The sequence below is a fragment of the Streptomyces sp. NBC_00287 genome, from assembly GCF_036173105.1.
In the GTDB taxonomy this organism is placed as follows: domain Bacteria; phylum Actinomycetota; class Actinomycetes; order Streptomycetales; family Streptomycetaceae; genus Streptomyces.
Genome location: NZ_CP108053.1, coordinates 4,896,536 through 5,122,635 on the forward strand (window position 1 = coordinate 4,896,536; position 226,100 = coordinate 5,122,635).

The 226,100-nt window shown below is 70.0% G+C and carries 211 protein-coding genes, 1 tRNA gene and 7 pseudogenes (2 of these 219 running past the window's edge); 128 read left to right on the plus strand and 91 right to left on the minus strand.

Going from position 1 to position 226,100, the window contains the following annotated elements; translation table 11 throughout:
* On the plus strand, positions 1-155 hold the end of the coding sequence (locus tag OHT76_RS22315; protein WP_328872617.1) for a 3-hydroxyacyl-CoA dehydrogenase. The gene continues 1,363 nt to the left of window position 1, outside the view; 155 of the gene's 1,518 nt are visible here — the last part of the coding sequence; the start codon falls outside the window, past its left edge; the stop codon is at positions 153-155.
* Complete coding sequence (locus OHT76_RS22320) at positions 152-742, plus strand: TetR/AcrR family transcriptional regulator (RefSeq protein WP_328872618.1); 591 nt, start codon at positions 152-154, stop codon at positions 740-742. The genes OHT76_RS22315 and OHT76_RS22320 overlap by 4 nt, the downstream gene beginning before the upstream one ends.
* A 1-nt stretch (position 743) precedes the next feature.
* On the opposite strand, the gene OHT76_RS22325 is transcribed toward OHT76_RS22320, so the two are convergent.
* A complete protein-coding gene (locus OHT76_RS22325; RefSeq protein ID WP_328876595.1) occupies positions 744-1,226 on the minus strand; it encodes an Lrp/AsnC family transcriptional regulator in 483 nt (160 codons plus the stop codon).
* A 190-nt stretch (positions 1,227-1,416) separates the two neighbouring features.
* Here OHT76_RS22325 and pdhA (OHT76_RS22330) point away from each other — a divergent pair, with 190 nt between their 5' ends.
* Genes pdhA (OHT76_RS22330) through OHT76_RS22355 form a run of 6 tightly spaced genes read left to right on the plus strand, consistent with a single transcriptional unit; the run spans position 1,417 to position 8,306 of the window.
* Entirely contained in the window at positions 1,417-2,547 is a 1,131-nt protein-coding gene (gene pdhA, locus OHT76_RS22330) for a pyruvate dehydrogenase (acetyl-transferring) E1 component subunit alpha (RefSeq protein ID WP_328872619.1), read from the plus strand.
* The gene (locus tag OHT76_RS22335; protein WP_328872620.1) at positions 2,544-3,548 is read left to right on the plus strand and encodes an alpha-ketoacid dehydrogenase subunit beta; all 1,005 of its coding nucleotides are present in this window, start codon (positions 2,544-2,546) and stop codon (positions 3,546-3,548) included. Before pdhA (OHT76_RS22330) ends, OHT76_RS22335 begins: the two co-directional genes overlap by 4 nt.
* Positions 3,548-4,873: a dihydrolipoamide acetyltransferase family protein gene (locus OHT76_RS22340; RefSeq protein ID WP_328872621.1), complete on the plus strand. Its 1,326-nt coding sequence runs from the start codon at positions 3,548-3,550 to the stop codon at positions 4,871-4,873. The genes OHT76_RS22335 and OHT76_RS22340 overlap by 1 nt, the downstream gene beginning before the upstream one ends.
* A 54-nt stretch (positions 4,874-4,927) precedes the next feature.
* A complete protein-coding gene (locus tag OHT76_RS22345; RefSeq protein WP_328872622.1) occupies positions 4,928-5,839 on the plus strand; it encodes an NTP transferase domain-containing protein in 912 nt (303 codons plus the stop codon).
* Positions 5,836-7,212, plus strand: coding sequence for a molybdopterin molybdotransferase MoeA (locus OHT76_RS22350; protein ID WP_328872623.1), 1,377 nt, complete (start codon positions 5,836-5,838; stop codon positions 7,210-7,212). The genes OHT76_RS22345 and OHT76_RS22350 overlap by 4 nt, the downstream gene beginning before the upstream one ends.
* A complete protein-coding gene (locus OHT76_RS22355) occupies positions 7,209-8,306 on the plus strand; it encodes a potassium channel family protein (RefSeq protein ID WP_328872624.1) in 1,098 nt (365 codons plus the stop codon). Before OHT76_RS22350 ends, OHT76_RS22355 begins: the two co-directional genes overlap by 4 nt.
* 3 nt (positions 8,307-8,309) lie before the next feature.
* On the opposite strand, the gene OHT76_RS22360 is transcribed toward OHT76_RS22355, so the two are convergent.
* Both OHT76_RS22360 and OHT76_RS22365 read right to left on the minus strand, forming a co-directional pair.
* On the minus strand, positions 8,310-9,158 hold the full coding sequence (locus OHT76_RS22360) for an ABC transporter permease (RefSeq protein ID WP_328872625.1): 849 nt from the start codon (positions 9,156-9,158) through the stop codon (positions 8,310-8,312).
* Complete coding sequence (locus OHT76_RS22365) at positions 9,155-10,153, minus strand: ATP-binding cassette domain-containing protein (RefSeq protein WP_328872626.1); 999 nt, start codon at positions 10,151-10,153, stop codon at positions 9,155-9,157. Before OHT76_RS22365 ends, OHT76_RS22360 begins: the two co-directional genes overlap by 4 nt.
* A gap of 182 nt (positions 10,154-10,335) precedes the next feature.
* Between OHT76_RS22365 and OHT76_RS22370 the strand changes: the two genes are divergently transcribed.
* Positions 10,336-11,316: an NAD(P)H-quinone oxidoreductase gene (locus tag OHT76_RS22370; RefSeq protein ID WP_328872627.1), complete on the plus strand. Its 981-nt coding sequence runs from the start codon at positions 10,336-10,338 to the stop codon at positions 11,314-11,316.
* 4 nt (positions 11,317-11,320) lie between these two features.
* Here the strand turns inward: OHT76_RS22370 and OHT76_RS22375 are convergent, their stop codons facing one another.
* A complete protein-coding gene (locus tag OHT76_RS22375) occupies positions 11,321-11,716 on the minus strand; it encodes a hypothetical protein (protein ID WP_328872628.1) in 396 nt (131 codons plus the stop codon).
* A gap of 143 nt (positions 11,717-11,859) precedes the next feature.
* On the opposite strand from OHT76_RS22375, the gene OHT76_RS22380 reads away from it, so the two are divergent.
* Positions 11,860-12,405, plus strand: a complete 546-nt coding sequence (locus tag OHT76_RS22380; RefSeq protein ID WP_328872629.1) for a bacterial proteasome activator family protein — start codon at positions 11,860-11,862, stop codon at positions 12,403-12,405.
* Between the two features lie 49 nt (positions 12,406-12,454).
* Here the strand turns inward: OHT76_RS22380 and OHT76_RS22385 are convergent, their stop codons facing one another.
* Positions 12,455-14,062, minus strand: a complete 1,608-nt coding sequence (locus OHT76_RS22385) for a protein kinase domain-containing protein (protein ID WP_328872630.1) — start codon at positions 14,060-14,062, stop codon at positions 12,455-12,457.
* A 329-nt stretch (positions 14,063-14,391) separates the two neighbouring features.
* Between OHT76_RS22385 and OHT76_RS22390 the strand changes: the two genes are divergently transcribed.
* Positions 14,392-15,966, plus strand: coding sequence for a protein kinase domain-containing protein (locus OHT76_RS22390; protein ID WP_328876596.1), 1,575 nt, complete (start codon positions 14,392-14,394; stop codon positions 15,964-15,966).
* 3 nt (positions 15,967-15,969) lie between these two features.
* Here OHT76_RS22390 and OHT76_RS22395 read toward each other — a convergent pair whose 3' ends face one another.
* The gene (locus OHT76_RS22395) at positions 15,970-16,965 is read right to left on the minus strand and encodes a phosphotransferase (protein WP_328872631.1); all 996 of its coding nucleotides are present in this window, start codon (positions 16,963-16,965) and stop codon (positions 15,970-15,972) included.
* A gap of 509 nt (positions 16,966-17,474) precedes the next feature.
* On the opposite strand from OHT76_RS22395, the gene pdhA (OHT76_RS22400) reads away from it, so the two are divergent.
* The 3 genes from pdhA (OHT76_RS22400) to OHT76_RS22410 are packed head-to-tail and all read left to right on the plus strand — an operon-like array spanning position 17,475 to position 20,998.
* Positions 17,475-18,626, plus strand: coding sequence for a pyruvate dehydrogenase (acetyl-transferring) E1 component subunit alpha (gene pdhA / locus OHT76_RS22400; protein WP_328872632.1), 1,152 nt, complete (start codon positions 17,475-17,477; stop codon positions 18,624-18,626).
* Position 18,627: 1 nt separating this feature from the next.
* Positions 18,628-19,605, plus strand: a complete 978-nt coding sequence (locus OHT76_RS22405; RefSeq protein ID WP_328872633.1) for an alpha-ketoacid dehydrogenase subunit beta — start codon at positions 18,628-18,630, stop codon at positions 19,603-19,605.
* A gap of 10 nt (positions 19,606-19,615) precedes the next feature.
* Complete coding sequence (locus tag OHT76_RS22410) at positions 19,616-20,998, plus strand: dihydrolipoamide acetyltransferase family protein (RefSeq protein WP_328872634.1); 1,383 nt, start codon at positions 19,616-19,618, stop codon at positions 20,996-20,998.
* Positions 20,999-21,073: 75 nt separating this feature from the next.
* On the opposite strand, the gene OHT76_RS22415 is transcribed toward OHT76_RS22410, so the two are convergent.
* Both OHT76_RS22415 and OHT76_RS22420 read right to left on the minus strand, forming a co-directional pair.
* The gene (locus OHT76_RS22415; protein ID WP_328872635.1) at positions 21,074-22,012 is read right to left on the minus strand and encodes a D-alanyl-D-alanine carboxypeptidase family protein; all 939 of its coding nucleotides are present in this window, start codon (positions 22,010-22,012) and stop codon (positions 21,074-21,076) included.
* Positions 22,013-22,190: 178 nt separating this feature from the next.
* Positions 22,191-23,090: a D-alanyl-D-alanine carboxypeptidase family protein gene (locus tag OHT76_RS22420; RefSeq protein WP_328872636.1), complete on the minus strand. Its 900-nt coding sequence runs from the start codon at positions 23,088-23,090 to the stop codon at positions 22,191-22,193.
* A 210-nt stretch (positions 23,091-23,300) separates the two neighbouring features.
* Between OHT76_RS22420 and OHT76_RS22425 the strand changes: the two genes are divergently transcribed.
* Positions 23,301-23,966, plus strand: a complete 666-nt coding sequence (locus OHT76_RS22425) for a GntR family transcriptional regulator (protein WP_328872637.1) — start codon at positions 23,301-23,303, stop codon at positions 23,964-23,966.
* Complete coding sequence (locus tag OHT76_RS22430) at positions 23,963-25,258, plus strand: MFS transporter (protein WP_328872638.1); 1,296 nt, start codon at positions 23,963-23,965, stop codon at positions 25,256-25,258. The genes OHT76_RS22425 and OHT76_RS22430 overlap by 4 nt, the downstream gene beginning before the upstream one ends.
* Before the next feature lies 1 nt (position 25,259).
* On the opposite strand, the gene OHT76_RS22435 is transcribed toward OHT76_RS22430, so the two are convergent.
* Together OHT76_RS22435 and OHT76_RS22440 are read right to left on the minus strand one after the other, a co-directional pair.
* Positions 25,260-26,027 (minus strand): SAM-dependent methyltransferase, encoded by a 768-nt coding sequence (locus tag OHT76_RS22435; protein WP_328872639.1) that lies wholly within the window; start codon positions 26,025-26,027, stop codon positions 25,260-25,262.
* A 57-nt stretch (positions 26,028-26,084) separates the two neighbouring features.
* Positions 26,085-26,909 carry a maleylpyruvate isomerase family mycothiol-dependent enzyme gene (locus OHT76_RS22440; protein ID WP_328872640.1) on the minus strand — a complete coding sequence of 275 codons (825 nt, stop codon included), beginning with the start codon at positions 26,907-26,909 and terminating at the stop codon, positions 26,085-26,087.
* A gap of 180 nt (positions 26,910-27,089) precedes the next feature.
* On the opposite strand from OHT76_RS22440, the gene OHT76_RS22445 reads away from it, so the two are divergent.
* Entirely contained in the window at positions 27,090-27,866 is a 777-nt protein-coding gene (locus OHT76_RS22445; protein ID WP_328872641.1) for a carbon-nitrogen family hydrolase, read from the plus strand.
* A 7-nt stretch (positions 27,867-27,873) separates the two neighbouring features.
* On the opposite strand, the gene OHT76_RS22450 is transcribed toward OHT76_RS22445, so the two are convergent.
* A complete protein-coding gene (locus tag OHT76_RS22450) occupies positions 27,874-28,371 on the minus strand; it encodes an LURP-one-related/scramblase family protein (protein WP_328872642.1) in 498 nt (165 codons plus the stop codon).
* Positions 28,368-29,369, minus strand: a complete 1,002-nt coding sequence (locus OHT76_RS22455) for a GlxA family transcriptional regulator (RefSeq protein ID WP_328872643.1) — start codon at positions 29,367-29,369, stop codon at positions 28,368-28,370. Before OHT76_RS22455 ends, OHT76_RS22450 begins: the two co-directional genes overlap by 4 nt.
* A gap of 51 nt (positions 29,370-29,420) precedes the next feature.
* On the opposite strand from OHT76_RS22455, the gene OHT76_RS22460 reads away from it, so the two are divergent.
* From OHT76_RS22460 to OHT76_RS22470, 3 genes are all read left to right on the plus strand, one after another.
* Entirely contained in the window at positions 29,421-29,813 is a 393-nt protein-coding gene (locus tag OHT76_RS22460) for a cupin domain-containing protein (protein WP_328872644.1), read from the plus strand.
* Positions 29,814-29,882: 69 nt separating this feature from the next.
* Complete coding sequence (locus OHT76_RS22465; RefSeq protein WP_328872645.1) at positions 29,883-31,433, plus strand: recombinase family protein; 1,551 nt, start codon at positions 29,883-29,885, stop codon at positions 31,431-31,433.
* 14 nt (positions 31,434-31,447) lie between these two features.
* On the plus strand, positions 31,448-31,630 hold the full coding sequence (locus OHT76_RS22470; RefSeq protein ID WP_443049957.1) for a hypothetical protein: 183 nt from the start codon (positions 31,448-31,450) through the stop codon (positions 31,628-31,630).
* Here the strand turns inward: OHT76_RS22470 and OHT76_RS22475 are convergent.
* From OHT76_RS22475 to OHT76_RS22490, 4 genes are all read right to left on the minus strand, one after another.
* Positions 31,618-31,869, minus strand: coding sequence for a DUF6458 family protein (locus OHT76_RS22475; protein ID WP_328872646.1), 252 nt, complete (start codon positions 31,867-31,869; stop codon positions 31,618-31,620). The genes OHT76_RS22470 and OHT76_RS22475 overlap by 13 nt on opposite strands.
* 59 nt (positions 31,870-31,928) lie before the next feature.
* Positions 31,929-33,221: a M18 family aminopeptidase gene (locus tag OHT76_RS22480; protein WP_328872647.1), complete on the minus strand. Its 1,293-nt coding sequence runs from the start codon at positions 33,219-33,221 to the stop codon at positions 31,929-31,931.
* 78 nt (positions 33,222-33,299) lie between these two features.
* Positions 33,300-35,126 carry an acyl-CoA dehydrogenase gene (locus OHT76_RS22485; RefSeq protein WP_328872648.1) on the minus strand — a complete coding sequence of 609 codons (1,827 nt, stop codon included), beginning with the start codon at positions 35,124-35,126 and terminating at the stop codon, positions 33,300-33,302.
* A gap of 128 nt (positions 35,127-35,254) precedes the next feature.
* Positions 35,255-36,091, minus strand: coding sequence for an intradiol ring-cleavage dioxygenase (locus tag OHT76_RS22490; protein WP_328872649.1), 837 nt, complete (start codon positions 36,089-36,091; stop codon positions 35,255-35,257).
* A gap of 145 nt (positions 36,092-36,236) precedes the next feature.
* Between OHT76_RS22490 and OHT76_RS22495 the strand changes: the two genes are divergently transcribed.
* The 5 genes from OHT76_RS22495 (at position 36,237) to OHT76_RS22515 (ending at position 40,545) form a co-directional block, all read left to right on the plus strand.
* Positions 36,237-36,701 carry an SseB family protein gene (locus OHT76_RS22495; protein ID WP_328872650.1) on the plus strand — a complete coding sequence of 155 codons (465 nt, stop codon included), beginning with the start codon at positions 36,237-36,239 and terminating at the stop codon, positions 36,699-36,701.
* Positions 36,702-36,741: 40 nt separating this feature from the next.
* Positions 36,742-37,557 (plus strand): hypothetical protein, encoded by an 816-nt coding sequence (locus tag OHT76_RS22500; protein ID WP_328872651.1) that lies wholly within the window; start codon positions 36,742-36,744, stop codon positions 37,555-37,557.
* 98 nt (positions 37,558-37,655) lie between these two features.
* Positions 37,656-38,627: a pirin family protein gene (locus OHT76_RS22505; RefSeq protein WP_328872652.1), complete on the plus strand. Its 972-nt coding sequence runs from the start codon at positions 37,656-37,658 to the stop codon at positions 38,625-38,627.
* A gap of 118 nt (positions 38,628-38,745) precedes the next feature.
* Positions 38,746-39,423, plus strand: a complete 678-nt coding sequence (locus tag OHT76_RS22510) for a hypothetical protein (RefSeq protein ID WP_328872653.1) — start codon at positions 38,746-38,748, stop codon at positions 39,421-39,423.
* 75 nt (positions 39,424-39,498) lie between these two features.
* The gene (locus tag OHT76_RS22515; protein WP_328872654.1) at positions 39,499-40,545 is read left to right on the plus strand and encodes an AI-2E family transporter; all 1,047 of its coding nucleotides are present in this window, start codon (positions 39,499-39,501) and stop codon (positions 40,543-40,545) included.
* On the opposite strand, the gene OHT76_RS22520 is transcribed toward OHT76_RS22515, so the two are convergent.
* Positions 40,530-42,656: a SpoIIE family protein phosphatase gene (locus tag OHT76_RS22520; RefSeq protein WP_328872655.1), complete on the minus strand. Its 2,127-nt coding sequence runs from the start codon at positions 42,654-42,656 to the stop codon at positions 40,530-40,532. The two genes, OHT76_RS22515 and OHT76_RS22520, sit on opposite strands and share 16 nt — an antisense overlap.
* Before the next feature lie 170 nt (positions 42,657-42,826).
* Here OHT76_RS22520 and aspS point away from each other — a divergent pair, with 170 nt between their 5' ends.
* Together aspS and OHT76_RS22530 are read left to right on the plus strand one after the other, a co-directional pair.
* Positions 42,827-44,590 carry an aspartate--tRNA ligase gene (gene aspS, locus OHT76_RS22525; protein WP_328872656.1) on the plus strand — a complete coding sequence of 588 codons (1,764 nt, stop codon included), beginning with the start codon at positions 42,827-42,829 and terminating at the stop codon, positions 44,588-44,590.
* 115 nt (positions 44,591-44,705) lie between these two features.
* Positions 44,706-45,647 carry a dioxygenase family protein gene (locus tag OHT76_RS22530; protein ID WP_328872657.1) on the plus strand — a complete coding sequence of 314 codons (942 nt, stop codon included), beginning with the start codon at positions 44,706-44,708 and terminating at the stop codon, positions 45,645-45,647.
* Positions 45,648-45,726: 79 nt separating this feature from the next.
* Here OHT76_RS22530 and OHT76_RS22535 read toward each other — a convergent pair whose 3' ends face one another.
* The 4 genes from OHT76_RS22535 to OHT76_RS22550 form a co-directional block, all read right to left on the minus strand.
* The gene (locus OHT76_RS22535; RefSeq protein ID WP_328872658.1) at positions 45,727-45,984 is read right to left on the minus strand and encodes a hypothetical protein; all 258 of its coding nucleotides are present in this window, start codon (positions 45,982-45,984) and stop codon (positions 45,727-45,729) included.
* Complete coding sequence (locus tag OHT76_RS22540; RefSeq protein WP_328876597.1) at positions 45,981-46,328, minus strand: hypothetical protein; 348 nt, start codon at positions 46,326-46,328, stop codon at positions 45,981-45,983. The genes OHT76_RS22535 and OHT76_RS22540 overlap by 4 nt, the downstream gene beginning before the upstream one ends.
* Positions 46,329-46,390: 62 nt before the next feature.
* Positions 46,391-47,239, minus strand: coding sequence for a helix-turn-helix domain-containing protein (locus OHT76_RS22545; protein ID WP_328872659.1), 849 nt, complete (start codon positions 47,237-47,239; stop codon positions 46,391-46,393).
* 150 nt (positions 47,240-47,389) lie between these two features.
* Positions 47,390-47,926: an ATP-binding protein gene (locus tag OHT76_RS22550; RefSeq protein ID WP_328872660.1), complete on the minus strand. Its 537-nt coding sequence runs from the start codon at positions 47,924-47,926 to the stop codon at positions 47,390-47,392.
* 154 nt (positions 47,927-48,080) lie between these two features.
* On the opposite strand from OHT76_RS22550, the gene OHT76_RS22555 reads away from it, so the two are divergent.
* Together OHT76_RS22555 and OHT76_RS22560 are read left to right on the plus strand one after the other, a co-directional pair.
* Positions 48,081-48,956 carry a helix-turn-helix domain-containing protein gene (locus tag OHT76_RS22555; RefSeq protein ID WP_328872661.1) on the plus strand — a complete coding sequence of 292 codons (876 nt, stop codon included), beginning with the start codon at positions 48,081-48,083 and terminating at the stop codon, positions 48,954-48,956.
* Entirely contained in the window at positions 48,953-49,165 is a 213-nt protein-coding gene (locus tag OHT76_RS22560) for a DUF397 domain-containing protein (protein ID WP_328872662.1), read from the plus strand. The genes OHT76_RS22555 and OHT76_RS22560 overlap by 4 nt, the downstream gene beginning before the upstream one ends.
* Here the strand turns inward: OHT76_RS22560 and OHT76_RS22565 are convergent.
* Both OHT76_RS22565 and OHT76_RS22570 read right to left on the minus strand, forming a co-directional pair.
* Positions 49,158-50,567 (minus strand): VCBS repeat-containing protein, encoded by a 1,410-nt coding sequence (locus OHT76_RS22565; RefSeq protein ID WP_328872663.1) that lies wholly within the window; start codon positions 50,565-50,567, stop codon positions 49,158-49,160. The two genes, OHT76_RS22560 and OHT76_RS22565, sit on opposite strands and share 8 nt — an antisense overlap.
* Before the next feature lie 83 nt (positions 50,568-50,650).
* Positions 50,651-52,147: a polysaccharide pyruvyl transferase family protein gene (locus OHT76_RS22570; protein WP_328872664.1), complete on the minus strand. Its 1,497-nt coding sequence runs from the start codon at positions 52,145-52,147 to the stop codon at positions 50,651-50,653.
* 208 nt (positions 52,148-52,355) lie between these two features.
* Between OHT76_RS22570 and OHT76_RS22575 the strand changes: the two genes are divergently transcribed.
* The 3 genes from OHT76_RS22575 to OHT76_RS22585 are packed head-to-tail and all read left to right on the plus strand — an operon-like array spanning position 52,356 to position 55,533.
* Positions 52,356-52,952, plus strand: coding sequence for a DUF4956 domain-containing protein (locus tag OHT76_RS22575; RefSeq protein ID WP_328872665.1), 597 nt, complete (start codon positions 52,356-52,358; stop codon positions 52,950-52,952).
* Positions 52,949-53,728 (plus strand): polyphosphate polymerase domain-containing protein, encoded by a 780-nt coding sequence (locus OHT76_RS22580; RefSeq protein WP_328872666.1) that lies wholly within the window; start codon positions 52,949-52,951, stop codon positions 53,726-53,728. The genes OHT76_RS22575 and OHT76_RS22580 overlap by 4 nt, the downstream gene beginning before the upstream one ends.
* Positions 53,725-55,533, plus strand: coding sequence for a carbohydrate-binding domain-containing protein (locus OHT76_RS22585; protein ID WP_328872667.1), 1,809 nt, complete (start codon positions 53,725-53,727; stop codon positions 55,531-55,533). Before OHT76_RS22580 ends, OHT76_RS22585 begins: the two co-directional genes overlap by 4 nt.
* A gap of 14 nt (positions 55,534-55,547) precedes the next feature.
* Here the strand turns inward: OHT76_RS22585 and OHT76_RS22590 are convergent, their stop codons facing one another.
* From OHT76_RS22590 to OHT76_RS22600, 3 genes are all read right to left on the minus strand, one after another.
* Positions 55,548-55,913 carry a PH domain-containing protein gene (locus OHT76_RS22590; RefSeq protein ID WP_328872668.1) on the minus strand — a complete coding sequence of 122 codons (366 nt, stop codon included), beginning with the start codon at positions 55,911-55,913 and terminating at the stop codon, positions 55,548-55,550.
* A 131-nt stretch (positions 55,914-56,044) separates the two neighbouring features.
* Positions 56,045-57,763: a methionine--tRNA ligase gene (metG, locus tag OHT76_RS22595; protein ID WP_328872669.1), complete on the minus strand. Its 1,719-nt coding sequence runs from the start codon at positions 57,761-57,763 to the stop codon at positions 56,045-56,047.
* A 124-nt stretch (positions 57,764-57,887) separates the two neighbouring features.
* Positions 57,888-59,495: a VWA domain-containing protein gene (locus tag OHT76_RS22600; protein ID WP_328872670.1), complete on the minus strand. Its 1,608-nt coding sequence runs from the start codon at positions 59,493-59,495 to the stop codon at positions 57,888-57,890.
* A 224-nt stretch (positions 59,496-59,719) separates the two neighbouring features.
* On the opposite strand from OHT76_RS22600, the gene OHT76_RS22605 reads away from it, so the two are divergent.
* Positions 59,720-61,777, plus strand: coding sequence for a PhoX family protein (locus OHT76_RS22605; RefSeq protein ID WP_328872671.1), 2,058 nt, complete (start codon positions 59,720-59,722; stop codon positions 61,775-61,777).
* On the opposite strand, the gene OHT76_RS22610 is transcribed toward OHT76_RS22605, so the two are convergent.
* Positions 61,717-62,703, minus strand: coding sequence for a LysR family transcriptional regulator (locus tag OHT76_RS22610; protein ID WP_328872672.1), 987 nt, complete (start codon positions 62,701-62,703; stop codon positions 61,717-61,719). The two genes, OHT76_RS22605 and OHT76_RS22610, sit on opposite strands and share 61 nt — an antisense overlap.
* Positions 62,704-62,891: 188 nt before the next feature.
* On the opposite strand from OHT76_RS22610, the gene snpA reads away from it, so the two are divergent.
* Positions 62,892-63,557 (plus strand): snapalysin, encoded by a 666-nt coding sequence (snpA, locus tag OHT76_RS22615; RefSeq protein ID WP_443049821.1) that lies wholly within the window; start codon positions 62,892-62,894, stop codon positions 63,555-63,557.
* Between the two features lie 62 nt (positions 63,558-63,619).
* On the opposite strand, the gene OHT76_RS22620 is transcribed toward snpA, so the two are convergent.
* The 3 genes from OHT76_RS22620 to OHT76_RS22630 are packed head-to-tail and all read right to left on the minus strand — an operon-like array spanning position 63,620 to position 67,462.
* Entirely contained in the window at positions 63,620-65,560 is a 1,941-nt protein-coding gene (locus tag OHT76_RS22620) for an FUSC family protein (protein WP_328872673.1), read from the minus strand.
* Between the two features lie 27 nt (positions 65,561-65,587).
* Positions 65,588-66,562 (minus strand): endonuclease/exonuclease/phosphatase family protein, encoded by a 975-nt coding sequence (locus tag OHT76_RS22625; RefSeq protein ID WP_443049822.1) that lies wholly within the window; start codon positions 66,560-66,562, stop codon positions 65,588-65,590.
* Between the two features lie 60 nt (positions 66,563-66,622).
* A complete protein-coding gene (locus tag OHT76_RS22630) occupies positions 66,623-67,462 on the minus strand; it encodes a hypothetical protein (RefSeq protein WP_328872674.1) in 840 nt (279 codons plus the stop codon).
* Between the two features lie 153 nt (positions 67,463-67,615).
* Here OHT76_RS22630 and OHT76_RS22635 point away from each other — a divergent pair, with 153 nt between their 5' ends.
* Positions 67,616-68,164 carry an SH3 domain-containing protein gene (locus OHT76_RS22635; RefSeq protein ID WP_328872675.1) on the plus strand — a complete coding sequence of 183 codons (549 nt, stop codon included), beginning with the start codon at positions 67,616-67,618 and terminating at the stop codon, positions 68,162-68,164.
* 56 nt (positions 68,165-68,220) lie between these two features.
* Here OHT76_RS22635 and OHT76_RS22640 read toward each other — a convergent pair whose 3' ends face one another.
* Positions 68,221-68,667, minus strand: a complete 447-nt coding sequence (locus OHT76_RS22640; RefSeq protein WP_328872676.1) for a hypothetical protein — start codon at positions 68,665-68,667, stop codon at positions 68,221-68,223.
* Positions 68,668-68,779: 112 nt separating this feature from the next.
* Here OHT76_RS22640 and OHT76_RS22645 point away from each other — a divergent pair, with 112 nt between their 5' ends.
* Together OHT76_RS22645 and OHT76_RS22650 are read left to right on the plus strand one after the other, a co-directional pair.
* On the plus strand, positions 68,780-69,970 hold the full coding sequence (locus OHT76_RS22645; protein WP_328872677.1) for a PP2C family protein-serine/threonine phosphatase: 1,191 nt from the start codon (positions 68,780-68,782) through the stop codon (positions 69,968-69,970).
* Positions 69,971-70,051: 81 nt separating this feature from the next.
* The gene (locus OHT76_RS22650; protein ID WP_328872678.1) at positions 70,052-71,107 is read left to right on the plus strand and encodes a hypothetical protein; all 1,056 of its coding nucleotides are present in this window, start codon (positions 70,052-70,054) and stop codon (positions 71,105-71,107) included.
* 7 nt (positions 71,108-71,114) lie between these two features.
* Here OHT76_RS22650 and OHT76_RS22655 read toward each other — a convergent pair whose 3' ends face one another.
* From OHT76_RS22655 to OHT76_RS22665, 3 genes are all read right to left on the minus strand, one after another.
* A complete protein-coding gene (locus OHT76_RS22655; RefSeq protein ID WP_328872679.1) occupies positions 71,115-73,085 on the minus strand; it encodes a YncE family protein in 1,971 nt (656 codons plus the stop codon).
* 101 nt (positions 73,086-73,186) lie between these two features.
* Entirely contained in the window at positions 73,187-74,428 is a 1,242-nt protein-coding gene (locus OHT76_RS22660; RefSeq protein WP_328872680.1) for an amidohydrolase, read from the minus strand.
* Between the two features lie 12 nt (positions 74,429-74,440).
* On the minus strand, positions 74,441-74,641 hold the full coding sequence (locus OHT76_RS22665) for a hypothetical protein (protein ID WP_328872681.1): 201 nt from the start codon (positions 74,639-74,641) through the stop codon (positions 74,441-74,443).
* Positions 74,642-74,766: 125 nt separating this feature from the next.
* Between OHT76_RS22665 and OHT76_RS22670 the strand changes: the two genes are divergently transcribed.
* The 4 genes from OHT76_RS22670 to OHT76_RS22685 all read left to right on the plus strand — a co-directional run bounded on the left by OHT76_RS22670 (position 74,767) and on the right by OHT76_RS22685 (position 79,267).
* A complete protein-coding gene (locus OHT76_RS22670; protein ID WP_328872682.1) occupies positions 74,767-76,110 on the plus strand; it encodes a helix-turn-helix domain-containing protein in 1,344 nt (447 codons plus the stop codon).
* A gap of 76 nt (positions 76,111-76,186) precedes the next feature.
* Positions 76,187-77,173, plus strand: a complete 987-nt coding sequence (locus tag OHT76_RS22675; RefSeq protein WP_328872683.1) for a permease — start codon at positions 76,187-76,189, stop codon at positions 77,171-77,173.
* Positions 77,170-77,865, plus strand: coding sequence for a TIGR03943 family putative permease subunit (locus tag OHT76_RS22680; protein ID WP_328872684.1), 696 nt, complete (start codon positions 77,170-77,172; stop codon positions 77,863-77,865). Before OHT76_RS22675 ends, OHT76_RS22680 begins: the two co-directional genes overlap by 4 nt.
* Positions 77,866-78,505: 640 nt before the next feature.
* On the plus strand, positions 78,506-79,267 hold the full coding sequence (locus OHT76_RS22685) for a GAF and ANTAR domain-containing protein (protein ID WP_328872685.1): 762 nt from the start codon (positions 78,506-78,508) through the stop codon (positions 79,265-79,267).
* Positions 79,268-79,361: 94 nt separating this feature from the next.
* On the opposite strand, the gene OHT76_RS22690 is transcribed toward OHT76_RS22685, so the two are convergent.
* On the minus strand, positions 79,362-80,120 hold the full coding sequence (locus tag OHT76_RS22690) for a hypothetical protein (RefSeq protein ID WP_328872686.1): 759 nt from the start codon (positions 80,118-80,120) through the stop codon (positions 79,362-79,364).
* Positions 80,121-80,424: 304 nt separating this feature from the next.
* Between OHT76_RS22690 and thrS the strand changes: the two genes are divergently transcribed.
* Both thrS and OHT76_RS22700 read left to right on the plus strand, forming a co-directional pair.
* A complete protein-coding gene (thrS, locus tag OHT76_RS22695; RefSeq protein ID WP_328872687.1) occupies positions 80,425-81,639 on the plus strand; it encodes a threonine--tRNA ligase in 1,215 nt (404 codons plus the stop codon).
* A 43-nt stretch (positions 81,640-81,682) separates the two neighbouring features.
* Positions 81,683-82,645, plus strand: coding sequence for a nucleoside hydrolase (locus OHT76_RS22700; protein ID WP_328872688.1), 963 nt, complete (start codon positions 81,683-81,685; stop codon positions 82,643-82,645).
* A 48-nt stretch (positions 82,646-82,693) separates the two neighbouring features.
* On the opposite strand, the gene OHT76_RS22705 is transcribed toward OHT76_RS22700, so the two are convergent.
* Positions 82,694-83,608 carry an LAETG motif-containing sortase-dependent surface protein gene (locus OHT76_RS22705; protein WP_328872689.1) on the minus strand — a complete coding sequence of 305 codons (915 nt, stop codon included), beginning with the start codon at positions 83,606-83,608 and terminating at the stop codon, positions 82,694-82,696.
* A gap of 318 nt (positions 83,609-83,926) precedes the next feature.
* Between OHT76_RS22705 and OHT76_RS22710 the strand changes: the two genes are divergently transcribed.
* Entirely contained in the window at positions 83,927-85,573 is a 1,647-nt protein-coding gene (locus tag OHT76_RS22710; RefSeq protein ID WP_328872690.1) for a glycoside hydrolase family 13 protein, read from the plus strand.
* Positions 85,574-85,716: 143 nt separating this feature from the next.
* Complete coding sequence (locus tag OHT76_RS22715; protein WP_328872691.1) at positions 85,717-86,505, plus strand: carboxypeptidase regulatory-like domain-containing protein; 789 nt, start codon at positions 85,717-85,719, stop codon at positions 86,503-86,505.
* Positions 86,506-86,517: 12 nt separating this feature from the next.
* Here the strand turns inward: OHT76_RS22715 and OHT76_RS22720 are convergent, their stop codons facing one another.
* A complete protein-coding gene (locus tag OHT76_RS22720) occupies positions 86,518-87,642 on the minus strand; it encodes an aminopeptidase P family protein (RefSeq protein ID WP_328872692.1) in 1,125 nt (374 codons plus the stop codon).
* A 210-nt stretch (positions 87,643-87,852) separates the two neighbouring features.
* Between OHT76_RS22720 and OHT76_RS22725 the strand changes: the two genes are divergently transcribed.
* The 3 genes and pseudogenes from OHT76_RS22725 (at position 87,853) to OHT76_RS22735 (ending at position 89,430) form a co-directional block, all read left to right on the plus strand.
* Positions 87,853-88,377 carry a DUF7144 family membrane protein gene (locus OHT76_RS22725; RefSeq protein ID WP_328872693.1) on the plus strand — a complete coding sequence of 175 codons (525 nt, stop codon included), beginning with the start codon at positions 87,853-87,855 and terminating at the stop codon, positions 88,375-88,377.
* Between the two features lie 92 nt (positions 88,378-88,469).
* Positions 88,470-89,336 (plus strand): annotated as a pseudogene (locus OHT76_RS22730) (ATP-binding protein); the annotation flags it as partial.
* A 1-nt stretch (position 89,337) separates the two neighbouring features.
* The gene (locus OHT76_RS22735; protein WP_443049929.1) at positions 89,338-89,430 is read left to right on the plus strand and encodes a LuxR C-terminal-related transcriptional regulator; all 93 of its coding nucleotides are present in this window, start codon (positions 89,338-89,340) and stop codon (positions 89,428-89,430) included.
* 229 nt (positions 89,431-89,659) lie between these two features.
* Here OHT76_RS22735 and OHT76_RS22740 read toward each other — a convergent pair whose 3' ends face one another.
* Both OHT76_RS22740 and OHT76_RS22745 read right to left on the minus strand, forming a co-directional pair.
* A complete protein-coding gene (locus OHT76_RS22740) occupies positions 89,660-90,028 on the minus strand; it encodes a DUF6479 family protein (RefSeq protein ID WP_328872695.1) in 369 nt (122 codons plus the stop codon).
* A 37-nt stretch (positions 90,029-90,065) separates the two neighbouring features.
* The gene (locus OHT76_RS22745) at positions 90,066-90,656 is read right to left on the minus strand and encodes a CGNR zinc finger domain-containing protein (protein WP_328872696.1); all 591 of its coding nucleotides are present in this window, start codon (positions 90,654-90,656) and stop codon (positions 90,066-90,068) included.
* 82 nt (positions 90,657-90,738) lie between these two features.
* On the opposite strand from OHT76_RS22745, the gene OHT76_RS22750 reads away from it, so the two are divergent.
* Positions 90,739-91,491 carry an MBL fold metallo-hydrolase gene (locus OHT76_RS22750; protein ID WP_328872697.1) on the plus strand — a complete coding sequence of 251 codons (753 nt, stop codon included), beginning with the start codon at positions 90,739-90,741 and terminating at the stop codon, positions 91,489-91,491.
* Between the two features lie 6 nt (positions 91,492-91,497).
* On the opposite strand, the gene OHT76_RS22755 is transcribed toward OHT76_RS22750, so the two are convergent.
* Complete coding sequence (locus OHT76_RS22755; RefSeq protein ID WP_328872698.1) at positions 91,498-92,823, minus strand: lipase family protein; 1,326 nt, start codon at positions 92,821-92,823, stop codon at positions 91,498-91,500.
* Positions 92,824-93,184: 361 nt separating this feature from the next.
* Here OHT76_RS22755 and OHT76_RS22760 point away from each other — a divergent pair, with 361 nt between their 5' ends.
* The 3 genes from OHT76_RS22760 (at position 93,185) to OHT76_RS22770 (ending at position 97,392) form a co-directional block, all read left to right on the plus strand.
* A complete protein-coding gene (locus tag OHT76_RS22760; RefSeq protein ID WP_328872699.1) occupies positions 93,185-95,395 on the plus strand; it encodes an MMPL family transporter in 2,211 nt (736 codons plus the stop codon).
* An 81-nt stretch (positions 95,396-95,476) separates the two neighbouring features.
* The gene (locus OHT76_RS22765) at positions 95,477-96,712 is read left to right on the plus strand and encodes a sensor histidine kinase (protein WP_328872700.1); all 1,236 of its coding nucleotides are present in this window, start codon (positions 95,477-95,479) and stop codon (positions 96,710-96,712) included.
* Positions 96,709-97,392 carry a response regulator transcription factor gene (locus tag OHT76_RS22770; protein WP_328872701.1) on the plus strand — a complete coding sequence of 228 codons (684 nt, stop codon included), beginning with the start codon at positions 96,709-96,711 and terminating at the stop codon, positions 97,390-97,392. The genes OHT76_RS22765 and OHT76_RS22770 overlap by 4 nt, the downstream gene beginning before the upstream one ends.
* Here the strand turns inward: OHT76_RS22770 and OHT76_RS22775 are convergent.
* Together OHT76_RS22775 and OHT76_RS22780 are read right to left on the minus strand one after the other, a co-directional pair.
* Complete coding sequence (locus tag OHT76_RS22775; protein ID WP_328872702.1) at positions 97,340-98,155, minus strand: hypothetical protein; 816 nt, start codon at positions 98,153-98,155, stop codon at positions 97,340-97,342. The genes OHT76_RS22770 and OHT76_RS22775 overlap by 53 nt on opposite strands.
* Positions 98,156-98,157: 2 nt before the next feature.
* Positions 98,158-98,541: a hypothetical protein gene (locus tag OHT76_RS22780; RefSeq protein WP_328872703.1), complete on the minus strand. Its 384-nt coding sequence runs from the start codon at positions 98,539-98,541 to the stop codon at positions 98,158-98,160.
* A 67-nt stretch (positions 98,542-98,608) separates the two neighbouring features.
* Between OHT76_RS22780 and OHT76_RS22785 the strand changes: the two genes are divergently transcribed.
* From OHT76_RS22785 to OHT76_RS22805, 5 genes and pseudogenes are all read left to right on the plus strand, one after another.
* Positions 98,609-102,937 (plus strand): CHAT domain-containing protein, encoded by a 4,329-nt coding sequence (locus OHT76_RS22785; RefSeq protein ID WP_328872704.1) that lies wholly within the window; start codon positions 98,609-98,611, stop codon positions 102,935-102,937.
* A gap of 131 nt (positions 102,938-103,068) precedes the next feature.
* On the plus strand, positions 103,069-103,764 hold the full coding sequence (locus tag OHT76_RS22790; protein WP_328872705.1) for a type 1 glutamine amidotransferase domain-containing protein: 696 nt from the start codon (positions 103,069-103,071) through the stop codon (positions 103,762-103,764).
* A gap of 9 nt (positions 103,765-103,773) precedes the next feature.
* Positions 103,774-104,676, plus strand: a complete 903-nt coding sequence (locus OHT76_RS22795; RefSeq protein WP_328872706.1) for a LysR family transcriptional regulator — start codon at positions 103,774-103,776, stop codon at positions 104,674-104,676.
* A gap of 137 nt (positions 104,677-104,813) precedes the next feature.
* Positions 104,814-106,418 (plus strand): ribosomal protection-like ABC-F family protein, encoded by a 1,605-nt coding sequence (gene abc-f / locus OHT76_RS22800; protein ID WP_328872707.1) that lies wholly within the window; start codon positions 104,814-104,816, stop codon positions 106,416-106,418.
* A 65-nt stretch (positions 106,419-106,483) separates the two neighbouring features.
* A pseudogene (locus OHT76_RS22805) lies at positions 106,484-106,786 on the plus strand (response regulator); the annotation flags it as partial.
* 255 nt (positions 106,787-107,041) lie between these two features.
* On the opposite strand, the gene OHT76_RS22810 reads toward OHT76_RS22805, so the two are convergent.
* Positions 107,042-109,702, minus strand: coding sequence for an RICIN domain-containing protein (locus tag OHT76_RS22810; protein ID WP_328872708.1), 2,661 nt, complete (start codon positions 109,700-109,702; stop codon positions 107,042-107,044).
* A gap of 190 nt (positions 109,703-109,892) precedes the next feature.
* Between OHT76_RS22810 and OHT76_RS22815 the strand changes: the two genes are divergently transcribed.
* Positions 109,893-110,114, plus strand: coding sequence for a type II toxin-antitoxin system VapB family antitoxin (locus OHT76_RS22815; protein WP_328872709.1), 222 nt, complete (start codon positions 109,893-109,895; stop codon positions 110,112-110,114).
* Positions 110,111-110,521, plus strand: a complete 411-nt coding sequence (locus OHT76_RS22820; RefSeq protein WP_328872710.1) for a PIN domain-containing protein — start codon at positions 110,111-110,113, stop codon at positions 110,519-110,521. Before OHT76_RS22815 ends, OHT76_RS22820 begins: the two co-directional genes overlap by 4 nt.
* 58 nt (positions 110,522-110,579) lie before the next feature.
* Here OHT76_RS22820 and OHT76_RS22825 read toward each other — a convergent pair whose 3' ends face one another.
* From OHT76_RS22825 to OHT76_RS22860, 8 genes are all read right to left on the minus strand, one after another.
* Entirely contained in the window at positions 110,580-112,052 is a 1,473-nt protein-coding gene (locus OHT76_RS22825) for a helix-turn-helix domain-containing protein (RefSeq protein WP_328872711.1), read from the minus strand.
* A gap of 216 nt (positions 112,053-112,268) precedes the next feature.
* Positions 112,269-112,622 (minus strand): MerR family transcriptional regulator, encoded by a 354-nt coding sequence (locus OHT76_RS22830; protein WP_328872712.1) that lies wholly within the window; start codon positions 112,620-112,622, stop codon positions 112,269-112,271.
* A gap of 513 nt (positions 112,623-113,135) precedes the next feature.
* Positions 113,136-113,447 (minus strand): SCO5918 family protein, encoded by a 312-nt coding sequence (locus OHT76_RS22835; RefSeq protein WP_328872713.1) that lies wholly within the window; start codon positions 113,445-113,447, stop codon positions 113,136-113,138.
* A gap of 6 nt (positions 113,448-113,453) precedes the next feature.
* Entirely contained in the window at positions 113,454-113,741 is a 288-nt protein-coding gene (locus tag OHT76_RS22840) for a hypothetical protein (protein WP_328872714.1), read from the minus strand.
* An 86-nt stretch (positions 113,742-113,827) separates the two neighbouring features.
* Positions 113,828-115,321 carry a DEAD/DEAH box helicase gene (locus OHT76_RS22845; RefSeq protein WP_328872715.1) on the minus strand — a complete coding sequence of 498 codons (1,494 nt, stop codon included), beginning with the start codon at positions 115,319-115,321 and terminating at the stop codon, positions 113,828-113,830.
* A 243-nt stretch (positions 115,322-115,564) separates the two neighbouring features.
* Positions 115,565-115,768: a cold-shock protein gene (locus OHT76_RS22850; protein WP_030224351.1), complete on the minus strand. Its 204-nt coding sequence runs from the start codon at positions 115,766-115,768 to the stop codon at positions 115,565-115,567.
* Positions 115,769-116,445: 677 nt separating this feature from the next.
* The gene (locus OHT76_RS22855) at positions 116,446-117,420 is read right to left on the minus strand and encodes an NmrA family NAD(P)-binding protein (RefSeq protein ID WP_328872716.1); all 975 of its coding nucleotides are present in this window, start codon (positions 117,418-117,420) and stop codon (positions 116,446-116,448) included.
* A 64-nt stretch (positions 117,421-117,484) separates the two neighbouring features.
* Positions 117,485-118,297, minus strand: a complete 813-nt coding sequence (locus OHT76_RS22860) for an oxidoreductase (protein WP_328872717.1) — start codon at positions 118,295-118,297, stop codon at positions 117,485-117,487.
* Between the two features lie 93 nt (positions 118,298-118,390).
* Between OHT76_RS22860 and OHT76_RS22865 the strand changes: the two are divergent.
* Positions 118,391-118,898, plus strand: a pseudogene (locus OHT76_RS22865) (TetR/AcrR family transcriptional regulator).
* Between the two features lie 25 nt (positions 118,899-118,923).
* Here OHT76_RS22865 and OHT76_RS22870 read toward each other — a convergent pair.
* The 5 genes from OHT76_RS22870 to OHT76_RS22890 all read right to left on the minus strand — a co-directional run bounded on the left by OHT76_RS22870 (position 118,924) and on the right by OHT76_RS22890 (position 123,291).
* On the minus strand, positions 118,924-119,493 hold the full coding sequence (locus tag OHT76_RS22870) for a TetR/AcrR family transcriptional regulator (protein WP_328872718.1): 570 nt from the start codon (positions 119,491-119,493) through the stop codon (positions 118,924-118,926).
* Positions 119,494-119,682: 189 nt separating this feature from the next.
* Positions 119,683-120,981 (minus strand): DUF3533 domain-containing protein, encoded by a 1,299-nt coding sequence (locus tag OHT76_RS22875; RefSeq protein WP_328872719.1) that lies wholly within the window; start codon positions 120,979-120,981, stop codon positions 119,683-119,685.
* The gene (locus OHT76_RS22880; protein ID WP_328872720.1) at positions 120,978-122,111 is read right to left on the minus strand and encodes a 4Fe-4S binding protein; all 1,134 of its coding nucleotides are present in this window, start codon (positions 122,109-122,111) and stop codon (positions 120,978-120,980) included. The genes OHT76_RS22875 and OHT76_RS22880 overlap by 4 nt, the downstream gene beginning before the upstream one ends.
* 123 nt (positions 122,112-122,234) lie before the next feature.
* The gene (locus OHT76_RS22885; protein ID WP_328872721.1) at positions 122,235-122,864 is read right to left on the minus strand and encodes a TetR/AcrR family transcriptional regulator; all 630 of its coding nucleotides are present in this window, start codon (positions 122,862-122,864) and stop codon (positions 122,235-122,237) included.
* Positions 122,865-122,988: 124 nt separating this feature from the next.
* Positions 122,989-123,291 carry a hypothetical protein gene (locus tag OHT76_RS22890; RefSeq protein WP_328872722.1) on the minus strand — a complete coding sequence of 101 codons (303 nt, stop codon included), beginning with the start codon at positions 123,289-123,291 and terminating at the stop codon, positions 122,989-122,991.
* A gap of 42 nt (positions 123,292-123,333) precedes the next feature.
* Between OHT76_RS22890 and OHT76_RS22895 the strand changes: the two genes are divergently transcribed.
* On the plus strand, positions 123,334-125,508 hold the full coding sequence (locus OHT76_RS22895; RefSeq protein WP_328872723.1) for an MMPL family transporter: 2,175 nt from the start codon (positions 123,334-123,336) through the stop codon (positions 125,506-125,508).
* Positions 125,509-125,555: 47 nt separating this feature from the next.
* Here the strand turns inward: OHT76_RS22895 and OHT76_RS22900 are convergent, their stop codons facing one another.
* Positions 125,556-126,257 carry a MerR family transcriptional regulator gene (locus OHT76_RS22900; RefSeq protein ID WP_328872724.1) on the minus strand — a complete coding sequence of 234 codons (702 nt, stop codon included), beginning with the start codon at positions 126,255-126,257 and terminating at the stop codon, positions 125,556-125,558.
* 268 nt (positions 126,258-126,525) lie between these two features.
* On the opposite strand from OHT76_RS22900, the gene OHT76_RS22905 reads away from it, so the two are divergent.
* The 5 genes and pseudogenes from OHT76_RS22905 to OHT76_RS44155 form a co-directional block, all read left to right on the plus strand.
* Positions 126,526-127,140 carry a DUF6230 family protein gene (locus OHT76_RS22905; protein ID WP_328872725.1) on the plus strand — a complete coding sequence of 205 codons (615 nt, stop codon included), beginning with the start codon at positions 126,526-126,528 and terminating at the stop codon, positions 127,138-127,140.
* Positions 127,141-127,186: 46 nt separating this feature from the next.
* Positions 127,187-127,636: a DUF6114 domain-containing protein gene (locus tag OHT76_RS22910; RefSeq protein ID WP_328872726.1), complete on the plus strand. Its 450-nt coding sequence runs from the start codon at positions 127,187-127,189 to the stop codon at positions 127,634-127,636.
* Positions 127,633-128,793 carry a hypothetical protein gene (locus OHT76_RS22915; RefSeq protein ID WP_328872727.1) on the plus strand — a complete coding sequence of 387 codons (1,161 nt, stop codon included), beginning with the start codon at positions 127,633-127,635 and terminating at the stop codon, positions 128,791-128,793. Before OHT76_RS22910 ends, OHT76_RS22915 begins: the two co-directional genes overlap by 4 nt.
* An 88-nt stretch (positions 128,794-128,881) precedes the next feature.
* Complete coding sequence (locus tag OHT76_RS22920) at positions 128,882-129,583, plus strand: SDR family oxidoreductase (RefSeq protein ID WP_328872728.1); 702 nt, start codon at positions 128,882-128,884, stop codon at positions 129,581-129,583.
* Between the two features lie 81 nt (positions 129,584-129,664).
* A pseudogene (locus tag OHT76_RS44155) lies at positions 129,665-130,040 on the plus strand (alpha/beta fold hydrolase); the annotation flags it as partial.
* Between the two features lie 5 nt (positions 130,041-130,045).
* On the opposite strand, the gene OHT76_RS22930 reads toward OHT76_RS44155, so the two are convergent.
* On the minus strand, positions 130,046-130,687 hold the full coding sequence (locus tag OHT76_RS22930; protein ID WP_328872730.1) for a TetR/AcrR family transcriptional regulator: 642 nt from the start codon (positions 130,685-130,687) through the stop codon (positions 130,046-130,048).
* Positions 130,688-130,839: 152 nt separating this feature from the next.
* On the opposite strand from OHT76_RS22930, the gene OHT76_RS22935 reads away from it, so the two are divergent.
* The 5 genes from OHT76_RS22935 to OHT76_RS22955 all read left to right on the plus strand — a co-directional run bounded on the left by OHT76_RS22935 (position 130,840) and on the right by OHT76_RS22955 (position 135,933).
* Positions 130,840-131,751 (plus strand): SDR family oxidoreductase, encoded by a 912-nt coding sequence (locus tag OHT76_RS22935; protein WP_328872731.1) that lies wholly within the window; start codon positions 130,840-130,842, stop codon positions 131,749-131,751.
* A 4-nt stretch (positions 131,752-131,755) separates the two neighbouring features.
* Positions 131,756-132,895 (plus strand): hypothetical protein, encoded by a 1,140-nt coding sequence (locus OHT76_RS22940; protein ID WP_328872732.1) that lies wholly within the window; start codon positions 131,756-131,758, stop codon positions 132,893-132,895.
* Positions 132,892-133,815 (plus strand): alpha/beta fold hydrolase, encoded by a 924-nt coding sequence (locus OHT76_RS22945; protein WP_328872733.1) that lies wholly within the window; start codon positions 132,892-132,894, stop codon positions 133,813-133,815. The genes OHT76_RS22940 and OHT76_RS22945 overlap by 4 nt, the downstream gene beginning before the upstream one ends.
* A gap of 79 nt (positions 133,816-133,894) precedes the next feature.
* The gene (locus tag OHT76_RS22950) at positions 133,895-134,806 is read left to right on the plus strand and encodes a metal-dependent hydrolase (RefSeq protein WP_328872734.1); all 912 of its coding nucleotides are present in this window, start codon (positions 133,895-133,897) and stop codon (positions 134,804-134,806) included.
* Positions 134,807-134,829: 23 nt separating this feature from the next.
* Positions 134,830-135,933 carry a PDR/VanB family oxidoreductase gene (locus OHT76_RS22955; protein WP_328872735.1) on the plus strand — a complete coding sequence of 368 codons (1,104 nt, stop codon included), beginning with the start codon at positions 134,830-134,832 and terminating at the stop codon, positions 135,931-135,933.
* 18 nt (positions 135,934-135,951) lie between these two features.
* Here the strand turns inward: OHT76_RS22955 and OHT76_RS22960 are convergent.
* Positions 135,952-136,137, minus strand: a pseudogene (locus tag OHT76_RS22960) (IS1380 family transposase); the annotation flags it as partial.
* Positions 136,138-136,278: 141 nt separating this feature from the next.
* On the opposite strand from OHT76_RS22960, the gene OHT76_RS44160 reads away from it, so the two are divergent.
* Positions 136,279-137,345, plus strand: a protein-coding gene (locus OHT76_RS44160; RefSeq protein WP_443049793.1) for an IS630 family transposase whose coding sequence is annotated in 2 segments (ribosomal slippage) — positions 136,279-136,722 and positions 136,725-137,345 — 1,065 coding nt in all. Because the reading frame shifts where the segments join, the coding sequence is not laid out codon by codon here.
* 26 nt (positions 137,346-137,371) lie between these two features.
* On the opposite strand, the gene OHT76_RS22975 is transcribed toward OHT76_RS44160, so the two are convergent.
* Positions 137,372-137,770 (minus strand): DUF1330 domain-containing protein, encoded by a 399-nt coding sequence (locus OHT76_RS22975; RefSeq protein WP_328876600.1) that lies wholly within the window; start codon positions 137,768-137,770, stop codon positions 137,372-137,374.
* Positions 137,771-138,339: 569 nt separating this feature from the next.
* Positions 138,340-138,825 (minus strand): SMP-30/gluconolactonase/LRE family protein, encoded by a 486-nt coding sequence (locus tag OHT76_RS22980; RefSeq protein WP_328872736.1) that lies wholly within the window; start codon positions 138,823-138,825, stop codon positions 138,340-138,342.
* A 234-nt stretch (positions 138,826-139,059) separates the two neighbouring features.
* On the opposite strand from OHT76_RS22980, the gene OHT76_RS22985 reads away from it, so the two are divergent.
* Entirely contained in the window at positions 139,060-140,553 is a 1,494-nt protein-coding gene (locus OHT76_RS22985) for a hypothetical protein (protein WP_328872737.1), read from the plus strand.
* 351 nt (positions 140,554-140,904) lie between these two features.
* Here the strand turns inward: OHT76_RS22985 and OHT76_RS22990 are convergent.
* A tRNA-Gly gene (locus OHT76_RS22990) sits at positions 140,905-140,978 on the minus strand.
* Positions 140,979-141,484: 506 nt separating this feature from the next.
* Between OHT76_RS22990 and dcd the strand changes: the two genes are divergently transcribed.
* Together dcd and OHT76_RS23000 are read left to right on the plus strand one after the other, a co-directional pair.
* Positions 141,485-142,060, plus strand: a complete 576-nt coding sequence (gene dcd, locus OHT76_RS22995) for a dCTP deaminase (protein WP_328872738.1) — start codon at positions 141,485-141,487, stop codon at positions 142,058-142,060.
* A 2-nt stretch (positions 142,061-142,062) separates the two neighbouring features.
* Positions 142,063-142,560, plus strand: a complete 498-nt coding sequence (locus tag OHT76_RS23000; RefSeq protein ID WP_328872739.1) for a phosphoribosyltransferase — start codon at positions 142,063-142,065, stop codon at positions 142,558-142,560.
* A gap of 65 nt (positions 142,561-142,625) precedes the next feature.
* Here OHT76_RS23000 and OHT76_RS23005 read toward each other — a convergent pair whose 3' ends face one another.
* From OHT76_RS23005 to OHT76_RS23020, 4 genes are all read right to left on the minus strand, one after another.
* Positions 142,626-143,624 (minus strand): Yip1 family protein, encoded by a 999-nt coding sequence (locus OHT76_RS23005; protein WP_328872740.1) that lies wholly within the window; start codon positions 143,622-143,624, stop codon positions 142,626-142,628.
* A 69-nt stretch (positions 143,625-143,693) separates the two neighbouring features.
* A complete protein-coding gene (locus OHT76_RS23010) occupies positions 143,694-145,028 on the minus strand; it encodes an FG-GAP and VCBS repeat-containing protein (protein ID WP_328872741.1) in 1,335 nt (444 codons plus the stop codon).
* A 29-nt stretch (positions 145,029-145,057) separates the two neighbouring features.
* Positions 145,058-146,479, minus strand: a complete 1,422-nt coding sequence (locus OHT76_RS23015; RefSeq protein ID WP_328872742.1) for an FG-GAP-like repeat-containing protein — start codon at positions 146,477-146,479, stop codon at positions 145,058-145,060.
* Positions 146,480-146,540: 61 nt separating this feature from the next.
* On the minus strand, positions 146,541-148,013 hold the full coding sequence (locus OHT76_RS23020; protein ID WP_328872743.1) for a VCBS repeat-containing protein: 1,473 nt from the start codon (positions 148,011-148,013) through the stop codon (positions 146,541-146,543).
* Between the two features lie 277 nt (positions 148,014-148,290).
* Between OHT76_RS23020 and OHT76_RS23025 the strand changes: the two genes are divergently transcribed.
* Both OHT76_RS23025 and OHT76_RS23030 read left to right on the plus strand, forming a co-directional pair.
* The gene (locus tag OHT76_RS23025) at positions 148,291-148,626 is read left to right on the plus strand and encodes an SCO4225 family membrane protein (RefSeq protein WP_328872744.1); all 336 of its coding nucleotides are present in this window, start codon (positions 148,291-148,293) and stop codon (positions 148,624-148,626) included.
* A 23-nt stretch (positions 148,627-148,649) separates the two neighbouring features.
* Positions 148,650-149,003 carry an SCO4225 family membrane protein gene (locus OHT76_RS23030; RefSeq protein WP_328872745.1) on the plus strand — a complete coding sequence of 118 codons (354 nt, stop codon included), beginning with the start codon at positions 148,650-148,652 and terminating at the stop codon, positions 149,001-149,003.
* On the opposite strand, the gene OHT76_RS23035 is transcribed toward OHT76_RS23030, so the two are convergent.
* A complete protein-coding gene (locus OHT76_RS23035) occupies positions 148,997-149,281 on the minus strand; it encodes a zinc-ribbon domain-containing protein (RefSeq protein ID WP_328872746.1) in 285 nt (94 codons plus the stop codon). The genes OHT76_RS23030 and OHT76_RS23035 overlap by 7 nt on opposite strands.
* 94 nt (positions 149,282-149,375) lie before the next feature.
* On the minus strand, positions 149,376-151,643 hold the full coding sequence (locus tag OHT76_RS23040; RefSeq protein ID WP_328872747.1) for a (Fe-S)-binding protein: 2,268 nt from the start codon (positions 151,641-151,643) through the stop codon (positions 149,376-149,378).
* Between the two features lie 203 nt (positions 151,644-151,846).
* Here OHT76_RS23040 and OHT76_RS23045 point away from each other — a divergent pair, with 203 nt between their 5' ends.
* The 5 genes from OHT76_RS23045 to OHT76_RS23065 all read left to right on the plus strand — a co-directional run bounded on the left by OHT76_RS23045 (position 151,847) and on the right by OHT76_RS23065 (position 157,111).
* Positions 151,847-152,866: an MraY family glycosyltransferase gene (locus tag OHT76_RS23045; RefSeq protein ID WP_328872748.1), complete on the plus strand. Its 1,020-nt coding sequence runs from the start codon at positions 151,847-151,849 to the stop codon at positions 152,864-152,866.
* A gap of 94 nt (positions 152,867-152,960) precedes the next feature.
* Positions 152,961-154,811: a molecular chaperone DnaK gene (dnaK, locus tag OHT76_RS23050; RefSeq protein WP_328872749.1), complete on the plus strand. Its 1,851-nt coding sequence runs from the start codon at positions 152,961-152,963 to the stop codon at positions 154,809-154,811.
* Entirely contained in the window at positions 154,808-155,452 is a 645-nt protein-coding gene (grpE, locus tag OHT76_RS23055) for a nucleotide exchange factor GrpE (RefSeq protein ID WP_328872750.1), read from the plus strand. The genes dnaK and grpE overlap by 4 nt, the downstream gene beginning before the upstream one ends.
* Before the next feature lie 24 nt (positions 155,453-155,476).
* Entirely contained in the window at positions 155,477-156,658 is a 1,182-nt protein-coding gene (gene dnaJ, locus OHT76_RS23060) for a molecular chaperone DnaJ (protein ID WP_328872751.1), read from the plus strand.
* Positions 156,659-156,664: 6 nt separating this feature from the next.
* Positions 156,665-157,111: a heat shock protein transcriptional repressor HspR gene (locus OHT76_RS23065; protein ID WP_328872752.1), complete on the plus strand. Its 447-nt coding sequence runs from the start codon at positions 156,665-156,667 to the stop codon at positions 157,109-157,111.
* A gap of 629 nt (positions 157,112-157,740) precedes the next feature.
* On the opposite strand, the pseudogene OHT76_RS44165 reads toward OHT76_RS23065, so the two are convergent.
* A pseudogene (locus OHT76_RS44165) lies at positions 157,741-158,572 on the minus strand (PA14 domain-containing protein); the annotation flags it as partial.
* A gap of 251 nt (positions 158,573-158,823) precedes the next feature.
* On the opposite strand from OHT76_RS44165, the gene OHT76_RS23075 reads away from it, so the two are divergent.
* The 7 genes from OHT76_RS23075 to OHT76_RS23105 all read left to right on the plus strand — a co-directional run bounded on the left by OHT76_RS23075 (position 158,824) and on the right by OHT76_RS23105 (position 166,748).
* Positions 158,824-159,930: a sugar ABC transporter substrate-binding protein gene (locus OHT76_RS23075; RefSeq protein WP_328872753.1), complete on the plus strand. Its 1,107-nt coding sequence runs from the start codon at positions 158,824-158,826 to the stop codon at positions 159,928-159,930.
* 173 nt (positions 159,931-160,103) lie between these two features.
* Positions 160,104-161,636 carry a glycosyltransferase family 39 protein gene (locus tag OHT76_RS23080; RefSeq protein WP_328876601.1) on the plus strand — a complete coding sequence of 511 codons (1,533 nt, stop codon included), beginning with the start codon at positions 160,104-160,106 and terminating at the stop codon, positions 161,634-161,636.
* 222 nt (positions 161,637-161,858) lie between these two features.
* A complete protein-coding gene (locus OHT76_RS23085) occupies positions 161,859-162,263 on the plus strand; it encodes a hypothetical protein (protein ID WP_328872754.1) in 405 nt (134 codons plus the stop codon).
* 21 nt (positions 162,264-162,284) lie between these two features.
* On the plus strand, positions 162,285-163,310 hold the full coding sequence (locus OHT76_RS23090; RefSeq protein ID WP_328872755.1) for a hypothetical protein: 1,026 nt from the start codon (positions 162,285-162,287) through the stop codon (positions 163,308-163,310).
* Positions 163,311-163,324: 14 nt separating this feature from the next.
* On the plus strand, positions 163,325-164,599 hold the full coding sequence (locus tag OHT76_RS23095) for a peptidoglycan-binding domain-containing protein (protein ID WP_328872756.1): 1,275 nt from the start codon (positions 163,325-163,327) through the stop codon (positions 164,597-164,599).
* Positions 164,600-164,691: 92 nt separating this feature from the next.
* Positions 164,692-165,471: an ABC transporter ATP-binding protein gene (locus tag OHT76_RS23100; protein ID WP_443049930.1), complete on the plus strand. Its 780-nt coding sequence runs from the start codon at positions 164,692-164,694 to the stop codon at positions 165,469-165,471.
* A complete protein-coding gene (locus OHT76_RS23105; protein WP_443049823.1) occupies positions 165,468-166,748 on the plus strand; it encodes an ABC transporter permease in 1,281 nt (426 codons plus the stop codon). Before OHT76_RS23100 ends, OHT76_RS23105 begins: the two co-directional genes overlap by 4 nt.
* A gap of 128 nt (positions 166,749-166,876) precedes the next feature.
* Here OHT76_RS23105 and OHT76_RS44170 read toward each other — a convergent pair whose 3' ends face one another.
* Positions 166,877-167,539, minus strand: coding sequence for a helix-turn-helix transcriptional regulator (locus OHT76_RS44170; RefSeq protein ID WP_443049824.1), 663 nt, complete (start codon positions 167,537-167,539; stop codon positions 166,877-166,879).
* Between the two features lie 286 nt (positions 167,540-167,825).
* On the opposite strand from OHT76_RS44170, the gene OHT76_RS23110 reads away from it, so the two are divergent.
* Positions 167,826-168,872, plus strand: coding sequence for a helix-turn-helix transcriptional regulator (locus OHT76_RS23110; protein WP_328872759.1), 1,047 nt, complete (start codon positions 167,826-167,828; stop codon positions 168,870-168,872).
* On the opposite strand, the gene OHT76_RS23115 is transcribed toward OHT76_RS23110, so the two are convergent.
* The 4 genes and pseudogenes from OHT76_RS23115 to OHT76_RS23130 form a co-directional block, all read right to left on the minus strand.
* Complete coding sequence (locus OHT76_RS23115; RefSeq protein WP_328872760.1) at positions 168,832-169,821, minus strand: helix-turn-helix transcriptional regulator; 990 nt, start codon at positions 169,819-169,821, stop codon at positions 168,832-168,834. The genes OHT76_RS23110 and OHT76_RS23115 overlap by 41 nt on opposite strands.
* Positions 169,818-170,813 carry a helix-turn-helix transcriptional regulator gene (locus tag OHT76_RS23120; RefSeq protein ID WP_328872761.1) on the minus strand — a complete coding sequence of 332 codons (996 nt, stop codon included), beginning with the start codon at positions 170,811-170,813 and terminating at the stop codon, positions 169,818-169,820. Before OHT76_RS23120 ends, OHT76_RS23115 begins: the two co-directional genes overlap by 4 nt.
* Positions 170,810-171,262: pseudogene (locus tag OHT76_RS23125) on the minus strand (helix-turn-helix transcriptional regulator); the annotation flags it as partial. The gene OHT76_RS23120 and the pseudogene OHT76_RS23125, both read right to left, overlap by 4 nt.
* A gap of 230 nt (positions 171,263-171,492) precedes the next feature.
* Positions 171,493-172,506 (minus strand): helix-turn-helix transcriptional regulator, encoded by a 1,014-nt coding sequence (locus OHT76_RS23130; RefSeq protein WP_328872762.1) that lies wholly within the window; start codon positions 172,504-172,506, stop codon positions 171,493-171,495.
* 331 nt (positions 172,507-172,837) lie between these two features.
* Here OHT76_RS23130 and OHT76_RS23135 point away from each other — a divergent pair, with 331 nt between their 5' ends.
* On the plus strand, positions 172,838-173,173 hold the full coding sequence (locus tag OHT76_RS23135; protein ID WP_328872763.1) for a hypothetical protein: 336 nt from the start codon (positions 172,838-172,840) through the stop codon (positions 173,171-173,173).
* A 142-nt stretch (positions 173,174-173,315) separates the two neighbouring features.
* Here OHT76_RS23135 and OHT76_RS23140 read toward each other — a convergent pair whose 3' ends face one another.
* Entirely contained in the window at positions 173,316-173,726 is a 411-nt protein-coding gene (locus tag OHT76_RS23140) for a pyridoxamine 5'-phosphate oxidase family protein (protein ID WP_328872764.1), read from the minus strand.
* A gap of 119 nt (positions 173,727-173,845) precedes the next feature.
* On the opposite strand from OHT76_RS23140, the gene clpB reads away from it, so the two are divergent.
* Together clpB and OHT76_RS23150 are read left to right on the plus strand one after the other, a co-directional pair.
* Positions 173,846-176,443, plus strand: coding sequence for an ATP-dependent chaperone ClpB (clpB, locus tag OHT76_RS23145; RefSeq protein ID WP_328872765.1), 2,598 nt, complete (start codon positions 173,846-173,848; stop codon positions 176,441-176,443).
* 102 nt (positions 176,444-176,545) lie between these two features.
* Positions 176,546-177,070 carry a YbjN domain-containing protein gene (locus OHT76_RS23150; RefSeq protein ID WP_328872766.1) on the plus strand — a complete coding sequence of 175 codons (525 nt, stop codon included), beginning with the start codon at positions 176,546-176,548 and terminating at the stop codon, positions 177,068-177,070.
* Between the two features lie 128 nt (positions 177,071-177,198).
* On the opposite strand, the gene OHT76_RS23155 is transcribed toward OHT76_RS23150, so the two are convergent.
* Positions 177,199-178,389, minus strand: a complete 1,191-nt coding sequence (locus OHT76_RS23155) for a pyridoxal phosphate-dependent aminotransferase (RefSeq protein ID WP_328872767.1) — start codon at positions 178,387-178,389, stop codon at positions 177,199-177,201.
* A gap of 457 nt (positions 178,390-178,846) precedes the next feature.
* Between OHT76_RS23155 and OHT76_RS23160 the strand changes: the two genes are divergently transcribed.
* Together OHT76_RS23160 and OHT76_RS23165 are read left to right on the plus strand one after the other, a co-directional pair.
* Positions 178,847-179,341, plus strand: a complete 495-nt coding sequence (locus tag OHT76_RS23160; protein ID WP_328872768.1) for a DUF4365 domain-containing protein — start codon at positions 178,847-178,849, stop codon at positions 179,339-179,341.
* Positions 179,322-180,569: a hypothetical protein gene (locus OHT76_RS23165; protein ID WP_328872769.1), complete on the plus strand. Its 1,248-nt coding sequence runs from the start codon at positions 179,322-179,324 to the stop codon at positions 180,567-180,569. Before OHT76_RS23160 ends, OHT76_RS23165 begins: the two co-directional genes overlap by 20 nt.
* Before the next feature lie 176 nt (positions 180,570-180,745).
* Here OHT76_RS23165 and OHT76_RS23170 read toward each other — a convergent pair whose 3' ends face one another.
* Positions 180,746-181,318 carry an AAA family ATPase gene (locus tag OHT76_RS23170; protein ID WP_328872770.1) on the minus strand — a complete coding sequence of 191 codons (573 nt, stop codon included), beginning with the start codon at positions 181,316-181,318 and terminating at the stop codon, positions 180,746-180,748.
* A 100-nt stretch (positions 181,319-181,418) separates the two neighbouring features.
* The gene (locus OHT76_RS23175) at positions 181,419-182,177 is read right to left on the minus strand and encodes a GntR family transcriptional regulator (RefSeq protein WP_328872771.1); all 759 of its coding nucleotides are present in this window, start codon (positions 182,175-182,177) and stop codon (positions 181,419-181,421) included.
* 492 nt (positions 182,178-182,669) lie between these two features.
* Between OHT76_RS23175 and OHT76_RS23180 the strand changes: the two genes are divergently transcribed.
* The 7 genes from OHT76_RS23180 (at position 182,670) to OHT76_RS23210 (ending at position 187,822) form a co-directional block, all read left to right on the plus strand.
* Positions 182,670-182,939, plus strand: a complete 270-nt coding sequence (locus OHT76_RS23180) for a DUF6284 family protein (protein ID WP_328872772.1) — start codon at positions 182,670-182,672, stop codon at positions 182,937-182,939.
* Positions 182,939-183,364, plus strand: a complete 426-nt coding sequence (locus OHT76_RS23185; RefSeq protein WP_328872773.1) for a hypothetical protein — start codon at positions 182,939-182,941, stop codon at positions 183,362-183,364. Before OHT76_RS23180 ends, OHT76_RS23185 begins: the two co-directional genes overlap by 1 nt.
* A complete protein-coding gene (locus OHT76_RS23190; protein WP_328872774.1) occupies positions 183,361-184,254 on the plus strand; it encodes a DUF2637 domain-containing protein in 894 nt (297 codons plus the stop codon). Before OHT76_RS23185 ends, OHT76_RS23190 begins: the two co-directional genes overlap by 4 nt.
* The gene (locus OHT76_RS23195) at positions 184,254-184,601 is read left to right on the plus strand and encodes an RRQRL motif-containing zinc-binding protein (protein ID WP_328872775.1); all 348 of its coding nucleotides are present in this window, start codon (positions 184,254-184,256) and stop codon (positions 184,599-184,601) included. The genes OHT76_RS23190 and OHT76_RS23195 overlap by 1 nt, the downstream gene beginning before the upstream one ends.
* A gap of 2 nt (positions 184,602-184,603) precedes the next feature.
* Positions 184,604-184,921, plus strand: coding sequence for a hypothetical protein (locus OHT76_RS23200; RefSeq protein WP_328872776.1), 318 nt, complete (start codon positions 184,604-184,606; stop codon positions 184,919-184,921).
* A 105-nt stretch (positions 184,922-185,026) separates the two neighbouring features.
* Positions 185,027-187,153, plus strand: a complete 2,127-nt coding sequence (locus tag OHT76_RS23205; protein ID WP_328872777.1) for an FtsK/SpoIIIE domain-containing protein — start codon at positions 185,027-185,029, stop codon at positions 187,151-187,153.
* Positions 187,154-187,357: 204 nt separating this feature from the next.
* Positions 187,358-187,822: a hypothetical protein gene (locus OHT76_RS23210; RefSeq protein ID WP_328872778.1), complete on the plus strand. Its 465-nt coding sequence runs from the start codon at positions 187,358-187,360 to the stop codon at positions 187,820-187,822.
* Here OHT76_RS23210 and OHT76_RS23215 read toward each other — a convergent pair.
* Complete coding sequence (locus OHT76_RS23215; RefSeq protein ID WP_328872779.1) at positions 187,813-188,829, minus strand: HNH endonuclease; 1,017 nt, start codon at positions 188,827-188,829, stop codon at positions 187,813-187,815. The two genes, OHT76_RS23210 and OHT76_RS23215, sit on opposite strands and share 10 nt — an antisense overlap.
* A 105-nt stretch (positions 188,830-188,934) precedes the next feature.
* Between OHT76_RS23215 and OHT76_RS23220 the strand changes: the two genes are divergently transcribed.
* The 17 genes from OHT76_RS23220 to kynU all read left to right on the plus strand — a co-directional run bounded on the left by OHT76_RS23220 (position 188,935) and on the right by kynU (position 205,570).
* Entirely contained in the window at positions 188,935-189,738 is an 804-nt protein-coding gene (locus OHT76_RS23220; RefSeq protein ID WP_328872780.1) for a deazapurine DNA modification protein DpdA family protein, read from the plus strand.
* Complete coding sequence (locus OHT76_RS23225) at positions 189,735-190,580, plus strand: bifunctional DNA primase/polymerase (protein ID WP_328872781.1); 846 nt, start codon at positions 189,735-189,737, stop codon at positions 190,578-190,580. The genes OHT76_RS23220 and OHT76_RS23225 overlap by 4 nt, the downstream gene beginning before the upstream one ends.
* A 2-nt stretch (positions 190,581-190,582) precedes the next feature.
* Positions 190,583-192,061: an ATP-binding protein gene (locus tag OHT76_RS23230; RefSeq protein ID WP_328872782.1), complete on the plus strand. Its 1,479-nt coding sequence runs from the start codon at positions 190,583-190,585 to the stop codon at positions 192,059-192,061.
* A gap of 492 nt (positions 192,062-192,553) precedes the next feature.
* Positions 192,554-192,793 (plus strand): helix-turn-helix transcriptional regulator, encoded by a 240-nt coding sequence (locus OHT76_RS23235; RefSeq protein ID WP_328872783.1) that lies wholly within the window; start codon positions 192,554-192,556, stop codon positions 192,791-192,793.
* Positions 192,794-192,880: 87 nt separating this feature from the next.
* Positions 192,881-194,143 (plus strand): tyrosine-type recombinase/integrase, encoded by a 1,263-nt coding sequence (locus OHT76_RS23240; RefSeq protein WP_328872784.1) that lies wholly within the window; start codon positions 192,881-192,883, stop codon positions 194,141-194,143.
* Positions 194,144-194,333: 190 nt separating this feature from the next.
* Positions 194,334-194,594 carry a hypothetical protein gene (locus tag OHT76_RS23245; protein WP_328872785.1) on the plus strand — a complete coding sequence of 87 codons (261 nt, stop codon included), beginning with the start codon at positions 194,334-194,336 and terminating at the stop codon, positions 194,592-194,594.
* 423 nt (positions 194,595-195,017) lie between these two features.
* Positions 195,018-195,554 carry a DUF2617 family protein gene (locus OHT76_RS23250; protein ID WP_328872786.1) on the plus strand — a complete coding sequence of 179 codons (537 nt, stop codon included), beginning with the start codon at positions 195,018-195,020 and terminating at the stop codon, positions 195,552-195,554.
* A 61-nt stretch (positions 195,555-195,615) separates the two neighbouring features.
* A complete protein-coding gene (locus OHT76_RS23255; protein ID WP_328872787.1) occupies positions 195,616-197,253 on the plus strand; it encodes a polyamine aminopropyltransferase in 1,638 nt (545 codons plus the stop codon).
* Between the two features lie 34 nt (positions 197,254-197,287).
* Complete coding sequence (locus OHT76_RS23260) at positions 197,288-198,013, plus strand: YqjF family protein (RefSeq protein ID WP_328872788.1); 726 nt, start codon at positions 197,288-197,290, stop codon at positions 198,011-198,013.
* Positions 198,014-198,091: 78 nt separating this feature from the next.
* On the plus strand, positions 198,092-198,892 hold the full coding sequence (locus tag OHT76_RS23265; protein WP_328872789.1) for an SRPBCC domain-containing protein: 801 nt from the start codon (positions 198,092-198,094) through the stop codon (positions 198,890-198,892).
* A 49-nt stretch (positions 198,893-198,941) separates the two neighbouring features.
* The gene (locus OHT76_RS23270) at positions 198,942-199,730 is read left to right on the plus strand and encodes an aldose epimerase family protein (protein WP_328872790.1); all 789 of its coding nucleotides are present in this window, start codon (positions 198,942-198,944) and stop codon (positions 199,728-199,730) included.
* Between the two features lie 10 nt (positions 199,731-199,740).
* Positions 199,741-200,289, plus strand: a complete 549-nt coding sequence (pyrE, locus tag OHT76_RS23275) for an orotate phosphoribosyltransferase (RefSeq protein WP_328872791.1) — start codon at positions 199,741-199,743, stop codon at positions 200,287-200,289.
* 138 nt (positions 200,290-200,427) lie between these two features.
* A complete protein-coding gene (gene fbaA / locus OHT76_RS23280) occupies positions 200,428-201,450 on the plus strand; it encodes a class II fructose-bisphosphate aldolase (RefSeq protein ID WP_328872792.1) in 1,023 nt (340 codons plus the stop codon).
* Positions 201,451-201,515: 65 nt separating this feature from the next.
* A complete protein-coding gene (locus OHT76_RS23285) occupies positions 201,516-202,964 on the plus strand; it encodes an MFS transporter (RefSeq protein ID WP_328872793.1) in 1,449 nt (482 codons plus the stop codon).
* Positions 202,965-202,986: 22 nt separating this feature from the next.
* Positions 202,987-203,400 carry a DUF3151 domain-containing protein gene (locus tag OHT76_RS23290; protein ID WP_328872794.1) on the plus strand — a complete coding sequence of 138 codons (414 nt, stop codon included), beginning with the start codon at positions 202,987-202,989 and terminating at the stop codon, positions 203,398-203,400.
* A gap of 147 nt (positions 203,401-203,547) precedes the next feature.
* Positions 203,548-204,387, plus strand: a complete 840-nt coding sequence (locus tag OHT76_RS23295) for a tryptophan 2,3-dioxygenase family protein (protein WP_328872795.1) — start codon at positions 203,548-203,550, stop codon at positions 204,385-204,387.
* Positions 204,380-205,570: a kynureninase gene (kynU, locus tag OHT76_RS23300; RefSeq protein WP_328872796.1), complete on the plus strand. Its 1,191-nt coding sequence runs from the start codon at positions 204,380-204,382 to the stop codon at positions 205,568-205,570. Before OHT76_RS23295 ends, kynU begins: the two co-directional genes overlap by 8 nt.
* 15 nt (positions 205,571-205,585) lie before the next feature.
* On the opposite strand, the gene OHT76_RS23305 is transcribed toward kynU, so the two are convergent.
* On the minus strand, positions 205,586-206,881 hold the full coding sequence (locus tag OHT76_RS23305; protein ID WP_328872797.1) for a helix-turn-helix domain-containing protein: 1,296 nt from the start codon (positions 206,879-206,881) through the stop codon (positions 205,586-205,588).
* A 192-nt stretch (positions 206,882-207,073) separates the two neighbouring features.
* Here OHT76_RS23305 and OHT76_RS23310 point away from each other — a divergent pair, with 192 nt between their 5' ends.
* Both OHT76_RS23310 and OHT76_RS23315 read left to right on the plus strand, forming a co-directional pair.
* Complete coding sequence (locus tag OHT76_RS23310; protein ID WP_328872798.1) at positions 207,074-207,514, plus strand: hypothetical protein; 441 nt, start codon at positions 207,074-207,076, stop codon at positions 207,512-207,514.
* A 61-nt stretch (positions 207,515-207,575) separates the two neighbouring features.
* Entirely contained in the window at positions 207,576-208,247 is a 672-nt protein-coding gene (locus OHT76_RS23315; RefSeq protein ID WP_328872799.1) for a class I SAM-dependent methyltransferase, read from the plus strand.
* Here the strand turns inward: OHT76_RS23315 and OHT76_RS23320 are convergent.
* Both OHT76_RS23320 and OHT76_RS23325 read right to left on the minus strand, forming a co-directional pair.
* The gene (locus OHT76_RS23320) at positions 208,222-208,407 is read right to left on the minus strand and encodes a DUF397 domain-containing protein (protein WP_328872800.1); all 186 of its coding nucleotides are present in this window, start codon (positions 208,405-208,407) and stop codon (positions 208,222-208,224) included. The two genes, OHT76_RS23315 and OHT76_RS23320, sit on opposite strands and share 26 nt — an antisense overlap.
* Positions 208,407-209,258, minus strand: coding sequence for a helix-turn-helix domain-containing protein (locus tag OHT76_RS23325; RefSeq protein ID WP_328872801.1), 852 nt, complete (start codon positions 209,256-209,258; stop codon positions 208,407-208,409). Before OHT76_RS23325 ends, OHT76_RS23320 begins: the two co-directional genes overlap by 1 nt.
* A 220-nt stretch (positions 209,259-209,478) precedes the next feature.
* Between OHT76_RS23325 and OHT76_RS23330 the strand changes: the two genes are divergently transcribed.
* Positions 209,479-209,892: an ATP-binding protein gene (locus tag OHT76_RS23330; protein ID WP_328872802.1), complete on the plus strand. Its 414-nt coding sequence runs from the start codon at positions 209,479-209,481 to the stop codon at positions 209,890-209,892.
* A gap of 38 nt (positions 209,893-209,930) precedes the next feature.
* Complete coding sequence (locus tag OHT76_RS23335) at positions 209,931-210,749, plus strand: hypothetical protein (protein WP_328872803.1); 819 nt, start codon at positions 209,931-209,933, stop codon at positions 210,747-210,749.
* Here the strand turns inward: OHT76_RS23335 and OHT76_RS23340 are convergent, their stop codons facing one another.
* From OHT76_RS23340 to OHT76_RS23350, 3 genes are all read right to left on the minus strand, one after another.
* A complete protein-coding gene (locus OHT76_RS23340) occupies positions 210,750-211,415 on the minus strand; it encodes a response regulator transcription factor (RefSeq protein WP_328872804.1) in 666 nt (221 codons plus the stop codon).
* Positions 211,412-212,731: a sensor histidine kinase gene (locus OHT76_RS23345; protein ID WP_328872805.1), complete on the minus strand. Its 1,320-nt coding sequence runs from the start codon at positions 212,729-212,731 to the stop codon at positions 211,412-211,414. The genes OHT76_RS23340 and OHT76_RS23345 overlap by 4 nt, the downstream gene beginning before the upstream one ends.
* Before the next feature lie 85 nt (positions 212,732-212,816).
* A complete protein-coding gene (locus tag OHT76_RS23350; RefSeq protein WP_328872806.1) occupies positions 212,817-213,671 on the minus strand; it encodes an alpha/beta hydrolase in 855 nt (284 codons plus the stop codon).
* 212 nt (positions 213,672-213,883) lie between these two features.
* Between OHT76_RS23350 and OHT76_RS23355 the strand changes: the two genes are divergently transcribed.
* Both OHT76_RS23355 and OHT76_RS23360 read left to right on the plus strand, forming a co-directional pair.
* Entirely contained in the window at positions 213,884-215,089 is a 1,206-nt protein-coding gene (locus tag OHT76_RS23355; protein WP_328872807.1) for a cytochrome P450, read from the plus strand.
* Between the two features lie 104 nt (positions 215,090-215,193).
* Positions 215,194-215,787 carry a Uma2 family endonuclease gene (locus tag OHT76_RS23360; RefSeq protein ID WP_328872808.1) on the plus strand — a complete coding sequence of 198 codons (594 nt, stop codon included), beginning with the start codon at positions 215,194-215,196 and terminating at the stop codon, positions 215,785-215,787.
* 10 nt (positions 215,788-215,797) lie between these two features.
* Here the strand turns inward: OHT76_RS23360 and OHT76_RS23365 are convergent, their stop codons facing one another.
* The 3 genes from OHT76_RS23365 to OHT76_RS23375 are packed head-to-tail and all read right to left on the minus strand — an operon-like array spanning position 215,798 to position 218,528.
* Entirely contained in the window at positions 215,798-216,022 is a 225-nt protein-coding gene (locus OHT76_RS23365; RefSeq protein ID WP_328872809.1) for a hypothetical protein, read from the minus strand.
* Positions 216,023-216,060: 38 nt separating this feature from the next.
* The gene (locus tag OHT76_RS23370; RefSeq protein ID WP_328872810.1) at positions 216,061-217,641 is read right to left on the minus strand and encodes an ABC transporter permease; all 1,581 of its coding nucleotides are present in this window, start codon (positions 217,639-217,641) and stop codon (positions 216,061-216,063) included.
* Positions 217,638-218,528 carry an ABC transporter ATP-binding protein gene (locus OHT76_RS23375; protein WP_328872811.1) on the minus strand — a complete coding sequence of 297 codons (891 nt, stop codon included), beginning with the start codon at positions 218,526-218,528 and terminating at the stop codon, positions 217,638-217,640. The genes OHT76_RS23370 and OHT76_RS23375 overlap by 4 nt, the downstream gene beginning before the upstream one ends.
* 73 nt (positions 218,529-218,601) lie before the next feature.
* Here OHT76_RS23375 and OHT76_RS23380 point away from each other — a divergent pair, with 73 nt between their 5' ends.
* Positions 218,602-219,099, plus strand: coding sequence for a GbsR/MarR family transcriptional regulator (locus OHT76_RS23380; RefSeq protein ID WP_328872812.1), 498 nt, complete (start codon positions 218,602-218,604; stop codon positions 219,097-219,099).
* A 331-nt stretch (positions 219,100-219,430) separates the two neighbouring features.
* Here OHT76_RS23380 and OHT76_RS23385 read toward each other — a convergent pair whose 3' ends face one another.
* Positions 219,431-220,276 (minus strand): diacylglycerol kinase family protein, encoded by an 846-nt coding sequence (locus OHT76_RS23385; RefSeq protein ID WP_328872813.1) that lies wholly within the window; start codon positions 220,274-220,276, stop codon positions 219,431-219,433.
* 175 nt (positions 220,277-220,451) lie between these two features.
* On the opposite strand from OHT76_RS23385, the gene OHT76_RS23390 reads away from it, so the two are divergent.
* Positions 220,452-221,735, plus strand: coding sequence for an adenylosuccinate synthase (locus OHT76_RS23390; RefSeq protein WP_328872814.1), 1,284 nt, complete (start codon positions 220,452-220,454; stop codon positions 221,733-221,735).
* Between the two features lie 54 nt (positions 221,736-221,789).
* Here the strand turns inward: OHT76_RS23390 and OHT76_RS23395 are convergent, their stop codons facing one another.
* A complete protein-coding gene (locus OHT76_RS23395) occupies positions 221,790-224,321 on the minus strand; it encodes an ABC transporter permease (protein ID WP_328872815.1) in 2,532 nt (843 codons plus the stop codon).
* Between the two features lie 716 nt (positions 224,322-225,037).
* Positions 225,038-225,727 (minus strand): ABC transporter ATP-binding protein, encoded by a 690-nt coding sequence (locus OHT76_RS23400; protein WP_328872816.1) that lies wholly within the window; start codon positions 225,725-225,727, stop codon positions 225,038-225,040.
* Between the two features lie 204 nt (positions 225,728-225,931).
* Here OHT76_RS23400 and OHT76_RS23405 point away from each other — a divergent pair, with 204 nt between their 5' ends.
* Positions 225,932-226,100, plus strand: the beginning of a protein-coding gene (locus OHT76_RS23405; RefSeq protein WP_328872817.1) for a sensor histidine kinase. The gene runs 1,094 nt beyond the window's last position; the window shows 169 of its 1,263 coding nt (coding positions 1-169); its start codon is at positions 225,932-225,934; the stop codon falls past the right edge of the window.

Below are 226,100 nucleotides of genomic sequence, written 5' to 3' on the forward strand. Positions count from 1 at the left end.
GCCCCTTCGAGTGGAGCCGCCGCCTCGGCCGCAACTGGGCCTACGCCCTCCTCGACGACCTCCATCTGCGCGACCCCTCCGGGCGGTACGCGCCCTCCCTCGCGCTGTACCGGCACGCGTACGCCACGGACAAGCGGGAGGGCAGCGGCTCATGACCACCGCCAAGCGCGACACGTACACCCCCGAGACGCTGCTGTCGGTCGCCGTCCAGGTCTTCAACGAGCGCGGCTACGACGGCACCTCCATGGAGCACCTCTCGCGCGCCGCCGGTATCTCCAAGTCGTCGATCTACCACCACGTCACCGGCAAGGAGGAGCTGCTGCGGCGCGCGGTGAGCCGGGCGCTGGACGAGCTCTTCGGGATCCTCGACGAGGAGCCCGCGCGCGTGGGGCGCGCTTCCGCGCGTCTGGAGCATGTCGTACGGCGCATGGTCGAGGTGCTGATAGCCGAGCTGCCGTATGTGACGCTGCTGCTGCGGGTGCGCGGCAACACCGACACCGAGCGGTGGGCGCTGGAGCGGCGCCGGGACTTCGACCACAAGGTCGCCGAGCTGCTGAAGGCGGCGGCCGCCGACGGGGACGTACGCGGGGACGTCGAGGTGCGGCTCGCCACCCGGCTCGTCTTCGGGATGATCAACTCGATCGTCGAGTGGTACCGCCCGGACGGCCGGGGCATGGACGAGCGCGAGGTCGCCGACGCCGTCGTACAGGTCGTCTTCGGCGGGCTGCGCAGGGCCGCCTGAGTCAGCCCTGCGGCTCCAGGTCCTCCTCCTCGAAGACCAGCAGGGTGCGGGTGCTGAGCACCTCGGGGATGGCCTGGAGCCGGGTGAGCACCAGTTCGCGCAGCGCCCGGTTGTCGGGCGTGTGCACCAGCAGCAGGACGTCGAAATCGCCCCCCACCAGGGCGATGTGCGAGGCGCCGGGCAAGGCCCGGAGCTGCTCGCGCACCGTGCGCCAGCTGTTCTGCACGATCTTCAAGGTGATGTACGCCGACGTCCCGTGCCCCGCGCGTTCATGGTCGACGCGGGCGCCGAACCCCCGGATGACACCGTCCTCGATGAGCCGGTTGATCCGCGCGTAGGCGTTGGCGCGCGAGACATGGACCCGCTCGGCGACGGACCGTATCGAGGCGCGGCCGTCCGCCTGGAGCATCTGGAGGATGTCCTGATCGATGGCGTCGAGGGGACGTGGCGGTGGCAGGGCGCCGCCCTCGGGGCCCTCGGCCATTTGTTCAGGTGCCATGTCCCCCCGCCTCCCTGTCGTGGACGTACTGCGTTCATTCCAGGCTGTGGAGAACCGTTTGTCCACAGCCTGGAGGGGCCTGTAGCCAAAATGTGCCGACGACCGAACAATCGGTAGGTGAGGCGGGTCACAGCCGACACGCCTCCCGTAGCCACTCCCACGAGGAGGTGCCGTCATGACGGTCATGGAGCAGCGGGGCGCGTACCGGCCATCGCCGCCGCCCGCCTGGCAGCCCCGCACCGACCCCGCGCCGCTGCTGCCCGACGCGGAGCCCTACCGCGTCCTCGGCACCGAGGCGGCAGCCAAGGCCGACCCCGGCCTGCTGCGCCGCCTCTACGCCGAACTGGTGCGCGGCCGTCGGTACAACGCCCAGGCCACCGCCCTGACCAAGCAGGGCAGGCTCGCCGTCTACCCGTCCACCACCGGCCAGGAGGCCTGCGAGGTCGCCGCCGCGCTCGCCCTTGAAGAGCGCGACTGGCTCTTCCCGAGCTACCGCGACACCCTCGCGGCCGTCGCCCGCGGAGTGGACCCCGTCCAGGCGCTCACGCTGCTGCGCGGCGACTGGCACACCGGCTACGACCCGCGCGAGCACCGCGTCGCCCCCCTGTGCACGCCGCTCGCCACCCAGCTCCCGCACGCCGTCGGGCTCGCCCACGCCGCCCGCCTCAAGGGCGACGACGTGGTCGCGCTCGCCCTGGTCGGCGACGGCGGCACCAGCGAGGGCGACTTCCACGAGGCGCTGAACTTCGCCGCCGTCTGGCAGGCGCCGGTCGTCTTCCTGGTCCAGAACAACGGCTTCGCGATCTCCGTCCCGCTCGCCAAGCAGACCGCGGCCCCGTCGCTGGCCCACAAGGCCGTCGGCTACGGCATGCCCGGGCGCCTGGTCGACGGCAACGACGCCGCCGCCGTGCACGAGGTGCTCTCCGACGCCGTACGCCACGCGCGTGCGGGCGGCGGCCCCACCCTCATCGAGGCGATCACCTACCGGATCGACGCCCACACCAACGCCGACGACGCCACCCGCTACCGCGGCGACGCCGAGGTCGAGACCTGGCGCGGACACGACCCGATCGCCCTGCTGGAGCACGAACTCACCGAGCGCGGCCTGCTCGACGAGGCCGGCATTCAGGCAGCGAAGGACGCCGCCGAGGCGATGGCCGCGGACCTGCGCGAGCGTATGAACCAGGACCCGGTGCTCGACCCCATGGACCTGTTCGCCCATGTGTATGCCGAGCCCACCCAGCAACTGCACGAACAGCGGACCCAGCTGAGGGCCGAGCTGGACGCCGAGGGAGACATGCGATGACCACCGTCGCGGTGAAGCCCGCCACCATGGCGCAGGCCCTCACGCGCGCGTTGCGCGACGCCATGGCCGACGACCCGTCCGTGCACGTGATGGGCGAGGACGTCGGCACCCTCGGCGGTGTCTTCCGGGTCACCGACGGACTCGCCAAGGAGTTCGGCGAGGACCGCTGCACCGACACCCCGCTCGCCGAGGCCGGCATCCTCGGCACCGCCGTCGGCATGGCGATGTACGGCCTGCGCCCGGTCGTGGAGATGCAGTTCGACGCCTTCGCCTACCCGGGGTTCGAGCAGCTGATCAGCCATGTCTCGCGGATGCGCAACCGCACCCGCGGCACCATGCCCCTGCCGATCACCATCCGCGTCCCCTACGGCGGCGGCATCGGCGGCGTCGAGCACCACAGCGACTCCTCCGAGGCGTACTACATGGCGACCCCCGGTCTCCATGTCGTCACGCCCGCCACCGTCGCCGACGCCTACGGACTGCTGCGTGCCTCCATCGCCTCCGACGACCCGGTCGTCTTCCTGGAGCCCAAGCGTCTGTACTGGTCGAAGGACTCCTGGAACCCGGAGGACCCGCAGAGCGTTGAACCGATCGGCCGCGCGATGGTGCGGCGCTCGGGCCGGAGCGCCACGCTCATCACGTACGGTCCGTCCGTGCCCGTCTGCCTCGAAGCCGCCGAGGCGGCCCGCGAGGAGGGGTGGGACCTGGAAGTCGTCGACCTGCGCTCGCTGGTGCCGTTCGACGACGAGACGGTCTGCGCCTCGGTACGGCGGACCGGGCGAGCGGTCGTCGTGCACGAGTCGGGCGGGTTCGGCGGCCCGGGAGGGGAGATCGCGGCCCGCGTCACGGAGCGCTGCTTCCACCATCTGGAGGCGCCGGTGCTCCGGGTGGCCGGGTTCGACATCCCCTACCCGCCGCCGATGCTGGAGCGTCACCACCTGCCCGGCGTGGACCGGATCCTGGACGCCGTGGGGCGTCTGCAATGGGAGGCCGAGAGCTGATGGCACAGGTGTTGGAGTTCAAGCTTCCCGACCTCGGGGAGGGGCTCACCGAGGCGGAGATCGTGCGCTGGCTGGTCCAGGTCGGCGATGTCGTCGCCGTCGACCAGCCGGTCGTCGAGGTCGAGACCGCGAAGGCGATGGTCGACGTCCCCTGCCCCTACGCCGGCGTGGTCACCGCCCGCTTCGGCGAGGAGGGCACGGAGCTGCCCGTGGGGGCACCGCTGATCACGGTCGCCGTGGGAGCGGACGCCTCCGACGGTTCGGCCGAGGGCTCCGGGAACGTACTGGTGGGGTACGGCACCTCGGAGGCACCGGCGCGACGCCGCAGGGTGCGCACGGGACAGCCGACGGGCCCCGCGCTGAACGGCCGGGCGGGCGAGCCGGCCGCGGCGGCACAGGCTGCTCCGGTCGCCCCGGCCCCCGAGGTCGTCGACGGCCCCGTCCCCGTCATCTCCCCCCTGGTCCGCCGTCTGGCCCGCGAGAACGGCCTCGACCTGCGCGAGATGACCGGCTCCGGGCCCGACGGACTGATCCTGCGCGCGGACGTGGAGTACGCCCTGCGTGCCGCCGCCGCACAGGGACGTACGACCCCTGCTCCGGCCCCCGCCCCTGCCCCCGCGGCCCCCGTCACCACCGGAGGGACCCGCACCCCCCTCAAGGGCGTCCGCGGTGCCGTCGCCGACAAGCTCTCCCGCAGCCGGCGTGAGATCCCCGACGCGACCTGCTGGGTGGACGCCGACGCGACCGAGCTGATGCGCGCCCGTACCGCGATGAACGCCGCGGGCGGCCCGAAGATCTCCCTTCTGGCCCTGCTGGCCCGCATCTGCACCGCCGCCCTCGCCCGCTACCCCGAGCTCAACTCCACCGTCGACATGGAGGCCAGGGAGGTCGTCCGCTTCGACCACGTCCACCTCGGCTTCGCCGCACAGACCGAGCGGGGCCTGGTCGTACCGGTCGTACGCGATGCCCACGCGCGGGACGCGGAGTCGCTCACCGCGGAGTTCGCCCGGCTCACCGAGTCGGCCCGCACCGGCGCCCTGACGCCCGCGGAACTCACCGGCGGCACCTTCACGCTGAACAACTACGGAGTGTTCGGCGTCGACGGCTCCACCCCGATCATCAACCACCCCGAGGCCGCGATGCTCGGCGTCGGCCGGATCATCCCCAAGCCGTGGGTGCACGAGGGCGAGCTGGCGGTGCGCCAGGTCGTACAGCTCTCGCTCACCTTCGACCACCGCGTCTGCGACGGCGGCACGGCGGGCGGCTTCCTGCGCTATGTCGCGGACTGCGTGGAACAGCCGGCGGTGCTGCTGCGCACCCTGTGAGGCGCGGGCTCCCCGGCCGTTCCCTGTGATCGCCGGGGCCCGCATACTCAGGGGGTGACCGCGTACGAGCCCCCGGGCGACCCGGGTACCGAGGCGTACGACGCCGTCGTGCTCGCCGGGGGCGCCGCACGGCGGCTCGGCGGCGCCGACAAGCCCGGCCTCAGCGTCGGCGGGCGCCCGCTGCTCGACCGGGTGCTCGCCGCCTGCGCCGACGCGCGCACCACCGTTGTCGTCGCCGACCCCCGGCCCACCGCACGCCCGGTCACCTGGGCCCGCGAGGACCCGCCCGGCGGCGGCCCCCTCGCCGCCCTCGACGCGGGCCTGCGCCACAGCACCGCGGACCGGGTCGTCCTGCTCTCCGCCGACCTGCCGTTCCTCGAAGCGGCCACCGTACGGCGGCTGCTGGCCGCACTCCGGGGCGGAACGGACGACGGCGTGCTGCTCACCGACGCCGACGGCCGCGACCAGCCCCTCGTCGCCGCGTACCGCGCGCCGGTGCTGCGCGCGGGCCTCGCGGCGCTCATCAAGGAGCACGGCGGCCTCACCGGCCTGCCCCTGCGCCGACTGACCGCCGGGCTCCGCCTCAGCCGCGTCCCCGACCCCGTCGCGTCCTTCGACTGCGACACCTGGGACGACATCGCCACCGCCAGGGCACGTATCAGGGAGCATGGGCACGTGTTGGATGAATGGATTTCCGCAGTCAAGGACGAGCTGGGCATCGACCTCGACGTCGACATCAAAGTCCTGCTGGACCTCGCCCGGGACGCCGCCCACGGCGTGGCGCGGCCCGCGGCCCCGCTGACCACCTTCCTCGTGGGCTACGCGGCCGCCCAGGCCCAGGGCGGCCCCGAAGCGGTCGCCGAAGCCGCCCGCAAGGCAGCGGACCTCGCCGCGCGCTGGGCGTCGGAGGAGACGCCGAGCGCCACACCCGACGCGGAGCCCAACGCCACCCCGGACGCCGGATGACCGCCCGCAGCGTCCGGGACGACCAGGACGCCGAGGACCTCGACGTCGAGGAGGTACTCGCGCTCGTGAAGGAGAACCCGCCCACCGGCGACCCCACACCCGCCCCGAGGCACCGGCCCGGACATCAGGAACATCAAGAACGCCAAGAGCATCAAACGGCCCCCCACCACCAGGCCACCCCCTGGCCCGAGGCCCGCACCCTCGCCGCCCGCGCGGGCCGCCAGCGCGGCACTCGCCGTACCCCGGTCTCCGTGCCCCTCGAAGCGTCCCTCGGCCTCACCCTCGCCGCCCCCCTCACCGCCCTCACCGACCTGCCCTCCTTCGACACCTCCGCGATGGACGGCTGGGCGGTCGCCGGACCCGGCCCCTGGGCCGTACGCGAGACCGGCGTCCTGGCCGGGCACGCCGAACCCGCGCCCCTCACCGACGGCGAGGCGGTCCGCATCGCCACCGGCGCCCGGATCCCCCTGGACACCACCGCCGTTCTGCGCAGCGAGCACGGCCGGACCGACGACAAGGGCCACCTCCACGCCCGCCGCGACCTCCAACACGGCCAGGACATCCGCCCCCGCGCCCAGGAGTGCCGTTCCGGCGACCAACTGCTCCCCGTCGGCACCCTGGTGACCCCCGCCGTCCTGGGCCTCGCCGCAGCCGCGGGCTACGACACCGTCACCGCCGTACCCCGGCCGCGCGTCGATGTGCTCGTCCTGGGCGACGAGTTGCTCACCGAAGGGCGGCCCCACGACGGGCTGATCCGGGACGCGCTCGGCCCGATGCTGCCGCCCTGGCTGCGGGCGCTCGGCGCCGAGGTCACCACCGTGCGCCGGCTCGGCGACGACGCCGAAGCGCTCCACAAGGCCATCGCCTACTCCGAGGCCGACCTGATCGTCACCACCGGCGGCACCGCCTCCGGACCCGTGGACCATGTCCACCCCACCCTGCGCCGCCTCGGCGCCGAACTCCTGGTCAACGGCGTCAAGGTGCGCCCGGGTCACCCCATGCTGCTGGCCCGCACCAAGGAGAACCAGCACCTGGTCGGCCTGCCCGGCAACCCCCTCGCGGCCGTCTCCGGCCTGCTGACGCTCGCCGAGCCCCTGCTGCGCACCCTCGCGGCCCGCCCCGCCCCCGAGCCGTACACGCTGCCGTTGCGGGACGCGACGCACGGGCATCCGTACGACACCCGGCTGATCCCCGTGGTGCTGCGCGACGACCATGCCGTGCCGCTGCACTACAACGGCCCGGCGATGCTGCGGGGCGTCGCCGCCGCCGACGCCCTGGCCGTCGTACCGCCGGGCGGGACCGAGGCCGGTGAAGAGGCGGAACTGCTGGAGCTGCCCTGGGCGTCCTCAGGGATCGGGGTGTGTTTCACGTGAAACTTCCGGGCCAGGACGTCATCGCGCGCCAGCCGGACGAACGTCTGGTGACCCATCGGGTGAAACTGCCGAGGAAGGTGGTGGAGCACCCGTTCCGCCAGGTCGCGAAGCGGGTGGTCATGGCGCTGTCCCTGCTGGTGGCGTGCTCCCTCATCGTCTACGCCGACCACGACGGCTACAACGACAACTCCGACGGCTCCGTCGACCTGCTCGACGCCTTCTACTACTCGACCGTCACCCTCTCCACCACGGGCTACGGCGACATCACCCCGGTCAGCGACGCCGCCCGGCTCATCAACATCCTTGTCATCACGCCCATGCGGGTGCTGTTCCTGATCATCCTGGTCGGCACCACGCTGGAGGTCCTCACCGAGCGCACCCGGGAGGAATGGCGTCTGAACCGCTGGAGGTCCACCTTGCGCGACCACACCGTCGTCGTCGGCTTCGGCACCAAGGGGCGCTCGGCGATCCAGACCGTCTGTGCGACGGGCCTGAAGAAGGAACAGGTCATCGTGGTCGACCCCAGCAGCAAGGTGATCGACGCCGCGACGGCCGAGGGCTACGCGGGCATCGTGGGCGACGCGACCCGCAGCGATGTGCTGAAGCGGGCCGAGGTGCACAAGGCCCGGAAGATCATCATTGCGACCCAGCGCGATGACACCGCCGTCCTGGTGACGCTGACGGCACGCCAGCTCAACCGCGGGGCGAAGATCGTGGCCGCGGTCCGCGAGGAGGAGAACGCGCCGCTGCTGAAGCAGTCCGGCGCCGACGCGGTCATCACCAGCGCCAGCGCCGCAGGCCGGCTGCTCGGCCTCTCGGTGCTCAGCCCCGCCGCCGGCATGGTGATGGAGGACCTGATCCAGCAGGGCAGCGGGCTCGACATCGTCGAACGGCCGGTCATAAAGGCCGAAGTGGGCAAGGGGCCCAGGGAGACGGCCGACCTGGTGGTGAGCGTCGTACGCGGGCATCGGGTGCTCGGCTACGACCACGCGGACGTCGGCGCGCTCCAGTCGACGGACCGTCTGATCACCATCGTGCGGGCGACGCCGAGCACGCAGGTCGCGCCCGACGTCCGCCCGATTCCGCAGGACTGACCCTCACTTGCGGTTGTACAGCCGCATCGTGATCGGCCCGAAGATCAGCACGAACAGTCCGGCCCACCCCAGCGACCAGGCGATCTCGTCGGTCGGCCAGTCGCCCGCCATCAACTCCCGAACCGCCGAGGACAGATGGGTGATGGGGCTGTTGTTGACGAATGCCTGGAGCCAGCCCGGCATGGTCGTCGGGTCGACGAAGATGTTCGACAGGAAGGTCAGCGGGAACATCACCATCATGCTGACGCCCATGACCGACTTCTCGGTGCGCAGCAGCAGCCCGAACATCGTCCAGATCCACGAGAACGCGAACGAGAACACCACCAGCAGCGCGATCCCTGCGAGCACGCCCACGACGCCGCCGTCCGGCCGGTAGCCGAGGATGATGCCGACGGTGAGCATCACCAGGGACGCGATGGTGTAGCGCAGGGCGTCGCCGAGCAGATAGCCGACCATCGTCGACGGCCGCCAGATGGGCAGCGACCGGAACCGGTCGAAGACACCCTTCTCGATATCGGTGTTGACCGAGATCCCGGTGTACATGGTGATCATCACGACCGACATCACCATGATGCCCGGCAGCAGGAACTGGATGTACTCCTCCGGGGACCCGGCCAGGGCGCCCCCGAACAGGTACGTGTACATCAGCACCATCATGATCGGGAACGCGGTGACATCGAAGAGCTGCTCCGGCACATGCTTGATCTTCAGCATCGCCCGCCAGCCGAAGGTCAGCGAGGCCGACAGCGCACTCGGCCGGGGCGGCCGCTCACCGGAGACCAGCAGCGCGGCGAGCGACTCGGCGCTGACGGGGGCGAGTTCCTTGGCCTCGGGGGTTGTCGCGGTGCTCATGCCGCCACCTCGTCCTTCTTCTCGTGGCTGGTGTCGTGTCCGGTGAGGGCGAGGAAGACCTCGTCCAGGCTGGGCTGGCCCAGCGAGAAGTTGTCGACGGTGATGCCGGTACGGGCCAGTTCGGCGAGCGCCCGCGAGGCCTGCTCGGCCGCGTTGTCACTGGTCGCCGAGGCGAGCCGGGCCGTCAGCGCCACCGGGTCCGGCTCCAGTTGGACGTCCGCGTCGAGCGCCAGCCGCAGTACGCGCTCCGCCTCCGCCCGCTGCCCCGGATCCCGCAGCCGCAGATGGACGGACCCGGCGCCGACGGACGCCTTGAGCTCGCCCTTGGTGCCCTCGGCGATCACCTTGCCGTGGTCGATGACCGCGATCCGGGAGGCCAGCTGGTCGGCCTCGTCCAGATACTGCGTGGTCAGCAGCACGGTCGTGCCCTGGGCGACCACCGCGCGGACGATGTCCCACACCTGGTTGCGGCTGCGCGGGTCGAGGCCGGTCGTCGGCTCGTCGAGGAAGAGCAGATCCGGGGTGTTGAGGATGGACGCGGCGATGTCGATACGGCGCCGCATGCCGCCCGAGTAGTGCTTGACCTGCTTGCCGCCCGCCTCGGTCAGCCCGAAGGCCTCCAGCAGCTGCTCGCTGCGGGTGCGGGCGGCCTGCTTGCCGTGGCCGAGGAGGCGGCCCAGCAACACCAGGTTCTCGGTGCCGGTGAGGTCCTCGTCGACGGAGGCGTACTGGCCGGTCAGGCTCACCCGGCCGCGCACCTCGTCGGCCTCGCGCACGACGTCGTGGCCGAAGACATGGGCCTCCCCGCCGTCGGGACGCAGGAGAGTGGCGAGCATCTTCACGGTGGTGGTCTTCCCGGCGCCGTTCGGCCCGAGGACGCCGTAGACCGTGCCGGCCGGAACCGCCAGATCGACTCCGTCGACGGCCCTGGTCTCGCCGAACGTCTTCACCAGGCCTGCTGTCTCGATGGCCAGGGCTGACGTGTGCTGGCTCATGGTGGGATGTCCTTCCGCGTACTTCGGTCTGCCGCGTACTTCGGTCGTTCGGTACTTGGGTTACGCATGGGGAGACCTTTACCGTCGCGCAAACTCATCGGTCGCGCACAGGGATTTCTCTTCGGACCGGTCCAAGGACGGAGCCGGTATGGGACCGCGGACCGAGGAGTAGCGTCGGCCCCATGCATGCGATCACGATTGACGAACCCGGTGGGCCCGAGGCGCTGGTCTGGGCCGAAGTGCCGGATCCGGTGCCCGGAGAGGGCGAGGTCCTGGTCGAGGTGGCGGCGAGCGCCGTGAACCGGGCCGACATTCTGCAGCGGCAGGGCTTCTACAACCCGCCGCCCGGCGCGTCCCCCTACCCGGGCCTGGAGTGCTCCGGGCGGATCGCCGAGATCGGCCCCGGCGTCGCCGGCTGGGCCGTCGGCGACGAGGTGTGCGCGCTGCTCGCGGGCGGCGGTTACGCCGAGAAGGTCGTCGTCCCGGCGGGCCAGCTGCTGCCCGTGCCCAAGGGCGTCGGCCTGGTCCGGGCGGCGGCGCTGCCCGAGGTGGTCTGCACGGTCTGGTCGAACGTCTTCATGATCGCCCACCTGCGCCCGGGCGAGACGCTGCTGGTGCACGGCGGTTCCAGCGGTATCGGCACGATGGCGATCCAGCTCGCCAAGGCCGTCGGCGCGAAGGTCGCGGTCACGGCCGGTACCCGGGAGAAGCTGGACCGGTGCGCCGAGCTGGGCGCGGACATCCTGGTCAACTACAAGGAGCAGGACTTCGTCGAGGAGGTCAAGAAGGCCACCGACGGCGCGGGCGCCGACGTCATCCTCGACAACATGGGCGCCAAGTACCTGGACCGCAATGTCCGCACCCTCGCGGTCAACGGCCGCCTCGCGATCATCGGCATGCAGGGCGGCATCAAGGGTGAGCTGAACATCGCCACGCTGCTGAACAAGCGCGCCGCGATCAGCGCGACCTCGCTGCGGGCCCGCCCGCTGACCGAGAAGACGGCGATCGTGGCGGCCGTGCACGAGCATGTGTGGCCGCTGCTGGACGGCGGTCATGTGCGTCCGGTGGTCGACCGGGAGGTGCCGATGAGCGACGCGGCCGCCGCGCACTGGATCGTGGAGGCGAGCGGGCACGTCGGCAAGGTGCTGCTGGTGACGGGCTGAGCGGTCAGTCCGTACGGCGCAGCCGCAGCCCCACGAAGGCCAGTCCGAGGCCGAGCCCGATCAGGACCAGACCGCTCCCCAGCGGCAGCACCTGAAGGACGGGCTCGGCCCGCACGACGTCCTGTCCGGCGGGCACGGGGGAGTCGGCGGCCTCGGTCGGAGCCGTAGGGGACGGCTCGGCCTCGGGCGCCTCCTCCTCGTCCTCGGGCACGCTCTCCCCCTGCCGCCCGGGCCGCTGACGCCCCTCCCCGGCCACGCTCCCGGCCCGGGAGGGCGAGGCGGAGGCGGACGCGGATGCCGACGGCGTGCCCTCCTCGCCGTACGCCACTCCGCACCCCCAGCCCCCGACGAGGACGACGGTCAGTACCGTCGCCCGCACTGTCCGCAGCCATGGAGTCACGGGACAAGCCTCACATCGCCCGACAGGTCAGGCATTCCGGACTCCGCCACCGGGTGACGGAAAGTCCGCGTACGTAAACGGTGGATCACCTGTCACGGGGGGCACCACGCTGATGAGATGTACGGGTGCGAGAGAATGGCGGCATGGAGATGCCGAGGAACGAAAGGTCGCCGGAGAACCCGCAGATCCTGGTCGTGGGCCAGGACGGTATGGCGCTCAGCGGTGGCAACGCAGACGAGGACTCCCGCGAGATTCCGGTGACGGAGCAGGTGGAGCAGCCCGCGAAGGTCATGCGGATCGGCAGCATGATCAAGCAGCTGCTGGAGGAGGTGCGCGCGGCCCCTCTCGACGAGGCCAGCCGGGTCCGGCTCAAGGAGATCCACGCCAGCTCGGTGAAGGAGCTGGAGGACGGCCTGGCCCCCGAGCTCGTGGAGGAACTGGAGCGCCTGTCCCTGCCGTTCACCGATGAGGCGACCCCGTCCGACGCGGAACTGCGTATCGCGCAGGCCCAGTTGGTCGGCTGGCTGGAGGGCCTCTTCCACGGCATCCAGACCACCCTGTTCGCCCAGCAGATGGCGGCCCGGGCCCAACTGGAGCAGATGCGCCGCGCGCTCCCGCCGGGCGTCGGTCACGAGGACGGCGGCGACGACCCGCGCACGGGCGGCCGCTCGGGCGGGCCGTACCTGTAGACACAAAAAAGAAGGGCCCGGCCGTCTCAGGCCGGGCCCTTCTCCATGTCTACGCCGGGTTGCCCGTGGAGACGTTGAACTGGATCTTCGGCGGGTTCTCCGGGTCGATGTCCGTCCCCTCCGCCGGGAACTGCGACATCACCGTGTCCTCACCGAAGGTGTTCTCGTCGACGAGCTTGCGGTCGTACTCCCAGCCGGCGGCCTTGAGGCAGGAGAGCACCGAATCCCAGTTCTTGTAGGCGAAGTTCGGCATCTCCACCATGTCGGGGTCGTTGTACGACTCCACCGGCTCGGTGCACTTCTCCGTCTCGATGACCTTCGTCTTGTCCGGGCCGCGGTGGCCGGCCACCTCGGAGGCGGACTTGCTGGGGTCGGCCGACGGGTTGTCGTCGTCGGTGCCACCGCCGCCGTTCAGCGTCAGCGCGGCGATCAGCCCGCCGACCGCGAGCACCGACACCACGATCGAGCCGATGATCACCGGCTTGTTCCGGCCCCCGCCCCCGGAACCGGACGAGGCCGGCTGCGGGGTGATGTTGTACGGCGGCGGAGTCGTCCCGTACCCGGCGGGCGCCGGGGTCTGGTAGCCGGACTGCTGCGGATAGCCGTACGAAGGAGCGGGCGTCGGCGCCGGGGTGCCGTACGGGTTGGGCTGGTACGGCGTCTGGACCGGACCGATGGGCGCCGGGGTCGACTGGTCGACCGGCGGGAAGACCGCGGAGCCGACGCCCGCGCCGCTGGAGGTCTGCGCGCCCGGCACGATGTTCGGCGCGGCGGCCTGGAAGGAGGACGCCACCCGCAGGCACTCGTCCCGCATCGCCTCGGCGCTCACAAAACGCTCGTTCGGGTTCTTCCGCAGCGCGCGGGCGACCAGCGCGTCCACCGCGGGCGGCAGCGCGCGGTTGACGGAGGAGGGCGCGACCGGCTCCTCCTGCACATGCGCGTACGCGATGGCCAGCGGAGAGTCGGCCTCGAACGGCAGCCGCCCGGTGACCAGCTGGAACAGCATGATGCCGACCGAGTAGAGGTCGGAGCGTGCGTCCACGCCCCGGCCGAGCGCCTGCTCGGGAGACAGGTACTGCGGGGTGCCGACGACCATGCCGGTCTGGGTCATCGAGGTGACGCCCGACTGCATGGCACGCGCGATACCGAAGTCCATGACCTTGACCACGCCACGCTTGGTCATCATCACGTTGCCCGGCTTGATGTCGCGGTGGACCAGCCCCATCTCATGGCTGATCTCCAGCGCCGCCAGCACATCCGCGGTGATCTTCAGCGCCTTGTCGGCGGGCATCGCGCCGTACTGCCGTACGTCCTCGTCGAGCACCGAGCCGAGCGGGCGGCCCTCGATGTACTCCATGACGATGTACGGAGTCGTCATGCCGTCGACATCGTCCTCGCCGGTGTCGAAGACCGAGACGATGTTGGTGTGCGTGAGCTTGGCCACGGCCTGGGCCTCGCGGCGGAAGCGCTCGCGGAAGGCCTGCTCGCGGCCGAGGTCGGTGTGGAGTGTCTTGACCGCGACCTGACGGTCCAGCACGGCGTCGTAGGCGAGGTGCACCGAGGCCATGCCGCCCTCACCCAGCAGGTCGCGCAGCTGATAGCGGCCACCGGCGAGCGCCCGCCCCGCATACCGGCCGTGTGCGGCGTCCTGGCTCATGTCTCTGCGTCCCCCATAGCCTTTCAGGCGCCGACTGTCGTTGATCCAAAGTGCTATTCCCGGCCAAGTCTGCCCCAGGGCACTGACACGTCAAGCTCGGTGCCCGTTCCGTGACCGTACGCGAAAGAAGAGTCGCGCAAGCGTTACAGGGGCCGTACGGCCGGTACACAGAATTTGCACGACGGACCGGCTAGCGGGTTTCATGGCCGGTCTGTCACGGACCGGCCGCGGGTCCCATCCCGGACCGGCGGCTTGCGCGGAGGCTGTAGCGTGGCCGACGGAGACCGTAACAACACCGCGCGCACCGCGGGCAGAAACGACGGCGAGGACTGATGGCACAGCAGCGCGCTCAGGGCCCGTCCGACCCCGAGGCGACTGGCGGCGGTATGTCAGATGCGCCGGAGCTGTGGGGTAACGGCGGGCTGGTCGGAGACGGCCGGTATCGGCTCACCCGCAGACTCGGCCGGGGCGGCATGGCCGAGGTGTTCGCGGCCGAGGACGTCCGGCTGGGACGCACCGTCGCGGTCAAGCTGCTGCGCGCCGATCTCGCCGAGGACCCGGTCTCCAAGGCCCGCTTCACCCGCGAGGCACAGTCGGTGGCCGGTCTCAACCACCACGCGATCGTCGCCGTGTACGACTCCGGTGAAGATTTCGTGGGCGGCCAGAGCGTGCCGTACATCGTGATGGAGCTGGTCGAGGGCCGCACCATCCGCGACCTTCTCCTCAACGCCGAGGCGCCCGGGCCCGAGCAGGCGCTGATCATCGTCTCCGGGGTGCTGGAGGCGCTCGCCTACTCGCACCAGCACGGCATCGTGCACCGCGACATCAAGCCGGCGAACGTCATCATCACCAACAACGGCGCCGTCAAGGTGATGGACTTCGGCATCGCCCGCGCCCTGCACGGCGCGTCCACGACGATGACCCAGACCGGCATGGTCATGGGCACGCCCCAGTACCTGTCGCCCGAGCAGGCGCTCGGCAAGGCGGTCGACCACCGCTCCGACCTGTACGCGACGGGCTGCCTCCTCTACGAACTCCTCGCGCTGCGGCCCCCGTTCACCGGCGAGACCCCGCTCTCGGTGGTCTACCAGCACGTCCAGGACATCCCGACGCCCCCGTCGGAGGCCTCCGACGCCTGCCCGCCGGAGCTGGACGGCCTGGTCATGCGCTCCCTCGCCAAGGAGCCGGACGACCGCTTCCAGACCGCCGAGGAGATGCGCGGCCTGGTCCAGTACGGCCTGCAGATGCTGTACGACCAGGGCGGCCACACCGGCACCTGGAACACCGGGCCGGTCGACACGCACGACGGCCGGCACACCCCCTCGGCGGGCTTCGCGCAGACCGCGGTGATGGGCCACGCCGGCGCCGACGCCTCCGGCACCTCGCAGATCCCGCAGCCGATCCTGCCCGGCGGCCGTTATGGCGGCGGGGACGACGGCGGCTTCGAGGGGCACGGCAACAAGGGCAGCGGCCGCGGCAAGCTGTGGATCCTCGCCGTGCTCGCGGTGATCGCCATCGCGGCGGGCGTCGCCCTCGCGCTGAACGGCGGAGACGACAAGAACCCCGGCACGGACACCACCAAGTCGCCGAGCGTCTCGCAGTCCAAGGACGACGAGACGGCCAGCGAGTCGCCGAGCGACGACGCGACCGACGATCCCACCGACACGGCCACCGAGGACGACAACAGCGGCACGGACGGCGGCTCGGGCTGGACCCCGTCGACCTCGCCGACGTACACACCGTCCGAGACCGCCACCAGCGAGTCGCCGGAGCCGACCGACACGGCGACCGAGCCGACCGAGCCGACGGACGACCCGACCGAGACGGAGACCGAGCCGACCGATCCGACGGGCGATCCGACGGAGGGCACGGTCGAGGGCGCCACGGGCGGCCTGGAGGGCTGACCCTCAGTCCACGAACGCGTCGCACACCGCGTCGTACTCCCGCGTCCACCACACCGCCAGCGCCGAGGCGGCCGGGAACTGGGGGTCGGCGCGGGTGTCGCCGCGCTCGTAGTGCCAGCGCAGCATCCAGAAGTCGTTGAGGCGCTCCCACCACACCCGGTGCACGGCCGCCGCGAGCTCGGAGGGTGTGACGCCCGCGGTGCGCCGGTACGCGCGCGTGTAGGCGCGTACCTTCGGCAGGTCCAGGGTGCCGACGGGCCGTACGAAGAAGATCGCGGCAGCCCGTACGGCCTCCTCCGCGCGCGGGTGCACGCCGAGCCGGTCCCAGTCGACGATCGCGGCGGGGGCGTCGCCCTTGTAGAGCAGATTGAACGGGTGGAAGTCCCCGTGCACCCAGCCCACCGAGCCCCCGCGCGGGGGACGCCGGTCGGCATGCCGTTCCAGCAGCGCGCGCCGCTCCAGCAGCCGGTGACGGGCGAGCGCGTCGAAGGAGTCGGCGGGGTGGTGGCGGCGTACCCGGGCGAGCAGGTCCTCGATGAGGGCGAAGGTGTCGTCGGGGTCGGCGCTCACCGCGGGCGCCCGCCTGCCCGGGGGCATCACGCGCTCCAGGCCCGCGTGCACCGCCCCGAGCAGCGCGCCGAGCCGGGTGCACTGGCCCGGCGTGAGCTGGCCGCCGTGCCGGTGCCGGCCCTCGATCCAGGGGTGCAGGGCGTAGGCGTGGCCGCCGACGACGGCCACGGTACGGCCGTCCCGTCCGGGCAGCGGGGGCGCCACGGGGACGCCCAGGCCGGCCAGGCGCTCGGTCGCCCGGTGCTGGCGGGCGATGGCGTCGGGGTCGGCGGTCTCGGGGTCGAAATGGTGCTTGAGGAAGTACCGGCCGCGGGTGGTGCGGAGCCGGTAGCCGCGGTTGAGCAGCCCTTGGTCGACGGGCTCACAGGTGACGGCGCATCCGGCGGCGTACTGGCGGAGCAGGGCGCCCAGCGGGGGCGCGTGAGGCACGGGGGGTGGTACACAAGGGCGCGGCACGCGCCAGATGCTAGGGCACGAGCCGGGGCCGTGAGCTGGGCGTTGTCACAGAACGTCGGCGTCAGTCGCTTTCGGTCACGGGACGCCCTCGAAGTGGCCTTCCAGGGGCAGTACACACATGCCGGAGGGGAAATGCCCTGAGTTTCCGTATTGGCGCACGTAGTAAGTCGAACACGAAAAGTCTTCCGGTGAGCTGGGTGCGCGGGATAACGTGCCGTTGCTCCGGCCTCCTGCAAGGCTGTGACCAGTACTCTTCGAGCCCCTCGCGATTTACTTGGAAATCCAAGCAAAAACGCAGGTCAAAGGGGGTTTCCCAGAAATGTGGAGCACTGGGTAACGTGATGGTTGCAGGGCGCTCGCCGGGGCACCTGTCACGCCTGTTCCGGCCGAGTGACACCCACCCCGTGCACGGGTGTCGGACCAGGTGAGCCGCACTGGTTTCACCGGCAACCCCGGGGGACCGGACCGACGGAGGAGCACACGTGACCGTGGAGAGCACTGCCGCGCGCAAACCGCGACGCAGCGCCGGGACCAAAAAGTCCCCGAGCACCAAGCCCGAGCTGGTTCAGTTGTTGACGCCCGAGGGCAAGCGCGTCAAGAACGCCGAGTACGACAAGTACGTCGCCGACATCACCCCCGAAGACCTGCGCGGTCTCTACCGCGACATGGTGCTCACCCGCCGCTTCGACGCCGAGGCCACCTCCCTGCAGCGCCAGGGCGAGCTGGGCCTGTGGGCCTCGCTGCTCGGCCAGGAGGCCGCCCAGATCGGTTCGGGCCGGGCCCTGCGCGACGACGACTATGTCTTCCCGACCTACCGTGAGCACGGCGTCGCCTGGTGCCGCGGGGTCGACCCGACCAACCTGCTGGGCATGTTCCGGGGTGTGAACAACGGCGGCTGGGACCCGAACAGCAACAACTTCCAGCTGTACACGATCGTCATCGGCTCGCAGACCCTGCACGCCACCGGCTACGCGATGGGCGTCGCCAAGGACGGCGCGGACAGCGCGGTGATCGCCTACTTCGGCGACGGCGCCTCCAGCCAGGGCGATGTCGCGGAGTCGTTCACCTTCTCGGCCGTCTACAACGCGCCGGTGGTGTTCTTCTGCCAGAACAACCAGTGGGCGATCTCCGAGCCGACCGAGAAGCAGACCCGCGTCCCGCTCTACCAGCGCGCGCAGGGCTTCGGCTTCCCGGGCGTCCGGGTGGACGGCAATGACGTGCTGGCCTGTCTCGCGGTCACCAAGTCCGCCCTGGAGCGGGCCCGCCGCGGCGAGGGCCCGACGCTGGTCGAGGCGTACACGTACCGCATGGGCGCGCACACCACCTCCGACGACCCGACCCGCTACCGCCACGACGACGAGCGGGTGGCCTGGGAGGCCAAGGACCCGATCCTGCGCCTTCGCCAGTACCTGGAGTCCGCAAACCACGCGGACGAGGGATTCTTCGCGGAACTGGAGACCGAGTCCGAGGCGTTGGGCAGGCGAGTGCGCGAGGCGGTCCGTGCCATGCCGGACCCGGACCACTTCGCCATCTTCGAGAACGTGTACGCGGACGGGCATGCGCTCGTCGACGAGGAGCGAGCCCAGTTCGCCGCCTACCAGGCGTCGTTCGCGGACGCAGAAGGGGGCAAGTGAGATGGCCGAGAAGATGGCTCTCGCCAAGGCGATCAACGAATCGCTGCGCAAGGCCCTGGAGGCCGACCCCAAGGTCCTCATCATGGGCGAGGACGTCGGCAAGCTCGGCGGCGTCTTCCGGGTGACCGACGGACTGCAGAAGGACTTCGGTGAGGAGCGGGTCATCGACACCCCGCTCGCCGAGTCCGGCATCGTCGGCACCGCGATCGGCCTCGCGCTGCGCGGCTACCGCCCGGTGGTGGAGATCCAGTTCGACGGCTTCGTCTTCCCGGCCTACGACCAGATCGTCACCCAGCTCGCGAAGATGCACGCCCGCTCGCTGGGCAAGGTCAAGCTCCCGGTCGTCGTGCGCATCCCCTACGGCGGCGGCATCGGCGCGGTCGAGCACCACAGCGAGTCCCCCGAGGCCCTGTTCGCGCATGTGTCCGGCCTGAAGATCGTCAGCCCCTCCAACGCCTCCGACGCGTACTGGATGATGCAGCAGGCCATCCACAGCGACGACCCGGTGATCTTCTTCGAGCCCAAGCGGCGCTACTGGGACAAGGCCGAGGTCAACACCGAGGCGATCCCCGGACCGCTGCACAAGGCGAAGGTCGTCCGCGAGGGCACCGACCTCACCCTCGCCGCCTACGGCCCGATGGTGAAGCTCTGCCAGGAGGTCGCCGACGCGGCCGCCGAGGAGGGCAGGAACCTCGAGGTCCTGGACCTGCGCTCGGTCTCCCCGCTCGACTTCGACTCCATCCAGACCTCGGTGGAGAAGACCCGCCGACTGGTCGTGGTCCATGAGGCGCCGGTGTTCTTCGGCTCGGGCGCGGAGATCGCCGCCCGGATCACGGAGCGCTGCTTCTACCACCTGGAGGCCCCGGTGCTCAGGGTCGGCGGCTATCACGCCCCGTACCCGCCGGCGCGTCTGGAGGAGGAGTACCTGCCGGGCCTGGACCGGGTGCTCGACGCCGTCGACCGTGCCCTGGCGTACTGAGGAGAGGGTCGTGACGACGATGACGGAAGCGTCCGTACGCGAGTTCAAGATGCCGGACGTCGGTGAGGGCCTCACCGAGGCGGAGATCCTCAAGTGGTACGTCCAGCCCGGTGACACGGTCACCGACGGCCAGGTGGTGTGCGAGGTCGAGACGGCCAAGGCCGCCGTCGAACTGCCCATCCCCTACGACGGTGTGGTCCGCGAGCTGCACTTCCCCGAGGGCACCACGGTGGACGTCGGCATGTCGATCATCGCGGTGGACGTGTCGGGCGGTGCGGCGGCTGTCGAAGCCGCCCCGGCGCCCGAGGAGAACAAGAGGCCCGCCGAGGAGAAGAAGCCCGAGGGCCGTAAGCCGGTCCTCGTCGGCTACGGCGTGGCCGAGTCCTCGACCAAGCGCCGCCCGCGCAAGGGCCCGACGGTCCCGGTCCAGGAGGCCGCGGTCAAGGCCGTGCAGACCGAGCTGAACGGTCATGGTCCGGCGGTGGTGAAGGACCGCCCGCTGGCCAAGCCGCCGGTGCGCAAGCTCGCCAAGGACCTCGGGGTCGACCTCGCCACGGTGGTCCCGTCCGGCCCGGACGGCATCATCACCCGCGAGGACGTGCACGCGGCGGTGGCTCCGCCGAAGGCCCCGGAGCCCGTGGTGGCGGCGCCCGCTCCGGCCGCTCCGGCGCCCGTGGCGACGTACGACACCGCCCGCGAGACCCGTATCCCGGTCAAGGGTGTCCGCAAGGCCACCGCGGCGGCGATGGTCGGCTCGGCGTTCACGGCCCCGCATGTCACGGAGTTCGTGACGGTGGACGTGACGCGCACGATGAAGCTGGTCGAGGAGCTCAAGCAGGACAAGGACATGCAGGGCCTGCGGGTCAATCCGCTCCTGCTGATCGCCAAGGCCCTGCTGGTCGCCATCAAGCGCCATCCGGACGTCAACGCCTCCTGGGACGAGGCGAACCAGGAGATCGTGGTCAAGCACTACGTCAACCTGGGCATCGCCGCGGCCACCCCGCGCGGTCTGATCGTGCCGAACATCAAGGACGCGCACGACAAGACCCTGCCCCAGCTGGCCGAGTCCCTCGGTGAGCTGGTGGCGACGGCGCGGGACGGCAAGACGTCCCCCGCCGCGATGCAGGGCGGCACGGTGACCATCACCAACGTCGGCGTCTTCGGCGTCGACACCGGCACCCCGATCCTCAACCCCGGCGAGGCCGCGATCCTCGCGGTCGGCGCGATCAAGCTCCAGCCGTGGGTCCACAAGGGCAAGGTGAAGCCGCGTCAGGTCACCACTCTGGCGCTCAGCTTCGACCACCGCCTGGTCGACGGCGAGCTGGGCTCGAAGGTGCTGGCCGATGTGGCGGCGATCCTGGAGCAGCCGAAGCGGCTGATCACCTGGGCGTAGACAGCAAGTAGCAGACAGCAAGAAGGGGCCCACCTCGGTGGGCCCCTTCTTGCTGCTTTCTTCCTGCTGTGTGCCTCAGTCGCGCTGAGCGCCCGCCGGCAGCGTCCGCAGCTGCATCGTGGACGCCGTCGTCGAGCCGAAGGCGTAGTCCATCAGCTTGGCCGCGTCCGTGTAGCGGTTCGTGTCGTTCAGGAGCACGCCCACCACCGTCTTGCCATTGCGGGTGGCGGCGAAGACCAGGCAGGGACCGGAGGGGGTGTTGGTGCCCGTCTTCACACCGATCGCACCGCTGTAGGAGCCCAGCAGCTGGTTGGTGTTGTACCAGGTGTACTTGCGGGTGCCGCCGGTGCTGGTCGGCGCGTACTGCACGGTCGACGGCTTCTTCACGATGCCCGCGAACGTCGAGAACTTCATCGCGCTGCGGGTCAGCTTCGCGAGGTCGCGGGGCGTCGTGTAGTTGGTGTTCTGCGTGGAGTTGCCGTCGAACGAGTCGAAGTGCGTGTTCGTCAGGCCGAGGGCCTCGGCCTTCTTGTTCATCTTGGCGATGAAGTTCTTGGTGCGGGCCGCGACCGTGGTGCCGGTGCCGAACTTGTCCGCGAGGGCCATCGCGGCGTCACAGCCGGAGGGCAGCATCATCGCGTTCAGCAGCTGACGGACGGTGACCTTGTCGCCGGTCTTCAGGTCCGCGGTGCTCGCGCCCACGTTGGCGACGTAGTCCCGGTAGGCCTGCTTGATGGTGACCTTGGTGTCCAGGTTCACGTCCGGGATGGCCAGCACGACCCGGGCCGCCATGATCTTGGTGGTGCTCGCCATGGGCCGCTTGGTGTCGGCGTACTTGCTGTACAGCGTGGAGCCCGTGGTGCTGTCGAGCATGAAGGCGCCCTTGGCGCTGACCGTGGGGGCGGCCGCGGCCTGAGCGGGCGTCGTCAGGGCGCCGCCCGCGACCAGCGCGCCGGTGGTGACCACGACGGCGGCGGCTCGGCGGATACGTACGCCCTTGATGCCGGTTATCACTATGAACGCTCCGAAATATGCGAAATGCCTTGGGAGGGCGTCTAGTTGATGAAGGGGGGTGCTCTCAGGAGACTCACAAGGGGCGCCGAGGGATGTACGGCGGAGGGAAATTCGTCGAGAAAAAAAGAGCGAGGGCCCGTCGCGGGATGCGACGGGCCCTCGGTTCTCGCTGCGGGGCTCAGGTGATCTTGGCGTACCCGTAGTTGATGAGCTTCTTCACGTCCGTGGTGCGGTTGGCCGCGGAGGACGAGGTCAGGACGGCGCCCATCACGGACTCGCCGTTCAGCGTGGCCGCGAAGACCAGGCAGTACTTCGCCTCCGTGCCCGAGCCGGTCTTGATGCCGAGCGTGCCGTTCCAGCCGAGGAGGGTGTTGGTGTTGTCCCAGGTGTACGTGCGGGTGGAGCCGGAGCTGGTGGTCGCCGTCGCCGTGTACCGCTTGGTCTTGACCACCGACTTGAACGTGGAGTGCTTCATCGCGCTGCGGGCGAGCTTCGTCAGGTCGCGCGGCGTCGAGTAATTGGCACCGTTGCTGATGCCGTCGAACGAGTCGAAGTGCGTGTTCGTCATGCCGAGCTGCTTGGCCTTGTTGTTCATCTTGGCGATGAAGTTCTTGGTGCGGGCCGAGACCGTCGAGCCGGTGCCGAACTTGTCGGCGAGGACCATGGCGGCGTCGCAGCCGGAGGGCAGCATCATCGCGTGCAGCAGCTTACGGACGGTGATCTTGTCGCCGACGATCAGATGGGCCGACGACGGGTAGCCCTTGGCGACCATGTAGTCGCTGACCGCCTTCTTGACGGTGACCTTGGTGTCCAGGTTCAGGTTCGACTGCGTGAGCACGACCTTGGCGGTCATTATTTTGGTGGTGGAGGCGGTCAGCCGCTTGGTGTCGGCGGACTTGGTGTAGAGCGTCTTGCCGGTGGCGCTGTTCATCAGGTACCCGCCCTTGGCGGTGATGCTGGGCGTCGTCACGGCCTGCGCCGGCGCCGCGGTCAGGGCCCCGGTGACGAACATCGCGCCGGTCGTGAGCGCGACGGCCGCGGCTCTGCGGACGCGGAAGCCCTTGGTGGCGGTTAGCAACACAAATACCCCGATTACGGTCGAATGCCCCTGATGTGCGGCCGAGTTGAAGGGGAGAGAAAGTGGGGCCGCACGTGTGTGACACGTAAGTAGCACACAAAGTTGTGCGGCTACTCGGGTGAATGCCGCCTTTGTCGAGGAAGATCACGCCGGGGTCCGGATGCTGGACGACGCTCCCTCATGCGTACGTGATGTATCTAAGATGTGCGCATGCCGTCAGCCCCAGCCGCCGCCCCCGTGAAGCAGCCCCCCGCCGCCGACCGCGTCTACGCCCACGTCAAGCAAGCCGTCCTGGACCGCCACTACGAGGGCGGCACCCTCCTCACCGAGGGCGAGCTCGCCGAGGCCGTCGGGGTCTCCCGCACCCCGGTGCGCGAGGCGCTGCTGCGGCTTGAGGTGGAGGGGCTGATCAAGCTCTACCCGAAGAAGGGCGCCCTGGTCCTGCCGGTGTCGGCGCAGGAGATCGCCGATGTCGTCGAGACCCGGCTGCTGGTCGAGGAGCACGCGGCGCGCAAGGCCGTGCCCGCCCCCGCCGGGCTCATCGCACGTCTGGAGGAACTGCTCGAGCGGCAGAAGGCCGAAGTGGCCGCCGGCGACCTGGCGGCGGCGGCCGTCACCGACCGCTGCTTCCACGCCGAGATCGTGCGCAGCGGCGGCAACGACATCCTGTCGCGGCTCTACGACCAACTGCGCGACCGGCAGCTGCGGATGGGCGTCGCCGTCATGCACTCCCACCCCGACCGGATCGCCAAGAACATCACCGAGCACGCCGAGATCCTCGACGCGCTGCGCTCCGGCGACGCCGAGCGGGCCGTCGGCAGCGTCCACCGGCACGTCGGCTGGTTCTCGCACCTGGCCCGGGGCGAGGTCCGATGACCGCGACCGCACTCCCGGGCGACCCCCCGGGCGGCCGGCGCGCGGTCGCCGTCTGGAGCATCGGCGTCTCGGTCTACTTCGTCGCCGTCATCTTCCGTACGTCCCTCGGGGTGGCAGGACTCGACGCCGCGGACCGCTTCGACGTCAACGCCTCGGCCCTGTCGGCCTTCTCGATCCTCCAGCTCCTGGTCTACGCGGGCATGCAGATACCCGTCGGCCTGCTGGTCGACCGGCTCGGCACGAAGAAGGTGCTGACGATCGGCGTCGTGCTGTTCACGGCGGGACAGCTGGGCTTCGCGTTCTCCCCGACGTACGGCATGGCCCTCGCCTCGCGGGCGCTGCTGGGCTGCGGTGACGCGATGACCTTCATCAGCGTGCTGCGGCTCGGCACCCGCTGGTTCCCGGCCCGCCGCGGACCGCTCGTCGCCCAACTCGCGGGATTCGCCGGAATGGCGGGCAACCTGGTCTCCACGCTGGTACTGGCCCGGCTGCTGCACGGCATCGGCTGGACACCCGCGTTCGCGGGCAGCGCGCTCGCCGGAGTCGTCGTCCTCGTCCCGCTGCTCCTGTTCCTCAAGGACCATCCCGAGGGCCACGAACCGGAGCCCTTCACACACCGGGGCGCGGCCTACGTCCGCCGCCAGATCGCCGCCTCCTGGCGGGAACCGGGCACCCGCCTCGGCCTCTGGGTCCACTTCACCACCCAGTTCCCGGCGATGGTCTTCCTGCTCCTGTGGGGCCTGCCCTTCCTGGTCGAGGCCCAGGGCCTGTCCCGCGCCACCGCCGGCGAACTCCTCACCCTCGTCGTCCTGTCCAACATGGTCATCGGCCTGGTCTACGGCCAGCTCGTCGCCCGGCACCACGGGGCGCGGCTGCCCCTGGCGCTCGGCACGGTCGGGGCGACCGCCGTGATGTGGGCGGCGACGCTCGCCTACCCCGCAGACCACGCCCCGATGTGGCTGCTGATCGTGTTGTGCGCGGTGCTCGGAGCGTGCGGCCCCGCCTCCATGCTCGGCTTCGACTTCGCCCGCCCGGCCAACCCGCCGGAGCGCCAGGGCACCGCCTCCGGAATCACCAACATGGGTGGTTTCGTCGCCTCCATGACGACCCTGTTCGCGGTCGGTGTGCTCCTGGACGCGACCGGGGACGACTACACGGTCGCCTTCTCGGCCGTGTTCGTGCTCCAGGCGCTCGGGGTCAGCCAGATCCTGCGGCTGCGCAAGCGGGCGGCCCGGCGGGAACGGGAGCGGCTGGTGGCGAGCCGGGTGGAGACGCTGCACGTCCCGGCGTGAGCTACTGGGCGGGGACCAGGGTGAGGTAGGCGATCCCCAGCAGCCCGCGGTAGGTCATCCACTGGGCCCGATGCCGGTCGAGCCGCTCCCGGGTCTCGGCCGCCGAGGGGTGCCCTGGGTTCTGGGCGAGCCACACCTCCAGGTCCGCCTGGTACCCCGACTCGAACTCCTCCCACTCGTCGAGGTTCGCCGTCTCCGTCCACTCGGGACGGAAACCGGCGGCCACGGCGAGGTCGAGGAGGGTCGCGAGGTCGTGGTGGTCCGTCACGGCGGCCCCCGGCCACATCCCGGCCAGCTCCTCGGCGGTGGGGGTCCGCTCCCAGAAACCCTCACCGAGCAGCACCCGGCCGCCGTCGTTGACCAGCCCGCGCAGCGCCCGGAGCGCCTCAAGGGTGAACTCGGGCGGCGCCACCGAGCTCAGCGCCTGGCTCGACCCGAGACACAGCACCAGATCGGCCGACCCGAGATCGGCATCCTGCGCGGACTTCTCCAAAAACTCGACCCGCCCCGCAAGCCCACGCCCCTCGGCCTCACGGCGACCACGCTCGAGATCCTCGGCATTGATATCGACACCGCGGCCCGTGGCCCCGGGCGCGGCGACGAGCACCCGCATCATGAACTCGCCCCACCCACAGCCGATGTCGAGCACGGTGGAGGGCGAGTTCCGAGCAACCCTCTGAACCAGGCGCGAGGCCCGGTCCTCGGAGAGGGGGTTGTGGAAGGTCAGGCGGCTGAGACGGGGAGGTCCGTCGATCTTGGTGTCGGTCATGAGAGGGAGAGAAGCATCGAACTCAGGTGCGCGACAAGGGCTTTGTGTCGACGCCCGCTACTGCGTAACCCTGAAGTTCCGCAGAATCGCCCCCGTCAACGCCCCATCCCCCTCCGCCTTGATCCGGTCCGCGACCCCTTCCGGAGTCACCCGCCCACAGGCCAGCCGGACATACGTCTCCCAGTCCAGCGTCAGCGTCGCCGCCGGACCCAGCGCGGGCGCCGTCTCCAGCGTCCCCCGCCCCTGGATGTCCACCCGGATCGTGCGCAGGAACTCGATGGGACCGTGCACGTCAAACACGATCGCCGAACTCCGCGGCGCGTCCGCCTTGTTCGCGACGATGTCCGGCAGCGCCGAAAGCAGCACGTCCCGTGCCACCTGCGCACCCGGCGAGTCGAGGTTCCCCGGCCGGCCGAGCGCCGCACGCAGGTCCTGCTCATGGACCCACACATCGAACGCGTGCCCGCGCATGGCCTCTTCGAGGGTCAGCTCCGTGCCCAGCGGGCCGCGCACCTTCGTGCCCGGGTCCCGGGACTCGTTGCGCAGCTGACGGTTGCGGCGGATGACCGTGTACTCCAGCTCGGAGGTCATCTCCGGCGCCGTGTGATGGCGGCGGACGTCGACCTGCATCTCCATGTAGCGCTGGTGGTCGTTGGTGACGTGGAAGAGGTCGCGCGGCAGCGTGTGGATGGGCCGCGGGTCGCCGAGCATCTCGCAGTCCAGGCCGATGACATGGGAGACCACGTCACGGACCGACCAGCCCGGGCACGGCGTACGCCGGTTCCACTCGCCCTCCACAAGGGGCGTGACCAGCTCGGCTATCGCATCTACGGAGTGGGTCCAGGCGTCGGCGTAGGGCTGGAGGGTGGGATGCAGACTCACGGGAACGGGACCCCTCGGCGGTCGGTACACGGGCAATGGGTGGCGGCGGTGCCAGTGGGAGGTGGCTGTCGGCGGGTGTCTTGGAACGCTAAGTTACGCTGCTGAGAGGCACCCCGGCAGTGCTTTCGTGTGACGATCGTAGGCCCGTGTGATCGGGTCGAATGCCAGGACGGTGGTAGTGTGCGCGCCTCTCTGATCCAGATCGCCGTAGATGAGGGCGAATCGGTCGAATCGCGCCGGGTGCGCGTGGCTTCCCTGGTACGGCAGCAGTCCGGGGCCGATCTGGTCGTCCTGCCGGAGCTGTGGACCACCGGCGCCTTCGCCTACGAGGAGTTCGGCCAGGAGGCCGAGCCGCTCGAAGGTCCGACCTACGAGGCGATGGCGAAGGCCGCGAGCGACGCGGGTGTCTGGCTGCACGCGGGCTCGATCCCGGAACGCGACCCTGAGGGACCCCTCTACAACACCTCCCTGGTCTTCTCTCCCTCCGGCGACCTGGCCGCCGCCTACCGCAAGATCCATCGCTTCGGCTTCGACAAGGGCGAGGCCGTGCTGATGGGCGCCGGGCGTGACCTGGTGACGGTCCGGCTGCCCGGGACCACCACCCTCGGCATGGCCACCTGCTACGACCTCCGTTTCCCCGAACTCTTCCGCGGTCTCGTCGACGCGGGCGCCGAGACCTTTGTCATCCCCGCGGGCTGGCCGGAGCGCCGCCGGGCGCACTGGACGCTGCTGGCTCAGGCGCGGGCGGTGGAGAACCAGGCGTTCGTGCTTGCGTGTGGAACGGCCGGGACTCATGCGGGAGTTCCGCAGGCGGGTCACTCGATCGTGGTGGATCCCTGGGGCGAGGTCCTCGCCGAGGCGGGCGCCGACGAGGAGATCCTCACCCTGGAGTTCGACCCCGGGAAGGTCGCGACGACCCGCGAGCAGTTCCCGGCGCTGAAGGACCGCGTCCTGTGACGGCAGATCAGTCCCCCTCCCGCTCCTTCTCCGCCAGGTGGATCACACACACCGCCACCGCGATCAGCAGCGCCGGATCCGCGTCCTCCCGTACGACATCGACGCCGTAGGTCTCCCGGACGTGCAGCCAGCGCCGGGAGACGACCGCGAGCAGCTCACCGTCGTACTCGACGGCGAACTCCCGGTCGAGGATCTTGCCGCTGACGTCCAGTTCGGTGCTGCCGTCGGCCAGGGCCACCCGGTAGTGGTTGCGCAGCAGGGAGAGCCGTTTGCGGCGGATGGTGGCGAGCGGTTCGCCGTCCCGCTCGATCAGCATGGTGTCGCGCAGGGCGAACATCTTCTGCCTGATGTCGATCAGGACGCGCCCCTGCCGGTCCTTCAGTTCGAAGGTGTCCCGCAGCCGCATCGCCTTGCCGTCGACGAGGAAGGCCTTGTTGCCCTGGTCGTCCTCGATCCAGTAGTCGTCACCGAAGCCGAGGAGCCGGTCGCGTACGAGGAATCTCATGACACCAGGGGTTCCCCCGCGCGCGGTCCGAAACGCCGCCGGTAGGCCGACGGGCTGAGCCCGGTCGCGCGCCGCAGCCGCGCGCGCAGGTTCGCCGCCGTACCGAGCCCGCTGCGCGCCGCCACCACGTCCAGCCGCTCCTCCCCCCGCTCGATCAGCCGACAGGCCAGCGCCACCCGCTCCCCGGTCAGCCAGGCCAGCGGCGTCGTCCCGAGCTGGGTGCGGAACCGCCGGTGCAGCGTGGCCGGCGACACCGCGGCCCGTGCCGCCAGCTCCGCCACCGTCAGCGGCTCGCCCAGCCGCTCCTGCGCCCACGCCAGCAGCGGCCCCAGCGACTCGTCCGGTACCTCGGGCACCGGCCGCTCCACGAACTGCCGCTGCCCGCCGTCCCGGTGAGCGGCGAAGACGAGCCGCCGGGAGACGGCGTTGGCGATCTCGGCGCCGTGGTCCTGCCGGACGAGATACAGGCCGAGATCGAGCGCGGCGGCGCTTCCCGCCGCTGTGAGGATCCGCCCCTCGTCCACGAAGAGCACGTCGGGCTCAAGACGCACCCGTGGATGCAGCTCGCGGAAGGCGTCGGCCCACATCCAGTGCGTCGTGGCTCGCAGCCCGTCCAGCAGACCGGCCTCGGCGAGCGCGAAGCTACCCGTGCAGAAGCTCAGCACACGCGCCCCGCGCGCGTGGGTGCGGCGTACGGCGTCCAGGACGTCGGCGCCGCGCGGGACGACGTTGTCCGGGCGCCCCGGCACGACGAGGGTGTCGGCGTCGTCCACGGCGTCCAGGCCTGGCGTACCGGTCAGCGTGAAGAAGCCGTGGTTCATGCGCACCGCGCGCGTGGGCGTGCACAGCGTGACTTCGTAGAGCGGGGCGGGCAGCCCGAGCTCGGGCCGGGGCAGCCCGAACAGCTCGGTGGCGACGCCTACCTCGAACGGGTTGGTGCCCTCGTCGACGATCACGGCCACCCGGTGCGGGCGTTGCTGAGAGGATCCTTGCGCCATATGCGATTCCTAGCACTCGCACACCGCTCCCGGCCACCGCACGATGGCGGCATGACTCAGGAACCCGTCTCCCTGCCCGCCGCCCTCGCCTCCTTCACCGAGCAGTGGAGCCCCCGCATCGCCACCACGGTCAACGACTACGACGTCCGCGTCACCCACGTCGAGGGCGAACACCTCTGGCACGTGCACGACGACACCGACGAGTTCTTCCTGGTGCTGAGCGGCGAGCTGCACATTGCCCTGCGGGAGCCGGCCGGCGAGCGCACGGTCGTCCTGCCACCGCTGTCCGTCTTCACGGTCCCCCGCGGCACCGAACACAAGCCGTACGCCCCCGTCCCCACCGACATCCTGCTCCTCGAACCCTCCGGCACCTCGACGGTCGGCGACCACCACGAGGAGGTGCCCGACCACGTCGACGTCACGACTGGCCATTCACTGACCTGACTCCGCACCGTGATCCGCGATTTTTGCGAATAGAGAACAGAGCACCGAACGCTTGGTCACACTGAGTGTGTGCACCAAGACACAATCTGTGATCTATACCTCCGGCTGTCCCTCGACCGTGACGGCAAGACCGCAATTGAACGGCAGGAAGCCGACTGCCGTTCCTGGGCCGAACGCAACGGACTGACCGTCCGCAGGGTCCACATAGACAGAGGGCGGTCCGGCTACAAGACCGTTGAGCGCAAGGGCTTCGACGCAGCTCTGGCGGCTGTCACGGCGGGCGTCGTTGGCACGCTGATTGTCTGGAAACTGGACCGTCTGTCCCGCAAGGGCGTCAGCCAGGTGGGCAAAGTGCTGGACGACATCGAGAAGGCCGGCGGCCGTTTCGTCTCAGTCGTGGACGGTCTTGATACCTCGAACGACTCGGCGCGCATGGTTGTCGCCATGCTCGCCGAGCTCGCCAGGTCCGAGTCGGAGAATCTCGGCACGCGCGTCGGCCATGCCAAGCGCTACCTGCGCAGCAAGGGCCAATGGGTCGGCGGACAGCCACCGTATGGGCTGCTCATCGATCCGAAGACCAAGAAACTCATGCACGACCCGGAGCACGCCGTCTACGCCCGCTTGATCGCGGATGAAGCGCTGGCTGGGACATCGTTGGTCAAGATCGCCCGACTCCTCAATGAGTTCGAGATCCTCTCGCCCAGGGGTGGGCAGTGGAATGCGGCCAGCATCATGCAGCTCCTGCGTTCCCCGGCGTTCGCCGGCCTTATGCCGGAGACCGAAACCGTCGAGACGGGCGACGGTGAGCGGAAGTACACAGGCAGGGTCTTCCCGTACCGAGACCCCGAGACTCTCGACACGGTCGAGATCGGCGAGGGAATCATCACGGTCGGAGAGCGTGACCGGATCATCCGTACGCTGGAATCCAGAACGTTCGTACATACGGGAAAGCGACGGCCGAAGCCCGAAGGGACGGCGCTACTCACCGGGCTCGTCTACTGCGCGGTTCCTGGCTGCGGTCGCCGGATGCACCGTGTCGGTGGCAGCTATCAATGCATGGCGCGGCGTGCGGGCAACCAGTGCATCGGAGCGTCGGCGCTGGCCGAGGCGGTGGACAACTACGTGACAGAACAATTTCTCAACAAGCTCCCTTCGCTCGAACCGAATGACCCGCTGGTTGTCGCGATCGCTGACCGCTGGGTCCACCGGATTGATCCGGAGACATTCGCCAAACGTGATGCTCTCAGCGCCGAGATCCAGGATGAGGAAGAGCGGTTGGCGGACCTTGAAGACGCACGCTACGTGCGCGGTGAGTTCAAGGGCGCTGCGGCCGTTGAGCGGTACAGCCGGCTTACAGAGCGGCTCACGATGCGCATCGACGGCTTGCGCGGAGAACTCCTCAAGCTCCCTGTGCCTTCCGTGGACATGTCCTCGATGCTCGACGGCCTCACCTTGCGCGAAGCATGGATAGAAGCAACGAACGAGGGCCGGCGTGATCGGTTGTCTCTTGCCATCGACCGAGTGGAGGTGACCAAGGGAGTTCGAGGCCAGAGGATCATCCCTGGGCAGCGGGTCCAGATCCAGTGGGCGACGCTGACGGTCGCGGACACGGCCGGGTGACTTCACGGACTGCCGTGCCAGAGCAGGGCATCCTGAACGTCTCCGTGATGGCCGCCTCCTGCAACGACGACCCGGAGAACGAATACCCGGCCTGCCATGTGCACCAGCAGGACTGGGGCGTGCCCGTCCGCCTCGTCGAAGGCGGAGCGGACCGGCTGCCCCTGGTGCTCGCCGGCATGGACGCTCAGGCGCCGTAGCCGTCGCTGTAACCGTCGTGCCGCCGGTGGTGCCCCTCCTCGTCGATGACCGGCGTGGTGGGCGGGACCACCACCCGCCTGCGCCGGGCGATGCTGCTGAACGTCGTGACGCCGATCAGCCCGACGATCATCAGGATGATTCCGACCAGGTCGAGATTGACGCCCTCCATGTCCCAGTCGGTCGCGAACGTGAGGATGGCTCCCGCGGCGATGAGGATGATGCATCCGCCGAGGCCCATGAGTGTCGCCTCCCTGTCCGGTGGTTCCGGTCGGAGGCGGGTACCCGGACCCGGGCGGCCTACCCCTCCAGGAACGCCACCAGCACGTTCGCCAGCAGGAACGGGTCGTCGGCGCCGCACAGTTCGCGGGCGCTGTGCATGGACAGGATCGCCACGCCGATGTCGACGGTCCGGATGCCGTGCCGGGCCGCGGTGATCGGGCCGATGGTGGTGCCGCAGGGCATGGAGTTGTTGGAGACGAAGGACTGGAAGGGCACGTCGGCGCGTTCGCAGGCGGCGGCGAACACCGCGCGGCCCGAACCGTCGGTCGCGTAGCGGTTGTTGACGTTGACCTTGAGGATGGGCCCGCCGTTGACCCGGGGGTGGTGCGTCGGGTCGTGCCGCTCCGCGTAGTTGGGGTGCACGGCGTGCCCGGTGTCGGAGGACAGACACACGGTCCCGGCGAAGGCACGGGCCTTGTCCTCGTACGACCCTCCGCGCGCGAACACCGAACGCTCCAGCACTCCGCCGAGCAGCGGCCCGTCCGCGCCGGTGTCGGACTGGGAGCCGTTCTCCTCGTGGTCGAAGGCGGCGAGGACCGGGATGTACGGCAGGTTGCCGCCGGACACCGCCGTCAGCGCCGCCACCGCGGCGTGCACGGAGAGCAGATTGTCCATGCGCGGTCCGGCCAGCAGCTCGCGGTCGCGGCCGAGGTAGGCGGGCGGCTCGACGGGGTGCACCATCAGGTCCCAGCCGGTGACCTCGCCGGAGGGGAGCCCGCTCTCCTCCTCCAGAAAGGCGATCAGATCGCCGTCGCGCACATCGGCGCCGAGTCCCCAGACCGGCTGCAGGTGCCGCTGCTTGTCGAGCTTGAGGCCCTCCGAGGAGACCGTGCGGTCCAGGTGGATGGCGAGTTGGGGGACGCGCAGCAGCGGCCGGTCGATGTTGACGAGCCGCGTCGAGCCGTCGCGCAGGGTGAGCCGGCCGGCAAGGCCGAGGTCGCGGTCGAGCCAGGAGTTGAGCAGGGGTCCGCCGTAGATCTCCACGGCCGCCTGCCGCCAGCCGTGCGCCCCGGCGTCGGGCAGCGGCTTGATGCGCAGGTTGGGGGAGTCGGTGTGCGCGCCGATGATCCGGAACGGGGTGTGCGCGGCGGCGCCCTCGGGCACGTACCAGGCCACGATCGCGCCGCCCCGCACCACGTACTTGCCGCCGCTCGTCCCGTCCCAGGCGTCCGTCTCCGCGACCTGGCGGAACCCGGCCTTCTCCAGCCGCTCGGCGGTGTTCGCGACGGCGTGGTACGCCGACGGACTCGCCGCCAGGAAGGTCATGAGGTCGTCGGTGTGGCCGCGATCGAAGCGGGAGGGTTCGCTCATGGGGTTCACCTTAACGACGTACCAGGGCCCGCCTCCTGTCGATCAGGAGGCGGGCCCTGGTGAGAGGAGGGGTGGCGACTAGAACGCGGCTTCGTCCAGCTCCATCAGGTCCAGCTCGACGCCCTGGGCGAGCTTGCGGGCGCCCGTGACGCCCGGCAGGACGTTGGCCGCGAAGAACTTCGCCGCCGCGATCTTGCCGGTGTAGAAGGGCTTGTCCTTGGCGGAGGCGGTCTCCAGCTTCTCGGCGGCCACGGCGGCGCCCTTGAGCAGCAGGTAGCCGACGACGACGTCACCGGAGGCCATCAGCAGGCGGGTGGTGTTCAGGCCCACCTTGTAGATGTTCTTGACGTCCTGCTCGGTGGCGGCGAGGTCGGTCAGCATCAGACCGACGATCGCCTCCAGCTCGACGGCGGCCTTGGCCAGGTGCTCGCGGGCACCGGCCAGCTCCTCGCCGCCCGTGCCGAGCGCCAGGAACTTCTTGATGTCCTCGGCGAGGCCGTTCAGGGCCGCGCCCTGGTTGCGGACGATCTTCCGGAAGAAGAAGTCCTGGCCCTGGATCGCGGTGGTGCCCTCGTAGAGGGTGTCGATCTTGGCGTCCCGGATGTACTGCTCGATCGGGTACTCCTGCAGGAACCCGGAGCCGCCGAAGGTCTGCAGCGACTGCGCGAGCTGCTCGTAGCCCTTCTCGGAGCCGTAGCCCTTCACGATCGGCAGGAGCAGGTCGTTGAGCGCGTGCTCGGCCTTGGCGTCCTCGCCCGCGGCCTCCTTGACGGCGATCGCGTCCTGGATCGACGCCGTGTAGAGCACCAGCGCGCGCATGCCCTCCGCGTACGCCTTCTGCGTCATCAGCGAGCGGCGCACGTCCGGGTGGTGGGTGATGGAGACCTTGGGCGCGGTCTTGTCCATGAAGTTCGCGAGGTCCGGACCCTGGACGCGCTCCTTGGCGTACTCAAGGGCGTTCAGGTAGCCGGTCGACAGCGTGGAGATCGCCTTCGTGCCGACCATCATGCGGGCGAACTCGATGATCCGGAACATCTGGCGGATGCCGTCGTGCTTGTCGCCGATCAGCCAGCCCTTGGCGGGGTGCTGGTCGCCGAAGGTCATCTCGCAGGTGTTGGAGGCCTTCAGGCCCATCTTGTGCTCGACGTTGGTGGCGTAGACGCCGTTGCGCTCGCCCAGCTCGCCGGTCTCGAAGTCGAAGAGGTACTTCGGGACCATGAAGAGGGACAGGCCCTTGGTGCCGGGGCCGTGGCCCTCGGGGCGGGCGAGGACGTAATGGAGGATGTTCTCCTCCATGTCGTGCTCACCGGAGGTGATGAAGCGCTTCACACCCTCGATGTGCCAGGAGCCGTCCTCCTGCTGGATCGCCTTGGTACGCCCGGCGCCGACGTCCGAACCCGCGTCGGGCTCGGTCAGCACCATGGTGGAGCCCCAGGTCCGCTCGACGGCGATCTGGGCGATCTTCTTCTGGACGTCATTGCCCTCGTCGAAGAGGATCCCGGCGAAGGCCGGACCGGAGGAGTACATCCACACGGCCGGGTTGGCGCCGAGGATCAGCTCCGCGTACGACCAGATCAGCGACGGGGGAGCGGTGGTGCCGCCGATCTCCTCCGGCAGGCCGAGGCGCCAGTACTCGGAGTCCATGAACGCCTTGTAGCTCTTCTTGAAGGACGCGGGGACCGGCGCGGTGTTGGTCTCCGGGTCGAAGACCGGCGGGTTGCGGTCGGCGTCGATGAAGGACTCCGCAAGGTCGTTCTCCGCGAGGCGGGTCATCTCCTCGAGGATGCTCTTCGCGGTGTCCGTGTCCATCTCGGCGAAGGGCCCGGTGCCGTACAGCTTGTCGCGCCCGAGCACCTCGAAGAGGTTGAACTCGATGTCGCGGAGATTCGACTTGTAGTGCCCCATGGCGACGGCTCCGTAGAGAGATCGGCGAGGCACTGGATCCTCGCGCTAGTTCACGTACCAACAAGTAGCTACGATGATGCTACCCGTCGGTAATAAGACGCAAGCCCGATCCGGCCATCTGTGACAGGTCACACCGGAACGGTCAGCGCGGCCGTGTACCCCTTCTCGGCACTGCCCGTGACCGCCGCCAGCTGCTGCTCGTGGCCGTCGCTGAAAATGTTGTCCGTCTCGATGGAGAGCCGGCTGAGGTTCGCCACACTCTGGCTGTAGCCGTCCGTCGCGTACACGGTGTCGCAGACGTCCTGGGGCAGCGCGAGCTGCGAGGTGCTCGTGATGGAGGTCGCCGAGGTGGCGTCGGCCAGGCTGCCGTAGACCTCGAAGTGGATGTGCGGCCAGCGGCCGGTGTAACAGGCGGGGAAGATGCTCTTGAAGGTGACCTGGCCCTTGTCGTCGGTCTCCTGGACGCCCCGCAGGTAGTTCTCCTCCGTGACGCCCTCCGAGTACAGGGAGTAGTTGCCGTCCCGGTCGCAGTGCCACAGGTAGACCGCGGCGCCCGCCTTGGGGGTCCCGCAGCCGGAGGCGGCGTCGACGACCGTGAGGGTGATCGTCAGGGGCACGCCCTCGGCAGTGCCGCCGGCCGAGTCGCCGAAGCTGGAGGTGATGTCGCTGCGCACGACACCGCTCTCCTTGAGGACGTTGACGCCGTTGGAGCCGTCGCCGGGGTAGGGCCCGGCGGTCTCCTCGGGAATGGCGGCGCACTCGGCTGTCCCGGCCGATGATGTGGCTGTCTCGGCCGACGGTGTGGCCGTCGCGGACGTGTCGTCCTCACCGGAGCTGCATCCCACCAGCGGTATCAGGCCCGCCCCCGCCATGAGCCGGATCATCCGTCGGCGGGCGAGCACGGGAAGGTCGTAGGAGAGTCCCCTGTCGTGCTCGTGGATCTCGTCGTCGTGGTGGCTGTGCATGGCGTCTCCCTGGCTCGGCTTCCCAGGGCAGACGCTATGAGCGGCAGCTGTGGGGTGCCAGAGCAGTGGCTGTCAAGTCGCTGTCGGTTTACCGGGGCGGCGGTACCGGCCCGCCGCCCTGGTCTTGCTGGGTACGCTTGCGCCCATGTACGGCTACGACCAGAACGTCGGCGCACAGCAGGGGTACGCCCCGCCGCAGCAGCCCATGTCCGGCGGCTACGGCCAGCAGCCACCGCTCTACCCCGAGCCGTCCCCGCCCTCGCTCGCGGACGCGGTGCGGGCCTTCACCACCGGGCAGATGTCGGCGGAGGACTTCCAGCAGGTCTTCGCGACCTCGAAGGTCTACTGCCCGCGCGGCGACAACCCCGGCTTCCTCGCGCTGCACAACACCCAGCAGCCGGTGATCCCGATGTTCACCTCGCTCAAGGAGCTGCGCCGGTACGCGGGCAAGGAGTCCAAGTACTTCGTCATCACCGGCGCCGAGGTGATCGACCTCCTCCCGACCGGCTACGGCTTCGTCCTCGACATGGAGGGCGAGCACCGGATGGTGTTCGACGCGAAGGCGGTCGAGCAGATGGTGGAGTTCGCGATGCGCCGCATGTACGGCTGAACCACTCCTTCCGCTCTCCCGCCTCGCCTACTGTGCGCGGATGACCGAGATCCACACATCGCCGCTGGTCCTGCACGGTCGGCGGCGTTCCGTTGCGCGGCTGCGGGCGGGTGTCCTGCTGCTGGAGGCCGGTGGGGTGCGCCACCGGATACCCGTCGCCGCGATCGAACGCGTCGAGGTGAGCGGGGCCAAGGGCCGCGTCCTGACCGTCGTCCTGTCCTCGGCGACGCACACCCTCACCTCCCGCAGCGCACCGGCCGTACGGGAATTCGCCGAGGCGGTGCGCCGGGCGCTGCCCGTACGGGACGCCGACGAGCCGCGTCCGGCGGTGTCGGCGGAGCCGGTCGAGCGGCCCGGGGTCGAACCGGGGTACGTCGTCCTCTGGGCGCTGGGCGTCGCCTTCGTGCTGGTCGCCGTGGCGCTGGTGGTCCGCGGCGCGGGGGAGCAGGCCGTCGTCTTCTGGCTGGTGGGTCCGGTGGTGCTGGGCTGCGGCGGTGCGGCCTTGGCGGGCGGCCTGACCACCGTGCGCGAGGCCGCCGTGCTGCGCACGCGGGGGATCACCGTGGAGGGGCGGCTGACGCTGTCGTACGAGATGGGGACCGGCGAGGATGCCGTCACGCACTACGAGTACACGTACGTCGACGCGCGCGGGCAGACGCGTACACGCAGCGGGCCGGCGGGCGGGGCGGAAGAGGTCGAGATCGTCTACGACCCCGAGGACCCGGAGGGCACCACCAAGGTCGGCCGCGGGACCGCCGGGGTTCTGGCCCTCGGCGTGTTCTACCTGGTGATCGGGGTGCCCGCGACGCTGGGGGGCCTGTGGATGGTGGGGACGGGGGCGGTGGCCCTGTTCTGACGGCGGCGGGAATGTGCTGCGTGCTCGGCCGGTTACGAGTGGCAGGAAGTTCAATGCTCAACTAAACTGGGATGTACGTCGCCCAAGGAGGTACCGACATGCCCGCAGTGACCGTCGAGAACCCGCTGGCACTGCCGCGCGTCGCCGCGCCCGCAGACGCCGCGGCCCGTCCCGTGCTCGCCGTCACGACCGCGCCGAGCGGTTTCGAGGGTGAGGGCTTCCCGGTGCGCCGTGCGTTCGCCGGGATCAATTACCGCCATCTGGACCCGTTCATCATGATGGACCAGATGGGCGAGGTGGATTACGCGCCGGGCGAGCCCAAGGGCACCCCCTGGCACCCGCACCGCGGCTTCGAGACCGTGACCTACATCATCGACGGCATCTTCGACCACCAGGACTCCAACGGCGGTGGCGGCACCATCACCAACGGCGACACCCAGTGGATGACGGCGGGCTCCGGCCTGCTGCACATCGAGGCGCCGCCGGAGTCGCTCGTGATGTCGGGCGGGCTCTTCCACGGCCTCCAGCTGTGGGTGAACCTGCCGGCCAGGGACAAGATGATGCCCCCGCGCTACCAGGACATCCGCGGCGGCAACGTGCAGCTGCTGACGACGCCGGACGGCGGCGCGCTGCTGCGGGTCATCGCGGGCGAGCTGGACGGCCACCAGGGCCCCGGCATCACCCACACCCCGATCACGATGGTGCACGCCACCCTCGCGCCGGGCGCGGAGATCACCCTGCCGTGGCGTGAGGACTTCAACGGCCTGGCGTACGTCCTGGCGGGCAAGGGCGCGGTCGGTGCCGAGCGGCGGCCGATCCAGGTCGGTCAGACCGCCGTCTTCGGCACGGGCGGTTCGCTGACCGTCCGCGCGGACGAGAAGCAGGACTCCCACACGCCGGACCTGGAAGTCGTCCTCCTCGGCGGACAGCCGATCCGCGAACCCATGGCCCACTACGGCCCCTTCGTCATGAACACCCGCGAGGAACTCCAGCAGGCGTTCGAGGACTTCCAGAAGGGCCGCCTCGGCACGATCCCGGCGGTGCACGGGATGACCGAGGGCGGGCTGTAGGCCTCGTCAGCTGCCCTGTGACGCGCCGCGGTGAGCGGTTCTGCCGCGGCGCGCATACTGGAGAAGAGTCCTTGATCCGGGACCCTCACGTGACTGTCTGCACGTGTGGGAGGCCGACATGACGACGCCGACTACGGCTCCGGCGCACGACACCGGTGAGACCCCTCGCAGAACCCTCTGGCCCGGCATCGCCGGGATCGCCTCGGGCGTGCTCATGCTCGTCGCGATTCTGGTGACCTACGCCGAAAGCCCGGACACCGAGGGTGACGACGGGCTGCGCGAGACCCTCGCCTTCTACAGCGACGGCGACAACCTCGACCTCACCGAGGGCATGGCCATCATGATGCTGCTGGCGTTGCTGCTGTTCCTTTGGTTCCTGGGCGCGCTCGCCCGGCTCGCCGGGAACCGTTCGCACCTGGTGCTCGCGGGCGGGACCGTCTTCGCGGCCCTGCTGATGATCGCCACGCTGGCCGGCTCCATCTACGCCATCTCCGCCAACAACACCGACTCCTTCCCCGTCGGCCCGGAGACGGCCACGGTCGCGCTTCTGCTGCTGGACATGGCCTACGCCGGGTACGTCGCCGCGATGGCGGCCGCGGCGGTGCTGCTGTTCACCATCTGGCGGGTGTCCGTCACGACCCGGGCCGTACCGTCCTGGCTGGGCTGGTCTGCGTTCGTCATCGCGGTGCTCTGCCTGGCGGGGCCGATCAGCGCCTGGCTGACCGTGCTGCTGATGGCGGTGTGGACGCTGCTTGCGGGACTGCTGCTGGTGCTGCGGGGGCCCGACGGGCCCTGAGCGGTTGGTGACGGCCCGTCACCCGGCTGGGTCTGCCGAGGGGTCGCCCCGCACGGGGCGTGATCGGGTGGGAGGGTGCAGGACTCCCGACAGCTGCTGCTTCCCGAACCCGTGCGGCGGGTCGGTGCCTGGTGCGCCGTGATTCTGCTGGCCGCGGGGGTGGTGTACGTCGGGATCCGGCTGTGCGTTGAGTTCCGTACGGCCGTCGTGCCCGTGCTGCTCGCGCTGCTCGGCACGGCGCTGCTCGGGCCCTTCCACCGGCGGCTCGTCAAGGCGCGGGTCAACCGGTCGGTGGCCGCCGCCGTCACCTGCGTGGCCGTGGTGGCCGTGGTCGGCGGGGCCGTGTACATCGTGGTGGCCGCGCTCATCGACACCGGGGACCAGATCGTCGCCTCGCTCAGGACCGCGGCCGAGGATCTCGCCGATCACTTCGGGGCGGCCGGGACCTCGCTGGACGACATCGCCGCCAACTCCAGGGAGTTGCTCAGCAAGTTCGGCGGCACCGCCGCCTCCGGCGTCATCAGCGGGGTCAGCGTCGTCGGCGAGACCATCGCCATGGCCGTACTGGCGCTGCTGCTCGTCTTCTTCTTCCTGCGCGACTCCCACCGGGCCGTCGGCGCCCTGCGGTCGATGTCGCCGCGCGGGACCGCCGACACCCTGGAGGCGATGGCGCGGCGGGCCTTCGAGGCCGTCGAGGGGTTCATGCGCGGGACCACCTTGATCGCGCTGATCGACGCGATCTGCATCACCGTGGGCCTGCTGGTCCTGGATGTGCCGGGGGCCGTCGGGCTCGGCGCCCTGGTCTTCGTCACCGCCTACATCCCCTATCTCGGCGCCTTCCTGTCCGGGGCGGTCGCGGTGCTGGTGGCGCTCGCCGACCGGGGGTTCGTGATCGCGCTGTGGGCGCTGGGGGTCGTACTCGCCGTACAGCTGCTGGAGGGGCATGTGCTCCAGCCGATGATCCAGAGCCGGACCGTGCAGATGCATCCGGCGGTGGTGATGCTGGCGATCACCGCGGGCGCCTCCGTGGCCGGCATCCTCGGGATGCTGCTGTCGGTGCCGTTGACGGCGGCGGCCTTCGGGGTCCTCCACGAGCTGCGCACGCGCTACGGCGACTCCTGAGCGTCCTCGTCCAGTTCGAACCAGATGCTCTTGCCCTGGCCCCGGGGATCCACTCCCCAGGTGTCCGCGAGCAGCTCGATCAGCATCAATCCCCGGCCGGAGGAGGCCAGTTCGCCGGGTCGGCGCTTGTGGGGCAGGTCGTCGCTGGTGTCGGTGACCTCCACGCGCATCCGGCGTCCGCCCACCTCGCCGCGTACCTCGGCGAGCAGCAGGGCGTCGGCGTCGGTGTGGACGAGGACGTTCGTCAGGGTCTCGGACAGCAGCAGCACCGCGGAGTCGATCTGGTCGGCCGAGGACCAGTCGTGCAGCAGCTCGCGCAGTTGCTGCCGGGCCACCGCGACCCGCTCGGGCTCGTCCTGGGCCACGGTCAGCATCGTGCGGCGCACGGTCGGCCGTACGACCTCCGTCTCGCCGCAGCCGCAGCCCTCCCCCTCGCGGCACAGCAGCAGGACGGCTATGTCGTCCTCGCGCCGGTCCGCCAGCGGGCCGGTGGTGTGGTGCGAGGAGGGGCCGTGCACGGCCTGGACCAGTGCGTCGGCCAGCTCCTCCAGATCGCCCTTGTGCTCCTCGAGGATCGAGCGGAGCCGTTTCCAGCCGGTCTCCAGGTCGTGGCCGCCGGTCTCGATCAGGCCGTCGGTGCACAGCAGCATCGTCTCGCCGGGCTCCAGGGTGATCCTGGTCGTCGGATAGTCCGCGTCCGGGTCGATGCCGAGCGGCAGCCCGCCCGCCGTCGGCCGGGTCAGCACCGTGCCGTCCGCCATTCGGATCGCCGGGTCCGGGTGCCCGGCGCGGGCGATGTCGAGGGTCGCGGCGGCGGGGTCGACCTCGACGTACAGGCAGGTCGCGAAGCGCAGGTCGGAGGAGTCCGCGCCCTCGTCCGTCATGCCGTGCAGAAAGCGGGAGGCACGGGAGAGCACGGCGTCCGGGCGGTGCCCCTCGGAGGCGTAGGCGCGCAGGGCGATCCGCAGCTGGCCCATCAGCCCGGCGGCCCGTACGTCATGGCCCTGGACGTCCCCGATGACCAGGGCGAACCTGCCGCTCGGCAGCGGGATCATGTCGTACCAGTCACCGCCGACCTGGAGGCCGCCGCCGGTGGGCACATAGCGGGCGGCGACGCTCATGCCCGGTATCTCCTGCGGGCCGAGCGTGGGCATCATCGAGCGCTGGAGGCCGTCGGTGAGCGCCCGCTGGGTCTCGGCGGCCCCGGCCCGGGACAGCGCCTGGGCGAGCATCCGGGCCACCGTCGTCAGTACCGACCGCTCGTCGGGTGTGAAGGCGACCGGATAGGTGAACGCCGCCATCCAGGCGCCCATCGTGCGCCCGGCCACCGTCAGCGGCAGGAACGCCCAGGAGTGGCGGCCGAAGTGGGCGGCGAGCGGCCAGGTCACCGGGTAGCGGGAGTGGTACTGCTCCGGGGAGGAGAGATAGACGGCCCGGCCGGTGCGCACCACCTCGGCGGCGGGATAGTCGGTCTGGATCGACATGTGCGAGAAGGGGCCCTCGTCGCCGGGCTGCTGGCCGTGATGGCCGATGATCGTCAGGCGGTCCGCCTCCACACCGAACACGGCGAGCCCGTCCGGTGAGAATCCCGGCATCGAGAGCCCCGCCGCGACCCGCAGCACCTCCGCCGTGGACCGCGCCTCCGCCAGCGCCCGGCCCGCGTCCAGCAGGAACGCCTCCCTGGAGCGCCGCCAGTCCCCGGTGACCGCCCGCCGCCCGGCCGGGGTGCCCGGCTCCGGCTCGGTGACCTCCTGAAGGGTGCCGATCACCTCGTACGACCGTTTGTGCGGATCGAAGGACGGTTTGAAGCGGCTGCGGGTGACCCGGACCACTCCGCCCCGCTCGTCCATGATCCGCACCCGGACCTCGCCGAGCGTGCACTCGGCGACGGCGAGCTGGATGACGCCCGCGATCTCGTTCCAGTCGACCGGGTGGAGACGGGCGCGCACCTGGGACTCCCTGAGGGTGGCCCGTTCCTCGGGCAGCCCGAGCAGCCTGGCCGCCTCGGGGTCCACCGTGACCAGGCCGGTGGCGGTGGACCAGTGCCATTGGCCCGTCGCCAGTGCGGCGAGTACCTCCCCCACGGCGGGCAGGGGCTCACCAGTGCGCATTGACCCACTCTAAGAAGAGGTGATCCCAAGCTGCCACCGCGGGCCCGACGAGCGGAGGCACCCGCGCTAATGGTGGAGGCCGATCTTGGGGTGGCCGGTACCCTGGGGGTGTTTCACGTGAAACACCTGCTCAATACAGACCCCGATCCGCGAAGACTGGATGAACGACGATGCATCGGTACAGGTCCCACACCTGCGGCGAGCTCCGCGCCTCTGACGTCGGCAGCGACGTCCGGCTGAGTGGCTGGCTGCACAATCGGCGCGACCTGGGCGGCATCCTCTTCATCGATCTGCGTGATCACTACGGCATTACGCAGCTCGTCGCCCGCCCCGGCACCCCCGCATACGAGGCCCTGGACAAGCTGTCCAAGGAGTCCACGGTCCGGGTGGACGGCAAGGTTGTTTCACGTGGAACCGAGAACGTGAACGCCGACCTGCCCACCGGCGAGATCGAGGTCGAGGTCGGCGAGGTCGAGCTGCTCGGCGCCGCCGCCCCGCTGCCGTTCACGATCAACGCCGAGGACGGCGTCAACGAGGAGCGGCGCCTGGAGTACCGCTTCCTGGACCTGCGCCGCGAGCGCATGCACAAGAACATCATGCTGCGTACGGCGGTCATCTCCGCGATCCGTCACAAGATGACGGCGCTGGGCTTCAACGAGATGGCGACCCCGATCCTGTCCGCGACCTCCCCCGAGGGCGCCCGTGACTTCGTGGTCCCCTCGCGTCTGAACCCGGGCAAGTTCTACGCCCTCCCTCAGGCGCCCCAGCAGTTCAAGCAGCTGCTGATGATCTCGGGCTTCGACCGCTACTTCCAGATCGCGCCCTGCTTCCGTGACGAGGACGCCCGCGCCGACCGTTCGCCGGGTGAGTTCTACCAGCTCGACGTCGAGATGAGCTTTGTCGAGCAGGAGGACGTCTTCCAGCCGATCGAGAAGCTCATGACCGAGCTGTTCGAGGAGTTCGGGAACGGCCGCCATGTCACCTCGCCGTTCCCGCGGATCCCGTTCCGCGAGGCGATGCTGAAGTACGGCTCCGACAAGCCGGACCTGCGGGCCCAGCTGGAGCTCGTCGACATCACGGACGTCTTCGAGGGCTCGGAGTTCAAGGCCTTCGCCGGTAAGCACGTGCGTGCGCTGGCGGTGCCGGATGTCTCCGCGCAGCCCCGGAAGTTCTTCGACCAGCTCGGTGACTTCGCGGTCTCGCAGGGCGCGAAGGGCCTGGCGTGGGTGCGGGTGGCCGAGGACGGCTCGCTGTCCGGCCCGATCGCGAAGTTCCTGACGGAGGAGAACGTCGCGGAGCTGACGAAGCGCCTGTCGCTGTCGGCCGGGCACGCGGTGTTCTTCGGCGCGGGCGAGTTCGACGAGGTCTCGAAGATCATGGGCGCGGTGCGGGTGGAAGCCGCCAAGCGTGCCGGGCACTTCGAGGAGGGCGTCTTCCGGTTCTGCTGGATCGTCGACTTCCCGATGTACGAGAAGGACGAGGAGACCGGGAAGATCGACTTCTCGCACAACCCGTTCTCGATGCCGCAGGGCGGCCTTGAGGCCCTGGAGACCCAGGACCCGCTGGACATCCTGGGCTGGCAGTACGACATCGTCTGCAACGGCGTCGAGCTGTCCTCCGGCGCGATCCGGAACCATGAGCCGGAGATCATGCTCAAGGCCTTCGAGATCGCGGGCTACGAGCGGGACACCGTGGAGGAGCAGTTCGCCGGCATGCTGCGCGCCTTCCGCTTCGGCGCCCCGCCGCACGGCGGTATCGCCCCCGGCGTCGACCGCATCGTGATGCTGCTGGCGGACGAGCCGAACATCCGCGAGACGATCGCCTTCCCGCTCAACGGCAACGCCCAGGACCTGATGATGGGCGCGCCGACGGAGCTGGAGGAGGCGCGGCTGAAGGAGCTGCACCTGTCGGTGCGCAAGCCGCAGCCGAAGTAGGCGACTAGTAGAGGGCCCGGAACCGTGATCGTCGGTTCCGGGCCCTTTCAGGTTTCACAGGTAGCCACAGCCCACGCCCACGCTCCGTACAGGGCTCTTACCTAGCGTCCTGGGCATGACGGGAAACCACACGGCCCAGGAGCCGAAGCACAAACGCGACTTGACGCGTCGCAAGGTCGTCGTCGCCGGGGCGGGCGCGGTCGCCGCGGTGGGCGTGGGCGGCACGCTCGCGGCGGGCGCGTTCGCGGACGAGAGCGGTGACAGCGGTACGGCGTCGGCGACGGCGTCGTCCTCGTCGTCCGAGGTCTGCTACAAGCTCACCTCGGAGACCACCGAGGGTCCGTACTACATCGACGCCGACAAGATCCGGCAGGACATCACCGAGGACAAGGAGGGCATCCCGCTCGTCCTGAACCTCAAGGTGATCGACGCCGAGACCTGCAAGCCGATCCGCAACGCGGCCGTCGACATCTGGCACTGCGACGCGCTCGGCATCTACTCGGGCTACGAGAGCCTGTCGACCGGCGGTGGCGGTGGCGGTACGGCGCCGACGGACGCGCCTTCGGGCACCCCGACGGGAGAGCCGCCGTCCGGTGAGCCTTCGGGTGCTCCCTCCGGCGGTACCGGCGGTGGCGGTGGCCACGAGGAGCCCACCGACGACGAGCGCTATCTGCGCGGCACCTGGAAGACGGACAAGCAGGGCCGGGTCACCTTCCGGACGATCTTCCCGGGCTGGTACCGGGGCCGGACCGTCCACATCCACACCAAGGTGCATGTGGACGGCGAGTGGACGGACGCCGGCTACGAGGGCGGCACCACCTGCCACACCGGCCAGTTCTTCTTCGACGAGGAGTCCGTGCTCGCTTCCGCCGAGGTAGAGCCGTACTCGACCTCGACGACCGAGCGCACCACGCTCACCGAGGACACCATCTACGACCAGAGCGGCACGACCGGCGGTCTCCTCAAGCTGAAGTACAACAAGAAGAACATCGCCAAGGGCGTCGTCGGATCGATCACGATGGGCGTGGACCCGGACGCGACCAACACGGGTACCTGACGGTCCGACCGGCGGCGCACCGAGAGGGGCGCCGCCGGAAGCGGGGTCGGGCTTGGCGAGTGTCCGCGGTGGTCATGGTTCAGAACCCCAGGTAGATGATCTGAACGACGTAGACCCGCTCGCTGCGCACGACGACCTGATAGGTGAACATGCCACCAGGGACGATGACGTCGCCACCCCTCGGGTCAATGTCTTCGTGGGCCCGGCCGTGGATGTGGACCGCCTCGGCGGCCCTGACCAGCTCGTCGGCCTCGCTTTCCACGTCGGCGAGGAAATCGGCGGGGGCGGTGCGGGCGGCGTACTCCGCTCCGAAGGCGTACTCCCACTTCCAGCTCAACCGCGCACTGCCTTCATCGCTTCGTCCAGTACGGCGCTCAGCTCCCGCAGGGCATCCCGAGCGATGGCGGGATCTTCGTCCTCCAGTTTGCTCTGTGCGTACTCGAAGCGGGAGGACAGGTCGAGGCGGCGGGCGATCTCGATGTCCCTGGCCCACAGGAGGACCCAGCTCTGTACGGGGCTCAGGGACTGCCACTCGACCGCTTTGGCGAAGGCATCGTCCTTCGTGGCCTGCATCTCTTCCAGTCGGCCAGGGGCGACGACGGCGAGGGCCGTACGCAGGGCGTCAGGGGTCTGCTCGGGGCGGGGGATCAACTCGCGTCCGTGGTCGGCCAGTGTGCTCATGGTGTCCTCCAGGAGTACCCCCGCCAGGGTATCCGGGCCGGGCGTCGTGAGGGTCTGCATGTTCATGCGGCCTTCCTCCGGCCGGATCGGCAGTCGCGGCAGCGGCCGGGGGCCGGGGCGCGGAAGGGGCGGTCGCAGCCGTCGCAGGTCTGGAAGGGGTGTCTGGGTTTCGGGGCCGGTGGCGGCGGGGGCGGGAGCTGGGCGGCCAATCGGTGGGCGAGGAAGGCGGCGGGGCGGATCAGGGGCTCCGGCGGCAGGTTCTCGGTCAGGGCGTGCCCTACGGACGTGGGGGTGAGGTCGCGCTCCAGCCAAGCGGCGACCCCTGGTGCGAGGTGTTCGGCGTCTGTGGCGGAGAGGAGGAGGCGGGGGTCCTGGCGGCGGAGGTCGGCGAGGACGTCGACGGCCGCTTGGAGGAGGGCGGGAGAGGTGAATGAGGGCCGGGGTACGGCGGGGAGGCGCTTGCGTGGCGGTGGCTTGTCCGGATCCAGGCGTCGGGCGGGCCGATGGAGGGTGTCGGCCGAGGTGGTCCGGTGCCCAGGCTTGTTGCAGGACACCGTGCGGGTGACGATCCGGCCGCTGGGGGTGCGTTCGTGGGTGCGGCGGAGGTAGCCGTGGGCTTCGAGTTCGCGCAGGGCGGCGGCGATGCGGGTGGGGCCCTCGGGGAAGCGGTCGGCGAGGGTCTTGATGTCGACGGAGGTGCCTTGCCGCACCGATTGGATGTAGCACGCCAGCCCGATGGCGAGCAGCGACAGCTCCTCGTGCTGGATGAGGTGGTTGCCGATCACCGTGAAGTTTTCGTTGTGGCGGGCGTTGTCGTGAACGACGCCGGAGTGCGGCTGCGCGTGAGGGTGGTTTTTGCCCGGGAGGCGGGACTGGGCGCGCGAGGGCACGCTAATGTTTTTGGTATCCATCAGGAAGGCCCTAACTTCCTCGGTGGTCAGGCCCCCGCACTGGGATCGCTAGTCCCGGCGGGGGCCGTCGCATGTTTGCGGTTGTGTCGTGTTGCTCGCGCTGAGCGTAAGGCAGGCAACCGGCCCCAAATCCAGCTGAGTTGGGCATGTTCACTCGCGGGGGTGAGTTTGCGGAGCGGGAGGGAGGGGTGGGGCTTGGTGGGGTGCTTTCTCTTCAGTGGGTGGTTCATAGGGAGCGCAGGTCGGACCGAAGCGCGGGGCGCCAGGCTCCGGTGACTCCGGTGCCGGGATGGTGAGTTCGGCCCAGACCGTCTTGCGTGGTGGCAGGCCCCGGTTCACTCCCCAGCGGTCGGCGAGGGCCGTTACGAGGAGCAGGCCGCGGCCGGCCTCGCCGACGGGAGTGGCGTGTGGGGGGTGCGGTGGCTGGTCACCGCGCGTGTCGGTGACCTCGATACGGAGGGTGTCGCCCACGACGTACAGCAGGAGCCGGAAGTTCCGGCCCGGTACGCGGCCGTGGGTGGCCGCGTTGTTCGCCAGTTCGGCGACGATGAGCGCCGCCGGGTCCAACGGGAGTTGCCAGCTGCGCAGTTGCTCGGCGGCGAGCAGGCGGGCGAGGCGGGCGCCGCGTGGTGTGGGGGACAGCAGGACGCTGAAGTTGCGGACCTGGACGTCGTGTTTCTGATTCACGTCACTCAGCGTGGCCGGATGTGCCTACCGTGAGCAGTGACGACGCCGGTACGTAGAGCGACTGTCCAGGCCTTGTCCAGAGGTGTCCGGGCTGTCCAGAGGCTGCGTACGGGTAGGGGCGCTGCGGCACGGTCGTTCGACGGAGGGGTGCGCGATGTCGGTGGACGCGGAGACGGGACGGCTCAAGACCGAGGCGGACGAGCCGGGTTGGGAGGTGGACCCGGACGACGACTGGGGCGTGGCCGTCATCGCCACGGTGGGACGGCAGTTGAGGCTGCGGAGAGAAGCGGTGGGCATGCGGGTGCCCGACTTCGGGACGGCGGTCGGGTATGGCGACGACATGGTCTACAAGATCGAGGCGGGGAAGCGGATTCCCAGGAAGGAGTATCTGGACAGGTCCGACGAGGTGTTGAACGCGGGCGGGCTGATCGCGGCGGCGTGGGAGGACGTGAAGAAGGTCCGGTACCCGAAGAAGGTGCGGGACTTGGCGAAGATGGAGGAGAAGGCGGTCGAGATCGGGGTGTACGTATGCAGCAGCATCCCCGGTCTGTTGCAGACGCCCGAGCACGCACGCGCACTGCTGGAATCGTGGCTACCCGCCTATTCGCCTGAGGACTTGGAGCGACGGGTGGCCGCTCGCATGGCCCGGCAGTCCATCTACGAACGCTCCCCCGCTCCCGCCCTCGCTTTCGTCTTGGAAGAGGCGACGCTGCGCCGAAAGGTTGGAGGCACAATGGTGCGGCGACAACAGTTCGAACGTCTGCTGGAGGTGGGGCGGTTTCCCAACGTCACGCTTCAGGTGATGCCGCTGGACAGCGCGCCGCACCCCGGCATGAGCGGCAGGATCGAGTTGCTGAAGTTCGAGGACGGCACAGCTGTCGGGCGTTCCGATGGCGCGTTCAACGGCCGCCCGGTCTCGGACCTGAGGGAGCTGCGCATCCTTGAGCTGCGGTATGGCACCATCCGGGCCCAGGCTCTTCCCCCAGGAGAGTCGCTGGCCCTCATCGAACGACTGCTGGGAGAAACATGATCCGCAAGTCCACTGCCGGTGACGCCTCCGAGCCGGCGTGGTTCAAGAGCAGCTACAGCGACGGCCCCGACGGCGACTCCTGTGTCGAGGTCGCCACCACCCCCGCGACCATCCACGTCCGCGACTCCAAGTACCGCGACGCCGGCCCCCGCCTGGCGCTGGCGCCGGAGGCGTGGGCCGACTTCGTGGCGTACGCGTCGGTCAGATGACCTCGAGCAGGCCGTTGCCGCCGAGGAGTGTGCTGTCCGGCTGGGTGAGGCCGACGGAGCGGGCCGTGAACACGCTGCTGCCGGAGGCCGTCGGACGGGATGTGCCGCCGGGGAGGACCCAGACGCCGCCGGTGTAGGTGTTCTCGCCCGCCGCGCTGATGATCAGGTCGGGCCTGCCGTCCTTGTTCACGTCCCCGACGGCGACCGTCGTCCCGAAGAAGTCCTCGTCCTCGGCGCCGCCCGGTACGCCGGAGGTGTTCTGCGAGAAGGCGTACGAGCCGGTGCCGAGGGCGCCCGAGGCGCGGCCGGGGATAACGGTGACCATGCCCGCCGCCTGGGTGCTGCCGATGTCCTCGTGAGGCGCGCCGACCACGATGTCCGCCAGCCCGTCCCGGTTGAGGTCGGCCACGGTGAGCGCGCCGCCGAAAGCGTCATCCTTCTCGCTCCCGCCCGGCACGCCCGAGGTGTTCTGCGTGATCTGCACCGGCTGCGCGTCGCTCGCGATGCCGTCCGCCGACCCGTACCAGACCAGGACACGGCCGCCCGGCATGCCGTCCTTGCCCGCGATCACGGGCTCGTGCGGATCGCCGGCCACGAGGTCGTCGTAGCCGTCGCCGTTGATGTCACCGGCGGCGGTGATGAGGCCGTTGCCCTGGAGCTCTTTCCCGAATTCCAGTTCCGTATATATCTCGCCGCCACTGAGGTCGTGCAGACCGACGGTGGCCACGGCCGGGTCCGGCACGGTGTCGCCGTCGAAGTCGGCGAGGGTGACCGACTGGATGGTGGGGGTGTTCCCGTTCAGCTCGACGGAACCGAAGCCGCCGCTCTTGCTGAACGGGCCGGTGAAGCGCACCATCGCGTCCGCGACGCTTACGACGACCTGGGTCCTCGTCCCGCTGCCGGTGCTGAGCGCGGTCAGGTCCAGGCCGTAGCGCTCCGGCTCGGTGCTCGGCGTCGGCAGGTTGGTGGCGCTCGACAGCCCGCCGGCGCTGCCCCACAGGATCGTCACCGTGCCGGCGTCGGTGCCCTTCGTCGTGTCCTCGTACGGCGAGCCCACCACCAGGTCGGCATACCCGTCCCGGTTCAGGTCGGCCGTGGCGGTGGCCGCGCCGAAGCGGTCGTACGCCTCGGCCGTACCCGGTACCCCCGACGTGTTCTGCGTGATCGTCTTACGACGGCTCGCCGCCAGGCCGGACGACGATCCGTACAGCACGACCACTGCCCCGGCCGCCTCCTTGCCGGAGACGTTCGCGCCCGGCGCGGGCAGGACGGCGTCCTTGTAGCCATCGCCGTTGAAGTCGCCCGGCACCCCGCCGTGCACCGCGGCCGCGGGTGCGGCCGGCAGAAGCGTGCCGCCCATGAGTCCCGCGGCCACGAACGCGGCCACACCCCATCTGCGCATACGATTCACTTTCCTCCCCTGCGAGGACCCCCGCCCTCGCACAAGTGGCCGGATGCTACCAGTGGTTGATCACCGTGTGAGGCTCAGCCCTTGCCGCCCGATCCGGAGAGCTTGCGGCTGCGGCGGCGCAGGGCCGGGCCGAGGCGGACCAGGACCCGCTTCTCGATGCCCACGACGCGGCGTTCGACGGCGGCGAGCTGCTTGCGGGCGGCCTCGATCTGCTTGACCGCGGCGTCGAGCTGCTCGGCCGTCGCGGTCGCGCGCTTCTCGGCGGCGGCCAGCTTGACCCGCAGTTCGTCGTTCTTCTTGGTGACCGCCGTGAGCTTGGTCTCGGACACGGTGATCCGCTCGCGCAGCCGGCTGATGCGGTAGCGCATCTGCCCGTCCTCCGTGCCGTCCCAGACCTGCATCGAGGCGGGCAGGTTCAGGGAGGCGACCTGGGCGTCGTACGCGGCACCGCCGTCGCCGTGCTGGTAGGCGTTGTCCAGGCCGTTGCGGGTGAGGAACGCGGTGATGCGCTCGAACCGCTCGCCGTGGCCCTTGACCATGGCCGACCAGTCAGCGGCCTCGTACAGGTCACGCGGGTCGGTGTCGGCGGACAGCCCGGAGAGCTGGCGGTGCGGGATGTCGAAGTACCGGCACAGCTCCAGGGTGCGCGAGTCGTGGGTGAGGACGACGGCGGGCGTGCCGGCCAGCAGGGCGGCGATGTTGCCGTGGATGCGGGTGCCGTACGCGAAGTCGTAGCCGCGCAGCTCGTCGATCCAGGTCGCCGGGTCCAGCGGCATGCGCACCTTGTTCTCGCGCAGCAGGTCGTGGGTCAGCATCTTCGGGAAGGGGTCCCGAGCGCCGGACTCGGGCGTGGTGTCGCCCCACAGCAGCAGCTCCGCGTCCACGGTGTTCTGCGCGTAGTAGGTGTAGTTCGGGAAGTGCGCGTGGCCGTACTCGGCGATGCCGGATATGGGGCCGACGGGGCGCGCGTTCGGCGACATGTTGATGGCGATGCGCGAGTCGGCGGTGATCTCGGTGGCGCGGATCGCCGGGAAGGTGTCGCCGTACAGGAACATCGACGGGCAGCCCATGATGTCGATGTTGCTGTCCGCGACGCCGTGGTCCCGGAGGTAGCGGGCGGTGAGTTCGCCGCGGACGCCGATGGACGCGGAGCGGTCGAGGACGGCCCGCGCGAAGCGCTTCACGGAGGCTTCCATCGGCTTGAGCATGTCCGTCGCGTAGTCGTCGGTGGCCTGGGCCCCGACGCCGAACACGACCACCGGGATGGTGAGCTGTTCGATCAGCTTGGAGAGCCGGTCCAGCGAGGCCTGGAACTGGGGGCGGAAGGCATTGGCGAGGGGGACGACGAAGACGTCGTACTGCTCGTTGATCTCCGCGGCCCGCTCGGCCGAGTGGTTGGTGCGGATGCCGTTCGAGGTGACCTCGGTGTCCGGCGTCGTCAGCATCTTGTGAGCGGAGTCGCTGAAGAGCAGATTGCCCGTGTTGGTCCCGATGAGGTCCTGGTGGATGAACTCCGTCGGACTGGCGACCCGCAAGGGGCTCTTTCCGGAGCGGATCAGTATGCGCTTCACGACATTCCTTGGGTGCTGCTGCGTCGCGTGTCCGACGAAGTGGGCATGAGAGAAGGTGAACGTTATATGCAAGTAAATGAAAAGTGAAGCAAGTGAAAGTAACGGAAAGGACGGAACCTGTTCACTGCGGCTTCCCTCTTCATTCTTCTCAAGGTCGCTTAAGGCACCGCACAGCATCCGCACAGCAGACCCCCCGATGGTCATTGGCATGACCCCAACGGCCCTGCATCAGCTGGTACTCGTCGGCGCCGACCTCCTGGCCGTCGGCGCCCTCGTCTTCGGCGTCTACTTCCCGCGTCACCACCGCCGCGACCTGGTGGCCGCCTTTCTCGGCGTCAACGTCGGCGTGCTCGCCGTGGCGATGACGCTGAGCTCCACGTCGGTGGGGATCGGCCTGGGCATGGGCCTGTTCGGCGTGCTGTCGATCATCCGGCTGCGGTCGTACGAGATCGCCCAGCACGAGATCGCTTACTACTTCTCCGCCCTCGCCATCGGCCTGCTGAACGGGCTCCCCGCGGAGTTCGGTGTCCTGACCGGCGCTCTGACCGCACTGATCGTCGCCACCATGTACGTCGGCGATCACCCCCGTCTCTTCCCCCGGCACCAGCAGCGCACCCTGCGCCTGGACTCCGCCTACACCGACGACGACGCCCTGCGCGCCCACCTGGAGGCCCTGCTGGGCGGCCGGGTGCTGAACCTCTCCGTCAGAAGCGTCGACCTCGTCAACGACACCACCCACGTCGACGTGCGCTACCTCGCCCCGCAGCAGACCGGCATCCGCGCCGGACAGGGGGTACGGGCGTGACCGTGCTCGACTCCGTCGACACCCTGCGCCCGATCGGCCTCGACGAACTCGTCGCCCGCGCCGAGCTGCTGACCCGGGTGGACCGCAAGTACCTGCTGCCGGTCACCGACCTGCCGCTGGTACTCGGCGGGCTGGGAGAGGACGTACGGGTCCTGCAGATCGAAGGCGTACGGCAGTTCGGCTACCGCTCCGTGTACTTCGACACCCCGGAGCTGCACGGCTATCTGGCCACGGCCCGCCGCCGGCGCCGCCGCTTCAAGGTCCGCATCCGCAGCTACCTCGACTCCGGCCTGCACTTCCTGGAGGTCAAGACCCGCGGCCCGCGCGGTACGACCGTCAAGGACCGCATCCCCTACGACGGTGACCCGCACCGTCTCGACGCGTCCGCCCGCGAGTTCGCCGACGGGGTGCTCGCCGGGGCCGGGATCGACTCCGTGCGGTTCCGTCTCGTGCCGACGCTGACGTCGACGTACCGGCGCACCACCCTCTTCCTCCCGGCCACCGGCAGCCGGCTCACCGTCGACACCTCGCCGGCCTGGATCCTGCCCGACGGCACCGCAGCACTGCGCGCCCCGGACCGCGCGTTCGTCGAGACCAAGGCGGGCCGCGCCGGGTCCGGCGCCGACCGGCTGCTCTGGTCGCTGAAGCACCGTCCGGTCCCCGTGTCCAAGTACGGGACCGGGCTCGCCGCCCTGCGTCCCGACCTCCCCGCCCACCGGTGGCTGCCCGTGCTGCGCCGCCACTTTCCCACCGCACTCGACGGGAGCCCCGCATGAACCTCACCCCGATTCGCAGGCTGCGCAGAAGGGCCGTGGGCGTCCTCGCCTCGGCGGTCCTGGGCACGGCGGCCCTGGCCGGCTGCTCCTCGGACAACAGCGCTTCCGCTACGACGAGTTCGAGCAGCAGCAGCACATCGACCGTCACCGCGGACGGCAGCCAGGACGCGGCCACCGTGCTCGCCGACAACAAGGACGCCCATGTGGAGAGCGGGGACGACGTCGGGGCGGACGAGTCCGCCGCCGTGGACATCACGCTCGACGGGGGCTCCGCCTCGGTGGACGGCAACGGCGCACGGGCCGACGGCTCCACGGTGACCATCACCACCGGGGGCACCTACCGCCTCAGCGGGAAGCTCACCGAAGGGCAGATCGTCGTCAATGCCCAGGACGCGAGCGTCACGTTGATCCTCGACGGCGTCGACATCACCTCGTCCTCCGGTGCGGCCATAGCGGCGACGGAGGCCAAGGAACTCGTGGTCGTCCTGGCCGAGGGCAGCGACAACACCCTCACCGACACCGACTCCTACGCCGAGGACGCCGACGTGAACGCGGCTCTGTTCAGCGCGGGGGACCTGACGATCGCGGGCGACGGTTCGCTCACCGTGCACGGCAACGGCAACGACGGCATCGCGAGCAAGGACGGCCTGGTCGTCGACTCGGGGACGGTGAAGGTCGAAGCGGCCGACGACGGCATCCGCGGCAAGGACTACGTGGTGGTGTACGGCGGGACGGTGACCGTCACGGCAGGCGGCGACGGCGTGAAGTCCGACAACGACACCGACGAGGATGCCGGGTACATCGCGATCTCCGGTGGCACGGTGAAGGTGACAGCGGCCGGGGACGGCGTGGACGCGGCCACCGACCTGGTGATGACGGGCGGTCGCCTGACGTCCGTGGCGAAGGCCTCCGACGACTCCTCGGCGCACGGCCTGAAGTCGGGGGTGATCAGCGTCCTGGAGTCCGGCACGGTCACCGTGGACGCCTCCGCCGACGCCCTGCACAGCGACTCCGCCGTCCATCTGAACGGCGCGAAGGTCACCGCCGCCGCGGGCGACGACGGCATCCACGCCGAGGGGGATCTGGTGATCGGCAAGGGGACGCTGGAGATCACGACGTCGAACGAGGGCCTGGAGGGCAAGGACATCCTGGTCAGCGGCGGCTCTACGACGGTGAGGTCGAGCGACGACGGGGTGAACGCGTCGGGCAGCGAGTCGAACTCGTCAAACGCGCGGGGCGGCTTCGGCGGCGGTGAAGGGGCGGGCGACTACTCGGCCGAGGTCACCGGCGGCACCCTCGTCATCGACGCCGACGGCGACGGCTTCGACTCCAACGGCACGGCGGAGGTCACCGGCGGCACGGTGGTCGTCAACGGCCCGGAGATGAACGGCAACGGCGCACTCGACGTCAACGGCAGCTTCACGGTGAGCGGCGGCACCCTGCTCGCCGCGGGCAGCGCGGGCATGGCCGTCGCGCCGGACGAGGGCTCCGAGCAGGGCTGGCTGTCCGCGACGCTCGACTCGTCGGTCGTGGCGGGTACGACGCTGCACGTGGTGGACGCGGACGGCAAGGTCGTCGCCACGTACGTCACGTCGAAGGCGGTCCAGAACGTCGTCTTCTCCTCGTCCGCGATCAAGAGCGGTGAGGAGTACACGATCCGCGAGGGCGGCTCGGCGTCCGGGAAGACCACGGGCGGTCTCGCCGACTCCGGTGACCTGGGCGGCTCGGCCGGCACGATCGCCACGGTGACGGCGGGCGACGCCCCCGAAGGTGGGTTCGGGGGCGGCCCGGGCGGACGGCAGTAGGTGTGCCGCGCCGTCTACCGCGCGACGTGCTGCGTGAGGATCGCCTGAACCTCGTAGATGTCCACGCCCTTGGTGAAGGTCTTCGTGATCGGCAGCTGGGTGCCGGAGATCCAGATCTTCAGTTCGGCGTCCAGATCGAAGGTGCCGGCCGTCTCCACCGCGAAGTGGGTGATGCTGCGGTACGGGACGGAGTGGTACTCGACCTTCTTGCCCGTTATGCCCTGCTTGTCGACCAGGATCAGGCGGCGGTCGGTGAACATGATGACGTCACGCACCAGCTGGTACGCGGCCTGCACCTGCTCCCCCTGGCCGAGTAGCCGCGCGAAGTCCTGCGCGGCCTTGCCCGGGTCTACGGTGCTTGCGTTGCCGAAAAGTGCCATGGATGTGCCCCCCACATGTGGCTCAGATTGCTCAGATGTCCAGTCATGTCCCAGTAAGTCACTGGCTTCACATGATCTTCGCAATGTATAGCCTGCGGGGGGCGATCACCGATAGGTGCCGGTGGGAGCTGTTACTCGGCGGTGACGCCGCCGAAGCGCTCCTTGTACGTCTCCAGGTCCTCGTCCGTGAGCTTGGCGAACAGCACCGGCGGGACCGTGAAGGGCGTACCGGCGGGGACGAAGGAAAGGGACCTGGCCTCGTCCGCCGAGACCCAGGCCGCCGTGTCGTCGGCGAGCGCGAAGGCCTGCCGCATGGCCGCCGAGGTCGCCGGGATGAACGGCTCCGAGACCACCGCGTACAGGTGGATCAGGTTCATCGCCGTACGGAGGGTCAGGGCCGCGCCGTCCTTGTCGGTCTTGATCTCCAGCCAGGGGGCCTTCTCCTCCAGGTAGGAGTTGCCCGCGGACCACAGGGCGCGCAGCGCCGCGGCGGCCTTACGGAACTGGAGGGCCTCCATGTGCTCCTCGTACTCGGCGAGGAGGCGGGCGATCTCCTCGCCCAGGCGGGTCTCCGCCTCGCCGGGCTCGCCGCCCGCGGGGACGTCCTCGCCGAAGCGCTTCTTGGAGAAGGAGAGGACTCGGTTGACGAAGTTGCCCAGGGTGTCGGCCAGGTCCTTGTTCACCGTCGCCGTGAAGTGCTCCCAGGTGAAGGACGAGTCGTCCGACTCCGGGGCGTTGGCGATCAGGAAGTAGCGCCAGTAGTCCGCCGGGAGGATCTCCAGGGCCTGGTCGGTGAAGACGCCCCGCTTCTGGCTCGTGGAGAACTTTCCGCCGTAGTACGTCAGCCAGTTGAAGGCCTTGACGTAGTCGACCTTCTTCCACGGCTCGCGCACGCCCAGCTCGGTCGCCGGGAACATCACCGTGTGGAACGGGACGTTGTCCTTCGCCATGAACTCGGTGTAGCGGACGTCGGTGTCGACGTCGTACCACCACGACTTCCAGTCGCGGTTGTCCGGGTCCTGGTCCGCCCACTCCTTGGTCGCGCCGATGTACTCGATCGGGGCGTCGAACCAGACGTAAAAGACTTTGCCCTCGGCTGCCAGCTCCGGCCAGGTGTCGGCCGGGACCGGGACGCCCCAGTCCAGGTCGCGGGTGATGGCGCGGTCGTGCAGGCCCTCGTTCAGCCACTTGCGGGCGATCGAGGAGGCGAGGTGGGGCCAGTCGTCCTCGTGGCGGGCGACCCACTCCTCGACCTCGTGCTGCAGCTTGGACTGCAGGAGGAAGAGGTGCTTGGTCTCGCGGACCTCCAGGTCGGTGGAGCCGGAGATCGCGGAGCGCGGGTTGATGAGGTCCGTCGGGTCCAGGACGCGGGTGCAGTTCTCGCACTGGTCGCCGCGGGCCTTGTCGTAGCCGCAGTGGGGACAGGTGCCCTCGACGTAGCGGTCCGGGAGGAAGCGGCCGTCGGCGGGGCTGTAGACCTGGCGGATCGCGCGCTCTTCGATGAAGCCGTTCTCGTTCAGCTTGCGGGCGAAGTGCTGGGTGATGTCGCGGTTCTCCGGGCTGGAGCTGCGGCCGAAGTAGTCGAAGGCCAGCGCGAAGCCGTCGTAGACCGCCTTCTGCGCGTCGTGCGCCTGGGCGCAGAACTCGTCCACCGGGAGGCCCTGCTCCTTCGCGGCCAGCTCGGCGGGGGTGCCGTGCTCGTCGGTCGCGCAGATGTACAGGACGTCGTGGCCGCGCTGGCGGAGGTACCTGGCGTACACGTCCGCCGGGAGCATGGACCCCACCATGTTGCCCAGGTGCTTGATCCCGTTGATGTAGGGAAGGGCGCTGGTGATGAGGTGTCGAGCCATGGTGTGGCTGCTCCCAGGTCGGTCGGTTTACGAACCTTGAAATCGTAGCCGACATGGGTGGGCCGCCCGCTTCCCGTTTTAAGGGGTGGGAAGGGGCGGCCGGGGGCTTCTGGCTGTGGGGCGCTTACGGGCGCCAGTTCTCCAGTACGCCGGTGTAGAGCTCGGTGTCGGTGAGCTCGCGGGGGGTCGGGCCGGCGTGGAAGAACGACGTGTTGCCGGTCTTCAGCTTGCGGAGGTAGTCGAAGGCCTTGTTGTCGTGCTCACCGAAGGCGACGAAGGCGAAGTGGATGTGCGGGTGGTTCTTCGCGGCGTCGGTGAGGGCCTGGGTGGCGGGGGTCTTCGCGTCCGGGGCGCCGTCGGTCTGGAAGACGACCAGGGCGGGGGTGCCTTCGGGGGCCGTCTTCTGGTGGGTGGTGACGACTTCCTCGACGGCTACGTGGTAGCTGGTGCGGCCCATGCGGCCCAGGGCCGCGTGCATTTCGTCGATCTTGTTCTCGTGGTCGGTGAGGGTGAGCTCGCCGGTGCCGTCGAGTTCGGTGGAGAAGAAGACGACCTGGACCGTGGCCTCGGGGTCGAGGTGCGCGGCGAGGGCGAGAGTCTGCTCGGCGAGGGCCTGGGCGGAGCCGTCCTTGTAGTACGGGCGCATGCTCGCGGAGCGGTCGAGGACGAGGTAGACCTTGGCGGGGGTGGTGATGTCCCTGGCCTTGAGGGCGGTGGCTGCGGCGGTGTGTGCGGTGCGGAGGCCCTGGGGGAGGGTGAGGGTGTTCCCACCCGCACCACCCGTGTCACTTTCGTTGTCGGGTGCGGGTGGCCCCTGTGGGGCGGCCTCGCCGTCGGCGGCCGCGGGCTCGTCGACCACCGGCTCAGGTTCCACGGCTGCCACCGGCTCCGGCTCCGCTTCCAGCACGGGTTCCGGTTCCACCACAGGTTCCGGCTCCACGACCGGCTCGGCCTCCACGACCGGCTCCGGCTCGGGGGTGACCTCCGCCTCGGGCTCGGGCTCGACCGACTCGACTACCGGCTCGGCCTCCGCCACCGGCTCGACCACGGGCTCGGGCTCGACCGACTCGACTACCGGCTCGGCCTCCGCCACCGGCTCGACCACGGGCTCGGGCTCGACCGACTCGACTACCGGCTCGGCCTCCGCCACCGGCTCCACAACAGGCTCGGGCTCGACCACAGGCTCCGGCTCCAGGACCGGCTCGGCCTCCGCCACCGGCTCAGGCTCGACCACCAGCTCGGGCTCTGCCTCCGCCACCGGCTCAGGCTCGACCACCAGCTCGGGCTCTGCCTCCGCCACCGGCTCAGGCTCGACCACCAGCTCGGCCTCGGCCAACGCCACCGGCTCAGGCTCGGCCACCGGCTCGGGCTCGGCCTCCGCCACCGGCTCAGGCTCGACCACCGCCTCCGTAGGCTCCGCCTCCGCCCCCGCGGCAGCGGTCTGGTTCGGGACCGTGACCTTGTCGAAGGCCGCCGCCACCAGGTCGTGCTCGTCGTCCGTCGCCGGGCGGGGCTCCGGGACCTGGGCCGTTGCCGGCTCCGTGGGCGTCGGCTCGACGGCCTCCGTGGTCTCCGGCTCGGCGGCCTGTGCCGCCTCCGTCGGTGTCTGCTCCGTGGTCTCCGTAGGCTGCGTCGGCACGATCGGCGTCGTCCGTTCCGCACCCTCTGCCTCGGCCGTGCTCCCCTTTCGGGAGCGGCCGAATGCGTTCCGCAGGAGAGTGAGAATGCCCATGTGCGCAACCCTTCGCATGAGTTGATCCCGTCAATCCCTGGCCAGGACGGACACGTAAGGTTAGCCGCCCCGGACTGTGATCTTCGGCGCACCCACCCCCGACCTCGCAACGCGCCTACCGATACCTTCAGTTCACCCCTCGTTCAGATGTCGTCCCCGCGTTCGCACAAACATCCCCCTACCGTCCGTCAGGCTGGATCCAAGGGGAAGCAAGGGGAAGAAAAGTGCGCATTCCGCTGCCGCTCATCAGAACAAACGGCTCGCATCCCGGTGGCCGTTCCGCCATGACCTGCCGTTTCCGGTGTGGTGACGCCTGTTTCCACGAGGTGCCCAACACCACCGCCAACCCGTACGTCGGCGACGTCATCGCCGGCGCCCTGAGCCGCCGTAGCGTGATGCGTGCCGCCGCCGTCGTGACCGCCGCGGCCGCCGCCGGTACCGCTGCCGCCGCCGCGCCCGTCGCCGCCGCGCCCGCCACCACGGGCAGGCCCACCACGAACCAGGGCGCCCGCGGCCTGCGCTTCACCGCCGTCGCGCCCAACACCGCCGACGCCGTCACCGTGCCTGAGGGCTACGGCCAGAATGTCGTCATCCGCTGGGGTGAGCCCATTCTGCGCGGTGCGCCCGCTTTTGACCCGGAGAAGCAGACCGCGAAGGCGCAGGCCCAGCAGTTCGGCTACAACTGCGACTTCCTCGCCCTGCTCCCGCTGCCCGGCGAGTACAACCGGCAGATCCTCGTCGCCAACCACGAGTACACCGACGAGATCCTGATGTTCCGCGGCTACGACGCCGCCAACCCCACCCGCGAGCAGGTCGAGATCGCCTGGGCCGCGCACGGGTTGTCCGCCGTCGTGGTGGAGGGCAACAAGAAGAACGGGCAGCTCAAGCCCGTTCCCCGGCACCCGCTCAACCGGCGTATCACCGCCACCACCGAGTTCCGGATCACCGGCCCCGCCGCCGGCTCCGACCTGCTCAAGACCTCCGCCGACCCGACCGGCACCAAGGCCCTCGGCACCCTCAACAACTGCGCCGGCGGCACCACCCCGTGGGGCACCACGCTGCACGGCGAGGAGAACTTCAACCAGTACTTCGCCAACAGCAGCCGCGCCACGGACAAGCGGTACGGCATCGGCACCGGCGCCACCGAGCGCAAGTGGGAGCTCTTCGACAAGCGCTTCGACGTCGCCCAGGAGCCCAACGAGGTGCACCGCTTCGGCTACGTCGTCGAGCTCGACCCGTACGACCCGCACTCCACACCCCGCAAGCACACCGCGCTCGGCCGCTTCAAGCACGAGGGCGCGACCGTGCGGCTCACCGACGACGGCCGTCCCGTCGTCTACACCGGTGACGACGAGCGCTTCGACTACTTCTACAAGTTCGTCGGCAGCAAGCGGATGAAGAAGGGCTCGTCGAGGGCTGTGCGCGAGCACAATCTTTCGCTGCTCGACGAGGGCACCCTCTACGTCGCCAAGCTCACCGGTGACTCCCCCGCCATCGAGATCGACGGCACCGGCAAGCTGCCGAGTGACGGTGAGTTCGACGGCAGTGGCGAGTGGATTCCGCTGGCCACCGCCACCGCCGACGGTGCTGTGTCCCACGTGGACGGTATGACCGCCGAGGAGGTGTTCGTCTTCACCCGGCTCGCCGGTGACAAGGTCGGCGCCACCAAGATGGACCGCCCCGAGGACGTCCAGCCCAACCCGCACACCGGCAAGGTGTACGTCGCCCTCACCAACAACACCAACCGCGGCAAGACCGGCTTCGCCCCCGCGGACGAGGCCAACCCGCGCAACAGCAACAAGCACGGCCAGATCCTGGAGCTGACCGAGCGCTGGAACCGCGCCGAGTCCACCAAGTTCGCCTGGAGCCTCTTCCTGGTCGCCGGTGACCCGAACGACCCGGCCACCTACTTCGCGGGCTTCCCGAAGGACCAGGTCTCCCAGATCTCCTGCCCGGACAACGTGGCCTTCGACCCGCACGGCAACCTGTGGATCTCCACCGACGGCGCCCAGCTCGGCTCGCACGACGGCCTCTTCGGTGTCGCTACGCGCGGTGACCGGCGTGGTGAGCTCAAGCAGTTCCTGACCGTGCCGAAGGGCGCCGAGACCTGCGGCCCGATCATCCAGGACCGCCGTGTCCTGGTCGCCGTGCAGCACCCGGGCGAGCTCGACGGCGCGACCGTCGAGAACCCGCTGAGCACCTGGCCCGACGGGCCCGGCAGCTACGTCCGCCCGGCCGTCGTGGCCGTGTGGCGCAAGGACGGCTGCGACATCGGCGTCTGATCCCGCAGCGGGGGCGGTGAGCCGGGCAGGGCACTCGAGTACGCCGGTGCCTGCCTCGCCGCCTCCCAGTACGCCTCCTCCAGCGCGGGATACACCCCGTCCAGGTCCGTCTCCGTGCGGGCCGCGAGCAGGAGTCGTACGCCCAAGGGGTCGCCGCGCAGTCGTCGTACCGCCATGTCCGGGCGCGGCAGCGACGTCGGCTGGCAGACCGTGACCACCTCGCCCGTCGCCACCAGGGCCGCTGCCGTGTGGTAGTCGCCGTGCAGGACGTCGGGGTCGACTCCGGCCGTGCGGAACATACGGCGGACCGCGTCCCACTCCCCGTCGACCGTCGGGTCGATCATCCAGCGGTCGTCGGCGAGGTCGTACAGGTCGACCTCCTGTTTCGCCGTCGCCGGATGGTCGGCCGGCAGCGACACGAACTGCGGCTCGCGTTCCAGCAGGACTCGGATGCGCAGCTCCCCGGGGATGCGCAGCGGGCTGCCCTCCACCTCGTGCACGAAGGCGACGTCGAGCTGGCCGTCGGCGACCATGCGCAGCAGGGTGTTGGCGGAGACGTTCATATGGAGGGTGGGCTCCTGGCCGCCCGCGCGCAGCCGGCGCAGCCAGCCCGCGAGTGCTCGGCTGGCGGTGGAGCCGACCCGTAGACGCGGTCCGCCCGCCGCTGCCTGGCGAGCCTCGGCTACCAGGGAGCGCATCTCGGCCACCAGCGGACGGGCGCGGCTGAGCACCAGGCGGCCCAGCGGGGTGGGACGGCAGCCGGTGCGTGCCCTGAGGAACAGCGCGCCGCCCAGCTCCTGCTCGATCCGGCGCAACTGCGTGCTCAACGACGGCTGGGCGACACCGAGTTGCCGCGCGGCCCGGTGCAGACTGCCGGTGTCGGCTATGGCGCACAGTGCGCGGAGGTGCCTGACCTCGAGCTCCATGCCCTTGGAGCCTAAAGCGGAATCAGAGCTTTCACCAGACGCACAAATCCCGGCCGACACACGCGAATTGGGCATCCGACAGCCCGGCACCCGATAGCCCGGCCCTATCGCCGGTTGCCATCATCACAGCGGCCGCACAGGCGTCGACACTCACCGATGACGACTCACCCCCCACCAAGGAGTCATCGATGCGCATGTCCACGTCCATGTCCCTGTCCGTGCGTACGGCCGCCGCAGTCGCCGTAAGCCTGGCGACTCTCGGCCTCACCGCCCCCGCCTCGGCGGCAGCACCCGCCCCGCACGCCGGCTACACCTCCACCACCGCCTCCGAAGAAGCCGCCAACCGCGCCTTCTTCCAGGCCGTCCTGGAGTCCGTCGCCGAGAAGCGCGCGGCGCACCCGAAGAGCACCGCGGCCGTCACCGTCGTCTACGACGCCTCGGGTGCGCCCGCGTTCAGCGCGCAGATAGCCCGCTCCACCGAGATATGGAACAGCTCGGTGGCGAACGTGAAGCTCCAGCAAGGTTCCAACGCCGACTTCACCTACCGCGAGGGCAATGACCCGCGCGGCTCCTACGCCTCGACCGACGGTCACGGCAGCGGCTACATCTTCCTCGACTACGCGCAGAACCAGGAGTACGACTCCACGCGCGTCACCGCCCACGAGACCGGCCATGTCCTCGGGCTGCCGGACCACTACGAGGGCCCGTGCAGCGAGCTGATGTCGGGCGGCGGCCCCGGCCCGTCCTGCACGAACGCCAACCCGGACGCGAACGAGCGGGCCCGGGTGGAGCAGCTGTGGGCGAACGGGCTCGCGGCGGCGATGGACAAGGCCCTGGAGAAGTCGGGCCGTTAGCGCCACCCCCCACACGGTGCGGCCGCCCTTCCTGCACAGGGGCGGCCGCACCCATCTGCTTCTCAACGCGGCGATGCGATCGCCCGGGCCGCTGCCACCTCCTGGCGCAGGGGCTCCAGGACGCTGCCCGAGGGGCCGGTGAGGTCGGTGCGTACCGCGTAGAGCACGTCCACCTCACGCAGCCCGTCCGACAACTCCCGTAGTTGCCGGGCCACTTGGGAGATCTCGGCCTGCGACGGCGGCTGCGCGCCGTGCTTCACCCGCACCCTCGCCGCCGTCGTCGCGTCGACGATCCGCTCCACCGCTACGACCAGCGGCCACCAGGCAGCCGCCCGGCGTCCGGTGGGCGGAGGTTCGGTCAGGGCGCGCTGGAACTCCGTACGGATGGCGGACAGGTCGCGGTAGAGGCGGCGGCGCATCCGGGCACGGGCGGGCGGGTCCACGGCGTTCGTGCCGAAGGCGCCCTCCACATAGCGCGCGGTGTCGGCCACCGCGTCCGCGAGCCGGTCCCCGACCCGGGTGCCCCAGCTCTCCGGCCACAGCAGATACCCGGCGATCAGCGCGATGCCGCAGCCGATCAGCGAGTCCACCAGGCGGGGCAGGAGCAGGGCGGTGCCCTGCTGGTTCAGTACGTCGGACAGGAGCAGGATCACCGGGGTGATGGCGGCGGTCTGATAGCCGTAGCCGCGCGGGGTGAGGACCGGGATCAGCGGGGCGAGCAGCAGCATCACCGGTACGTCCCACCAGCCCCTCGGCACCTCCGCGAGCACCGCCGCCGCGACGACCAGACCGGCGACCGTGCCCAGCGCGCGCAGCAGGGCCCGGGAGAAGACCGAGCCGAAGTCGGGCTTCATCACGAAGGTGATGGTCAGCGCCACCCAGTAGGAGCGCGGCACCGGCACGATCGACACCAGTACCTGGGCCACGCCGATGCACAGGGCCAGGCGCAGTCCGTAGCGCCAGGAGGCGGCGGACAGGGCGACGTTGCGGGCGGCGCGGGCGGCCCGGATGCCCAGGGCGGCGGGGCGGCCGAGGCGGTCGTCGATGCCGCGCGGGTCCACATCGGGGGCGGCGACCACGTCGGCGGCGTGGCGCAGGGCGTGGTCGACGGCGCGGGCGGTCTCGGTCGTCGGGGTGGGGAGCTTGAGCCCTATCGGGCCGGTGAAGCCGGTCTCCACGGCCTGCGCGAGATGCCGTACCGCCTCGGGGAGTTCGGGCGGCAGGGGCTTGCCGTCCTGGTGCGCGGCGGGGGCGGCCTCCACGACCGGGATGACCGCGTTCAACTGGGCGAGCAGCCGGGTCAGTTCGGGGCTGCGGCCGTGCTGGCGGGTGCGGCGGGCGAGGACGAGGTCGTACGACTGGTTCAGGGACTGGGTGACGGTGTGCCGGGTCTCGTCGTAGGTCTCCGGGCGGCCCGTCGCCGCCAGTAGATCGGCGACCGTGCGGTAGGTGTCGGCCACCGCGGTCCGCTCCGGGATCCCGCCGCGCAGTGGCCAGGCGAGCAGGGCGAGCAGCAGTACGAGCAGGCCGCCGCCGGTCACCAGCAGCGGCGCCAGCCACCATTCGCCGGGCATCGGCAGACCCGCGCCGACCACGGAGTTCAGCAGCAGAAGCAGCCCCGATACGGAGGCCACCGCCCCGATCGTCGAGATCATCCCGGAGATCAGCGCGACGGCGGTCACGACGGCGACCGCGATCCACCCGTGCCCGAACACCAGCGAGCCGACGGTGATGCCGACGGCGCCGAAGAGCTGCGGTACGGCGATGTTGAGGATCCGCATGCGGTAGGCGTCGGCGGTGTCGCCGATGACCCCGGAGAGGGCACCCATGGAGGCGAGTGCCCCGTACGTCGGCTTGTCGACCGCGAGCCCGACGGCGAGCGGCAGCGTCATCGCGATGGCGGCTCGTGCCACGGCGGCCCGGTTGACGGGCGCCGGCTGTGCCTGGAGGTTCCGGACCAGCCAGTCGGGAGGGGTGAGGCCGATGGGGAACTCGCGGGACATGCGCCCATTATGGGCGGGCGGCGCAGGTCAGTCGGGCCGGTGAAGGGTGACGTCCACGACGACGGCCCGGTGATCGGTGTCGGCCAGGTCCAGGAAGCGGGCCTTGCGGGCGGAGAAGTCCTTGGACACGAGTACGTGGTCGATCTGGACGCCGAGCGTGGGTGCCGTGCGGGACGGCCAGGTGGGGGTCCGGTCCTCGTCGGTCAGCCGGGCCGCGTCGCGCAGACCGGCGTCCAGGATGTGACGGAAGGCGGCGTGGTCCTGGGAGGCGTTGAAGTCCCCGGCGAGGATCGTCGGCGCGCCCTCGCCGGCCGCCGCGAAGTCCCGCAGGTCGCCCAGCTCCCGTTTCCATGCGTCGACATGGCCCGGCAGCGGGGGCATGGGGTGCGCGAGTTGCAGCCTTACGGCGTGCCCGTCCACCTCGGCGACGGCGCCGGGCATGCCCATGGTGCCGGGGACGCCGTCGGTGGCCCGGAGCGGGAAGCGGCTGAGGATCACGGACCCCTTGGAGCCGTTGCCCGCCACGGCCGCCCGGTGCGGATAGTCGAGTTGCTCCAGCCGCTTCTCGCACGTCCGCTCGCACTCCGACACGAACACCACCTCCGGGTTCTCCCGGCGCAGGGCTGCGACGAGGGCATCGGTGCCGTGTCCGAACTCGATGTTCGAGGTCAGCACCCGGAAGGAGGCGAGGGCGGGCCCGCTGGGGCCGCCGGTCCTGCCGTACGGCTCGATGAACCACGCGAGCAGCCCGAGCACCACGACACCCCACACCACACCGACCCACCAGCGCGCGATCAGAGCACCGAGCAGTCCAAGGCCCGTGGGCACGAGCAGCCACGGCAGGAAGGCCAGCAACTGCGGTACGGGCGTGATCCCGTCGGTGTCCGCGACCCGGCAGCCGACGACGACGCTCACCCCGGCCAGCAGCAGCCCGGCGCACCAGGCCATGAACCGCCGTCCGCCCGCCCGGGTGTCCACCCGTTCCTCGACCGCAGTGCCCAACTCCCAGCCCCTCGCTCAAGGAACAGGATCCCTCAGGACTTCTCCCTGAAGGCTTCTCCCTCAAGGACGAGACGCCGACACCGAAGGTTGCCGCCGCCGCGTCAGCAGCCAGGTACCCAACGCCACCGCGAGCCCCACCGCGACCAGTAGCCAGGACACCGTGCGCAGGGTCGCGGTGAGCGCGTCGTACACCGCGCCCGCGGCCGGGCGGTGGACGTCCTCGGGCAGGTCGGCCAGGGTCAGTCGGCGGCCCAGGGCGACGGCGAGGGCGAGGAACGCGCCGCCCAGCGCCGTACCCAGCGCGGTCGCGGTCACCGCGCGTCGGCGGCAGGCGGCGACGGCGATCCCGGCGACGGCGAGCACCGCGGCCGCGACGGGCAGCCAGAATCCGGCGATCTCCAGCACATGGAACCCCCGTCGCAGTCGGTCCAGTTCATCGGCGGGGAGCACGGCGACCTCGGTGTGCTCGACCGGGATCCGGCTCGCCAGCGGCATGTTGTCGGCGGCGAGCCGCGCCTTCACCTCGGCGGCGACCGGAGCGAGATCGACTCGCACCTCGCCCTCGCCGCCGTCCCGTACGGCGCGCAGGACGGCGTCGTGGACGGCCCGGTTGCCGCTGTCCCAGGCGGTGCGGAAGGCGTCGGTGCCGGTGAAGGAGCGCACCGCGTCGTGCACGAAGGGCCGCATCGGCGCCTCGGCGCCCGTCTCCCGCACGATCCCGTCCCCGACCGTGTGCGCGACGGCCTCCCGCACGGCCGGATCGGTGGCCAGCGGTGCCATCGCGGTGACATACCGGCCGGTGTCCGCGAGCCCGTACGACGCCCAGGCCGCCAGCGCGCCGAACGGCACCAGCAGGCAGGCCAGGGCGATCAGCGCGGCGGAGAGCGCGTTCCGGGTCACCGTTCCAGGCAAGGCGGCGGGGACACGGGGTGCCAGTCGGGGGCGCCGTATGGCCGAGTGGCCCGCACCCCTTGGGGGAACTGGGATCCCTGCTCTCCGGTGGAGGGTTCACCCGAACGGGTGTTTCCTGGTGCTGGGGAGAAGGAGGCGATCATGCGCACCACTCCGGCCCTGCGGACCCTGGCCGTAGCCCTGCTCACCGGCGGCTCTCTGATCGCCGCCACAGCGGGCGCGACGGCCGCCGCGGCAGCCCCGCCGACCTACGCCGACGGACGAGGCGGAGACGGTGGCGGCCATGGCGGTCCTATCTGGGGCACTGTCATTTCCCACACGAAGCTCAACGTCAGGCAGGCGCCGACCACGCACGCGCCCGTCGTCACCTCGCTCGCTCCTGGCAGCCAGGACCGCGTGGACTGCAAGGTCCGCGGCCAGAGCGTCAACGGCAACCCGGACTGGTACTGGCTCAAGGGCGCCCAGGGCTGGGCCAGCGCCGTCTTCGTCGACACCGGCGGGGCCCGCGTGCCGAACTGCTCGGACCCCTGTCCGGAGTGGAAGGACGGGTCCTGGACCAACTGGGACGAGCCGTTCACGAACGACTCCTGGAGCGTGTCCTCGTCCGGTTCGTGGAGCGCGTCCGGCTCGTGGAGCTGGAGCGCCTCCGGATCGTCGTCCAGCGCCTGGAGCTGGCTGGGCGGCTGGTGAGGGGAAGGTGAGGGAGCGCGTGGGCCCCGGCAGTCCTGCCGGGGCCCACGCGTGTGTCAGCGGGGCAGCGGATTGCCCTCGGCGTCCTCGTGTGTGTAGTAGCGGTAGAAGAACACCGCGAAGATGGCCGCCGTGATCAGCAGGCTCATGGTCACGGACCGCAGCACGCTGGCGCCGGTCTGGCTGTAGAGGAAGCCGAAGGCCGCGCCCGCGAAGGCGGACTTCGTCATGGAGTGCAGCTCCCGCTTCAGCTTGGGCGCCAGCACGGCCACCGCGATGCACAGCACCATGAACGCGATCGCTGTGACAAAGCCGAACAGGATGTTCCAGCCGGTGATCTCATCGCCGCCGCGCCGGTTGGCCGCGGCCCAGTAGCCGTAGACGAGCCCGAGGGCGACCGGGATCCCGTACCGAGCGATCTTGTGGGTGCGCTCGCTGAAGACATCGGGTGTGACCGAAACCCTGGCCATCGGGTGGCCGGGTGGGGGTACCGCATGAGCCATGGGAGCCTCCTCTTTCAGGTCTCTCTCGCCCCCGACCTCCAGAGCACACCCGGGGCACGGGCCCTGGCAAGTCGAAGATGCGAGGCGTGCACCCCCGTGTTTCGCTGGCGGCATGAGCGGGCGCGGACTGAGACCGGTGAGCGGTCCCCCGGCCCGGCTCCGGCGGCTTCCGGCCGCCGTTCCCCGGGACCGTCTCCAGCGGCATCAGATGCTGTGGCTGGGCGGCCGGAGCGTGGCGTGGATGCCGCCGCTGCTGCTGCTCGTCGGGATCGTGGTGACCGACTGGAACGCCGGGCGGGACTTCCGGATCATCTCCTGGCTGGTCCTCGTCCCCGGTATCGCCGCCGCGATCTGCGGGGTGTGGGGCACGGCCGCGTTCGCGGTGCTCACGACCCTCACCTATCTCGTCGCGGACAGGACCTGGCCCGAGGAGTTCCAGGCCGGGCTGCCCGACTTCCTGCTCACCGCGATCGGCGGTGTCCTCGCCACGCTGGCCTGCGCGATCCGGGTCAGCGGCGAGGAGCGGATGCTGCACATGCGGGATGTCACCGACACCATCCGCCGTACCGTGCTGCGCCCGCTGCCGCCCGGCTGGGGCGGCCTCGACCATGCCGCCGTGTATCTCACCGCAGATGTGGAGGCGGCGGTCGGCGGCGACTTCTACGACATCCAGCCCGGCCCGCACGGCACCCGCGTCCTCCTCGGCGACGTCCAGGGCAAGGGCCTCGGTGCGGTGGAGGCGGCCGCGGCCCTGCTCGGCACCTTCCGCGAGTCCGCCTACCACGAGCCGGACCTCGTCACCGTCGCCGAGCGCCTGGAGACCCGCATGATCCGGCACGCCGGCCACTGTGCAGCCCTGGGCCGCGACGACGCCGACCGCTTCGCCACCGCCGTCCTGCTGAGCTTCCCCGCCCATGACCCCGGCACCCTGGAATCGGTCGTCTTCGGCCACGATCCGCCCCTGGTCATCGGCCCTTCAGGGGTACGACAGCTGCCACCGGGCGAGGCGCTTCCGCTGGGCCTCGGCGAGCTGACCGGCACCCCGGAACCCCCGTCGGTGCTCCGCTCCCCCCTCGCCCCCGGTGAGACGGTCCTGCTCACCACCGACGGCGTGACCGAGGCCCGGGACGCCATCGGCACCTTCTACCCCCTCGCCGACGAGGTCGCCCGAGCCGTGGCCGCCGACCCCCGCCTCGCAGAACCCCGCCTCCTGGTCTCCTTCGTCCGCGACGGCACCCTGCGCCACTGCGGCGGCCTGCTCGCCGACGACACGACGGTGTTCGCGGTACGCCGGCCGGGGTGAAAGGGACACGGGTGCCCACCTTGGCAGCCGCAGCGGTTACGGTGCTGCGGTACGTGATCGACGGGGGATGGGGAGGGACCGATGCCCGGAACCGTGCTGCTGCTCGCCGCCTCACCGGCGGGCAAGGGCTGTCTGGTGGACGCGGCGTCCGTGCTCCCCGTCCTCGCGGCGGTACCGCCCGCCGTGCTCGCCGGCACGGACACGGCGAACGTCGTCGAACTCGCCGACCCCCTCGAACCGCAGGCCGTCCTGACCCGCCTGCGCGCAGCCGCGGCCGCTCCGGGACCGCTCACCGTGTTCATCACCGGGCAGCTCCAACTCGACCGTAAGCAAAGGCTGGTGCACCTGGCGCTGGCGCGGACGACTCCCTCGACGGTGCGCTATACGGCCTTGCCGTGGCACTGGGTGCGGGAGGAGCTGCGGTTGCGGGCGCCGGGCACGACGACTCTGGTGCTCGATCTGCACGCGGACGCGGAGACATGGGAGCTGCTGCGGACGCGGCCGCTCGACTCGGGGCACAGCAGCGCCGTTTACGGACGCATCGCGCCGCCGCCGGGACGGCGGACCGTGGCGGTGCCGTCGTACATGAGGGCGGTCGCGACGATTCTGCGCAGCGGACGGCGGCCCGCGCTCGCGGAGTTGCATCAGCAGGCGTTGGCAAGGGTGGGGAGCGAGGGGTACGCGGACCTCGTGCTCGGGGCGCCCGGGGTGGTGCGGGAGGCCGACCCGCACTCCGTCATCGCCGCCGCCGTCCAGTCCGGACGTCACCTAGACGCCGAGGCGCTCGCCGCCCGCCATGAGCAGACGGCCGTACAGGCACACGGCCCGGGTTCGCCCGAGGCCCTGCACTGGGCCGAAGTCCGGGCCGATCTGGCGATGTTCGCGGGGGATGCCGTCCGCAGTTGCCGTGCCTGGCTCGGCGTGGCGTCGGCTCGGCTGGCTGCCGGGCAGTCGGCGGCGGACCCGGACGTCGAGTCCGCCGTGGACCGGGCCCACCACCAGTGGGGCCGCATCGACGACCCGGCGCGGGCCCGTGAACTGGGGCCCGCGCTGGCCGACTTGAGGACGCGGGTGCCGGGACGGCGGCAGGGCGCGCTGGACCATGTCCAGCAGCAGTTGCAGCGGCTCAGCTCATGAAAACGGTTCAGCTCGTGAACGTGAAGTACTTCCAGGCGCCGTGCGTCGTGGAGTTCACGGTGTCGCCGTGGCCGTTGACGTACGAGTTGCGTATCCGGAAGCGGTAGCCGGTGGGCGGGGTGCCGGTGATCTGGACGGCGGAGCGGCCCGCGGAGTCCAGCGCGAAGTACTCGGACCCTGTGGTGTGCCAGGCGCCGCCGGAGTACACCTGCATCTGCAGCCGCTGCTGCCGGCCCGGGTAGGGAGGCAGCGTTGCCGTGAAGACCGGGTCCTTGGACTGGCGGAAGTAGTGGTAGGTGTGGCCCCAGTTGTACTGGGTCTTGTAGTGGCCGCTGACCGCAGTGGACACGCTCACCCTCGCGCCGACCGTGCTGGTCACCGAGCGCGGCTGGTAGCGGGCGTCACCGGCGAACTTCGCCGTGAGGGTGGTGTCGCGCTTGAGGTCCACGACGACCGACAGATTGCCGGAGGAGTTGACGACGCCGGACTTCACCAGCTTGTTCGGCTTGTCCGAGCCGAAGGGGTTGGCCCAGATCTCGACCTTGCGGTTCTTGTACGTCGTGCCCAGGTGCGCCGTGAACTTCACGTCGGCGCCGTAGCCGTAGACCTTGCCGTTGTTGTTCAGCGTCAGCGTCGGCTTGGTGCGGGATACCTCGACGGTGTCGGAGGCGAGCCGCGCCGCGTGCTCGGCGTCGCCCGCGTAGTGCACCGAGTACTTGACCTTGCCGCCGGCGGGCGGGGTGTCGGTGAAGGAGTAGCTGCCGTCCGCCTTGACCGTGACCGGCGCGAGCGTCTTGCCGTTCGGGGACTCCAGGTCGGTGCGGGTGACCGTCAGCTGGATGCCGACGGGCAGGGCGACCCGGGAGGTGACCTTGCCGGTGACCGTGAGCTTCTGGGCACGCGGCGCGCTCGCCGGGGCGTTCACGGTGATGCTGGTGACCGCCTTGGTGGGGGCGGTCAGAGAGCGCAGGGAGTAGACGCCCTCGCTGTTGTACGTCACCGCGAACAGGCGGGAGGCGTCCGGCGCGAAGGCCAGACCGGAGTCCGGGAGCACGTCGGAGCCGCTGGTGTTCCCGGTGTTGGGGAAGTCGTATTCGCGGACCGACGTGGTGGAGCCCGGCTTGTAGATGTAGACGTCCGGCGAGTACCAGCCGTCTATGCCCGCCGCGAGGGTGCCGTCGGCGGCGATGGCGACGGAGTTCGGGTAGGCGTCGCTGGCGTAGCTGCCGTCCGCGGTGAGGTCGGCGGTCTTGAACACCTGGTGCTTGTACGGGGCCCCGCTCGCGACGACGACGTCCTGGCCGTCCGGGGTGACCTGGAGGTCACCGAGGTTGCTGCCGCCGTCGGAGTTCGCGGCGAGCCGGGTGGCGGTGCCGGTGGAGACGTCGTACGAGGCCAGGGTGACCGGGCTCTGCCCGACCGCGCCCGCGACCAGGGTGTCCGAGCCGGGCGCCGCGTCCAGCATCGGCGCCTGGTACCAAAGGCGCGTCGGGTCCTGGTCGAGGGTGACGACGGGCTGCTCGCCGCTGAGGTCGACCGAGCCGATGTTGCCCTCGGCGGCGGCGCCGTACCCGAACCAGAGCTTGCCGCCGGCCAGGGCGACGCTCATCGGGGAGTCGCCGACCGCGTAGCGGGCGGACTCGGTGCCGGTCGCGGTGTCGAGGGCGACGATCAGGTCCGCGCCCTGCACGGCCGCGTACAGCGTGCCGGAGTCGGCGGACAGTTCCAGGCCGGTGACGCCGGGCAGGCCCGCGACCTGCTGGACGACGGTTCCGGCGTAGTCGGTGACGACGATCTTGCCGTTGCTCGGGTCGCTGACGAAGACCCGCTGGTGGACACCGTCCACCACGATGTCGGCGGTCGACCTGACCGGCAGCGTCTTGGTGGAGTCGGCGGCGGCCGGTACGGCGGCGAGCGCCGCCGAGCTGATGAGGACCGCCAAAGTGGTGGCGGCCGTGGTGAGGGTGCGTCTGCGCACGCTTTTTCGAACCCCCCGGAACGAAAGGATGTGGGTGCCACCGGGCGGGCCCCGGTGTGTGGGGCCTGTGCGCCGCGTGTGGCGAGTGAGCGAAGACTAAGTCATCCCACTGACAAGAAGGAGAGGGCCCCCGACACCAGCGTCCGCACACCCGTCGGCACGGTCGCCAGGTCGGGTGCGAAGTGCGGACTGTGGTTGCTGGGCACGGACTCCGACCGGCCCAGCAGATCGTCGCCGGGCACCGCGTCCCACACCTCGGCCGGGGTGCTCGTCACAAACCAGTAGGAGTACGGCAGCTTGCCCTCCGCGAGGTGCGAGAAGTCCTCGCTGCCCATCGCCGGGCCGGGGTCGAAGACGCTGTCGGCGCCGAAGACCTCCCGGTGCACCCCGGCCACCCGCCGGTCGGTGTCGGCGTCGTTCACGGTCACCGGGAAGGTGCTGCCCAGCGTCACCTCGGGCTCGCGCGGACACCCGGCGGCCAGGCACTCCCCGGCCGCCATCCGCCGGATCGCGGCGACCATCCGGTCCCGGACGCCCTCCGACTGCGTACGGAGATTGAGGGAGATACGGGCGGTGGAGGGGATGACATTGGCCGCCGTACCGGCATCGATCCGCCCGACGGTCAGTACGGCCTGCTCACGCGGGGCGAGCTCCCGGCTGACGACGGTCTGCAGGCGCGTGACGAGAAACGCGGCGGTCACCACCGGATCGACGGTCGTCTCGGGCCGTGACCCGTGCCCGCCCCGCCCGTAGACCACGATATCGACGTCCGTCGTCGCCGACATGATCAGCCCCGGTACATGGGCGATCCGGCTCACGGGCCCCGGCGCCACATGCTGCCCGAGCAGCACCTCCGGCCGCGGGAACCGGTCGTAGAGCCCGTCCGCGACCATCGCAGCCGCCCCGCCTCCGGACTCCTCGGCGGGCTGCCCCACCACCATCAGCGTCCCCGACCAGGCATCCCGCCCGGCGGCCAGCGCCTCGGCGGCGCCGACGAGCCAGGTGACATGCATGTCGTGCCCACAGGCGTGCATGACGCCGGGCACGGTGGAGGCGTACGGCAGCGAGGTCTCCTCGGTCACCGGCAGGGCGTCCATGTCGGCGCGCATCAGCACGGTGGGCCCGTCGCCGTTGCGCAGCACTCCCACCACTCCGGTACGGCCGATCCCCTCGACCGTCTCGAACCCCGCCGCCTTCAGTCGCGCCGCGAGCCGGGTCGCCGTCCGGTGTTCCTGGAAGGACAGCTCGGGGTGTCGGTGCAGATCCCGGTAGAAGTCCTCCAGGTCGGCAACGGGAAGGTCACCGGTGAGATCCAGCGCGGCACGGGCGGCGGCAGAGGTCATGGGGTCAGCGTGTCATCGGACGGGCATCTCCACCACGGCAGGACCGCCACGGAGGGTGGACACGTGCGCCTGCTGAGCCCTGTGCTGCTCCTGAGCCGGCTCCGCCGCTCTCGCCGGCCCCGCGTTGGCCGCCAGAATCAGCGTCGCCACGGCGACCACGGCGGCGGCGAACCCTCGGGTGTAACGCTCGGTTGTGCTGGTGCGTTCGAGCACGGCGACCTCGCAACAGCGGTGTATTGACGGAATGTATTAAGCAGGTTGGGTAATCAGGCTTAATTCCCGGTTTAACCTAGGGGCTGTCGGAGTCGAACGGCAAGAGGTACCAGGGGAGTTGGGCGATGTCGGAGCGCGACGACCCGGTGACCATCGGGCGCAGGGTGCAGCAGTTGCGCGGCGAACGCGGGCTGACCCAGAAACAGTTGGCCGAACCGGCCTACACCCCCGCCTATATCTCCACCCTGGAGGCCGGCCGGGTGCGGCCCTCCGACGAGGCCCTCAAGCACATCGCCGACCGACTCGGCATCGCCTACGACGAACTCGTCACCGGACGCTCCCCCCGCCTCGCCACCGAACTGCGGCTTCAACTCACCGGCGCCCAGCGCACCCTGGCCACCGGCGCCACCGAGGCCGCCGCCGAGGCGTTCGCGGCGGTGCTCGGCGAGGCGGCGGCCGAGGGGCTCGTCGAAGAGCGGGTCGCCGCGCTGCTCGGGCTCGGCGAGTGCGGTCTCGACACGGGTGACCTGGACGCCGCCAGACGGTACTTCGAGCAGGCCGAGGAGGCCCTCGGGACGGCCCCGCTGCCGACGCGTGTCCCCGCCCTGCGCGGGCGCGCCGTCGCCCACTACCTTGCCGGTGAACTCCGGTACGCCGTCTACCTGTTGGAGTCCACCCTCGACGAGCTGAACCGAGGCGGACTGCACGACCCCGACGCGCTGCTGCTCCTCTACGCCAGTGTCATCGGCCCGTACATGGACCTGGGCGCCCACGCCCGCGCCGCCCAGGCCGCCGAACTCGCCCTCGCCCTCGCGCCGCAGGCCGGGGACCCGGCACTGGTCGCCCGTATGCACCGGTCCGTTGCCCGCACCCTGCTCGCCGAGGGCCGGATCGCCGAGGCCGACGCCTCCCTGGCCAAGGCGGCCGAGCTGTACCGGGGTCTCCAGATCCGTACCGAGCTCGCCCACTGCCACTGGATGCGCGGGTACGTCTGTGCGCAGAACGGTGAGCTGGACCGCGCCGAGGCCGAGCTGCGGGAGGCGCGGGCCATGCTGTCGGCCAAACGGGCCGCCCTCTACACCAGCCAGGTCGTCGTCGAACTCGCCGACGTACTGCACCGGCGTGGCAAGTCCGACGAGGCCGCCGCCCTCCTCCACGAGGTCCTCAGCGACCTCAGCCCCGAGCGCGGCGCCCTGCACTCCGCCGCCGCCCACCGCCTGCTCGGCATCATCGCCGAGGACGCCCGCGACACCGAGGCCGCCGAGGAGCACTACGTCCGCGCCCTCAGCCTGCTGGAACGAGCGGGCGCGGCCGGGGACCTGGCCGACCTGTGCCGAATGCTGGGCGATCTGCTGCGCCGTACGGGACGGGTGGAGGCCGCGCTGGACGCGTACCGGACGGGTCTCGGCCATCGGACGGCCCCCGGCACCACCACCCTCGGCCCGGCACCCGCACAGCCTCCTCTGTGACGGTCCCGGGTCGGCGCACAGCCCTGTCCGGTTGGGTTGGCCGGGCACAAGGCGAGCGGGATTCCGAGGCAGGCGCGTGGCGAATCGACGGACGGTGGTCTACGGCGGCCTGCGCGCGCTCGTGTATGTCGTGGTCGGCGGCGCCGCGCTGCTCGCCATCGCCACGGTCGGGTCCGTGCTGGGGCCCGTTCTCGCGCTCGATCTGTACACGCCGGCTGTCGCCGCCTGGTGGACGGTGTTCACCGCCATCGCCGTGCAGGGCGTGCCCTTTCTGCTGCTCGGCACCGTGGTGTCAGCTGCGATCGGGGCGTTCGTGCCGGAGCGGGTGTTCACCCGGCTCCTCCCGCGCAATCCGGCGCTCGCCGTGCCGGTGGCCGGTGCGGCCGGGGTCGTGCTGCCGGGGTGCGAGTGCGCGTCCGTGCCGGTGGCCGACAGCCTGATGCGCAAAGGGGTGGCCCCCGCGGCGGCGCTCGCGTTTCTCCTGTCGGCTCCCGCGATCAATCCCGTCGTCCTGGTCGCCACCTCCGTCGCCTTCCCCGGGCAGCCCGCGATGGTGGCGGCCCGACTGATCGCCTCGCTGGTCACGGCGGTGGTGATGGGGTGGCTGTGGGTGCGGTTCGGGCGCGAGGAGTGGCTACGGCCGACCAGGCGCCGCGGCCATGACCACGGCTCCGGGCCGGGTGCCTTCGTCGCCGGGCTCCAGCACGACTTCCTGCATGCGGGCGGGTTCCTGGTGGTGGGGGCGGCCGCGGCGGCCACGTTCGACATCGCCGTACCGCGCTCGCTGCTGGACATCCCGGGCTGGGCGTCCGTGCTGCTGCTCGCGGTGCTCGCCGTGCTGCTGTGCGTGTGCAGCGAGGCGGACGCCTTCGTGGCCGCGTCGCTGAGCGGCTTCTCGCCGACGGCCCGGCTGGCGTTCATGGTGGTCGGGCCGATGGTCGATCTGAAGCTGCTCGCGTTGCAGACGGGCACGTTCGGGCGGGCCTTCGCGATCCGGTTCTCGGCGGTGACCTGGGTGGTCGCCGTGGTGTGCAGCGTGCTGGTGGGGTGGTGGCTGCTGTGAGGCGATACGGGCCGGCGGTTCTGCTGCTGCTCCTCGGCGGAGCGGTACTGCGGATCTCACTGTTCGGCGAGCTGTATCTGCGGTACGTGCAGCCGGGGCTGCGGCCGTATCTGGTGGTGTCGGGGGTGGTGCTGGTGGTGCTGGGGGTGGTGGCGGGACGGGCCGTCTACGGCGATGACGGTGACGATGGTGGTCACGGTCCCGGGGTCGCCTGGCTGCTCGCCCTCCCCGCACTCGCGCTGCTGCTGTTCCCGCCGCCCGCCCTCGGTTCCTACAGCGCCGAACGCGAGGCCGCCGAGCGGGCCGCCCAGGGAGTCGGCACATTCCCGGCGCTGCCCTCGGGGGACCCGGTCCCGCTGACGCTCGGCGAGTTCACCTCCCGGGCGATCTACGACAGCGAGCGCTCGCTGAAGGGCCGCACGGTCCGGCTGACCGGGTTCGTGACGCACGACGCCGACGGGAGCTGGTACGTCACCCGGCTGCTGGTCTCCTGCTGTGCCGCCGACGCCACGACCGCCAAGGTCGAGATCCGGGACGCGGACGCGGCGGCGCCGGACGACACGTGGATCACGGTCACCGGCACCTGGCACCCGGAGGGGGAGCTGGGCAGCGACGCGGCCTGGCCGCCGGTCCTCGACGCGGAGTCGGTGGAGAGGGTCGAGCAGCCGGTGAACCCTTACGAGAAGCGGTGAGGGGGTGACGAGACCTGGTCGCTCGTCCTCGACTGCGGAGTCGGTGGGGAGGGTCGGGCAGTGGGCGAGCCCCTGCGAGAAGCGGTGAGGGGGTGAGGAGGCCTGGCCGCTTGTCCTTGACTGCGGAGTCGGTGGGGAGGGTCGGGCAGTGGGCGAGCCCCTGCGAGAAGCGGTGAGTGGGTGAGGAGGCCTGGTCGCTCGTCCTTGACTGCGGAGTCGGTGGGGAGGGTCGGGCAGTGGGCGAGCCCCTGCGAGAAGCGGTGAGGGGGTGAGGAGGCCTGGCCGCTTGTCCTTGACTGCGGAGTCGGTGGGGAGGGTCGGGCAGTGGGCGAGCCCCTGCGAGAAGCGGTGAGTGGGTGAGGAGGCCTGGCCGCTCGTCCTCGACTGCGGAGTCGGTGATGGGGGCCAGTCAGCCGGTGAGCCCTTACGAGCGGCGGTGAGCGGGTGACGAGGCCTGGCCGCCTGTCCTCGACCGCGGGCTCGGTGATGGGGGTCGGGCAGTCGGCGAAACCTTACGAGAAGCCGTGAGTGGGTTTCGCCCCCCGGCCCCCGGGTAGTCGGGCGGAGTCCGGGGGCGGGCGGCCGTAGGGCCGTGGCACCTGTGCAACCGTGAGCGCCGCGCCGGAGGTGTGAGGAGGCGGTGACCGTGCGGCCGAGGGACGACCACCGTGGTGCCGTAGGCGGCGACCACCGGTCGGCCGACCGCGAGCAGGACGGCACCGCCTCGCGGGCCCGGGGCATGGGGCCCGGCGAGATCCCCCGGCGGCTGTGTGCCGTCGCGGTCGAGCTGCTGCCGGTGACCGGGGCCAGCGTCTCGCTGCACGGCGACGACATGCCGGTGCGTCTGTGCGCGAGCAACGCGCAGGCCGCGTATGTGGCGGACATCCAGGCCACCTTGGGCGAGGGTCCCTGCCAGAGCGCGGTGGGCAGCGGCCGTACCGTGCTCGCGTGCGATCTGACGGACGGGCAGGACGTGGACCGCTGGCCGGTCTTCGCCGAGGAGGCCACGCAGGCCGGCGTGCGGGCGGCGTACTCGCTGCCCCTCGGCGAGGACTCGGTGTGCGTGGGCACGCTCGACCTCTACCGCGACACCCCCGGCACCCTCACCACCGACGAACTGCGTACGGCGCGGGCCCTGGCCGGGGCGATGACGATGGCCCTGATGGCGCTGTCCCGCGAGACGGAGGACAGCGACCGGGACCTGCCCGGCTGGCTGGACGGCCTGGCCGCCGACCACGACGACCTCTACCAGGCCATCGGCATGATCATGGCCCAGCTCGGCGTCGGCGCCCACGAGGCCCTGTCCCGCCTCCGCGCCCACGCCTTCGCCCACGGCCGTACGGCGGCGGACGTGGCGGGGGATGTGGTGGAGCACCGGCTGCGGTTCCCGCGGTGGAGCTAGCCGACGGCGACACCCGCGAAGGAGTCCCGCACCGCGTCCAGCGCCGCGCGGCGCTCGTCGTCGCTCATGCCCGAGGAGACGGTGGCGACCCCCGTCAGACCTCCGCGCGCCCCAACTTCCGCACCTCCGCGAGCCGCTGCGCCCCGAGCTCCGTGGCCACCCACGTCGCCTCGGCCGGGACGTCGCCGAGGCCGCCGTTGGTGAGGGTGATGGCGTCGTCGCCGACTCGGACCGCGGCCAGGTCCAGGGTGAGGGTGGTTTCGTCGGCGGTGGTGAGGTTGATGCGCAGGCCCTGGCGGGCGTCGCCGACCTCGGGGAGTTCCAGCTCGGTGACGGCGGCGTACTCCGGTTCCCCGGTCGCGGTCACCGCCGTGAACTCGCCGCACTTCTTCGGCAGGGACTTCAGCCAGGACAGCGTGCCGTCCACCTCCTTGGGCGGGTGGGCCACCACCTGGTAGCGGATCTGGGCCCCGTCCCAGTCGTCGTCCAGGCCGGTCACCGCGCGGGTACGGGCGTCGGGGCCGAAGAACTCCTCGGCGTACAGGACGTCCAGCAACCGTCGGCAGTCGGCCTTCTCGGCGCTCGCCTTGAGCATGCCGTCCCGCCAGGTTGCTGCGCCCTGGGTCGCCGACCACGGTTCCCCGAGATCCGCCTCGGTGATCAGCGCCGCCCGGGCCTGCGCCTCGGTGAGCGCGGGAGCGGCCGCCGGGGACGGGACGGAGGCGGTCGGTGACGCGGTGGGGGAAGCGGAGGCCGCCGGCTTCGCGGGGGTGTCCGATCCGTCGGCGCCGCAGGCGGTCGCGGTCAGCAGGGCGCCCAGGGCGAGGGCTGGGGCGATGAGAACGCGGGGCATCGTGTGGCCTCCTGGGCGCTGCCATGATCGAAGTGCGTGCTTTCAAGGCACCACCGCGCGGGGCTGTCCACCAGTGCGCCGGTCCGTCCGGGTGAGCGGGTACGGCGTACGGCCGTGGAAAACCGTTCGCCCGCCCGCGCCCGCCCCCGCTACCGTCGCCCCATGCAGCGCGCCCTCATGTCTCTCACGACGACGCCGGAACCGGTCCCGGCGCGCTGACAGCTGACCAGCGACAAAGCCCCGGGGCGAGTGCCCCGGGGCTTTCGTCGTGCGGTGCTCGCCTCCTGATCCCGAGGTGACTGCCATGCACGACCACCGCCGACTCGGCCGCGAGCTCGACCTCTTCGACACCGACCCCCTCATGGGCGCCGGCCTGCCGTACTGGCTGCCCGACGGCGCCGTCGTACGCCACGAGCTGGAGGAGTACATCCGGGAGGCGGAGCGCGCCGCCGGGTACCGGCATGTGTACTCGCCCGTCCTCGGCAAACGGAAGCTGTACGAGATCTCCGGGCACTGGTCCCACTACAGCGACGACATGTTCCCGCCGATGCCGCTGGGCGCGGAGGAGGTCGTCCTGCGGCCCAGCCTCTGCCCCCACCACGCCCTCATCTACCGCTCCCGCTCCCACAGCTACCGCGAACTTCCCTTGCGCATGGCCGAGTTGGGTGACATGTACCGCTCCGAGTTGTGGGGCGCGCTCGGCGGGCTGACCCGGGTGCGCGCGATCCGCCTCAACGACGCGCATGTCTTCTGCACCCTGGAACAGGCGGCCCAGGAGGCCCGCGCCGCCTTGGACCTGATCGGCCGGGCCTACGCCGACCTCGGCATCCGCGCGGCCCGGTACCGGCTCTCGCTCCCGGGCAAGGGCGGCAAGTACGTCGCCGACCCGGACCTGTGGCGGCGGGCGACCGCGCTGCTGCGGGAGGCGCTGGACGGCGTCGAGCACGAGGCGGTCGAGGGCGAGGCCGCCTTCTACGGCCCCAAGATCGACGTACAGATCACCGATCCCGCAGGCCGCGAGTCCACCCTCTCCACCGTCCAGATCGACTTCCACCAGCCCGAACGCTTCGACCTGCACTACATCGGCCCCGACGGCGCCAAGCACCGGCCGGTCATGGTGCACCGCAGCATCATCGGCAGTGTGGAACGGGCCGTCGCCCACCTCATCGAGGTCCACGGCGGCGCGTTCCCGGCCTGGCTGGCCCCCGTGCAACTGGTCGTGCTGCCGGTGGCGGACGCCCAGGTGGAGCAGGCGGTCGAGGTCGTACGGCGGGCTCGGGCGGCCGGGCTTCGGGCCGAGCTCTCCGGTCCCGGCGACGGGACCCTCGGTGCCCGCATCCGCGCGGCTCGGCTGGTGCCGTACCAGGCGGTGCTCGGCGAGCGGGAGGCCGGCGGCGACCTGGCGGCCCTGCGACTGAGGGACGGGAGTCGGCCCGGGGCGGTGCCCGTGGCGGAGTTGCTGCGGCGGATCGGCGCGTGTGTGCGGGCTCGCGGGGCCGAATTGTGGGCGGCTGCGTAAGGTCGGTGGGGTAGTCGCCTGTTCTTTTGAAGAGGGAGCCTCCGTGACCGGTCAGCCCACCCCGGTGATCATCGACTGCGACACCGGCGTCGACGACGCCCTGGCCCTGCTGTTCGCCGTACGGCATCCAGGGCTCGATGTACGGGCGGTGACCTGCGTGGCCGGGAACACCGATGTCGACGGCGTCGTCCGCAACACGCTGACGGTGCTGGAGCACGCCGGGGCCGGGGACATCCCCGTCGCGCGGGGCGCCGAGCGGCCGTTGATCGAGCCGGTGCGCACCGCGAGCCATGTGCACGGGCAGGACGGGATGGGCGACCTGGGCCTGCCCGCGCCGACCCGGCGGCCGGTGGACGTGGACGCGGTGACGCTGCTGCGCCGCGAGATCCTGGCGTCGCCGCGGCCGGTGACGCTGATCCCGACCGCGCCGCTGACGAACATCGCGCTGTTGCTCCGTACGCACCCCGAGGTGGTCCGGAACATCGAGCGGATCGTGTTCATGGGCGGGGCGGTGGCTACGGGGAACGCCACGCCGGTCGCGGAGTTCAACGTGTGGCACGACCCGGAGGCGGCGGCGGTGCTGCTCACCGCCGGGGTGCCGATCACGATGTACGGCCTCGACGTGTTCCAGCGGGTGCTCGTCCCGGCGGCGGACGTGCAGCGCCTGCGGGCCAGTTCCGAGCCGCGGCTGCGCCTGGCGGGGGAACTCCTCGCCCACCGCGACCCGGCCACCTCCGGCGACCCCACCCCCACCGGCGGTCTCGGCGACGCGGGCGCGGTCTGCGCGGTGGTCGACCCGGGCGGCATCACCACCGAACTCCTGCCGGTGGAGGTGTCGTTGGCCCCGGGCCCGACCCGCGGCCAGACCATCGTCGACCGCCGGCCCCGCCCGGGCGAGGCGGAGATCCACCACGGCGAGCGTGAACAGAGGCTGGTGGACGTGGCGTTGGACGTCGACGTCGAGCGGTACGTGAAGCTGTGGCTGTCGGCGGTGGAGGGCGTCTAGGGCAGGCTGCCCCGGACGCCCTCGTCGACTGCCTCGGCGCTTACGTGCTTATGCGCGGGTAGAGCGGCGGCGCCGCGTCACCAGTACGATCGCGCCGCCGCCCGCGAGCAGGGCCGCCGCGCCGATGGTGATCGGCAGGGTGCTGCTGTCGGCGCCGGTCTCCGCGAGGTCCCCGCCGCCACCGTTGGGGGAGGGGTCGGCGGCGGGGGGCGTGGTGGTGGCGGGGGTCGGGGTGGGAGCCGACTCGGACGGGGGCTCCGTGGCCGGGGGCTCGGTCGCCGGGGTGGATTCCTCGGGCAGGGACGGGCTCGCCGGAGGCGTCGTCTCCGGGGTCTCCGGCGGCGTCGTGCAGTCCTTCGTACCGCCGTTCCAGGCCGCGATCAGCTTGTCCTTGATGACCGGGCGGTCCGGGCCCTTGGGCAGGTCGCCGTGGACGAAGCCGTCGTTGGCGTCGAGCTCGCCGTCGAACTTGACCGCGCCGCGGTAGAGGTCGATCTGCGCGAAGCAGCCGGCGTCGGGCACCGCGATGTCGAGGGAGTCGGTCTGGCCGGGCTTGACCGTGACGGTGTCGAAGTCGACGAAGATCTGCTCGCCGGAGGTGGCGAAGGTGGGGCCGAGGGCCAGGTACGAGGCGAGGGAGGCGGTGCAGGTGGTGGCGTCGCCGGCCGCGCGGACCTGGATGTGGACCTTGCCGTCGTCGGTCGGCTTGAGGTTCTGGTCGTCGACCTTGACGGAGTCGTAGAAGTTCGTGCCGTCCAGCGAGAACTGGCACCGGTCGGTGGCGGTCTCGGTGCCCGCCCCGGTACCGGGCTGGTACTGGCCGCCCGACTTCCAGCCGTCGCCGCCCGGAGTACCGGTGGCAAAGGCGCTGGACGCGGCGGCGACACTGGCGGCGCACAGGGCGAGCGACGCGGCGCCCGTCCCCAGCATGCGTCGCGCGATGACACGTCTCGCTATGGACATGCGGTTCCCCATCTTGACGTGAGCAGAACCCGGGTGACGGCAGGCGGGCAGCGCGCATCGACGGCGGGGCCGTGCCGTGCCGGGGTGGTGGTCGAAGAAACACTGGGCTCATTGGTCACATGTGCCACAGCGCGAGGCCCATGGTGGTCGCGCCCCGGACCCCCTGTCAACCTGCGGGAACACACCCGGAGTTCACGCCTCCACACCATTTCGCCACACAGGGAATCAACTGCTCCGCAAGCGGACGGTGCATTAGGCGGCCCTCGATGTGGACAGGGTTCTGGTTGCCGCTCTGTTCCGCAGCGCAGAGGAGACCGCGTGCCCGATCTCTCGTCCCGTGACCCCGATTGGTGGCGCCAGGCCGTCGTCTACCAGGTTTATCCGCGCAGCTTCGCCGATGCCGACGGTGATGGGCTCGGGGACATCCGGGGTGTCACCGAGCGGCTCTCCCATCTCGCCGCCCTCGGCGTCGACGCCCTTTGGCTCAGCCCCTTCTATCCGTCCGAGCTTGCCGATGGGGGGTATGACGTCGCCGATTACCGTGATGTCGATCCTCGGCTCGGGACCCTTGACGACTTCGACGCCATGGTCGAGGAGGCCCATCGGCTCGGGCTGAAGGTCATGGTCGACATCGTGCCCAATCACACCTCCCATCAGCATGTCTGGTTTAGGGAGGCGCTGGCCGCCGGGGCCGGGTCGGTAGCACGGGAGCGGTACGTCTTCCGCGACGGACGCGGAGCGCGTGGTGAACTCCCGCCCAGCGACTGGCAGTCCGTCTTCGGTGGCAGCGCCTGGCAGCGGGTGCCCGACGGGCAGTGGTACCTCCACATGTTCGCGCCCCAGCAACCCGATCTGAACTGGGCCCACCCCGACGTCCGCGCCGGCTTCCGCACCACCCTGCGCTTCTGGGCCGACCGCGGCGTCGACGGCTTCCGTGTCGATGTCGCCCACGCCCTCGCGAAGGACCTCACCGAGCCCCTGCGCGACCTCGGTGATCCCGAGCTGAGCGGCGAGGAGGCCCTCACTGGGATGGCGCCCGGCAGCCACCCCTTCTACGACCGCGACGAGGTCCACGAGATCTACCGCGACTGGCGCAAGATCCTCGACTCCTACTCCCCGCCCCGCATGGCCGTCGCCGAGGCCTGGGTGCCAGGGGCACGACGGGTTCTCTACGCCCGTCCCGACGAGCTCGGCCAAGCCTTCAACTTCGAGTATCTACAGGCCCATTGGGATCCCGGGGAACTGCGGCGCGTCATCGTCGACTCCCTCGCCCAGGCCCGCGCCGCCGGCGCCTCCGCCACCTGGGTCCTCTCCAACCACGATGTCGTCCGCCACGCGTCGCGCCTGATGCTCCCCGAGGGGACGGATGAGAACGCCTGGCTGCTGTCCGGCGGCACCGCACCGGGCATCGACCGAGCCGCCGGCCTTCGGCGCGCCCGTGCCGCCACGCTTCTCATGCTTGCGCTGCCTGGATCCTCGTACGTCTATCAAGGCGAGGAACTCGGGCTCCCCGAGGTCGCCGATCTGCCCTTCGCGACACTTCAGGACCCGATCTGGGAGCAGACGGGGCACATTCGCAAGGGGCGGGACGGGTGCCGGGTGCCGTTGCCCTGGAGCGTCGGCGGGCCCTCATACGGCTTTGGCGAATCCGGTGCCTGGCTGCCGCAGCCGGAGTGGTTCGCCGGGTACTCCGTCGAGGCCCAGGACGGGGTCGAGGGGTCCACTCTCGAGCTGTACCGGCGTGCGCTGCGGCTGCGCCGCAAGCTGCTGGAGGGGGAGACCCTGACCTGGGCCGAGGACGGTCCGGACGGTGTGCTTCAGTTCGCCCGGTCGGACGGGTGGCGGTGTGTCGCCAATCTGTCCGGGGAGCCCGTGGCCCTTCCGGCGGGGGAAGTCGTCATCAGCAGCTCGCCGTTGGAGGCGGACGGACGGCTGGGCACCGACACGACCGCCTGGCTCACCTGACGCGGCTCGGCCGCGCCCGGACGGGTGGTACGCGGCCGAGGCCTCGTCCGTACGGCCGTACCGCGCAGGCCGGCCGCGCTGTCGGGCCGCGAGAATCGCAGGCAGTCATGTCGCCCTCTGTCCGCGAGGAGCTCTGGTCGCCCATGAGCAGGTTCAGCAAGACCGTGTCGGGGCTCGCCCTCGTGGGCGCCGTGCTGTCGGGGGCGCCGGCCGCGGCGGACAGCGGGGGCGAGCTGTGGGGCGCCGCCACCATCGAGCCCGGCCGGGAGGGCATCGTCGAGGTCGCCGGCTACGCCGGGCCGGGTCTCGGCGCCGGTTCGGTGCTGACGCTGACGGCACCCGCACCGGCCGTCGTCACCGGCACGCCCCTCGACGCCCGCGGCTACCGCGGTGCCGTCGCAAGCGGCGGCCACAGTGGCACGTACACCTTCGCCGGCCCCTCGGCGGACGAGCCGTGGCGGGGCCGTACCTTCCCCTTCGTGCTGTCCGTGCCCGCGGACGCGGTCCCCGGCACCCGGCTCACCGGCTGCGCGATGGTGCTGACGGATGCGAAGGGCGCCCCGAAGGACCGGGGCGCCTGCGCGGTGACCGTCGGTCTGCCCGCGCCGACGCTGCTGCGGCCCCAGTCGGGCGTACCGCTGACCGCGCGCCCGGAGGCCTCCGGCACCGCCTACCCCGGCTCGCAGGTCACCGTCAGGGACGCCCTGGAGAACGAGGTCTGCTCCACGACCACCACCGCCGACGGAAGCTGGTCCTGCGTCCCGGCACTCCCGCTCACCCCGGGCCCGGGCCTGCTCCAGGCGACGGCCACGCTGAACGGGGTCGGCGCGATGAGCGACCAGATCGCCGTGACGGTCCAGGGACAGCCGACGACCACAGCCGACAGCACGGGCGCACCGGTGCCGCCCAGAGACGGCGTCAACGGCGCCTGAAAACCGGCCCGTTCACTCCACGAACGCCATCTCCCGCGAGGTGTTGTTCAGCCGCCGCCCGCTGTCCTCGGTGCACGTCACGATGTCCTCGATCCGCACCCCGAACCGCCCCGGCAGATAGATCCCCGGCTCGATCGAGAAGCACATCCCCGGCACCAGCGGCAGCTCCTCCCCCTTGACCAGGTACGGCGGCTCGTGCGTCGTGACGCCGATGCCGTGACCGGTGCGGTGCACGAAGTACTCGCCGTACCCCGCGCCCTCGATCACCGTCCGGGCCATCCGGTCGATCTCCTGGCAGGCCACCCCGGGCCGCACCGCCTCGAAGGCCGCCTGCTGGGCCGTCCGCACGATGTCGTGGACCCGGCGTTCCTCGTCCGTCGCCGGACCGACGTGGACCGTGCGGCTGATGTCGGAGCCGTAGCCGCCGAGGAGGCCGCCGAAGTCGAGGACGACCATGTCGCCGCGCCGGACGACCCGGCCGCCCGCCTCGTGGTGCGGGTCGGCACCGTTCGGCCCCGAGCCGACCACCGTGAAGTCGACCTGGGAATGGCCGTGTTCGCGCAGAAGGCGGGCCAGGTCGGCGGCCACGTCCCGCTCGCGGCGGCCGGAGAAGCGTACGGAGAGGATCTCCTCGTACGTCGCGTCCGCCGCCGCGCCCGCTGCCGCCAGACGGGCCACCTCGTGGTCGTCCTTCACCGCGCGGAGCATCGGCAGCACGGTGGTCAGGGCGCGGTAGGTGGTGAGCGGCAGGGCCTCCTGGAGGCCCAGCAGATGCAGGGCCCAGGTCGAGTCGGAGACGCCGTAGCGGCCGTGCGGGCGGAGCAGTCCGGCCGCCGCAGCGTACGGGTCCTGACCGTCGCGCCAGTCCGAAAGACGCAGCGCGCCCGCGCCGGGGCAGGCCTCGGCGTCGGGGCGTTCCAGTGCCGGGACCAGCATCCGGGGTTCGGACTCGGGGGTGAGGACGAGGAGGGTCAGCCGTTCGGTGATCGCGGTCGGGCGGTAGCCGCACAGCCAGGTCAGATCGGGGCCCGGGGTGACCAGCAGCCCCGCGAGCCCGGCGGCGATGGCGTCCCGGGTGGCCCTGGCCATGCGGTCCGCGTGGTCCTGCTCGGTGAAGGCAGCGGGTGCCTCGGTCATGTCCAACCCCGTCGCCGTGTGGGTGCGCTGACCTGTCCATTGGAGGCGTGGGCGGGGGATGCCGCACAGAGGGGCTCGGCCGTTCGGGTGCTCACCCGTTCGGCCCACCCCCATGGTGGGCGGCCGTGGCCCCACCGAGGGTGGAGGCGACGACGTCACCGGCGGACGGTGCGCAGGGTGCCGCCCGCCCCGAAGGAACGGGACGTGCTCATGACCCAGCAGCCGCACGCGAAGCCGCCGACCGCCGAGGAGGGGCAGCAGCCCCCGGTCTGGGGGGAGACCAACCGCCCCGCCGGACCGGCACCCGGCACCGCCGGATGGCAGGGTCCCCCGGCCGACACCTCCTGGCAGACCGGCGGACTGGTCTTCGCCGGAATCCTGATGATGGTCAACGGCATCGTGGCGATCCTCCAGGGCATCTCCGCGCTCGCCTCGGACGATGTGTACGACCGCATCAGCGAGTACGTCTACGAGATCAGCCTCACCGGCTGGGGCGTCATCCTGGTGTGCCTGGGCGCGCTGGCCGCGGTCGTGGGCTGGGGCATCCTCAAGGGCATGTGGTGGGCCCGGATGACGGGTATCTTCCTGGCCTCCCTGAACATGGTCGCCCACTTCCTGTTCATGCCGTACCAGCCGGCATGGTCGGTCCTCATGGTCGCGATCGACTTCTTCGTGATCTGGGCCCTCGCGACGGCTCCCGGCAAGTCGCGCGACGCTGCCCCGGCAGGGCGCTGACCCGGGTTTTCCACAGACCGCTCACGCTCGGCATCCCCATGACTACCCTTGGTTGAGTGGTGGTGGGTCTACGGGGCGAATACGGGGGCGGCATGGGATTCGGCTTCGGGCAGCGGCGCGGCGGGCAACTCCCGGTGGAGCTCACCAGCTTCGTGGGCCGGGCCGAGGAACTCGCCCTGATCCAGGGTGCCTTGGACCGGTCGCGGCTGGTGACGCTCGTCGGCCCGGGTGGCGTGGGCAAGAGCCGTACCGCGTTGCGCGCGGCCGGGGCGGCGGGCGGGCGGTTCGCCGACGGGGTACGGCTGGTGGAGCTGTCCGCGCTGCACGACCCCGAGCTGATCCCGGCGACCGTGGCCGGGGTGCTGGAGCTGCCCGAGCAGTCGGGGATGAGCCCGCTGGACGCCGTGGTCGAACATCTGCGGCAGCGGCGGCTGTTGATAGTCCTGGACACCTGCGAGCACCTCGTCGACGCCTGCGCGATGCTCTGCGACATCCTGCTGCGCGAGGCGCCGGGGCTGAGCGTCCTCGCCACCAGCCGGCAGCCGCTGGACGTGCCCGGCGAGCACTGCGTACCGATCCCGCCGCTGCCCTGCGACGACGCCGTCGAGCTGTTCGTGCAGCGCGCCGCCGCCGTGACCGGCGGCCCCGCCCTGACCTCCGCAGACCGCGAGCGCACCCTCGCCCTCGCGGACCGCCTCGACGGCATCCCGCTCGCCCTGGAGCTGGCCGCCGTCCGCCTGCGCGCGGTCCCCCTCGCCGAGCTGGTCGCCCGCCTCGACCGCCGCTTCGAGGTCCTCAGCGGCGGCCGCCGCACCGCGCTCAGCCGCCACCAGACCCTGCGCACCGCCATCGGCTGGTCGGACGAACTGTGCACGCCCCAGGAGCGGTTGCTGTGGGCGCGCCTGTCGGTCTTCGCCGGATCCTTCGAACTGTCCACCGGAGATCGCCGAGCGCCTGGTGATCTCCAAGTGCACGGTGGACGCCCACGTCGAACACATCCTCGCCAAGCTGGGGATCACCTCGCGTACGGAGATCCCGGCGGCGCGTACGTAGGTATCGGGGCGGGCCGCTTTAGGTGTACGGATCTTCCCCGATCCGTGCGGGAGCACCCCTCGGCGGGGGCCAAGCTGGACGTGCCGCCGGGGACCGGAGGCGCGGGTCGCCGGCAGTGCTGGTCAACCCCACGGCTGTCATGGCAAAGGCACCCGCGTCGACCTCCCCGGCGGCAACTCCCCCCGGGCGGGGGGCTGCCCCTGGTCGGCGGGGCAGCCCCCCGCGAGGCTCAGACGTGTCCCAGACCACCACTGCCGAAGGATCCACTGGACCCCGGCAGCCAGCGCTTCCGCTTCTGGTCCTCGCCGCGCTTGCTGCCGGAGTGGTGGAGGTCGTACGGCATGAGCCGTTCGCCGCCCTCCGACTGCGGCACTTCGTCCGGCTCCCGCATCTCCCTGGTCTCGCGGACCGGCCCGCCCTCGGGCAGCTTCGGCTGCTCCTCGGGCGTGGGATGCGGAAGCTCCCGGTCCATGACCCGCATGCCGAACTGCACCGCCCACACCAGTGCACCGGCGATGAACAGGCCGCCTGCAAAGGCGGCGATCACGTTGAGTACTTCACTCGACGTGGCCGCTAGTTCAAACGTCGTCGTACTCATACCCCAATTATCACCGAAACGGCCGAATACAACCCCTTCAGTCCCCGGCAGAACTTGTCCGCCGTGCATACGCCCGCGCCGCCCGCGCCCGGTCCCCGCACCGCGTGGAGCACCAGTGCCGGCGGCCGTGTCGCAGCAGGTACCGGTTGCAGGGCGGGGAGCCGCAGGCGGTGAGGCGCTCGGCGTCGGGGCTGGTCAGAAGGTCCGCGGCGTCCGTGGCCAGCGCGGCCAGGGCGTGGTCGAGGATCTGGTCGGTGGGGTGGGCGGCGGCCCGGTAGAGGCCCCGAGTGGCGTCCCAGTGGAGCAGGGAGGCGGCCGGGGCCCGGGTGAGGGCGTCATTGACGGCCGCCAGCGCTCCCTTGGGCGCCGGGGCCCCGTCCACATGAGCCGCCAGCAGCGCCCGGATCTGCTCCCGCAGCGACCGCAGCTGCGCCGCGCACATCTCCCGGATCCCGGCGTCCGCCGGGGCCAGGCCATGGTCCGTCAGCCAGGCGCCCGCGCCCTCGGGGGCGCCCAGGAAGTCGATGTAGTGGCCGCCCGGCAGGGCTATGGCGCTGTTGGCGAAGTCGAGTGCCGGGTACTGGTCCGCTCCCGGGGCGAGGGGCAGCGTCTCGTTCATGATTCTCATGGTACGCCTTGCGGTCATCCGTGAGAACGGTCTACCGTCTCTCACGGATGACCGAAGCATCATCCGTGAGGAGAATGAATTCATGTCCACACCCATGCCCATACGCGTCCTCGGTGGCCCCACCGCCTTCTTCGAGTACGGCGGTCTGCGCTTCCTCACCGACCCCACCTTCGACGGCCCCGGCGAGTACCCCGGCCGCGCGGTCCTCCGCAAGACGGCCCCGGCCGCCGCAGCCCCGGCCGACCTCGGCCCCGTGGACGTGGTCCTGCTCTCGCACGACGAGCACGCCGACAATCTCGACCACTCGGGCCGCGCCCTCCTGGACGGCGTACCGCTCACCCTCACCACCCCCGGCGGCGGTCGCCGGCTCGGTGGCAGTGCCCGGGGGATGGCCGACTGGGAGACGGCCGAACTGGACCGGCCCGAGGGCGGGACCGTGACCGTGACGGCCGTGCCCGCGATTCACGGACCCGGGCCGCGCGAGGCCGTCGAGCCCGTCACCGGCGAGGTCGTGGGGTTCGTACTGACCGGCGAAGGGCTGCCCTCCGTGTACGTCAGCGGTGACAACGCCTCGCTCGACGCCGTGAAGGAGATCGCCGACCGCTTCGGTCCCGTCGACACCGCGATCCTCTTCGCCGGTGCCCCCCGCTTCCCGATCCTGTTCGACGGAGCCCCGCTCGTCCTCGACAGCGCCCAGGCCGCCGAAGCCGCCCGCCTCCTCGGTGCCCGCCGGGTCGTGCCCGTGCACTGCGACAGCTGGGACCACTTCACGGAAGGGCGCGCGGACGTGGAGGCGGCGTTCCAGGCGGCCGGACTCGCCGACCGCCTGGAGTGAGGCGCGTCAGGGCTGAAGCGGCATGCTCCAGCAGTTGGAGTGGGCCGACCTGCCCTTCAGACGGTCGGTGAGCCAGTCGACCGCGTCGCCCTGGTCGGCGAGCAGAGGGGTGAAGTGGTTGAGCAGGGGGCTGCCCGTGTTCGGGAGGAGCACGGGGTCGTAGGTGACGTTGGCGCCCTTCGCGCACCAGTCGGTCGCCAGGCGGCGGGCCTGGGCGTGCGGGACCAGATCGTCGCTGACGCCGGTCGCCACGCGGACCGGGGTCGTGGGCTTCAGGGTGCCGATGCGCTGGCTGTTCAGGAAGGACGTCAGAGCCGGGGTGGCGGCGATGATGTCGCTGACCGAGCGGCCGTCGGTGGTCCAGTCCGTGCTCTCGGCGCCGCCGTACCCGAACAGCGCGTCGCCCACGCACATCGTCGACAGATCGGCCAGCGCCGCCTTGCCCGCCGTATTCAGGTGGGCCTCCGCGATCGGCTTCAGGGCCGGGTCGGACTGGAGGAAGCCGTTGAGGGACCAGCCGAGCGCACCGGCCAGTTCGCTGCCGTCGATCGCCCGGGTGACCTCGGTCAGGTCGGCGGGCGGGGCACCGGCGTACGTCCCGGCCAGGTTGACGTCGGGGGCGTAGGAGGGCTGGAGTTCGGCGGCGGCCGCGCTCGCGCCGCCGCCCTGGCTGTACCCGAACAGGCCCACCCGGGACTCGGCGGTCACCGAGGCCCCGCCCACCTTGCGGGCGGCGCGGGCGGCGTCGAGGAGGGCGTGGGCCTCGTCGACCCGGTTGACGTAGGTGTGCAGCCGGTCGGTCGCGCCGAGGCCGGCGTAGTCGGTGACGACGACGGCCGTACCGGTGGCGAGGAGGCGGTAGATCGCCAGGTCCTCGTAACCGACGGAGACCGTCTCGCCGTTGAGCCGCAGCGGATGCTCCAGGCCCATGGACGCGGCGCACTGGTCGCCCTGGCCCATGGTCCCGGGGGCGAGTGCGACCAGGGGTCGTGGGCCCTCGCCCTTCCAGGCGGCGCTGGGTTCGATGTAGGCGCCGGTCACGGCGACCGGGCTGCCGCTGGAGTCGGTGGACTTGTACATCAACCGGGTCGCCCTGCCCGGCAGCGGGCCGTTCAGGCTCGGCAGGCTCAGGGCCAGCTTGAGCGGCTCGGTGCGGACCAGGGTGCCGTCCGCGGCGGGCAGGGTGGTGGGCGGGTTGTAGAACGCCGGGATGGTGACGCCTCGTGACACGACCTCGTCGGCCGCCGTGGCGGCGGTGCCGGCGAGGACCTGGGCGCCGAGACAAGCGGCGCCGATGACGCTTACGGCCAGGAGCCGTCTGCGTTCGGGCATGGCGAACCTCCTGATGAAGCGGCTGGCAGGAAGGTGCGGTGGTACGGCGGCCCGCCGCACCTCGTCGTCCAAGAGCGTGTGCGCGGGCCGCCTGTGAGGGGCTCGCCAGGACCGTACCGTCGGTAACACTGCGATCGATACTGGCCGGTAGGTTACGGTTCGGTAATTTAATCTCGCCCCTTCCGCCACGCGGCGCGGGATACCTGCGGCCGACCCGCCCTAGTCCCCGGGAGGGAGCCGCGAACCGGGGCGTACTGCGGATTCAGTAGCCGCGATTGTCGGCAGCCGCACGACGACAGGACATGTCGCTCCCGGAGAGCCTGGACCTACCTTCGACGTCCAGATCTGGAGACCTCTCCCCGTGGCTACTTTCCTGTATCGACTGGGCCGCCTGGCCTTCCGGCGGCGCTGGTACGTCGCACTGGTCTGGGCGGCCGTGCTGGCCGCCGTCGGGCTGGGCGCCATGAAGGCCCCGGCGGCCGCCGACGAAGAGTTCTCCATGCCGGGGATCGAGTCGCAGCAGGCGTTCGACCTGCTGGAGGAGCGCTTCCCCGGCACCACGGCCGACGGCGCGACCGCACGGGTCGTGTTCGTCGCGCCCGGCGGGGAGAAGGTCACCGCGAGCGAGAACAAGGAGGCCGTCGAGGCCGCCGTGGCCGAGCTGGGTGACGGCTCGCAGGTCGCGAGCGCCGTGGATCCCTTCACGGCGGGCGCCGTGAGCAAGGACGGCACCACGGCGTACACGACCGTCACCTACAAGGTCGGCGCGGCCGATCTCACCGACGCCAGCAAGACGCAGCTGGAGGAGACGCTCGTCGAGGCCCGGGACTCCGGGCTGACCGTCGAGGCCGGCGGCACCGCCATGGAGAGCGAGGGCGGTCCCGGCGGGGCTGCCGAGGCGATCGGCATAGCGATCGCCGCTGTCGTCCTGCTGGTCACCTTCGGTTCGCTCGCCGCCGCGGGGCTGCCGCTGCTGACCGCGATCATCGGCGTCGGCGTGAGCATGGCCACCATCCTGGCCCTGGCCAGCACCCTCGGCCTTTCCTCGACCACCGGCACGCTGGCGATGATGCTGGGGCTTGCCGTCGGTATCGACTACGCCCTGTTCGTCGTCTCCCGCTATCGCGAGGAGCGCGCCAAGGGGAAGGCGCCCCAGGAGGCCGTCGCCCTCGCCACCGGTACTGCCGGATCCGCCGTCGTCTTCGCCGGTCTCACTGTCGTCATCGCCCTCGCCGGGCTCTCGGTGGTCGGTATCCCGATGCTGACCAAGATGGGGCTCGCCGCCGCGGGTGCGGTCGTCATCGGGGTACTGATCGCGCTGACGCTCGTCCCGGCCTTCCTCGGCTTCTGGCCCAACGCCGTGATGGCACGCAAGGCCCGCCGCAAGGGCCGTATCGAAGAGGCACCCAAGGACAACGGCGGCACCCGCTGGGCCCGCTTCGTGCTGCGCCGCCCGCTGCCCGTGCTGCTCCTCGGTGTCGTGGGCCTCGGTGCCCTCGCGATGCCTGTGATGGACCTCCAGCTCGGCATGCCCGGCGACGAGGCCAAGTCGACGTCCACCACCGAGCGGCGGGCCTACGACGCGCTCGCCGAGGGCTTCGGGCCGGGCTTCAACGGGCCGCTGACCGTCGTCGTCGACGCTCAGGGCGCCGACGATCCCAAGGCCGCCGCGGACGCGGTCTCGAAGGAGATCGGCGGCACCGAGGGCGTGGTCTCCGTGTCCCCCGCCCGCTTCAACGACGCCGGTGACACCGCCGTCCTCTCCGTCGTGCCGGCCACCGCGCCGACCGACGAGAAGACCAAGGACCTGGTGACGACGATTCGTGGCGAGCGGCCGGGCGTGGAGTCCGAGACCGGGGCCACCTTCGAGGTCACCGGCACCACCGCGCTGAACATCGACATCTCCGAGAAGGTGCAGTCCGCGCTGGTGCCGTATCTCGTCGTCGTGGTCGGCCTCGCCGTCATCCTGCTGATGCTGGTCTTCCGGTCCGTCCTCGTCCCGCTGAAGGCGGCCCTCGGCTTCCTGCTCTCGGTGCTCGCCTCCCTGGGCGCCGTGGTCGTGGTCTTCCAGCAGGGGCACGGCGCCGAGCTCTTCGGGGTGGAGCAGACCGGTCCGATCATGAGCCTGATGCCGATCTTCCTGGTGGGCATCGTCTTCGGACTCGCGATGGACTACGAGGTCTTCCTGGTCTCGCGGATGCGCGAGGCGTACGTCCATGGAGAGTCGCCCGCTCAGGCCGTGACCTCCGGTTTCCGGCACAGCGCCCGGGTGGTCGTGGCCGCCGCGCTGATCATGATCGCGGTCTTCGCCGGCTTCATCGGCGAGAGCGACTCCATGATCAAGATGATCGGGTTCGGACTCGCCACCGCGGTCCTGTTCGACGCCTTCGTCGTCCGGATGGCGATCGTGCCCGCGGTCCTCGCCCTGCTCGGCGACAAGGCCTGGTGGCTGCCGAAGTGGCTGGACCGGATCCTGCCCCGGGTCGATGTGGAGGGCGAAGCGCTGAACCGCCCGGCGGAGCCGGCCGCCACGGCTCCGGCCGAGAAGGAGGTCGCGCGCGCCGGAAGGTGACGCACACCGGCCGCCCGTGGTCCTCGGGGACCCGGGCGGCCTGCACCATGGATGTGAGCCCCTTCACCGAGAGAGCCCCCGATGAGCAAGAGCCTGGAGCGCTACGCGGACCGCTTCGAGCAGTACGCGGAACGGTTCCCGCGCGCCGTCGACGTGGTGACCGTCCTGTCACTGATCGGCTGCGCGACCCTCGGCACCCAGCTCAGCATGCCCGGCGCCGAGCCGCCGGACCCGGGCAAGCTCACCGAGGTCCTCCTCGGCCTGAGCTGCCTGGTCCTGCTGAAGTACCGCAGCCATCCGCGTACCGCCGTCGTCGTGACCGCGGTCGTCACGGTGATGGCCATCGCGCGCGGGTACCTGCTCACCCCGCTGCTGCTGGCCCCGCTCCTCGCGGCGCTGTACTGGCTGGCCGCCCTGTGCGACCGCAAGACCGTCCGCGTCTACGGTGCCGTCATCGTGGTGGCGCTGATCACCACGAACGTGATCAGCGACTCCATGGACGGCCTCTCGGTGGTGCTCAGGGTCATCGGCCCCGTCTTCTGGCTGGCCCTGCCCATCGCCGCCGGCAGCATGGCCCGGCTGCGCCGCGCCTACGTGGACGCGGTACACGCCCGCGCCGAGCACGCCGAGCGCACCCGCGAGGAGGAAGCGCGGCTGCGGGTCGCCGAGGAGCGGATGCGGATCGCCCGTGAGCTGCACGATGTCGTCGCCCACCATCTGGCGCTGGCCAACGCCCAGGCCGGTACGGCCGCCCACCTCGCGCGCTCCAAGCCCGAGCAGAGCCTGAAGATCCTCGACGATCTCACCGGTACGACCTCCGCGGCGCTGCGCGAGCTGAAGGCGACCCTGGGGCTGCTGCGGCAGGACGACGGACCGGACAGCGAAGGCCTCGAGCCCGCCCCGGGCCTCGCCAAGCTGCCCGAGCTGATCCAGGCGTGCGCGTCGGCGGGGCTCGATGTCACCACGACCACGGAAGGTGTGCCCCGGACGCTGTCACCGGGCGTGGACCTGACCGCGTACCGGATCGTGCAGGAGGCGCTCACCAACGTCTCCAAGCACGCCCCGGAGCAGACCGCCCATGTCCGTTTCACCTATGCCGACGCCCGGCTGGTCATCAAGGTCAGCAATGACGGACCGGCCGCCGCAGCGCCGAACGGCTCCGTCGGCTTCGGGCTCATGGGCATGCGGGAGCGCGCCCAGTCCATCGGCGGCGAACTGTGTGCGGGGCCGCGCCCCGAGGGCGGCTTCGAGGTCACCACCGCGCTGCCGCTGCTCCCCGCCGCCACCGCCACCGCCGTAGAAAGAGAGTCGCCGTGACCGTCCGGGTGCTGCTCGCCGACGACCAGGCCCTGCTGCGGGCCACCTTCCGGATCCTGATCGACTCCTGCGAAGACATGGAGGTCGTCGGCGAGGCCTCCGACGGCGCCGAGGCGCTGGAGCTGGCCCGCCTCCACCGCCCGGACGTCGTCCTCATGGACATCCGGATGCCGGGCACGGACGGCCTGGCCGGTACCTCCCTGATCTGCGCCGACCCCGACCTGGCCGCGACGAAGGTGCTGATCCTCACCACCTTCGAGACCGAGGACTACGTCGCCCAGGCGCTGCGGGCCGGGGCGAGCGGGTTCCTCGGCAAGGACGTCACCGCGGACGTCCTGCTGGCCGGTATCCGCACGGTGGCCTCCGGAGACGCGCTCCTGTCACCCGGCGCCACCCGCACCCTCATCACCCGCTTCCTCACCTCACCGGCGCCGGGCGGCGATCTGGCGCCTCCGGAGGCGCTGGCCGAACTCACCGTCCGGGAACGGGAGGTGATGGCGCTGGCCGCGGAGGGCAAGTCCAATGCGGAGATCGCGGAGCTGCTGGTGGTGAGCCCGCTGACGGTACGGACGCACATCCACCGGGCGATGACGAAGCTGAACGCCCGGGACCGGGCTCAGCTGGTGGTCATCGCGTATCAGACGGGGCTGGTGCAGGCGGGTCCTGCCGGTTCAGTGTGAAGGCCGCTTCCGTCGTACGGCACAACCCCTCGACCGAGGTCCGCAGCGACCGCCAGGACGCCAGCCCCAGCAGGATCCCGACCGGCGCCGCCGGCCACCACCAGGCGCCGAGCAGCGTGAACGCGGCGCTCCAGGACAGCGCCTCGCAGGCCGCGTCGTAGGCGTCGCGGGCCTCGGCGAGCGCGGCGCGCGGTGCCTCCTCGGCGCCGAGCAGGAGCGCGGTCCAGCCACTGACGACGTCGCACTGTGCCTCGGTGCGGCGGAAGCGGTCGCCGCACCAGGTGGGGGAGTCGGGGCGGCCGGTCGAACGGGCGCGGGAGGCGCGGGCGTCGAGGCGGTCGGCGCGCAGCTCCCGACCGTCGGCCCGGGCCCGTACCGACCGCCGGGCCAGCAGGTCCGGCGGCACCCAGCGCCCGACCCGCCACGCCGTGACCCGCCGCCCCAAGGGCATCAGCCACCAGGGCCACGCCCCGGACGCCAACGCCCCGATCCCGGCGGCGACATACGGCACCGCGAAAGCGGCGGCCACCACCGGTACGGCGACGAGGACCAGCGAGGCGATCCCGTCGGCGGTCAGCCCGCCGCTCATGCGCAGGGCGTCGGCAATGCGGGTGCGGGCGAGGGCGACGTCGTTCCAGTGGCTGTGCCCCAACTCACCGCCGCCGACGAGCGCGACGACCACGAACAGCGCGGCGGGCAGCAGCCGGCGCAGAAACCAGCCGTCGGGTATGCGCTTTTGCAGCTCCGCGAGCAGGGCGACCATCGTCAGCCGTCGATCAGGCGCATGGGCAGTCCATGGAGCGCGCAGGTCGGGGTGTCCGTGGCTTCTTCGCGCAGGTCGACCCGGCCGCAGCGCCTGGTGGGGCAGATCCAGCCGACCGACTGCGGAGTGGGGCGGCCGATCCAGTCGCCCACGCCCATCGTGGGGTCGAGCCCGAGCCCGCCCGGTACTCCGGCGGCTTCGACGGTGTCGTGCAGGGCCCGTACGGCGTCCCGCCACTCCCGGCTCGCGGGATCCCTGTCCCGTACGGCCGCGAAGGCGGGCTCCCATACGGCGGGGCCGACCAGTCCGCGCAGATCGTCGATGTTGCGGCACAGATACTCGACGGCGTCCTCGTACACCTGCCGCGCCTTTGCCCCGTCCCCCACGGCGGCCTCCCTGGAAGTCCTGAGAACCACTGCCTCCTGACAGGCGGTCAGACTAATGTAAAGAATGATGACGGAGCTTCGGGATCGTGTCGTTGCACGGCTGGTGACCGCCCAGGAGGCCCGCGATCCCGGGCCGTTGCGCGAGGCGGAGGCGGTGGCCGACGCGCTGGCCCTGTTACGGGAGGCCGCGCCGGTGCCCGAGGGCATGGTCGATCTGGAGTCGGTGGCGGCGGTCTTCTGGACCTTCTTCTTCCGGCACTTGGGCGACGAGGATCCCGAGGCCCAGCAGAACCAGGTCGTCGTCTTCGGCACCTTCGGGTTCCTGTGCCCGCGGCTGCCCGAGGAGGCGGGGCTGCCCGCCGATCTCCGCAAGGGCTTCGACCCCGCCGATCCGTCCCACGAGGCCCGGTTCGCTTATCTCGTCAGCTCGGCGCACGGCGAGGCCGGCGAGCTCGACCGGGCGCTGGCCTGGGCGGAGACGGCACTTGAGTATCTGCTCGACGAAGACCACCCGGGGTTCGTGGAGCTGGGCATCCATGCCCTGGGAGTGCACGTCGCCCGCTTCCAACTCTTGGCAGAGCCCCCCGCTTTGGCTGCCGCCGCCCGCTATGGACGGGCGGTGTGCGAGCGGCTCCCGCTCGTCCCGCCGGGTGCCGCCGATGTACAGACCGCCGCCGGGATCGCCCTGCGTGCGGTAGTGGACGCGGCCCGGCTGCTCGGGGCGCCCGAACTGGCCGTAGTGGAGCGGCTGGTGGCGGCGGCTCCCGAAGGGGCACTCACCCAGGAGACCGCCGACGGTCTGAACATGCTGCGCACGCTGGCCACCCTGCCCGTCACCTGGCCCGGCGAACGCGATCTGCACATCGGCGCGGCCATCGCGGACGCGGGCATCGCCGAGCAGGACGCGGCCCGTATCGCCTGCGCCGTACGACGACTGCGCGCGGCCCGGGACGTGACGCCCGCGGACCATCCCGCGTATCCCCGGGTCACGGCCGCCCTGGGCCAGGCGCTCGCGGCCTTCGCCAGGGAGCGGGAGGACCCGGAGGCGGCTCTGGAGGCGGCGGAACTGGTCGATTCCGTAGGGGCGTTGGGCGAGGAGCAGCAGGCGGTGCTGGCCGCGTACCGCTCGTTGGAGACGGACGAGTCGCCGGAGGCTCTGGGCCGGTTCATCCACCAGGTCAGACGACGCCAGGGGGACGGCCCGCCGGACATCGACCTCGAAGTCCTCGACCTGGCCGCGGGGTTCGTCCCCGACGACAGCGCCGACGAGCGCATCGCCCGCTTCCGCACGGCCCTCCCCGCCAGTCATCCGCGCCGCGCCGCCCACCTCGCCGTCCTGGCGGCGCTCACGGGCTGGCGGGCGGAGACACTGCGGGCGACGGCACCGGCGCGGGCGGATCTGCTGGCGGCGGAGTCCCGGCAGCTCACGGAGGCGGCCGGCGCTTCCATGGCTGCGGATCTGCTGCGGCGGGGCCTTTACGAGGCCGCGCTGCCCATCGCCCTCGCCTCGGTGCACGAGGACTCCCTGCCGGACGAACTCACGGGACTGGTCCGGCAGATGTCCCGTATGAACGACGTCCGTCTCGACACCCCCGAGAACCTCGAATCCGACATCGAGACCATGCGGGAGATGCTCGCGGACCTCGATGAGAACGACATCGAGCTACGGCCCACCCTCGCCGCCGCGCTCGCCAGTGCCCTGTCGGCGCGAGCCTCCGAGCGGGGTGATCCGGCGGCCCTCGAAGAGGTCGTGGAGCTGGTCCGGTACGCCCGCCCCCATGTGCCGGACGACCTGGCGGGCCACCTCGACAAGATCCTCGCCGACGCGCTCACCGTCCTGTCCATCGGCCGCTTCGACGCGGAAGGTGCCCGTGAGGCCGCGGCGCTGCTCGCCTCGGGGGCGGCGGGCGTCATGCCGGAGCTCGATGAACTCCCGTACGGCGATGTGGTGGTGACCGAGACCGACCATGCCGTCCTCGCCGCCCGCACCGAGTTCCACAACGCCGTCCAGAACTATCTCTTCGGCCATGAACCGGCCCAGCTCGAAAGGGCCCGCCAGATCGCCCGGCGCATGCGGGACCTCATCCGAGAGGCCCCGGCCACGGGCGGGGAACGGCCCTGGTACGACCTGATGGGCGACGTGTATGTGGATCTCGTCGAGACGATCGGACCCGGCGGCGGCCCCCGGACGGACCTGGACGACTCGATCGTCGACCAGTGCCGCCGTACCTTCGCGGCCTGCCCCGCCGGACATCCGATGCGGCCCATGGTCACGACGACACTGGCCCGGGTGCTGATGCAGCGAGCGGTGCTGCTGCGCGCCACCGAGCCGGAGCGGGCGGCGGCGCTGGTCGCGGAGGCGCGTGAGCTGGGGCCCGTGATCGAGGAGGCGACGCCTCAGGGGGGTCCGGTCGACCTCGCCGGGGCGATGCGGTTTGTCTTCGATCTCGTTGCGCGGGGGCGGCTGCCCGAGGTGGCGCCAGGGGCATCGGCAGCTCAGGCGCGGGAAGGGTCCTCCTCGGACCTCTTCGAGAACCTCATGGGACCGCTCCGGGACCGGCTGGCCGGTACCGCGGACCCCGATGCCTGGCGGGACCGGGCGGTACCGGTGTCGATGCGGGCCCACGGGGCGATCGCCGCGGCGGCCGGAGCGCTGGGCAGGCCACGGCCCCGGATCGACCTGGCCCTCGACCACCTGGAGGCGGGTGTCGAAGCGATGGCCGCGATCACCGACCGGGGGAGCGATCAACAGAGCGCTGAGCACGGTCTGTCGACGTTCGAGGGGGACATCCGGACGATCGTCGAGCTGATCCTCATGCAGCTCGTGGGCCGGGAGGTGGCGAGTCTGCTGCCCGGGCATCTGGGCGCGGTCACGGACCGGCTGGAGGCGGTGGCGAAGCGACTGGAGACCACACCGGAGGACCGCCGGGAGGCCGAGGCCCAGGACGTCGAGAACGCCGTACGCGAGACCGCCGAGGCGGTGCAGGCGCTGCCCGGATTAGGCCGTGCCGTACAGGGCCCCGAGGTCGACCGAGCTGCCGAACTCCTTGAAAGGGGCCGCGGCTTGCTGCTGGCCCGGCGCATCGAGGCCCGCGCCGACATCGGCGACCTGCGTTCCGTGCACCCCGCTCTCGCGGCCGAGTTCGAGCGGCTGACGGACGCGCTGGCCTCGGACGTACCGGACTCCGGCCCTGCAGGGCACGCCGAGTGGGCGCGGCTCGCGGGGCTGCGGGCCTCTCGGGAACTCGACGCGCTGGTCGACCGTATTCGCAGCGAGCCCGGCTTCGAGGACTTCCTACGGCCGTTGACCGCACCCCAGTTGCGGGAGCTCGCGGCCGACGGGCCCGTCGTGGTCCTCAACCAGGGCCGCCGCTTCTGCCAGGCCCTGGTCGTCACCAACCGGTCGATCACCGCCCTGCATCTCGACGTCGAGTCCGACGAGGTCGCCAAGGCCGCGCGGGAGCTGCGGGACGCCGTCGACGCGATCAACGCCCAGGGCACGGCACGTCCGGGGCCCGCCCGGCTCGTCGCCGCCGGCAGGACCGTCCGCGAGACGCTGGCGTGGACCTGGCACAAGGTCGTCCGTCCGGTGCTGGAACTGGCGGGCACCGCCGATCCGGTCCCCCGGCACGGCACCTGGCCCCGCCTGTGGTGGGTCCCGACCGGCGCCTTCAGCGCCCTGCCGCTCCACGCGGCCCAGTGCACGGCACCGGACTGCGAGCAGGGCGGCTGCGGCGCGGCGCTGGACGCGGTGGTGTCCTCGTACGTCCCGGGCCTGCAGACCCTGGCCTACGCCCGCGCCCGGGCCCGGCGCCGCCCCGGCCGAGGCGGCGCCCTCCTGGTCGCGGAGCCCGAGGAAGAGCTCCCCGGAGTCGCGGCGGCCACGGGGTACGCGGCCCAACTCCTGGGCGCGCCGCCGCCCTTGATCGGTACGGCCGCCACCCGGCAGGCGGTGCTCGGCGCCCTGCACGACGCCTCCTGGGCCCACTTCGGCTGCCACGCGGCCACCGATCCGACCGAGCCCTCCGGCGCGCTGCTCCAGCTGCCGAGCGGGGAGCCGGTCTCGGTGCTGGAGATCTGCCGGGCCCGTCCGCGCGCGGCGCGGCTGGCGTTCCTGGCGGCCTGCGGGACCGCCCGGACGGCGGAACGGCTGACCGACGAGGCCATCCACATCACCAGCTCCTTCCTGCTGGCCGGGTTCCCCGCGGCGGTGGGCACCCTGTGGACCATCGACAGCACCCACGCGGACCACATGACCCGCGACTTCTACCGCCGTACGACGGCCCCCGACGCCCCCGGCGCGGCCCACGCCCTGCACGACACGGTGCGCCAGCTCCGCCGCAGGGTCCCCGAGCGGCCGCACATCTGGGCGGCGTACGTGCACGCGGGGACGTAGATTCGCAAGGGACCGGCGTATTCCCTGGAAGCCATTGGAATTCCAATGCCAGCGATCGGAATCCTCATTGGATTCCTATGGGTCGACGGGCTTACGTTCGAGGTCCCGACGAACCCCCTGGAGAACGCACCATGTCGAAGATCCTGTTCGTACTGACCGGCGTCGACTACTGGACGCTCGCCGACGGTACCCGTCACCCCACCGGCTTCTGGGCCGAGGAGGCCGTCGCCCCCTACCGGCGGTTCACGGCCGAGGGCCACGAGGTCGTCGTCGCCACGCCCGGCGGTGTCGTGCCCACCGTCGATCAGGGCAGCCTCGCCCCGGAGTTCAACGGCGGCCAGGAGGGCGCCGACGAGGTTGCGCGGGCGCTCGACGCGATGACCGAGCTGAAGAACCCGGTCCGGCTGGAGGACGTCGACCTCGACGACTACGCCGCCGTCTTCTACCCCGGCGGCCACGGCCCCATGGAGGACCTCTCCGCCGACACCACCTCCGGCCGGCTCCTCGTCGACGTCCTCGACTCCGGCAAGCCGCTCGGCGTGGTCTGCCACGGCCCGGCCGCGCTGCTCGCCGCCACCCGCGAGGACGGCGCCAACGCCTTCGCCGGCTACCGGATCGCCGCCTTCACCGACGCCGAGGAGACCCAGGCCGGGCTCGCCGACAGGGCGAAGTGGCTGCTGGAGTCGCGGCTCGTCGAGGCGGGCGTGAACGTCCGGGCGGGCGAGCCGTGGGCGCCGCACGTGGTCGTCGACCGCAATCTGGTGACCGGCCAGAACCCGGCCTCCTCGGCACCGCTCGCGGCCGAGCTGCTGAAGAAGCTCGGCTGAGTGGCCTGAGTGGACGTACCTCAGGATCTCAATCTGATCCGGACGTTCCTCGCCGTCTACCGCTCCGGTTCCTTCACCGCCGCCGCACAGGTGCTGGGCATCTCCCAGCCCACGGTGACCACCCAGGTGAAGGCCCTGGAGCGGCAGTCGGGCCGCGAGCTCTTCGCCCGTCTGCCCAGGGGCGTCACGCCCACGTCGTACGCCCATGACCTGGCCGCGAGGGTCGCGGGACCGCTCGACGCGCTGCTGGCGGCCACCGGCCGCGATCCGGCGGAGGCGGGCCCGCCGGCCCCGGTCCACCTGGCCGGTCCGGCCGAACTCCTCTGCCTCCGCGTCTTGCCGGCACTGGCCCCGCTGGTGGCGGAGGGCGTACGACTGAGGGTCACGCCCGGCCTGACGGACCCGCTGCTGGACGAGCTGCGGGCGGGCAGCCACGATCTGGTCCTGGCCACCACCCGCCCCCGGGGCCGGACGCTCAACGCGTCCCCCTTGTTCGACGAGGAGTTCGTGCTGGTGGCGGCACCGGCCTGGGCGGACCGAATCGGCGACCGGGTGACGACGGAGGGCCCGGGCGTCCTCCACGCGGTCCCCCTGATCGCCTACGCAGAGGACCTCCCCATCCTCCGCCGCTACTGGCGGCACGTCTTCGAGCAGCGCCTGAACTGCCGGGCCGCGGTCACGATGCCGGACCTACGGGGCGTGCTGACGGCGGTGACCGGAGGCGCGGGCTTCTCCGTTCTGCCTCGCTATCTGTGCGCCCCCGAACTTGCCGAGGGCGCCCTGATCCCCCTCCACGAACCCGAGGATCCGCCCATCAACACCGCCTACCTGGTGGGGCGCCCGGGCACTTCGGAGAATCCGCACGTCACGCGGGTACGGGACCATCTGCTCCGGGTGGGCCCCGGTTGGTGACCCGGCACTGGCGAGACGGAGCGTCTTGCGTGGGTGAGAGGTAGGGGTTATGGTTCCGGAGTCCGGTCGGAACGAGACGTCTCGTCTCGACACTTCGACCGAACCCCTACCCCTGTCGCCCACGAAAGAAGAACCACTTGTTCCGTACTCCGGAAGCACCCTCCACTACCGTCTCCCAGCTCACCGTCACCGATGTCAGCAAGCGGTACGGCCCTCAACTCGTCCTGGACCGTGTGTCGTTCACCGTCCGCCCCGGGGAGCGGGCGGGAGTCATCGGGGACAACGGCTCCGGCAAGTCCACGCTGCTACGGCTGCTCGCGGGCGCCGTATGGCCCGACAACGGCGAGCTCACCGTCGTAGCACCGGGCGGCACAGGCCACTTGGCGCAGACCCTGGACCTGCAGGACACGGCATGTGTGGGCGACGCCATCGACTTGGCGCTGTCCGAACTGCGCGCTCTGGAACGACGGTTGCGGGCGACCGGCGCCGCGCTCGAAACCGATGCCTCGGCGTACGACCGATATGCGGCGCTGGAGGCGGAGTTCGAGGCGCGCGGCGGTTACGACGCGGACCGCCGGGTCGACGTAACCCTGCGCCACCTGGGCGAGTCGGCGGCCCTGGACCGCTCGCGCAGGCTCGGCACGCTCTCGGGCGGCCAGCGCTCCCGACTGGCCCTGGCCGCGACGCTCGCCGCGGCACCCGAACTCCTCCTCCTCGACGAACCGACCAACGACTTGGACGACGAGGCGGTGGCCTGGCTGGAGGAGCGGCTGCGCACCCACCGCGGCACGATCGTCGCCGTCACCCACGACCGGACCTTCCTCGACCGGGTGACGGACACCATCCTGGAGGTGGACGGCGGATCCGTCCGCCGCTACGGCGACGGCTACCAGGGATACCTCACCGCCAAGGCCGCCGAACGCGCCCGCCATGAGCGGGAGTACGAGGAGTGGCGGGCGGAGGTGGCCCGCCAGTCGCGGCTCGCCGACTCCCACATCGGCCGGCTCGACGCGATCCCGCGCAAGGGGCCGTGGGCGTTCAGCGGGGCGGGTGCGTTCCGGGCCCGGTCGCGGGCCCACGGTGCGATGAGCCGGATCCGCAATGCCTGTGAGCGGGTGCAGCGGCTGACGGAGAACCCGGTGTCGGCGCCGCCGGAGCCGTTGCGCTTCGCGGCACAGATTGAGGGTTCGGCGGACCGGGCGGTGGAGGTGGCGGACCTGTGGGTGCCCGGTCGCCTGCTCCTGGACTCGCTGCATGTCCCTGCCGGTGGCCGACTGTTGGTGACCGGTCCCAACGGCGCGGGAAAGTCCACCCTGTTGAGGGTGCTGGCCGGTGAACTGACCCCGGAGCCGGGCGCGACGGTGCGGCGACCGGCGAGGGTGGGTTTCCTGCGTCAGGTGGCGGCCCCGCCGGCGGACGAGGACCTCTCCCTGCTCGCGGCCTTCGGGGAGGACCGCGCCGAGGAACTGCTCTCCCTGGGCCTCTTCCGCGACTCCGACCTGCCCCGGAGGGTGGGGGACCTGTCCACGGGCCAGCGCCGCCGCCTGGAACTGGCCCACCTCCTCACCGAGCCCCACGACGCCCTGCTCCTGGACGAGCCGACGAACCATCTGGCACCGGCGCTGGTGGAGGACCTCCAAAAGGCCCTCGCCGACTACGAAGGGACCCTGATCATCGTCACCCACGACCGACGTCTGCGCTCGACGCTGCCGGGCCCCGTCCGGGAGCTGAGCCCGATCTGACGTCACCGCGATCCACGGCCGGGCAACAGGGCGCCCACAGCGAACCCTCAGAATCGCGGCGCAGGATCGTGGGGTGGGCCGTGACCGGGGCGGGCTGGCAGCCCTTCGTCGCGGACGACGGACACGGCGCCCTGACGCTCGCCCGCAGCTGCGCCCCGCACGCCGTCGTCCTGGACGGGATGCTGCCCGACCTGGACGGCGTGCACGTACTGCGGCGACTGCGGTACGAGAACGCGCGGCTGCCCGTGCTCATGCTCACCGCCCGCGACGCGCTGGAACACCGCCTCGACGGACTGTCGGCCGGCGCCGACGACTACGTGACCAAGCCCTTCTCGCTGGAGGAGGTCATGCTGCGGCTGCGGGCCCTGCCAGGGCCCGGGCCCGCTGGCCGGAGCCTAGGGCGCCACCCAGGGCGACGGCCCGACCCAGAAGCACGTCCACTCGATCATCCGCACCCCGAACGGCAACGACTACGGCAAGGAACTCCTCAGGCAGCTACCTGACCTCACCGCATCACCGGTGAGGTACCCGCACTACAGATGGTGAAGCAGCACTTCGCGCAGCGCCGCAGCCGTAGCGGGGCCGCAGGCCGTTGTGCCTGCGGCCCCGTTTGGGCGCCTGGGTCAGGACGGGTCGCCGTACTGGAGGCCGCGTCCGTTGGTGCCGATGTAGACGCGCCCGAAGGTGTCGGGGTCACCGGAGACGACTCCGGTGCCGCCGATGCTGCCCCACTGGTGGGCGTCGTCGTTGACGCGGAGCCAAGTGGCGCCCTTGTCGGTGGAGCGGAAGACGCCGGTGACGTCCTTGACGGTGCCGATCAGGTACAGGGCCTGGTAGGAGGCGCCCGGCGCGGCCTTGCCGAAGCCGAGGGCGGAGGCCGACTTCACCGTGCTGAGCGTGGTGAAGGTGCGGCCGCCGTCGGTGGAGTGCAGCAGCCCCTTGCCACCGTCGGCGATCCACAGGTCCCCGGCGATGCCGGGGACGGCCGTGAGCCGGCCGGAGGGCAGGTTGGTGGCGCGGGCGGTGAAGGTCGCGCCGCCGTCGGTGCTGGCGTAGAGGGTGCCGCCGGACAGTGAGTAGAAGGTCTTGGCCGAGGAGCGGTCGGCGACGACCACGGCGCCGTTGCCCAGGCCGTTGACCTTCGACCAGCTCGCCCCCTTGTCGGTCGAGCGGTACGGGGCCTGCCCCTCCTCGGTCCAGACGATGGCGGAGCCGTCCGCCGCGAGTGCGACCTGGCCGCTGTCGGCGCTGCCCACCGGCTCCGACTTGAAGCCGGTCCAGTTGCTGCCGCCGTCGGTGGAGTAGGCGCCGTCCTGCTCGCCGCCACGGCCGACGCGGACCATCAGCGAGGGGTTGGACTGGGCGAAGTCGATGTCGGTGCTGGTGATCATCATCGGGTTCTTCAGCCGCCCGGCGGGCACCTCGGCCAGGGAGCTGGAGGAGTTGTAGTGGAAACCGCCGAGGTCACCCATGGAAGAGATGACGGTGGCACCGCCGGGCGGGGCGACCGCGTCCAGCACCGCGGTCTCCTCAAGGCCTCGGGCCCCCACGGTCCAGTGACTGGTGCCGCCGCTGTCGGAGGCGTTGGCATCCTTGCTGCGCCAGATGCCGCTGCCAGTGCCGTACAGCACGTGCCCGGAGTTGAAGGGGTCGATGGCCAGGGCGGTCATCCAGTGCCCGGTGCCGGTACCGACGTAGGGAGCGGCGGAGGCGTCCCGCACCGACTTGTCGGCCAGCGCCTTCCAGGTCGTACCGCCGTCGGTGGTGCGGTAGATCTCGTCCTCGGGCCACCAGCGGTCGAGGGTGGTGACCATCACCGTGGACGGCTTCTGCGGGTCGACGGCCAGACCGGAGAACCCGTAACTGCCCTGGGACGGCGAGACGTTCTTCCACGCCCCGCCGGCCGGCGTGTACTTCCACACCGAGCCCGCGGTCACGCCGTTGGGTCCGACGACGTTGGTGTACGTCAGGTACAGCGAGCCGTCACCGGAGACCACGCCGTGCTGCGGCATCTGGCCGGTGGGCTGCCCGGAGACGGCCTGCCAGGTGCCGCCGCCGTCGGTGGAGCGGTACAGGGAGGTGGACTTGTCGGCGACGCCGACATAGACCGTCTTGCTGTCCTTCGGGTCGTACGTCACGAAGGAGATGCCCGCGCCGCTGCTCGCCCCGTCCTTGACGGGGAACGAGGAGACCTGACTCCATGTCGCGCCGTGGTCGGTGCTGCGCCACAGGCCGTTCTTGCGGGTGCCCAGCAGCAGGGTGCCGTTGTCCGCGGGGTTGATCACCAGCCGTTCGCCCGCCCCGCGGCCGTCCTCGTTGGCGCCCAGCTTGAAGGGCAGGTCGGTGCGCTGGAAGGTGCGGCCACGGTCCTTGGAGCGCAGGATCGAGCCGTTGCCCGCCCAGCTGTTGGTGTAGGTGCCCGCCGCGAGATAGAGCCGGTCGGGGTCGACGGGGTCGGTGGCCACCGAGTCGATGCCCAGCAGGTTCCAGTCCTTCTCGCCGACCCAGTCGGTCAGCGGGATCCACTGCTCGGCCGCGACGTCCCAGCGGTAGGCGCCGCCCATGTCGGTGCGGGCGTACAGCAGGCCCTTCTCCCGCGGGTTGAACACCAGCCCGGTGACGTAACCGCCGCCCACCACCTGGGCGTTCTTCCACACATACGGTCCGGCCGCGGCCGTGGTCTGCGCGCTGCCGGCCCCGGCCGCCTGGGCCTCGGACACCTGCACCAGCTTCCACTGCTGGTTGGTGCTGCCCCTGCTCGGATACTGGATGACTGCCGCGCCCTCGGCCGTGGAGCCTCCGGAGACGTCCAGGACCTGGCCGCTCTTGCGGGAGGTGAAGGTGACGGCGTCGGAGCCGCTCACATCGTCGATCCGCCACTCCTGAGAAGTGGAGGAGCTGTCGGTCTGCTGCTCGGCGGCGGCCGCCCGGTCGGTCGAACCGCCCGCTATGCCCAGCACTTTGCCGCTGTTGCGGTTCACCAGCTCGTAGTAGCCGTCCCCGGTGGGCTTCAACTTCCACTGCTGGTTGGCGGTGCTCTGGTCGGTCCACTGCTGGATGCGGGTGCCGTCGGCCGTGGAGAACGCGTTGACGTCCAGCACCTTGCCGCTGCGTACGGAAACCAGCCGGTAGTAGGCACTGCCGTCGACCGTCGCGGCCTGCGAGTCCTCCTGCGCGAACAGCAGATACGGCACAACGATGGCGGGCACGCCGAGCAGCAGACCGGTCGCGGTCCAGCGACGGCGGTGCCGCCCGCGGCGCCCGTCGTTCGTGGGGTTGTTCATGGGGGAGGTGCGCTCCTTGCATGCCGTTCACGGGAGGAAAGGTGGATCCAGCCACCCGAAGGGCCGGATCCGACTCCTTGTGGTCACAGGCCACGCAAAGGGTTGCCTTGAGCCGGGAACTGGCATGGACCCGCGAATGTTGGTGACGTATTCTTCTTTGTACATCACCAACATTGTGGGGAGGTGCCGCATGTCTGTGACCCAGATCGACATCGATGACGACGCCTTGGAACGTGCCATGGCTCTGTCCAAGGTCAGGACGAAGAAGGAGGCGGTCAATCTCGCTTTGAACTTCTACGCCGAGCAGCAGGAGCGCGCGGCTCGCATCAGCCGTCACTTCGAGCGTGCGCGTGAGTGGGGTGCCGTCGAGGACGCCGAGCGCCTGCACCGGGCGGAGAAGCACAGCCGGTGATCTACTTGCTCGACACGTCCGGCCTGGTCCGGTTGCTCCGCGACCCCAAACTGCAATCGGCCTGGTACGACGCGATCAATGCAGGGGTCATCGCGTCCTGCTACGCCCAGCGCGCAGAGTTCCTCTACAGCGCTCGGAACGGACGCGAGTACGACGAGATCGCGGAGATGTTCACCGACCTCTACCCCGACGTGTCGGTACCGAAGAACGCGGGGCGCTGGGTCGGTGCGGTGCAACACCGTATGGCCCAGGCCGGGGAGCATCGCAGCGCCTCGGCCGTGGACCTCGTCATCGCCGCCACCGCGGCCCACCACGGCCTGGCTGTCCTCCACGACGATGCCGACTACCGGGCTGTTGCCCGGCACGCATCCGACCTGAGCGAGCACTACGTCCACGACGTCGCCTGAAGCGCTTCTGCCGCCCGACAGGCGCATGCGCCGTTGCAAGGCGCCGACCTTCGTCGAATCAGCGGATGCTCAGTGCCAGGCAGAAGTCCACGCGGTCACGAAGGGTGGCCAGGCTGTGCCCGGTGAGTTGTTCGACCCGCTGGAGGCGGTAGCGCAGCGTGTTGACGTGCACGTGGAGCTGTTTCGCGCAGCGCTGCCAGGATCCGGAGGCGTCGAGGAAGGCGGTGAGGGTGCCCACGAGGTCGCTGTGGTGCTCGGCGTCGTACTCCTCCAGGACGCCGATGAGCCGCTCGCGGTAGAGCCTGCGGACGTCGTCCGGCACCGAGGCGAGCAGCAGCAGGTGGGAGGAGAGGTTCTCGGCGGTGGCGGTGCGCACGGTGGCGGTGCCGAGGCAGGCGATGCGGTGGGCGTGCCGGGCCTCGTCGAGCGAGCGGCGCAGTCCGGCCGTACCGGCGGCGGCCCATCCGTGGGCGAGGAGCGGGGCGAGCCGACGGGCCGCCTCCTCCAGGCGGGCGGAGAGGCGGAAGTCGTCGTCGGTCGGCACCAGCATCAGATAGCCGTCCTCCTCGGCGACCGGCGCCGAGCAGCCGGGGAGCTGGTCGAAGACGTCATCCAGGATGACGGCAGCCACTTCCGCACCGTACGGGCGGCCGATGGCCGTGACGTAGACGCTGGTCAGCGTCGCCTCCGGGTCGAGGCCGAGGCTGCGCAGACGGCCCTCCGCCGCGTCGAAGCGTCCCTCCCGCACCAGGTCGACCGACTCCCGCAGGAACCGCTCCTCGATGCGCCGGCGCTCCTGCCGGGAGACCCGGTCCAGCGCGAGCAGCGCGCACACCTCCGCGGCTGCGTCCGCGACGCCGGGCGCCCAGTCGCGGTAGTCGCCCAAGGCGGCGAGGTAACCGGCGGGCGGACGGCGCGCGACCGGGGACTGCACGGGGAAGAAGGTGAGGTGCCCGCCGCCGGGCAGGGGCTGTACGGAGGGGAAGGCACCGGTGGCGAGGGCCTCGCGGTGGGCCCGTTCGAGGTGGTGGTCCGACACCTCGGGCACCGCGCCGGCGGTGGGGCGCCCGGTCGCGGACAGCACCGCGCACCACATCCCGGTGGACCGGGCCAGCACCTCCACGAGCCCCTCGGGCCCGGCCCCCGACGCCATGCTGGCGACCAGCCCGCGATGCAGCCCGGCGCCCGGCGAGCGGCCCACCGGCCCGGCGAGCGCGGCCAGCACGGTCTCGGTGAGGGACGCGTACGACACGTCGTCGCCGACGGTGAACAACGGCAGACCGTGCCGCTCGCACGCCTGGGCCAGGGAGGCCGGCAACTCGCCGATGGCTGCCGCACCGGCGACCAACACTGCGGCACCTGATCCGGCGAGCGCGGCCACGAACACGTCGGCGTCCCGCGGCTCCCGGTACCAGGTGGTGGACGTGAGGACGAGCTCACCGCCGTCGATGTAGCGCCCGGGGTCGGGCAGGTCGGTGGTGTAGACGCCGAGCACGCGGCGATCGCGGGGAGCGCCGGGTACGACGGGCACGAGCCCAGCCTCCTCGTCGACGGCGGTCAGATCCTCACCGTCGACCCGGAAGACATCCGCCTGCGGGCCCAGACCGCGGCCGAGGAACTCTTCCGACGCCGGGCGGCGCTCGCCCCCTTCCCCACCGGAACATCACCTTGGGAAGCGACGGCGCGTGCATCGCCGTATGCCTGCTGACCTGGGCAGATTCGTTGCCGACCGGCCCGCGCCACGTGCTCAGCCGGAACGGGGAACGGAGCTGTCGGGCGCTTCGTGTTCGGCACGGCGGCGGTACTCGGCGTTGATGCGCTGAGCTTCCTCGAGCTGGTCCTCAAGGATGACGATGCGGCAAGCGGCCTCGATCGGGGTGCCCTTGTCGACGAGTTCGCGGGCCCGCGCCGCGATCCGCAGTTGGTAGCGGGAGTACCGGCGGTGTCCGCCCTCCGAGCGCAGCGGAGTGATCAGACGAGCCTCACCGATGGCTCGAAGGAAAGCCGGGGTGGTGCCGAGCATCTCGGCGGCCCGCCCCATCGTGTATGCGGGGTAGTCGTCGTCGTCCAGACGACCACTGAGAGGGGTATCTGCTGTCATGTCACCTCGTTGTGCAACGCGCGTCGAGGGGCCCTGGTGCCGCACGGCACCAGGGCCCCGAAGGAAATTCAACACCATCTGTCGGCCCTAATGCTGTGCCGACCTTCTGTTTCCGCTACCAGCCCTGCAAAAGGGGGGTGTGCGGGGATCGCGGCTGCGTGACCGGGGACCACCTTCCAATCCGGGGTCTTGCGGTACCCGGGCCGAGGGCTTCTCGGGCCGGGCGATCCTGATGGCGTCTGCTCCTCCGTCCTTCCTCTGATGAACCAAACCACTTGGACCTGCGAACTTCATGTACTGCAACCCGCCAGTTCGTGTCTGCCGGGATTCGCTTGACCGGTGTCAACGAGAAAGAGGCTAACCGTGCCAGAGCTCAATGTCTACTCCGGCGACAGTAGATTTCGGCTCTTTGGGGGAACAGATAGCCTGTGACCTGCAACAACAGTGAGGGCCCTGCCGACACGTATCGGCAGGGCCCTCACCGGGATCCTGATGGCGGTTTGCCGCCCGTACTCATACGTCCAGGGAGACGGCTCCGAGCAGCGTCGACGCGATCTGGAGCGGAGTCGGGACACGCACGGGCGCGGCGTCGGGGCGGGCATGGCAGGTGAAACCGAGGCGGGTCATGGCCCGGATGACTTCGCCGCCGGTGAAGTCACGGCAATCCTGCCGGGTGATGACCTGCCCTACCTGCTTGACGGGGTAGCGGCGGCGGCCGATGGTCACGGCCTCACCTGTGACGACCTCGGGCGTGATGCCCTTCATCGAGGCCAGCACTCCGCTTTTGGTCAGGTCGAACGGGTACCGGGCGATGACACAGCGCATGAGCCCTCACAGAGAGAAGGAGACGGGCTGAGAGAAGGAGAAGGGGCTGACCCGGGCGAGGTGGATCAACGGTCCGTCGAGGACGTCCCGTAGCCGGATCCGGTCCGTGTACGTGGAACTGCCGCGGTGAACGGCGAGTTCAGCCCGGGTGATCGAGCCCGTGCACTGGTCGTCCCCGTCGCACAGGAGGAGGTACTCGACACGGGCACTGGCCATGACGGCCAGGGCGACCTCGACGGTCATGTCGTCCCGGACCCGGGGTCCGGCCGCGTCCATGTCGCCGACCGCGCTCATGGGGGAGGGAACCGCCTGTTGTCGCTGCGTCTGAACCGGTGTCAAAGCTGCCTCCTCGGACATGGGTGAGCTTCTGATCGAGGCCTCTAGGCAGCCGGCTCGAAGGCGGGCCGCTGTGCCCTGCGCCGCCCCGCTCGTCCGGTGGCTTGCCCCTGGGAGGGGCGGTCGCGGCGGCTTCGGGGCGAGGGAGCTGCGGACGACACAGCACGGCGGGGGCGTTCCGCGACGGGCGCGGTGATGACGACGGGAACACCGGAAGGGGCCTGGGCCCCGGTGATGCGGCTCAGTTCGGCCTCACCCGAACGTACCGGGGTGATCCGGGGGTTGATGCCGGCTGCAGCCATCAGCCGGTTCATGCTGCGGCGCTGGTCGGGGGTCACCAGGGTGACGACGCTGCCGGACTCTCCGGCGCGGGCGGTACGGCCGCCGCGGTGCAGGTAGTCCTTGTGGTCGGTGGGCGGATCGACGTTGACGACCAGGTCGAGGTTGTCGACGTGGATCCCGCGCGCCGCGACGTTGGTCGCCACCAGCACCGTCAGATGTCCGGTCTTGAACTGGGCGAGGGTCCGAGTGCGCTGCGGCTGGGACTTGCCGCCGTGCAGGGCCGCGGCGCGGACGCCGCTGTTCAGCAGGTGCTTCGTCAGCCGGTCCACAGCGTGCTTGGTGTCCAGGAACATGATCACCCGGCCGTCTCGCGCCGCGATCTCGGTGGTCGTCCGGTGCTTGTCCGCTTCGTGCACGTGGAGCACGTGGTGCTCCATCGTGGTGACCGCACCCGCCGACGGATCCACGGAGTGCACCACCGGGTCCGTCAGGTAACGGCGGACGAGCAGGTCGACGTTGCGGTCCAGGGTCGCCGAGAAGAGCATCCGCTGCCCTGCGGGGCGCACTTGGTCGAGCAGCGCGGTGACCTGCGGCATGAAACCCATGTCGGCCATCTGGTCGGCCTCGTCGAGGACGGTGATGGCGACGTCGTCCAGTCGGCACTCGCCACGGCCGATGAGGTCCTTCAGCCGCCCCGGCGTCGCGACGACGACCTCCGCGCCGGCCCGGAGTGCACCGGCCTGCCTGCCGATCGACATCCCGCCCACCACGGTGGCCAGCCGCAGCCGCACGGAGCGGGCGTACGGAGTGAGCGCGTCGGTGACCTGCTGGGCCAGTTCACGGGTGGGTACGAGGACCAGGGCCAGCGGCTGCCGCGGCTCGGCGCGCCGACCCGCTGTCCGAGCCAGCACCGCGAGGCCGAAGGCGAGGGTCTTGCCCGACCCGGTACGGCCACGGCCGAGCACGTCACGGCCGGCCAGAGAGTTCGGCAGGGTCGCCCCCTGGATGGGGAACGGTACGCTCACGCCTTCGTGCCCGAGCGCGGCCAGCAACGGCGTCGGCAGGGCGAGGTCGGCGAACGACTCGACGGCGGGCAGTGCGGGCGTGATCGTCTTCGGCAGCGCGAACTCGCCCTGGCGTGCGGCCGGTCGACGTTCGTAGCCGTTGGAACGCCGCGGCGCTCCCGAGCGCTGGGCGGCAGCCCCCCGGGAGCGGTCGTAGGTGCGGGTCGTGCGGGCGGTGCGTGCGCGGTTCAAGCGGAACCTTTCCTCGATGTGAGCACGTGGGCACGTAGCAAGGAATTTCCGCAGCAAAATGAGCGGCGCAGAGAGTCACGAGAACGGGCCGGAGATGATGGGCGCCGATTCGGATCGACGGGGAATGCGTCAGCGTTCGGTGATGCGGTGGTGCCTTCCCGTCATGCGCCCTGAAATGCAGCGAGCTGGGGCCCGCACCCCAAGGTGCGGGCCCCAGCTGCGAAGTATGCGTTGCTGCGGGTGTCAGGCGGGAACGATGTTCTCGGCCGTCGGGCCCTTCTGGCCCTGCGCGATGTCGAACGACACCTTCTGGCCTTCCTGCAGCTCGCGGAAGCCCTGGGCGGCGATGTTGGAGTAGTGGGCGAAGACGTCGGCGCCGCCGCCGTCCTGCTCGATGAAGCCGAAGCCCTTTTCCGCGTTGAACCACTTCACGGTGCCAGTAGCCATGTCATTTCTCCTTCGGAGACGATGTTCGGAATTCGCCCTGTGCGGATTCCGCGTCGCCGTGCTGATTAGCCCGTCGGAAAATGAACCTTCTGGCAACCACACCTGCAACTGAGGTCGACACTAGCATGACGCGATCGGCCCTGCGCGGGAACTAATTCCGCTCGGGTCGGCGATCGAGGAATACTCGCCGTGTGCCCCACCTATTTCTCACTTCACGGATACAGATATTGATCCGCGCGGATGCGGTGTTTCTGCCCGACGGCCGCGGCGGCTCCCATGAGCATCCCCGCTCAGCTTCACCCCCGGTGCTCACTGACCACGCGTGGCGTACGCAACCGCTCGTGGTGCACTCGAGGGTCCAGGTCGCCGACGGTGCGTCGCCGGGCTGCCGTACGCGGGGAGTTTGCCGTCGACAGAGGCGGGCGGGTGATGACAACCACGGTGAACAACGGTGCCCCCATGCCCCCACACCAGCTGCGCAGGGTCGTTGCGAGTGCACATGGCGACTGGCCCCTGTATGCCCTGATTCTGAAGATCGCGCAGAGCCCCGGCGGTGATGCTGACTTTGATCTCTGCCGGGAGGCAGCCTCCTGCTGTGGCCTCCGAATCCGTCGTCGGGAGGCCGCCTCGGAGCTGTTCGCCGAGTGCGGTTCGAGGCGGCCTACACTCGTCTTCGGTCAGGCGGCCGCCAGCTTTCGGATGCGCGGATGGTTCTCCAACGCCCAGCGCACGGTCTTAGGTGGGCGTCCGAGCAGGGTTTCCAGCTGGCCGGTGGCTCCGCGGTATCCGCCGCCGCCCATCAGCCGGGTCAGGGTCTTCAGGTGCTCGGCGGTGTGCGGGAACGCGGCCAGGGCGGTGTCGACGTAGGTCTCGTTCCAGGTTTCGACGTCTTCGGGGACGTAGGTGACCGGGCGTCCCAGTACGGCCGCGTAGTCCTCGGCGAATCCGTGCATGTCCTTCAGCTCCGGGCCGTTGAGGTCGTAGGACTTTGAGATGTGCGGCACCGGGTCGGTCAGGATCTTCGCGCACAGCTCCGCCACGTCGTACCCCGCGATGGGTGCTAGCCGGTGGTCGCCGAAGGGCAGGCGCAGCTCACCCTTGCTCAGCGGCTCCAGTGCCAGCCAGGTCATCAGGGGGTTCTCGACGAACATGGCTCCGCGGATGTTGACGGTCGGGAGGCCGGACCAGTCCAGCACCTGCTCGGCGACCCAGTGGGCACGCTGCTGCGGCGACCAGTTGGCGATGAGTCCGCCGAGCCACGCGCGCCGTTCCTCCTCCGGCGCGGTCATCTTCTCGAACGTCATGAACGACTGCTCGTACTCGGAGATGTTGACGAACACCTCGATGTCGCCCTGGGCCCGCGCCGCCGCGGCCATCAGGCTGACGGCGTCGGTGTAGTACGGCGACAGGCTCATGCTGAAGTAGATGCGCCGGACGCCCTTCAGCGCGGCGGTCACGTCGGCGATGGTGAGCAGGTCACCGACGAAGACCTCGGCCCCTGCCTGGCGGAGCGAGTGCGCGCGTTCGTCGTCCTGGCGCACGAACGCGCGCACCGGGTGCCCTTGTTCGAGCAGCATGTCGACCATCGTCCGGCTCACACCACCGATCTCGCCGGCGGCACCGGTGATCAGGATGGGGTTGCGCTCTGGCATCGAGATGTCCTCTGTCTGGTGGGGGTGGGGCAGCTCTTCGGAAAGCCCAGGCAGCGCCTGCGCGTCAGCCGGCCAGCTGGTTCATCTTGCGGATTTGCCGGTCGAAGGCCCAGGCGGGAACGAGGCGGAGCAGGCGTGCGCGTCCGGCCGTGGGGCCGGCGGCGTAGCGCAGTTTCGGCTTCGCATCGGTGGCTGCCGCGACGACCGCCCGGGCGACCACGGCGGGGTCGTCGCCGTCCCTGATCGCCTCTGCCATCACGCGGTCGACGGTCTGCCGCTGCTTCTCGTAGGCGTGCAGGCGGGTGTCGGGCCGTGCGCTGTTGGTCTCGAATCCGGTGTTGGTGTAGGCGGGTTCGACGAGAAGTGCCCGGATGCCGTGGTCACGGACCTCGTGGTCCAGGGACTCGGTGTAGCCCTCGACCGCGTGCTTGGAGGCGGCGTAGACGGCCATGTAGGGCTGGGGCACGAATCCGACCACGGACGAGAGGTTGATGATGCGCCCGCGCCCCTGGCCGCGCATGTACGGCAGGACCTCGTTCACCATGCGCATGACCCCGAAGACGTTGGTGTCGAAGACGCCCTGGGCCTGCTCGAGGGAGGTTTCCTCGGCCGCACCCAGTGACCCGATTCCGGCGTTGTTGACCAGGACGTCGATCCGCCCGAACCGCTCGCTCACCTCCTGGACCGCTGCGGTGACCGAGGTGTCGCTGACCACATCGAGGTCGAGGAACGTCACACCGCCGAGCGGGGTGACGCGTGAGGTGTCGCGGCTGGTGCCGACCACGTTGAATCCGGCTGCGACCAGGGCGAGTGCGGTTTCCTTCCCGATGCCGGATGACGCACCCGTCACGATGGCCACCGGCAGATCTGTTGTCATCATGGACTCCCGCACTCATTCGAAACCGATCGGTTTCCGCTACAGTAAACCGATCGGTTTTCGCGTGCAAGTTCAAGCAGGGAGGATGACGTCATGGGCAGGACTCGCGCGCTGGAGAGGCGGGAGAGCGTCATCCGCGCGGCCATCGCCGAGTTCGCGATCGCCGGCTACCGCGGCGCCACCACCGCGGCAATCGCCAAGCGGGTCGGCGTCACGCAGCCGTATCTTTTCCGGCTCTTCCCGGACAAGAAGGCGATCTTCGTCGCCGCTTTGATGCGGAGCATGGAAGACACCCGCCTGGCTTTCGAGAGGGCGGCCGACGGTGTGGAGGACGGCGAGCGGGTCCTTCAGGCCATGACGAACGCTTACGCGCAGCTGATCTCGACGCGCCCCGAAACGCTCCTGATGCAGATGCAGGGTTACGTCGCTGTGGCGGCCGCCGAGGCGCGGTGAGGTCGTCCGGGCCGGCTGGATGAGGATCTGGGAAATCGTGCACCAGTCGCTGGGCGCTGATGCCGACGAGACCGCAGGCTTCTTCGCCTGCGGCATGCTCGGCAACACGCTTGCGGCCATTGGGCTTCCCTCGGGTGCCGGGTGGTGAGGGAGTGTTCTGGATGGGTGATGCGTCAGCGCACCCCGGCCACGTCGAGCAGGGTGGTCACCGTGGGTGCGACGAGTCCGGTCAGGTTGTCGGCCTGAATTCCCGCGCGGGCGCTTGCGCCGTCGAAGACCAGGATGAGCTGTCGGGCCAGCAGGTCGGGATCGCTCGCGCCACCCCGTTCGGCCTCGGCACGGAAGAAGGCCGTCAGGTTCGCTTTGATCTGGTGCGCCACCCGGCTGGCGGGGTGGGTCTGATCCTTGAGCTCGATCTGCACAGCCAGGTACCGGCAGCCTCGGAACTCGGGCGCACCCGCCTGCGACTCCACGCGCGTGAAGACGTGCAGGATCCGCTCGCGGGGGGAACGGCCATCGTCCGCCGGGGGTAGGAGGCTCGCCGCGAAGGTGGCGGCACGCTCCTTCAGGCTCGCCGCCAGCAGTTCGTCCTTGCTCTCGAACAGCTGATACATGGAGCGCTTCGACACCCCCGCCGCCTTGCACAGCGCCTCGACGCCGATGCTGACGCCGTCTCGGTAGGTGAGCGTGGCCGCCGCCTCAAGCAGTCGCTCCCTGGGGCTTGGTTTCACTTCGGTGGTCATACCGCGAGGTTAACCCGAAGCGGACGAAATGAAAACCGATCGGTTTCCCTGGGGTTCCGTGCAGAGGCTCGGCGACGGCCTGGGGGAAGACCGTCGCCGAGCCATGATGGTGTGCGCGCCTGTCGTCCCCGGCAGGGCGACACACACCGGGGCCATTCCGAGTAATGGCCCGTCCTGGGTGACCTGCCGTTACGCCGGGACGGCGGTCTTCTCGGGCTTCGTCTCCGCCGGGATGCGGTGCAGTCCCTTGCGGTCGTACCACCCCAGTACGCCGAAGCCGAACAGTCCGGCCGCCACGAGGCCGGCCGCCATCATGACCCAGCCCCGCGTCAGACCCGCGTCGCCCTGGGCGTCGTAGTAGAGGATCGAGCGGATGCCGCCGGTGATCTGCCGCAGGGGCTCGAACTCCGCGAGGAAGCGGTAGAAGCCGGGCAGCGCCTCGATCGGGGTGGTGGCGCCGGACGTGGGCACCGCCATCCCGATGAAGACCAGCGTGACCACCAGCATGCCGGGCGTGCCGAAGACCGCGAGGAGGGTGAGCGCGCCGATCCCGGAGACCGCGACGGCGCACACCGAGTACAGCCACAGCAGCGACAGGTGGGCGGCGTCCATGCCCATGATGCCGACCGCGCCGGCCATGACCAGGGTTCCCATCAGCAGGGACAGACCGGCCATGAGGGTGCTGCTGATGGTGAGGGTCTGGACCCGGGTCGCCCGGATCAGCGGGCGGTGCAGGCGCAGCGGGCCCATGTCGTTGTGGGTGTAGCCGAGGGCGTGGTCGACCTGGCCGCTGATGACGTTGGCGGAGAGCATGCCGACGACCACGAGGGTGAGCGCGTAGTAGAACGCCGTCATGCCCAGGCCGCTGTGTGAGTCGAGGGGGTGGCCGTCCTCGACTGTGACGGCGGCCGGGTCGGTGAGCAGGACGCGTGCCGCGGCGGGCAGCTTCGCCTGCGCGGTCCCGATCCGGGCGGTCAGCTCCTTGCCCACCTGGAGCGAGGCGTTCTCGGCCGCCTGGGTCGTCGCCGTTCGGGCCAGGCCGGAGCCGAGGCTGCCGGCGGACTGGTTGGTCAGCACCGTCAGTGTCGGGCGGGCCGGGGTCCCGGTGGCCGCGGCGCCGGTCAGTGCGGTGGTAGAGGAGGTGAAGTCGGCGGGCACGACGAGCGCGCCGAACAGTTTGCCCTTGCCGAGCTCGTCCTTCATCTCCTTCTCGTCCATCACCTTCCAGCCGATCCTGTCCCCGCTCGCGGTCGACTTCTTGATCGACCCGGTGATCTGCGCCCCGAGGTTGACCTGCTTGCCGCCGACCGCGGCTCCCTTGTCGGCGTTGACCAGGCCGACGGGCAGTCTGGTCAGGTGATCGGCCGGATCGATGTTCGCGCCGACGTAGAACACGGCGAACAGCAGCGCGAGTACGCCCGTGATGGCGCCGTTCGCGATCCACAGAGGCTTGGCGCGCAGGACGCGGAAGGGGTGAATGCCACTCATGACGTACGTGTCTCTCGGTCGGTGGACGCAGGGCGTTTCGCCGGGGGCTGCCAGCCGCCGGTGACTTCCTTGACGGGCTTGTGGGGGAAGCGGCGCCGGGCGTACTCCTGCGCGTGGGAGTCGGGCAGGACGTACAGGGTTTCCTTCTTGTCCTGGAGCGGTCGCAGCACGGTGTCCATGAACGTCTTGCGGTCATCCAGGTAGGGGCCGAGGACGTCCTCGCCGGCGGGGCAGACGGCCAGGCAGTAGCCGGATTTGTAGCCGGGGGGCGAGCTCAGGCTCTGCCACATGGAGGCGCTCTCGGAGTCGGTGACCCGGGAACGGTAGTCGGCGGCGTCCTCGCTGTCGGCCACGGTCTGCGCCCAGTCGGTGAACCCGCTCATGAACTCGCGGTAGTTGTGCGTGGCGCAGGCCAGCCCGTCGAACGAGCCGTCCTTGGCGATGGCGCCGACCGGACAGGCGGCGACGCACAACTTGCAGTCGATGCAGGGGTTGTAGTCCAACGCCTGCCCGTACTCGCTCACCTCCGCGTCCACCAGGACGGTGGCCAGCAGAACGAAGCTGCCGAACTTCGGGTGGATGACGTTGCGGTGCAGGCCCATCACGCCGAGCCCGGCGGCCACCGCGACCGTCTTGTGCGCCACGACCCAGATCCGCCCGGGGAAGCGGTCCATCTCCTGGGGGAAGGCGACCGACGGATTGAGTGCGCGGTGGCCGGCGTCCTGGAGGGCCTGGGTGACGCTGCGGGCGGCGTGGTTGGCCTGTTCGTCGGTCTGGTGGAACTCCTGGTTGGCCACGCTGCGGGCGGGGGAGCGGCAGTTGTCGCGGTTCAGCCGGAACGCCATCGCGATCAGGGTGCGGGTGCCGGGCAGCGCGGACTGTGCGTGCTCGCGCTCGCCGACCAGGTCGGGGTGGTCCAGGCTGACCGCGGCGGCGTCGTCCGCACCGGCCGCCAGGCACAGCTCGCGCAGCCAGGCCGCGTCGATCACTGCCGGCGGACTCACCGCGTCACCGGCCCTGCGCCGGGCGAGTACGGCCTGGACCGACGGGTGCGCCGCCAGCTTCGCCGGAAGCTTGGGAGCCGGGTCGGGGACCGTCGGTTGCCCCTCGGCGTCGCGCGCGGCAGTCATCCGTACTCCTGGGGATTCGGGTCCGGGGCTCGCCCACACAGCGAGAAACCGATCAGTTTTGTCACTGTAAACTGATCGGTTTCCGCGCGCAAGCCCGAGTCGAGGGGTACGACCGGGCCGGGATCACGTCACCTGCGCGAGCCCGGCGACCGGCTCCTCACTGTCCCGCCACCCCGTCACCAGCGCCCGCAGCGACCGCTCGAAGCAGTCGGCGACCGCGAGCTCCGGCGGCTCGTTCCCGGACAGCACCAGGGACACCAGGCCGTGGGCCATTCCCCAGACCGACAGTGCGATGACCTCGGGATCGGACGCGGGACCGAACTGCCCGGCGAGCTGTCCGCGGCGCACGGCGTCGACGAGGGGCCGGTACGTCTCGACGACCTCACGCGGCCTGTCCGAGTCGGACGGGCACTGGGCGCTGCGGTCGGCGAAGAGGATCGCGTAGAGGTGCGGGTTGGCCACGGCGTACTCGCGATAGGCCAGTCCGATCCGGATTACGTCGCCGGCCGGGTCGTCCGTCGGGCGGACGGTGGCCAGGCGCTGGGCGAAGAGGTGTACGGCCTCCTGGTAAAGGCTGTTGAGCAGCCCGGCCTTGCTGCCGAACAGCGAGTAGACCGCCGTGGTCGAGGTCTTCGCGTCCGCCGCCAACTGTCGCAGGCTCAGCGCGGTTGTACCCCGGTCGAAAACCGTGGCGGCGGCGCGGTGCAGGAGCCGGAGCCGGAGTGCTTCGTCATGTGTCTTGAGCCTGGCCATGGAACCAGCATATTGCAACACCGTTATGAATGCCCCCGCGGGTGCGTTTTGGGGCGACTGGCTGTGCTGGCATCCAAGGCTAGGTGGCGCGTAGACGGGTTTGCGATGAGCAATAAAAACACTGTTATGATTCTCCGTGTGGACCCGGAGTGCGGCAGTTCCCACACCGGGTAGCGCTCGACACCACCGACTCGCCCGCCTCAATGCCGAGCCGCGCCTGGGTGGTACCGACAGCCTTCGAAAGCCGTTCCTCACCGCTTTCGCCGCGCACGAGGACATCACGCGCGCCTTCGAGCAGGTCTTCCAGGAGCACATCCCGGGCGCGAAGGGGCGGAGCCGTCCGACCGTCCCCGACGCCGGTCACTTCCTGCGGGAGCAGCAGCTCGACCTGCTGTTCGAGACCGTCCTCGGCCTCGGCCGACAGCAACTTCCCACCCATCCAGCACCCAGAACCCATCCAGGAGAATCCATGTTTGAGAGATTCGGGCGTCTGCTCCACCGCAGGCGAAAGCCCCTGCTGATACTGACCGTGCTGTTCGTCGTCCTGTCCGGGGCCTACGGTGCCGGAGTCTTCGGCTCCCTGACACCGCTCGGCTTCCAGGACCCTGGCTCGGACAGCGTGCGCGCGGGCCACATCGCCGAGAAGGCGTTCCCGCAGCGGACACCCGACGCGGTGATCGTCTACCGCGACAAGGACCGCACCGTCGACGACCCGTCCTTCCAGCAGGCGGTCGTCCAGCAGCTGGAGTCCCTGCCGAAGTCGGAGGTGACCGGCTACCTGGACTTCTGGACGACCAAGATGCCGGCGCAGGTCAGTCACGACCGGCACGCCACCTACGTCGCCCTGAACCTCCACGGCAGCAGCGAGAAGGCCAAGGAGGACGCGTACGAGGCGGTCAAGGACAAGATCCCGGCACCCGGCCTTCAGACGCTGCAAGGCGGAACGGTGCCCACCGGCCACCAGGCCAGTGAGAAGATCGAACACGACCTGAGAACCGCGGAAATCATCTCGGCCCCCGTCCTCTTCCTGCTCCTGCTGGTCGTGTTCGGCGGTCTGACCGCGGCCTTCCTTCCGCTGCTCGTCGGCGTGCTCTCCATCCTCGGATCGATGGCCGTCCTGCGGACCATCGCCAACATCACCGACGTGTCCGTGTTCTCCATGAGCCTGGTCACCATCCTGGGTCTCGCCGTCGCCATCGACTACGGCCTGCTGATCGTGAGCCGCTACCGCGAGGAACTGGAGGCCGGCTACTCCGGCGAAGAGGCGATCGGGCGCACCCTCGCCACGGCCGGGCGCACCGTGATGGTCTCCGGCACCACGGTCGCGGCGGCGCTGGCCGGCCTGACCCTCTTCCCGTCGACATTCCTGAAGTCGATGTCGTACGGCGGCGTGGCAGCGGTCCTGCTGGCAGTGCTCTTCTCACTGGTCGCGCTGCCAGCCCTGCTCGCCGTCATGGGACCGAAGGTCAACGCCTTCCCGCTGCGCCGCAAGAAGGCAGGGCGGTCGGCGGCGGGCGAGGGTGCCTGGTACCGGTTCGGGCACGGCCTGATGCGGCGGCGATGGCTCGTGGTGGTGGGCGCGGTGGGCCTGCTGCTGACACTCGCCCTGCCGTTCTCCAAGATCGAGTTCGGATCCATCAACGCGCAGCAGCTGCCGAGCACTTCCGAAGGCCGCCAGGTCTTCAACGCCATGGAGCACGACTTCGACGGCGACGCGGTGAAGTCCATCGACTCGCTGCTCGTGCTGAAGTCCGACGGGACCTCGAAGGAGCAGGGCGCGGCGCTGAAGGCGTACGCCGAGCGGCTCGGCGCCACCAAGGGCGCCACGAGCGCCAGGATCTCCGGAGTCGAGGGCACCACGGCCCGGGTGTCGGTCACCTACGACGGCAATCCCGTCTCGACCCACGCGCGCGACCTGGTGAACCGGCTCAAGGACGTCCCCGAACCGCCGGGCGCCCGGGCGTACTTCGGCGGCGAGTCGGCGGTCTACGACGACACCCTGGACGCACTGGGCGAGACCCTGCCGTGGATGCTGCTCTACATCGCGGTGATGACGTACCTCCTGCTGTTCCTCGCGTTCGGCTCGGTGCTGCTGCCGCTGAAGGCCATCGCGATGAACATGCTGTCGCTGACCGCGACCTTCGGCGTCCTGGTCTGGATCTTCCAGGACGGCCATCTGCACAACCTGCTCGGCTTCGACCCGACCGGCAACATCGAGCCCAACATGCCGATCATGCTGTTCGCGCTGATCTTCGGACTCTCCATGGACTACGAGGTGTTCCTGGTGTCCCGGATGCGGGAGCAGTACGACAAGCAGGGCGACAGCACGGAGGCCGTGGCGACCGGGCTGCAGTCCATCGGCCGCCTGGTCGTGAGCGCGGCGCTGCTGATGTGCGTGCCGCTCGCGGCGATCGGGATGAGCGATGTGCTGACCATCAAGCTTTTCGGCGTCGGCATGGTGTTCGCGGTCCTGACGGACGTGCTGGTGGTGCGCATCCTGCTGGGAACGGCCGTCATGAGACTGCTGGGCAGGGCGGCTTGGTGGGCTCCGGCCCCGCTGGCCCGCTTCTACGACCGGTTCGGTATCAAGGAGACCGACATGCCGACGGAGACCGACGAGCGGGTCCCCGTCACCGCCGGCTGAACCCTACGAGCGGGGTGCCTGTCACCGGTCGGCACCCCGCCGGGGACTCACTCCGCCGGCTGCTCCCCCCGCCCGCACGGACGGCGATGGTGGCGACGGTGGTTCGCGTCCTCCTGGGCCAGGCGCCGCAGCAGCCTGACGACCGGCTCGAACAGCACACTGAGGACCACCGCCCTCTCGGCGAGGGCGATCTGGTCCTCGATCCCTTCGAACTGCGCGAAATCCAGGTCAGCGGTGGAGGTGGCGAGCCGTGCGTAGGGGATGAGGTCGTCGGCCGTGTAGTCCGTGCCGAGGCGACTCAGCGCCGCGAGACTTCCGGCGAGTGCCGGGCGATGCGGTGACGCGTCGGAGATCTGCCAGCCCATGTTCTCGATGAGAGCCTCGACCCTCGCGGCGGCTCCGCCGGATGCTGCCTCGTCGGCGGCACCCGCGCGGTCCTCGCGGTCCTCGCCTTCCTTCCCGCTCGTCTCCGCGGAAGGAACGGGCAGGGCGTGGTGGACGACCGCCAGGGTCTCGAACGCGTCCAGCGGACGCTCGACGGCTTCGAGCACTTCCCGGGTGCGGGCGACGGACAGCCCGCCGAGCTGGATGAGGGAACGGATCAGACGGAGCCGCTGGATGTGCTCCTCGTCGTACTCGACCGTGGTCGGGTTCAGCGCGCGTCCCTCGGGGAGCAGGCCCTCCCGGCGGTAGTACTTGATGGTCGCCATCGGCACCCCGGACCGTCGGCTGAGCTCTGAAATCCTCATGCGCTCCCTCACGCTCAACTGTCCCTCCAGTATCGCGTTACCGGGGGTTGCCCCGACGGGATCGATAGTGCCACTATCGGGTACTCGGTAGTAACACTATCGAGCGCTTCTTCGGTGTGCCCGCTTCCTTCGTGCGCGTGGACTACATGAGCCCGCGGAAGTTGCCTGCATCGCCACGGCCGCACCCAGCCGTAGTTCTTCCCCCGCCCCGGGCCAGTCAGTTCTGGGTCCGGTCGTCTCGTACGCCTCGACAACGGAGAACCACACCATGTCCCAGCGAATCGGCAAGACCCACTGGAAGCGTTTCGCCATCGGTGCGGTGCCGACGGTGGTCGCCACGGCGGCTGTCGCCGTCTCCATGGCCCAGGGCGCCCTGGCCGCTTCGTTCAGCATCTCCGGTTCCGACTTCCAGGTCTCGGCCGGCAAGTTGAGCGGCACCGGATTCGGCAACTACGCCACGGTGGACGTCGCCAAGAACGGCAAGCACGTGCCCGTCTCCGTCTCGTCCATCAAGAACGCGACGGTCACCGACATGTGCCAGTCCGTCCCGGTGGACATCCCCGTGCTCGGGACCTACACGATGACGCTCAAGGCCGGCGGGTCGGGTACGCCGGTCAAGGCCAAGGACCTGTACATCGACATGACCGACCTCAAGGCCAAGAAGGGCACCTTCACCAACGTCGACATCGGCGTCGCCACCGGTTCCATGACCAAAGGCCAGGTCAACCCGAAGGACAAGGTCGATCCCAACGGCTACGCCCAGCAGGCGGACAAGGTCGAGATCATCGATGCCCACCAGACGGTCTGGGCCACCTCTGCCGGGACGTTCGAACTGTCGGGCCTGCACATGAACATCGCCGCCGGCCGCCACAACTGCTTCTGATCACGTCCCGACCTCCCCCGCCCGCTGACGATTTGGGAACCTCGACATGACGAGTGCCGGCGCACCCGCGCACCCCCACAGTGACAGCGGCTTCGCCCGCGCTCGCCGGGACTTTCGGGACTGGCGGCGCACCCGCCCCTTCTGGGCGGGGCTGCTGGTACTCCTGGCAGCCGCGCCGATCATCTACTTCCCGTACTTCAACCTCTCCCTGGGCGCCCTGTCCGTGGCGATGTCCACCACCGCGGGGGCGGGGTCCCTGGTCATCGGCCTGACGTTGATCGTCCTTGGCGGACTTCTGTGGTTCCAGCCGGTCATCAGGTTCTTCGCCGGATGCGTGGCCGTCTTCCTCGGTGTGCTGTCGCTTCCCATCTCGAACTTCGGCGGATTCTTCGTCGGCACGCTGTGTGCGGCCACGGGTGGACTCATGGCCCTGGCGTGGGGCCCGGTGAACACGTCCGACGACACCGAGGGGCCGTCGGGGAGGGCCGGGGAATGACCGACCAGTCGCCCGACCTCCGCAGCGAGGCCGAAGGACCCCACTACGCCCGGTCGAAGAGGCGCCGCCACGCCGTTCCTCGTACGTCCGCGCTGACCCGCCTGCGCCTGCCCCTCGGGAAGGCTCTCGTGCTGACCGCGCTGCCGACCGTCCTCGTCCTGGCAAGTCAGCGTCCGCCTGGAGCCGACGCGAGTGCCACCGCGGCTCATTCCGCTCCCGAAGGGGCGCCCGGTGGCGGTGTCGACTGCGCCCGTCCCGACGACACGGCACCCCCTGCTGTGGCACCCACTCCTTCCGTTGCTCCCAGCACGCCAAGTGCCCTCACGAGCGGCGAGTCGGTCAAGCCGTCGGAGCACGTGGCTGACGAGGAAACGGGCCTTACCCCGGCTCCGGCCGCCTCACCGAGCGCGACCGCTGGCACCACCGGCCTTGCGGACATTCTCGGTTCCCTCTTCCGGGGCGACACCGAGCAGCAGAGTCCGGCACCCGGCACGAGCCCCTCAGCGAGCCTGGCTGCCCCGACACCGACGACCACGGAAGCCCCCGACGCGCCACCGACCGCACCTCACGCGTCATCCACCCCCGGCCACCGGACCACTGAGCCGTCGCCCCAACCGGAGCCCACCACCGGGGCCTCCCGCATCTGTGACATCAGCGATCTCAAGGCGCCCGAGGACAAGAGCGCCGGTCGATTCGCCGCCGAGTCCTGGAACATGAAGGGAAGCCGCCTCGAACTGCGCGACCTCGTCTTCGGCGGCGTGGTGACCGTGGACACGGCCGCCGGGCCCAAACGGGTGCTCAAGTTCTCCGCGGCGACGGTCACGATCCGGGACCTGAAGATGGCAGTGCCCGTCGGCCCGCAGATCCAGCACATCGACGGAGCGCCAGGCTCGACGTCCACGCTGCGAGGCGACGACATCACCATGTACGTCGAGAGCCTGGCGGGCACCCTCTCCGGCGTCGAAGGCATTCCCCTGTCCCCGGCCCTCCGCCTCCATCTCACCCCCGACACCGTCCCGGAGTGGCTCTACGACACGCTCGGGAAGCTGGGCCTCAAGCTGCAACTCGGCCTGGACGACGCCGACATCGACCAGGCGGGACAGACAGGCGGAGAGCTCGTCATCCCAGGGATCCACGGGTACGGAACGCCCCCGTGAAGCCGGGGACCCTGGCGGGCTTGCGCGTGGAAACCGATCGGTTTACCTTAGTGAAAACCGAACGGTTTCTCATTCTGTGGAGACAGTCATGACTACTTTGAAGGACGCAAACGTCTTCGTCACCGGCGGCAGCCGAGGCATAGGCAAGGCGCTGGTGGAAGAGCTGTACGCGCGAGGCGCCGGCAAGGTCTATGCCACGGCCCGCGACCCACGCAGTGTGACGCACCCCGATGCCGTCCCGGTGGCGCTGGAGGTCACCGACCCGGCCTCCGTGGCGGCCGCCGCCGCGCAGGCGCAAGACGTGACCGTGCTGATCAACAACGCCGGTGCCTCGGTCGGCGCGTCCTTCCTCGACTCCCCGGTCGACGACGTACGCCGGGAGTTCGAGACCAACTTCTACGGCCCGCTGCTTCTCACCCGCGCCTTCGTGCCGGTCATCGAGCGCAACGGCGGCGGCCACCTCCTCAACGTTCACTCCGTGCTCTCCTGGATCGCGCTCGGCGGCTCCTACAGCGCCTCCAAGGCCGCCCTGTGGTCGCAGACCAACTCCCTGCGCCTGGAGCTGCAGCCGCGCGGCATCGCCGTCACCGGATTGCACGTGGGCTACGTGGACACGGACCTCGCGGCCGGCGTGGAGGCGCCCAAGTCCGACCCGCGTGACGTCGCCGCACTCGCCCTCGACGGTGTCGAGACGGGAGCGTACGAGGTGCTCGCCGACGACATCTCACGGCAGGTCAAGGCGGGCCTGGCCGGGGACCTGGCAGGGCTGTACGCCCAACTGGCCAAGTAGGACAGAGAGCTGGCGATGCCCAGCCACGAGTCACGTCCCGCGATACAAATTCCAGGGACCACCTGCCACGCCCTCGCGCCCATGGGGGCGGTGCTCGCCCTGACCACCGCGGCTGACCTGCCGGAGCGGTTCCGGCGCGTCGTGGCGGTGAATACGTACGACTTCCGTGGCGGAATCGCGCGGTCCAGTCTCTTGGCCCGTGTGGTGGTCAGCGGTGTCCTCGCGCCGGGAGCGGGTCCGGTGGTCGCCGGGGTGGAGCCCAAGGCCGCCCTACGCAAGATCCGACCGTCGCCGGGCCGTGTACCAGAACCTGCCCAGCCTCATCGCCGCCCGCTCGCGCTATCCCGAGGTCAAGGCCCCCGTCCACCTCGGCCACGGCGAGAAGGACTGGTCCCGGCCCTCGGGCCGAGAGGTCAACGAGCAGCTGCTTCCGGCCGCCGAGTGGGATCCGGGCCCTTGTGATCAGGGCTGATCGCTGATGGCTCGGTAGGCCGCGATGAACAGGGTGTGGCACAGGTCGATCAGTTCTTCGACGGTGGCGTTCTGGTGGCCGAGTGTCCAGTCCACGAGGAGTTCGTTGACTCCGCCGACCAGGCTCATCGCGGTCATGGTGAGCCGGTTGGAGGAGGCTTGTGTGCCAGGGAGCGGTGCGACGACGGCGGCGACCATCGCGGCGAATTCGTGCAGGACCTCACGGCGGCGCACTTCGAGGCGGGGGCTGGCGCCCACGACCTCGATGAGCACCAGGCGGGCCTTGCGGGCGTCGCCGGCCAGTGTGCGGATGAACACCTCGAGGCCGGCACGCAGTTGGGCGTCGACATCGGGTGCGGCAGCGGCGGCGGCCTGCGCGGTTTCGGCGCTGATCGTGGCGATCAGCTCGTTGTAGACCCCGGCGAGAAGGTCTTCGCGGTCGCGGAACGACTCGTAGAAGTAGCGCTCGGTCAGTCCGGCGTGCGAGCACACCTGCTTGACGGAGACCGAGGCGTATCCGGCCGTGCCGAACAGGTCGAGGCCCGCCTGGATGAGGCGGGTGCGGCGCTCCTGCTGTCGTTGCGCCGCGTCGCGTCCGCCGTAGCGCCGCCCGGCGGTCTGTGTGCCGGTCATTTTTCCCCTTCGCAGAGGTGTTGACACCGGTGTGCTCCGAACTGACACTCTAGCTTGTCAGTTCATCTGACATGGCATCGTGTCAGAAATGCGTGGGGTCCGCTTGCCGCTCGGCGGTCCGCTCGTGCTCAGGGCAAGGAAGGGGCTCGACCGTGGCAGCACCGCCCAAATCCCCGTACACGTTCAGCCGGAGAGACCGCGACAGGCTCTCCGGCACACAACCGCTGACCGGCCGAGTGATCGCGGTCACCGGGGCGGGCCGCGGAATCGGGTGTGCCGTCGCAGCCCGGCTCGCCGCGGCCGGAGCCGCCGTGGCGATCGGCGATCTTGACGCGGAGCTCGCCAGGGAGACGGCCGGCGCCATCGGCGCGCGTCCCGGTGGCCGACTGCTCGGGCTGTCTCTCGACGTCACCGACACACTTTCCTTCGATGACTTCCTGCGCACCGTTGAGACCCGGCTGGGGCCGATCGACGTACTGATCAACAACGCCGGAATCATGTGGGTGGGCCCCTTCGCGGAGGAACCGGAGGAAGCCGCCCTGCGCCAGTTCGACGTCAACGTCCACGGCGTGCTGCGCGGGATGAAACTCGTGATCCCGCGCATGCGGAAACACGGTCGCGGCCACGTGGTGAACATCGCCTCCGCCGCCAGCAAGGTCGCCCCGGCCGGCGAGGCGACCTACGCGGCGACGAAGCACGCCCTCCACGGCTACAGCACAGCCGTCCGCGCCGAACTGCGCGGCACCGGCGTGCACGTGTCCTTGGTGATGCCAGGCGTCGTGGACACCGAACTGGCCGTGGGCACCGTGACCGGCCCCACCCGGCGCCTGACGACGGATCAGGTGGCCGACGCGGTGCTCGACGTCGTGCTACGCCCGCGGTTCGAGGTCTTCGTTCCACGCGAGATAGCCGCCCTGACCCGGTTGGCCGCGCTGCTGCCGGGCCGTGCCCGCGACGCCCTGCATCACCTTCTTGTCCCCGACCAGCTCGCTGCCCTGTCCGACCGGTCGGTCCGCGCGGCCTACGAGCAGCGCACCCGGACCGCCCGCCTGCCCGAAGGATGAGCCCGTGACCACCACGCCCAAGCCGGCGACGCCCAGCGCGAAGAAGGCCCAGGACGCCGCCGCTCCGCGTCCCATCCCGGAATTCGAAGGTGTCCACGACGTATGGCCCCGCGGTGACCGGCTGCGCGCCGTGCGCAGCGCGGCGGCCGCCTACCGTGAGCGGTTCGTCCAGCAGGGCCGCATCCACGCCGTCCGCAGTTTCGACATCGCCGCCGCCCCGTACCCGACCCGGTTCGGCTTCCACGGCGCCGCGCTCGCCGTCAACCCGTTCGTGAGCATCGTCAACCGAATGCTCGTCGTGCAGTTCGACGGCTTCGACGGTGAGCCGAAAACACTGGTGTGGGAGCCGACCGTCGCCGCCGGAACGGCCCAAGCGCCGTTCTACGCCCAGCTCAAGCGGCTGGCGGGGGACTATCTCACCGAGCACGTCTTCGCCCGCTACTACCAGGACCCGAACACCGTCCTGCCCTCCTGCGGTCTGCGTCCCGAGGACGTGGACTTCGTCAGCTTCGACCACCTGCACGTCCAGGACGTGCGCATGATCATGGGAAGTACCAGCACCATTCCCGGCGAACGGGCACCCCGCGAAGCGCTGTTCCCGCGCGCCCGGCTGCTGGTGCACCGCAGGGAGCTGGGCACCTTCGAATCGACGCATCCGATGCAGTGGGCCTGGTACGTCGACGGAGGCATGGACGGCGTACCGGCCGAGCGCGTCACCGCCTTCGACGGCGATGTCGAACTCGGCGTCGGCGTCAGCCTGCTGTGGACCCCCGGCCACACGGACGGCAACCACTCCCTGGTGCTGAACACCCCCGACGGCGTGTGGGTCTCCTCCGAGAACGGCATCTCGGCCGACAACTGGCAGCCCGAGCTCTCCCGCATCCCCGGGGTGCGCCGCCACGCCGCGTTCTACGGCCATGAGGTGGTGCCCAACGCCAACACGCTGGAGGACTCGCTCGACCAGTACGACTCCATGGTCAAGGAGAAGACCCTCGCCGACCCCAGCCGGCGCGATCCGCGCTGGCTGCAGATCCTGCCCTCCTCGGAGCTGGCCCCCTTCAAGCGGCACTGGCCGGTGCGGCCCAGCTTCCTCCACGGCGGTCTGAACTACGGCGAACTGACCCCTGCCGGTGGTGGCCGATGACCGGCCCGGCCGCCCGCCGGATCGCCGCGGACGGCGTGGAGCTGGCCGCCTACCAATGGGGAGCGTCCACGGCTCCTGCGGTGGTGCTGGTCCACGGTTATCCGGACACCAGCGCCGTGTGGCGCCCGGTCGCCGAGCGCCTGGCCGACCGCTTCCACGTCACCGCCTTCGACGTGCGGGGAGCCGGTGCCTCCCACCGGCCCAGGGGTCTGCGCGCCTACCGGATGTCCCGCCTGGAAGCCGACTTGGCGGCGGTCATCGACGCCGTGAGCCCCGACCGCCCGGTGCACCTGGTCGGACACGACTGGGGATCGATCCACTCCTGGGAGTCGGTCACCGGCACCCGTCTGGCCGGGCGGATCGCCTCGTTCACCTCCATCTCCGGACCCTGCCTGGACCACGTAGGCCACTTGATTCGGGCCCGCCTCCGGCCGCGGCATCCGGACCTGCCGAAGCTGCTGCGGCAGGCCGTACGGTCCTGGTACATCGCCTACTTCCATGTCCCGCTCCTGCCCGCCCTGACCTGGAGAGCACTGGGACACCGCTGGCGCGCCTTCCTCACCGGCTCCCAAGGCGTGCCCGACCACACCCCCTACCCCGCGCCGACGCTGGCCCGCGACGCCGTGTCCGGCACCGCCCTGTACCGCGCCAACATGCTGCCCCGCCTGCTGCATCCCCGGGACCGGCCGACCACCGTCCCGGTTCAACTCATCATCCCCACGCGCGACTTCTGCGTGACCCCGGTGCTGTCGTACGGAGTGGAGCGCTGGACGGGCCAGATACAACGGCGCCCCATCGACGCCGGGCACTGGGTACAGCTCAGCCACCCCCAGGAGATCGCGTCCCGGATCGCGGAATTCGCCCACCGCACCGAAGACGGCTCCCGCCACAGCCCGGACCACACCGCGCACCCGATCTGACAGCCCAGCAGACCAGCAGTACTGGACGACTGCCTGACCGCCCCTTCGCACACACCGATCGCTGACGGAGGAACCTGCCATGTTCCGAGCCGCACATGCCCACCCGGAGCGTCCGTCCGAGCCCATCGACCACCACGACCTGGTGCTGCAGCCCCGGGACGTCACCTTCGACTGGGGCACTACCCCGCTGCACTGGCTGCCCGGTGAGCCCTTCGCGACCCACACCTTCGATGTGCTCCACCTCATGCTCCCCGAGCTCGAACGCTGGTTCGTGCGCACCTTCGAGCAGGCACTGCCACTGATCACCGATGACCGGCTGCGCGAAGACGTACGCGGCTTCATCGGCCAGGAAGCAATGCATGCCGAGGCGCACCAGGAGGTCCTGGAGCACCTGCTCACCAAGGGGCTGGACCCGGCCCCGTACACCCTGCAGTCCGAATGGATCTTCCGAAGGGTGCTAGGAGACCGGCCGGAGCTGACGCCGGCCGCCACACACGCGCACCTCCTCCAACGGCTCGCCCTCATAGCGGCCTTCGAGCACTTCACCGCGTACATGGGTCACTGGATTCTCAACAACGGGCACCTGGACCAGGCCGGCGCGGACCCCGCGATGCTCGATCTGTTCCGCTGGCACGGCGCGGAGGAGGTCGAGCACCGTTCGGTCGCGTTCGACCTGCTGGTGCACCTCGATCCCCGGTACCGGCGCCGAGTGGTCGGCATGCTCGTCACCGCTCCGGTGCTGACCCGGCTGTGGATCCGCGGAGTCCGCTTTCTGATGAGAGCCGATCCCGAACTCGACGATCGGGTCAAGGTCCGCTTCCGCGACTACCTGGCCTCGGCCCGCAAGGGCCTGTTGCCCCGGCCGGGCGCGTTCGCCCGCTCGGTGCTGCGCTACTTCCGTCCCGGCTACCACCCGACCCAGGAGGGCTCGACCCAGCAGGCGGTCGCATATCTGGCGGCGTCCCCTGCTGCCCGAGCGGCGGCCCGATGACCCAGCAACCAGTGAGGCATTCCATGGACATCAGCGCCCCCGTCACTCGGCCGCCGGACCTGTACGGCAGGCCGCGCAGCGACTCCTTCATGCAGAAGCTGGCGGCTTTCAGCGACAAGGCGGTCACGGGCCTCGCGCGGCGCGGCACTCTTCCAAAGCGCCCGCCGGCCACCGAGACGCCCGCGATCCGGGAACTGGTGGTTGCCGCCAAGCACCATGAGGCCGAGGATGTCGTCTCCCTGCGGCTGGCAGCACCCGACGGGGGAACACTCCCGCCCTGGCAGCCCGGCGCCCACATCGAACTGCACCTGCCCTCCGGCCGCAGGCGGCAGTACTCTCTGTGCGGCGACCCTGCCGACCGGTACCGGTACCACATCGCGGTGCGCCGCATCGCCGACGGCGGAGGCGGTTCGGCCGAGGTACACGACGCCCTCGGAGACGGTACGCGGGTCGCCATCACCGGGCGGCCCCGGAACGCCTTCCCCTTCGCCGCCGAGGCATCCGTCCTGCTCATCGCGGGCGGCATCGGAATCACCCCCATCCTGCCGATGGCCCGGGAGGCCGTCCGGCGCGGGCTGGACTGGAGGCTCGTGCACACCGGCCGCAGCCGCGGTTCGATGCCCTTCGCGGCAGAGCTGGCCGAACTCGCGGCCGCAGCCCCCGGCCGGGTCTCCATCCGTCCTGACGACGAGTCCGGCGTGCCCGCAGCAGCCGATCTGCTGAGCTCGATCCCGGCAGCGGGTGCGGTGTACTGCTGCGGGCCCGCGCCCATGATCGACGGCGTTCGGCGCGCGTTCGGTGACAGCTGCGCGTCCGCTCTGCATTTCGAGCGTTTCGCCCCGGCCCCGATCACGGACGGCCGTCCCTTCGAACTTCAACTGGGCGGCACCGGACGGGTTCTGCCGGTGCCGTACGACCGCTCCGCCCTGGACGTTCTCCACGAGGCCCTGCCGGACCTGCCGTTCTCCTGCCGCCAGGGGTTCTGCGGCACCTGCCGGGTACGGGTGGCCCATGGCCATGTCGATCACCGTGACCGCCGGCTCACCGCCACCGAACGCGCGGCCGGCGCCATGCTGCCCTGCGTCTCGCGTGCACCGGAAGGAGAGCGGTTGGTGCTGGAGGTGTGAGCTGGCCGAGCGCCCGTCAATCCGGTCCTCGGCCCGGGCCCGCAGCCGGTGACGGAGTTTCAACTCGGCGATCGGCCGGTCAGGGGTGTTGGTCGCGAAGCACGTCATCCGCATGCCGTCCGCGTCCGTGATCCTCAACTGGGCGCCAGGATGGGGCCGTCCCTTTCGGATGATCAGCCGCATGCCCTTGAGCCGGCCGTCCAGGAGCTTGCCGGAGGCGCCCTTCGCCAGCCGACGATTCGTCAGCTGGCTCATCCGGCTCTGTAGCGATGCGGGCTTTACTGAGATTGAACTCGGGTTGTCGCAGTTGCTGACAGGGCTTGATCCTCGCGGTATTCCGTTGTCATGAGGTACGCGCAGGGCGGCGGTCTGTCGGACGAGCGCCGGCAGTTCCGCGAGGGGATCCGCATGATGGCCGCAGAGCGGTTCGCCGCTGGTGAGCCGAGTTCGGCGATCGCGGCGGAGTTACGGGTCAGCGTCCGGTCGGTGCAGCGGTGGCGGCGGTTGTGGGACAAGGGCGGCCCGCGGGCCCTGCGGTCAGCGGGATCCGCCTCCGTTCCCCGGTTGAGCGATGCCCAGTTCGCCCAGCTGGAGGCGGAGTTGGCGAAGGGGCCGGTGGCGCACGGCTGGCCGGACCAGCGCTGGACACTGTCACGGGTGAAGACCGTGATCGGCCGGCGTTTCCATAAGAGCTACACCCTGCAAGGGGTGCGCAAGCTGCTGATCAGGCATGGCTTCTCCTGCCAGGTGCCGACCAGACGGGCCGTCGAACGCGACGAGGAGGCCATCTGTGGCTGGGTGAAGGAGACCTGGCCGCACGTGGAAACACCGCGGCGGCGCTCGACGCATGGGTCGTCTTCGAGGACGAAGCCGGCTTCTCGATGACGCCGCCCACCGCACGCACGTGGGCCAGGCGCGGCCACACCCCGGTGATCAGGGTGCGCGGCCGCACCTCGCGCCAGCTGTCCATCGCCGCCCTGGCCTGCTACAAGACAGGCCAACCCTCCCGCCTGATCTACCGGCCCAAGCGGCATGGCAGCCGACGTGAGGGCCGCCGGAGCTTTGCCTGGACGGACTACCGAGACCTCCTGATCGCCGCTCACCGTCAGCTCGGCGCCCCCATCATCCTTATCTGGGACAACCTCGGCACTCATCTCTGCGCGGACATGCGCCGCTTCATCGACGGCCAGAACTGGCTGACCGTCGTCCAGTTACCCGCCTACGCTCCCGAGCTCAACCCGGTCGAAGGCATCTGGTCGCTGCTGCGACGCGGCTACACCACCAACGTCGCCTTCACCAGCACAGACCACCTCATCCGCACCGTCCGCCAGGGACTCCGCAAGATCCAGTACCGGCCGGCCCTCCTCGACGGCTGCCTCGCAGAAACGGGACTCACCCTCCACCCCTCATAACCCAATACGACAACCCGAGTTCAAGCTCAGTAAGGCTTGAGCACCGCCAGTACGTCGTCGAGCGAAACGTCGGCGGGGTCACTCATATCGAGACCATCGAACGTCTGCCAGACATAGGATGCCGTCCCGGTCTCCCGCAGCGGATGCAAGTCGGCCAAGTCCGGATCGTCCCGGAAGCTGTTGAACGCCTCTTCGGACTCCCATTCAACGAGAAACAGAACCTGCCGCGACGCGAGGTCACCGGCTACGTTGTCCCGGAAACGGCCAAACGCCACCATTCGACCGCCATATTGCGGAGCCTCTTCGGGCAAACGACTGAAATACGTGAGGTACTTCTCCAAGTCGACCACGTCAAACATATTCAGGGCGTAAAACTTCTTCTTCTGTGAATTCGCGCTGATTGCTAATACCCTCTCCGGTCTCAGGAAGCTGGTGTTTGCCGCTCTGGGTGGGCGTGGGGCACCGGCAGTAGGGCGCCGGCATTTTTGATGATGATGTTGACGTCGGTCGCGATTTGCGCCATCTCGGAGACTGGCCGTGAAGAACGCATTTCCAGCGCTCGGGCGAAGGCTGAGGTCGCGGGAATCTGAAGTACGCTTCCCGTGTCGTTGGGTACGCCTTTTTGGCCCCGCGCGGGGAAAACCGATCGGTTCCCTCATTGTAAACCGATCGGTTTTTGCGCGCAAGTCCGGGCGGAGGGGCGCCGTTCGGCGTGCCCCGATGTCAGTTTGCGGACGTGGTGGACTTGGAGCCCAGGCCGCCCCTCGCGCATCTCGCACCGCTCGGCAAGGAGTCGATGAATCAGCTCATTGCGCCGGGTAGTAGCCATATCCGGCTGGCGGTCGGTAATGACGGCGATGCGTTGTCGCTTGAGCGGGATCCCCCCGAAGCAGGCGACCAGCGGTGTCTTCCCCTTCTCTCGCTGCCCCGTGGCTTGGAAGCAGGTCCGTCGGCCGTCCGGAGTACCGCAGCCAGATGACGCGAGCCGGAGAGGTCAGACGAGCCTGACCGGTCCGGCGTCGATCGGCAGGCGGACCAGGAGGTAGGGCTTGCGGCGCAGGTCCTTGCCCTCGTGGAAGGGCGACAGTCGGTTGAGCTGGTTGGCGATGGCGTACAGGTGCCGGTCCGAGGCGACGGACAGGGTGTCGACCCAGAGCAGATCGCGTCCCTGGGCGAGGGTCCGGTAGGTGCCGTTCGGGCTCCTGCGCCAGATCGTGTTGTGTTCCAGGTCGCCGCCGTAGAGCCGCCCCTTGTCGTCGCTCTCCAGGCCGTCGGCCATCGGCTTGAACCCGAGGTCCTCGACAGTCGCCGCCACCTCGGCGTCCGTGGCGTCCGGGTCGGCGAGGGCATCGGTGGACACGCTGTGCAGTCGGCGGCTGGACAGCGGGCAGTAGTAGAGGCGCGTGCCGTCGGCGCTGAGAGCGATGCCGTCGGAACCGGTCTCGTAGTACGTGGGCTCGCCGCCGGCGGGGCGGACCATGAAGGGCGCGCCTCCGCACCGGGGCACCCGAGTACGGACTGGCTCCCGGCCGACCGCTCTGCGACGCCTCAGAATCGAACGGCAATATCGCTCGCCGTAACGGCTTCCCGTGATCGCTGCCAGAGCCCGAATAAGCCGCCGTAGCCATCCCCAGCATCAGATTGCACCGGGCTGTGGCCTGGGCGCCGCGAAACCCCTGAGACAAAGCCGCACCTGATCGGTCACGCTTGGCGCGTGGCTGCATTTCTCTACGACCGACTGGTCACGGATCACGAGTACGTACAGCGAGTCCGGCAGCAGCGCCCCAGTGCCCTGCTGCCTGTGATTGCTGCGGCTTCGGCACGCTGGCATGACGCCACTTGGTGGAACAGCCCCTACCGTAAGTACACACCCTGGGCCTTGGCCGATATCGCCCGCGTCAGCCTCACCTACGGCAATGAATACCGCGGGGACGGTGGTTGCACCGAAAATGATCTACTGAGCATGCTTGCCGCCTACGCAGCGCTGACAGATCCCATGGTCCGCGACAAGGGCAGTTTCGACTCTGTCTCCGGCTGGCTGCTTCGTGTCTCGGGCGAGCAGTTCACATTCCAGGAATCGGGGTTCAGCGATCTGGCTCGCACGGCGGCCCTGTTCGATCAGACATCGCCTGCCCGTACCCCAACCTGCCTTGTCGACGGTTGGGACGAGGAACTCCTCGGCTGCTCCCTGTCGGACTACGTGGGTGTTGCCCAGCTCCTACACGTGGCAGCGCAACACAACGCAGGCCGCTTCGATCTGGCATGGCTCAGGCAGCCCCAGATGGAGAAGGTCTGTTCCGTCATCCCCGCTGACACCATCCGCGAGGTCACCGAGCGCCATTTCGTCACCGACCAGAAGGCATTCCGGGCCGAGAACGAGGCACGCAGGCTGAGCCGAGACCCTCACTTGCGCCGTTTCGAGTACAACCCGCTGCGGGGTCACCCGTTCCTGTCCGGCTTCGGACCCGGCTGTCTCGCTCCCTCAACCCACCTTGTCGCTCCCAAGGGCAGTCCTCTGGGCCTGTACTACCTGGGCATAGCCCACTTTGGGAATGCCTTCGCTCAAGAGCTCGGAGACCTCTTCGAGCAATACGTCGGTCGCCAACTGCGCCAGCTGCCTGACGCGGCAGTGCACCCCGAGATCATCTATCGCGACGAGCGCCGCAGTGTCGACTGGATCGTGATCTTCGACGACCTCATCCTGCTCGTCGAAGTGAAGTCAACACGCCCCACCCAACAGCTACGCCTCGGCGTATTGGACAGAACCAACACCGCCCTGCGTCAGCTCCAGCACGCCCACCAGCAGGTCGCGACCACCGCAGCCCTGATCACCAGCAGGCACCCGAGTTTCACCCACATACCCGCGGACCGGCCCGTACACGGCTTGGTCGTGACCATGGAGCCCTTCCACACCGCCAATGCGCCCTTCCAGCGTGAGGGGCACCCGGATACAGATACGTTTGTCACCGTCTGCAGCGCCTCGGAACTCGAACACCTCGTCACCCTGCACGACACGTCGGTAAGCCGGCTTCTCCGTGAGCGACAGGCAGACCCCCTCCAGTCCACGTACTCCCTCAGTACGGCTCTCACCGGCGAGAACCTCGGCCGCAACCTGATCCTGGACGCAGGTTGGGACAGCTACCCGTGGAAGCGGCACGCCGATCTCGGTGAGACCGACGCGGCATCACCTGGCGCAGCAGCCGGGTAAGGGACGTTTCATGTCAGTGGCGCGACGCCTTCTGCCGTGTGCGGGGGCGCTGGCTTCAGGCGATTGGCATAGGGAGGCGGGCATCTGGCTGCTTCAGGCCGAGCAGTGAACTGCCACCTGCAAGTCGCCCTTTGCATACGTGACTTGAACGCCATTTGCCGGTGCGTGACACGGGTCACGCGAAATGCGCCTCATTATTTGAGACCTCAGAGGGTTGAGTTGCTCAAAGTGACGCCCGAGCGCCCCTGAGAAGGCCGCTTGACCTCGACTTAGGGCACGCAGAGGGCACGCCGCCCTCAAATTGGTCTAGACAATAAACAAACCCCAGGCCGCTGACCTGGGGTTTCATCGTGGAGCGGGTGACGAGAATCGAACTCGCGCTCTCAGCTTGGGAAGCTGATGTTCTACCATTAAACTACACCCGCGTAAGACGCCGACCGGAGTCGGTGTCGAATGCTCGCTCACTGTACCTCATGGCAGACCCCCGGTGCTCAGGCCGCGGGGTCTGACGGTGTTTCAGGGGTGGGATGCGGCTGCGGGGGGCCGGAGTTGGGGCGTACGGTGGAGGGGTGGGAGAGGGTCCGGGTGGGACCGGAGTGCCGCCTGGAGAGCCGTCCCTTTCATCCCGTAATGTGGCCTTTCGTCGCCCGGCGGGCAGTAGCCGGGTGCGGCTCTTGGGGAAGGGACTCAGAGGACTTGATGGAGCGCACCGTCGTCCGATGTGCCGATGGGCACGTGTTCAGCACCGCTTCGTTCCCGATGCAGCAGGCCGAGCGGCTCGGTCCCGGACGCCTCGTCCGGTGTCCGCGCTGTGCCCGGCTTCGCAGCGTCGTTCCGGTGGCCTTGCAAAAGCGGTAGCCGCAGAGCGTTGCCGCAGGCGCGCGGACCCGTCCGATTCGGTCGGTCCGCGCGCCTTGCGTATCCTCGGGACGTGCTTCTCTCAGACAAGGACATCCGGGCCGAGATCGACGCCGGACGGGTACGGATCGATCCCTACGACGAATCCATGGTGCAGCCGTCCAGCATCGACGTACGGCTCGACCGGTATTTCCGGGTGTTCGAGAATCACCGGTACCCCCATATCGACCCCTCCGTCGAGCAGGCCGACCTCACGCGGCTCGTGGAGCCGGAGGGTGATGAGCCGTTCATCCTCCACCCCGGGGAGTTCGTCCTCGCCTCCACCTACGAGGTCATCTCCCTGCCCGATGATCTTGCCTCGCGGCTCGAGGGCAAGTCCTCCCTCGGGCGGCTCGGGCTCGTCACCCACTCCACCGCCGGGTTCATCGACCCCGGCTTCTCGGGGCACGTCACCCTGGAGCTCTCCAACCTCGCCACGCTCCCCATCAAGCTCTGGCCCGGCATGAAGATCGGGCAGCTGTGCATGTTCCGGCTCAGCTCGCCCGCCGAGTCCCCCTACGGCAGCGAGCGGTACGGATCCCGGTACCAGGGGCAGCGCGGACCGACCGCCTCCCGGTCCTTCCTCAACTTCCATCGGACCCAGGTGTGAGCATGAGTGACATACGGGAGAACCTCACCTACGAGGCGTTCGGCGCCGCCGTCCGCGAGCTCGCCCAGACCATCGCCGACGACGGATACGAGCCCGACATCGTGCTCTCCATCGCGCGCGGGGGCGTCTTCGTCGCCGGCGGGCTTGCCTACGCCCTCGACTGCAAGAACATCCACCTGGTGAATGTGGAGTTCTACACGGGCGTGGGGACGACCTTGGAAATGCCCGTCATGCTCGCCCCCGTCCCCAACGCCATCGACTTCTCCGACAAGAAGATCCTGATCACCGACGACGTCGCCGACACCGGCAAGACGCTCAAGCTGGTGCACGACTTCTGCCTCGACCACGTCGCCGAGGTGCGCTCCGCCGTCATCTACGAGAAGTCCCACTCCCTCGTGAAGTGCGAGTACGTGTGGAAGCGGACGGACGAGTGGATCAACTTCCCGTGGTCCGTCGAACCGCCCGTGATCCGGCGTACCGGCCAGGTTCTCGACGCCTAGAGAAGCGCAGAAACAAAAACAGGGGCTCCCGGCGTGCGACGCCTGGAGCCCCTTTCCGTTTGCCTCTAGAACGTGCCCAGCTTCACGATCGACAGCAGTGCCACCAGCTGGATCGCCGACGCGCCCAGGGCCTTCGGCCACGGCAGGTCGTGGGAGCGGCTGACCATGATCGTCAGGAGGGCGCCCGCCGCCACCCAGGTCGCCCAGCCGAGGAGCTGGACGAAGGTCGCGTCGCCGCCCAGGAACATGGCTACGACGAGGCGGGGCGCGTCCGTCAGGGACATGATCAGCATCGACAGGCCCACCGTGGGCTGCCAGGCGCCGTCGCCGCCGAGCTGGCGGGCCAGGGTGTGGGTGACCACGCCCAGGATGAAGGAGGAGAGGACCATCGCGATCGCCGTGGTCAGGACGATCGGGACCGCGTTCGACAGGGTCGCGTTGATCGCGTCCTCTCGGGCGCCGTCGAAGCCGAACACCGCGAGCAGGCCGTAGAGGAACGTCACGATCAGGGCGGGGCCCCACATCGCGTAGTCCCGCATCTGGAGGAAGGTCCTGGCGGGGGACAGGACGATGCCCCTCAGGAGGTCCTTCCAGTGCAGACGGGGGCCGACGGGGGCCGCCGGGGCCGCGCCCGCGTGGTAGGTCTGGCCCTGGTTGTAGGGGTCCTCGTGGACGGAGAAGGCCTGGGTGTGGCCAGGGTTGTTCGCCGCGTACGGGTCCGGGGCCGGCGGGTGGTGCGCGCCGTCGCCGAAGTACTCCGGCTCGCCATGACCGCCGTAGCCGCCGCCCTGTCCCTGCCCGCCGTAGCCGCCGCCATGGCCGCCGTAGCCATTGCTCTGACCGCCGTAGCCGCCGTTGTACGGCTGCTGCGGCGGCGGGGGATAGCCCTGCGACGGCCCCTGCTGCCCGTAGGGAGGTTGTTGCGGGCGCGCTTGCGGGGTCCGGTTGTCCCGGCCGCCGCGTCCGATCCTGAATCCAGCCACGTCATCGAACGTACCTGGTCCCGGAGAGTGACGTGCCGGGCCCGGCGGTCCGGGCCCGGCTTTGCTGCCGAGCTGTGACATCCCTTAGGGGGGATGTCAGGGACAGTCGGGTCAACCCCCGAGTTCAGCCCGCGAATTCAGTCCGCGAATTCAGTCCGCGAAGGACCCGCCGAACTCCGGCAGGACGAACGCGCCGGTCGCCGTCGGTGTCCCCGAGGCGCCGCGCAGGACCAGCGACGTGTTGGCCGCGCCCACGCCCAGGTCCGCCTTGCCGTCCTTGGTCAGGTCGCGCAGGCGCACGGTGTAGCCGAAGGACAGGTACGAGTCCGCGGGACCGGTCACCGTCTGCGGGATCCAGGCCGAGCGCAGGCCCGACAGGCCGCCGGAGCCGCCGCGGAAGAGGTGCACGCCGCCCTGGTCCTCATTGCCGCTGACGTCCTCGTGCGGGACGCCGACCGCGAGGTCCGCGTAGCCGTCGCCGTTCACGTCGCCCGCCGAGACGGCGTAGCCGAAGTTGTCGTCCGCCTCCGGGCTGCCGGAGACGCCGGAGCTGGCCTGGTTGTAGGTGTGCGAGCCGCTCGGGCCCGAGGCGGTGCCGCGCCAGACGAGGAGCGAGCCCTTGCCGTCGTTGGAGTCGGGCCGACCGAAGGCGATGTCGCCGTAGCCGTTCTTGTCGAAGTCGCCGATCGCGGCGTTCGTGGCGGTGACCGTCTTGGACGCGCCCGACGTCAGGCCGGACGAGGCGCCCTTGAGGAACCAGGCGCGCGGGACCGGCTGGTTGTCGATGAACTGCTCGCCGAGGATGACGAGGTCGGTCTTGCCGTCGCCGTTGACCTTGCCGGCCGCGAGGCCGTACGAGTACCAGCCCGCGCCCTCCTTGTCGATCTTGCTGACGCTGCCGGTCGTACCGGACTTGGTGAAGCCGCCGCGGTACAGCCAGGTCTCCATGCTGCCGATCACCGCGAGGTCGGGCGAGCCGTCCCCGGTGAAGTCGCCGGTGGCGATGTCGGTGCCGAAGTGGCCCTGGGCGCCGGTCCTCGGCTTGAGGTCGGTGCCGCCGGAGAGGCCGGAGGCGGAGCCCCAGACGATGGTCACCGAGCCGCGGTACTGCTGGGTGCCCACGTGCTCGGTGGGGTTGCCGACGACCAGGTCCGCGTAGCCGTCCTTGTTGAGGTCGGCGCTGGCGAGGGAGGCGCCGAACTGGTCGTCCTCCTCGTCCGAGCCGGGGATGCCGGCGGTGTCCTGGTGGATGGCCTTCGGGTGCGCGGTGTCGAGGCCGCTCGCGGTGCCGTAGACGACGGTGACGGTGCCGCCGCTCTGGCCGATGCCGTTGTAGCCGCCGTACGCCAGGTCGCGGTAGCCGTCGCCGTTGAAGTCGTCGTAGTGCTTGGCGACCGCCGCCGAGGCCGGGGCGGAGAGGAGCAGCGGGGTGACGCCGGTCGCGAGGAGCGTGGCGGCGAGGGCCGCGGCGGTGCGTCGGGACATGGCGGGGGTCTCCTGACGGGGTCGGTGGGTCACTTGGCGAGGTCCCAGCCGAAGGTGGCGCTCCCCTTGAGGGAGGCGCCGGCGGCGGTGAGGGACTTGGCGCCGGTGGTGGTCAGGCCGGAGGCGGTGCCGCGCAGGTAGGTGATGGAGCCGTTGCTGTTCTCGTAGCCCGCGCCGGTGACCAGGTCGGCCTTGCCGGTCTTGTCGAGGTCGAGCAGGCGCACGGACATGCCGAAGGCGTCGCCGCTCTCGGCGGTGCCGGGCACGCCCGCGGTGTTCTGGCTGTACGACTTGGCGCCGGTCGTCTTCAGGCCCGTGGCCGAGCCGAACAGGACGGTCACCGAGCCGGCGTCGCGCGCCGAGCCGATGTCCTCGCCCCAGGCGCCGACGACGACATCGGCGAACTTGTCGCCGTTGATGTCGCCGACGTCGACCGCGGAGCCGAACAGGTCGGCCTCCTCGTCGGCGCCGGGCACACCCGGGGTGTCCTGGTGGATGACGGTGGGCGTCTGCTGCGGGTCGGGGCCGTTCGGGCCGCCGTACCAGACGGTGATACGGCCGCCCTTGAGGCTGTGCGGGCCCGCGTAGTCGCCGAGGACGAGGTCGCCGTAGCCGTCGCCGTTGATGTCGCCGGTCGCGCCGAGGTCGCCGTCGGCGCCCGGCAGGCCGGTCATGGCGTACTCGGACTCGGGGTGGTCCGCGTCGTTGAGGGGGTCGTAGTGGAAGTAGCGGATGTCCCCGCCCAGGTCCCCGTCGTGCGCGAACGGGTACACGCGCTCGGCCGCCCCGTCGCCGGTCAGGTCGCCCGCGATGACCTCGTACGTCGTGCCCAGCTCGTAGACGCCGGTGTGGCCGACCGGGGTGCCGGTGCGGGTGAAGGGGCCGTTGAAGAGGTGGGTGTGGGTCTGGCCGGTGGCGGTGACGTCCGTGTCGCCGTCACCGTCGAAGTCGCCGGTGGCGATGCCACGGGAGTAGCCGCCCCACTCGGCGAGTTCCTCCGCCGAGGGCTGCGGCAGGGCCGAGCCGCCGGTCAGGCCGGACGCGCCGCCCCAGATGACGGTGGCACTGCCGACGCCCTGCCGGTCGCCGATGCTCTCGAACTCGGCGCCCACGACCAGGTCGGCGTAACCGTCGGCGTTCAGGTCACCGGCGGCGAGGCTCGCGCCGAAACGGTCGTCGGACTCGGCGGTGCCGGGGACGCCGGTGGAGTTCTGGGTGATCACGGCCTTCTTGGTCCCCGGCACCCCGGAGGCCGAGCCGTACAGCACGACGACGGCCCCGGCACCGCTCGCGGAGCCGACGTCGGCGCCCATCGCGCCGATGGCGATGTCCCGGTAGCCATCACCGTTGAAGTCGCTCGCGAGCCCCGAGGGCGCGGCGACGGCGGGCGTGGCGGGCAGGGCGGTGAGCACGCCGGTGGTGAGGGCGGCGGCGATCACGAGAGTGCGCAAGACGTGACTCCAGTAGGGGGCCCGCACGCACGGTGCGGGCCCAAGGCGGTTCTACGGTTGATCAGTCGGCGAAGTTCGCGCCGAAGTACGGCGCGCCGGTCGTCGAGACGCCCGAGGTGCCCGGCGTGATGGTGCGGGAGCCGGCGGTGGTGATCTTCGTGCCGTTGGACGGCAGGTAGGTGACGGCGCCGTCGAAGGCGTTCTCGCCCGAGCCGACGACCAGGTCGGCGCGGCCGTCGCCGGTGAGGTCGTCGAGCTTGACGTCCGTACCGAAGTAGTCGTCGTCCTCGTCGGTGCCGGGCACGCCCGCGGTGCTCTGGGCGAAGGACTGGGCGCCGGAGGAGGTGTTCAGGCCGCTCGCGGTGCCGTAGAGGACGGTGACGGCGCCGGTGTTCACGGCCTCACCGATGTTCTCGCCCGCGACGCCGATCGCGAGGTCGAGGAAGCCGTCGCCGTTGATGTCGCCGAGGTCGAGCTCGTAGCCGAACCAGTCGTTGCCCTCGGCCGTGCCGGGCACGTTGCCGCTGTCCTGGGTGATGCCGGTGGCCGTGCCGGGACCGTCGACCGTGCCGTACGTCACCCAGACCTTGCCGCCCTTGCCGGAGTCCGGGAAGGGGGTGCCGTCGCTGGTGGTGGTGTTCCAGTAGGCGCCGCTGACGATGTCGCCGAAGCCGTCGCCGTCGATGTCGCCGATGGCGGTGATCACGCCGGGCTTGAGGGTTTTGATGTTGGCCGTGGCCAGGCCGCTGGAGGACCCGGGGAGGTAGTAGTTGCGGTTCCAGCCGTACTCGGTCTGGGTCTCGAAGCCGTCGACGACCAGGTCGGTGCGGCCGTCGCCGCTGACGTCGCCGGCGGTCAGGTTCAGCGGGCCGCCCGCGTCCGAGCCCATGATCGGGGGCTTGACGGTGTAGCGGCCGCCCGCGGTGCCGGTGCCGGAGAAGCCGCCCTTGAAGACGTGGACGGTGGCGGAGTTGGTGCCGACGGCCAGATCGGCCTTGCCGTCGCCGTCGAAGTCACCGGCGGCGAGGTTCTCGCCCCAGCGGTCGTGCGAGGAGGGGGCCGGGTCGGCGACGGTGACGCCCTTGCCGGTGATCCCGGAGGCCGAGCCCCACAGGATGGCCAGGGCGCCGCCGTCGGTGTCGCCGCTGACGTCCTCGCCGGCCGAGCCGACGGCGATGTCGTCGTAGCCGTCGCCGTTGAAGTCGGCGTAGGCGGTGTCGTAGCCGAAGCCGTCACCGGTCTCGGCGGTGCCCGGGGTACCGGTGGTGTTCTGGCTGATGGTGGCGCGCTTGGCGGAGGAGACGCCGGAGGCGGAACCGTAGAGGACCACGAGCTGGCCGGCGTCCTTCTTGCCGTTCACGTACGCGCCGTGGGCGGAGAAGGCGACATCCCCGATGCCGTCGCCGTTGAAGTCGGCCTTGGCGACGGCGGTGGAGTCCGCGGCCGTCGCGGTGGTGGCCGTGAGGGTGAGCAGACCGCCCGTCAGAGCGGCGGCGGTGGCCGTCGCGAGGGCGAGTCGCAGCGTCTGGTGCATGCGGGTTCTCCTGCTGCATGCGGGGATGCCTGGCGGGGCATCCGCAGTCAATGGGGGTGCGACCGGTCGCGTTCTCCGGGAGTTGTCCCGGGATTCGCGTCTCGGTCGGCGATCAAGAGACCCGCACTGATGCCCAAGGGTTGTACGTGAGTTCGGTAAATTTTTGAACCACCTGTGCCCCAGCCGTGCAGCGCTGTTGAGTACGCGTACTCATGTCCGCCCGCGCCCGTCGGTCCACTGTGGAGACCCACCGACCCATGGACTCAGGGGACCCGCGATGCCGAAGGACTCCAGCCCGCGCCGACTGCTTGCGCTCGCCACGGACAACTGGCCCGCCCGGGGCTACTTGACGCTCTTCACGGCCTCCGTGGGCGCCGCCTTCGCCGCCCCGGACAGCATCCTCGCCTCGGCCCATCTGCTGCTCACGGCGCCCCTGTCCACCATGGCGATCGCCCTCCCCGTCGGCCCCGGCATCGAGGGCGGCGGAGCGGCCCAGGTGGTCGCCGTCGCCTTCTCGGCCGTATGGCTGCTGCTGTGCGCGCTGGTGAACGCGGCCGCGCTCGGCGCCCTCACCCACCACGTCCGCGACAGCCGCGCCGCGCGGCACGCGTGAACCACCCAAGGAAGGACAGCAACATGGAGCGTTCCGCACGCCCTCGCCGACGGAGCATCCGGGCCCTGCTGGAGCCCGCGACGGACAACTGGCTCTCGCGCGGCTACCTCGCGGTGGTCGCGGCGGCGGTGGGGTTCTTCCTCTACGCCGTCTACATCGCGCCGGACCCTGGTTTCGCCGGGATCTGGCCGTTCCTGGCCACGGCCCCGCTCGGCGGCCTGGCCTTTCTGCTGACGCTGCCCGTCGAGTCGGTCGAGTGGCTGAGCCCGCTCGTCTACTCCGCCGGAGCGGCCGCGGCCGGCCTGGTCAACGCCGCGCTGCTGGGCCTGCTCGCCCGCAGCCTGCGCACCCCGAAGCCGCGCCCGGCGACTTACTGATACGGCTGCTGCTGCGGCTGCCCGTAAGGCTGCGCGGCGCCCCCGGTGGCCTGTGCCTGGAGCTGCTCGGCCTGTTCGCTCGTCACCTTCTGCTCGGCACCGCAGAAGGTGCACTGCGTCGAGTACTTCGTCGAGAACGGGAACAGCGGCACGAAGAACAGCGTGAACTTGGTGACCCGCTTGCGCAGGGTGTGCGCGGCGGGGTTCCCGCACTGCGCGCAGATCAGGGTGAGTATCGCCAGCTGGTACAGATAGCCCTTGGTGCCGAAGATGATCATCTTTCGGTGCCTTCCGGTCGGTTCCTGTCCCCACAGTGACAGACGCCCCCCACCCGATCGGGCAGGGGGCGTCTGTTCGGTCGTACCGCGACTGTTACTTCACCGGCTCCGGCTTCGGCTCGCTCTCCGCCTCCGCGGCGCCCTCCGGGTCGACCGGGGTCTTCACGGACTCCAGCAGGAGCTGGGCGACGTCGACGACCTGGATGGACTCCTTGGCCTGGCCGTCGTTCTTCTTGCCGTTGACCGAGTCGGTCAGCATGACCAGGCAGAACGGGCAGGCCGTCGAGACGATGTCGGGGTTGAGGGACAGGGCTTCATCGACGCGCTCGTTGTTGATGCGCTTGCCGATCCGCTCCTCCATCCACATCCGCGCGCCACCGGCGCCGCAGCAGAAGCCGCGCTCCTTGTGGCGGTGCATCTCCTGCTGACGCAGGCCCGGGACGGCGGTCATGATCTCGCGCGGGGGCGTGTAGATCTTGTTGTGGCGGCCCAGGTAGCAGGGGTCGTGGTAGGTGATCAGGCCCTCGACCGGGGTCACCGGGATCAGCTTGCCCTCGTCGATGAGGTGCTGCAGCAGCTGGGTGTGGTGGATGACCTCGTAGTCGCCGCCGAGCTGCGGGTACTCGTTGCCGAGCGTGTTGAGGCAGTGCGGGCAGGTGGCGACGATCTTCTTCGCGGACTGCGGCTTCTTGGTCGCCTCGTCCTCGTCATCTTCTCCGAACGCCATGTTCAGCGCGGCCACGTTCTCCATGCCGAGCTCCTGGAACAGGGGCTCGTTGCCGAGGCGGCGGGCGGAGTCACCCGTGCACTTCTCGTCGCCGCCCATGATCGCGAACTTGACGCCCGCCATGTGCAGCAGCTCCGCGAAGGCCTTCGTGGTCTTCTTGGCCCGGTCCTCCAGGGCGCCGGCACAGCCGACCCAGTACAGGTACTCGACCTCGGAGAGGTCCTCGATGTCCTTGCCGACGACCGGCACCTCGAAGTCGACTTCCTTCGTCCACTCCAGGCGCTGCTTCTTGGCCAGACCCCAGGGGTTGCCCTTCTTCTCCAGGTTCTTGAGCATCGTGCCCGCCTCGGACGGGAACGCGCTCTCGATCATCACCTGGTAGCGGCGCATGTCGACGATGTGGTCGATGTGCTCGATGTCCACCGGGCACTGCTCCACGCAGGCGCCGCAGGTGGTGCAGGACCACAGGACGTCCGGGTCGATGACGCCGTTCTCCTCGACGGTGCCGACGAGCGGACGCTCGGCCTCAGCGAGGGCCGCGGCAGGCACACCGGCCAGCTGCTCCTCGGACGCCTTCTCCTCGCCCTCCATGCTCTTGCCGCCACCCGCGAGCAGGTACGGCGCCTTGGCGTGCGCGTGGTCGCGCAGCGACATGATGAGGAGCTTGGGGGAGAGCGGCTTGCCCGTGTTCCAGGCCGGGCACTGCGACTGGCAGCGGCCGCACTCGGTGCAGGTGGAGAAGTCGAGCAGGCCCTTCCAGGAGAACTGCTCGACCTGGGAGACACCGAAGACGTCGTCCTCGCCGGGGTCGGAGAAGTCGATCGGCTTGCCGGCGGAGGTCATCGGCAGCAGCGCGCCCAGCGAGGTCTCGCCGTTGGCGTTGCGCTTGAACCAGATGTTCGGGAAGCCGAGGAAGCGGTGCCAGGCCACACCCATGTCGGTCTTCAGGGAGACCGTGATCATCCAGATGAAGGAGGCCGCGATCTTCAGACCGGCGAAGAAGTAGGTGAGGTTCTGCAGCGTGGAGAGGTCCAGGCCCTCCAGCGCCGACACCACGGGGTACGAGACGAAGAACGAGGCCTCGTAGCTGTCCACGTGGTGCTGGGCGCCCTCCAGCGCATGCAGCATGAAGATGCAGACGCCGACGACGAGGATGACCGCCTCGACGAAGTACGCCTGGCCCGTGTTGGAGCCCGCGAACCGGGACTTGCGGCCCGCACCGCCCGGCCGCGACAGCTGCCGGATGGCGATCAGGACCAGGATGCCGACGACCGTCATGGTGCCGATGAACTCGACGAAGACGTTGTACGGCGCCCATTCACCGATGATCGGCAGCAGCCAGTCGGCCTGGAATAGCTGGCCGATGGCGTTCACGATCGTCAGCAGCAGCGTGTAGAAGCCGATTGCCACGAACCAGTGCGCGATGCCGACGATGCCCCAGCGGTTCATCCTGGTGTGGCCGAGGAACTCCTTGGCCACGGTGATGGTCCGCAGGACGGGGTCGTTGGTCCGGGCCCCGGCGGGGAGCGGCTGGCCGAGCATCATGAAGCGGACGATCTGCAGGATGGCACGGCCGAACAGGGCGACGCCGACTGCCATGAGGACCATCGACACGATGATCGCGGCGAGTTGCATTTGGGGGCTCCTCGGGCCTGCGAGGTGTTCTTCGAGAGATTCTCGACATTACTAAGCGGTAACTTATGCAGTCGGTCTGAGACTACCCGCATCCTCCGTCGCACTGTAGTCAGCAGTCCGGTGATCTGTGTCGCTGAGGGTTGCCTTAAGAACCGATCGTGTTATTCACGTCAAATTAGTACATACGGCACTAATTTAGTTCCGTGCTCTACGGGATCGCCGCCGCCACCACCGCCCTGCTCCTCTCCGCCGTCCTCACCGCCCTGGTCAGAGGGCCCGCCCTGCACCTGGGGCTCCTGGACAGACGCAGACAACGGCCCCTGCCGCTCGGCGGCGGCGTGGCCGTCGTGCTCGTCACCTGTCTGGTCGCGGCGGCCGGCGACTGGACCGGCGTCGCCCCGCTCGGCTCGGGCATCCCCCGGCTGCTGGTCGCGGCGGCGGCCGTCGCCGCGCTCGGCCTGGTCGCCGACGTACGGCGGGTCAAGGCGCGGTTCCTGGTGGGCGGTACGGCCGTGGCGGCGGCCTGCGCGGTGCCGTACGAGGAGACCGGGGTGCTCGGCGGTCTGGCCGCCGCCGGCTGGATCGTCGGCGTGACGCTCGCCTTCCGGGCGCTCGACCATGCCGACGCGCTCGCCGGGACCGTGGGAGTCGTCACCGCCTTCGGGGTCGGCGTCTGTGCGGCGGCTGAGGTGATGGACGGGCTCGCTGTGCTGCTGAGCGTGCTGGCCGCCGCGCTGACCGGGTTCCTGATGCACAACTGGCATCCCGCGCGCGTGGGACTGGGCGCCTGTGGCTCCCTGTTCGCCGGGTTCGTGCTCGCCTCGGCGGCCGTGCTGACCCGTGCCGGGTACGAAGGGAGCGCCGGCGCGGGGGTGCTGTTCGCCCTCACCGCCGTTGCGAGCGCCGATGTCGTCCTCGTCGTCCTGGCGCGACGGCTCGGTGGCCGTCCGTTGCTGCGGGGCGGTCCCGACCATCTCGCCCATCGGCTCCGGCGGCTCGGGCTCACTCCGCAGGGCGCGACCGTTGTACTCGGCACGGGGGCCTTCGGCGGGGTGCTCGTGGGCGTGCTCGTGCACCTGGGGTGGGTTGCCCGGTCGGGGGCGCTGTGGGTTGCGGGGGGCGCCCTGATCGCCGTACTCCTGCTGCTGAAAGTCAAGCGGCCGGGGCCTCGTCGAACCGCGTCCGTGCAGGTCAGGCCGCAGTTGCGTGTAAGGAACGGATAAGAGTTGAGCCTCACAGACTCAGGTCTGTTGACCCATTTCCCGGCGTCATGCACACTTGAGTCCGTTCCACTCAAGTCAGCTGGAGGAATCAACCATGGCACGTGCGGTCGGCATCGACCTGGGCACGACTAATTCCGTCGTCAGCGTTCTGGAGGGCGGCGAGCCCACCGTCATCACCAACGCCGAGGGCGCCAGGACCACGCCGTCCGTCGTCGCCTTCGCGAAGAACGGTGAGGTGCTCGTCGGCGAGGTGGCCAAGCGCCAGGCGGTCACCAACGTGGACCGGACCATCCGTTCCGTGAAGCGTCACATGGGCACCGACTGGAAGGTCGAGCTCGACGGGAAGCCCTTCAACCCGCAGCAGATGTCCGCGTTCATCCTGCAGAAGCTGAAGCGGGACGCGGAGTCCTACCTGGGCGAGAAGGTGACCGACGCGGTCATCACCGTCCCGGCGTACTTCAACGACTCGGAGCGCCAGGCCACCAAGGAGGCCGGTGAGATCGCCGGTCTGAACGTCCTGCGCATCGTCAACGAGCCGACCGCGGCGGCGCTCGCCTACGGCCTCGACAAGGACGACCAGACGATCCTCGTCTTCGACCTCGGTGGCGGCACCTTCGACGTGTCCCTGCTGGAGATCGGCGACGGCGTCGTCGAGGTGAAGGCCACCAACGGTGACAACCACCTCGGTGGTGACGACTGGGACCAGCGCGTCGTCGACTACCTGGTCAAGCAGTTCGCGTCCGGCCACGGCGTCGACCTCGGCAAGGACAAGATGGCGCTGCAGCGCCTGCGTGAGGCCGCCGAGAAGGCCAAGATCGAGCTGTCCTCCTCCACCGAGACCTCGATCAACCTCCCCTACATCACCGCCTCCGCCGAGGGCCCCCTGCACCTCGACGAGAAGCTGACCCGCGCCCAGTTCCAGCAGCTGACCGCGGACCTGCTGGAGCGCTGCAAGACGCCGTTCCACAACGTCATCAAGGACGCCGGCATCTCCATCAACGAGATCGACCACGTCGTCCTCGTCGGTGGCTCCACCCGTATGCCCGCGGTCGCCGAGCTCGTCAAGGAGCTGACCGGCGGCAAGGACGCCAACAAGGGCGTCAACCCGGACGAGGTCGTCGCCATCGGCGCCGCCCTCCAGGCCGGTGTCCTCAAGGGTGAGGTCAAGGACGTCCTGCTCCTCGACGTGACCCCGCTGTCCCTCGGTATCGAGACCAAGGGCGGCATCATGACCAAGCTGATCGAGCGCAACACCACGATCCCGACGAAGCGCTCCGAGATCTTCACCACGGCCGAGGACAACCAGCCGTCCGTGCAGATCCAGGTCTACCAGGGCGAGCGCGAGATCGCGGCGTACAACAAGAAGCTCGGGATGTTCGAGCTGACCGGTCTGCCGCCGGCCCCGCGTGGCGTCCCGCAGATCGAGGTCGCCTTCGACATCGACGCCAACGGCATCATGCACGTGACCGCGAAGGACCTCGGCACGGGCAAGGAGCAGAAGATGACCGTCACCGGCGGCTCCTCGCTGCCGAAGGACGAGGTCGACCGGATGCGCCAGGAGGCCGAGCAGTACGCGGAGGAGGACCACAAGCGCCGCGAGTCCGCCGAGACCCGCAACCAGGGCGAGCAGCTCGTCTACCAGACCGAGAAGTTCCTCAAGGACAACGAGGACAAGGTCCCGGGCGAGATCAAGACCGAGGTCGAGGCGTCCGTCGAGGAGCTGAAGGCCGCGCTCAAGGGCGAGGACACCGCCGAGATCCGCACCGCCACCGAGAAGGTCGCCGCGGTCTCGCAGAAGCTCGGCCAGGCGATGTACGCCGACGCCCAGGGCGCCCAGGCCGCGGGCGGCCCCGAGGGTGCCACCGACGGTGGTGCCAAGGCCGCAGACGACGATGTCGTCGACGCCGAGATCGTCGACGACGAGCGCAAGGACGGTGCCGCGTGACGGAGGAGACCCCGGGCTTCGAGGAGAAGCCCGACGTCCCCTCCGGCGCCACCCCTGAAGACGCCGAGTCGACGGCCGCCCCCCAGGAGGGGGCGGCCCCGGCCGGGGACGCAGCACAGATCGCTGGTCTGACGGCCCAGCTGGACCAGGTGCGCAAGGCGCTCGAGGAGCGCACCGCGGACCTCCAGCGGCTCCAGGCCGAGTTCCAGAACTACCGCCGCCGTGTGGAGCGGGACCGGATCACGGTGCGGGAGATCGCCATCGCGAACCTCCTGACCGAGCTCCTGCCCGTGCTCGACGACATCGGGCGCGCCCGGGAACACGGCGAACTCGTCGGCGGATTCAAGTCCGTCGCGGAGTCGCTGGAGACCGTCGCGGCGAAGATGGGTCTGCAGCAGTTCGGCAAGGAGGGCGAGCCCTTCGACCCGACGATCCACGAGGCCCTGATGCACTCGTACGCGCCGGACGTCACCGAGACGACCTGCGTCGCGATCCTCCAGCCGGGGTATCGCATCGGCGAGCGCACCATCCGCCCCGCGCGGGTTGCCGTCGCCGAACCGCAGCCCGGCGCGCAGACGGTGAAGGCCGACGAGGCGTCCGAGGCCGGCGAGGAGAAGGACAACGGCCCTGAAGAGGGCTGATCACAGGAAGGAGGGACGTCGAGGATGAGCACCAAGGACTTCATCGAGAAGGACTACTACAAGGTCCTCGGCGTCCCCAAGGACGCCACCGAGGCCGAGATCAAGAAGGCGTACCGGAAACTCGCCCGCGAGTACCACCCGGACGCCAACAAGGGCAACGCCAAGGCCGAGGAGCGCTTCAAGGAGATCTCCGAGGCCAACGACATCCTCGGCGACCCCAAGAAGCGCAAGGAGTACGACGAGGCCCGCACCCTCTTCGGCAACGGCGGCTTCCGCCCGGGGCCGGGCGCGGGCGGCGGCTCCTTCAACTTCGACCTGGGCGACCTCTTCGGAGGCGGCGCCCAGGGCGGCGGTCAGGGCGCCGGCGGCTTCGGCGGCGGGATCGGTGACGTCTTCGGGGGACTGTTCAACCGGGGCAGCTCGGGCACCACCCGGGTGCAGCCCAGGCGCGGCCAGGACATCGACACCGAGGTCACGCTCACCTTCACCGAGGCGATCGAGGGCGCGACCGTGCCGCTGCGGATGTCCTCGCAGTCTCCGTGCAAGGCCTGCTCGGGCACCGGCGACAAGAACGGCAACCCACGGGTCTGCCCGACCTGTGTCGGCACCGGCCAGGTGGCACGGGGCTCCGGCGGAGGTTTCTCCCTCACGGACCCCTGCCCGGACTGCAAGGGCCGCGGTCTGATCGCGGAGCACCCCTGCGAGATCTGCAAGGGCAGCGGCCGCGCGAAGTCGTCGCGGACCATGCAGGTGCGCATCCCGGCGGGCGTCTCCGACAACCAGCGGATCCGGCTGCGCGGCAAGGGCGCACCGGGCGAGCGGGGCGGCCCGGCGGGCGACCTGTACGTCACCGTGCATGTGGACAAGCACCCGGTGTTCGGCCGCAAGGACGACAACCTCACCGTGACCGTCCCCGTGACCTTCGCGGAGGCGGCCCTCGGAGGCGAGGTCCGGGTGCCCACCCTGGGCGGCCCTTCGGTCACCCTCAAGCTGCCGCCCGGCACCCCCAACGGCCGCACCATGCGCGCCCGGGGCAAGGGCGCGGTCCGCAAGGACGGCACCCGCGGGGACCTGCTGGTCACCGTAGAGGTGAGTGTCCCGAAGGACGTGACGGGGAAGGCTCGTGACGCGCTCGAGGCGTATCGCGAGGCGACCGCGGGTGAGGATCCGCGGGCGGAGCTGTTCCAGGCCGCGAAGGGAGCTTGATGCCAGATGGACGGCCGTCGACGCAATCCGTATGAACTGACCGAGGAGACCCCGGTCTACGTCATCTCGGTGGCGGCCCAGCTCTCCGGCCTGCACCCGCAGACGCTGCGCCAGTACGACCGACTGGGCCTGGTGTCTCCGGACCGCACGGCAGGCCGGGGCCGCCGCTACTCGGCCCGCGACATCGAACTGCTGCGTACCGTCCAGCAGTTGTCGCAGGACGAGGGCATCAACCTGGCCGGCATCAAGCGCATCATCGAGCTGGAGAACCAGGTCGCCGCCCTGCAGAACCGGGTCGCGGAACTCCAGTCGGCGCTCGAGGGCGCCGCAGCCACGATGCAGCAGCGGGAGGCGGCAGTACACGCCTCGTACCGCCGCGACCTGGTGCCGTACCAGGAGGTACAGCAGACCAGCGCGCTGGTGGTGTGGCGGCCGAAGAAGGCCAAGGACTGAGCATTTTGGTGAGAAGGGGCCCGGAGAATTCTCCGGGCCCTCTTCGCGTTACGGCGTGGTCAGGTCCAGCTCGGTCGCGATGACGATCTGCGCCTCACCGGTCCACTGGAAGGAGGAGTTCCCGTCGTCGTCGACGGCGTCGACGATGAAGCAGGACTCCTCGCCGTCCGGGACGGTCTGGTACTCGTACGAGGTGGTCTCGGCGCTCACGTGGTAGCCCGGGTAGAGGGAGCACATCCGCTCCTCCTCGTCCCCCCACAGCTCGCCCCGGCGCACCACATAACTCGCGAGGTCCGGGGTCGGGTTGGCGTCCCAGGTCACATGGAAGCCGTACTCGGTCGGCACGACCGTCACCCCGGTCACCGCGGACGGCGGGGTGAGGTCCTTGCGCGTGTCACTGACGGCGGCGGACCGCGCGGACTCGTTGCCGACCGCGTCGAGCGAGGTCACCCGGTAGTAGTAGGTGGCGTCCTCCGCGGCCGAGGTGTCCACGTACGAGCCCTCGGAGGCCGTCCCGACCCGCGTATACGTCCCGTCCTCGCTCGCCGCCCGGTACACGCCGTACGAGGCAGCTCCCTCGACGGCGCTCCAGCCCACCCAGAGCCCGTCCGGCTCGGAAGCGGTGCTCAGCCCACCGGGCACGGCGGGAGCCGTCCGGTCGGCCGTGGTGACGCCCAGGGCGGCCGTCCCCGACGACTCGTTGCCCGCCTTGTCGTACGCGCGGACCGAGTACTCGTAGGCGGCGCCGGTCACCGGGAGGGTGGAGTCGGTGTACGAGGTCGAAGTTGCCGTGGCCAGCGGGGTGGCGGGGTAGGAGCCGCCCTTCGTACGCCGGTAGACCCGATACCCCGCGAGGTCCATCTCCTTGTTCTTCGCCCAGGTCAGCTTGGCCTTGCCGGTGGCCTGGTCGTACGCCACCGAAGCCCCGCTCGGGACCAGGGGCTTGACCGTGTCGACGCTCGCCGAAGTCCTGGGCGCATAGCCGAACTTGACCTTGGCGCTGCCGGTCCAGTTGACGTAGTCGATGCGCAGGGTGTGCTTGCCCTGGGGGATCGTGACGTTGACGGTCTTGGAGACGGTCGTCGAGACGTTCTTCCACAGGTCGATCTTGCGGGCGCCGGGCGTACCGGGGTCCAGATAGACCCGGATCCCGTCCAGACCGGAGGCGCTCAGGGTGAACGGCCCACCGGACCCGAAGTCCCGAGTCACGCTCCAGCGCACCCCGAAGTTGTTGCTCGGCAGCCCTGAAGCCGGGGCACCCGTGCCCCAGTTCTGGTCGATCGTACTGTCGCAGTCCGTCTTCTTCGGGGTGCCGGAGAAGGTGGTGTTTGCGTAGAACGTCCGCTTGAACACCGGCGAGGTGCAGGTGACCGCCGCGGAGGCGGGAGTCGCGACGGCGGCGAGGAGGCCGGCCGCGGTGGTGAGCACGACCCCGGCGGCCGTGCTTCTGGCTGGGTTCATTCGGTCCTCTGAAGCGAAGGGGAGGCTGTCGTGATCACGACTCGCGAGGGCCGGAGTTGGTTGTACGGAGGGGTCGTAACGGGCGTTTGGAGGTGGTTCCGCCATACCTTCACAAGCCAAGCGGAGCGTGGTGTTGCGGACTCGTTAAGTGATTCCGCTTGACGGGGGATGGCGCCGCCGCGTTGGCTTTTCAGTCATCTGGGTCGCAATGCTGCGCCCGCGTCCGGAAGGCACCAGAAGTGAGCTCCCCAATGCGTCGTACCGCCATATGTCTGGCCGCGTCCTCGATGGCCCTCTCGCTCTCCGCTTGCGGAGCCCTGGGAGTGACGGGGGACAGCGCCGACGCGAGTCCGACCAAGGGTGACGACATCACGGTGGGCCTGCTGCTGCCGGAGAAGGCCAACACCCGTTACGACAAGTTCGACCACCCCATCATCCGGGCCAAGGTCGCGGAGCTCACCGACAACAAGGGCGAGGTCGCCTACGCCAACGCCGACGCGAGCGCCGCTACGCAGAGCACCCAGATGCAGAAGATGATCGCCGACCAGGTCGACGTCATCCTGCTGGACGCGGTGGACTCCAAGGCCATCGCGGCCGATGTGGAGAAGGCCAAGGAGGCCGGTATCCCGGTCATCGCCTACGACCGGCTGGCCGAGGGCCCGATCGACGCGTACATCTCCTTCGACAACGAGCTCGTCGGCGAGGTGCAGGGCCGCTCGCTGATCGCCGCGCTCGGCGCCGACATCGACACCTCGACGAAGATCGTCATGATGAACGGCTCGCCCACCGACCCGAACGCCAAGCAGTTCAAGGCGGGCGCGACCTCCGAGCTCAACGGCCAGGTGACGATCGCCAAGTCCTACGACACCAAGGACTGGAAGCCGGAGAACGCCCAGGCCAACATGGCCGAGGCGATCGAGGAGATCGGCGTCAACAACATCGCGGCCGTGTACTCCGCCAACGACGGCATGGCCGGCGGTGTCATCAAGGCCCTGGAGGCCGCGGGCGTCACCGAGCTGCCGCCGATCACCGGCCAGGACGCCGAACTCGACGCCGTGCAGCGGATCGTCACCGGCGAGCAGTACATGAGCGTGTACAAGTCCTACCCGGAGGAGGCCGAGGCCGCCGCCGAGATGGCCGTGGCCAAGGTCCAGGGCCAGGACATCAAGTTCGACTCCCTCACCGCGGACCGCGTCGACAGCCCCACCACCAAGGACATCCCCGCCCAGCTCGTCCCGGTGGTCGCGCTGACCCAGGAGAACATCAAGGACACCGTCATCAATGACGGCATCTACAAGCTCTCCGAGATCTGTGCCGCCAAGTACGAGTCGGCGTGCGAGGAGATCGGGCTCAAGTAGCCACGGCCAGGCGTGCTGGAGGGCTCGGTTCCGTGCAGCTCCCCGGGGCCCTTCGGCGTGGTGCGCCCGGGCCCAAGGGGGGAGCCGAGGTAGATATCGGCCGATACGGGTGCGCGAAACTCACCCCAGGGTGAGTTCCCCCCTCCTGCGTCCGGCGGAACCCTGGTTCCGTGATGACTGCCCAGACCACGCGGCTGCCCGACGACAGGAACGGTCTGCCCCGTGCCAGGCCGCTGCGGCCGCCGTCCGGACGGTCCACTTCCGTCGCGGTGACGCTCATACCGGCGGCAGTGATGCTGGCCCTGGGGGCGTGGCAGCTCGATCGCGGTATGTGGTGGGACGAGATCACCACGTACGAGGCGTCAACGCGCAGCCTCGGTGACCTCTGGCGGCTGCTGCACACGGTAGACGGCGTGCACGGCTTGTACTACCTGCTCATGCATTCGTTCTTACCCCGCGGCGAGGGTGACGCGGTCCTGTTGAGGCTTCCATCGGTTGTTGGCATGGCCCTCGCTGTGGCGGGTACCGCCGCCATCGGCCGCAGGCTCGCGGGACCCGCTGTGGGAGTGCTGGCAGGACTCGTTCTCGCTGTGTCCCCGCTCGCTTCGCACTACGCCCAGGAAGGGCGCTCGTATGCGTTGGTGACAGCGGCCGTTGTGCTGGCCTCTCTGCTCTTCCTGCGTGCGTTGGAGAGGCCGTCGCTCGCGCGATGGGCCGGCTATGTGGCGTTCCTGTTGCTGGCGACGGCCCTACATCTGTTCGCCGTCCTGGTGCTCCTTGCGCATGGGGTCTGTCTCCTCGTGATCCGCTCACCACGGAAGATCGCGTGCCGTTGGATGGCAGCCGCCCTGGTCGTCTCTGCGGTTGTGCTGCCGTATGCGCTGTCCGTACGGCGCCAAGCTGGCCAGGTGAGCAGGCTCGAGCCGCCCACGTGGAAGAACGTCGCAGGGCTTGCCCTTGAGTTCACCGGTCCGGGTGTCGTTGCCGCTATCGCCGTATCGGCGCTGGTGTTTACCGGAATACAGGGCCCGGTAGTAGTGCGCGCATTCGCTCTGACGTGGCTTGTCGTCCCCCCGGGTGCGCTGATGGCGTACTCGTTCGTCCAACCGGCCTATCACCCGCGCTATGTGGTGCACGCGCTCCCTGCGGTGGCGCTGCTCGCTGCGGTCGGTCTGGACGCCGCCGCTCGCGCAGGGGCGGCGATTCTGACCCGGTGCCGGAGCGAAGCGGATACTGGACGGCTGGCCTCCGGCTGCGGGTTCACCCTGGTTGCTTGCCTGCTTGCCCTTCAGATGCCTGGTCAACTAGTGGAGCGCGGCGCAGGTTCCCGTAACGACGACCAGACTGCTGCGGCCCGGCTGATCGGCGCCCACGCCCAACGCGGCGATGCCATGGTCTTCGTGCCTGGGACCAAGCGCGGCGTCGAATACGTCTATCCACGGGATTTCTCAAAAGTCAGCGATGTGCTGCTGATTGAGACGCCCACGGCTTCCGGCACGTTGACCGGGCGCGAGGCCCCCGTCGGCGAGGTGCGCCGACTGCTGATTGTCCATGATCGGATCTGGGCCATTGACCGATCTGGGGTGGCCCCCGACCCCACTCCGGCCGGCAGGGCCAAGGCACGTGTGCTCCGGGACGAATACCGTGTGGTGTGGGCCCAGTCCGTGACCGGTCTGAGGGTCTCCCTCCACGTCCGGAATCGGTGAGCGATTCTCGGTCGTTGGCGCAGCTCCGGGAATCCGAAGTGCCTCTGTGCTTATGGCATTTGAGATCCGGAGGCGCGAACTCTCCCTGGGGTGAGTACCGGCAGGGGTGCGTGATGCGTAGGGTTTCACTTGTCCGAGATCCTTGTCGGTCCAATCCGTGAATTGCAGTCAGATCAGTCTGCGCGATTTTGGATTGACCTACCTGAGGTGAGAGGAATTCGCATGGCACGGAATAATGTCCTGAAGGCGCGCGCGGCCATCGTCGCCGTTGCTGTCGGCGGAGTCATTGTCGTGGGCGGCGGTAGTGCCAGCGCTTACACCAATTACTACGACGCCCTCAACTTCGGCCGGAACGACGGCAACACTGCGTTCTTTTCCGAGAGCGGCGTTGACTGCAACTGGACGAACGACTACTTCACCAGCTTGAAGGTGGTCAACAACGACGTCACCTCGATCGACAGCTACGACAGCCGTCGTGACTACCTCTGGGATGCTGCAGGGGCAAGCGGCTGCACGAACGGGTCGACCACCGGGTGGGGCCTCAGTGTCAGCGCGTGGGCGACCCTTCCCAACCTGAACGACTACGGATTCAACAACAAGGCCGGTGGTCACGACTACGCCGGCTGACGGTTTTAACCGTCAGGTTGGTTGACCGAATGTCTCCTGCCTGTGGTGCGCCAGCCAGTCGGTGCACCACAGGCAGGAGCTGCGCATCGAGGGGATGACGTTCAGGTGCTGAGAAAAGCGGCAACGATGGTTGTTCTTGTGGGCGCCCTTTCCAGCTGTGGCGTGTTGCAGGGTGACGGTGAGGGCGACAAGACCGCGGCACCGCTCACGACGCCGACTGCGGAGCATGAGGTCAGGCTTCCGCTGGAGAGCTACTACCCCACCCCGGAACAGGACGCCCTACTCGACAGGGCACGCGGACAGCTCATTCTTGAATGCATGCGAAGCTTCGGACTGTCGTTCAACCCCGGTGTTCCGGCGACGAGCCAGTCGGATCCTTATCGGACGAATCGTTTCCTGCTCAGTGACGCAGGCCACGCATCGAAGTACGGCTATCATTCCGAGCCGAACGTGTACGCCCGGCAGGAGCGGGCGGAGGAGTCCGCGGAAAAGAACGCGTGGGAGCCCACTCCAGTGGAGAAAATGGTGTTCTCTGGCAGCGGAGCGAATGAATACAAGGGAAAGCGGATACCTCCCGGCGGCTGTCGCCAGAAGGCATTCGGTGCTCTTTCCACGCTGCCGGCCGAAGGAACCGTGAAGGTTGCTCCGTCTCTGGGACCAGTGGCGCCGGACATCTACTTCGTGCAAAGCCTGCGGCATCAGGCGAACAGGCAGACCGAACAGGATTCGCGCGTACTCACCATGGAGGGCTTGTGGAGCTCGTGCATGCAGAAAGCGGGATACCAGTACCGTTCAACCGGGCAGGCCGCCAACGATCCGCGCTGGCAGGTCGGAACGTTTCCGCAACGGGGCGAGATCGAAGTTGCGACAGCTGATGTCAGGTGCAAGAAGGAAGCCAACTATCTCGGCGTCATGCAGCAAGTCACGACCGAATACCAGAACGAACTTGTCGAGAACCACGCAGAAGCGCTGAGCCAGTTCAAGAAGGACTATGACGAACAGCTGAGGCGGGCCACGGATCTCCTGTCCGGAGAGTCAGCGGGCTAGGAAGGTGACGCGTTGTGCCTGATCTTGAGGTTCCGAGATCGCTGCGCCGCCGCCGGTGGGTGCTACTGGTGGCCGTTGTCGGTGCTGTCGGCCTGTCGGTGGGTGGGCTAGGCGCGTCGACGCTGGTGAAGTCACCGGCGCAGGTGGCGGCGGAGGCGGCGCCGCCCGCGCCGTCGGTCGTGACGGCGCAGGTGGAGCGGCGGGTGCTGTCGCAATCCGTTGTGCTGCGTGGAACGGTGTCGCCGGGAAAGACGATCGAGGTGACCGCGCCGGCCGCGGAGGACACCAAGTCCGTGGTCACGCGGATGCCGTTGAAGCGGGGACAGTCCGTCAGGGCGGGGTCGGTGGTGGTGGAGATCTCCGGCCGACCAGTGATCGCCCTGCCGGGACGGATTCCCGCGTACCGAGACATCAGGCCGGGGACGGACGGCCCGGATGTGAAGCAGCTGCAGTCCGCACTGCGGAGGCTGGGTTATTCGGTGACGGACGTGTCCGGGACGTACGGGACGTCGACGGAGTTGGCCGTGAAGCAGTTGTACGAGGACCGCGGCTACGAACCGCCGACGCAGACGGAGACTGTCGAGCAGCCGTCTGTGGATGAGCGTCCGTCGTCGGAGGCCGGGTCGGATGTGCAGGCAGGTGAGTCGCGGCCAGGGGAGCCGGTCCCCGGAGCTTCGGTGGGGCCGACAAGGTACTGGCTGAAGTCCGGCGAGGTGGCTTTCGTACCGTCGTTCCCGGCCAGTGTGACGAAGGTTGGAGCGGGTCTGGGTGCGGAGGCCACGGGCAGCGTGCTCACGCTGTCGGTGGGGGATCTTGTGGTGCGCGGGACGCTGTCGGCGACGGACCGCAAGCTGGTGAAGACGGAAATGCCGGTGAAGATCCTTGTGGAGGCGACGGGCCTGCAAGCGGCAGGGAGGATTACGTCGGTCGGTGAGTACTCCGTCGGCGGCTCCGAGCAGAGCACGAACGATGAAGGGAACCCCGGCGCGGACGGCGCCTCCCAGCCCGGTCATCCCATCGTAGTGATGGGGGCGAAGCCACTGTCTCAGCGATTTGTGGGTCAGGACGTACAGGTGACGATCGAGACGGCCTCGACGAACGGAAAGGTGCTGGCGGTGCCCGCGTCGGCGATCTACGCCACAGCGGACGGCTCGACGCAGGTGATCAAGTCGCTGCCCGGTGCGAACCGTCGGCGGGTGTCGGTGACGGCGGGGGCCTCGGCGGGCGGTTACGTCGAGGTCAGGGGCGGCGGCCTGGTCGAGGGCGACAGAGTGGTGGTGGGGAAGTGACGGCTGTGCGCGACGGGGGCCTCGCGGCGCGCGGCGGCGCTGGGCCGGGCGCCGCAGTACCGGCGGTAATCGAGTTTCGCCAGGTGAGCCGGATGTATCCGGGGCCGCCACCAGTGACGGCGTTGAGGTCGGCCGACCTCAGGATCGGGCGGGGCGAATTCGTGACAGTGGTGGGCCCTTCGGGATCGGGGAAGTCGACGTTCCTGAATGTGGCGGGGCTGCTGGACCGGCCGTCGATGGGTGTCTACCAGCTGGACGGCATTGACACGGTGGGGTTGACCGAGCGTGACCGGACGGCGCTCCGGGGGCGCCGGATCGGATTCGTGTTCCAGTCGTTTCATCTACTGCCGCACCGGTCTGCGGTCGACAACGTGGCCTTGTCGCTGCTCTACACCGGCACATCACGCAGAAGGCGGCGGACGATGGCGTCCGAGACGCTTGAGCGGGTGGGGCTGTCGCACCGGTTGCATGCGATGACGAGCCAACTGTCGGGCGGGGAGCGACAGCGGGTGGCGATTGCTCGGGCACTCGTCAACCGGCCGAGCCTGCTGCTGTGCGACGAGCCGACCGGCAATCTCGACACCGCCACGGCGCACACGGTGCTCGAACTGCTGGGTGAGCTTCATGCAGGCGGCTTCACGGTACTGGTGGTGACGCACGATCCGGGAGTGGCGGCGCGCGGACAGCGAGCGATCGTGATCCGCGACGGGGTGCTGCGCGAGGCGGACCCGGCGATCCTGGCCGCGTCGGCCGTTCAGACCGGCGTCGGCACGAGCGGTGCAACGCTCGGTCCGGCCGCTCGCAGCATGCCGTCGGACAGCGGTCCGGCCGCTGCGGAGAACGCATGCGACGCGGCCGAGGTGAGGGAATGAGCCCAGTTCGTGTTCGGCGGCCGTGGCGGAGGACCCAGGCGGCTGAGCCGACTCGTCTGGCGGTGTCCGACGCGGTGCACGAGGCCTTGGGAGCCTTGCTGGCCCGCCCGGCCCGGGCGGCGTTGACGGTTCTGGGAACGCTTCTGGGCGTGGCGGTATTCGTGGCGGTGCTGGGTCTGACCTCGACCACGTCGGGCCAGATCTCCCAGCGCTTCACCGTGCTGGCGGCAACCGAGGTGACGGTGGAGGACGCAGCGGTAGACCCGTCCACAGCCGACGCTCCGTTTCCGGCCGACGCCGAGAAGCGGCTGACTGCGCTGAACGGCGTACAGTCGGCGGGCGTCTACTGGATGGCGATCGACCCCGGTGCGGGCGGCGACCAAGCAGCGATGGTGTCGGCGCGCCCGCCGTCCGTCGACGCCGAGGGGCAACAGCCGATGACGGTGATGGCGGCTTCCCCGGGCTATCTGGAAGCGATTCACGCGTCCGTGTCGTCCGGTCGGCTGTACGACGCCTTCCACGAGAGCCGCGGACTGCGGGTGTGCGTTCTGGGGAAGGCCGCCGCAGCGCGGCTCGGTATTACCGAGTTCGACACCGAGCAGGCGATCTTCGTGGGCGACGTGGCGCTGACCGTGGTGGGGGTCATCGACGACGTGCAGCGGCAGGCCGAAGCCATGTTGTCGGTCATCGTCCCCAGCACCACGGCGACGCAGTTGTGGGGGAAACCGAGCGGCGGTGACGGCAGTGCGGCCAAGGTACTGATCGACACCAGCCTCGGCGCGGCACAGTTGGTCGGCAGTCAAGCGGCGCTGGCGCTCCGTCCGGACCAGCCGGAGCGATTCAAGACAACGGTGCCGCCGAGCCCCAAGCAACTGAGGGAGCAGGTTGACACTGATCTGGGTGTCCTGTTCCTGGCGTTGGCAGGGATCTGCCTGATTATCGGTGCGGTCGGGATCGCCAACACCACCCTTGTCGCCGTTCTGGAACGGACCCCCGAAATCGGCCTCCGGCGCAGCCTGGGCGCGCGTGGCAGGCATATCGCCGCTCAGTTCCTGTCCGAATCCGCGATTCTCGGGATGCTCGGGGGGCTGATGGGGACTGGCTTGGGTGTCGCCACCGTGGTTATGGTGGCAGCCACCAACGACTGGACCCCGATCCTCGAACCCGTGACGGTGCTACCTGCTCCCCTCGTCGGCGCGGCAACCGGCCTCCTCGCCGGTCTCTATCCCGCCTGGCGGGCATCCCGAATCGAACCCGTCGAAGCGCTCCGGCGCTGAGTGGTCCGTGGGAGCGACGTCCTGGTGCGCCGCTGAGGACGAATGGACGGCGGTCTCCGCCAGGTCGACGTCGAACAGGCGCTCCCAACCCCGCCGCAACCTCTCCGAAGGCTCCATGACCAAACCCCTCAACCCCAAATCGACTCGCAACCGTCGGACTCCCCAACCGGGACCCGATCGCCACTTTGTCGAGGGTGGAGTTTCCGATTATCGAATACCTGCCTGATGATGTGCGCCTGTAATTCTCGGATGTTCGCGCACCCCAGGCGCTGGAGTCCGCGACGGATATGATAAGCGACAGTGGACTCCTGAATGGACAGTTTGACTGCCACTTCAGTGCGCGTCATTCCTGTGATCATGAAGGTGATGATTGCTCGTTGGGCGGGTGTCAACTGATCAGCGCCCGTGATTTTGATCGTGCCCCAAGGTGGCCGACAAGGTTCGAGAAAGCGAGTCGCCACCACTGGTGATATCCAGTTTCCCCCGGAGTCGACCTCGCGTATTGCGGTTTCCCAAGCTCCAGTGACGTCGGTGCTGGCGATGAGGCCTGCGGGGTGCCAGGGCAGGGCGTCGGGGATCATTGGATCGGCTGCGTCCGAGCAAACGAAAATCAGCATGGGGCGTGTGCTGAAGGTCTTGAATATCTCGGATAATTCGACTTGGTCCGCGATAACGGCGTGGCGGTCTTCCTTGCATTCCAGAGAGTCGCAAAAAATCCACCGCTCTCCCGTTAGTTCGGCCGTAATCCTTTCTCTGTTTTCTGCGCTGCTCAGCCTTAAGTGTAGATGCATGATTTACCCCTTGGGGGTCGATGCACGTCTTCTGTTTCGAGCATGCCCAGCCTGCGCAATTGATGGGAGCCTCATGATGCTGCGCTTGCCTGATGAGGAGGGGGTTAAATAAGGGCAAAGCCGTCAAATCTGGGATGCAGAGAAAACCGGGAACCAGGGCTTCCGTCCGGCGGCTCGCCCACGGGGTTGTGTTGCGGAGGCGTTGGCGCGCCGCGCATAGTTGCCGTGCTGAGGCGGGTTGACGCCGCGAAACGTGTGCAAACAGGCCGGCAGTCGGGGGTGGGAGATGGCCGGGCACGGGACGGACGAGCATCCACACGGTGCTGACCGACTGTGCGAGGCCGGGGATCGGGTGTATTCCCGGGCCGTACGGCGCGGTCGTGTGCCCCGCGAGGATGCGGAGGCGGTGCCCTGTCTGCTGGAGCTGGCTTTACTGCACCCGGACCCCGACGACATGGCCTGGCTGGTGCCGACGTCGCCGCAGGAGGTCATGACCCGGCTGCTGCGCGGGGTGTACGACGAGGTCAGCGCGAGCCAGCGGCGGATGGGCTCGGCGGTCGCCGCCTTCGAGTGGTACGCGGGCCTCGGACCGCCTCCGCAGAACACCTCCGCGGAGGGCGGCGCAATCCGGGTCCTGGACGGGCTGTCCCGGATCCAGGCGGCCATGGACGAGGCGACCGACGCTTGCACCACGGAGGTGCTTACCGTGCAGCCGGGCGGTATCCGACCCGAACACGAGCTGACGGAGGGCCTGCACCGCGCGATGTCGCTGCGCGCCCGCGGGGTCCGGATGCGCGATCTGTACACGCACGTGGCCCGGCACGGGCACGGGCTGCTCAGCTATCTGGAGCTGATGGGCGGCGCGGTGGAGGCGCGGACCCTGGAGGAGGTCATCGACCGCCTCATCCTCTTCGACCGTACGGTGGCCTTCATCCCCGCCAACGCGGACCGCACCCTCGCCCTGGAACTGCGCCACCCCGCGCTCGTGCAGTACCTGGTGACGGTCTTCGAGCGGCTGTGGCGCCTGGCGATCCCGCTCACCGCGCCGCTGCCCGAGACCGGCATCGAGGGCATCTCCTACCGTGAGCGGTCCATCGCGGCGCTGCTCGCCGAAGGCCACCAGGACGCGGTGATCGCCGAGCGCCTCGGCATCAGCGTCCGCACCTGTCGCGCCCATATCGCCCGGCTCTCGGAGACGCTGGGTGCGGCCAGCCGAACCCAGCTGGGTGTGCGCATAGCCCAAGTGGGCTTGGACGGGCCTTCCGCGGCCAGGGATGTCGCGTCCTTGCCGGCTATGAACCTTCCTGATCAAGGATCCCGGACTGTCCGATGAGGTAGCCGAGTTGGGCGCGGCTGCCGCTGCCCAGCGCCGCCGCCAGCTTGGCGATGTGGACGCGGGCGGTGCGGACGTTCATGCCGAGCCGGTTGGCGATGACGGCGTCTGTGTGGCCCTCGATGAGCAGTTCGGCGAGGGCGCGCTGGCGGGGGGTGACGCCGTTGAGGGTCGGCTGCTGGACGGCTTGGGGATGCATGGGCGTCGCCAGGCGCCAGAGGCGGTCGAAGGCCGTGGCGAGGAAGCCGGCTATCGCGGGGTGGCGGATCTCCAGGGCGAGGGTGCGGTCCGCGTTCGCGGGGATGAAGGCCACCGTGCGGTCGATGACGATGAGGCGTTCCGTCACCTCGTCCAGGGTGCGGGCCTCCACGTCGCCGCGCAGCCGCTCGTAGCGGGCGGCGACGGTGGGCGCGTGGCGGAGGGTGTGCTGGTAGAGGGTGCGGATACGGCCGCCGCGGTCGAGCAGGGCCTGGTCGCGGGCCATGGCTTCGACATGGATATTGGGCGGGGCCAAGGTGTGGGTGATGTGAGGCTGAACGGCGAGGACCTCGCCGGACGATGCGGCCATGGCCTGGGCGATGGCCCTGCCGATGCGTTCGAGCCCGCTGAGGACGCTGACCGTCGGGGTGTCCGAGCCTCCGCCACGGCGGCCGTCGATCCGCATGAGGGGCTCGAACAGCGCCGCCAGCCGCTCCTCACGGCGGCGTTCGTCCACGATACGGTCCTCCGCGGTGCGCAGCATCTGGTGCAGGGCCACGGCCGGGGACAACGGCTCCAGTCTGCCGGGGTCCGTCACGGCGGGATGGAGCAGGCCGAAGTCGACCAGACAGGGTGCCGCTTCGGCGTCTGCGCTGCTCACATGCCCTTCGCACAGGGCCCGTTCGTACAGCTCCGTCGCTGCCGCGCACAGGTCTTCCACGCCGTGGTCCGAGTGGGGCGCCGGGATCACTCGGTCTCTCCCTCCTGCTCGAGGATGCCTGATTGTGCGATGCGGTAGCCGAGTTGGGCGCGGCTGTCGCTGCCGAGGGTGGCGGCGAGTTTGGCGATGTGGACGCGGGCGGTGCGGACGTTCATGCCGAGGCGGTCGGCGATGACGGCGTCTGTGTGGCCCTCGATGAGCAGTTCGGCGATGGCGCGTTGGCGGGGCGTGATGCCGTTGAGGACGGGCTGTTGGACCGCCTTGGGGTGCATGGGGGTGGCGAGGCGCCAGAGGCGGTCGAACGCGGTGGCGAGGAAGGCCACGATGACGGGGTGTCGGATCTCCAGGGCGAGCGTGCGGTCGGCGTTCGCGGGGATGAGGGCCACCGTGCGGTTTACGATGAGGAGGCGGTCGGTGATCTCGTTGAGCGTGCGGGCTTCCACGTCACCTGTTAGCTGCTCATAGCGGGCCAGGACCGAGGGCGCGTGTCGGAGCGTGTGCTGGTAGAGCGTACGGATACGGCCGCCGCGGTTGAGGAAGTCCTGGTCGCGAGCAACGGCCGCCCTGAGTAACTCAGGAGCCAGCTGGGTGTGACTGGTGTGAGGCTGGATTGCGAGCAGTTCGTCGAAGTCGCTGGCCATCGCCCTGTCGATGGCTCGTCTGATGTGGTCGAGCCCACTGAGGACACTGATCGTCGGGAAGTCCTCGGATCCTGTACGACGGCCGTCGATCCGCATGAGTGGCTCGAAGAGGTCGGACAGCCGGGCCTCGCGCTGCCGTTCGTGGGCGATGAGGTCCTCCGAGGTCCGCAGCAGCCGGTGCAGTACGACGGCGGGAGCGACCGGATTCAGCCGGTTCGGGTCCTCGATCGAGGGGTGCAGAAGGCCGAGGTCGATCAGGCAGGGTGCCGCTCGGGTGTCAGCGTTGCCCACATGTCCTTCGCGGAGTGCACGCTCGTACAGCTTCGTGCCTGCCGCACACAGGTCTTCCACACCATGGTCTGGGTGCAGCGGCACGCTCATTCGGTGGCGCCTTCCTGCTTGAGGATGCCTGATTCTGCGATGAGGTAGCCGAGTTGGGCGCGGCTCTCGCTGCCGAAGGTGGTGGCGAGTTTGGCGATGTGGACCCGGCAGGTGCGGACGTTCATGCCGAGGCGGTCGGCGATGACGGCGTCTGTGTGGCCCTCGATGAGCAGTTCGGCGTCGGCGCGTTGGCGGGGCGTGATGCCGTTGAGAACGGGCCGTTGGACCGCCGTGGGTGCATGGGGGTGGCGAGGCGCCAGAGGCGGTCGAAGGTGGTGGCCAGATAGGTGACCAGGGGGCGGTGGTGGACCTTGACGGCCATAGTGGGTTCCGCTTTGGCCGGGATGAACGCGACCTTGCGGTCTAGCACTTTGAGGCGATCGGGGACCCTTGATGGTGCGGACCTCGACGTCATCATCAAGAGCCGCGTAGTGGGCGAGGACAGCGGGATGAGCGATGTCCTTTGCGATGTGGCGCAGCAGCCGTGGCAGGACCATGGCTGGAGGGACGGGGCACGGCCACCGCATGCCGTCGAGGTCTGGCCGGAGAAGGCCGGCGCTGAGCGCACAGGGCATGGGGCCCGCCTCGTGCTCCCAGGCGCGGCCGCCGCTCAGGGCACGGGCGTTCAGTTCCAGGCCCGCTTCACACAGTTCCTGCGATCCGTGAATGTGAGCCTCGGTCACAGGTGGCTTTCTCCCTCCGGTATCGGCTGGTCGGGCTTCAGGATTCCCGACTGGGCGATGAGGAAGCCGAGTTGCGCCCGGCTTCCGCTGCCGAGGGCGGTCGCGAGTTTGGCTATGTGGGCTCTGCAGGTGCGTACGTTCATACCGAGGCGGCGGGCGATGGCTTCGTCGACGTGTCCTTCGACGAGCAGCTTCGCGATGGAGTGCTGGATCTCTGTGATGCCGTCGAGGGCTGCCTCGTAGGGGGTTCCGGCCTTGAGGGGTACAGCGCGCGCCCACATGAACTCAAAGACTTTGGTCAGATAACGGACCAGACCGGGGTGCCGGATTTCCAGGGCAACCTGCCGGTCTTCCTGGATAGGGATGAAGGCGACGGTCTCGTCGCAGATGATGAGCCTCTCGACGAGTTCGTCGATGGTGCGGATCTCGACCTTGCCGCTGGTGATCATCTGGTCCACGTAGGCCAAGGTCTCAGGGCTGTGTCGCGCGGTGTGCTGGTACAGCGTGCGGAATCGGACCCCCCGCTCGATCAGTGGCCGGTCGCGTTCCAGTCCCTTTAGCAGGTTGCCTTCCCGGCGGCGGCCGCCGGGCTGCACGGTGAGGACCTCGGTGTGACACTCCGACGTCGCGTTGTTGAGTGCCTCGTTGATTCGGTCCCGCCCCTCCAGGACGGTGATGGCGTGTGTAGCTGAGGTGCCATGGACGTTGACATGTATGAACGGCTCGAAGACGTCTGCCAGTTCGATGGTCAGGCGCCTACGGTCCGTGATCTCACGTTCCAGAGGATCAAGCCGCTGCGCCAGGGCCACCGCAGGCGGCACGGGGCGCAGCCATGTGGCGTCATCGGGGTCAGGGCGCAGGAGGGCGAACTCCAGGAGACAGGGAGCGGACTCCACCTCCGCGCGAGCGATACGGCCAGCTCGGAGCGCACCGGTGTAGAGCCGGGCGCCTTCGGCGCACAACTCGGTTATGTCATGGGGATGTGCCGCTTGTGTACTATTTGTCCCCAATTTTCCACCCCCCAGGGTCCTGAAGATGCAGGAACATGATGCACCGATCGTGTGGCCATGACGTGCCTGAATGAGCCATCGTCTTACTCGACGGGGGAAGAGGGGACCTTCAAGTGAGGACGAAGCCGACTATGCGTAAGAGAATGCTTCGCTCGGTGCTTGTAGCCGCCTTCTCCACCGTTGTGGCCTTCGGAACACCGGCAGGCCTCTCAGGTGCGAAGAGCGGCGTGCACGAGGTGGGCGGCACTGAGATTGTGACCGTCGCGGCTGCGGCAGTGGTGAGCGATGAAACACCGGCAGTCCCTGCTGACACCTCGTGGGACTGATCGCGATGACCATCCCACCTGACGACCGCTCCTTCCGTCGCGAAATGGCCACCGCCTACCGCTCCGGCTGGCACTTCATCGATCTGGTCACCGCCATCCCCCACGCCGGTGACTCGCTCATGGTGACTGTCTTCGGAGAGCCGGTCGTCGTCACCCGGGACGAGGACGAGGACGTGCGCGCCTACCGGTGCCTGCGACGGCCCCGGGGGGCGCCGCAGCCGGTGCGATGTGCCATTCGATACGGAATGATTTTTGTGAACCTGGACCAGCGGGACCACCAGCAGCTGGTGGACCCGGAGGTCCCGGCACCCCGGACCATAGCCACCCCCCGCAGTGCCTGACGCGATTCCCCCGTCGTAACAGATCGCTCAGGTACTTCCCCCCGCAGCGGCGTCACCGTGACCTGAACACGGTGACGCCGCTGCAGTTTTACGGGAAATTTCCGGGTATCGGACGTACCGGGCGCTGGCTGAAAACCATCAGTCAGCCGCGCCCCATGGCCCGCTCCAGTTCGATCTCGATCACGACACGCGCCGGATTCGGTGACGGCGTCCGCTCATAGCGCCCGGCGTACCGCCGCTCGGCCTCCGCGATCCGCTCCGGCTCGGTGCGCACATACGCCCGCCCCTCCAGCGTCGCCCACCGCCGCCCGTCCACCTGGCAGACGGCGACCCGCGCTCCCTCGGGCCCGGCGGCCAGCACATTCGAGACTTTGGTGCTCGCCTTGTTCGCGATCACCCGGGCAAGACCCGCCTCGGGGTCGTAGGTCACCCCGACCGGCACGACATGCGGGCTGCCGTCCGGGCGCGGGGTGGTCAGCGTGCACAGGTGCCGTTCCCGCCAGAAGCTGAGATACGAGTCGTCGGGGGCACCCGGATCCACGGAGTAGGTCATGGTGCGGGAACTTAACCGTCCGGGCCTCCCGGCACATACTTGAGTGGAATAGACTCAACTTTGTGTACGTTGGCTGAGTCAGCGTGGATGAGAGCCCGTGACAGGAGGAGAACGGATACGTGGACGCAGAGCTGACCAACAGGAGCCGGGACGCCATCAACGCGGCCAGCAACCGGGCCGTGACCGACGGACACCCGGATCTGACGCCCGCCCATCTGCTCCTGGCTCTGCTCCAGGGGCAGGACAACGAGAACATCACCGACCTGCTGGTCGCCGTGGAAGCCGACCTGGCGGCCGTTCGCTCCGGTGCCGAGAAGGTGCTGGCCTCGCTGCCCAGCGTCACCGGGTCCACCGTGGCGCCGCCGCAGCCCAACCGGGAGCTGCTCGCGGCGATCGCCGAGGCACAGGCGAAGGCCCAGGAGCTCGGGGACGAGTACCTCTCCACCGAGCATCTGCTCATCGGGATCGCGGCGAAGGGCGGTCCGGCCGGCGACGTACTCTCCCGGCAGGGCGCCACCGCGGAGAAGCTGCTGGCGGCGTTCCAGAAGGCAAGGGGAGGACGCCGGGTGACCACAGCTGATCCGGAGGGCCAGTACAAGGCCCTGGAGAAGTTCGGCACCGACTTCACGGCCGCCGCGCGGGAGGGCAAGCTCGACCCGGTCATCGGCCGGGACCAGGAGATCCGGCGGGTGGTGCAGGTGCTGTCCCGCCGTACCAAGAACAATCCGGTCCTGATCGGTGAGCCCGGTGTCGGCAAGACCGCCGTCGTCGAGGGGCTCGCCCAGCGGATCGTGAAGGGCGATGTGCCCGAGTCGCTGAAGAACAAGCGGCTCGTGGCGCTGGACCTGGGAGCGATGGTCGCCGGGGCCAAGTACCGGGGTGAGTTCGAGGAGCGGCTGAAGACCGTGCTCGCGGAGATCAAGGGCTCCGACGGGCAGATCATCACGTTCATCGACGAGCTGCACACCGTCGTCGGCGCCGGGGCGGGCGGTGACTCCGCCATGGACGCGGGCAACATGCTCAAGCCCATGCTCGCCCGCGGTGAGCTGCGGATGGTCGGTGCCACGACCCTCGACGAGTACCGCGAGCGGATCGAGAAGGATCCCGCGCTGGAGCGGCGCTTCCAGCAGGTGCTGGTGGCCGAGCCGACGGTCGAGGACACGATCGCGATCCTGCGCGGGCTGAAGGGCCGCTACGAGGCCCACCACAAGGTCCAGATCGCCGACAGCGCGCTGGTCGCCGCCGCCACCCTCTCCGACCGGTACATCACCTCCCGCTTCCTCCCGGACAAGGCCATCGACCTGGTCGACGAGGCAGCCTCCCGGCTCCGTATGGAGATCGACTCGTCCCCCGTCGAGATCGACGAACTCCAGCGTGCCGTCGACCGGTTGAAGATGGAGGAGCTGGCGCTGAGCAAGGAGACCGACCCGGCCTCCCGCGAGCGCCTGGAGCGGCTGCGCCGTGACCTCGCCGACAAGGAGGAGGAGCTGCGGGGCCTGACCGCCCGCTGGGAGAAGGAGAAGCAGTCCCTCAACCGGGTCGGCGAGCTGAAGGAGAGGCTCGACGAACTGCGCGGCCAGGCCGAACGGGCCCAGCGCGAGGGCGACTTCGACACCGCGTCCAAGCTGCTGTACGGCGAGATCCCGGGCGTGGAGCGTGACTTGGAGGAAGCCTCCGCCGCCGAGGAGGAGGCCGCCAAGGACACCATGGTCAAGGAGGAGGTCGGCGCCGACGACATCGCCGACACCGTGGCCGCCTGGACCGGCATCCCGGCCGGGCGTCTGCTGGAGGGCGAGACCCAGAAACTCCTGCGTATGGAGGAGGAGTTGGGGCGTCGGCTGATCGGCCAGGCGGAGGCGGTGCGGGCGGTGTCCGACGCCGTACGGCGGACCAGGGCCGGGATCGCCGACCCCGACCGCCCGACCGGTTCCTTCCTCTTCCTCGGCCCGACCGGAGTCGGCAAGACCGAGCTCGCGAAGGCGCTTGCCGACTTCCTCTTCGACGACGAGCGGGCGATGGTCCGTATCGACATGTCCGAGTACAGCGAGAAGCACAGCGTGGCCCGGCTGGTGGGCGCGCCTCCCGGTTACGTCGGTTACGAGGAGGGCGGCCAGCTGACGGAGGCGGTGCGCAGGCGGCCGTACTCCGTGGTGCTGCTGGACGAGGTGGAGAAGGCGCACCCGGAGGTCTTCGACATCCTGCTCCAGGTGCTGGACGACGGCAGGCTCACGGACGGGCAGGGCCGTACGGTCGACTTCCGCAACACGATCCTGGTGCTGACGTCGAACCTGGGCAGCCAGTTCCTCGTGGACCCGCTCACCAGTGAGCAGGAGAAGAAGGAGCAGGTCCTGGAGGTGGTCCGGACCGCCTTCAAGCCCGAGTTCCTCAACCGTCTGGACGACCTGGTCGTCTTCTCCGCCCTGGCCAAGGACGAGCTGCGCCGGATCGCACGGCTCCAGATCGACCGGCTGGCCAAGCGGCTCGCCGAGCGCCGGCTCACCCTGGAGATCACCGACGAGGCCCTGGACTGGCTCGCCGACGAGGGCAACGATCCGGCCTACGGTGCCCGCCCGCTGCGCCGCCTGGTCCAGACGGCCATCGGCGACCGGCTCGCCAAGGAGATCCTGTCAGGCGAGGTCAAGGACGGGGACACCGTTCGGGTGGATGCCTTCGGGGACGGGCTGATCGTAGGACCGGCCACCGGAAAATCGCTCTGAGCGGAAATCCGCCAACCGCAGGTGAACCATGCGGGGCGGGGCTTGCCACCCCCCTCCCCGCATGGGGGAGGATGGCGGGATCCGTACGAAGGGAAATTCACGGTGAGCATCGACCCGTCCTCGATTCCGAACTTCGGGGGCCAGCCCGAGCCGCAGCCCCAAGGACCGGCGGGCCCCGTCGTCCCGGATCAGGATCTTGTGAAGCAGCTCCTCGACCAGATGGAGCTGAAGTACGTCGTCGACGACGAGGGTGACCTCGCGGCGCCGTGGGAGCAGTTCCGTACGTATTTCATGTTCCGTGGCGAGGGTGACCAGCAGGTCTTCTCGGTGCGGACGTTCTACGACCGCCCCCACAAGATCGACGAGAAGCCGCTGCTGCTGGAGTCCATCGACGACTGGAACCGGCGGACCCTGTGGCCCAAGCTCTACACCCACACCCATGACGACGGCACCGTCCGCCTGATCGGCGAGGCGCAGATGCTGATCGGCACCGGCGTCAGCCTGGAGCACTTCGTCTCCTCCACGGTCAGCTGGGTACGGGCCGCCATCGAGTTCGACAAGTGGCTCGTGGAGCAGCTCGGCCTGGAGCAGGAGATCAACGACGCCGAGAAGCCCGAAGAGGAGTAAGTCCCACTGCGGTGCGTCGGCGATGACGACGAGATACGCGCCGTAAGCCCATGAGAGCCCGACCAGGGCACCGACCAGCAGGGTCGAGTGCCAGGGGCGGGCTCTTGCCGTACGCGGCAGCGGGTCGGTCAGCCCGCCAGTTTCTTCAGGCGCTGCACCGCCTCCTCCAGGACCTCGGTCCGCTTGCAGAACGCGAAGCGGACGAAGGGCGCGCCCGCGTCTCGATGGTCGTAGAAGACGGCGTTGGGGATGGCGACGACCCCGGCGCGCTCGGGCAGGGCGCGGCAGAAGGCGAAGCCGTCGGACTCGCCGAGGGGCCGGATGTCGGTGGTGATGAAGTACGTGCCCGCTGACGTGAACACCTCGAAGCCGGCCTCCGTCAGGCCCGACGCCAGCAGATCCCGCTTGGCCTGCATGTCCGCGCGGAAGTCGGCGAAGTAGGAGCCGGGCAGGGAAAGAGCCTCCGCCACGGCGTACTGGAACGGTCCGGAGGCGACGTACGTCAGGAACTGCTTCGCCGAGCGTACGGCCGCCACCAGGCCGGGCGAGGCGGTCACCCAGCCGACCTTCCAACCGGTGAACGAGTACGTCTTGCCCGCCGAGCCGATGGTGACCGTCCGGTCCCGCATCCCGGGGAAGGTCGCCAGCGGCAGATGCTCGGCGCCGTCGAAGACCAGATGCTCGTACACCTCGTCCGTGACCACGAGCAGATCGCGCTCCACGGCGAGCTCCGCCACCGCGGCCAGCTCCTCGCGGGTGAGGACCGTGCCGGTCGGGTTGTGCGGGGTGTTGATCAGCAGCAGCCGGGTGCGGTCGGTGACGGCGGCACGCAGCTCGTCGAGGTCGAGGCGGAAACGTCCCTCGGCGGGGCGCAGGGTGACCGGGACCCGGCGCGCGCCCGCCATCGCGATACAGGCCGCGTAGGAGTCGTAGTACGGCTCCAGCGCCACCACCTCGTCGCCGGGCTCCAGCAGCGCCAGCAGAGCCGCGGCGATGGCCTCCGTGGCGCCGGCCGTCACCAGCACCTCGGTGTCCGGGTCGTACGTCAGCCCGTACAGCCGCTCCTGGTGCGCGGCCACCGCGGTGCGCAGCTCGGGCACGCCGGGGCCCGGCGGATACTGATTGCCGCGCCCGTCGCGCAGCGCGCGCACCGCCGCCTCCCGGACCTCCTCGGGCCCGTCCGTGTCGGGGAAACCCTGGCCCAGATTGATGGACCCGGTCCGCAGGGCCAGCGCCGACATCTCGGCGAAGATCGTCGTTCCGAACTCGGCGAGGCTGCGATTGAGAAGGGGACGCGCACTTGAGGTCATGCCGGCCATCCTGCGCCGAAGCTCTGGAGTTCCTCAACTTACGTCCGGGGCTTGGCGCCTGCGGTGGGACCGGGTGAACCCCCTTTGAGCAGGGGGAGAGCCGTCGTCGCCTGTCGTCGTCTGTCGGTCTTGGTTGCTCTCGGACGGCCCGCAGACGGCCCGGGTTGACAGCGCGCTCGGCCTCGGGGCCGCCGGTCTGCCGCCGGCGTGGGAGAGGAGACGCAGCGGCCAGCCTCGGTGCCGATGCCCTACCACGATCATGAGGTGCGTGGGACATTGTCAGTGCTGCGTACTAGCGTTCGAGGCGGGTTGGACTGGTTCGGCGCATGGCGCGTGTTGTGGCGGCGGCCTATCCTGGCGTGCGAGGTCGAGGGGGCGGATAAGAGGGAGCGCGTTGGTCGGGGCGGAGCCAAGGAAGCCCAGGCAGCAGCACATTCAGGCCGTAGACCCGCAAACGGTCACGGACATGATGGAGCTGTTGCAGCGTGGGTACGTAACGAGCGTGGCGGCGACCGCTGGTTGCACCACAGAGGTGATCCAGAATGACAGCTGGGGTATCGACGTCCAGTTTGTCAGGCCCCCTGTGTCTGCGACGCAATGCGAAAGCATGCTCTGGGCGCAACTGAAGAGCACCACCCAGCATACCCCCGACCCGCAGAAGGAGTTTTTTAGCTACCAGTTCACCAAGAGGCAATACTTCGACCATATGGTCAAATACCGGACGACCGGCCCTAAAGCGGTTCTGATCGTTATGACGGTACCTCAGAACCAATTGGAATGGACTGAGGTTGGCCATAGTGGATTGTTCACCAAGAGGGCCTGTTACTGGGTGCACTTGGAGGGGGAAACCTCGGAGGCCGATCGGCCAACGGTGAGAATCCCGACCAAGAATATCTTCGACGCCAGCGCCCTGACGGAGATCCTGGATAAGCTTGATAGGGGTGAATCGCTTCGTGAGTAACGAAAAAGGGGCATTCGTCCCTGCCAAGGTTGATCCTGAAAAACTCAAGTCCGTCTTGGAAGAGGTTGGTTGGCGCGCAGTAGGGGGCCGGGAGGGATTGTATACGCGCCTTGCCCCACCCGGTGAGGTGGCAGGGCGATTTCCGAGTTTGGTAGTGCCGCTAGATTCTGCGGCTCCTGACTATTCTGACGTCATGGGCCTTGCTCTTTCAGTGCTGACTCAAGATTCGGAGTTCTGGGCGCGATCGATCTATCCACGCCTAGCGGTTGCGACTTCCGATGAATTCAAGTTTCGTAAGGAGAGCAATGCTCCAAGTGGGCTAATTCCATGGCGAAGTGGAGAAATTCTTGTCGAGTCGGCACGTCTAACTCTGCTGGCTGGCGCTAAAGCGTTTCTCGGGGGTGCGCGTCACTTTGTCAATCGACACGGTCGATTTGCCAACAGGTATCTGGATCAAATCTTGATGGGTCAGACCGCTGCTGGGAGCTATATCGTTACCGCCTATGCCCCTCCCCATGTAGCGATCCCGCTAAAGGGCGGTGCTGATGTTGAGAATCAGATCGTTGGAGTTGGGACGGCTCAAGTAAGGGAGGTTACTGAGGCGGTAGTCCGCTCGGTCGAGGCCACCGTGGAAGCTCTAGAGCACTACCGACAGAATGGCTCGCTAGCCGGGTTCGAAGATGGCGTAGCTCGGGGAATCTCCTACGAGATGACGAATGCAATCCTCGGTATGGCCGTAAATTCAGACGAAGCTGACATCGTAATCGAATGGGATCCTACTAGTCCACCTCCCACCGGTATGGAAAGTCACTTCACTTTTACGCCGCCCGACATCGAGCCTTTGTCGCATGCGGCAGTTAAGCTAGCCGAGGATCAGTCATCCCGATCTGTGAGCATAATGGGTAGGGTTCACCTGCTGGCGAAAAAGGAAGCAGGCAGTCCTGGCGTTTTTGGCCTCGAATCATTTAGGTCCGAGGGGCCTAAAAAGGTTCGAGTTCGACTAGCCAATGAATCAGACTATCATCTGGCTGTTCGTGCTCATGATGATGATCTGGCACTTCTGGTGAGTGGCACGCTGGAAAAAGAAGGCAATCTGAATTGGCTTTACAATGCCACTGTAGTGCGAACCCTAGGATCGATTTCTGAGTACATGGCTCCTAAGCGCAGGAGTAGAGTGCGAGGCGACTCCATTCCGGGGCAGACGGACGTTTTTGACCAGGAAGGATGACTTCAACTGGCCGTACGGTATGGTCGGCCGGTCGGGGCCTGAGATTCCGAGCTGTTAGCCCGGCTCATCAGCACTTTTCGGTGCTGTCAGTTCGCTTTGTGAGTACTGCGGTCCTGCCCGAAACTGACCCGGGGATTCTGGACTGACAGCGCAGATGTGGGCAGGTGCTGACTTGATCATGCCTCGGGGGATTCCAAAGCCCTAATCACGGTTGCAGGATCACCGTCATACAACACGTGCGGCTCGTCTGCCTGAGGGGGGAAGAACCGGGCGCGGTACCGCCGAAGGTCACTCTCGGAGAAGTAGATCGAGTTGGGGTCGTGCGCGTGAAAATCGTTGCGCTTGCTGATCCTCGACCAAAGTTCGTCGTGGCTGGCCGCGAGATAGACGAGCACTGGGGTGGCGCCAGCATCGGCCGCGATGCCTCGCCAGTGAGCTCGATCCTCGGGGGTCCAGAACCCGTGGTCAACGACGACGTCATGACCCGCCTTGAGCTGATCGGTGAGTTCGACCGACACGTCTTCCAGCACCGGTCGCTCAAGGGTGGGGAAGATCCCTCGCGGGAAGTCCACCCCATAGACGCCGTGGCGGCGGTACATCTCTTCGTCCGGACACAGTCGTACGAACCCGCGAGCGGTGAGGACGCGCGAAAGGGTGGTCTTGCCGGAGCCGGGCAGCCCGGCCATCAGGACGCAGAACGGTGGACGTGATGGCATCGGTCTCGTCATGGTCATGGAGATGGCTGCCATCTCCGCTTCGGCTTCGGGCGTGATTGTGCCAGCCCTGCGGGCCACGAGGAGCGACCTAGGCGGTCTTCGAGCACACTCGCGAGCGTGTCGTCTACCACCGTCACGGCGAAACCTCCGATTCTGTGCGCCATGTGCGGCCAGGGCCTCCGAGGTCCACGCCGAACTCCACGACGTTGCCCTCGCTGTCGACGAACTTTGCTGTCATCACGACTACGGGTTCCGCTGGTGGATTCTCCGCGTCCAGTTCAAGCAGCCGGGCATATTCGGGCGTAACAAGGCGTGCAGAAGCGGTGTCGACGCGGTGACTGATCGGGCGGCCGGTCGCTTGGGCGATGAGCTGGAGTGATGTTCCCCCTGTCAGCCGCTCGCTCTGCGCGAGTTGGGGGATCAGCTTCCCGTATCGAGCAGGAATCCATGACGTGCTGTGGGCCACGATGCCGTGCCGGTCCCGGTACACGCGGCTCCGTCGAATCACGTCGGAGCCGGGTTGGATGTCCAATGCTTGCGCCACTTCGGCCGGCGCTGACACCACGGCTGCCTGATGCGAGTCCGATCTTTCGCCCGCTCCCCAACTGGATCCCGTACGGCGTCCACGGTCCTGCCGCTGGGAGCCTGAAGACATCGGACCCGGCTGGTCTAGAACCTCGGTCCCGATCCCGTGGATGCCTCGCACAAGCCCCTCGTTGCGCAGCTTGCGAAGAGCCTTCTCGGCTGTCGCGGTGCTGACTTTCCACTCTTCGGCGAGGTTCTTGATGCTGGGCAGGAGTGTTCCTGGCTCTAGCTGGCCAGACGTAATCAGCTCCGTGTAGTGGGCGGCAATCTTCGCGTACGGCGCCCGGTTGTCGGCCTGGCCTGCCATTTCGCCTGCTCCCTGTCGTCACTTCCCTGAGGTTCCCTACCTTACCGCTTGACACCACAGGGAACCCTAGGGAACCTTAGGGATGTGCCCGCCGGTCGGTTCGACCGAACAGCGGGTGCGGGACCTCAATGCGCCCTGATTCAGGGCTCATTCGAGGTCAAGGGGCCCGGGACAGAGCGGGCCGAGGGCGCCCCCGACCCTGGGCATTCGGGAGGGCTTAGACCGAAAGGTCACGTCTCCATACGCCTACAACGGGGTCATGCCGCGCTACCTGATACGGGCGCGGCACCCCCGAAGGAGACATGCACACCGCCCCGGCATTCGGCCGTGAAGGGCGCGAGATCGAATCTCGCCCGGGGCACTCCGACCGCCACTCGGCGGCCGCACCGCGCCTGACGCGCGGCTCTATCCCCTTCAACGGCGCGCACCCCCGGAGTTGGCCCTCCGGGGGTGCTGTTCGGGCCGTTTCACCTGCTAGGGAGACCACGACCCATGAACCCCATCGTCACTGTTCAGGACGCTGTTACCGCGTTCGCCGACTTCATGGAGCCGACGGATGCGGAGCTGGATGCGATCGAGCAGGAGATGCCCGTCATCCTGGCGGATGTCGACCTGCTGGACGCGCAGATCGTCACCCTGGACCGCGCGCCGACCGAAGTAGACGACCGCCGCATTCGCCGGGCCCGCCGCCGGGCGCTGGCCGCCCGGGTCGCGCTGATTAACCGCGCGGCCGGCACGCCCCTGTCGGGGGGTGCCGCCTGATGGCTCGCTTCGACCTCACCGAGTACGACCGTTGCATCATCGAGGCCGCCCGCCAGGCGTTGGCGGCTGCGGAGAACGTGAACCTGCTGGACGGCCGTGCCATGGCTCGCATGATCGGCCGTCTTGAGGTCGCCGTGGAGCGGCTGATCGAGATGGTCGACGAGACGGCTGGCGGGAACGTCGTTCGGTGCCCGGCCGCGCACCCGGAGGACCCGACGCCCTGTGGTGGCCCGGTCGTCGTGACCATCGTCGACAAGGAGAACGCCGGCGCCGACGGGTGCGAGCACCACGCCGCCCGCATGCTGGCCTCGATCACCGGCGCTCGCCCGGTCGCCAAGCCGGACGCCCCCGCCGGGGTGGCCCTGCGCATCTTCCGCGCCGCGCACCACACCCGTCCCTTCCCGTGGCGGGAGGGCCGGTCATGAACCTTCACCGCAAGGGACGCGCCGCCCTGGTGCTCGCCCTGGTCGCCGTGGTCGCCATGGCGTTCCGGGTGTCGTGGAACGCGCTGCGGGACATCGCCGGCGCCGTGGGCGCGGACGACACGGCCGCGATGCTGTACCCGTTCGTGGTCGACGGCCTAATGGCGCTCGCCCTGATCGCCACCCTCGTACTCACCGGCGACGCCCGACGCTTCGCGCTGCGGGTGCTCGGTGCGTACACGATCGCCTCGCTGGTCCTGAACTACGTGCACGGGTTGGTCCCGGAGCTCCACGGCCGTACGGTCGACTGGGGTCGACTGGCCGACTGGGACCCGGCGAACTGGGCCCTGGTCCTGCTCGCCACGTCGCTGCCGGTCGGGTCGATCTACTTCGGTTCCGACCTCGTGGCCAAGGTGCTGCACCACCGCCCCGCCTCGATCCCGGCCGCGAGCACGAATGCGGAGGAATCGACCGAGACCAATATGAAACGGTCTACGGCTGATCTGCCGGTATCGACTCCGGCGCCGATCACCCCGAGCACGGTGGCGCTGCCCCGGCCGGTGGCTGTCGGCTTCCTGAAGTCGACGCTCCCGGCCAAGCCCCTGCCCTCGATCGCACCGGCCGCGTCGATCGAGCGGCGCGCGGTGGCTGCGGAATCGACCCGGCCGCGCCGCGCCACGGGCCGTGTCCCGGCGGTGGCGAAGTCGACCCGACCGAAGCGCACGCCGGAACAGTTGCTCGCCGAAGCACGCAAGGCGACGGCCGATTGGCCGGACGCGAAGGTGACCGGCGAGGGCATCCGCCGCGCCATCCACACGTCGCCGGCGAACGCCCGCTCCCTGCGGGACACGCTCCTCGCCGAACGCGCCACAACGGCGGCTGAGGTCGCGTGATGGCTGCGCTGCCGGTGTTCCGGTGGCGCCTCGCCCCGGACGGCTACGCCACCCGCCGCCAACTCCGTGCCCGCGGCTTACGGCCCGGCGGTCAGGGCGTGGCCGCGCAGCTCGAACGGCCGCGCCGCCGCCGGGGGCCGCTGGTCGCCTACCTCTACCGCGTCGACCTCGCCAAGCCGGTCCGGCCGATGACGCCGGGCCGGCGGGCGGCACTCGCCAAGGCGAACGCCGCCCGCCGCGTCTGCCCGCAGTGCCGGCGCGATGCGGGCTACGTCATCCCCGCCTCGCTCGGAGCCTGCGTGCCCTGCGCCTACCCCACCCCCGCCGACTCTCCGAGGAGTACCTGACCATGCGCAACGCCGATATCCGCCGCCTGGACCGAGAGATTCAGGCGACGACGAAGAAGTTGGAAGCGGTCCGCCGAGGTGAGTGGTGGCCGCTGAACGGCAGTGAGCGCCGGGCCATGGCCCGCTCCCTGGCCGTCGGTGGCTACAAGGTGGCCCGGGGCCGTAGCGCGGGCCGTGAAGAGCAGCGCATGGACGCCACCGGCAACAGCGCGGAGATCCGGCTGAACGCGGAACTGACCGCCCTGCACGGCGAGCGGCAGCGTCTCATGACCGAGGCCGCCCGCGCCAAGGCCAAGAAGAAGTCGTCCGGCTGGTTCTGACCAGCCCGTTTCGGCGCCGGGGTGACCGGGACTTTCCACGGACACGGCCACCCCGGCTCTCCCTATCTCCCGCCCCCGCTGGGGGCAGTCAGGAGCACTTTCAGCATGTCTGAGAACGTCGTTCACCTCCACAAGCCCACCGACTCCCCGGCCCCCGACATCACCCCCACCGTGCTCACGGTCGTGCCCGACGCGCCGCCGGCCCGCCCGGTGCCGCTGTGGGTCCGCTCCGGCCGCGCCATCAAGACCGGCGTGACACACGAGCGGACGAAGACGGTCGTCCGCGCAACGGCCCGACACAGCCTCTACACCCTCAACGGCGGCCGGATCGTGGCCCGCCGGACGTGGGATGGCCGTACCGGCTCGCGGTATGAGCGGATGATTCGGGCGGCGGAAGCCGCGGGGAACCTGGAAGCGGCTGAGGAGTGGGAGGAGCGGTTGCAGCGCTTCCGTGCCGCCCGCCACCACCGCCGCATGGACCTGCTGCACTCCCCGGTCGAGGCCGCCAAGGGCGTGGCCGTCGGCGCCGGCATGAGCATCGGCGTCCTGGTCGCCCTCGGCATCGTCATGGCCATCAACACCGGCCACGTCGGCGACGTCATCACCCCGCTGTCGGCGACCGTCGACTTCATCGCCCTGCTGATCCGGATCGTGCAGGTGGTGTGGGGCCCGCTCATCTCGATCGGCCCGTTCCTGGCCCTGCTGGCGCTGTGGTCGGTCGGGCGCAAGCAGCACGCCGCACCTGCCTGGGCACTGCCTGCCAACGTCTGCAGCAGCGAGGGTGAGCCGATCACCCCGTCCATCGTGGTCAAGGCCCTGCGCGACCTCGGAGTGCCCGCCCTGGCGCGGGCCATCAAGGAGATGGGCGACGCCGGCGCCTCCATGCTCGGGCCGATCCGGATCGCCGGATGCGGTGTCGAGGTGGACGTGACCCTGCCGTCCGGGGTGGCCACCAACGAGGTGCAGGGCAAGCGGCGCAAGCTTGCCGAGAACCTGACCCGGCACGAGCACGAGGTGTTCATCACGATCCCGGAGGCCGCGCGGACGGTGCGGCTGTGGATCGCCGACTCGGGGGCGCTGGACGAGCCGATCGGCCCCTCTCCGTTGGTCACGGACGAGACGCTGACCGCGAACTACAAGACGGGTCGGGCCCCGTGGGGGCAGGATCTGCGCGGGGACGCGGCGGAGCTGAGCGTGTATCAGCGTCACCTGCTGGTCACGGGTCTGTCCAACCAGGGCAAGACGGCCGCCCTGCGGGCGCTCGCGCTGTGGCTGGCGCTGGACCGGACGGTGCAGTTCTGGATTGCGGACCTGAAGGGTGTCGGCGACTGGGCACCGTTCGACGGCATCGCCAAGGTCCTGATCGAGGGCCCCTCGGACAGCCACTGCATTCAGGCGACCGAGATGGTTGAGGACGCGGTGGAGGAGATGAACCGGCGGATCGAGGCGGTTCGCAAGGACCCCTCCCTCGTCTTCCCGCCGCTGATCGTGCTGGTGGATGAGGCGCAGAAGGCGTTCATGTGCCCGGCCAAGGGCGAGGACGGCCGCCCCTACGGCGGCGCCAAGGCCACCTCCCGGTACTTCATGGCCGTGCGCGAGATCCACAACCAGGGCCGTGCGGTCGACGTGCTGATGTGGCAGGGAACGCAGGACCCCACCGACCAGAACCTTCCCAAGCTGGTCCGCGAGGGCGCTCACACCCGCGCATCCCTCGTGGTCGGCACCGAATCGCAGGCAGAGATGGCGCTCGGAGCCAAGGCCGTCAACGCTGGCGCCGCCCCTCACCTGTTGCGCCAGGGACTGGACAAGGGCACCCTCGTGGTCGCCTCCGACGGCATCGCCATCCCCGCCGGCCAGTCCTCCATCACCGTGCGGACCCACTTCATCGACGACGAGCCGGCCGCCGAGATCGCCGCCCGGGCTAAGGCCCTGCGCGACGGAGTGGCCACCCTGCGCGCCATCGACCGCGCCGAGGCGCGCGACCCGCTCGCCGACGTCGCGGCCGTCATCGGCGACGCGGCGCGGATGCGCACGGATGAGGTGCTGAAGCGGCTGCACGCGCTCGACACGGCCGCCTACCGCGCGTGGAACAACGTCCGCCTGAAGCGGCTCCTGGAGGAGCACGGCGAGGAGCCGAAGAAGTCCCACGGGGTCATGGTCGTACGCCGCGACGACGTGGCCCGCGCCCTCGCCAACCGCGCCACCGACGGTTCCGCTTCCGCCGCCGAGTAGCCGGGAGGAACGAGGGTCCGGGCCGGGGAGGCGGGGAGAACTCCCCAATCCCCTCCCCGGGCCCGCCTCCCCGCGCTGATCAGCGCAGACATCGTTTCGGGGAGGCGGGGAGGCGCCCTGCTCAGGCCCCCGGAGCACCCCTCCATCCGGCACCCCGAAGGGGGTGCTTCCACCTCCCCGGCCGAGTACCGGAAGGGATTCCGCATGTACCCCGACCACACCCCGCACGCGCCCGCACAGCGGGCCGTGGAAGTCCACCAGCCCACCCCGCTCCCGCCCGCCGTGGCCGTGTCGGCACCGGTCGTGCCGGTGCAGCCCGGCAGCGTTCCGGCGGTGGCGAGCATCGTCCTGCCGGACGGCCGCGTCGTCACCGGCTACGCCATCAACCCCGCCCAGCCCGAACCGGTCGCGGTCAAGCCGGCCGTCTCGCGGACGGCCGTGAACGTCGCCCTCGGGGGCGTCGGATTCCTCGCGGTCTGCGGCGGGCTGATCCTGCTCACCTCGTTCATCGCCGCGCTCACCGTGTTCATCTCCCAGCTCATCATCCTGGCCGCTGTGATCTTCGGTGGATGGATCACCGTGGAGCTCTTCAGTGCGAGCGGCCACCAGGGCGGGACAACCGTCCACATCCGTAAGGCCACGTTCAAGCGCAACAAGTTCTACGGCTGATGCGGCTGGGCCTGGCCGCGGTGCATGGTCCAGTGCTGCTCGATCCAGCGGCGCTGCTTGGTGCTGAGCGGTGATGCCAGCAGCGGCAGGCCATGCAACTCCTTGTAGGTCGGGTAGGCAGCCAACTCGTCACTGACGTCGATCTCGTGGTTTGACGGGTTGATAGTGATCAGCCCGAGGTCGAACAGGCGGTGCAGGTCGCGGCGCAGCAGCAACCCGCCGCATTCGTGGCTTCCGGTGGCTCCGAAGCTTTCCAGGTGGGCAGCTTCCAAGACGGCCGCGGGTGCGGGCCCGGTCAGGGCGCAGTTGGCTCCGTAGGTGTCGAGCAGGCTCCTGCGGAAGGCTGCTTGTCCGATCCTGGCCCGTGTCCGCTGCTCGCGGTGCCCGCCGGTGATGGCACGCTGCGTGCCCTCGATGATGCTGGCCGGCGCTCGCGTACCGATGCTTTCGAGCGCTTCGCAGAACGCCTCCCAGCGCAGCGGGCGCATACTCAGTTGCGATTTGGGCTTCTCGCACAGAGCCCGCAACTGATCACCAGAAAGCTGACCGGCAAGGTCAACCCAACCCTGCGCGTGCGACGTGCGGTACTTGACGACCGACGCCAGCACCTTGCTGGGCTCATCGAACTCTGCCTGGCACTCCCAACACAGGTAGCGCGGGCGCTTCTTCTTGCGCAGTCCCAGACTGGCCTTTCCACACGTCGGGCAGCTGTAGCGGTACTTCTCGCCGGCTTCCGTATCAATGCGCTCGATCACCGAGACGCCCATCAGGGCGTCGGTGTCCCACAGCGCGATGACGTCGCCGGGCTGCAAGGCGGCGTGGTTAGGGACCGTGTCATCCCAGCTGTAGTGACGCGACGGTACGTCGTCATATCCGTCGCCCCCGCGTGAGCGGTCTTCCCCCGTAGCCAGCAGCAGCCATGCGCGCATGCGCTCTTTCGTCCCTTCTCCGTGAACGAACCGGGCGGCCTCGATCTTTGGCCAGAGGAGGCCGCCCGTCTCCAGCACGCAACGAACCGGAGGTCTTCCACAATGACCCACCCCACTGACAATCGGCGAGCCTTATTCACAACCCCGGCTCGCCCACCGGCGGGAGCTCCCGCCGCGGGCAGGATGCGGTTCTACCTGACCACCCATAAACGGCACTGGCTCCGCTGGACCGACGTGCCGCTGTTCTTGAAATCCGAGCACTGGGACCGTGCCGTCAAGTGGGACGTAGCCCAGGGCCCCTACGCGGTCGACTCCGGCGGGTTCATGGAGCTGAAGGACAAAGGCACCTGGATGCGCACGCCCCGCCAGTACATCGACTCCTTGCGCCGGATCTGGGAGCACGTGGGCCCGTACGATTGGGCCGCCCCGCAGGACTGGATGTGCGAGAAGGCCATCATCGAGGGCGGCTGGTTCGGCGGACAGCACTTCGTCGGCACCCACCTCAGCGTCGCCGAGCACCAGCGCCGCACCGTTGAGAACTTCCTCGAACTGCGCTCCCTTGCCCCCGACCTGCGCATCGCACCGGTCGTCCAGGGCGACACCGTGCCGGCCTACGAGCACTGCGTAGAGCTGTACGAGAAGGCGGGCGTAGACCTGCGGGCCGAACCGATCGTTGGGCTCGGCTCGGTGTGCCGGTTGCAGTCCACCCGCCAGGGCGCCGCGATCGTCACCGCGATGGCCACACACGGCTTCAAGCTGCACGGCTTCGGCTTCAAGATCCTCGGCCTGGAACGCGTCGGGCATCTGCTCGCGTCCGCGGACTCCGCGGCGTGGAGCTCCCACGCCCGCCGCCGCCCTCCGCTGCCCGGCCACCCGCACAAGAACTGCGCGAACTGCATCGACTACGCCCTGAAGTGGCGCGAGCGCGTCATCAGTGCCATCCCCACCCACCGCCAGACGCTGCTCACCGATCGGAGCGCGGCATGAGCGAAACGCCCTACCCCCTGCACACCGCGCTGAGCCTCGCAGCGTCTGGCGTCCCGGTGCTGCCCGTGCGCCGGGGCAAGGTGCCGTTCGGTAACTGCCCCGCGTGCGTGGACAACGCGTGCGGCGGCCGGCCGAACATGAAGACCCCGGGCCCGTGCCGCTGCCCCGGCGTCTGCCACGCCTGGGCCGCCGCGACCACCGAGCCGGCCGTCATCGTCTCGCCCGCGTGGGCGGCGGCGTGGCGACGGGCGGTGTGCGTCGGCTACCACCCCGGCGGCGCCGGTCTGACCGTGGTCGACCTGGACAACGCGGACGCCGTCGCGTGGGCCCGCACTGCCCTGCCGGCCACACGGATCGTTCCGACGACACGCGGTGAGCACTGGATCTACCGGGGCGCCATGACCTCCCGCAACAAGGTGCGTCCCGGTGTCGACATCAAGTCGACCATGGCCTACGCCCGCTACCTCGGACCCGGCACCGGCACCACGGCCGACCTGCCGGACACCGTGCGCGCCCTGGCCGCCAAGACGCGCTCCCCGGCCCGGCCGGTACTGCACGCCGGCGTGCCCGCCGGGTCCGGCGGCGGGCAGTGCCCGCACCGCACGCCCGTCTTCCTGGAACGCGGCATCGCCATGGCCGAGCAGCGCATCACCGCCGCCCGCAGCGCGATCCACGCCACCGTATACGGGACGTTCCTCGCGGTGCTGTCCAGGCACGGCCGGTGCGGCTGCCTCACCGACACCCACGTTGCCCGCCTGTTTACGGCCGCGCAGAGCAAGGGCGAGACGGCAAGGCACTGCACGGACGCGTGGACCAACGCCCGCACCACGTTGGGACTGTGACCATGTCCGACGACGAAAAGACCCCCGCACGCGAGATCATCACCGACTACGCGCAAGCGCACTTCCGGTACTTCCGCACCGCAGACGGCACCGTATACGCGCAGCGCAACGGCCACCCCGTGGCCCGCCCTATCCGCTCACAGGGCACCACGGGAAGCCACCGGCAGGAACTCATGGTCGGACTCTTCCGAGACGGGCACGGCGTGTTCAACGGCACCGCCATGAAGGAAGCACTCGACTTGATCGAGGCACTCGCGCTGACCGAGGACGTACAGCCCGTGCACATCCGCGTCGCCCCCGGATTCGACGGGGCGACGTGGCTGGACCTCGGGCGCAGCGACGGGCAGTCCGTACGGATCCACCCCACCGGATGGGACATCGCCACCCCGGACCCGCGCGAGGTGTGCTGGCGCCGCACCCAGCTCACCGGGGAACTGCCCCTGCCGGTCAAGGACACCGACGGCAAGGGCATCGACCTGCTGATGCGGCTGTGCAACTTCGCCACAGCGGAGACCGAGTGCCTGGCCATCGCCTGGCTCATCGGCTGCCTCGGGCCGACGGTGCCCGTCCCTGCCCCGTTCCTCACCGGACCGCAGGGCGCCGGCAAGTCCACCGGCGGGCGGATGCTCGTGCGGATCATCGAGGGCATGACCGGCGACCTGCGCCGGGCCCCGAAGGATGAAGAGAACCTGATCACGGCGGTGGCGGCTGGATGGGTCACCGCCCTGGACAACCTCTCCCACATGACCCCGGAACTGTCCGACGCGATGTGCTGCATCGTGACCGGGGCCGAGAACGTCAAGCGTGCCCTCTTCACCGACGGGGACGTCTTCCGCATCGGCTACCGCCGCCCCTTGCTCCTGACCGGCATCGACGTCGGTGTGATCCGACCCGACCTCGCCGAACGGCTCCTGCCGCTCCGCTTGGAACGCCCCCGCGTCCGGCGCACCGAGGCCGAACTGTGGTCCGACTTCGCCGAGGTGCTGCCCGTCATCCTCGGCTCGCTCCTGGACCTCACCGTGCAGGTGCGGGCGGCGGAGGCGGACATCCCAACCGACCTGCGCATGGCCGACTTCGCGCACCTGTGCGCACAGCTCGACGCGGCCACGGGCCTCGGAGCTCTCGCCGCCTACCGGGCCAGCCTGGACGACCTCAACGACGACGTCATCGAGGGCGACCTGTTGGCGCAGACCGTGCTCAAGCACGCGGCCGGCATCGAGCCGGGCACCGAGCAGCGGATGACGTCCGCCGAATGGCTGCACTGCCTCACCGGTCTCTACACGGGCGAGGACTTCCGTCCCCTGCCTAAAGGGTGGCCGACCACCGGCAAGGTGCTCTCAGACCGCCTCAAGCGTCTACAGCCCACCCTCGCGGCCCGGGGCGTCCTCATCGACTGGGGACGCACCAACGCATCCCGCTACATCGAGATCGCGCGGCCGTCCGCCGCGCCGCCCCCGTCCGAGCAGGAAGCGGCCTTCTGACCACGCGGCACCACGACCGCCCGCAACAGCAAGAGGAGCACCCGGGCACGCGTGCTCCTCTTGCTGTTCGGCGGCACCGCCGCCCTGCGCGGGTCGCGCCGCGAAGCGGCTCCTTCTTCACTCTCTGAGCCGCACACCACAACAGACACCACCCCCTCTTTGTCCGAAGTAGAGAGACGCTGCGTCACCTGCGTCACCCACGCCCCGAAAAAGGCCGGTGACCTGCCGAAACAGCGGTGACGCAGACGGCCGATTCCTGCGTCACCCCGCGTCACCTGCGTCACCCCATGACGCAGGTCCGTGTCACCGGTGACGCACCCCCCCGTGCTGCGTCACCGCAAAGTCGCAGGTCAGGGCGGTGAATGACGCAGATGACGCAGGTGACGCAGAAATCCGCACCTCGGACAGACGCAGGCTCCCGACGCCTGCACGCAAACCACGGCACCGAACCCACCGCAGGACACCTCACCCAACCCGAGGAGTCACCACACCATGGCCACCGAAGAGCCGACCGACCCGCGCGCCCTCCTACGCGGCGGACTCCCGGATCGCTACCTCACCCCCGAAGACCTGGTCACCATGTTCAGCCTCCCCAGCGTCGAGACCGTCTACCAGTGGCGACGCAAGCGCATCGGCCCGGCCGGTTTCCGCGTCGGCCGCTACCTCCGCTTCAACCCCGCCGCCGTACAGGCGTGGGAGGCCGAACGCACCGCCCTCGACGACGCCGCCTGAGCTGCCGAACCCGCACCACTCAACTCCCCGGGGAGGGCCACACCGTGGTCCTCCCCGTCCCATGCCCAGAAGGGACCACCGCCCCATATGGCAGGTCACATCCAAGACCGCTGGTTCAAGACCGAGACCAACTCCGCCGGCAAGACCGTCCGCGTCAAGAGCGATCGGCACGGCAAGGGCATGCGCTACCGGGCCCGCTACATCGGCCCCGACGGAACCGAGAAGTCCAAGAGCTTCCCCGACGGCAAGAAGCGCCTCGCCGAGAAGTGGCTCAGCGCTATCGAAACGGACATGACGCGCGGTCAGTACACCGACCCCAAGTCAATGCAGATCACGTTCCGGCAGTATGCCGAGAAGTGGTTGGACACCAAGACACCCAGCCCGATGACCCGGAAGGAACTCGGCCGGCGCCTGAGGTTGCACGTCTACCCGGTTCTCGGCTCCCGTCCGATCGGGACCTTCCGACCGGAGCACATCCGAGAGTTCGTTGCGGCCCTGGAAGCGAAACCCGGCATCGGTCCGTCCTACGCCCGGAACATCTTCGCGGACGTTCAGTCGGTCCTGTCTGCCGCTGTCGACGACACGCTGTTGTCGCGCAACCCGTGCGGTGCGCGGACCGTTCGGCGTCCCAAGCCTGACCCACATCCCGTGGTCCCGTGGGTGCCCGACCAGGTGTTCGCCGTTCGCGCGGCTCTTCTGGATCGGTACCGAGCGATGGTCAACGTCGGGGCCGGATGTGGCCTGCGCCAGGGCGAGGTGTTCGGGCTCGCCGAGGACGCCATCGACACCGACGGACGCACGCTCCACGTGGTCCGGCAGATCAAGCACGTGGAAGGGCACCCGGTGTTCGCTCTCCCCAAGGGCGGCAAGAAACGGGACGTTCCGCTGCCCGGCTCCGTGGCGGAAGCCCTCCGGGTGCATATGGACGCCTTCAAGCCCGTGGAGATCACGTTGCCGTGGGACGTGCCGGAGGGGCCCAAGGTGTCCGCCCGGCTGATATTCACGGCTGAGCAAGGGGGCATGGTGTGGCGCAGCAACTTCAACGGCAAGGAGTGGAAACCTGCTCTGGCGGTCGCTGGCCTCATCCCGGAGGCGGACGACGACGGCAAGTACGAGTCGGCGCGCGAGCACGGCATGCACGCCCTCCGGCACTTCTACGCCTCCGCGCTCTTGGACGCGGGCGAGAACATCAAGGCCGTCAGCGAGTACATGGGACATGCTGACCCGGGGCTGACGCTGCGGGTGTACGCCCACCTGATGCCCGACAGTCGCCAGAGGGCCCGCCACGCCATCGACACGGTGTTTCAGGGCGTCTCCCAGGAAGATCACGGCCCACAGACGGCCCAGTGACTCACGGACGGCCCCTGAACTGCCCTTCTGTGCAGGTCAGGGGCCGTCGCCTCGCGAGAACCCTCTGAAGTTCCTCAACTCTGCTTTGGGTCGTGAGTGGGGAGGGCATTTCTCGTTCACGCAGCTGGCGAGGCGCCCACGGGGGGCCGCTTCGGGGGAGCTGCCGGAGCAAGGGAAGGAGGGTGAGGTCATGCCCATGGCATTCGGCATCATCCTGCTGGTTCTGTTCGCGGGACTGATCACGCTGGCGATCGTGGGGGTCGGTCGCCGACAGGAGACACAGATGCGTCGGCGTTCGTACGGCCGCCGCGACAGCAACGACAGCAGCAGCTGGTGGGCCGGTGGAGGGGACAGTGGCGGCTCGTCCTGCGGGGGCGGTTCGTCCTGCGGCGGCGGATCGTCGTCGTCCTGCGGCGGCGGGGGTGGTGGATGCGGGGGCGGAGGCAGCTGACACGGGGCAGCTGAGCTTCGCAATGGGGGAACCGCATCCGGACAGCGGGGCCCGCCCACGGAGGGCGGGCCCCGCTTGCATGTCCGTGGTCCCGCTTCCGTATGCATCGCACGACCGCTCCCTTGTGCATGGCACGGCCGTACGCTCCGGCGTGCGCCCCAGCCGACACGGCGCACGCCCTGGTTGAACAGTTGAGCTGTGGAGCCCTCTGAGGGATGGAAACCCTACGAAGTTGGGTAAAAACGCTGTGGCGGCCCCACCGTTCATGATTCCCTCTAATCCACCAACGCGGCCCCTTCGGACACCCGGCGGCCACCCCCCTGACTCGCCGACCGGGCTGACCGGGCCGATCTCCCGGTGTCGACCGGGTGCGCCGTACCCCCACCTCCCTCCCTTTCTTTTGCGTGCTAGCGGAGCCGATCCATGCTCACGACCCTGAACACCTCCTACACCGACACGCGCGCGGCCGACCTCGCCTGGGCCCTGGGGCGTGAGCCGCTCCCCGCACTGGCCACCCTCGACCTCGAACTGTCCGGGGCGAAGCTTCAGTTGAGACTGCTCGGCGCGTCCCACCAGGTGCTCCTGGAGGAGGAGCGGGGCAGTTGTTCGGAGACGGTGGCATGCATCCCGGGCAGCAGCACCCCCCTCCCGCTGGGCGTCGCCAAGCGGGTCGGCGACTGGGAGTACGAGTTCGCCGCCCGCGTCGAGGTCCTGGCGCCGGGTCAGTTCGCGGGCCGCGCCCAGGAGTTGCTGGCCCTGGTCGCCGACCATCCCAACGGCCTGGCCGGGGTCTTCCCCGGCAGCCCGCACGCCTTCACCGCGATGCTGGCGCAGCGCCAGGAGGGACAGATGCACTGGCGGACCTGGCATGCCTACCCGCAGGACGGCCAGTTGGTGGCGACCCGGACCCGGGTCGGGGTGCGGATCCCGGTGAGCGCGCTCAGCCCGTCCGGCGTTTAGGGCGCCAGTTCCACACGTGTGGGTGACGAAGCGTGACGCGCCTGTGACGTAACGTCGCAACGTGATCGAACCGCACGCGCCCGCCCCGCCCGCCACCCCGGCACCCTGGGGCGGCCCGGCGCGGCTGCCCGTCCGGCCGGGGACAGGACGCTTCCTGGTCCTCGCGTGCGTCTTCGTCTGCGCCGCCTGCGGACTCGTGTACGAACTCGAACTGGTTGCCCTCGCCTCCTACTTGATCGGCGACTCGGTCACCCAGGCCTCCGTCGTGCTGTCCGTCATGGTCTTCGCGATGGGCCTCGGCTCGCTCGTCGCCAAACGCCTGCGCTGGCACGCCGCCGCGGGCTTCGGCGCGATCGAGACGGTCCTCGCCCTCGTCGGCGGCTGCAGCGCGCTCGCCCTGTACGCCGTGTTCGCCTGGACCGGCGACTGGGGCGGCCTGTGGGGACACGGACCCCGAGTCCTGCTCGTCACCTTCTCCCTCGCCATCGGCCTGCTGATCGGCGCCGAAGTCCCGCTGCTGATGGAGCTGATCCAGCGCATCCGGCGCCAGGACGCGGGCGGCGCGGTGGCCGACCTGTTCGCCGCTGACTACGTCGGCGCACTCGTCGGAGGCCTGGCCTTCCCCTTCCTTCTGCTGCCCCTGCTCGGCCAGTTGACCGGCGCCCTGATCACCGGCGCGGTCAACGCCCTGGCCGGCGGCGCCCTCGTCCTCGGCCTGTTCGGCCGCGACCTGACCAGGCGCGCCCGCTGGCTGCTGCTCGCCGCCAACCTCACGGTCCTCGGCATCCTCGCCGCGGCCGCCGTCCACGTCGACGACTTCGAACGGGCCGCCCGGCACGCGGTGTACGGCGCCGACGTACGCGTGGCGATCCAGACCGACGTCCAGGAGGTCGTCCTCACCGGCGGCACCGACGGCCACCCCGTCGACCTCTACCTCGACGGCCGCCTGCGCGTCAGCGGGCGCGACGAACACCGCTACCACGAGGCGCTGGTCCACCCGGCGATGAACGGCCCGCACGAGCGGGTGCTGATCCTCGGCGGCGGCGACGGGCTCGCGGCGCGTGAGGTGCTGCGGCATCCGGGGGTGCGGCGGGTGGACGTCGTGGAACTGGACGCGGAGGTGGTCCGCCTGGCCCGCGAGGACCCGGCACTGTCGGGTCTCAACGGCGGGGTCTACGACGACCCGCGCGTCCGCGTCACGACGGCGGACGCCTTCGGCCACCTGCGCACAGCACCGACCGTCCGCTACGACGTCGTCGTCTCCGACCTCCCGGACCCGGGCATCACGGCGAGCACGAAGCTCTATGCGCAGGAGTTCTACGGCCTGGTCCAGCGGATGCTGACGGACGACGGACGCCTGGTGGTGCACGCGGGCCCGATGGCCTCCCGCCCCCGTGTCTTCTGGACGGTCGAGGCGACCCTGCGGGCGTCGGGCCTGCGCACGGCGCCGTACTGCGTGGCGGGGCGGGCTCCGGGTTTCGCGGCGGGCCCGGACCGCTCCACGGGCCGGGCGGACGCCCCGCACGACTGGGGCTTCATCCTGGCGGGCCCCGGCTTCGAACCGCCGCTGGGCCTGTCCGCACAGGGCCCGCGGCTGCGGACGCTGACGGCCGCGCGGCTGTCGGAGGACGCGAGGGCGGCGGAGGAGTTGCGGGTGCGGGGGCTGGGTGTGTCGACACTGGTGCACCCGAGGTACTGACGGGCCCACGAGGCGGGCCTGGCATGCTCCGAGCATGCAGAAGTCCGCGTGGCCCGGGACCCCGGCCGACATACCCGTCCCACTGCTCACCCAGCATTGGCTGGACCTGACCTTCATCCACTGGGCGGTGGAACCGGAGGCGGTGGCGGGCCTGTTGCCGACGGGGACGGTCCCCGACACCCACGAGGGAGTCACGTACGTCGGTCTGGTCGCCTTCCGGATGCACAAGGTGGGCTGGTTCAAGCTGCCCGGGGTGCCGTATCTGGGTTCGTTCCCGGAGACGAACGTCCGCCTGTACTCGGTGGACGCGCAGGGCCGTCGCGGGGTCGTCTTCCGCTCGATGGACGCGTCGCGCCTGATCCCGGTGGTGATGGGCCGCATGGGCTTCCGGCTCCCGTATCTCTGGTCCCGTATGGAGGTGAAGGCGGCGGAGGAGAAGGTCACGTACACGAGCACGCGCCGCTGGCCGGGAGAGCGGGGCGCGTACAGCCGTATCGAGGTACGGCCGGGTGAACGCATCCATGAACCAACGGAGTTGGAGCACTTCCTGACCGCCCGCTGGGGTATGCACAACCCCTTCGCGGGCGGACCGGCGTATCTGCCGAACCACCACCCGCACTGGCCCCTGCACCGCGCCGAGCTGATCACCTGCGAGGAGAACCTGGTCACCGCGGCCGGCCTGCCCGCGCCGAGCACGGCCCCGGCCAGCGTCCTGTACTCACCGGGCGTCCCGGTGCGCCTCGGGCGGCCGGTCCGGTAGAGGCGGATACCCGGACGTGCCGCGAGATTACGCCGACGGGGGGTGCGACAGCGGTTCTCCTGGGTAGGCTCCGCTGACATGGAGCTTGACGTGTTCGTTCCGGTTGCCACGGCTCGCTTGAGGGAGGCGCTGTCCGACCCCGCGCGGGTAGCCCGGGCACTCCCCGGGCTCCAACAGGACGCGGGCGCGGAAGCGCCGATGAGCGGGCGCCTGAAGGTACGGGTGGGCGGCCACACGATCACATACCGGGGCGCCCTGCGTATCGCGCCCCGCGAGGACGGCACGTACGCGGTGGAGGGCGACGCGACGGAGGCCAGGGGGACGGGCTCGGTGAAGCTGTCCCTGACCCTGCGCGTGACCGAGTCGGCCGAGGGCTCGACCCTGACCTTCGACGCCACGGCCACGGCGGACGGCCGCATCGCCCAACTCCCACCGGAACAGGTCAACGCGGCGATGACAAGGCTGCTGAACCGTTTCGCGGAGAACTTGGGGGCGACGGAGGGGGAGCCGGAGGCCGCACTGCCCGAGCCGGAGGAGGCCGAGGCCCAGGCGCCGGATGCTCCCGCAGCCGCGGATGGCGAGGAAGCCCCACAGGGGCCAGCCGCACCTGACGACGAGAGCAGCACGGGTGGTGCGGGTGGGAAACAACAGGCCGAAGGCGAAGCCGAGGCCCCTCCGGAGGCCGCCCACGCCCGCCGCACCATGATCGGCCGCAGCGCGGAGGAGGTCGACCACGCCCCACCCCGCGGCCGCTACGCCCCCGTCCCCGCCCCCCAGTCCAACCAGCCCGTCTCCACCCTCCGCTGGGCAGCCCCCGCCGCCGCCCTGGCCGTAGCCTCCGCGATCGTCGTCAGCCGAGTCCTCAGAAGACGCCGCTAAGACAGCCGTAAAGGAAAGGCCCCCTTGATCACCCCAGTAGGGTCATCCCGTGAGTAACGAAGACATCACGCTGACCGCGGGCGACGCGGAGGTGACCGTACAACCGGGCAACGGCGGCCGTATCGGAGGACTCCGCGTCGGCGGAACCGAACTCCTGCGCCAGGGCGACCGCTTCGGCTGTTTCCCGATGGTCCCGTGGTGCGGCCGCATCAGGGACGGCCGTTTCCGGGACGGCGCCACCGTCGTCCAGATGCCCCTGAACTCCCCGCCCCACGCCATCCACGGCACCGCACGCGACGGCGCCTGGCGCACCGCCCGCGTCACGGCGGACGAGGCGGTGATCACGTACGACCTCGTGCACCCCTGGCCGCACACCGGCCGCATCACCCAGGTCGTCGGCCTCACCGAGAGCGCGTTGACGCTGACGATGTCCGTGGAGACGTACGAGGACTCCTTCCCGGCCCAGATCGGCTGGCACCCGTGGTTCAACCGCACCCTCGGCGGCGCGGACGTCCACCTCGACTTCGCCCCCACCTGGCAGGAGGAGCGCGGCGAGGACCACCTGCCCACCGGCAACCGCATCGATCCCAAGCCCGGCCCCTGGGACGACTGCTTCGGCATGACCGACGGAGTCGATGTCACCCTCACCTGGCCGGGGCAGCTCGCCCTCAAGGTCACCAGCCCCGAGGAATGGGTCGTCGTCTACGACGAGCAGGAGGCCGCCGTATGCGTGGAACCGCAGACCGGGCCGCCCAACGGGCTCAACACCCACCCGCGCCTGGTCACCCCGCTGGAGCCGCTGGAGGCCACGACGACCTGGAGCTGGACCCGCCTCTAAGCTGTTCGGCATGACGGACGTACGCGGCGCGCTGCTGCAGCAGATCAAGGACAAGGCCGTGGTGCACGGCAAGGTGACCCTCTCCTCGGGTCTGGAGGCCGATTACTACGTCGACCTGCGGCGCATCACCCTCGACGGGGAAGCCGCCCCGCTGGTCGGCCAGGTGCTCCTCGACCTCACCGCCGACCTGGACTTCGACGCGGTCGGCGGGCTGACCATGGGCGCCGACCCGGTCGCCGCGGCGATGCTGCACGCGGCCGCGGCCCGGGGGCAGCGCCTCGACGCCTTCGTCGTCCGCAAGGCCGCCAAGGCGCACGGGCTCCAGCGCCGGGTCGAGGGTCCGGACATCGCGGGCCGCCGGGTGCTCGTCGTCGAGGACACCTCCACCACCGGCGGCTCCCCGCTGGCCGCCGTGGAGGCCGTGCGCGAGGCCGGCGCCGAGGTCGTGGCCGTCGCGACGATCGTCGACCGGGCGACCGGGGCCGCCGAGAAGATCCAGGAAGGCGCGGGCGTGCCGTACCGCTACGCGTACGCCAAGGACGAGCTGGGACTGGACTGAGGTCCGGGCTGAGACAGCTCTCGGAGCATCCCGGTTCGTCTGGAAAGATGGGCCCGACGACGATGATGTCGCCTCCCAGGTCTAGGTCAGGGCCGTAAGTACGCAGAACGCAACCCGCACATCACAAGGAGCGGACAGATGCCCATCGCAACCCCCGAGGTCTACAACGAGATGCTCGACCGGGCGAAGGCAGGCAAGTTCGCCTACCCGGCCATCAATGTGACCTCCTCCCAGACCCTGCACGCTGCACTGCGCGGCTTCGCGGAGGCCGAGAGCGACGGCATCGTCCAGATCTCCACCGGTGGTGCGGAGTTCCTCGGCGGCCAGCACAGCAAGGACATGGTCACCGGCGCCGTCGCCCTGGCCGAGTTCGCGCACATCGTCGCCGCCAAGTACGACGTCAACATCGCGCTGCACACCGACCACTGCCCCAAGGACAAGCTGGACGCCTACGTCCGCCCGCTGATCGCGGTCTCCGAGGAGCGCGTCAAGGCCGGCCGCAACCCGCTGTTCCAGTCGCACATGTGGGACGGCTCCGCCGAGACCCTGGCCGACAACCTGGCCATCGCCCAGGAGCTGCTGCCCCGCGCCGCCGCCGCGAAGATCATCCTCGAGGTCGAGATCACCCCGACCGGCGGCGAGGAGGACGGCGTCACCCACGAGATCAACGACGAGCTGTACACCACCGTCGACGACGCCCTGCGCACCGCCGAGGCCCTGGGCCTGGGCGAGAAGGGCCGCTACCTGCTGGCCGCCTCCTTCGGCAACGTCCACGGCGTCTACAAGCCGGGCAATGTCGTCCTCCGTCCCGAGCTGCTGAAGGACCTCCAGCAGGGCGTCGGCGAGAAGTACGGCAAGTCCAGCCCGTTCGACTTCGTCTTCCACGGCGGCTCCGGCTCCACCGCCGAGGAGATCGCCACCGCGCTGGAGAACGGCGTCGTGAAGATGAACCTCGACACCGACACCCAGTACGCCTTCACGCGTCCGGTCGCCGCCCACATGTTCCAGAACTACGACGGCGTCCTGAAGGTCGACGGCGAGGTCGGCAACAAGAAGACCTACGACCCGCGCACCTGGGGCAAGCTGGCCGAGGCGAGCATGGCCGCGCGTGTCCTCGAGGCCTGCGGCAACCTGCGTTCGACGGGTACGAAGATCAAGTAGTCCCTGAGTGCACTGCTGAGCCCGGCGCCTGCCCACGGCGCCGGGCTCGTTGTATACCTGGGGGCATGCCTGACGTCCGGATCACTTCCGCGCAGGGCAAGTGGATCCTGCTCACCACCGTCCTCGGCTCCAGCATGGCCCTGCTGGACTCGACCGTCGTCAACGTCGCCCTCCCCCGGATCGGCGAGGATCTGGACGCGAACCTCTCCGCCCTCCAGTGGACGATCAACGCGTACATGCTCACCCTCGCCGGTCTGATCCTCCTCGGCGGTTCGCTCGGTGACCGCTACGGCCGCCGCAGGATCTTCGTCATCGGCGTCATCTGGTTCGCCGTGGCCTCCCTGCTGTGCGGGCTCGCCCCGAACGCCGAAATCCTCATCGCCGCCCGCGCTCTCCAGGGTGTCGGCGGAGCGCTGCTCACGCCCGGCTCCCTCGCGCTCATCCAGGCCTCCTTCCACCCCGACGACCGGGGCCGGGCGGTGGGCCTGTGGTCCGGTTTCGGCGGCATCGGGGCGGCCGTAGGACCCTTCCTGGGCGGCTGGCTGGTGGACGGGCCCGGCTGGCGGTGGGTGTTCCTGCTGAACGTCCCGCTGGCGCTGCTGTGCGTGCCGGTCGCGCTGCGGCATGTGCCGGAGTCGGGGGACGGCACCAAGCACGGCCGCTTCGACGTGCTGGGCGCCTTTCTGGGTGCGGCGGCCCTCGGCCTGGTGACGTACGCGCTGATCGAGTCGGACTGGATCACGGCGGCCCTGGGCGTGGCTCTTGGGATCGCCTTTGTGTACGTCGAGAAGCGGCGGCCCGATCCGATGATGCCGCTCGACATCTTCGCGTCCCGCCAGTTCACCGCCGTCAATCTGGTCACCCTGTGCGTGTACGCGGCCCTCGGCGGGTTCTTCTTCCTCGCCGTGATCCAGCTGCAGGTCGTCGCCGGCTACTCGGCCCTGGGCGCCGGTACGGCACTGCTGCCGACGACCGTCCTGATGCTGCTGCTCTCCGCCCGGTCCGGCGATCTGGCCGTCCGGATCGGGCCGCGTATCCCGCTCACCGTCGGGCCGCTGGTGAGCGCGGCAGGACTGCTGCTGATGCTGCGGGTCGGCCCGGACGCCTCGTACTGGGCCGACGTACTGCCCGCGGTCCTCGTCTTCGGCCTCGGCCTGGTCACCCTGGTCGCCCCGCTGACGGCCACCGTCCTCGCCTCCGTGGATGTCGCGCGGGCGGGCCTGGCGAGCGGCATCAACAACGCGGCGGCCCGAGCCGCGGGTCTGATCGCGGTGGCCGCGCTGCCGCTGCTGACCGGGATGGGCGAGGAGGCCTACCGCTCGCCGGACGCCTTCGACGACGCCTTCCGCGAGGCCATGCTCTGGTGCGCGGGCGTGCTGGTGGCGGGCGCCGCCCTGGCCTTCGCGACCGTACGACGGCTGCCGCCGGACTGCACACGCCCCGAGTGCCTCACCCATGGCTCGATCACCGCGCCGCCGCTGGAGAGGGAGCGGGCCAAGCGGCGCATCGGTTAGCGGATGCATCAGACTGGAACCCATGACGATTCACGAGAACCTCCTCGGGGGCCCGCCCCCGACCCACCTCCCCGACGACCCGGAGCCCCGTGAGCTCCTCGCGTCCGGCACGGCGCCCGCCGATGTCGCCGCGAAGTACCCGACGTCCTCCCTGGCCTGGGCACAGCTGGCCGACGAGGCGTTCGAGCGGGGCAGCGTCGTGGAGTCGTACGCCTATGCCCGTACGGGCTACCACCGCGGCCTGGACGCCCTGCGCCGCAACGGCTGGAAGGGCCACGGCCCGGTCCCGTGGGAGCACGAGCCGAACCGCGGCTTCCTGCGCGCCCTGCACGGCCTCGCCCGCGCCGCCGGTTCCATCGGCGAGCAGGAGGAGTACGAGCGCTGCTCGCAGTTCCTGAAGGACTCCTCGCCCACGGCGGCCCAGACGCTGGGTTAGGCGAGCCTCGAGTGCGGGTCCGGCTGTGATGCAGTCGGACCTTGCACTCTCCGGGGGTGACCCCTGAGGATTCGGGTGGGGACCGGGGCCCCCGTGTCGGTAACGGCAGGGGCGGACCGCTACCCGGAGTAACAACAGGAGACAGCGATGTCCCAAGAGGCTCACGAAACGAACGAGCCCGAGACCCCGCATCTCGACTTCGCCGGCACGACGCCGTACGAGGACTACGTCAAGGCGGATGTGCTCACCCACCTCCAGCACACCCTGTCCGACGATCCCGGAGAGATGGTCTTCCTGGTCACCACCCAGGTGATGGAGCTGTGGTTCACGGTCGTCGTCCATGAGTGGGAGACCGCCGCGCACGCGCTGCGCGAGGACCGGGTGCCGGTCGCGATCGACGCGCTGAAGCGTTCGGTACGGGAGCTGGAGGCGCTGAACGCGTCCTGGAAGCCCCTCGGACAGCTCACGCCGGCCCAGTTCAACTCGTACCGGAGTGCTCTCGGCGAGGGCTCCGGCTTCCAGTCGGCGATGTACCGCCGCATGGAGTTCCTGCTCGGCGAGAAGTCCGCGTCCATGCTCGTCCCGCACCGCGGCGCGCCCCGCGTCCACGCGGAACTGGAGAAGGCGCTGCACGAGCCGAGCCTGTACGACGAGGTGCTGCGGCTGCTGGCGCGGCGCGGGCACGCGATCCCCTCGGCCGTGTTGCAGCGGGACGTCTCCCAGCGCTACGAGCCCTCCGACGCGGTCGAGGCCGCCTGGACGGCCGTCTACTCCGGTGACCCCGGCGACGAAGTCGCCCGGCTGGGCGAGGCGTTGACGGATGTCGGGGAGCTGGTGTGGCGCTGGCGGAACGACCACCTGGTCGCCACCCGCCGCGCGATGGGCTCCAAGGCCGGGACGGGCGGTTCGGCCGGGGTTGCCTGGCTGGAGAAGCGCGCCCGCAAGAACGTCTTCCCCGAGCTGTGGACGGCGAGGTCCCATGTCTGAGCTCGCCGCCAAGGCGGAGAAACTGGATGCGGCGGACGAACTCGCTCTGAAGCGGGCCGAGTTCGTGCTCGACGAGATCGTCTACCTGGACGGGAACTCGCTGGGCGCGCTGCCGGCGAACGTGCCGGACCGGGTCTCGGACGCCGTCCAGCGCCAGTGGGGCTCCCTGCGTATCCGGTCCTGGGAGGAGAGCGGCTGGTGGACCGCGCCCGAGCGGATCGGCGACCGGATCGCTCCGCTGGTCGGGGCGGCGGCGGGCCAGATCGTGGTCGGCGACTCGACAAGTGTCAATGTTTTCAAGGCACTTGTGGCGGCGGTGCGGATGGCCGGTGAGGGCCGGGACGAGATCGTCGTGGACGCGACGACGTTCCCCACGGACGGCTATATCGCGGAGTCGGCGGCCCGTATGACGGGCTGCACGCTGCGTCCGGTGCGGCCGTCGGAGGTCCCGGACGTCCTGGGCCCCCGAACCGCAGCCGTCCTCCTGAACCACGTCGACTACCGCACGGGCCGCCTCCACGACCTGCCGTCCCTGACGTCGGCCGTGCATGCGGCGGGCGCTCTGGTGGTCTGGGACCTGTGCCACAGCGCGGGCGCGCTGCCGGTGGGCCTGGACGAACACGGCGTGGACCTGGCGGTCGGCTGCACGTACAAGTACCTGAACGGCGGCCCGGGTTCACCGGCATACCTGTACGTCCGCTCGGACCTGCAGCCCCGCTTCGACTCCCCCCTGCCGGGCTGGAACTCCCACGCGGAGCCCTTCGGCATGCGCAGCGACTACGAACCGGCCTCCGGCGCCCTGCGCGGCAGGGTCGGCACCCCGGACATCCTCTCCATGCTCGCGCTGGAGGCGGCGCTGGATGTCTGGAACGACGTCTCGATCGAGTCGGTACGGGCCAAGTCCCTTGCCCTGACGGACTTCTTCTTGGAGTGCGTGCGGGAGTACGTCCCCGAGGGCCGGGTCGAGTCCCTGACCCCGGCCGCACACGCGGAACGCGGCAGCCAGGTCGCCCTGCGGTGCGCGGACGCGGGGACCGTGATGACACGGCTCATCGAGCGGGGCGTGGTGGGCGACTTCCGGGCGCCGGATGTGCTGCGCTTCGGGTTCACGCCGCTGTATGTGGGGTTCGCGGATGTGGAGCGGGCGGCGCGGGTGTTGGGGGAGGTAGTGGGCGGTTCGTAGTCGGCAGGCTCGATGTCAGTTGCGCGCACTGGTCGCCGCGACCAGTTCACGGACGCCGCTGACTCTCGGGTGACGGGCTGAGAGATCGCTGACGACCTGCCGGATCGCCGGGCGGTCACGGACCTCTCCAGGAGAGACCCGCAGGGCGGACAGCAATTCGGTGGCCGTCTGCTCCGGCTTTCCCCACTGCCACCACGCACGCGCGAGGTCGGTATGCATACGGCCCTTGCGCTCGGCGGTGGGGAACTGGTCGGGGTGCAGCGCCCGGCCGGCCTGAATCGCGGCTCCGGCGTCGCCCAGCGCCCAGTGGACGCCGACCGAGTAGAGGTCAACAGCGGCTGGGGTGATGGGAAACAACCGCCCAGCCGGGGCCTGCTGCGGAAGGCCGCGCGCGGCCTGGGACGCCTCCCCGATCAGGCTCATCGCCTGGTCCCGGTCGCCGGCACGGGCCGCCGTGTAGGCGGTCGTGCACAGCATCTGTGCGTAAGCCGCCGACTGGGCCGGGGTCGTCAGCCCTGTGGCCTCGACCTTCGCGGCTGCCCCGAGGATCAGCCGTTGGGCTGCGCCCTGTTGGTCCTGGTGGCGCAGGACAATGCTCAGTTCCCGGGCGGCAGCGGCGGCGGCCAGCGGGGATCCGGAGAGCTCCGCGTAGACGGTGGCGCGGTCCGCGGTGATGCGGGCCCGGTCGTAGCGGCCGATCTTGACGAAGAGCTGGGCGGCCAGGCTGTAGCAGGAGGACAGCCGGGCGTGTGCGAGGTCGGTCCGGGACGCGGCGGCATCGTGGGCATCGGCGAGAAGCCCCGGGAGCGTTTCGAGGAGGCCGGCGTGTCTGCCCGAGTCGAAGAGAGAGCGGGCCCGCGCGAGGCGAGTGTCGAGGGGCACGGTTGAACCGGTCGGCTCGGGCGTGACCGCCAAGGCGTCGTCCACACCGGCGAGGAGCTGGGCGGGGGCGGCGAGCCCGGCGGCCGCGAGCAGGGTCCGGCGGCGCATGGGGTCCTCCTTGGCGCAATGTGGACCGTCGGCCGCAACTGTAGTGGTTTGCAACACGTTCAATCCGAGTGCCGCACCAAGAACATGGGGTGGCACACCAACCTCTTGAGCGGCCCGGCGCAGGAGACGCAGGTCAGCGGTCCGGTCGCCGCGCTGTTCCATGCGAGAGACGGTAGAAGCGGAGCAGCCCAGACGTGCCCCGAGGTCGGCCTGTCGCCAACCCCGCCCGACTCGGCCCATGCGGACGAGTCCTCCTGGGTCCTGGCCATCGACGAGCGCACGGGCCTTCGCGGAACTCCACAGCGGGTCCAGAGTGCGCATCGCGCCTCCCACGGGCCGGGGCCGGGCCGATTCCACCGTAGCCAGCTCCCGCCCGGCAGTCGACGACGCGTGCCGAATCTGCAAACGGCATGCAAGGCACGGCAGTTGAACACTGACAGCCGTCTGCGAGTGGTGTCGTACGAGCACGGGTCCGCTCTGGGCGCAGGGCCCGAAGACGCCATGGAGGACAGAATGACGACAGCGACGGAGACCAAGCTCCGAGACCCCCGGGACTACGTCGAGCGCGACGTGTGGAACCGGCAGGTCCAGCTTCTGATGCGGGACCACCCTGTGGACGAGGTGATGGCCAATCGACTGTTCGGCGCTGCGGTCTCGTACCTGATCACGGCCATGGAGAAGTGGGGCCAGGGCCTGGAGATGTGCTGTGGACGACTCGTCGACCTCGCGGTCCACGTCTTCATCCTGGACACGAAGAACTACCGCGAGTTCTGCGCCGAGCACTTCGACGGCCGGTTCCTGGAGCACATTCCGGAGATCGAGTTCAAGTACGACGGCTCGGTGGAGCGCACCGCGCAGATCATCGCGGACGCCGGCTTCGACGTGGACTGGAAGCTCTGGGAGCGGGACTACGGCAAGTGCGGGCCGTGCAGTCCGGGGGCGAACTGCCACTGATCCTTGTCTGATCGGGCCCGGGAGCGTTTCTGATGCTTCCGGGCCCAGTACCGTGTGGCGGATGCCCCACGCGCCCATGACCCCTGCCGAGTACTGGGACCGGTACAAGCCCTACAAGGGCGACGGCACTCAACCAGCACCACCGGCCGAACGATTCGACTGGACTCAGTACCCCGGCCACGGCCCCGGTGCCGAATTCCTCGGCCGCCCCCGTCGTGCACTGGAGCTCGGGCCGGCGGAGGGCAAGGAGGCCGCGTATCTGGCCCGGCGGGGTGTCGAGGTGACCGGCGTCGACTTCTCGCCGGTCCAGGTCGCCCGGGCCCGCGCCTGGTGGAAGGACACGCCGGGGCTGTCCTTCGTGCAGGCGGAGGCCTGCGCCTACCTGTCGTCGTGCTCCGTGGTGTACGACGCGGTCTACTCGGTCTGGGGCGCCGTTTGGTTCACCGACCCCGAGGAACTGCTGCCCCGCGTCCTGGAGCGGCTCTCCACCGGCGGCGCTTTCGCGTTCTCGCACGCCGAGCCGGTCGCCGGTTCGTACGGACCTCAGCGGATGCGGGGCAAGTGGCTCGAAGGCCGGGAGGGTGAACTGACCGTACGGCGTTGGCAGTACGCCCCCGACATGTGGGCGGATCTCCTCAAGAGGTACGGCTTCACCGACGTCGACGCGTATGCCTTGACGGCACCGGAGCCGGGGAAACTCGGCACGCTCATGGTGCGGGGGTATGCGCCTTGAGGTGTTCGATGAGGGCGGTGAAGGCGGGGGTGGGGAAGGAGAGGGTGGCGCGGGTGGGGGCCTTGGAGTCGCGGATGGCTATGCGGGTGGGGAGGGTGGCTATCTCGACGCACATGTCGCCGTCGCCGCCATCGGAGTAGGTGGACTTCCGCCAGTTCATCAGAGTTCCTTCGCCAAGCGGTGGATGAAGTCGCGCGACGCCCCGGAGTCCAGCGACGCACTCTCCACCCTACGAATCAACGCCCGCAGTCGAGCCAGCTGGGATTCGCCGTCGATGAACGCGGCCCCGGTGGGCGAGTCCCGTACCCCGGTGTCCAGTCTGGGCAGAGGGCCTCCTACGTACACCATCGAGGCTCCGGAACCGGCAAAGCCGTCCTGGTCGATGGGGATCACGCGCACGGAGGCATGCCCCTGCTCAACCATGTCCAGGATCTGCCGCAGTTGAGCACGCGACGACTCGCGGTCGGAGACACGGAGCCGCAGAGCAACCTCGTGAATGATCGCCTCGTACGGAGTGGGGTTGTCGCCCTCGATGACAGCACGACGCCGCATCCGGTGCTCCACCCTGAGGGCCACCTCGTTCTCCGGCAGCTCCGGGTTCATGTAAGCGAAGACCGCACGCGAGTAATCCGGGGTCTGGAGGAGCCCCGGGATGCGGGTGATCGCGATCTCACGGAGGAACTTCGCGTGGTGCTCGGCTTCGGCGGAGTCCATGAACACCGGTGGCAGTAGTCTCCGGTAGTCCTCCCACCAGCCGCGTGTGCGATCGCCGGCCATGGCCGCCAGGGCATCGATGAACACCTCGTCCGCACAGGCGCAATGAGCTGCGAGACGGCGGATCCGCTCTGCGCTGACGGCCGCGATCCCCGCTTCCACCTGGCTCATCTGGGCCGGGGTCGTGTTCAGGAAGGCCGCCACCTCACGCGATTTCAGTCCCGCGGCCTCGCGCAGCTTGCGCAGCTCCGACCCCAGCCGAACCTGTCGCGCGGTGGGATGACTCCTCGCCGCCATGCGCTCTCCCGTCCCAACGACCTTGCTGACGCGCCCCGTTCGGGTGCCAGATTACGGCAACGGCTTGCAGAGGCCGAATATTTCGCCTTACCGTTGGTGACGCGACGCACACGCTGCGAAACCCCGGGCACCGGAAGCGCACCGCCCCGTCCTGCCATGACGGCTGCGGCACTGCCACCGACGCCCCGCTCAACTCCCTTCTCCCCCACAGGAGTCAGCCGTGCCCGAAAACGAATCCGAACCCTGGGAGTACTCCCTCTACATCCCCAACGACCCCCGCGCCGTCACCGTCTGTCGCCGCACCCTCCGCCTCATCCTCACCCTGCACGGCCTGATCACCCTCGTTGACACCGCAGAGCTGCTCGGGGCTGAGTTGGTCTCCAATGCCGTACGGCATACGAAAGGCCCCGCCGCGCTGCGGGTGCGCTGGTCGCCCGGTGCGTTGCGGATCGGGGCGTGGGACGCGGATCCCGAACCGCCCGACTGCCCACGCAGGTTGACGGACGTCGAGGATGAGGAGGAGGGGCGAGGCTTGGGGCTCGTCGTGTCCTGCGCTGACGTCTGGGGCTGGCAGCCGTCGTCCAGGTTCGGCAGTCGAGGCAAGTACGTGTGGTGTGAACTGGCCTTGACTTGATCTCCCGTAAACCCCCACCAGACATTTACGATCACGCCATGTCGATCACGCCACCGTCCGTCCCGGTTCTGCGGGGCCGTAAGAACACCCTCCTCCAGTTCGACGGATCGGCGTTGATCCTGCGGCGTGGGGACAAGGAGCACCACATACCGCTGGCCGCCGTCGCTCTGGTGCGCAGTGACGGGCGGGCGGTTGAGGTCGTGCTGACCGCGTCGGGCGGGAGCGCGCCGCCCGTCGTTCACCGTGTCGAGGATGTCGGTGAGTCCGCAGCCGGGGCCTTTGCCTCCGCCGTCATCGGCGCGCTCCCAAGCCCCAGCCCCGGATCCGGACCCGTAGACGGTTCCTCCCTCGTCACCGTCCGGACCATCGCCTCCGAAGTCGCGCGGAAGCGAAAGCGGCTGTGGAGCTGGCTCGGCGCGCTCGCCTTCGTTCTCGTGCATGTCGTCGAGACCGTGCTCGTCACCGTCGCCGGGGACCCGGCGCTCTCCGTACTGGTGTGGATGTGCGCCTTCTGCAGCGGGGTCCTCGGCCTCGCCGCGCTGCGCGTGATGCCGTTCGGCAAGCCTCGGTGGCGGCTGGCCACGGACGGGGTCACGGTGATCGCGCGGTACAAGGAGTACGTCGACGGCATGTACGTGTACGACTTCACCGACCTGGGCGGACGGCCGTACGCCTATGCCCCGCACGACTACCGCGGCGACCAGGTCGAGCTCGTCTACGACCCCAGCGACCCCTTCAACGGCGTAGAGCGGCAGTTCGTCCTCGGGCGAAGGGCCCTGCTGTTCCCGATGTACCTCTTCGGGATCCCGGCCGTTTTCTTCTTCCTCCTCAGCTTCTCGCTCTTGTTCGCTGCCTGATCACCCGGGCGTCACCAGCCGCGCCTCGTACGCGAACACCGCCGCCTGGGTGCGGTCCCTGAGGCCCAGTTTCACCAGGATCCGGCTCACATGGGTCTTGATCGTCGACTCGGCCACGACCAGGCGCTCGGCGATCTCCGCGTTGGACAGGCCCTGGGCGATCAGGACCAGGACCTCCGTCTCGCGTTCGGTGAGGTCGCCGTATGCCGACTGCGTGCCCACCATCACGCGCGGGGTCTCCGAGAGTTTGGAGAACTCCGTGATCAGGCGCCGGGTAACCGAGGGCGCCAACAACGCCTCTCCGGAGGCCACCACCCGTACCCCGTCCGCCAGTTGGCGTGCCGACGCGTCCTTCAGCAGGAAGCCCGAGGCTCCCGCCCGCAGCGCCTGGTACACGTACTCGTCCAGGTCGAACGTCGTCAGCACCAGCACCTTCGCCGTACCGTCCGCCGCCACGATCTCCCTGGTCGCCTCGATGCCGTTCAGTTCGGGCATGCGGATGTCCATCAGGACGACGTCCGGGGCGAGTTCGCGGACCTTCGCCACGGCCTCCCGGCCGTTCACCGCCTCGCCGACGACCTCGATGTCCGGCATCGCGTTGAGCAGGACCGAGAAGCCCTCGCGGACCATCATCTGGTCGTCCGCGATCAGTACGCGGATCGTCATGCCTCGTCACCCGCGAGCTGCACCGGGAGGAACACCGTCACCTCGTAGCCGCCTTCGTCCGTCGGGGCCGCCGTCATCTCGCCGTTCAGCATCGTGACGCGCTCCCGCATGCCCGTGACGCCGTGTCCGGCGCCGGGTGAGGGCTTGACCAGGGCGGGGGCCGGTGGCGGGGTGTTGACGATACGCAGGCCCAGGCCGCCCAGGACATAGCCGATCTCCACCTTCGCGCTCGCGCCGGGCGCGTGCCGCAGGGTGTTGCTCAGGGCCTCCTGGACTATTCGGTACGCCGACAGCTCGACGCCCTGCGGTAGTTCCCGCACCGCGCCGGTCACCGTCTTCTCCACGCTCAGACCCGCGTCCCGCACATTGGCCAGCAGCGCGTCGAGGTCGCCGAGGGTGGGCTGCGGGGCGTCCGGGGCCTCGTAGTCCTCGGCCCGTACGACGCCCAGGACGCGGCGGAGTTCGGTGAGGGCCGCGACCGCGTTCTCGCGGATCGTCGCGAAGGCGCGCTCCAGCTCCTCCGGCGGGTTCTCCACCCGGTAGGGCGCGGCCTCCGCCTGGATGGCGACGACCGACATGTGGTGGGCGACCACGTCGTGCAGCTCACGGGCGATCGTCGTGCGCTCCTCCAGCAGCGTCCGCTTCGAGCGCTCCTGCGCGGTCTCCGTCTGCTGCGCGGTCACCTCCTGCGCGGCCTCCCGGCGGATGTGCCAGACCGACACGACGAGCAGCGCGAACGCCGAGACGACCATCATGGGGCCGGTGTTGCTGCCGTTGTAGTAGTAGGTCGGCCCGAAAGCGGCCTCCGCCACCAGGCCGTACGCCCCCGTCAGCAGCCACATCCAGGCCGCCGTACGCGGCCGGGTGCGCACCGCCACGACCGTCAGCACCGTCAGATGACAGACGACGGACCCGGCCATCCACGGCCACTCCGCCCAGCCGTCGCTCAGCACCGCAACGACCGGCGTGATGGCCATCGACACCCAGAACGCCCCGACCGGCCGCACCATGGTCAGCAGCACGGGAGCCGTGCAGATCAGGCCGATCGGCAGGGCGCCGGCGTCGGTGTCGGCACCGGCGGCTACCAGCGTGAACAGGGCCGCCACGGCGATCAGGGCGTGCGGTGTCCACGCCGCGTACTCCCGTAGCCGGCCGGGGAGCCGACGCGTGAGCGGGCCGTCGACGCGCATCCGGGGCAGCGGCCGGTAGTCGAAGGCGTTGTGGAACAGGTCCTGCCGCAGCCCGCGCAGGGCGTCCGCGGCCAGCCGGAACTCCGGGCTGTGGGCTTTGCTGGTCGTCTCGGTCACGTACAGCACGGTAGGCGGAGGCCCGCCTCGCCGTCGTCACCTGCGAGAAGGGTCCTTCGGCGTCCGTCTCAAGTACTACGGCGCCCCCGCTTCGTCACCAGGCGAGCTGTGCGATCTCCTCCGCCACCACCGCGCACGCGTCCGCCGCCGGATCGATCAGCGGGAAGTGGCCCACATCCTCCAGCAGCGTCAGCCCCACCACCTCGCCCGCCTTCGCCGCCGCGTCCGCGTACGCCTCGGCGACCGTCTGCGGGACGTCCACGTCCGTGCGGCCCTGGACGAGGGTGGTGGCGATGCCGGTGGGGAGCAGCAGCGCGGGATCGGCGTACGGCCGCCGCTCCGCGAACTCCTCTTCCCCGCCCAGGAGTTGGCGGGCCGCGCCGCCGCAGACGTCCAGCTTGTCGGCGACCGTGAAGTCGGCGATGGGGGCGAGGGCCACGACTCCGCGCAGGAACGGCGGGCCGTCGGTGCGCCAGGGGGCGTCGGTGGGGAGGAGGTGCCGTGCCGCAGCCCACAGGGCGAGGTGGCCGCCGGCGGAGTGTCCGGTGACGACCGTACGGCGGAGGTCGGCCTGCGGGAGGGCCTCTCGGGCCAGGGCCGGGAGGGCGTCCATCGCGGCGGCCACGTCGTCGAAGGTGTCGGGCCAGCGGCCGGCCGTGGTGCCCTGCCCTCCCCGCCGGTACTCCACATTGGCCACGGCGAAGCCCCGGCGGGCCAGGAAGTCGGCGAACGGGGTGATGTGCCGGCGGTCGTAGGGGGCGCGCCAGGCGCCGCCGTGCAGGACGACCACGAGGGGGGCGAGGGCGGTCTCCGTGCGCGGGGCGTAGAAGTCGATCACCTGGTCGGGGTGGTCGCCGTACGCGGCGGTGGCGTCGGGATCGACGGGCGGGTGCGAGAAGGCCGACTGCTCTTCGGCGGCGGACCGGGCTGCGGCGGCGTCGTCCGGCATGCTCCAACCTCTCAGCGACGAAACAGAATTGGCGGACCAGGTGAATGACTCGGCCGTTGGCGGGGACGGTATCAGGCCCGTGACGTGCGCGGACACGGGGATGTCACGCTGGGTGAGGGGTAACGGTTCTGTCGCGGGCCGAGGTGTATGTCGTCGCCCGCCCACCGAGTCACCCCTGGTCAGACCGGGGTAGGTCGGGCTAGCGTCCGTTCATGGGAGCCTTCGATCCGTGGGACTCGGCGTTTCTCGCCGATCCGTACCCCGCTTACGCCGAGCTGCGTGCCCAGGGGCGTGTGCAGTACTTCGAGCCGACCGAGCAGTGGCTGGTGTCGCATCATGCCGATGTGTCGGCGCTGCTGCGTGACCGGCGGCTCGGGCGGACGTATCAGCATCGGTTCACGCATGAGGACTTCGGGCGGACTCCTCCGCCCGCTGAGCACGAGCCGTTCCACACGCTCAACGACCACGGGATGCTCGATCTGGAGCCGCCGGACCACACCCGGATCCGGCGTCTGGTGTCGAAGGCGTTCACGCCGAGGACGGTGGAGCAGCTCAAGCCGTACGTCGCTCAGCTCGCCGGGGAGCTGGTGGATCGGCTGGTCGAGGCCGGGGGCGGGGATCTGCTCGCCGATGTCGCCGAGCCGCTGCCGGTCGCGGTGATCGCCGAGATGCTGGGGATTCCGGAGGCGGACCGGGCTCCGCTGCGGCCCTGGTCGGCCGATATCTGCGGGATGTACGAGCTGAGCCCGTCCGAGGAGACGGCCGCCAAGGCGGTGCGGGCTTCCGTCGAGTTCTCCGAGTATCTGCGGGAGCTGATCGCCGCGCGGCGCAAGGAGCCCGGCGACGATCTGATCTCCGGGCTCATCGCCGCCCACGACGAGGGCGACCGGCTCACCGAGCAGGAGATGATCTCGACGGCCGTCCTGCTGCTGAACGCCGGGCACGAGGCGACGGTCAACTCCACCGTCAACGGCTGGTACGCCCTCTTCCGCAACCCCGACCAGCTTGAAGCCCTGCGCGCCGACCACTCCCTGGTCCCGGGCGCCGTGGAAGAGCTGATGCGCTACGACACCCCGCTCCAGCTCTTCGAGCGCTGGGTCCTCGACGACATCGAGATCGACGGCACGGTGATTCCGCGCGGCGCCGAGATCGCGATGCTCTTCGGCTCCGCCAACCATGACCCCGAGGTGTTCCAGAACCCCGAGCGGCTCGACCTCACCCGCACCGAGAACCCGCACATCTCCTTCAGCGCCGGCATCCACTACTGCATCGGGGCTCCGCTGGCCCGTATCGAGCTGGCGGCGTCGATGACGGCTCTGCTGGAGCGGGCGCCGACGCTGAGTCTGGCGGCGGAGCCGGAGCGGAAGCCGAACTTTGTGATCCGGGGGTTGGAGGGGTTGAGCGTCGAGGTGGGGTGATCACCCGTTCGGCTGATTGCCGAGCGAATCCCGGTCGATGGTCGTCGGCGGCTCGTCAAGCTGGTGCCTGCCTGCCTGCCTGCCTGCCTGCGAAGGGAGGCACCATGACGGTTATGGCAGAACGCACGTCGTCTCAGTTGTCGGTGGACACGTTCGAGCGGATCGCCGAGTTCGCCGAGCGGGAGGACGAGACCGTCAAGTTCGAGTTCATCGACGGACGGATCGGGCTCTGCAAAGTAACGAACGGTAACCATGGCGCGATCATCATGTGGCTGATCCGACAGTGCATGCGTGCTCGGCCCGAGCTCGATCTCAACCCGTTGCAGGGGCTGAAGGTCGAGGCCTATCGCAAAGGCAGGGCACGGCCCGACGGAGTGCTCGCTCCAGTCGATCACTTCGTCGGACAGGGCGACTGGGCCGATCCCGACGGAGTGCTCATGGCGGTCGAGGTCACATCGTACGACTCTGACACGCATCAGCGTGATCGAGTGCAGAAGCCGCAGGCGTACGCCGAAGCGGGGATCCCGGTCTACCTGTTGATCGACCGGGACCACCTCTCCGTGCTCGTGCACAGCGACCCGGATCCTGAGGACGGATACCAGGACATCCACATGGTCAAGCTGGGCGGGAAGGTCACCCTCCCCGATCCTGTCGGCATCGAACTCGACACCGAGGACCTCAAGTCGTACATCGACTGACCGACGCCGCTCACCACCGCCCCCGCACCCGTTCCACCCCCGCCCACACACCCAGCCCCACGACGGCTCCGCCCAACACCGCCAGCGGTAGTTCGGCGTAGAGCACGCTCCAGTCGGGGGCCTGTTCGAAGCGCCAGAAGCGTCCCCGGACGTCGACCGACCACACCGCGAGTCCGGCGCCCGCCCCCAGTGCCGTGGTCAGACAGCCGCCGGCGGCCTGTGTGCGTTGTCCCATGCTCGGGACAGACGTGTGGAGGCCGCCCACGGGTTCCGTCAGGTCGTCATGTCCCGGCGTCGCAGGCCCGCCAGGCCCACCGCCACCAGTGCCGCCGCCAGCGCCAGCAGGACCAGCACCGGGCCCCACTCCATCCCGCCGCCCGGCAGCTTCGGGAGGTGGCCGAAGGGGGAGAGGTCCAGGACCGTCTGCGGGGCGTCCAGTGCGGGGCCCACCCAGCCGATCAGCAGGACGGCTCCGGCCACCGCCCAGGCCGCCATCGCCGCGCGCGGCAGGACGCCGTACAGAAGGACCGCGAGGCCGCCGATGACCCAGATCGCCGGGAGTTGGACCAGGCAGGCGCCCAGGATGGGGGCGACCTCCTTGCCGTAGCCCACCGCGAAGCCCGCCCCCGCCAGCAGCATGATCAGGGCCGAGCCCGCGAAGGCGATCAGCAGGTGGCCGGCCGCCCAGCGCAGGCGGCCCACGGCGTTCGCCAGGACCGGTTCCGCTCGCATCGAGGTCTCCTCGCCGTGCAGGCGCAGGGTCGAGGAGACGATGTACAGGGCCGCGATCAGGCCGAGCATGCTGACCATCGAGGCGAGGAACGCGTCCGTGATGCCGGACTGGCCGCCCATGCGCTGGAAGATCTCGCGGGCGTTCTCGTTGTCGCCGACCAGGTCCGCGACCCCGTCCGTGAGGCCGCCGTAAATGACTCCGGCCAGGAAGAAGCCGATCGACCAGCCGAGGACGGATCCGCGCTGCAGCCGCCAGGCCAGCGCGCCCGCCGTGCCGAGGCGGCCGAGTGCGGGGCCTGGTCGAGCGGGCAGGAAGCTCATGCCGACGTCCCGGCGCCCGGCCAGCTCATAGGCCACCGCGCCCTGGATCACCGCCGCCGCGAGGAACAGCAGCAGCACCCACCACCGTTCGTCCGCGAACGACCGCAGGTTCGACAGCCAGCCCAGCGGTGAGATCCAGGTCAGGGCGGAAGAGCCGTCGTCCGAGGCGGAGTCGCCCGCCGCGCGCAGGACGAAGGCCGCGCCCAGCAGGCCCGCCGTCAGGCCCCGCGCCAGCCGTGCGCTCTCCGTGAACTGCGCGACGATCGCCGCCAGCGTCGCGAACACCATGCCCACCCCGGCCAGGCCGAGACCGAAGGCAAGGGCTCCGGCGGCTCCTTGGCCCGCCAGGCCCACCGTCACCAGCAATGCGAGTACGGCGTTCGCGACCCCCGCCGTCAGCAGCGCCGCCGTCAGGGACGCCCTGCGCCCCACCATCCCGGACGCCACCAGCTCCTGCCGCCCGCTCTCCTCCTCGTCCCGTGTATGCCGTACGACGACCAGCAGGCTGACCACGGCCGCGAGCGCACCCGCGTACACGCCGACCCGCCAGGCCGTCAGCGCGCCGAGGGAGTCGTCGAAGACCGGGCCGATCAGGGCGCGGAAGGAGGCGTTGGTGGCCGTGTCCTCCACCAGCCGGGCGCGGTCCGCGTCGGTCGCGTAGACGTTCTCCAGGGTGCTCGGCATCGACAGGATCATCAGCGCGTTCACCGCGACCCACACCGGGATCATCAGCCGGTCGCGGCGCAGGGCGAACCGCAACAGCGTTGTGGTGCCCGCGAGTTCGGCGGTGGCCGTGGTCATCGGGCCGCCTCCTGGTAGTGGCGCAGGAAGAGCTCCTCCAGCGTCGGCGGGGTCGAGGTCAGCGACCGTACGCCGGACTCGGCGAGCGACTTCAGTACGGCGTCCAGCTTGTCCGTGTCCACCTGGAGCCGGACCCGGTGGCCCTGGACGTCCAGGTCGTGCACGCCGGGCAGGTGCGTCAATCCGTTGGGCGCGGCGACCAGTTCGGCGGTGACGCTCGTCCGGGTGAGGTGCCGCAGGTCCGCGAGGGACCCGGTCTCGACCGTGCGCCCCTTGCGGATGATGCTCACCCGGTCGCAGAGCTCCTCGACCTCGCTGAGGATGTGCGAGGAGAGCAGGATCGTACGGCCGCGCTCCCGCTCCTCCTCCACGCAGCGCTGGAAGACCTCCTCCATCAGCGGGTCGAGGCCCGAGGTCGGCTCGTCCAGGATCAGCAGGTCCACGTCCGAGGCGAAGGCGGCGACCAGGGCGACCTTCTGACGGTTGCCCTTGGAGTAGGTGCGGCCCTTCTTGGTGGGGTCCAGCTCGAAGCGGTCGATGAGCTCGGTGCGTCGGCGTTGGTCGAGTCCGCCGCGGAGGCGGCCGTAGAGGTCGATCACCTCGCCGCCGGACAGGTTTCGCCACAGGGTCACGTCGCCGGGGACGTAGGCGATGCGGCGGTGCACCTCGACGGCGTCCGCCCACGGGTCGCGGCCGAGGATCTGGGCGGCGCCGGAGTCGGGGCGCAGGAGGCCGAGCAGGACGCGGATGGTGGTGGATTTTCCGGCGCCGTTGGGGCCGAGGAAGCCGTGCACCTCGCCGGTGGTCACCTCCAGGTCGAGGCCGTCCAGGGCGTGGGTCTTGCCGAAGGCCTTGTGGAGTCCGGAGACGGTGATTGCCTTGGTCATGGTTCAGAACGTACGCTTCTTTCAGAAATTTGTGAAGTTAAGGAAGCGTATGAATCCCCGATAGGATGTGCGCATGACGGAAGCAGCCGAGGTGGGGCGGGACACGGATGCCGTGTCGAGGTTTGTCGAATCCTTCGCGGCGCAGCTGGTCGAGGCGGGGATGCAGCGCATGGCCGCCCGCGTGTTCGCTGCGCTGCTCGCGTCCGACGAGGGTGTTCTGACCTCCGCGGAACTGGGCGAGCAGCTCCAGATCAGCCCCGCGGCGGTCTCCGGCGCGGTCCGTTACCTCGCCCAGACCCACATGGTCTCCCGCGAACGCGAACCCGGCTCCCGCCGCGAGCGCTACCGCGTCCACGGCGACCAGTGGTACGAGGCCCTGACCAACCGCGAGGCCGTCATCAAGCGGTGGGAGGGGGCACTGCGGGAGGGCGTGGTGAGCCTCGGTCCGGACACCCCTGCGGGCCGCCGTATGGCCGAGACGCTGGCCTTCTTCGAGTTCATCGAGGGGGAGATCGCGGCGATGATGGAGCGGTGGAGGGTGCATCGGGAGCGGGATTTCGGGGGCGGGTGATTTTGGGCGGGGGCGGGGTCCCTGGGTGCGGGCGGCCCCCCGGCAACTACGGCGAACCGTGGGCCGTCTGGTGGGCCGCTTGATCAGCCGTCCGGTGGGCCGCCGCGGCGCTCCGCGCCCTACCGCGGCCGCCCGCTGTGCCGCCGAGTGGCCCGCCGCCCCGCGCCCTGCCGCGGCCGTCCGGTGGGCCGCCGTCCTGCGCCGCCCGTCCTGCCCCGGCCGCCCGGTGCCCCGCCGTCCCGCCCCCACGCGGCCCGGTGTGCCGCCGAGTGCCCCGCCGTCCCGCGCCTCGCCGGGGGCCGTCGGTGGGCCGCCGTCCCGCGCCCCACGCCTACGACGACGGCAACGTAAGCCCCAGTCCCCCCTCCCACACCGTCCACGTCCGGCGTCGTACCGGGCCCGCCTCCATCGCGTCCGCTCGGTATCTGAAGTCCGCTCCGGAGACCGTCACCCGGCGGCCGCGGGCCAGGAGGGGGGCCGCTTCTGCGCCTACCGAGGAGGGGCGGACCTCGATCGATGCTGTGCCTGAGCCGTGGGGGATGACCGAGATGCCCTCTACCGGCTGGTCCAGGTCGATCAGGGTGACTCCGTCGACCTCCACGCGGAGGCGGGCGGGGCCCGGGCCCGAGAGGGCCGGGGCCGGGCGGGGCGGGACCAGGGTTCGTACGAGGGACTGGTACGTACGTAGCCAGGGGCGGCCGTCCATGGGCTCGGGGCTTCTTCCCGTCGGCGGTATCGGGGGGATGCGCAGCGTCCCCAGCACCACCCCGTCGCTGTCGTCGACCAGCAGGTCCAGGCGCCGCTCCACCCCGTCCAGCACCGCCCGCGCCGCTGCCACCGCGCCCGTGGGGATGCCCAGGGCGCCGGCCAGGGACAGCGCGGCGCCCACCGGGACCACCGACAGCGCACATCCGGCCAGCTCCCGCCGCCGGTGCAGCAGGGACACCGCGCGCAGCAGGGCCCGGTCGTCGCCCACCACGACCGGCCGCCGGGACCCGCGCCGCGCCAGCGCCCGGGCGAATTCCTCGGGCCCCTCCGGCAGGCACACCTTCGTCGCGGCACCCGCGCTGAGCACGTCTTTCGCGATCCTGACGGACTCCCCGTCCGTATGCCGGGCTGCCGGATCGATGACCACCAGCAGCTGATCGGACGTCGCGAAAGTCGCCACCTCGGCCATGCCTCGCTTCCTCGGGTAGCATCTTTGTGCAAGAGCCCCTTGCGCTATTGCGCCAGGGGCTTCGTCTATTCCGGGGCATCCGGTCCGACAGGTTGCGGCCGACGAAGGTCGCCGGTGTACGTACGTCGTACGCCCCTGACCTTGGACATGCCCCGCCCGGAAGGGGTGTACGCGCGTGCCCGCACTTGTGCTGCTCGGTGCTCAGTGGGGTGACGAAGGCAAGGGAAAGGCCACCGACCTGCTCGGTGGCTCGGTCGATTATGTGGTGCGCTACCAGGGCGGCAACAACGCCGGCCATACGGTGGTCGTGGGCGATCAGAAGTACGCCCTGCACCTTCTCCCTTCCGGAATCCTGTCCCCGGGGTGCACCCCGGTCATCGGCAACGGCGTCGTCGTCGACCCGTCGGTCCTGCTCTCCGAGCTGAGCGGGCTGAACGACCGAGGCGTCGACACGTCCAAGCTCCTCATCAGCGGAAACGCGCACATCATCACGCCTTACAACGTGACGGTGGACAAGGTGACGGAACGCTTCCTCGGGAAGCGGAAGATCGGGACCACCGGTCGAGGGATCGGCCCCACCTATGCCGACAAGATCAACCGCGTCGGTATCCGGGTCCAGGACCTGTACGACGAGTCGATCCTCCAGCAGAAGGTCGAGGCGGCGCTCGACGTCAAGAACCAACTGCTGACCAAGCTCTACAACCGGCGCGCGATCGCCGTGGACCAGGTCGTCGAGGAGCTGCTGGGCTACGCCGAGCAGATCAAGCCGTACGTCGCCGACACGGTGCTTGTCCTGAACCAGGCCCTGGAGGAGGACAAGGTCGTCCTGTTCGAGGGCGGCCAGGGCACGCTGCTGGACATCGACCACGGCACGTACCCCTTCGTGACGTCGAGCAACCCGACCGCCGGTGGTGCCTGCACCGGTGCCGGTGTCGGCCCGACGAAGATCAGCCGGGTCATCGGCATCCTGAAGGCGTACACCACCCGTGTCGGTGCCGGTCCGTTCCCGACGGAACTCTTCGACGAGGACGGCGACGCACTGCGCCGCATCGGCGGTGAGCGGGGTGTGACGACCGGTCGTGACCGGCGTTGCGGCTGGTTCGACGCGGTCATCGCCCGGTACGCCACGCGCGTCAACGGCCTGACCGACTTCTTCCTCACCAAGCTCGACGTCCTCACCGGCTGGGAGCAGATCCCGGTCTGTGTGGCGTACGAGATCGATGGCAAGCGGGTCGAGGAGCTGCCGTACTCGCAGAGCGACTTCCACCACGCGAAGCCGGTCTACGAGATGCTGCCCGGCTGGAGCGAGGACATCAGCAAGGCGAAGTCCTTCTCCGACCTGCCGAAGAACGCCCAGTCCTACGTCAAGGCGCTGGAGGAGATGTCCGGCGCCCCGATCTCCGCGATCGGCGTGGGTCCGGGCCGGGACGAGACGATCGAGATCAACTCGTTCATCTGAGCGGCACTGGCTGTGTGAAAGGGGCGTCCCGGGTGGGGCGCCCCTTTCGCGCGTTCACTCCGTCCGCAGTGCCTTCGCCGTGTCCGTCCTGGCCGCCCAGCCCGCCGGGAGCAGCGCGCCGCCCACCGCGATCGACACTCCGCCGAGGGCGAGCAAGGTCAACGGGAGCGGGGCGTAGACGGTGAGGAAGGCGTCGGGCAGGTTCATGCCGACGGCGTCGCCCATGAGCGGGGTGACGTAGTGGTGCAGGGCGATGCCCAGCGGGACCCCGGCGGCCGCGGCGAGCAGGCCGATGCCGGTGACCGAGGTGAGGACCATGCCGACGGTCTGCCGGGGCGTCATACCGAGGGCCTTGAGGGTGCCGAGGTCGTGGATGCGGTCCCGGGTGTCGAGGACGACCGTGTTGAGCACGCCCAGGCCCGCGACCGCGACCAGCATCAGGGTGAGCATGGCGATCAGCGCGTCCATGGCCGCGATCACGCTGGACGCGTTGTCGGTGTTGGTGTGGGCGAAGGCGCCGGTGTCGGCCAGGGTGTCGTTCAGCGCGGTCAGATAGGCCGAGGTGGCGGTGCCGGGGTCCGGTTGGGCGTAGAAGCGGTGCGGGTCGGCGTCGAGGCCGAGGGCGGTGAGAGTGGTGGCCTGGGTCAGCAGCAGCATCCCGTCGTCCTCGGTGAAGAACGCCTCGCCGACGATGCGCACGGTCGTGCTGCGGCCCTTCTCGGTCAGCGTCAGGGAGTCTCCGACCCGGACTCCGGCGGCGTCGAGGAACCGCTCCGTGACCACCGCCTGTCCCGGGCCGCTGAGCCAGGAGCCCGAGACCAGCTCCGGGGCGGCCCAGGACGCGTCGCCGTCGTAGCCGACCACGGCGGTCCGGCCCGTGATCCCGGACGCCCGTACCTCGCCCTGGGCGGTGCTGTAGTAGCGGCGGGTCCTCTGCTCGGCCTTCAGCGCGGCGGTCACGTCCGCCGGGTCGGCCTGCGGCCGGGGCTGCTGTCCCGGGGCGGGCACCACGGCGGCACCGGCCGGACCGCCCTGCCCCCGGCCGGTCTCCACGACGACCGGCGCGGCGGCGTCGAGCATCCGCTGCGCCTGCACGGCACCGAGCGTCAGGGCCAGCCCGACGGCGAAGGTGACGGTGACGGTGGCGAGGGCGACGGCGGCGGCGGTTGTTGCCGAGCGGGCGGGCCGGGAGAGGGGGTGGGCCAGGCCGAGGGTGACGGGTTGGGGGAGGGGGAGCCGTCCCGCGAGCCGCCGGGGCGGGTGCGGTGTGCGTCCGGCTGGTCGGCCGGTTGCGGGTGTCGGGGTACGTCCGAGCAGTCGGGGCAGCGGCAGTCGGCCCGTCAGCCGGCCCGGGGTACGCCCCTTCGCCGGCCCCGTCGGCCCCCGCCCCCGTCCCGTCTCCGCCGTACGCCCCACCGTGAGCGCCTCGACCGTGCGCAGGCGGCCCGCTCGGAGTGCGGGGACGAAGGCCGCGGCGGCGACCAGGGCCAGGGCCACGGCGGGAGCGGTTACGTCGATCCACCAGGGGATCGTTGCCCGGGCGCCGCGGTAGACGTCCTCGACGCTGCCGAGGACCGGGCCGGCGAGCAGGTTGCCGAGGGCCACTCCGAGGGCGCAGCCGATCGCGGCCGGGAGCAGGGCTTGGGCGACGTAGGCCCGTACGACCTGGGCCGGGGTGAAGCCGAGGGACTTCAGGATGCCGATGCGCCGGGTGGCGGCGCCCACCGCGCCGCTCACGACGATGCCGATGATCAGCACCGACATGGCCAGCGCGAGCACCCCGAACGCGGCCACGAAGGGCACGAAGGCGAGCGCGTTGGCGAGCTGTTCCTGCCGGACGGCGAGGTGGGAGCGGGTGCCGGTCAGGGCGCCCTCCGGCGCGGCGGCGTCGATCGCGGCACGGCCGGCGGCGACCTGGGCGTCGGTGTCGGCACTGCTGAGGCGGTAGAGCATCGCGTACCCGGACGTGCCGTTCGGCGTGGTGAGCGCCTTGGCCTGGGCGGGCGTCACCCAGGCGTCGGCGGTGCCGGTGACCGAGCGGGCGATGCCGACGACGGTCAGCGTCGGGGTGCCCTTCAGGCCGGGGAAGTCCAGCCGTGTTCCGGTCCTGAGCGCGGAGTCGCCCTCGGCCAGCACGATCTCGCCGGGGCGCGTGGCCCACCTGCCGGAGACCAGGTCCAGCCGGTCGACCGGCCCACCGGCGTCGGCCCGTCCGGCGACGGTCAGTTCGGGCAGGTCCGTACCGGACGGCATCTCACCGGAGGCGGAGGCCGTACGCGGACTCAGCGACACGGTCCGGAAGGGACCGGCCGCGTCGGCGACCCCGGAAGCCCGCGCGGTGGCCGCCAGTTGCGCCTCCGTGGCCTTGCTTGGGTCGAACCACGCGGTCAGATGGGCTCCGCGCTGCTCGGCCATGGCCTGATCGAAGGGCGCCCGGGACGCGACGAGCACCCCGGCAGCCACCACGGACGCGGTGACCGCAATGAGCGTGGTCAGGACCATCACCGTGCTCTGCACCCGCCGCCGCCCAACCCCGGCACGCACGACCGCGCCCAGGGCACCCGTGGCATGCGGCCCGCGCCGCATCCCTCCGCCTGAGGTGCCCGGGGTTGGCGGCCGACGCCGTCCGAATCCCAGAAGCCCCCCTCCGCCCGGCGCGCCCGTGCTCTGCGGCTGCTCCTCGCCCCCCGAGCCCGCGGCTCGCACCTCTTCGCCTGGGGCGCCTGTGCTCTGGGGCTGGCGCTGCTCCTCGCGCCCCGAGCCCGCGGCTCGCACCTCTTCGCCTGGGGCGCCTGTGCTCTGGGGCTGGCGCTGCTCCTCGCGCCCCGAGCCCGTGGCTCGCACCTCTTCGCCTGGGGCGCCTGTGCTCTGGGGCTGGCGCTGCTCCTCGCGCCCCGAGCCCGTGGCTCGCACCTCTTCGCCTGGGGCGCCTGTGCTCTGGGGCTGGCGCTGCTCCTCGCGCCCCGAGCCCGTGGCCGGCACCTCTTCGCCTGGGGCGCCTGTGCTCTGGGGCTGGCGCTGCCCCTCGCCCCCCGAGCCCGCGGCTCGCACCTCTTCTCCCGGGGCGCCCGTGCTCTGGGGCTGGCGCTGCCCCTCGCCCCCCGAGCCCGCGGCTCGCACCTCTTCGCCCGGGGCGCCCGTGCTCTGGGGCTGGCGCTGCCCCTCGCCCTCCGCGTCCGCGGCTCGCATCCAGCGTCGCCCGAATCCGCCCTCCGCACCCCCGGCCCGTATCCAGCGTCGCCCGAATCCTCCCCCCGCACCCCCGGCCCGCCCACCGCGTCGCCCGACCCCACCCCCCGCGCTCACCGCAGCACCCCCGCCGTGTCGCGGGCGATTCGGCCGTCGATCAGTTCGATCGTGCGGGTCGTGCAGGAGTTGGCGAGGATCGGGTCGTGGGTGACCAGGACGATCGTCTGGCCGTCTGCGTTGAGTGCGGCCAGCAGGTCCCGTACGTCCTCGCCGGACGCGGAGTCCAGGGCGCCGGTCGGCTCGTCGGCCAGGAGTAGGGCCGGGCGGTTCATCAAGGCTCGGGCGACCGCCACCCGTTGACGTTCCCCGCCGGACAGGGTGCCGGGGCGGGCGTCGGCGTGCCGGGCCATGCCGAGGTGGGTCAGCAGGTCCGCGGCGCGGCGGCGGGCCTCGGCCCGGGGTGTCCCGGCGAGCCGGGCGGGCAGCAGCACGTTCTCGGCGACCGTCAGATCGTCCAGCAGGTGGAAGAACTGGAAGACCATGCCGATCCGCGCCCGCCGGTACTTCGCCGAGGCGGTCTCGCCCAGCCGGTCCACCCGCAGCCCGTCGACGGTGACGCTGCCGGCGGAGGGCCGGTCGAGACCCGCGATCAGATTGAGCAGCGTGGACTTGCCGCTGCCGGAAGGGCCGAGCACGGCCACCGCCTCCCCGGCCCGCACGGTGAGGCTGACTCCCGCGAGCGCCGGCGGCCCCTCCCCGTACGTCCGGCTCACGTCGCTGATGTCGATGACGGGTGTGTCCATCGCTGCCTCCCCGGTTGCTGACGGACGGTTCGGCGTGACGCTAGGCGCGGGGCCGGTCCCGGGGCGTCGCCCGCGGCGGCGAGTGCGGCTGCCGTACCGGGAGGACCCGGCGGGCACGTCATCCCTGAGATGTACGCGGCAGATGTACGGCCCCTCCCCGGCGGGAGGGATGTGACCGCCCCGGACGCTTGCCAGACTGGGCCCATGAGCTGGGCGGGCGCGGAGCGGTGGAAGTCGGGCGTGGCGGCACTGCTGCACTCCGGACCGCTGCCGCGCCCCTCGCGGTGGAGCAGAACGGCCGACACCGTCCTGGCGCTGGTGCTGGCCGCCTGCACGGTGGGTGCCGTGGTGCGGCCGGAGCAGGATCGGATGG

Bases quoted from the DNA above. Each gene is read 5' to 3' on its own strand.
- OHT76_RS22750 (WP_328872697.1), top strand. From the start codon at position 90,739: ATGTCCACACCCATGCCCATACGCGTCCTCGGTGGCCCCACCGCCTTC.
- OHT76_RS23105 (WP_443049823.1), top strand. From the start codon at position 165,468: ATGAGCCCAGTTCGTGTTCGGCGGCCGTGGCGGAGGACCCAGGCGGCT.
- OHT76_RS22635 (WP_328872675.1), top strand. From the start codon at position 67,616: ATGCGCACCACTCCGGCCCTGCGGACCCTGGCCGTAGCCCTGCTCACC.
- OHT76_RS22980 (WP_328872736.1), bottom strand. From the start codon at position 138,825: ATGGTCCGCCCCGCCGGCGGCGAGCCCACGTACTACGAGACCGGTTCC.
- OHT76_RS23305 (WP_328872797.1), bottom strand. From the start codon at position 206,881: ATGCGCACTCTGGACCCGCTGTGGAGTTCCGCGAAGGCCCGTGCGCTC.
- OHT76_RS22585 (WP_328872667.1), top strand. From the start codon at position 53,725: ATGAACCTCACCCCGATTCGCAGGCTGCGCAGAAGGGCCGTGGGCGTC.
- OHT76_RS22510 (WP_328872653.1), top strand. From the start codon at position 38,746: ATGACGACGCCGACTACGGCTCCGGCGCACGACACCGGTGAGACCCCT.
- OHT76_RS22425 (WP_328872637.1), top strand. From the start codon at position 23,301: ATGCCGTCAGCCCCAGCCGCCGCCCCCGTGAAGCAGCCCCCCGCCGCC.
- OHT76_RS22905 (WP_328872725.1), top strand. From the start codon at position 126,526: ATGTCCCAGCGAATCGGCAAGACCCACTGGAAGCGTTTCGCCATCGGT.
- OHT76_RS22565 (WP_328872663.1), bottom strand. From the start codon at position 50,567: ATGCGCAGATGGGGTGTGGCCGCGTTCGTGGCCGCGGGACTCATGGGC.
- OHT76_RS23245 (WP_328872785.1), top strand. From the start codon at position 194,334: ATGCCCATGGCATTCGGCATCATCCTGCTGGTTCTGTTCGCGGGACTG.
- OHT76_RS23175 (WP_328872771.1), bottom strand. From the start codon at position 182,177: ATGGCAGGCCAGGCCGACAACCGGGCGCCGTACGCGAAGATTGCCGCC.
- OHT76_RS23230 (WP_328872782.1), top strand. From the start codon at position 190,583: ATGTCCGACGACGAAAAGACCCCCGCACGCGAGATCATCACCGACTAC.
- dnaJ (WP_328872751.1), top strand. From the start codon at position 155,477: ATGAGCACCAAGGACTTCATCGAGAAGGACTACTACAAGGTCCTCGGC.
- OHT76_RS23195 (WP_328872775.1), top strand. From the start codon at position 184,254: ATGGCTGCGCTGCCGGTGTTCCGGTGGCGCCTCGCCCCGGACGGCTAC.
- OHT76_RS22590 (WP_328872668.1), bottom strand. From the start codon at position 55,913: ATGGCACTTTTCGGCAACGCAAGCACCGTAGACCCGGGCAAGGCCGCG.
- OHT76_RS23400 (WP_328872816.1), bottom strand. From the start codon at position 225,727: ATGGACACACCCGTCATCGACATCAGCGACGTGAGCCGGACGTACGGG.
- kynU (WP_328872796.1), top strand. From the start codon at position 204,380: ATGTCTGAGCTCGCCGCCAAGGCGGAGAAACTGGATGCGGCGGACGAA.
- dnaK (WP_328872749.1), top strand. From the start codon at position 152,961: ATGGCACGTGCGGTCGGCATCGACCTGGGCACGACTAATTCCGTCGTC.
- OHT76_RS23370 (WP_328872810.1), bottom strand. From the start codon at position 217,641: ATGACCACGGCCACCGCCGAACTCGCGGGCACCACAACGCTGTTGCGG.
- OHT76_RS22360 (WP_328872625.1), bottom strand. From the start codon at position 9,158: ATGAGCACCGCGACAACCCCCGAGGCCAAGGAACTCGCCCCCGTCAGC.
- pyrE (WP_328872791.1), top strand. From the start codon at position 199,741: ATGACGGACGTACGCGGCGCGCTGCTGCAGCAGATCAAGGACAAGGCC.
- snpA (WP_443049821.1), top strand. From the start codon at position 62,892: ATGCGCATGTCCACGTCCATGTCCCTGTCCGTGCGTACGGCCGCCGCA.
- OHT76_RS22505 (WP_328872652.1), top strand. From the start codon at position 37,656: ATGCCCGCAGTGACCGTCGAGAACCCGCTGGCACTGCCGCGCGTCGCC.
- OHT76_RS23320 (WP_328872800.1), bottom strand. From the start codon at position 208,407: ATGAACTGGCGGAAGTCCACCTACTCCGATGGCGGCGACGGCGACATG.
- OHT76_RS22875 (WP_328872719.1), bottom strand. From the start codon at position 120,981: ATGAGTGGCATTCACCCCTTCCGCGTCCTGCGCGCCAAGCCTCTGTGG.
- OHT76_RS22495 (WP_328872650.1), top strand. From the start codon at position 36,237: ATGTACGGCTACGACCAGAACGTCGGCGCACAGCAGGGGTACGCCCCG.
- OHT76_RS22830 (WP_328872712.1), bottom strand. From the start codon at position 112,622: ATGACAGCAGATACCCCTCTCAGTGGTCGTCTGGACGACGACGACTAC.
- OHT76_RS22840 (WP_328872714.1), bottom strand. From the start codon at position 113,741: ATGAGCGCGGTCGGCGACATGGACGCGGCCGGACCCCGGGTCCGGGAC.
- pdhA (WP_328872619.1), top strand. From the start codon at position 1,417: ATGACGGTCATGGAGCAGCGGGGCGCGTACCGGCCATCGCCGCCGCCC.
- OHT76_RS23010 (WP_328872741.1), bottom strand. From the start codon at position 145,028: ATGTCCCGACGCACCGCCGCGGCCCTCGCCGCCACGCTCCTCGCGACC.
- OHT76_RS23025 (WP_328872744.1), top strand. From the start codon at position 148,291: ATGCCGAAGGACTCCAGCCCGCGCCGACTGCTTGCGCTCGCCACGGAC.
- OHT76_RS22490 (WP_328872649.1), bottom strand. From the start codon at position 36,091: ATGCACAGCCACCACGACGACGAGATCCACGAGCACGACAGGGGACTC.
- OHT76_RS22450 (WP_328872642.1), bottom strand. From the start codon at position 28,371: ATGAGATTCCTCGTACGCGACCGGCTCCTCGGCTTCGGTGACGACTAC.
- OHT76_RS22955 (WP_328872735.1), top strand. From the start codon at position 134,830: ATGGACATCAGCGCCCCCGTCACTCGGCCGCCGGACCTGTACGGCAGG.
- OHT76_RS22600 (WP_328872670.1), bottom strand. From the start codon at position 59,495: ATGGGCATTCTCACTCTCCTGCGGAACGCATTCGGCCGCTCCCGAAAG.
- OHT76_RS22775 (WP_328872702.1), bottom strand. From the start codon at position 98,155: ATGGTCGCCCTGCTCGCGGAGCTGCAAAAGCGCATACCCGACGGCTGG.
- OHT76_RS23200 (WP_328872776.1), top strand. From the start codon at position 184,604: ATGCGCAACGCCGATATCCGCCGCCTGGACCGAGAGATTCAGGCGACG.
- OHT76_RS23235 (WP_328872783.1), top strand. From the start codon at position 192,554: ATGGCCACCGAAGAGCCGACCGACCCGCGCGCCCTCCTACGCGGCGGA.
- OHT76_RS22765 (WP_328872700.1), top strand. From the start codon at position 95,477: ATGAGCAAGAGCCTGGAGCGCTACGCGGACCGCTTCGAGCAGTACGCG.
- OHT76_RS23000 (WP_328872739.1), top strand. From the start codon at position 142,063: ATGAGTGACATACGGGAGAACCTCACCTACGAGGCGTTCGGCGCCGCC.
- OHT76_RS23335 (WP_328872803.1), top strand. From the start codon at position 209,931: ATGTCGATCACGCCACCGTCCGTCCCGGTTCTGCGGGGCCGTAAGAAC.
- OHT76_RS22385 (WP_328872630.1), bottom strand. From the start codon at position 14,062: ATGAGCCAGGACGCCGCACACGGCCGGTATGCGGGGCGGGCGCTCGCC.
- OHT76_RS22365 (WP_328872626.1), bottom strand. From the start codon at position 10,153: ATGAGCCAGCACACGTCAGCCCTGGCCATCGAGACAGCAGGCCTGGTG.
- OHT76_RS23185 (WP_328872773.1), top strand. From the start codon at position 182,939: ATGGCTCGCTTCGACCTCACCGAGTACGACCGTTGCATCATCGAGGCC.
- OHT76_RS22560 (WP_328872662.1), top strand. From the start codon at position 48,953: ATGATCCGCAAGTCCACTGCCGGTGACGCCTCCGAGCCGGCGTGGTTC.
- OHT76_RS22930 (WP_328872730.1), bottom strand. From the start codon at position 130,687: ATGACCGGCACACAGACCGCCGGGCGGCGCTACGGCGGACGCGACGCG.
- OHT76_RS22335 (WP_328872620.1), top strand. From the start codon at position 2,544: ATGACCACCGTCGCGGTGAAGCCCGCCACCATGGCGCAGGCCCTCACG.
- OHT76_RS22325 (WP_328876595.1), bottom strand. From the start codon at position 1,226: ATGGCCGAGGGCCCCGAGGGCGGCGCCCTGCCACCGCCACGTCCCCTC.
- OHT76_RS23075 (WP_328872753.1), top strand. From the start codon at position 158,824: ATGCGTCGTACCGCCATATGTCTGGCCGCGTCCTCGATGGCCCTCTCG.
- OHT76_RS22660 (WP_328872680.1), bottom strand. From the start codon at position 74,428: ATGACCTCTGCCGCCGCCCGTGCCGCGCTGGATCTCACCGGTGACCTT.
- OHT76_RS23080 (WP_328876601.1), top strand. From the start codon at position 160,104: ATGACTGCCCAGACCACGCGGCTGCCCGACGACAGGAACGGTCTGCCC.
- OHT76_RS22650 (WP_328872678.1), top strand. From the start codon at position 70,052: ATGCCCGGAACCGTGCTGCTGCTCGCCGCCTCACCGGCGGGCAAGGGC.
- OHT76_RS22480 (WP_328872647.1), bottom strand. From the start codon at position 33,221: ATGAGCGAACCCTCCCGCTTCGATCGCGGCCACACCGACGACCTCATG.
- OHT76_RS44170 (WP_443049824.1), bottom strand. From the start codon at position 167,539: ATGCATCTACACTTAAGGCTGAGCAGCGCAGAAAACAGAGAAAGGATT.
- OHT76_RS22835 (WP_328872713.1), bottom strand. From the start codon at position 113,447: ATGCGCTGTGTCATCGCCCGGTACCCGTTCGACCTGACCAAAAGCGGA.
- OHT76_RS22850 (WP_030224351.1), bottom strand. From the start codon at position 115,768: ATGGCTACTGGCACCGTGAAGTGGTTCAACGCGGAAAAGGGCTTCGGC.
- OHT76_RS23355 (WP_328872807.1), top strand. From the start codon at position 213,884: ATGGGAGCCTTCGATCCGTGGGACTCGGCGTTTCTCGCCGATCCGTAC.
- OHT76_RS22915 (WP_328872727.1), top strand. From the start codon at position 127,633: ATGACCGACCAGTCGCCCGACCTCCGCAGCGAGGCCGAAGGACCCCAC.
- OHT76_RS23220 (WP_328872780.1), top strand. From the start codon at position 188,935: ATGCGGTTCTACCTGACCACCCATAAACGGCACTGGCTCCGCTGGACC.
- OHT76_RS22690 (WP_328872686.1), bottom strand. From the start codon at position 80,120: ATGCCCCGCGTTCTCATCGCCCCAGCCCTCGCCCTGGGCGCCCTGCTG.
- OHT76_RS22430 (WP_328872638.1), top strand. From the start codon at position 23,963: ATGACCGCGACCGCACTCCCGGGCGACCCCCCGGGCGGCCGGCGCGCG.
- OHT76_RS22945 (WP_328872733.1), top strand. From the start codon at position 132,892: ATGACCGGCCCGGCCGCCCGCCGGATCGCCGCGGACGGCGTGGAGCTG.
- OHT76_RS23360 (WP_328872808.1), top strand. From the start codon at position 215,194: ATGACGGTTATGGCAGAACGCACGTCGTCTCAGTTGTCGGTGGACACG.
- OHT76_RS23315 (WP_328872799.1), top strand. From the start codon at position 207,576: ATGCCCCACGCGCCCATGACCCCTGCCGAGTACTGGGACCGGTACAAG.
- OHT76_RS23385 (WP_328872813.1), bottom strand. From the start codon at position 220,276: ATGGCCGAGGTGGCGACTTTCGCGACGTCCGATCAGCTGCTGGTGGTC.
- OHT76_RS22705 (WP_328872689.1), bottom strand. From the start codon at position 83,608: ATGTCCATAGCGAGACGTGTCATCGCGCGACGCATGCTGGGGACGGGC.
- OHT76_RS23110 (WP_328872759.1), top strand. From the start codon at position 167,826: ATGGCCGGGCACGGGACGGACGAGCATCCACACGGTGCTGACCGACTG.
- OHT76_RS23100 (WP_443049930.1), top strand. From the start codon at position 164,692: ATGTATCCGGGGCCGCCACCAGTGACGGCGTTGAGGTCGGCCGACCTC.
- OHT76_RS23285 (WP_328872793.1), top strand. From the start codon at position 201,516: ATGCCTGACGTCCGGATCACTTCCGCGCAGGGCAAGTGGATCCTGCTC.
- OHT76_RS22405 (WP_328872633.1), top strand. From the start codon at position 18,628: ATGGCCGAGAAGATGGCTCTCGCCAAGGCGATCAACGAATCGCTGCGC.
- OHT76_RS23340 (WP_328872804.1), bottom strand. From the start codon at position 211,415: ATGACGATCCGCGTACTGATCGCGGACGACCAGATGATGGTCCGCGAG.
- OHT76_RS23205 (WP_328872777.1), top strand. From the start codon at position 185,027: ATGTCTGAGAACGTCGTTCACCTCCACAAGCCCACCGACTCCCCGGCC.
- OHT76_RS23380 (WP_328872812.1), top strand. From the start codon at position 218,602: ATGACGGAAGCAGCCGAGGTGGGGCGGGACACGGATGCCGTGTCGAGG.
- OHT76_RS23035 (WP_328872746.1), bottom strand. From the start codon at position 149,281: ATGATCATCTTCGGCACCAAGGGCTATCTGTACCAGCTGGCGATACTC.
- OHT76_RS22720 (WP_328872692.1), bottom strand. From the start codon at position 87,642: ATGACCGAGGCACCCGCTGCCTTCACCGAGCAGGACCACGCGGACCGC.
- OHT76_RS22715 (WP_328872691.1), top strand. From the start codon at position 85,717: ATGAGCAGGTTCAGCAAGACCGTGTCGGGGCTCGCCCTCGTGGGCGCC.
- OHT76_RS22920 (WP_328872728.1), top strand. From the start codon at position 128,882: ATGACTACTTTGAAGGACGCAAACGTCTTCGTCACCGGCGGCAGCCGA.
- OHT76_RS22485 (WP_328872648.1), bottom strand. From the start codon at position 35,126: ATGGGGCACTACAAGTCGAATCTCCGCGACATCGAGTTCAACCTCTTC.
- OHT76_RS23260 (WP_328872788.1), top strand. From the start codon at position 197,288: ATGCAGAAGTCCGCGTGGCCCGGGACCCCGGCCGACATACCCGTCCCA.
- OHT76_RS22910 (WP_328872726.1), top strand. From the start codon at position 127,187: ATGACGAGTGCCGGCGCACCCGCGCACCCCCACAGTGACAGCGGCTTC.
- OHT76_RS22575 (WP_328872665.1), top strand. From the start codon at position 52,356: ATGACCCCAACGGCCCTGCATCAGCTGGTACTCGTCGGCGCCGACCTC.
- OHT76_RS22880 (WP_328872720.1), bottom strand. From the start codon at position 122,111: ATGACTGCCGCGCGCGACGCCGAGGGGCAACCGACGGTCCCCGACCCG.
- OHT76_RS22500 (WP_328872651.1), top strand. From the start codon at position 36,742: ATGACCGAGATCCACACATCGCCGCTGGTCCTGCACGGTCGGCGGCGT.
- OHT76_RS22860 (WP_328872717.1), bottom strand. From the start codon at position 118,297: ATGACAACAGATCTGCCGGTGGCCATCGTGACGGGTGCGTCATCCGGC.
- OHT76_RS23290 (WP_328872794.1), top strand. From the start codon at position 202,987: ATGACGATTCACGAGAACCTCCTCGGGGGCCCGCCCCCGACCCACCTC.
- OHT76_RS22740 (WP_328872695.1), bottom strand. From the start codon at position 90,028: ATGAGTACGACGACGTTTGAACTAGCGGCCACGTCGAGTGAAGTACTC.
- OHT76_RS22460 (WP_328872644.1), top strand. From the start codon at position 29,421: ATGACTCAGGAACCCGTCTCCCTGCCCGCCGCCCTCGCCTCCTTCACC.
- OHT76_RS22610 (WP_328872672.1), bottom strand. From the start codon at position 62,703: ATGGAGCTCGAGGTCAGGCACCTCCGCGCACTGTGCGCCATAGCCGAC.
- OHT76_RS23040 (WP_328872747.1), bottom strand. From the start codon at position 151,643: ATGCAACTCGCCGCGATCATCGTGTCGATGGTCCTCATGGCAGTCGGC.
- OHT76_RS22370 (WP_328872627.1), top strand. From the start codon at position 10,336: ATGCATGCGATCACGATTGACGAACCCGGTGGGCCCGAGGCGCTGGTC.
- OHT76_RS23005 (WP_328872740.1), bottom strand. From the start codon at position 143,624: ATGTCACAGCTCGGCAGCAAAGCCGGGCCCGGACCGCCGGGCCCGGCA.
- OHT76_RS22540 (WP_328876597.1), bottom strand. From the start codon at position 46,328: ATGAGCACACTGGCCGACCACGGACGCGAGTTGATCCCCCGCCCCGAG.
- OHT76_RS22475 (WP_328872646.1), bottom strand. From the start codon at position 31,869: ATGGGCCTCGGCGGATGCATCATCCTCATCGCCGCGGGAGCCATCCTC.
- OHT76_RS22340 (WP_328872621.1), top strand. From the start codon at position 3,548: ATGGCACAGGTGTTGGAGTTCAAGCTTCCCGACCTCGGGGAGGGGCTC.
- OHT76_RS22350 (WP_328872623.1), top strand. From the start codon at position 5,836: ATGACCGCCCGCAGCGTCCGGGACGACCAGGACGCCGAGGACCTCGAC.
- OHT76_RS23065 (WP_328872752.1), top strand. From the start codon at position 156,665: ATGGACGGCCGTCGACGCAATCCGTATGAACTGACCGAGGAGACCCCG.
- OHT76_RS22815 (WP_328872709.1), top strand. From the start codon at position 109,893: ATGTCTGTGACCCAGATCGACATCGATGACGACGCCTTGGAACGTGCC.
- OHT76_RS22640 (WP_328872676.1), bottom strand. From the start codon at position 68,667: ATGGCTCATGCGGTACCCCCACCCGGCCACCCGATGGCCAGGGTTTCG.
- OHT76_RS23180 (WP_328872772.1), top strand. From the start codon at position 182,670: ATGAACCCCATCGTCACTGTTCAGGACGCTGTTACCGCGTTCGCCGAC.
- OHT76_RS23365 (WP_328872809.1), bottom strand. From the start codon at position 216,022: ATGGGACAACGCACACAGGCCGCCGGCGGCTGTCTGACCACGGCACTG.
- OHT76_RS22755 (WP_328872698.1), bottom strand. From the start codon at position 92,823: ATGCCCGAACGCAGACGGCTCCTGGCCGTAAGCGTCATCGGCGCCGCT.
- OHT76_RS23030 (WP_328872745.1), top strand. From the start codon at position 148,650: ATGGAGCGTTCCGCACGCCCTCGCCGACGGAGCATCCGGGCCCTGCTG.
- OHT76_RS23375 (WP_328872811.1), bottom strand. From the start codon at position 218,528: ATGACCAAGGCAATCACCGTCTCCGGACTCCACAAGGCCTTCGGCAAG.
- OHT76_RS22520 (WP_328872655.1), bottom strand. From the start codon at position 42,656: ATGCGCACTGGTGAGCCCCTGCCCGCCGTGGGGGAGGTACTCGCCGCA.
- OHT76_RS23160 (WP_328872768.1), top strand. From the start codon at position 178,847: ATGATGGAGCTGTTGCAGCGTGGGTACGTAACGAGCGTGGCGGCGACC.
- thrS (WP_328872687.1), top strand. From the start codon at position 80,425: ATGCACGACCACCGCCGACTCGGCCGCGAGCTCGACCTCTTCGACACC.
- fbaA (WP_328872792.1), top strand. From the start codon at position 200,428: ATGCCCATCGCAACCCCCGAGGTCTACAACGAGATGCTCGACCGGGCG.
- metG (WP_328872669.1), bottom strand. From the start codon at position 57,763: ATGGCTCGACACCTCATCACCAGCGCCCTTCCCTACATCAACGGGATC.
- OHT76_RS23240 (WP_328872784.1), top strand. From the start codon at position 192,881: ATGGCAGGTCACATCCAAGACCGCTGGTTCAAGACCGAGACCAACTCC.
- OHT76_RS22725 (WP_328872693.1), top strand. From the start codon at position 87,853: ATGACCCAGCAGCCGCACGCGAAGCCGCCGACCGCCGAGGAGGGGCAG.
- OHT76_RS22870 (WP_328872718.1), bottom strand. From the start codon at position 119,493: ATGACCACCGAAGTGAAACCAAGCCCCAGGGAGCGACTGCTTGAGGCG.
- OHT76_RS23325 (WP_328872801.1), bottom strand. From the start codon at position 209,258: ATGGCGGCGAGGAGTCATCCCACCGCGCGACAGGTTCGGCTGGGGTCG.
- OHT76_RS22455 (WP_328872643.1), bottom strand. From the start codon at position 29,369: ATGGCGCAAGGATCCTCTCAGCAACGCCCGCACCGGGTGGCCGTGATC.
- OHT76_RS22380 (WP_328872629.1), top strand. From the start codon at position 11,860: ATGGAGATGCCGAGGAACGAAAGGTCGCCGGAGAACCCGCAGATCCTG.
- OHT76_RS23295 (WP_328872795.1), top strand. From the start codon at position 203,548: ATGTCCCAAGAGGCTCACGAAACGAACGAGCCCGAGACCCCGCATCTC.
- OHT76_RS23250 (WP_328872786.1), top strand. From the start codon at position 195,018: ATGCTCACGACCCTGAACACCTCCTACACCGACACGCGCGCGGCCGAC.
- OHT76_RS22530 (WP_328872657.1), top strand. From the start codon at position 44,706: ATGACGGGAAACCACACGGCCCAGGAGCCGAAGCACAAACGCGACTTG.
- OHT76_RS22885 (WP_328872721.1), bottom strand. From the start codon at position 122,864: ATGGCCAGGCTCAAGACACATGACGAAGCACTCCGGCTCCGGCTCCTG.
- OHT76_RS22320 (WP_328872618.1), top strand. From the start codon at position 152: ATGACCACCGCCAAGCGCGACACGTACACCCCCGAGACGCTGCTGTCG.
- OHT76_RS22745 (WP_328872696.1), bottom strand. From the start codon at position 90,656: ATGAGAATCATGAACGAGACGCTGCCCCTCGCCCCGGGAGCGGACCAG.
- OHT76_RS22810 (WP_328872708.1), bottom strand. From the start codon at position 109,702: ATGAACAACCCCACGAACGACGGGCGCCGCGGGCGGCACCGCCGTCGC.
- OHT76_RS22900 (WP_328872724.1), bottom strand. From the start codon at position 126,257: ATGAGGATTTCAGAGCTCAGCCGACGGTCCGGGGTGCCGATGGCGACC.
- OHT76_RS23140 (WP_328872764.1), bottom strand. From the start codon at position 173,726: ATGACCTACTCCGTGGATCCGGGTGCCCCCGACGACTCGTATCTCAGC.
- OHT76_RS23170 (WP_328872770.1), bottom strand. From the start codon at position 181,318: ATGGCAGCCATCTCCATGACCATGACGAGACCGATGCCATCACGTCCA.
- OHT76_RS22645 (WP_328872677.1), top strand. From the start codon at position 68,780: ATGAGCGGGCGCGGACTGAGACCGGTGAGCGGTCCCCCGGCCCGGCTC.
- OHT76_RS23210 (WP_328872778.1), top strand. From the start codon at position 187,358: ATGTACCCCGACCACACCCCGCACGCGCCCGCACAGCGGGCCGTGGAA.
- OHT76_RS22950 (WP_328872734.1), top strand. From the start codon at position 133,895: ATGTTCCGAGCCGCACATGCCCACCCGGAGCGTCCGTCCGAGCCCATC.
- OHT76_RS22785 (WP_328872704.1), top strand. From the start codon at position 98,609: ATGACGGAGCTTCGGGATCGTGTCGTTGCACGGCTGGTGACCGCCCAG.
- OHT76_RS23265 (WP_328872789.1), top strand. From the start codon at position 198,092: ATGGAGCTTGACGTGTTCGTTCCGGTTGCCACGGCTCGCTTGAGGGAG.
- OHT76_RS23350 (WP_328872806.1), bottom strand. From the start codon at position 213,671: ATGCCGGACGACGCCGCCGCAGCCCGGTCCGCCGCCGAAGAGCAGTCG.
- OHT76_RS22855 (WP_328872716.1), bottom strand. From the start codon at position 117,420: ATGCCAGAGCGCAACCCCATCCTGATCACCGGTGCCGCCGGCGAGATC.
- OHT76_RS23395 (WP_328872815.1), bottom strand. From the start codon at position 224,321: ATGCGGCGCGGGCCGCATGCCACGGGTGCCCTGGGCGCGGTCGTGCGT.
- OHT76_RS22435 (WP_328872639.1), bottom strand. From the start codon at position 26,027: ATGACCGACACCAAGATCGACGGACCTCCCCGTCTCAGCCGCCTGACC.
- OHT76_RS23225 (WP_328872781.1), top strand. From the start codon at position 189,735: ATGAGCGAAACGCCCTACCCCCTGCACACCGCGCTGAGCCTCGCAGCG.
- OHT76_RS23190 (WP_328872774.1), top strand. From the start codon at position 183,361: ATGAACCTTCACCGCAAGGGACGCGCCGCCCTGGTGCTCGCCCTGGTC.
- OHT76_RS23155 (WP_328872767.1), bottom strand. From the start codon at position 178,389: ATGGCCGGCATGACCTCAAGTGCGCGTCCCCTTCTCAATCGCAGCCTC.
- OHT76_RS23135 (WP_328872763.1), top strand. From the start codon at position 172,838: ATGACCATCCCACCTGACGACCGCTCCTTCCGTCGCGAAATGGCCACC.
- OHT76_RS23120 (WP_328872761.1), bottom strand. From the start codon at position 170,813: ATGAGCGTGCCGCTGCACCCAGACCATGGTGTGGAAGACCTGTGTGCG.
- OHT76_RS23310 (WP_328872798.1), top strand. From the start codon at position 207,074: ATGACGACAGCGACGGAGACCAAGCTCCGAGACCCCCGGGACTACGTC.
- OHT76_RS22620 (WP_328872673.1), bottom strand. From the start codon at position 65,560: ATGTCCCGCGAGTTCCCCATCGGCCTCACCCCTCCCGACTGGCTGGTC.
- OHT76_RS23020 (WP_328872743.1), bottom strand. From the start codon at position 148,013: ATGCACCAGACGCTGCGACTCGCCCTCGCGACGGCCACCGCCGCCGCT.
- OHT76_RS22555 (WP_328872661.1), top strand. From the start codon at position 48,081: ATGTCGGTGGACGCGGAGACGGGACGGCTCAAGACCGAGGCGGACGAG.
- OHT76_RS22545 (WP_328872659.1), bottom strand. From the start codon at position 47,239: ATGGATACCAAAAACATTAGCGTGCCCTCGCGCGCCCAGTCCCGCCTC.
- aspS (WP_328872656.1), top strand. From the start codon at position 42,827: ATGCATCGGTACAGGTCCCACACCTGCGGCGAGCTCCGCGCCTCTGAC.
- OHT76_RS23085 (WP_328872754.1), top strand. From the start codon at position 161,859: ATGGCACGGAATAATGTCCTGAAGGCGCGCGCGGCCATCGTCGCCGTT.
- OHT76_RS22790 (WP_328872705.1), top strand. From the start codon at position 103,069: ATGTCGAAGATCCTGTTCGTACTGACCGGCGTCGACTACTGGACGCTC.
- OHT76_RS22895 (WP_328872723.1), top strand. From the start codon at position 123,334: ATGTTTGAGAGATTCGGGCGTCTGCTCCACCGCAGGCGAAAGCCCCTG.
- OHT76_RS22670 (WP_328872682.1), top strand. From the start codon at position 74,767: ATGTCGGAGCGCGACGACCCGGTGACCATCGGGCGCAGGGTGCAGCAG.